The organism is Streptomyces sediminimaris (genome assembly GCF_047049295.1).
Taxonomy (GTDB): Bacteria; Actinomycetota; Actinomycetes; order Streptomycetales; family Streptomycetaceae; genus Streptomyces; species Streptomyces sediminimaris.
The window spans coordinates 3,646,781-3,872,139 of the sequence record NZ_JBJWOT010000001.1 but is presented as its reverse complement, the minus strand read 5'-3'; the positions used below and the strand labels follow the sequence as shown (position 1 = coordinate 3,872,139).

Sequence of the window (225,359 nt, the reverse complement as noted above, 5' to 3'; positions counted from 1 at the left end):
GATCTCCAGGCCGTGCTCGGCGGCCGCGGCGAGCGCGCTGCCGGCGTTGCAGGACAGGCCGACGGTCAACGCGCCCCGCGCGCGGGCGTGTTCGACGGCGGCGATGGCGTAAGGGGTGCGGCCGGAGGCGGAGACACCGACCACCGTGTCGGCGGCGAGGAGACCGAGCGCGTCGAGGTCCTCGCGGGCGAGCCGCGCGGAGTCCTCGGCGCCCTCGACGGAGCTCACCATCGCCTCGGGCCCGCCCGCGATCAGGCCCACGACCTGGTCCGGATCGGTGTTGAAGGTGGGCGGGCACTCGGAGGCGTCGAGCACGCCGAGCCGCCCCGCGGTGCCCGCCCCGGCGTAGATCAGCCGTCCGCCGCGCGCCATGCGCTCCGCGACGGCGTCGATGGCGGCGGCGATCTCGGGCAGCCGCTTCGCGACGGCCGCGGGCACGGTGGCGTCCTCGCCGTTCATCAGCCGGGCGATCTCGAGCGTGGGCAGCCGGTCGATGTCGGCGAGGTCGGGCCGGAAGGCCTCGGTGGTCAGTGATTCCAACGCGGCGCGGAGTTCACGGGGGCTGGAGGTGGAGGTCATAGGGGGCGGCTCTTTCGACGTACGGTTCGGTGAGCGTCTTGTTCTGAGAAGGGCGCGGGGAACCGCGGGACCGGCCACGTCCCACCCGCGGCACACCACGGCCCCGGTGTCGCGGTCTATCGCCTGTGCCGGTGCGCCAGCGCCTCGTAGGACGCGGCCAGCGCGGGCCCCGCCGTCTCGTACGTCCGCTGCGCCACCCCCACGAACAGGCAGTCCACCACGAGGAGCTGGCTGGTCCTGGACGACATCGCCGCGGGACGCAGCTCGCTCTCCCGCGCGGTGGACGTCGTCAGCACATGATCGGCGTACTGGGTGACCGGTCCGTCCGGCCGGCCCGTGATCGCGACGGTGGTCGCCCCGTGCTCGAAGGCGACCCGCAACGGCTCGATGACGTCCCCGGTCGACCCCGAGTGCGTGATGGCGATGGCGACGTCGCCCCCGCGCAGCTGCACCGCGTTGGTCACGGCCAGGTGCGGATCGCTGTGCGCGTGGGCCAGCAGCCCGATCCGCAGCAGCTTCTGCACGAGGTCCTGGGCGACGAGACCGGACGCCCCGATGCCGTAGACGTCGATCCGGCGCGCCCCCGCCGCCGCGGCGACCGCGGCCGCGAGCTGCACCGTGTCGAGCCCGGCCGCCGTGTCCGCGAGGGTCTGCTGCTCGTCGTAGGCGAGTTTCGCCACGACGTCGGCTATGGGGTCGTCGACCGCTATGTCGGTGGTGATGGCGGGCGCGCGCCCGGACTGCTGCTGGGCGGCCAGCCCGGCGAGGGCGAGCCGCAGGTCGCGGTAGCCGGGGTAGCCGAGCAGTCTGGCCGTCCGCACGACCGTCGCCTCGCTGGTGCCGGTGAGCTCGGCGAGGCCGGTGACCGTGAGGGCCGCGCAGCCGGCCGGGTCGCCGGCGACGGCCTCGGCGACCCGCTGCATGGAGCGGGTCATGGAGGGTCCGAGGGTGCGCACCTTCGCGGCGAGCGCGGCCGGCGCGGGGGGTGCCGGGCGCGCCGCGCCCGGCGTGCCCGGTCCCTCGGTGGCGAAAATTTCCTTCACGTTCTGGGTCACGTATGAAAGATATTTTCGGCTCGGTCCCGCGGTCAAGAGTGCGCACAATGGGGGCATGCACCCCATCAGTCCCCTGGAACAGTCCCTGCATGCCGCACGCGCCCTCGTCCTCGCCGATCTGGCCGCCGGTGAGGTCGCGGCGCCGGACGTGGTGTCGATGGTCGAGGAGTCCGTCGTGCAGCGGCGCTGGTGGGTCGAGCAGTGGCCGCAGGGCGCGGACTACGTGGCGGGCCTGGTCGCGCAGGACGTCCAGGACGCCCTGCTGGAGGCGTACGGCCGCTGGCCGCTGTGCCCGGTCTGCGGCGGGGGCGACCCGCACGCCCTGGAGGTCGAGCCGGAGCTGGGCCCCGACCCGCACTGGGTCTGCCACAAGGCGGGGGTGAAGGTGGCGGCGCTGGGGTCGCTGGGCCGGGCCGTCGGCGGAACGACGTCCTCGTGACCGTCTACATCGACCCGCCCACCTGGCCGGGTCACGGCCGGATGTGGTCCCACCTGGTCAGCGATCTCTCCTACGACGAACTGCACACCTTCGCCGAGCAGCTGGGCATCCCCGGACGCGCCTTCGAGCGCGACCACTACGACATCCCCTCCCACCGCTACGCGGACGCGGTGCGCGCCGGAGCGGTGCAGGTCAGCAGCCGCGAGGTGGTACGGCTGCTGACGGGGGCGGGGCTGCGGCGGCCCAAAGGGCGGCACTTTCGCGACACGCCCTAGTCGGCGGGGTCCGGCGCCGGCTCAGCGCCGCAGTTCGAAGGCGAGCCCCTCCGCGTCCTCGCTCACCCGCTGAAAGCCCGCGCGGGTGACGACCGCCTGGGAGGGGCGGTTGTCCCGGTCGATCGTCGCGAACAGGGTGCGTACGTCGTCCCGCGCGAAGGCCCAGTCGGACAGGGCGCGCAGCGCCTCGGTCGCGTAGCCCTTGCCGCGGGCGGCCTCGGCGAGGTCGTAGCCGATCTCGGCCCGGCCCTCCTCGTCCGGGCAGCCGTGGAAGCCCATGCCGCCGATGGCGCGGCCGTCCTCGCGCCGTACGAGGGCGAACACGCCGAACTCCGGCCGGTGCGTGCCCCCTTCGTACGCCTTCAGCATGAAGCCGGAGGCATCCCGGGTGCCGTCGAACGGGCCGCCCTCGATCCAGTCGAACCCGCCGTCGCCGCCCATGACCAGGTCGCGCGCGGCCGCCGGCGTGATGCCCTGCAGGGTCAGGCGCGCGGCCGGCACGACGAGGTTGTTGTGCCAGCGCCACTCGGTGACCGGGGCGCGCCCCGGCAGGTCGCCGCGGCCGGTGGCCCACAGGAAGGTGCGCCAGTGGTCGGGGCCCGGCCGGACGTGCGGGAAGATGTGGGTGAGGACGAACTCGGGCAGCGCGGCGGGCGGTTCGTAGGCCAGGCCCAGGCCCTCGGCGATGTCGTGCGTGTGGGCGAGGACCTCGGCGACGCCCATCGCGGCGAAGCCCTCGCGGTTCGCGCTGCGGAACGGGTAGGGGTGGAAGGCGCGGACCTCGCGCGGAGTCGTGCGGACGGTGGCGGCGAAGAGGGCGCCGGTCGTCTCGATCACCTGCAGCAGGCCCGCGTTGCCGGTGCCCTCCTCGAGGCTGATCTCGAAGGGGACGTAGGCGTCCTGGGCGCGCCCCGCCAGGTTCGCGGCGTACGCGATGAGGTCCTCGGCGATGTGGAACGCCGTCGCGTGGCAGCTCCACTCCAGCCGGCCGGCCCGCACCGCCTCCCAGTCCCGGTCCACCGCGGTCCGCAGCACCTCGACACAGCCCTCGACGGCTTCCTGCAATCTGTTCCCGCCCCATGCGCGCATAGGCCGCAGACTAGGGCGCCGGGTCCTCGGGAAGCGACAGGATTTCCAGCTCGGAGGCGATGTTGTAGCGCGCCGTCGCCTCCCACTCCGCCTGCCCGTGCGGCGTCCTGAACAAGCGGGGCAGGGCCAGGAGATGGCGCAGTACCGCGGCACGGCCCTCGCGGAAGGCCTCGTTCGGCACGAAGTGGTACTCCTCGCGGACGGCGGCCGTGTAGGCGGCGTACGCGGACGGCGGCGCGGCGAGGACCGCCAGGTCGGCGTCGCACAGGACCTGGCCGTCCGGGTCGTCGCCGGCCGGGTCGTGGGTGACGGTCAGGCGGACCAGACGGGCCACCTCGGCGGTCTTGCGTTCGGGCACCCCGGCCTCGCGCAGGGCGCGCTCGGCGAGGCGGGCGGAGCGTTCCTCGTTCTCCGAGCGCTCGGGCAGGTACACCGCGTCGTGGAACCAGGCGGCGAGGCGCACGACGTCCGGGTCGGCCGCGTACCGCGCCAGCACGTCCACGTGCTCCAGCACCGCCGTCAGATGCGTGAGCGTGTGGTAGTGCCGCTGCGGCTCCCGCCAGCGGGCCAGGAGGTTGTCGGCGTACGGGGCCGGGTTGGGACCGGCACCGGGGGCACGGGCGCCTTCCAGGGCGCGGGTCCAGCGGAAGCGCAGGGCGTCGAGATCGGCGTGATCGGCCATGCGGCCATTGTCCCGCCGTTCCCGATCGCCGGACGCGTGCCGTCCGTCCGGCGGCACTAGCGTGGAGGCCATGACTACTGCCGAGGTACGTGACCCCGAACTGCCCGGACGGCTGCTGATCACCGAACGGGACGCGCTGGTGCCCCTGTTGCGGGCGCGGCCGGACGGCGACTTCGCGCTGCCGACGGCCGCGTGTCCGGGCTGGACGGTGCGGGATGTGCTCGCGCACTGTTCGTCCGCGCTGATGCGGGTGGTGGAGAGCCGCTACGAGAAGGGGGTGTTCTCGCCCGAGTGCAACGACCGCGACATCGCCGAGCGTGCCGACTGGACGAACGCGCGGGTCGTCGACGAGCTGGAGCGCGGGATGACCGAGGCCGGGCCGGTGATCGCCGAGGCGGGCGGTGTGCTGGACATGGTCGCGCTGGGGGAGTGGGTGCACGCCGGGGACGTGCGCGAGACCTTCGGGGAGCCGGGCGCGTACGCCGGGCCGGGACTGCCGGACGCGCTCGCCCTGCTCGTGCGGATCACCCGGGAGAAGGAGCATCTGCCGCTGCACGCCGACCTCGACGACGTGGACGAACCGCAGCGCCTCGGCGACCTGACCGCCGCGCGGCCCCCGGCCCGGTTCATCGGCGATGCCGCCACCCTCGTACGGCTGTACTCCGGGCGGCCGGTGAAGGGGGCCGACTTCGAGCTGGCCGGTGCCGAGGCGGGAGAGCTGAACATCTTCGGGTGACACCGGGGCGTCGTGGACCGGCGGCGGCACGGGCTAGGCTGTGAATTGGACTAGACCTGTACCGCCCGCCGAGTCGACGAATGGGGCCCCATGAGCAAGCGTGCAGTCCTGGAGGTGATCGCCCTCGGGGTCGAGGACGCGGTCGCCGCCCAGGCCGGAGGCGCGGACCGCCTCGAGCTGGTCACCGACATGGCGGCCGACGGGCTCAGCCCGTCGGCCGAGACCTTCGCCCGGATCCGCGCCGCCGTCGACATCTCGCTGCGGGTGATGCTGCGCCTGGCGGACGGGTTCGCCGCGGGCGACGCGGACCACGTCGCGCGCCTGGTGGAGACCGCCGGGCGGATGCGGGCCGCGGGCGCCGAGGAGTTCGTGCTCGGGTTCCTCGACACGGGCGGCGCCGTCGACCTCGCGGCCGTGGAACGCCTCGTGGGGGAGCTGGACGGCTGCCCGTGGACCTTCCACCGGGCCATCGACCGCGCCGCGGACCGGGACGCCCTGCGCAAGCAGCTCGACGGGCTGCCGGGGCTCGACGCCTACCTCACCGCCGGTTCGGCCGCGGGCGTCGACGACGGCCTCCCCGTGCTGCTCGCCGAGGCGGCCCGGCGCGGGGAGCCGGGCTACGAGCCGCAGATCATGGTCGGCGGCGGGCTCCGCCTCGAGCACGTGCCGCGGCTGAAGGCGGCGGGCGTCGAGGCGTTCCACATCGGCGGGGCGGCACGGCCCGGGGGCTGGGAGGCGCCGGTGTCCCAGGAGGCCGTGCGGGAATGGCGGCAGGTGCTGGACGCACGCTGACCGCACCGTCCCGGGGGCGCGAGGAACCGTGCGGGAAACCAACGGCGCCCCCGCACCCGGCAACCGGCGTCAAGGGGCACCCCCGGCGCCGCCTCAGCCGTGCAACTGGGGCGGCAGCGGCGCCGTGTGCGTCACGATCAGCCCCGACACCGCCCGGGTCAGCGCCACGTACAGCCGCCGCAGGCCCGTGCGCTCGTCCGGCTCGCCGTCGACCACGGCCCGCGGCTCGTCGAGGACCACGTAGTCGTACTCCAGGCCCTTGGCCAGCGACGCCGGGACCAGGGTGAGACGGGTCTCGGCCGTCGTCTCCTCACCGGGGGCCAGGTGGCGGATGCCGGCCGCCGCCAGCGCCTCCGCCAGGGCCGGCACCCGGGCATCGGCCGCGATCAGACCCGTCGAGCCCTCGTTGCGCAGCAACTCCTCGCAGGCGGCGACCACTTCGGCGGCGCCCGCCGACGGGCGCAGGTCGAAGAAGCCCGGGTTCTCCCGGACCGAGGCGACCGGGGTCAGACCCGGCGCGATGTGCGGGAGCAGCCGGGAGGCGTACGCGATGACGTCCGCCGGGACGCGGAAGCCGGCCGTCAGCTCCTCCACCACGCCCTCCGGCTTGCCGAGGTGGGCCAGCGCCTCGCCCCAGCTCCGCGTCGCCCAGGGCGTGGTGCCCTGCGCCAGGTCGCCCAGCACGGTCGCCGAACCGGTCGTGCAGCGGCGGCCGACCGCGCGGTACTGCATGGGCGAGAGGTCCTGCGCCTCGTCCAGCACCACATGGCCCAGGGAGTGCGTACGCAGCACCAGGTCCGTCGCCTCGTCGACCAGCACCGCGTCCGCCGAGGAGAACCTGGCCGACCTCACCGACCGGGCCGGCTTCGCCCACAGGATCGTCTTCTGCTCGTCCCCGGTCAGGACACCCTCCGCGTGCGCGGCGAGGAACTCCGCGTCCGTGAGCAGGCGCAGCACCAGCTTCGCCGGGTCGACCGGCGGCCAGATCCGCTTGACGGCCGCCTTCACCGCCGGGTTGCGGGCCACCGCGTCCTGCACCCGGTCGTCGGGCGCCTCCCCCGACCGCTCCATCTGCACCAGCACGGCGTGCGCGATGCGCTGCGGAAGCGCCTCGCGGGCGGCGCCGTAGCGGATGCCGCGGTCGAGCAACTCGCGCACGATCCCCTCGAGTTCGTACACGGGTACGCGCCAGCGACGGGAGCCGCGCACCACCACGACCGGCTCGGTGGGCAGGGCGACGTGCGACAGGACCGCCCTGCGCAGCACCTGGGCCATCCTCGCGTCGCCCTTGACGATCGCGGCGGGCGCGTCGTCCGCGCCCCGCACCTCCACGGCGCCCGCCACCAGGTCGTCGACGGTGGCCTGCTGGACGGTCAACTCGCCGAGCGCGGGCAGGACCTGCTCGATGTAGTGCAGGAAGGAGCGGTTCGGCCCGATGACCAGGGTGCCGGTGCGGGCGAGCCGTTCCCGGTGCGCGTAGAGGAGATAGGCGACCCGGTGCAGGCCGACCGCCGTCTTCCCGGTCCCGGGGCCTCCCTGCACGCACACCGTGCCGCCGAGCCCGCCGCGCACGATCTCGTCCTGCTCGGGCTGGATCGTCGCGACGATGTCGCGCATGGGACCGACGCGCGGCCGCTCGATCTCCTGCTGCAGCAGCTTGCTGGCGCGGGGGTCCCCCGACGAGCCGCCCGGTTCCAGGAGGTGCTCGTCCTCGTACGCCGTGATCTCGCCGCGCGTGTAGCCGAAGCGGCGGCGCAGCGCGATGTCCATCGGGTCCTTCCTGGACGCCCGGTAGAACGGCTGCGAGACCGGCGCGCGCCAGTCGATGACCATCGGGTCGCCGTCGTGGTCGTGCACGTGCCGCCGCCCGATGTAGAAGCGCTCGCCCTCCGCCCCCTCGGCCTGCTCGGCGCCCGGGGCGTGCAGGTAGTCGAGGCGGCCGAAGAACAGCGGGGTGTCGCTGAGGTCGGCCAGCGCCTTGACGCGCTCGCCGATCTGGCGGGCCAGCACCTCGGCGTTGACCCAGTTCGCGGTGACGTCGCTGATGTCGAGCGACTCGACGTCCTCGCGCATGGCGCGCAGCGCGGCGCGCGAGGAGGCGAGGTGGGAGCGTTCTCGGGAGAGCGGTCCGAGAGGGTCGTCGACGGACGTGGACGTGGACACGGGGAAGCCTCCGGGGACCTGCGGGCAGATGGTCGAGGAAGCCGTCCGGTTTCCGTCCGGGCGGCAGCGCTCCACGGCGGGAGGCGGGCAAGAGCGGAGATTCTAGACGGGCGGCCCGAGCGGGAGCCAACGGATTTTCCTCCCCCCGCGGGGACACCCTCCCCGCGCGGACACCCCTCCCCTAGGGGACGCCCCTGTCCTCCCCCGGAGGGAGGGATCTGCCCGGAGTCGTACGCCGCGGTGAAGGAGGTTGAGACCGCAGGCCGATGCCCTCCTTATGCCGCACGGCGGACCATGGAGACATGAGTGCAGCAACCCTCACCCCAGCCCCCGGTCGACCGCCCGGCGCGACACCCGTCCTCGGCAGCCACCGTCACCGCCTCGGCGACGCGCTGCGCGCGGTGAAGGTGTTCGCGGGCGCTGCGTTCGACGTCGTCATCCTCGGCGAGTACGGCGAGGAAGCGGGCGTGCGCCGCAAGTGACGGCGGCCCTCCGCGGCTCCCGCCGAGAGCAGCCGCCCCTCACCCGTCCCCCGAGCCCCTGCCCCTCGTACGAGCCGTCCTCACCCCTCGCCCGAAAGGATCTCGTCCGCGTCCACGATCCGGTACGCGTACCCCTGTTCCGCCAGGAAGCGCTGGCGGTGGGCGGCGAAGTCCTGGTCGATGGTGTCCCGGGCGACCACGGAGTAGAAGTGGGCCTGATGGCCGTCGGCCTTCGGGCGCAGCACCCGGCCCAGGCGCTGGGCCTCCTCCTGACGTGAGCCGAAGGTGCCCGACACCTGGACGGCGACCGTCGCCTCCGGCAGGTCGACGGAGAAGTTCGCGACCTTGGACACCACCAGCACGCTGATCTCGCCCTCCCGGAAGGCGTCGAAGAGCTTCTCGCGCTGCGCGTTGGAGGTCTCGCCCTTGATCACCGGCGCGTTCAAGTGCTCGCCCAGCTCGTCGAGTTGGTCGATGTACTGCCCGATGACGAGGATCTGCTGACCGGCGAACCTGCGCACGATCGCCTCCGTCACCCTGCGCTTGGTCTCCGTCGTCGCGCAGTAGCGGTACTTCTCCTCGGTCTCGGCGGTCGCGTAGGCGAGCCGCTCGGAGTCGGTGAGGTTGACCCGCACCTCCACGCAGTCGGCGGGCGCGATGTACCCCTGCGCCTCGATCTCCTTCCACGGCGCGTCGAACCGCTTGGGCCCGATGAGGGAGAACACGTCGGACTCCCGCCCGTCCTCCCGCACCAGCGTCGCGGTCAGCCCCAGCCGGCGCCGGGCCTGCAGGTCGGCGGTGAACTTGAAGACCGGCGCGGGCAGCAGGTGCACCTCGTCGTAGACGATGAGGCCCCAGTCACGGGAGTCGAAGAGCTCCAGGTGCGGGTAGACGCCCTTGCGCCGGGTGGTCAGCACCTGGTACGTGGCGATGGTGACCGGACGGATCTCCTTGCGCGTCCCGCTGTACTCACCGATCTCGTCCTCGGTCAGCGAGGTGCGCCTGACCAGCTCGTGCTTCCACTGCCGGGCCGAGACGGTGTTGGTGACGAGGATCAGGGTGGTCGACTTCGCCTGCGCCATGGAACCGGCGCCGACGAGCGTCTTGCCCGCCCCGCACGGCAGCACCACGACCCCCGAGCCGCCGTGCCAGAAGTTCTCCACGGCCTGCTTCTGGTACGGGCGCAGCGCCCACCCGTCCTCGTGCAGCTCGATCGGGTGCGCCTCGCCGTCCACATACCCCGCGAGGTCCTCGGCCGGCCAGCCCAGCTTCAGCAGCGTCTGCTTGATCTGCCCGCGCTCCGAGGGGTGCACGGCGACGGTGTCGGGGTCGATACGGGCACCCACCAGCGGAGCGATCCGCTTCGAGCGCAGGATCTCCTCCAGCACCGGCCGGTCGGTGGTGGTCAGGACCAGACCGTGCGTCGGGTGCTTGGAGAGCGTGAGGCGGCCGTAGCGGTCCATCGTGTCGGCGACATCGACCAGCAGGGCGTGCGGCACGGGATAGCGGCTGTAGGTCACCAGCGCGTCCACGACCTGCTCGGCGTCGTGCCCGGCCGCGCGCGCGTTCCACAGCCCCAGCGGCGTCACCCGGTAGGTGTGGATGTGCTCGGGCGCCCGCTCCAGCTCCGCGAAGACGGCGATGGCACGCCGGCACTCGTCGGCCTGCTCGTGGTCGACCTCGAGCAGCAGGGTCTTGTCGGACTGGACGATGAGTGGACCATTCACGCGGGGCACCCCTTCTTCCGGCCAAAGGTGAGGCCAAACGTCCAGTGTGCCCTATGGCCCGGTGATCGCCGCGGGCCGTGACCGGTCCGGGATCAGTCCTCCGCGAGCTCGGCGACGCCGGTCACGCGGTGCAGGGGGTAGGTGCGCACCTCGTCCGCCGTGTGGTCGTAGGCCGTCACGAAGCCGCCCTCCACCCGGATGGGGGCGATGACGCGCTGGCTGGCGGCGCCCTCGGCGTTGACGTACCCGATCCAGACGGCCTCGCCGGTGAGGGCGGCGGCCTGCATGGTGGCGAGGGTCTCGGCGGAGCTGGTGCGCGGGAGGTCGCCGCCCGCCGACGGCGGCTGCCTGCGCGGGGTGGTGGAGGCCCGGTCGCCGGCCCTGATCGCACGGATCGCCGCGGCGAGGAGGGTGGCGTCGGGGGCCGGCGGTCCGTCCGGGACCGGCTCGGGGGCGCTGCGGGGCGGTGTGCGGTGGGCGTCGGCGCGGGTGATCAGGACGTCGCCCTCCGCCGACTCGGCGGCCGGTGCGTACCCCATCGCGCGCAGGCCGTCGAGGAGGGTGGCCGGGTCGGCCCGGGTGGCGAGGACCGTCGGCGCGAGGCGGCGCAGGCGCAGTCCCGCGGCGCGCCTGTCGGCGAGGATCTCGTTCAGCATCGCGTCGTCGTCGCAGCGCACGTACGCCGAGGCCGCCCCGACCCGCAGATGCCCGTGCCTGCGGGCCACGTCGTCGATCAGGTACGTCAGCGGCTGCGGGACGGGCGTGCGGGAGTGCGCGGCCAGGAAGGCGTGCAGGTCGGAGGCGGTGCGCCCGGCATCGAGGGCGCGGCGTACGGAACCGGGCGTGAAGCGGTAGACGGTCGCCCCGCCCTTGGACTCCACGTCCGCGAGCACGTCCAGCGTGTCGGCCAGCGGCCGTCGCAGCGGGCCGGGCGCCACCGCCGTCAGGTCGGCCTGGAGCAGCACGTGGTCGAGCGGTTCGGGCAGCAGCGGCGCGAGCAGCCGGGCGGCCGCGGCGGAGGCGGTGGCCTGCTCCGCGGGGGAGAGGGGCTCCAGGGTGACGTGCACGTGGTGGACGGGGAGCTTGTCGCCGGGGCCCGGCCCGCCGGCTCCCGCCGCGCCCGTCCCTGATCCGCCGGGCGCGGACGGCTCGGCGGGCCTGCGCGCGGGCGCCCCCAGCAGCGCGCGTCCGTGCTCCGACAGCGCGCCGCGTCCCGTCACGCCGAGCGTCTCCGCCTCCGACAGCGCCCATCCGGCGAGCCGCCCGCGCAGGTCGTCCTCCTGCCCCACCGGCCCGCGCGGCGGCCGCTCCCAGCGCAGCCGGGCCAGCACCGAACCGGCGGACGGCGACGCCCCCTCCGGAAGCCCGGCCAGCAGGGTCAGCACCCGGTGACGCACCTCCGGCGCGGCACTGCGGTCGAGCCCCGGACCCAGCGCCGACAACGTACGGTCCTTGGCGTCCCGCCCGCCGACCACGCCCGCCGTCCGGGTCGCCGTCAGCCACGCCTCGGCGAGCCGCGCCCAGCGCTCGGCGGCCGGCAGCTCCAGCCACTCGTCGTAGGCGGGGGTGGCCGCGTACCGCTCGTCGGCCTCCCCGTCGGAGGCCAGCAGCCCCGCCGCGTAGGCGAGCTCGACCCAGAAGGCGGCGGCGGGCTCGGTGACGTCGAGCGCGACGGCGGTGCGCTTGAGGTCGCGCACGCTCAGGCCGCCGGAACGCAGCACCGCGGGCCCGCCCTCGTGCCAGTCCTTCAGCAGCTCCTCCACCGTCGACACGGCGGTGTACGCCTGCCCGGCCGCGGTCGCGTCCACCACCTGCGGACGGTGCGTGCCCGTCACCTCCAGGCCGGGCGGCAGCGGCTCGGTGGTGCGGTGCGCCCGGCCGCCGCGCAGGTGCAGGGCCACCTCGCGCGGCAGTACGACCGTGCCGGGCGCCGTCGGAAGCAGCAGCCCCCGGTCGAGCAGCCAGCGCAGCCGGGGCGCCGGATCGGCGGTGACCTGCCCGTACGGCGGCCCCCACACCAGCCGCTGCAGCACCTCCCGCGACTCGGCGGACGCCCCGTCCAGCAGTGCCGTCATACGGCGCCGGTCGCCGAACAGGTCGGTGAGCGCGGTGATGGCGGAGACGGAGTCGTGCGTCGAGGGCAGCCCGGCCGTGGTGACGATCTCCTGGATCCGCCCCGGCGACATGCCCGCCGTCGCCTCCCGCACCGTCGGCCCGAGCCCGGTCGGCGACGGGTGCTGCGGCGACGGCGCGAGCAGCTCACGGGCGGTGCGCACCAGCCGCAGCCGGTCGTCCGCGCCCCACACCAGGGCCTGCTCACGCAGGGTGCCGAGGGCGCGGGGCAGCGCCGCATCGACCGCCGGGTCGCCCTCGTCGCCGGCCATCAGCGCGAGCAGGTCGCCGTACCCGGCCGGGTCCGCGGCCACCGCCAGCGCCTGGGCGGTCTGGAGCGCGAACCGGTCCAGCCGCTCCAGGGCCCGCACGACCGAGGCCCGCGTCCCGGCCCGCGTCGCCAGCTGGGTGAGGTCGGTGGGCACGGGGGTGATGAGGTCGGGACGGGCGCGCAGCAGCTCCGCCAGGGAGGCGTCGTCCCTGCCGCGGAGTGCCTCTGCGAGTGAACGCGGAGCCGGGGTGCTCATCTGCCCCACGTTAGCGGCTGCCCGCGTCGCGGCCGACGCCCGTGAGGGCTTCGCCCCCGCGCTCCCGCCGGCCTCCTCTGTCTCATGGGCGTCGGCCGCCTCGGCGGTCCCGGCGGTCTCGTCCTCGAACGCCGTACGGGCTGGGAATGCCCACCTGCGCTACCTTCGTCCCGCGGGGTTTACAAGGGCCCGACCCCGGAGGGGACTTCGTTGGGGATCGAGAGCGACAAGGTCGTCTACGAGTATCTGAGCCGCGTCGGCGACGTGGCGCAGCAGCGGCAGCTGCCGTCGGCCGCCCGGATGCGGCTGGTGTCCGAGCTGCGCAACGAGATCGACCGGCGGCGGGCGAAGTCGACCGCCGACAGTCCCGCCGCGGTCCGCCGCATCCTCTCCCGGCTCGGCAGTCCCGACGAGGTCGTCGCCGCCGCCGGGGGAGCCCCCGCCGCGGGCCCGCCCGCCGTACCGGCGCCGGCCCCCACCCATGTGCCGGTGCAGCGGGACGACGAGCCGGCGGACGGCGGCGGGCGCCTGCCGAAGAGCCTGCGCCGGGCGGTGCCGCGCCCGCGTCCCGCGCGGCCCGAGCCGCCCGCCCCCGACCACGGCCCCGCACCCCCGCACCTGGCGAGCGCCGCGGAACTCGGCGCCAGCGTCGTCCAGCCGGACTGGTGGCGGGTGGAGACGACCCCGTTCGGCGAGAGCGTGCCCGGGTTCACCGGCGGCGTGGAGATCCCGGACCTGCTCAGGCCGCCGCGGCCGAAGGAGCCGGAGAAGCCGGAGACGGAGGAGGCACCGGCCACCGGGGAGGCCGGGCGGGCCGCGGAGGACGCGGTCGTCGACGCCCCCGTGGCCCGTCGCCGCCGCCTGCCGCTGCCCGCCGGCGGCTGGAGCAACCCGCTGCTGCTGATCGCCGCCGGCCTGCTCGTCGCCGGCGCGGTCCTCGGCAACTGGTTCGCCCTGCTGCTCGGCTGGCTCATCGCCTACGCCTCCCGCCGACTGACCCCCAACGAGTCGAAGTGGGCGGTCGCCGGCATGCCCGGCCTCGCGATCGCGGCCGGGCTCGTCTGGCTGTGGGGCAGGAACGACGGCCGCTGGGGCACCCCCATCGCCCGGGGCCACATGAGCGACGCGATCGCCGGAACCTGGCCCTGGGTGGTACGCGGCGCGGCCCTGCTGTCGGCCCTGTACGTGGTGTGGCGCTCGCAGCGCAAGCCGTAGCCCGGCGGCGGGGCGTGACCCAGGCGGGGCGTGACCCGGCGGAGGCGTGGCCCAGGCGTGGGCCGGCTGAGGCGTGGCCCGGGCGGGAGGGCGGGAGGACCGCGGTCCGGCGGGGCGTGGTCCGGCTGAGGCGTGGTTCCTCGGGGCGCGGGCCGGCTGAGGCGTGGCCCGGGCGGGAGGGCGGGAGCCGGGTCCCGCCGGAAAGATGTAGGTCACACCCGCCGGACGCCTTTTCGCCGTGGCGCCTGGGCACAATGGCCCATATGGCCCTGACGACTGCCTCCGCCCCGACCGTCGGCTTCGACCTCGACATGACCCTCATCGACTCCCGTCCCGGCATCCGCGCCTGCTATCAGGCGCTGTCGGAGCGGACGGGGACCTACATCGACGCCGACCTGGCGGTCACCCGGCTCGGGCCGCCGCTCGCCGAGGAGCTCGTCAACTGGTTCCCCGAGGACCGGCTCGCGGAGATGGCCGACCTGTACCGCTCGATGTACCCGGCCTTCGCCATCGCCGCCACGCCCGCGATGCCCGGTGCCCGTGAGGCCGTGGACGCGGTGCGGACGGCCGGCGGACGCGCGATCGTGGTGACCGCCAAGTACGAGCCGAACGCCAAGCTGCACCTGGAGCACGTGGGCATCCACCCCGACGAGGTCGTGGGCGACCTGTGGGCCGAGCAGAAGGCAGAGGCGCTGCGCGAGCACGGCGCGAGCGTCTATGTCGGCGACCACCTCGGCGACGTGCGCGGCGCGCGCAAGGCCGACGCGCTGTCGCTGGCCGTGGCGACGGGGCCGTGCAGCGCCGAGGAGTTGAGCGCGGCCGGCGCGGACGTGGTGCTGGACGACCTCACGCGGTTCCCGGCCTGGTTCGCGGGCTACCGTACGGCGCGCGCCTGACGGCGGCCCGCCGCGATCGACCTGAGCAGCCCGGCCCCCGCCATCAGGAAGCCGACGCCCATGAGCATGCTCAGTCCGAACATGTAGGTCGGAAACGGCTTCGCATGGAGGAAGAGCGGAGCCACTGTGACGACTGTGGCCACCGCACCGAGGAAGAACACGATGACACCGGCACGGATCAGCCGGTCACCGGGCCCGGTGGAATTCGTCTGGGTTTTGTCACGCACCGGACCAGGGTAGTTCCCTGCCCGAGGGAACAACGCGGCGACGTCCTGTCACCGGCCTGAAGAGCATTAGCCTTGGTACCGGCGGGTCCGCGACGGCCCGCCCCACTGCTATCAAGAGCAGTTTCCGAAGCAGTTTTCCGACGAGTACGAGACGTGCCTACCGGCAAAGTCGAGCCGGGCCGTCGGAGTCCGCCGGCATCCGCTCAGGTGGCGCCGTGCCCCCTCGCGGACCACGATCGGCCGCGTGCTCGCGGTCGTCGACGGTGACGCCTTGGACCAAGCGGTCGGCGCCTACCTCACCGCCCGGAACACCGCGGGAACAGTCTCGGGGAAACGGCAGGTGATCGCCGTCGACGGCAAGTCACTGCGAGGATCGGCCCGCCTGTCCGCCGGCCGCAGACGATCAGTGGAAACCGCCCCCTCTCGATGGCTTGAGGTTTTGAGATGAGTTATGAGACATTTCCTGTGTCGGCAAGGGTCACCAGGGAGGGGAACGGCAATGGCGGTCATCGGATACAAGCGAGTGAGCACCAAGGCTCAGGACGCACAGCTTCAGGAAGACGCTCTGTCGGCTGCTGGCTGCTCCAAGACCTTTGAGGACGCCATGTCCGGGAAGAACGCTGAGCGTCCTGGTCTGCTGGCTGCTCTCGACTACTCGCGAGAGGAAGACACCCTGTGCGTCTGGAAGCTGGACAGGCTTGGCCGTTCAACTAAGGATGTGCTGACGATCGCTGAGGATCTGCGCTCCCGTGGAATCGCGCTCCGAATCCTCACGGGAACACTCTCCGGTACCTACTCGCCTACCGGTGAGGGGAAGTTCTTCTTCACGGTGATGGCTGCTTTCGCTGAGCTTGAACGAGACATGATCGCAGAGCGCACCCGTGCCGGATTGGATGCGGCCAAGGCTCAGGGGCGCACTGGTGGACGCCCTACCGTCATCACTGAGGATCTGCTCACCGTGGCCAAGGCTCGTAAGGCCAAGGGGGAGAGCGTCAGTGCCATTGCCAAGGCTCTTGGAGTCTCGCGCGCCACGCTCTACCGGCACATCGGTTAGCCGTCACACTTCCCCCACCACTTTGAGCCTCTGCCTTCACTGGTAGGGGCTCATAGCCGTTTTAAGGCGTATCCGGGTGGAGAGACCCCCGGTAGGCTGTCTCAACGGCAGTTCAAGGGCGTCCGGCCAGTCCGGGACGGATCGAGGGAGTGTGTGCTTTGCCGACTGGCAAGGTCAAGTGGTTCAACAGTGAGAAGGGCTTCGGCTTTCTCTCCCGTGACGACGGCGGTGACGTCTTCGTCCATTCCTCGGTCCTGCCCGCCGGAGTGGATGCGCTCAAGCCGGGTCAGCGCGTGGAGTTCGGTGTGGTCGCCGGACAGCGCGGTGACCAGGCGCTTTCGGTCACCGTTCTGGACCCGACCCCGTCGGTCGCGGCAGCGACGCGCAAGAAGCCGGACGAACTGGCCTCCATCGTGCAGGATTTGACGACCCTCCTGGAGAACATCACACCGATGCTCGAGAAGGGCCGCTACCCCGACAAGACCTCGGGCAAGAAGATCGCCGGTCTGCTGCGCGCGGTCGCCGACCAGCTCGACGTGTAAGCGCCCTTTCACGGGAATTCCAGGGCCTCCGGGCCGAGGGGCGGTACGAGTCCCTCGGCCGCGGCGCGGGTGAGCAGGCCGCGGATCGCCGCGTAGCCGTCCTCACCGAGGTCGGCGGTGAACTCGTTGACGTACAGGCCGATGTGCTGGTCGGCGACGGCCGGGTCCATCTCCTGGGCGTGCTCCATCACGTACGGGCGGGAGGCCTCGGGGGCGTCCCAGGCGGCGCGCACGGAGGTGCGGATCGCGTCGGCCAGACCCGTCAGGGCCCCGGCGCCCAGTGACCGCTTCGCGATGATCGCGCCCAGCGGGATCGGCAGCCCGGTGGTGTGCTCCCAGTGCTCGCCCATGTCCGCGAGCTTGTGCAGCCCGTAGTTCTGGTAGGTGAAGCGGGCCTCGTGGATGACGAGGCCCGCGTCGACCTTTCCGTCGCGCACGGCCGGCATGATCTCGTGGAAGGGCATCACGACGATCTCGCCGACCCCGCCGGGGACCGTGTCGGCGGCCCAGAGGCGGAAGAGCAGATACGCCGTCGACTTCTCGCTCGGCACGGCGACGGTACGGCCGCCCAGCTCGGCGCCCGCCTCCCGGGTCAGCACCAGCGGCCCGCAGCCCCGGCCGAGCGCGCCCCCGCAGGGCAGCAGCGCGTACGCGCCGAGGACGTAGGGCAGGACGGCGTAGGACACTTTCAGTACGTCGAACTCGCCGCGCTCGGCCATGCCGTTGGTGATGTCGATGTCCGCGAAGGTCACGTCGAGCGCGGGCGCGCCCGGCACGCGGCCGTGGGCGAGGGCGTCGAAGACGAAGGTGTCGTTCGGGCAGGGCGAGTACGCGATCTGCAGGGGCTGCTCACTGGTCATGCGGGTTCCAACTCTCCAGGACGGGCGCCAGCTTCCCGAAGGCCTCGGTCAGCGCGGTCAGGGCGTCACCGATGCGCCAGGCGGCGCGGTCGCGCGGGCCGACGGGATTGGACACCGCGCGGATCTCCACCACGGGCACGCCGTGCGCGGCGGCCGCCTCGGCCACTCCGAAGCCCTCCATGGCCTCGGCGAGGGCGCGGGGGTGGCGGGCGCGCAGGGCGGCGGCGCGCTCGGCGGTCCCCGTCACCGTGGAGACGGTCAGTACGGCTCCGGGGTGTCCGCCGGTCGCGGCCACGAGGTCTCGTACGAGTGCGTCCGGTGGCCGGTGGGTGACGGTCCCGAAGCCGAGTTCGGTGACCGGTACGAATCCCTGCGCCGTCTCCGCGCCCAGATCGGCGGCGGTGATCTCGTCGGCGACGACGAGGGAGCCGAGGGGGGCCTCGGGCTGGAAGCCGCCGGCGATCCCGGCGGAGACCACGAGGCCGTAGGGGTTGCCCTCCAGGGCGGCGGTGGTGAGGGCGGTGGCCGTGGTGGCGGCGGCGAGGGCGGGGCCCACCCCGGCCGCGATCACGGTGGGGCCGTGTCCCGGGAACGCCTGGGCCACCGCGTCCCGTTCGACGGGGACCGCGGTGGCCACGAGCACACGTACGCGGGACATGTCGGGCTCGGTCAGTCGTCCTTCTTGAACTTGAAGTTCCACAGGCCGGTGACCGCCGTGCCGCTCTTCTTGCCGTTGCCCGCCTTGATGGAGACCACGGTGGAGTTGCCCTGGGCGCCGTACTGGGCGTTGAAGAAGACGCTGCCCGGGATGGTGCGGTAGGTCTTGTCGCTGTCCTCGGTCAACGGCTGACCGTTCATCAGGATCGTCCACCGCTTGTCCGCGATGTCGGGGTCGACGCCGAAGCGGACGGTCTCGTCGGGGTCGACCTTGATGGACTTGACGTTCTTGTCCTGCAGGCACTTGGTCAGGGCGGCGGTCTGCAGCGTCTTGCCCTCGCCGCCGCAGGTGGCCTCCGAGCTGACGGAGGAGCGGCCGACGGTGATCGTGGCCAGCGGCGTCGGCTTGTCGCACGCCGACAGCACGAGCAGTCCGGCGGATACGGCGCCGACGGCGGCGACGGCCCGGCGGCGTCGCACAGCGGCGGCGGTGACATCTGCGGCTCCGCCGCGTGGCATCGAGGTCATGGTGGAAGGCTATCTGGCGCCTTGGGCCGCTCCGTCACGCGGGGTGTGCGGCGTGCCTGTGCGTTAGGCCACGCGGGGCCGTGCGGCGCCGCCGTGCCGGGCCGAGCTGAGCAGACCGCGGACCGTGGTGAACAGGCCGAGCGCGAGCACCGCGGCGGCCAGGCACAGGCCCGCCGTGCCGTTGAGCGGCATCACGATGCCGATCGCGCCGCCCAGCACCCACGCCATCTGGAGCATGGTCTCCGAGCGTGCGAACGCCGAGGTGCGCACCGGCTCCGGCACGTCCCGCTGGATCAGCGCGTCCAGGGAGAGCTTGGCCAGCGCCTGCGAGAACCCGGCGACGGCGGCCAGGCACGCCACCAGGAGCGCGCCGAAGAAGATCGCCGCGACGATCGCCGCGCCCAGCACGATCGCCACGACCGTCACGATGATGATCTCCGGCGCCCGCTGTTTCAGCCACGAGCCGACCGCCGTGCCGAGCGCGTTGCCGGCGCCCGCCGCGACGGCCACCATGCCCAGCGACACGGCCGCGCTGGAGCCGGTCAGAGGGTGCTCGCGCAGCAGGAAGGCGAGGAAGAAGGTCAGGAAGCCGGACAGCCAGCGCAGGGTGGCGTTGGCGCCGAGCGCGTGCGTGACCGCGCTGCCCACGGTTCTCAGGCCGGGGCGCTTGACCGCCTTGCGGTGCGGTCCGTGCAGATGTGCCTCGTCCGCGGCGAGCAGGGCGATGTCCTCGCCCTTCGCCGAGTCGACCTTCGGTGCCAGGGAGAAGGACAGGAACATGCCCCAGATGTAGATCACGAAGGCGCCGTAGAGCGGCCAGCGCGGTCCTATCGCGTGCAGGCCCGCTCCGATGGGGGCCGCGGCTCCGGTGGCGAGGAGCCCGCCGAGGGTGACCCGGGAGTTGGCCTTCACCAGGGAGAAGCGGGGTGGCAGCAGACGGGGCACGACGGCGCTGCGCACGACGCCGTACGCCTTGGAGGCGACGAGGACGCCGAGTGCGGCCGGGTACAGCTCCAGGCTGCCGGTGGAGACCGCGCCGGAGATGATCAGCGCGAGCAGCGCGCGGGCCAGCATGGAGCCCGCCATCGCGGCCCGGCGGCCGTGCGGCAGCCGGTCCAGGAGCGGGCCGACCACCGGGGCCAGGACCGTGAACGGTGCCATGGTGATCGCGAGGTACAGCGCGACGCGCCCGCGGGCCTCGTCGGTGGGTACGGAGAAGAAGACCGTCGAGGCGAGGGCGACGGTGATCATGACGTCGCCTGCGCCGTTCACCGCGTGCAGTTCGATCAGCTTGCCGAGGCCGGATTCCCCGGCGCCGTGGGCGTGGGTCGCCTTTCTGATGCCGCGGGCTGCTCCGGTCACCGGGAAGTGCAGGGCACGGCCGACCGCGCGGACGGACCCGCCGAACCGGCCCGAACCGCCACCACGACCGCTGCCCTTGGTCCCACCGACTCCGGTGGTCCCTGGGGGTGTCCTTGCGGCTGCCACCCCGTCATAGTGCCCCGAGAAACCCGTGTGTAGTGCGGTTACCGCGCGTATGGGCGCGTACTTGGCGAGTTGATCGGTCCGCCGGAGGTTTCGGGCACGGGAAACGTCCCGTCGGTGTAGGCCGAGCGGTCGCGAGAAGGTAGCGTGCGTAGCGCGTCGTGGCGAACGTTCTCGGCCGCGCGCCTTGCGGACATCCAGCAGAATGGATGTATGAGGTGCGCCCGAGCGCGATCGGGCGTGGACGTCGACGCGGTCCCTCGGTCCGCTCCGTCCGCTCCCACCGCCTTCAGGCCGGCGCACCCGAGTGACGGCGTAGGAGAGAAGCGATACCTGTGAGCGCAGCGACAACGCGAAGCCGCACCCCCGACCGCCTGTGCGCCGAGGCCGTCGACCTCGCCCGCGCCGCAGCCGAGGAGGCCGCCGCGCCCGGGGTGGTGGGCGAGCACGTGGGGCTGGAGTCCGAGGGCGACCGCGTTGTCACGCACTTCTTCGAGTGCAAGGAGCTCGGGTACCGGGGCTGGCGCTGGGCGGTGACGGTCGCGCGTGCCTCCCGTGCCAGGTTCGTCACGCTGGACGAGGTCGTCCTGCTGCCCGGTCCGGACGCGCTGCTGGCGCCGGAGTGGGTGCCGTGGAGCGAGCGGCTGCGGCCCGGGGACATGGGGCCGGGCGATCTGCTGCCGACCGACGCGGAGGACCTGCGGCTGGAGCCGGGGTACTCCGGCGAGGACCAGCCGGCGCCGGACTCCGCCGTCTCCGCGGAGATGGCGGAGCTGGCGGAGGCGGAGGACGCGGAGGTCACCTCGGGCGTGCCCGCGAGCCTGCCCGTCGCCCCGGCCCGCGGCTCCATCGCGGCGGTCGCCGAGGAACTGGGGATGCGCCGCTCCCGGGTCCTCTCCCGCTACGGGCTGCACATCGCCGCGGACCGCTGGGAGGAGGCGTACGGCGCGAAGACGCCGATGGCGCAGGCGGCGCCCGCGTCCTGTGTCAGCTGCGGCTTCCTCCAGCCGATCGGCGGCTCGCTGGGGCAGGCCTTCGGTGTCTGCGCCAACGAGTTCTCCCCGGCCGACGGGCGGGTCGTCTCGCTCGCCTACGGCTGCGGTGGCCACTCCGAGGCGGCGGTGATGCCCAGGCCGCCGCAGCCGGCTCCGCCGGTGATCGACGAGACGCGGGTGGATCCGTTCCCGCTGCGGCCGGCGCCGGACTCGGGTTCCGTACCGGCCGTCTCCGACGAGTCGGCGGCGGAGCTCGGGCACTCGTAGCTCCGCGGGCCGGTGGGGGTGGGTGCCTGGGTGCCTTTGGGGGCCGCGCCCCTGGAACAGCGCCCCCGGAACACCCGTTTCTTCTCTTCCGGCTTCCCGGCTTCCCGGCTTCCCGGCTTCCGGCTTCCCGGGCTTCCGGCTTCCCGGGCTTCCGGGCTTCCGGCTTCCCGGGCTTCCGGCTTCCCGGGCTTCCGGCTTCCCGGCTTCCGGCTTCCCGGGCTTCCGGGCTTCCGGGCTTCCGGGCTTCCGGGCTTCCGGGCTTCCGGCCTTCCGGGCTTCCGGTCCGGAAGGCCGGGTCCGCGAGCGCCGGACGGGCTGGAAAACGTCGGCCCGTGCCGAGACGGTGCTGCCGGCGCACGATCCGGGGCGGAGCCCCTCGGTATCTCGCGGTACCTTCGTGCTCACGTCGACGAGGGCCGACGGGTCGACGAGGGCCGATGAGGAGTAGCAACGTGAGCAAGTTCGTGCGGCCCGCAGCCGAGGGTGCGGACGCTTTCGGGACCGCCCGGCTCAGGCGAGGTGTGCTCGACGCCTGGGCCACCAGTCCCGCCCGGTTCCGGGAGGACGCCAACGCCGAGGAGGAGCTGGTCCTCGGCGGCTACCGCGACCGGCTCGTCGTGGAGCTCGCCCAGAACGCCGCGGACGCGGCGGCCCGCGCCCGGGTGCCCGGCCGTCTGCGCCTCACCCTCCGCGACGGAGTCCTCGTCGCCGCGAACACCGGCGCCCCCCTGGACGCCGCCGGCGTGGAGTCGCTGGCCACCCTGCGCGCCTCCGCGAAGCGGGACGCCCGGGAGACGGCCGTCGGCCGCTTCGGCGTCGGCTTCGCCGCCGTGCTCGCCGTCACCGACGAGCCCGCCGTGGTCGGCCGCCACGGCGGCGTCCGCTGGTCCCTCGCCGAGGCCCGTGAGCTGGCCGCCGGGACGGCGCGCGACAACCGGGAGCTGGGTGACGAGATCCGGCGCCGGGACGGGCACGTGCCGCTGCTGAGGCTGCCGTTCGCGGCCGAGGGCACCGCTCCCGACCCGTACGACACCGCCGTCATCCTGCCGTTGCGCGACACGGCCGCCGCCGACCTCGCCGAGCGCCTCCTCGAAGCCGTCGACGACGCCCTCCTGCTCGCCCTGCCCGGCCTGGAGGAGGTCGTGATCGAGGTCGGCGGCGACGCCCCGCGCACGCTGCGGCGCGGCACCGACGGGCCCTTCACCGTCGTGGCGGACACCCGGCACGGCACCACGCGCTGGCGCACGTCCGCCGCGCACGGCCCGCTCACCGCGGACCTGCTGGCGGACCGGCCGGTGGAGGAGCGGCTGCGGCCCCACTGGTCCGTCACCTGGGCCGTGCCCGCCGGGCCCGACGGCAGCCCCGAGCGCCCGCGCACCAGCCCGGTGGTACACGCCCCGACGCCGAGCGACGAGCCCCTGGGCGCGCCCGCGCTCCTCATCGCCTCCTTCCCCCTCGACAGCACGCGCCGGCACGCGGCCGCCGGCCCCCTCACCGACTTCCTCGTGCAGCGGGCGGCGGACGCGTACGCGGAACTCCTCGCCGCGTGGCGGCCGGTGACCGAGGGCGTCATCGGTCTCGTCCCCGGCCCGCTGGGCAAGGGCGAGCTGGACGGGGCGCTGCGGCAGGCGATCCTCGACAGGCTCCCGCGCACCGCCTTCCTGCCGCCCGCCGCCGGGCCCGGCCCCGCGGTCTCCGGTGCTGCCCAGCCCGGCTCCGAGTCCGGCTCCGAGTCCGGCTCCCGCGGTGAGGAGGACTCCGATCTGCCCGAGGCCCTGCGGCCCCGGGACGCCGAGGTCGTCGAGGGCGCGGGCGCGGACACCGTGCGGGTGCTCGCCGAGGTGCTGCCCACCCTGCTGCCCGCCGGACTCGAACGGCGTGTGGAGCTGCGGACCCTGGGCGTCGCCCGGGTCCCGCTCACCGACGCCGTCGACCGGCTGGCCGGGCTGGAGAAGGAGCCCGGCTGGTGGCGGCGGCTCTACGACAGCCTCGCCGGGGTCGACCCGGACCGGCTGTCCGGGTTGCCCGTGCCGCTGGCCCGGGACACCTCCCGGGCGTCCGGCGCGGCGGGCTGCAGGACCACGATCGGGCCCCGGCAGGTACTGCTGCCGGGACCGGACGCCGCGCGCGTCGCCCCGGAGACGCTCGCCCGGCTCGGGCTGAAGGTCGCCCACCCGGACGCGGTCCATCCCCTGCTGGAGAAGCTGGGCGCGCTGCCCGCCACGCCGCGCGCCGTGCTCACCACCCCCCAGGTGCGGGCGGCCGTCGCCGCATCCCTCGACGACGACGGCGGGCTGGACTGGGAGCAGGACGCGCCCGACGCCGAGGAGCTGGCCGAGACCGTCCTCGCGCTCGTGCGGGACGCGGGACTGGACCCGGGCGACGAGCCGTGGCTGGGCGCCCTCGCCCTGCCCGACGAGGACGGTGAACTCGCGCCCGCCGGTGAGCTCGTGCTCCCCGGCAGCCCCTTCCACGAGATCATGCGGGAGGGCGAACTCGCGACCGTCGACGCCGAGCTGGCCGGGCGGTGGGGGCGGCAGCCGCTGACCGCCTGTGGCGTGCTCGCCGACTTCGCGCTCGTCCGGGCCGCCGACGTCGTCCTCGACCCGGACGAGCTGGAGCCCCGCGAGGGGGACTTCGCCGAGCCCGACGACCCCGGTCTGCTGGACGCGGTCGACGTGTGGAGCGAGGACGTCCTCGACCGGTTCCCCGACTCGCCCGTACCGCCCGTCGCCACCGAGCTGCTCGGCGTGCGCGACCTGGATCTCGTGGACGACGACAAGTGGCCGCAGGCGCTGGCCCTGCTCGCGCGGCCGCCGCTGCGCGACGCGCTCACCCAGCCGGTGCGGGTCCTGCTGCCCGACGGCACGCACGAGACCGTACGGCCCTATACCGCCTGGTGGCTGCGCGGGCACCCGGTGCTCGACGGCCGCCGGCCCGCCGGCCTGCTGGCCTCCGGCGGCGATCCGCTGCTGCGCGGCCTCTACGACGAGGCGGACGCGACCGGGTTCGAGGACGAGCAGGTGCTGCGGGCGCTCGGCGTACGGACGTCCGTGTCCTCGCTGCTGGCCGAGCCGGGCGGCGCCGCCGAGCTGCTGGACCGGCTCGCCGACCCCGGACGCGTGGTCACCGGCGCCCAACTGCACGCCCTGTACGGTGCGTTGGCCGAGCTGGACCCCGAGCAGGTGACCCTGCCGGACGATCTGCGGGCCGTCGTCGACGGGCGGGTCGAGGTGGTGGACGCCGCCGAGGCCGTCGTCGTCGACTCGCCCGACCTGCTGCCCTTCACCCGCGGCGTCCCGCTGCTGCCGGTACGCCCGGCCCGTGCGGCCGAACTGGCCGAACTCTTCCAGGTGCGGCGCCTGAGCGAGTCCGTCACCGGTGAGGTGCACTCCGAGGGCGCCGAGCACGACGTGCCGGACCCGGTGCGCGTCCTGCTCGGCCCGCGCACCCCCTCGGCCTACGTCGAGCACGAGGAACTCATCGTCGACGGCGTCGGGCTGGACTGGCGCCTGACCTCCGACGGCACCCTGCACGCCGCCACCCTGGAAGGGGTGGCCGCCGGGCTCGCCTGGGCGGCCGGCCAGTGGCCGCGCCGCTTCGAGGTGGCGGCCCTGCTGGAGGACCCCTCCCGCACCGGGGAGCTGGCCCGGGACCGCTGGTTCGACTGACCCGGCTCTCCCGGGTGAGGCGGGACGTCCGAAACACGCCCTACACCGGGAAGCGGCGGCCGACCCACCTCCACAGGAGTTCCAGGGCGGCCGCCGCCACCGCCGCCACCGCGACCGCGAGCCACGGCATCGTCATGCCCACCAGCTTCAGGGCGAAGAAGTGCTGGAGCCACGGGACCATGAGCACGAACAGGAAAGCCACGCCCATCGCGGCGACGAGGGCGATCCGCCACCAGGTGTAGGGGCGGGCGATGATCGCCAGGACCCACATCGAGATCAGGAAGAGGGTCAGGGTCGCCGCGCTGGTCTCGGCGTCCAGCTGACCCGGGCCCGTGTAGTAGTGGCGGGCCGCCAGATAGGTCACGAAGGTGGCCGCGCCCGCCACCAGCCCGCCCGGGATGGCGTACCGCATGACCCGCCGTACGAAGTGGGGCCGGGCCCGTTCCTTGTTCGGGGCGAGGGCGAGGAAGAAGGCCGGGACGCCGATCGTCAGGGTGGAGAGCAGGGTCAGGTGGCGGGGCAGGAAGGGGTACTCCACCTGCCAGCACACCACCAGCAGCGCGAGCAGCACCGAGTAGACCGTCTTGACGAGGAAGAGGGTCGCCACCCGCGTGATGTTGCCGATGACCCGCCGGCCCTCCGCCACCACCGAGGGCAGCGTCGCGAAGCTGTTGTCGAGCAGCACGATCTGCGCGACCGCGCGCGTGGCCTCCGAACCGGAGCCCATGGACACGCCGATGTCGGCGTCCTTGAGGGCCAGGACGTCGTTCACGCCGTCGCCGGTCATCGCGACCGTGTGGCCGCGGGACTGCAGCGCCGCCACCATGGTCCGCTTCTGCTGCGGGGTGACGCGCCCGAACACCGTGCCCTCGTCCAGCGCCCGCGCCATCCCCTCCGGCTCGGCGGGCAGGCGGCGGGCGTCGACGGTGCGCCCGGTCAGGCCCAGCTTCCCGGCCACCGCGCCCACGGACACCGCGTTGTCACCGGAGATGACCTTGGCGTGGACGTCCTGCTCGGCGAAGTAGCGCAGGGTGTCGGCGGCGTCGGGGCGCAGCCGCTGTTCGAGGACGACCAGGGCGGTGGGGCGGGCGCCCCGCGCGGGCTCGGGGTCGTCGAGGTCACGGCCCGCCCGGGCGAGGAGCAGCACCCGCAGGCCCTGCTCGTTGAGCCGGGCGGTCTCCGCGAGCGCCGGGTCGTCCTCGGCGAGGAGCACGTCGGGCGCCCCCAGCAGCCACGTGCTGGACTCGCCGTCGCCCTCGCTGAAGGAGGCGCCGCTGTACTTGCGGGCGGAGGAGAAGGGCAGGGACTCCGTGCAGCGCCAGTCCTCGACGTCGGGGTAGGCGTCGATGATCGCCTGGAGGGAGGCGTTCGGACGCGGGTCGGACTCGCCGAGCGCGCCCAGCACCTTGCGCACGTAGGACTCCTCGGCGCCCTGCAGCGGCCGGAGTTCGGTGACGTCCATGCCGCCCTCGGTGAGGGTGCCGGTCTTGTCGAGGCAGACGGTGTCGACGCGGGCGAGCCCCTCGATGGCGGGAAGCTCCTGGACCAGGCACTGTTTCCGGCCGAGCCGGATGACGCCGATCGCGAAGGCCACGGAGGTCAGCAGGACCAGGCCCTCCGGGACCATCGGCACGATCCCGCCCACCGTGCGCGCCACCGAGTCCTTGAAGCCGTGCTGCTTGACGAACAGCTGGCTGACGACCAGGCCGATCGCGGTCGGGATCATCATCCACGTCACGTACTTGAGGATGGTGGAGATGCCGGTGCGCAGCTCGGAGTGGACGAGAGTGAACCGGGAGGCCTCCTCGGCCAGCCGGGCGGCGTAGGCCTCGCGTCCCACCTTGGTGGCCTGGAAGGCGCCGCCGCCGGCGACGACGAAGCTGCCCGACATGATCGGGTCCCCGGGCCGCTTGGCCACCGGGTCGGCCTCGCCGGTGAGCAGCGACTCGTCGATCTCCAGCCCGTCGGCCTCGACGCACACCCCGTCGACCACGGCCTTGTCCCCGGGCCCGATCTCCAGCAGGTCGTCCAGCACGATCCCGGACGTGCTCACCTCGGCCGCGGTGCCGTCCCGGCGGACCGTCGGCCGCGCCTCCCCGATCACGGCGAGGGAGTCGAGGGTCTTCTTCGCCCGCCACTCCTGGACGATGCCGATGCCGGTGTTGGCGAGGATGACGAAGCCGAAGAGGCTGTCCTGGATCGGCGCGACGAAGAACATGATCAGCCACAGCACGCCGATGATCGCGTTGAACCGGGTGAAGACGTTCGCCCGGACGATCTCGCCCATCGACCGGCTGCTGCGCACCGGTACGTCGTTGACCTGTCCGCGCGCGATCCGGTCCGCGACCTCGGCCGCGGTCAGGCCGCGCGTGTTCACCGGGACGGGAACGGGATGCACAGGGTCGAGCTCGGCGCCCGCGTCGATGTGCCGCATGCCTTGACGGTACGTGCCGCTTCGCGGCTTCACCCGCCGAGTGTCCGGAAGATCCGACCAGGGGAGGAGCGCTCTCGTGCGGTGGTAGTACGCGTCACTCTGCGGGGGACGACTCCGCGGCCGCCGCCCGCTTGATCGCCGCGTCCCGCTTTCTGACGAACCAGACGCCGTACAGCCCGAGCACGCCTCCGGTGAGGCAGGTCCACAGCCACCACGTGTGTCCGTGGTCGTCGAACCAGCCGTAGAAGGGCAGCTGCGCCAGGAAGAGGACGAACCAGAGGATCGTGCCGCCCGTGATGGTGGCGACGACGGGGCCCTCCAGGGGCTCCGGCGCCTCGTGCTTGGGTGTCCACTTCGCCATGGGGACAGCTTACGAGGCGATCATGTCTACGCGCGGAGATAGCGTCGGCCGCATTTATATGTTCATACTGAAACTGTTTACGCTTGTCCACTTCTGCTCGTAGGAACATCCAATGCCCACCTCGGCTCCCGCCAAGGTCCCCGCCCCCGGACAGTCGGGGCAGGCGTCCGCCCACGGCGCGCTCGACCGCTACTTCAAGATCTCCGAGCGGGGCAGCACGCTCCCGCGCGAGATCCGCGGCGGTTTCGCCACCTTCTTCGCGATGGCCTACATCGTCGTGCTCAACCCGATCATCCTGGGCAGCGCGAAGGACATGTACGGTCACCAGCTGGACAACGGGCAGCTGGTGACCGCGACGGCGCTGACCGCCGCGTTCACCACGCTCCTCATGGGCGTGATCGGCAACGTCCCGATCGCACTCGCCGCCGGCCTCGGCGTGAACTCGGTCGTCGCGCTCCAGCTCGCGCCGCGGATGTCCTGGCCGGACGCGATGGGCATGGTGGTGCTGGCCGGTTTCGTGGTGATGGTGCTGGTCGCCACCGGCCTGCGCGAGCGCGTGATGAGCGCCGTCCCCTACAGCCTGCGCAAGGCGATCGCGATCGGCATCGGCCTGTTCATCATGCTGATCGGTCTGGTCGACTCCGGCTTCGTCTCCCGCATGCCGGACGCCGCGCAGACCACCGTGCCCCTTCAGCTCGGAACCGGCGGACACCTCAACGGCTGGCCCGTGCTCGTCTTCGTCCTGGGCGCCCTGCTCACCCTCGCGCTGATCGTCCGCAAGGTCCCCGGCGCGATCCTGATCTCGATCGTCACGATGACGGTCGTCGCGGTGATCGTCAACGCCGTCGCGAAGATCCCGAGCTGGGGCCTGACGACGCCCAAGTGGCCCGGCAACCCGGTCGCCACGCCGGACTTCGGCCTGATCGGCAAGGTCAGCCTGTTCGGGGGCTTCTCCCAGGTCGGTGTGGTGACCGGCGTGCTGTTCGTCTTCACGGTGCTGCTGTCGTGCTTCTTCGACGCGATGGGCACCATCATGGGTGTCAGCGACGAGGCCAAGCTGACCGACGCCCAGGGCCAGATGCCCGGCATCAACAGGGTCCTCTTCGTCGACGGCATCGCGGTCGCGGCCGGCGGCGCCAGCTCCTCCTCGGCCACCACCTGCTTCGTGGAGTCCACGGCCGGCGTGGGCGAGGGCGCGCGCACCGGCTTCGCGAACGTCGTCACCGGCGCGCTGTTCGCCGTGGCGCTGTTCCTGACCCCGGTCGCCACCATGGTGCCGTCCCAGGCGGCCACCCCGGCCCTGCTCGCGGTGGGCTTCCTGATCCTGGCCGGCTCGGTCAAGGAGATCGACTGGGCCGACCACACCATCGCCGTCCCCGCCTTCGTGACGATGGTGATGATGCCGTTCACCTACTCGATCACCAACGGCATCGGCATGGGCTTCATCACCTTCGTGGTGCTGCGGCTCGCGGCCGGGCGGGCGAAGGACGTCCCGGTGGCGATGTACGTCGTCTCGGCGATCTTCGCCTTCTACTACCTGATGCCGGCCCTCGGCCTGACGTGAGCCGCGCCCGCGCGCTCACGTGACCCCGTAGAACCTCTCCGTCTCCTCGACCGCGGTGTGGAACCGTTCGTCGAAGTCGTCCCGGATGAGCGTCCGGATCACATAGTCCTGGACGCTCATTCCTCTTTTCGAGGCGTGGTCCCGGAGCCGTTCGAGCAGCTCCCCGTCGATCCGCAGGCTGAGCACGCTGGTCCCCATGCACACGAGGGTCGCTCCCGGGTTGGCCGAGTTGTTCACTTTCAGCCACCGACTCACTCGTACGGGTGATTCCGGGTTTACCGGGACAAGGCTCCGGGGCCCTCTGGTTCCCGTGGCCGGAGTCACGGGAATCCGCGTGTCCGCCAGCTTGTTTAGCCAGAGTAATGAGTTACTCTAAGGATATGTCGGACCTCACCCATGGCGACGACGCTGCCGCCGTGAACTCCCTGCGCTCAGCCGTGATGCGGCTGTCCCGACGGCTCAAGCACCACCGGGTCGACGAGTCGCTGAGCCCCACCGAGATGTCGGTGCTGGGCACCCTGGCCCGCTGCGGTACGGCCACCCCGGGCGAACTCGCCCGCAAGGAGCACGTACAGCCGCCGTCGATGACCCGTATCGTCGCGCTGCTCGAGGCCAAGGGACTGGTCCGGCTGGAGCCGCACCCCGAGGACCGGCGCCAGAAGGTCGTCACCCAGACCGAGCAGGCCGAGGCGATGCTCGAGGAGAGCCGCGCCAGGCGCAACGCCTTCCTGGCCGGCCTGGTGCAGAACCTGGACGACGACGAGTGGGCGAAACTGCGCGCGGCCGCCCCCGTCCTGGAGAAGCTCGCGCACCTGTAGCAACCGCGCGGAGCACCGCGCGCCCGTCAGCAGCCCGTCACGCACGGCACGTCCTCACGAGGAGGCGAACGCTTTTGAGTCCGGGACCCGGAGCAGACTCCGCCCCCGCACCGAAGACCACCCACGACTCCCCGCCCGGCCCCGGCGCCCCCGCCGGCCGGCTCGCCGCACCCGCCCGCAGGTCCTCGATGTTCGCCTCCCTGAAGGTCCGCAACTACCGGCTGTTCTTCGTCGGCCAGGTCGTCTCCAACATCGGCACCTGGATGCAGCGGATCGCCCAGGACTGGCTGGTGCTCAGCCTCACCGGCTCCGCCACGGCCGTCGGTGTCACGACGGCACTGCAGTTCCTGCCGATGCTGCTCTTCGGGCTCTACGGCGGCGTCCTCGTCGACCGGCTGCCCAAGCGGCGCACGCTGCTGTTCACCCAGGCCGCGATGGGCGTCAGCGCCGTCGCGCTGGCCGCGCTGACGCTCTCCGGCGACGTCCAGGTCTGGCACGTCTACCTCGCCGCCTTCGCGGTGGGCCTCGCCACGGTCGTCGACAACCCGGCCCGCCAGTCCTTCGTCTCCGAGATGGTCGGCCTCGACCAGCTGCAGAACGCGGTCAGCCTGAACTCCGCCAACTTCCAGTCCGCCCGGCTGATCGGACCCGCCGTCGCGGGCCTGATGATCACCGGGGTGGGCACCGGCTGGGCCTTCCTCTTCAACGGCCTGTCCTTCGTCGCGACCATCGGCGGGCTGCTGGCGATGCGCGCGCGTGAGCTGCACGTCGTCGAGCGGAGCCCGCGCGGCAAGGGACAGCTGCGCGAGGGGCTGCGCTACGTCGCCGGGCGCCCCGAGCTGATCTGGACCATCGCCCTGGTCGGTTTCGTCGGCACGTTCGGATTCAACTTCCCCGTGTACCTGTCGGCCTTCGCCGGCGACGCCTTCCACGCCGGCGCCGGTGCGTACAGCCTCTTCAACACCCTGATGGCGGTCGGCTCGCTGGCCGGCGCGCTGCTCGCGGCCCGGCGCGGCACGGCCCGGATGCGGGTGATGACCGCGGCCGCACTGGCCTTCGGCGGGCTGGAGCTGGTGGCGGCCACCGCGCCGTCGCTGTGGCTGTTCGCCCTGTTCATGGCCCCGATCGGCATGTTCGGCATGACGCTCAACGTCACCGCCAACACCAGCGTCCAGGTGAGCACCGACCCGGCCATGCGGGGACGGGTGATGTCCCTCTACATGATGGTGTTCATGGGCGGCACGCCGATCGGCGCGCCGATCGCCGGGTGGATCACGGACGCGTACGGCGTCCGCGCGGGCCTCGCCGTCGGCGGCGCCGTCTCCGCCGCGGCGGCGGTCACGATCGGCCTGGTCCTGGCCCGCGTCGGCAACCTGCGCCTGTCGGTCGGCTGGAACCGGGGCCACCCGCGGCTGCGGTTCGTGCCGCGGGAGGCCCGGGAGCAGCTGGCGCGGGCGGCCTGAGGGCGGGACGGGCTCACACCCTGCGGGCCAGCACCTGTCCCGGCCAGCTGCCGCCGGTGACGTAGGTCTCGGTGCGGGTGAAGCCGTTCTCCTCGTAGTAGCGGACGAGCCTGCCGTCCTGGCCGGCGTAGCAGTCCACGCGCAGCAGCCGGATCCCGGCGCGTGCGGTCTCCGCGGCGGCGTGGGCGAGGAGGGCGCTGCCGGTGCCGTGGCCCTTGAAACGGCGGTCGGAGGCCAGCCAGTGGATGTAGCGCTCGGGCTCGCCGGGCGGCGCGAGGTGGGAGAGGTAGGCGCCGGGGCCGTCCGTCAGGGTGAGGGTGGCGGCCGGTACGCCGTCGGCCTCGGCGAGGTAGGTGGTGCCCGCGTCCATGTACCCGACGACCGACGCGACGGTCCGCTCGTGCCGGGACAGCGGCGCGGACCCCCACTGCTCGGTGCGTCCCTGCGCCACCAGCCACTCCACGCAGCTGTCGAGCATGCCGAGTATCGCGGGGACGTCGCCGGGCCCGCCTTCTCTGATCGTGATCTCCATGACCTCATGGTGGCAGCGGACGGCGGGGTGGAAGGGTGGTGCGCATGAGACTCTTCGCCGCCGTGCTGCCGCCCGAGGACGTCGTGCACGCGCTCGCCGCGGAAGTGGAGCGGCTGCGCGGACTGCCCGGCGCGCAGCGGCTGCGCTGGACCGGCAGCCCCGGCTGGCACCTCACGCTCGCCTTCTACGGCGGGGTCCGGGACGAGGCCGTACCGGAGCTGTCCTCCCGCCTGCAGCGCGCCGCGCACCGCACCGAGCCCTTCGCCCTCGCCGTCCGGGGCGGCGGCCAGTTCGGGCACGGGCGGGCGCTGTGGGCCGGCGCGGAAGGCGACCTGCCGGCCCTGCGCCTGCTCGCCGGCCGCGCGGAGGCGGCGGCGCGGAAGGCGGGCGTACCGATGGGAGAGCACCGCCGCTACCGGGCCCACCTGACGCTGGCCCGCAGCCGGGACGCGGTCGACGTCCGCCCGTACCTCGCCCTCCTCGAGTCCTTCACCGGCCCCACCTGGACGGTGACCGAGCTGGCCCTGGTCCGCAGCGACCTGCCGAAGTCGGGCGTACCGGGGGAGCAGCCCCGTTACGAGGCGGTCGCGCGGTGGCCACTGGGCAGGGCCGGCCGGGATGACGGGCGGCGGCGCCGGTAAGCGGCCGTACGGCGGGGCAGGCGCCCGACGAGGTGTCCGGGGGGCCGGTTACGCTCGATGGCGTGGACCCGAAGACCCGGAACCGGATCATGGCCGGTGCGCTGGTGCTGTTGTTCGTCGTGGTGGCGTGCGCGGCGGCGCTCAGGTAGCCGAACGCCGCCGCCGGTCCGCCGTCCGCTACCAGGCGAAGGCCTCGGGGGACGGGCCAGGACCCGGGAAGATCTCGTCGAGGCCGGAGAGCAGCTCCTCGCTCAGCTCCAGCTCGGCCGCGCGCAGCGCGGACTCGAGCTGCTCGGCGGTGCGCGGGCCCACGATGGGACCGGTCACGCCCGGACGGGTCAGCAGCCAGGCGAGAGCGGCCTCACCGGGCTTCACCCCGTGCTTGTCGAGCAGATCCTCGTACGCCTGGATCTGGGCGCGGACGGTGGTGTCGGCGAGGGCGTCCGCGGCCCGGCCGCTCGCCCGGCGCCCCTGGGTGGCCTCCTTCTTGAGCACGCCGCCGAGCAGTCCGCCGTGCAGCGGCGACCAGGGGATGACCCCCAGGCCGTAGTCCTGCGCGGCCGGGATGACCTCCATCTCCGCGCGGCGCTCGGCCAGGTTGTAGAGGCACTGCTCGCTGACCAGGCCGATGGTGCCGCCGCGCCGGGCGGCGATCTCGTTGGCCTGGGCGATCTTGTAGCCGGGGAAGTTGGAGGACCCGGCGTAGAGGATCTTGCCCTGCTGCACCAGCACGTCGATCGCCTGCCAGATCTCCTCGAAGGAGGTCTGCCGGTCGATGTGGTGGAACTGGTAGACGTCGATGTGGTCGGTCTGCAGCCGCTTCAGGCTGGCGTCGACCGCGCGCCGGATGTTCACCGCGGAGAGCTTGTCGTGGTTGGGCCACGCCTCGCCGTCGGCGCCCATGTTGCCGTAGACCTTCGTGGCGAGCACGACCTTGTCGCGCCGGTCACCGCCCTTGGCGAACCAGTTGCCGATGATCGATTCGGTACGGCCCTTGTTCTCGCCCCAGCCGTACACGTTCGCGGTGTTCAAAGATCAATTTTGACGCCATGATCCGAACCGCATGCCGTCACCCCTTGTGCGCGATGCGTGACACAGGGGAGAGGGAGAACGAGCATGGCGAGAGTTCTGGGTGTGATCCGTCTGTCGAGGGTGTCGGACGAGACCACATCGCCGGAGCGTCAGCGTCGGTCCATTCAGCGATGGGCCGATCAGGAGGGGCACGTCGTCGTGGGGTGGGTCGAGGACATCGACGTGTCCGGCGGGGTAGAGCCGTGGAAGCGTCCGGAGTTCGGCAAGTGGCTTCCCTCGACCATCGGGAAGGAGGTCAGCGCGATCGAGCACCGGATCGCGGTGGAGGAGTCGCGCGCCGACGAGTACGACATCATCTGCGCGCTGAAGATCGACCGTCTCTCGCGACGCGTGCTCCACGTGCACGCCCTCCTGGAGTGGTGCGAGAAGAACGGCAAGGAGGTCGCCACCGTCGAGGACGGGATCAACCTCAACACGCAGATGGGGATGCTCCTCCTCAGCCTGATCGCGTCCTTCGCGGAAGGGGAGCTCGAAGCCATCAAGGCGCGGGCCAAGTCCTCGTACAACCACCTGGTGAAGGAGGGGCGCTGGCGCGGTGGCCGCACTCCGTACGGTTACCGGGAGGAGAAACAGGAGACCGGCGACGGATGGAAGCTCGTCCCGGACGACTACGGGACCGACACGGCCGGGACGCTCCGTGAGATCGTCCGCCGTCTCATCGCGGGCGAGTCGGCGAACAGCATCGCGCAGTGGCTCAACGAGGACGTGTCGAAGACCCCGACGTCACTCGACGCCCAGATGATCCGTAACGGCAAGACCCCGAAGGGCAGCCGCTGGACCGCCTCGAACACGGCCAAGGTCGTACGTTCCCGCTGCATCCTGGGGCAGATGGAGGTGTCCGAGGAGGTGATGGTCGACGGGGAGAAGACGACACGACGCCGGGTCGTCCGGGACGCGGACGGCCAGCCCCTCCAGCGCGCGGAGCCTCTGATCACGCACGAGGAATGGGACCTGGCCAACAAGAAGCTGGACGAGAACACCAGCAAGCGCAACGGCAACCGCCAGGGTGGGTCGCCCTTGCTCCAGGTCGCGTTCTGCACATGTGGGGAGCCGGCGTATCTCGCCCCTGGCCGTAACTGGCCCTACTACCGCTGCGCCTCCCGTACCACGCACAAGCCGTGTCCGACCGGAAGCAAGGGCATCGCGGCGCACACGCTGGAGGACGCCGTGGGGAAAGCGTTCCTCCTCGCTGCCGGGGACGTCGAGATCGTCCGGAAGGTCTTCCGGCCGGGCGTGGACTACACGCGCGACATCGAGGAAGTGAACCGCGCCCTGTCGGATCTGAGAGAGGACCGCGAGGCGGGCCTCTACTCCAGTGAGCTGGGTAAGCAGGAGTACCGGGAGGCGTACAAGCGGTTGGACGCGCGACGTGAACAGCTCATCGCGCAGCCCACGCGCCCGGATACCTGGGAGGAGATCCCGACAGGAGAGACCTACCGGGAACGGTGGAGCACGTTGTCGACCCAGCACGAAAAGGGCAGGGAGCTACGCGCCGCAGGGGTCAAGGCCGTCATCCATGCCGAGCCGATTCCCGGGATGACCGCCGCGCAGCTCACGGCTCCCGATGGCCATGACGGGATGTGGCAACACCCAGTCGGGAGGGTTCAGGTTCTGATCCCCATGGACTTCAAGCAGCGTCTGCGCAACATGGCGGCGGTCCACAGCGAAGGCTGACCGACAACTGCATGCGACGAGAAGGGCCCTGTGGTTGGGGCCCTCCTGCGCGTTTGTAGGATGCCCGGCAGGTCGCCGCCGTCGCTCCCGACCGCAAGAGACCGAGTCCAGGCCCGATGCCCTGGGCGCCCAACCTGTGAAGCGCCGTGCCTCCCGCACGGCACCCCCGCGAAGAAGGGAGACACATGTCCCGCTGTCCGGCGGGGTCGCCGGCGCACCCTCGTGCGCCTCACAGGAAGGAGCCGCGAACCAGTGGCCATCAGCTTCGGTCATGACCGCCCGTGGGGCGGAGTCTCCCAGCGCGAATACCAGCGCAAGGCGCAGGACCCTGTACACCCGCTGGCCTACCGTGTCCACTTCGCCGCCATCGGATGGGCCGACCGTCACGGGCACGCAGCCTTCGCCCCTGGGAAGCTGGCCACCCTCCTCGGCAAGGACGGCAAACCCCTGTCCGACCAGAGCACGAACAACGCGATCGCACGCGCCAAGAGGCTCGACCTTGTATCGCCCATGGCGGAGTTCGAGCGCAGCCTCATCATGGAGCGCACCCGCGCCGGACTCGACGCAGCCAAGGCGCAGGGGCGTACCGGCGGACGGCCGTCCGTCGTGAACGAGGACGTGCTGACCGTGGCCCGCGCGAGGAAGGCGTAGGGAGAGAGAGCGTCAGTGCCATCGTCAAGGCTCTGGGCGTCTCCCGGGCCACGCTGTACCGGCACCTCGGAGACGACTCCTGATGGCGGAACCTGATGCCCTTGCCTGGAGCGGACTCGAAGCAGTTGGCTGGTGCCCATGAAGTACACCCGGCTCGGACGCACCGGACTCAAGGTCAGCCGACTCGTTCTCGGCACGATGAACTTCGGTCCGCAGACAGACGAATCAACCAGCCATGGCATCATGGACGCCGCTCTCGACGCGGGTCTGAACTTTCTGGATACGGCCAACGTCTATGGGTGGGGTGAGAACAAGGGCCGCACGGAGGAGATCATCGGTACTTGGTTCGCCCAGGGTGGCGGGCGGCGCGACAGGACGGTCCTCGCCACCAAGGTGTACGGGAACATGGCGGGCGACGGGGACGTCTGGCCCAACCACGACAAGCTCTCCGCGGTGAACATCCGCCGTGCCGTCGACGCCAGCCTCAAGCGGCTGCAGACCGACTACATCGACGTCTACCAGTTCCATCACATCGACCGGGCGACGCCGTTCGAGGAGATCTGGCAGGCGATCGACGTCCTGGTCCAGCAGGGCAAGATCCTCTACGCGGGGTCGTCCAACTTCCCCGGCTACAAGATCGCCCAGGCCAACGAGACCGCCGCCCGGCACGGCCGCATGGGCCTGGTCAGCGAGCAGTGCCTCTACAACCTCGCTGAGCGCCGCGCGGAGATGGAGGTCATCCCGGCCGCGCAGGACTACGGCCTGGGGGTCATCCCCTGGTCGCCGCTGCACGGCGGGCTGCTCGGCGGCGTCCTCAAGAAGGAGGCCACACAGGGGCGCCGGGCGGGCGGCCGCGCTGCCGACGCGCTCAAGGACACCAAGACACGCGAGCAGATCCAGGCGTACGAGAACCTCCTCGACAAGCACGGCCTCGAGCCCGGTGAGGCGGCACTGGCCTGGCTGCTGACCCGCCCCGGCGTCACCGGCCCGATCGTCGGCCCTCGCACGCAGGAGCAGCTGGACTCGGCGCTGCGCGCCCTACAGCTGGAGCTGAGCGAGGAACTGCTGACGTCTCTGGACGAGATCTTCCCCGGTCCCGGACCGTCTCCCGAAGCCTTCGCATGGTGAGGTAGCGGGTCTGTGTCGGAGTCGTCGCCTTCTGCTTGCGTTCGAGGCGAGTGGGAGGCGGCGGCTTCGTCGTTTCCACTCGGGGTCCGCAGGAGCGGTGAGCGTCAGCGATGCGCTGCTGCGGAACCTGGCGTCAAAATTGCCGGTTGGCGGTGTCGAAGAAGTTGATGCCGGCCGCCAGCGCCGCGTTCATGATCGCGTGGCTGTCGGCCTCGTCCGTCTGCGGTCCGAAGTTCATCGTGCCGAGGACCAGTCGGCTGACCTTGAGTCCCGTGCGTCCGAGCTGCGTGTACTTCATGACCACCTAGCCAACGGCGTGGAGTGCGCTCTAAGCAAGGGCGGTCAGTCACGGGGGAAGTCGTCGGTACGCAGCACGAGGTCGACGACGGTGCCGGTCAGGTCGATGTCGCTGCCGAAGTCCACCTGGATCCGCTGTTCGTAGTCGCCGTCCTGGGGGTCCGTGTGGACGAAGCAACGCCCCTGGTAGGGGTCGGCGATCAGGTAGACGGGGACCTCGGCCTCCGCGTAGGCGAGCCTCTTCGGCCCGTAGTCGTTGTGGGCCGTGCCCGAGGAGATGACCTCGGCGACGAATTCGACGTCCTGATGGCGCCAGTGGCCTCCCTGGTCCTTCTTCGCCGAGTCGCTGAGCTTGGCGACGTCCGGGCAGAAGCCGTTCTCGTGCCCGGGGAAGTCGATGCGGACGTCCGAGAACACTTTGACCCCCAACCCGAACCTGTCCTCCAGGGTCCGCACGATCCGGCGGATGATCTCCCAGTGAGTGTCCCGCTGCGGCGTCATATGGACGTTGCCCCCGACGATCTCGACCCTGAATCCTTCGGGGACGGGCATCCGCTCAAGGCGCTCGAACCACTCGTCCAGGCGCTTGGTGTTGGCATCGGCCATGGCGATCCTGTCGTGTACGACGGTCATCGTGGCGCTCCTCCCCGGCCGCCCCACGTGCGAGGGCAGTCGCGCGGTACAACGATACGCACGGTGACCAGGAGACGCGCAGGAGCACACATGCCCGAGCACCACGCCGACCGCCTCGTCCCCCTCGTCCGCTCCGCTCTCGGCGACGGCAACGTCCTCGCCGTCCACCTGCACGGCTCCGCCGTCCTCGGCGCCCTGGGGCCCTACAGCGACCTCGACCTGCTGGCCGTCGTGCGGCGGCCCACGACGGTGGACGAACGCCGGGCGCTGACGGGCGCCTTGATGAAGGTGTCCGGTGGCGGCGACCGCCCCGTCGAGCTCGTCGTCGTGGTGCAGGACGAGGTGCGGCCCTGGCGGTACCCGCCCGACTGCGAGTTCCTGTACGGGGAGTGGCTGCGGGGCGACTACGAGCGCGGTGTCGTCCCCGGACCCGGCCCGATGCCCGATCTCGCCCCGCTGCTCACCGTGGCGCTGATGGGGAACACGAGCCTGTACGGTCCCCCGCCCGCCGAACTCCTCGACCCCGTCCCGCCCGCCGACCTCCGGCGCGCCGTCGTCGAGGGGGTCCCGGACCTCATGGCGGACCTCGGCTCGGACACCCGCAACGTGCTGCTCACCCTCGCCCGCGTCTGGACCACGCTCGCCACGGGCGGCATCCGGTCCAAGGACGCCGCGGCCGACTGGGCGCTCGACCGGCTGCCGGAGGAGCACCGGGCCGTGCTCGCCCGCGCGCGTGCCGTCTGTCTCGGTCAGCGGCCGGAGCGCTGGGACGACCTGCGGGCCGGTGTCCGTCCCTGCGCCGACTTCCTGGTCGACGCCATCGGACGGGCCCGCGCCGATCAGGCCCCGTAGGGCTCCCCGAGCCCCCACGCCTGGTGCATCGCGTCGGCGAAGGCCCCCGCGATCCGGTGCTCGCCGCTCGCGTTCGGATGGGTGCCGTCGTAGGTGTCCAGATGGATGTCGTAGGACGCGGGCGGTGAGGCGAGCAGCAGCGGGGAGCGCGGCTCGTCGAGGTCGGCGACCGCCTTGGCGAGGAGTTCGTTGAAGCGGGCGACCTGCGCCGCGAAGGGCGCGTCGGTGGCGGCGCGGACGTTCGGGGTCACCGGCAGGACGACCATGCGGACGCGCGGCTGGGCGGCCCGGGCCTCGGCGACGAAGCGCCGTACGTTCCGCGCGGTCTGGTCCGCGTCGGTGTAGAAGCCGAGGTCGATGAGGCCCAGCGAGACCAGGAGCACGTCCGCGCGGCAGGAGCGCACCGTCTCGCCGATCAGCGGGACCATGTGCTGCCATCCCTCGCCCCAGCCGGCCAGATGGGCGCGGGGGAAGGCGGGATCGGCGTACTCGTAGGACGTCGGCGCGTCCGTCGCCTTGTCGTGGAGCGTCTCGCGCGGGCCGACGAAGGTGAACGGGCGGCCGTACGTGTCACGCAGGTGCCGCCACATCCGGTACCGCCAGGTGTGTTCCCCCGCGCTCCCGATCGTCATCGAGTCGCCGACCGGCATGAACCTGAGCATCCGCTCATGATGGACGACGCGCGGGGGATCAATCGGACGGGCGGCGTGTGACACCTGCCACGGCCGAGCGCGCCGGGAACCCGGTGCGGGCCGTCAACCGTACGCGGGGATGGCAGGCTTGGCGCATGCGCCGACCGTTCGCTCTGCTCGCCGGAGTCCTGCTCGTGTGCGCCCTCGCCCTGCCCGCCGCGGCCGACGGCGGCGACGGCGTGCGGGGGTTCACCATCAAGGACCCGCGCATCACCGAGTCCAGCGGACTCGCCGCCTCCCGTCTGCACCCCGGGATCTACTGGACGCACAACGACAGCGGCGACGGCCCGTACATCTACGCGGTGGACGGCTCGACCGGGAAGACGGTCGCCCGTGTCACGCTGAGCGGTGTCGGCCGGCCCCGGGACGTCGAGGCCATCTCCATCGGCCCCGGCAACCAGATCTACGTCGGCGACATCGGCGACAACCTCGGCGGCAAGTGGCCGTACGTGTGGATCTACCGGCTGCCCGAGCCGAAGAAGCTGGCCGACCGGACGATCCGGGCCACGCAGTACGTCGTGAAGTACTCGGACGGTCCGCGCAACGCCGAGTCGCTGGTCGTCGACCCGAGGACCGGGCGCCCGTACATCATCGACAAGAACGAGAACGGCGGGCACCTCTACGAGGGACCGGCCAGGCTCTCCACCTCGGGCGCGAACATCTTCAGGCCCGTCGCCGCCGTCGACCTGTGGGCCACCGACGCGGCCATCTCCCCCGACGGCCGGCAGCTCGCCGTGCGCGGTTACTTCGGCGGGATCTACTACGACTGGAACGGCGGCAGGATCAAGCGGAAGGGCCGGCTGGACGTGCCGCTGCAGGGGCAGGGCGAGTCCGTCACCTACTCGATCGACGGCACCCGGCTGCTGTACGGCAGCGAGGGCGCCGACAGCCCGGTCCAGGTGAAGGACGCGCCGGGCGCGAAGGGCGACGCCAAGTCCCCTTCGGCGAGCGGGAGTCAGGGTTCCTCCGGTTCGTCGGGCGGCAGCAGCGGCCTCAAGGTCGGCGCGCTGGCCGTCGCCGCCGCGGCGGCCGCCGTCCTCGGCCTGCGCCGCCTGCTGCGGCGCAACTGACCGCTCCGGCATGCTTGACGTGTTCATGTAGTTGCGGCTTCCATGGAGGGCGCCGGGTTGTGGGAGCGCTCCCACTCGTTCCGGGCCCGCGCCTCCCGAGAGGAAGCAGCGACATGTTCCGCAGCCTGCGAAGAGCGCTGTGCGCCGTTGCGGTGGCGCTCGTGCTGCCGCTGGCCGGGGCCGGTGTCAGCACGGCCGACGCGGCCGAGGCACCCGGGGCCGGCTACTGGCACACCAGCGGCCGGCAGATCCTCGACGCGGCCGGCCAGCCGGTCCGGATCGCCGGGATCAACTGGTTCGGCTTCGAGACCGGCAACCACGTCGTCCACGGCCTGTGGTCCCGCGACTACAAGTCCATGATCGACCAGATGAGGTCGCTGGGCTACAACACCATCCGGCTGCCCTACAGCGACGACATCTTCAAGCCCGGCACCGTCCCCGAGAGCATCGACTTCAGCGGCGGCAAGAACGCCGACCTGCAGGGCCTCGACTCCCTTCAGGTCATGGACCGGATCGTCGCCTACGCCGGCCAGGACGGCCTCAAGGTCATCCTCGACCGGCACCGGCCGGACTCCGGCGGGCAGTCCGCGCTCTGGTACACCACGGCCGTCCCCGAGTCGACATGGATCGCCGACCTGAAGGCGCTGGCGGCGCGCTACCGGGGCCAGGACACGGTCATCGGCATCGACCTGCACAACGAGCCCCACGACCCCGCCTGCTGGGGCTGCGGCGACGCGGCCACCGACTGGCGCCTGGCCGCCGAGCGCGGCGGCGACGCGGTGCTGTCCGTCAACCCCGACCTGCTGGTCTTCGTCGAGGGCGTGCAGACGTACGACGGCGTGTCCGGGTGGTGGGGCGGCAACCTGATGGGCGTGGGCCGGTACCCGGTGCGGCTGGACGTCGCGAACCGGGTGGTGTACTCGGCCCACGACTACGCGACCAGCGTGGCCCAGCAGCCCTGGTTCGGCGACCCGTCCTTCCCCGCCAACATGCCGGGCGTCTGGGACAGGTACTGGGGCTACATCTTCAAGCAGGACATCGCGCCCGTCTGGGTGGGCGAGTTCGGTACGACGCTGGCGTCCACGGTGGACCAGAAGTGGCTGGCCGCGCTGGTGGACTACCTGCGGCCGACGGCGACGTACGGCGCCGACTCCTTCCAGTGGACCTTCTGGTCCTGGAACCCCAACTCCGGTGACACCGGCGGCATCCTGAAGGACGACTGGCAGACCGTGGACACCGTGAAGGACGGCTATCTCGCGAGCGTCAAGGCACCGCTGTTCCCGGGCACGGGCACGGGCGGGGGAAGCGGCGGGGACGGCGGCGGGAGCACGGCCGCCTGCAGCGCCGCCTACACCGTCAGCAGCGACTGGGGCAGCGGCTTCAACGCCGAGGTGAAGGTGACCGACACCGGCACGGCCCCCCTGTCGTCCTGGAAGGTCACCTGGACCTTCGACGGTTCCCAGAAGGTCGGCTCGATGTGGAACGCCTCCTACACCCAGACCGGTGCGACGGTGACGGCCACGAACGCCGCCCACAACGGGACCGTGGCGGTGGGGGGTTCGGTGAGCTTCGGGTTCAGCGGCGCGCCGGGCGGCGGCACGGCACCGAGCGTGAGCTGCACGGCGGCATGAGAGAAGGGCGCCGGGTGGGTGTCACCGGGCGCCCTTCGTCGTCGTGGTCCTCGAAGCGGCGGCTACAGCTTCTCGATCACGTGGTCGACGCACTTCGTCAGGGCCTCGACGTCCGCCGGGTCGACCGCCGGGAACATCGCGACGCGGAGCTGGTTGCGGCCGAGCTTGCGGTAGGGCTCGGTGTCGACGACGCCGTTGGCGCGCAGGACCTTGGCGACGGCGGCCGCGTCGACCTCGTCGCTGAAGTCGATGGTGCCGATGACCTGGGAGCGCTTGGCCGGGTCGGTGACGAACGGCGTCGCGAACTTCACGTCCTCGGCCCAGCCGTACAGCGTGCGCGAGGAGGCGGCCGTGCGGCGCACCGCCCAGTCGAGGCCGCCCTGGCCGTTGAGCCACTCCAGCTGCTGGTTGAGCAGGAAGAGGGTGGCGAGGGCCGGGGTGTTGTACGTCTGGTTCTTGCGGGAGTTGTCGATCGCCGTCGGGAGCGAGAAGAACTCCGGGACGTGGCGGCCGGAGGCGTGCACCCGCTCGGCGCGCTCGATCGCCGCCGGGGAGAAGACGCCGATCCACAGGCCGCCGTCGGAGGCGAAGGACTTCTGCGGGGCGAAGTAGTAGACGTCCGTCTCCGAGACGTCCACCGGCAGGCCGCCGGCGCCCGAGGTGGCGTCGACCAGGACGAGGGCGCCCTCGTCGGCGCCCGCCACCCGCTTGATCGGCATGGCGACACCGGTCGAGGTCTCGTTGTGGGTGAAGGCGTAGACGTCGACGCCCGCCTCGGCCCGCGGCTCGGGGTGCGTGCCCGGGTCGGCCGCGATGACGGTGGGCTCGGCCAGCCACGGCGCCAGCTTCGACGCCTTGGCGAACTTCGAGCTGAACTCGCCGAAGCTGAGGTGCTGCGACTTGTTCTCGATCAGGCCGTGGGTCGCGATGTCCCAGAAGGCCGTCGAGCCGCCGTTGCCGAGCACGACCTCGTAGCCCTCGGGGAGGGAGAACAGCTCGGAGATGCCCTCGCGCACCTTGCCGACCAGGTTCTTCACCGGGGCCTGGCGGTGGGAGGTGCCCATCAGGGACGTACCGGTGGCGGCCAGCGCGTCCAGCGCTTCCGTCCGCACCTTGGAGGGGCCCGCGCCGAAACGTCCGTCGGCGGGCTTGATGTCAGCGGGAATCCGGATCTCAGCCACGGGCCGGAGCGTATCCCCTCGGTGAAACCGGACGGAAACGTTGTCCGTTCGGTGAGACACCTCATCCGGCCCGTGGACGTGCCGGGAGCTACGGCGCCGTCAGCCGTACCGGCAGCTCGAACAGGTCGTTCTGCGTCACCACCGGCTTGTTGCGCAGTTCGCTCGCCGGGACCGCGAGATCGAGGTGCGGGAAGCGCGCGTACAGGGCCGGGAGGGCCACCGCCGCCTCCAGCCGGGACAGGGCCGCACCGGGGCAGACGTGCGGGCCGTGACCGAAGCTGATGTGGCGGTTGTCCGAGGTCCGGGTGATGTCGAAGTCGCCGGCCGTCGGGCCGTGGGCCCGCTCGTCGCGGCCGATCGCGGCGTACGACACGATCAGGGCGTCGCCCGCGGGCAGCACCCTGTCGCCGACCGGCACGTCCTCGGTGGCGAAGCGGATCAGGACGTGCGAGGTGGGGGTGGAGTGGCGCAGGGTCTCCTCGACCACCGAGGACCAGTCCGCCTCGCCGGACAGCACGAGCGTTCGCTGGTCCGGATGGAGTGACAGGTTGAGCACCGCGTTGACGATGAGCGAGATCGTCGTCTCGTGACCCGCCGCGACCATCAGCTGGAGGGTGGAGACGATCTCCTGGTCGGTGAGGTGGTCGCCGTTCTCCGAGGCCAGGATCAGCGCGGAGGTGAGGTCGTCGCCGGGCTCGGCGCGCTTGGCGGCGACCGTGTCGGCCATGACGCCCGCGAGTTCGGTGAGGGTGGCGACGACCTCCGCGGGCGGCGTCTGGGTGGAGAAGAACTTCTCGAACAGTTCCTTCAGACGGGGCAGCCGCGCCTCGTCGATGCCCATCAGGTCGGCGACGACGTACATCGGCAGGGGATAGGCGAAGGCCGCCTTCAGGTCCACGACGTCGCCGGTGAGCCGGTCGAGCAGGCCCTCGGTCAGCTCGGTGATCCGGCCCCGCATCCGCTCCACCCGGCGCGGGGTGAGCGCCTGCGCGACCAGCGTCCGCAAGCGGCGGTGGTCGGCGCCGTCCACGGTGAGCATGGAGCGGCCGGGGTTGGCGAGTCCGATCAGCGGCCAGTCGGGCGGTATCTCGCCGCGGCGCCAGGCGGCCCAGACGCCGATGTCCTTGACCAGGCGCGGGTCGGTGAGGAGCTGCCTGGCCTCGGCGTGCCGGGTGACGGCCCAGACCGGGACGCCGCCGGGAAGCTCCACGGCGGCCAGCGGGCCCGCGGCGCGCAGCCGCGCGCTCTCGCCGTCCAGGTCACCGACGAAGGGGTCGAGCACGATGCGGGTCTCTTCCGTACGGGTGCCTTCCGTACGGGTCTCTTCGCTGCCGGTCGTCGTCATACGGGGGTGCCTCCCAGGGCCGGGGTCGGGGCGAACCGCACGGGCAGTTCGGTCAGCCCTCGCAGCCAGGGCGAGGGGCGACGCGTCAGGGACCCGGCCGGTACGGCCAGGTCGATGTCGGGCAGGCGGTCCAGTACGACCTCGATGGCGGTGCGCGCGATGACCTCGGCGACCTCCTGCGCGGGGAAGGGACAGCGGTGCTCGCCGTGTCCGAAGGAGAAGTGGGCGCTGTTGCCGCCGGTGAGCGCGGAGCCGTCGGTGCGCACCTGGGGGTCGGAGTTGGCGCCCTGCAGGCCGAGCAGCAGCAGGTCGCCGGCGCGGATGCGGCGGCCGCCGAGCTGGGTGTCGCGGGCGGCCCAGCGGCCGGCCACGTTCTGGGTGGGCGTGTCCTCCCACAGGACCTCGTTCATGGCGTCGGCGACGCTGTTGCGGCCGCCGAACAGGGAGGCGGCGAACCGGTCGTCGGTGAGCATCAGCCGCAGGGAGTTGCCGATCCAGTCGGCGGTCGGCTGGTGGCCCGCCGCCATCATCACCATCAGGTCCTGCGCGATCTCCTCGTCGCTGAAGCCGCCGGGGGCGGCGAGCATCCGCGACACCACGTCGTCGGCGGGCTCGGCCCGCCGCTCCGCCAGCAACCGCGCCATGGACGTGGCCAGACGGGTCTGCCCGGCGATCGCCCGCTCCCGCCCGTCGATCATGTCGTTCAACGCGGTGACCAGGCCCGGGCCCTCCTCGTCCGGGAAGCCGTAGAGGCGGGCCAGGACGCGCACGGGCAGCAGCATGGCGTAGTCGGCGACGACGTCCGCCTCGCCGCGGGCGCAGAACGCGTCGATCAGCTCGTCGGCGAACCGCTCGGCGTAGCCGCGCAGTTCGAAGGGGCTGACCGCGTCCAGCGCGCCGCTGATCATCGCGGCGCGCTCGCGGTGGCGTTCCCCGACCGTGTAGAGGATCGACGGCTGCCCGCGGCCGATCATCGGCAGCAGGGGCCAGTCGTCGGGGATGCGGTGCCACTGGTTCCACAGGCCCGAGTCGCGGCTGAACAGCACGGGGTCGCCGGTGACCTGATGCAGCTCGCGGTAGCCGAGCACCAGCCAGGCCGGTACGTCCCCGTCGAGCACGACGGGGGTGACGGCACCGTGCTCGCGCCGCATCTCCCGGTACAGCCGCGCGGGTTCGGTCTGGAACCTGGGTCCGCCGAGCGGTACGGGGGCGGTGGGGGCGTTCACCGTGCCAACTCCTGTGAAGATCGGTGGGTTCGGGCCGGGGAGTGCCGGCTGCGGACGTGTTCCACCAGCGTGATCAGGACCTGCTTGCCGGAGGCGCGGGAACGGGCGTCGCAGTCGATCAGCGGCACGTGCGGGTCGAGGTCGAGCGCCTCGCGGATCTGCCACGGCGGGTGCGCCGGGCCGCCGAAGTCGTTGCGGGCCACGACGAACGGCGTGCCGTGGTGCTCCAGCCGGTCGATGGCGTACCAGGAGTCGTCGATACGGCGGGTGTCGACCAGGACGACCGCGCCGAGCGTGCCGGTGAAGAGGCGGTCCCACAGGAACCAGAAGCGCTCCTGGCCCGGCGCGCCGAACAGGTACAGCACGTTGCGGGCGTCGAGCGTGATGCGGCCGAAGTCGAAGGCGACGGTGGTGGCCTTCTTGCCGCGCACCTCGCTGATGTCGTCGACGTGCTCGCCCGCGCGGGTCATCGTCTCCTCCGTGTTGAGGGGGCGTATCTCGCTGACCGAGCGGATGAGGGTCGTCTTGCCGACGCCGAAGCCGCCGACGACCACGATCTTCAGGCCGTTGTCGGCCGACATCCCGAGGGGCACTCGGGGGTCGGGCGTCTCAGAGGTTGCGGAGTCCAACGAGCACCTGTTCCAGGACGTCGGGATCGGGGAGGGCGGCCCTGCGCGGGTGGCGGGCGCTGACACGGCCCGCCGCGAGGAGGTCGGCGAGCAGGATCTTGGTGATGCTCACCGGCAGCCTCAGCTCGGCCGCCAGCTCGACGACCGCCGTGGGGAGCCGGGTGAGCCGCAGGATCGCCGCGTGCTCCGACTGCATGCCGGGCGCCGGATCGCACTCGGCGACCACGAGGGTCACCAGGTCGAAGGGGCTGTCCGGCGCGGAGCGGGCGCGGCCTCCGGTGAGGGTGTAGAGGCGGTCGGGCGAGTCGTCCCTGCCGGGGCGGCTCATGAGGTCCGGGGCTGCGCGGTCAGGTGTGCGCCGAGCTGTTCCACCAGCTCGCTCATGTTGTGGCCGACCAGCCCGGCGTCGGCGTCCTCCGTGGTCACCACGGCCAGGTGCGCGCCCTCGCCGGCCTCCACGATGAACAGCACCCCTCCGTAGAACTCGGTCATCGCCGAGCGCACGCCTCCGGTCCCGTCCCCGAACTCCACCGAGGCGCCGTGCGACAGGGACTGGATTCCGGCGGCGATCGCGGCGAGCTGGTCGGCCTGGTCGGTGCTCAGCTCAGGCGTCCGGCACAGCTTCAGGCCGTCCCGGGACAGCACGAGCGCGTGCCGCGCGCCCGGCGTGCGCTCCAGGAGGCCCTCGATGAGCCAGGTGAGCTTCGCGTCGGCGGTGGTCGTGCCGGTCATGACGTGGAGTTGCCTTCCGGGTCCGGGTGCGGGTGCAGGTGCGGGTTCGGTCGGGGGGTGGCCGATGGTGCGGAGGTGCGTGCGGAGGTGTCCTCGCCCGGCACCGGTGTGCCCTGGTCCGACAGGGAGCCGCGCACGGCCCGCCGGAAGCTGCTGAAGCGGGCGGCGCGGGCGAGGGGGTCGTCCAGGGGGTCGGGCGCGGCGCCGGGCCCGGTCGCGCCGGAACCGGCCGCACGCGCGCGTGCGCGCTCCCGCTCCCGCTCGGCCTCGGCGAGCGCGCGGCCCCTGCGGCGCTTGGGCAGACCGGAGACGCCGGCGACGGCGCCGGTGTCGCCGTCGGCATCGCGGCCGGCGTCACGGTCGGCGTCCGTATCGCGGTCGGCGTCACGGCCGGCGGACTCGCGGTGGTGGGTACGGACCGGGTCGGAACCGGCGCCGGGGTCCTGGTGCGGGAGCGAGCGCGCGTGCGGGTGCTGCTGCGGGTGTGGGGTGCTGTGCCGGGTCTCATACGACCCGCCCGGGTGCTCCTCGTACGACCGGCGCGGGTGCTCGTCGAGCGGTTCCGGGTGGTCGGTGCGGGGTCCGGGGGTGCGGGTGCCGGCACCGGGGTGGCCCGTGTGGGGCTCGGACGTGTCGTTGCCGGGTTCGGGGCGGCTGGTGTGGGGTTCGGGTGTGTGGGTGCCGGGTTCGGGGTGGCCGGTCTGCGGGCGGGGAGCGTGGGGCCCGGGGGCCGGGTGGCCGGCGTGGGGTTCGGGCGTGTCGTTGCCGGGTTCGGGCGTCCTGGTGCCGGATTCCGGGCGGCCGGTGCGGGGCCCCGGCGTGTGGGTGGCGGGTGCGGGCCGGTCGGTGTGCGGTTCGGGTACGAGGATGTCCTGCGGGACGAGGACGAGGGCACCGGTGCCGCCGCGCGCGGATGGCCGGAAGGACACCTTGAGGCCGTACTTGCGGGCGAGCCGGCCGACGACCGCGAGGCCGAGACGGGTGCCGGTGAGGCCGCCCAGCTCCGCCTCGTCGCCGCGGACCGCCCGTTCGGCGCGGCGCAGCTGCACCTCGCCCATGACCAGGCCGCTGTCCTCCACGGACACGATGACGCCGGCCGGCACCTCCTCGACGTAGACATGCACCTCGGCGGTCGGCGGCGAGAAGTTCGCGGCGTTGTCGAGGAGTTCGGCGAGCGCGTGCATCACGCCCTCAGCGGCGTGCCCGGCGACGGCGGCCTCGCTTGCGGAGTGCACGCGCACCCGCTGGTAGCCGCCGATCCGGCCCATCGCGCCGCGCAGGATCGACTCCATGGAGATCGGGCGGGCCCAGCGGCGGCCGGAGCGGGCGCCCGCGAGGACGGCGACCGAGTCGGCGAGCCGGCCCGCCTGCGCGGTGCGGTGGTCGAGGTGCAGCAGGTCGGCGAGCACGTCCTCGTCCTCGTGCCGCTCCTCCATGGCGCGCAGGTCGGCGAGCATCCCGGTGGCCAGGGCCTGCATACGTCCCGCCGCGTTGGCGGTCGCGGAGACCGCGGTGGCGCGTTCGCGGTCGGCCCGGCGGGCCTGCTCGGCCAGGCGGGCGTTCTCGGCGGTGAGGCGGGCGCGGTCCTGCTCGAACGCGGCGGTCAGCCGGAGCCGTTCCTGGGCGAGCTCCGCCGCGTGCCGGGCCCGCTCGTGGGTCAGTTCCTCGGTCAGGCGCACCCGCTCCTGGTCGAACTGCGCGCTCTGCCGCACCCGTTCCTGCAGCAGCCGGCCGGCGTCCTGGGTGACCGCCTCCAGCCGGCGGCGGGCGGCCCGGGCCTTCTGGAGGGCGTACGCGGCCAGCGCGACGGCTGCGCACAGCAGCAGCGCGGCCGTGCCGGCGCCGAGGGCGAACGGGACGCGGTCGCGTTCCGGAAGGCGCGCGACCGCGCCGGCCACCGCGAGCGCGGCCAGCAGGGCCGTGAGCAGCGGGGCGGGCGCGACGGTGCGGAGGGCGGGGCGTTCGCCGGTCACGTCGGGGGCGGTCATGAATCGGGTCCTCGGTAGGGGCCTCGGTCGTCCTTGATCGGGTTCCGCTGTCGTTCCTGGGCGAGAGCAGGTTCCTGGCGAGCTGGTGTTGCCTGCGGGCCGGTGTTCCCGGCGCACGGGTGTTCCTGGCGGACGGGTGTTCCTGGACGAGAGCTGCGGTTTTCGGGGGAGAGCTGTCGTTCCCGCGTACCAAGCGACACCTGTTGCCCAACTGACGGTCACTATATGGGAGTTCCTGATCGAATTGGGAAGGTTACGGATCCGTGCACGGGTTCCGGCCAGGACGCGGCGGAGTACCTGTGGACAACGGCGCCGTGACTGTCGGTCGCCGGATGCATGCTGGGGGCATGACGGATCTCCAGGCTGAACTGCGCGGGGCCGTCCGGGGCGACGTCCGCTTCGACGTCACCTCCCGGGCGCTGGTCACCATGGACGCCTCCAACTACCGGCGGGTCCCGCTGGGGGTGGTGGCGCCGCGGGACGCCGAGGACGTGGCGGCCGTGCTGGCGGTGTGCCGGGAGCACGGGGTGCCGGTCGTGCCGCGCGGCGGCGGCACGTCGATCGCGGGGCAGGCCACCGGCGCCGGAGTGGTGCTGGACTTCACCCGCCACATGAACCGCCTGGTGTCGATCGACCCGCGGCAGCGCACGGCCGTCGTGCAGCCGGGGCTCGTCCTCGACCGGCTCCAGGAGGCCGCCGCGCCGCACGGGCTGCGGTTCGGGCCCGACCCCTCCACGCACAGCCGGTGCACGCTCGGCGGGATGATCGGCAACAACTCCTGCGGCTCGCACTCGGTGGCCTGGGGGACCACGGCGGACAGCGTGCGGGAGCTGGACGTGGTGACCGCGGGCGGGGAGCGGCTGCGCCCCGGGCGGCGGTGGGCCGGCGCGCCGGAGGGCCTGCGGGCGCTGGTGGAGGAGGAGTCGGCGCGGCTGCGGACCGGCTTCCCGGAGCTGCCCCGCCGCATCTCCGGGTACGCGCTGGACGCGCTGCTGCCGGAGCGGGGCGCCGACGTCGCCCGTTCCTTCTGCGGCAGCGAGGGCACGCTGGGCGTGCTCACCGAGGCGGTCGTAGGGCTCGTGGAGGCACCACGCGCGCGTGCGCTGGCGGTGCTGTCGTACGCCGACGAGAGCGCCGCGGCCCACGCCGCGGCGGGCCTGCTGCCGTTCGGCCCGCTCACGGTGGAGGGGATGGGGGCGGACCTGGTGCCCCCGGCGGCCTCCCTGCCGCGGGGCGGGGCCTGGCTGTTCGTGGAGACGGGAGGGGAGTCGGAGGCGCAGGCACGCGCGCGGGCACAGGCCGTCGTGCGGGCCGCCGACGTCCTCGACTCGCTGATCGTCACCGACCCCGCCGCGCAGCGGGCGCTGTGGCGGATCCGGGAGGACGCGAGCGGCACGGCGACCCGGATGCCGGACGGCACGGAGGCGTGGCCGGGCTGGGAGGACTGCGCGGTGCCGCCCGCGCGGCTCGGCGCGTATCTGCGGGACTTCCGCGGGCTGCTGGCCTCCCACGGCCTGCGCGGCACCCCGTACGGCCACTTCGGCGACGGCTGCATCCACGTCCGCATCGACTTCGACCTGCTGACCGAGGCGGGCGTCGGCCGTTTCCGCCGGTTCTCGCAGGAGCTGGCCGACCTGGTCGTCACGCACGGCGGCTCGCTGTCCGGGGAGCACGGTGACGGGCAGGCGCGCGCCGAACTGCTGCCCCGGATGTACGGCCCCGAGCTGGTCGCCCTCTTCGGGCGCGCCAAGGACCTGTGGGACCCGGACGGCCTGCTCAACCCGGGCATGCTGGTGCGCCCCTCGCCGCTCGACGCCGACCTCCGCTTCTCCGTGCTGCCCCGCGAGCCGGTCGAGGTCGCCTTCGGCTACCCGGCGGACGGCGGCGACTTCTCGGCGGCGGTGCGGCGCTGCGTCGGCGTCGCCAAGTGCCGTACGACGACGGCGGCCGGCCCGTCCGTGATGTGCCCCTCCTTCCGGGCGACCGGCGAGGAGGAGCACTCCACGCGCGGGCGGGCCCGCCTGCTGCACGAGATGCTCGCCGGGGAGCTGGTGACCGACGGCTGGCGGTCCACCGAGGTGCGCGACGCGCTGGACCTGTGCCTGTCCTGCAAGGGGTGCCGTTCGGACTGCCCGGTCGGGGTCGACATGGCCGCGTACAAGGCGGAGTTCCTGCACCACCACTACGAGGGACGGCGCCGCCCGGCCGCGCACTACAGCATGGGGTGGCTGCCGGTGTGGCTGCGCTGGGTGGCCCGCACGCGCACGGCGCCGGTCGTCAACGCCCTGGCGTCGGTGCGCCCGCTGGCGTCGCTCGGCAAGCGGCTGGGCGGGATCGCGCCCGAGCGGCGCATCCCGCGGGTGGCCCGGGAGACCTTCGGGCGCTGGTGGGCCCGGCGGCCGGGCGGGGCGGCCCGCGAGGGCGACCTGGTGATCCTCTGGCCGGACACCTTCACCGAGCACCTCTCGCCGTCCGTGGGACGCGCGGCCGTACGGGTACTGGAGGCGGCCGGGCTGCGGGTGGCGGTGCCGCCCACCGTGCACCTCGCGCGCCCGCCGGTGGGCGACGGCCGGACGGTCGCCCTCGATCCGCTGTCCCTGCTGAGAGGGCGCGGGCGGGTGTGCTGCGGCCTGACGTACGTCTCGACGGGCCAGCTCGACCGCGCCCGCAGGGTCATGCGCCGCACGCTGGACCTGATGGAACCGGTCCTGGAGACCGGCGCCCCGGTGGTCGTCCTGGAGCCGAGCTGTGCCGCCGCCCTCCGTACCGACCTGCCCGAGCTGCTGGCCGGCGACCCGCGCGCGGCCCGTCTGGCGGCCTCGGTGCTGACCTTCGCACAGGCCCTGGAGCGGCACGCCCCGGACTGGGCGCCGCCCGCCCTGAACCGTCCGGTCACCGGCCAGACCCACTGCCACCAGCACGCGGTCCTCGGCGACGGTGCCGACCGCCGGCTGCGCGAGGCGGCGGGTCTCACCGGGGAGCTGGCGGGCGGCTGCTGCGGCCTCGCGGGCAACTTCGGCTTCGAGAAGGGGCACCACGAGGTGTCGACGGCCTGCGCGGAGGACCAGTTGCTGCCGGCGGTCCGGCGCGCGGCGGACGGCACGGTCGTCCTGGCGGACGGCTTCTCCTGCCGCACCCAGCTGGAGCAGACGGCGGGCGTGCGCGGGCGGCACCTGGTGGAGGTGCTGGCGGAAGCGCTGGACGAGGGCTGAGCGCGGGCCCGCGGCCGGGCCGGCGACCGGGGTGGCCGGCCGCGTCCACCATGCGGGACAGTGGCAAAACAGGTTCACACGCCTGACCGGGTCCATTACCCTGGACTCGACAGTGCGGCACGATGAACGAACAATGCGCCACGGCGCACGAATCCCGAGCCGAGCACCTGGACCGCCCGTGACCACGCCCAGCAGCGCCACCACCTCCTCGCCCTCCGCGGCGCCCGCTTCCGGCATCCCGGGCCGCCGGGGCTCCGCGGGTCCGGTCGGGCTGGTGCTCGGGGCGGGGTTCTCCGTGCAGTTCGGCGCGGCGCTGGCCGTGAGCCTGATGCCGAGGGCCGGGGCGCTCGGTGTGGTCACCCTGCGGCTGATCGCGGCGGCCGCCATCCTGCTGGTGGTGTGCCGGCCGGGCCTGCGCGGACACTCGCGCGCCGACTGGGGCACCGTGGTCGTCTTCGGTACCGCGATGGGCGCGATGAACGGCCTCTTCTACCAGGCGGCCGACCGCATCCCGCTCGGCGCCGCGGTCACCCTGGAGGTCCTCGGCCCGCTCGCGCTCTCCGTCCTCGCCTCCCGCCGCGCGCTCAACGCGGTCTGGGCCGCGCTGGCGCTGGGCGGTGTCTTCCTCCTCAGCGGTGGCGGCTTCGGCCACCTCGATCCGGCCGGAGTCGCCTTCGCGCTGGGCGCGGGCGCCATGTGGGCGGCGTACATCGTCTTCAGCGCGCGTACGGGACGGCGGTTCCCGCAGGCCGACGGGCTCGCGCTGGCCATGGCGGTCGGCGCGCTGCTGATGCTGCCGCTCGGGGTCGCGGAATCGGGCTCGAAGCTCACCGACCCGACGACGGTCGCCCTGGGTGCGGCGGTCGCGGTCATGTCCTCCGTGCTGCCGTACACCTTCGAGCTCCTCGCCCTGCGCCGCCTCCCCGCCTCCACCTTCGCGATCATGATGAGCCTGGAGCCGGCCCTCGCCGCGACCGCCGGCTTCCTGATCCTGGGCCAGGCCCTGTCCGCCGTGCAGGCCGCGGCGATCGCCATGGTCATCGCGGCGAGCATGGGCGCGGTGCGGACGCAGACGAGGCGCGGCGAGCCGTCGCTCCCGCCGGAGGCGTGACCGGCCAGGCGCCCTGACCGGACCCCGGCGCCCCAGACCCCGTCGCCCCGGACCCCGTCGCCCCGGATCCTGGCGCCCCGGCGGCGGGGCAGGGGAGTCGAAGGCCGCCAATTCATGCAAGCACGCTTGATTGTTTCTGGTGCCGCTGCCATGCTCGCCCCATGGCTGACCCCACGCCCGTGATCGACGATCTCTGTGCGGAGAGCGGCGAACTCGACTGCCTCGTCGCCGAGTTGAGCCCCGGCCAGTGGGCGCTCGCCACCCCGGCGCCCGGCTGGAGCGTCGCGCACCAGATCGCGCACCTCGCCTGGACCGACCACCAGGCCGTGCTGGCCGTGACGGACCGGGACGCCTTCTCCCGTGAGGTGGAGAAGGCGCTGGCCCAGCCCGGCGACTTCGTGGACAACGGGGCGGAGGAGGGCGCCGGGAAGCCCCCCGCGCGACTGCTCGCGGACTGGCGGGCCGGGCGCACGGCGCTGGCCGAAGCGCTGCGGGCCGCGCCGGACGGCGCCCGTTTCCCCTGGTACGGCCCGCCGATGGCCACCGCCTCCATGGCCACCGCCCGCCTCATGGAGACCTGGGCGCACGGCCTGGACGTGGCCGAGGCGCTGGGCGTGGAGCGCACCCCCACCGACCGCCTCCGGCACGTCGTCCGGCTCGGCGTCCGCACCCGCGACTTCGCCTTCGGCGTGCACGGACTGCCCGTGCCGTTCGAGGAGTTCCGCATCGAGCTGACGGCGCCGTCGGGGGCGCTGTGGGCGTACGGCCCCGAGGACGCCGGCAACCGCGTCACCGGGCCCGCCCTCGACTTCTGCCTGCTGGTCACCCAGCGGGCCCACCGCCGCGACCTCGCCGTCGAAGCCGTGGGCGAGGACGCGGACCGCTGGCTGGACATCGCCCAGGCCTTCGCCGGACCCCCGGGCAAGGGCCGCCCGCCGAAGGGAGGCCCCGCGTGACCCTGCGCATCGGCAACGCCTCCGGCTTCTACGGCGACCGTTTCGACGCCCTGCGGGAGATGCTCACCGGCGGCGAGCTCGACGTCCTGACCGGCGACTACCTCGCCGAACTCACCATGCTGATCCTGGGCCGGGACCGGCTGAAGGACCCCGCCGCCGGCTACGCCCGCACCTTCCTGCGCCAGCTGGAGGAGTGCCTCGGAATCGCGCACGAGCGCGGCGTCCGCGTCGTCACCAACGCCGGCGGCCTCAACCCGGCCGGACTCGCCGACGCCGTACGGCGGCTGGCGGACCGGCTCGGCATCCCGGTGCGCGTCGCGCACGTCGAGGGCGACGACCTCACCGCCGCCCACCCCGGCACCCTCGCCGCGCACGCCTACCTCGGCGGCTTCGGGATCACCGAGTGCCTGCGCGCGGGCGCCGACGTCGTGGTGACCGGCCGGGTCACCGACGCGGCGCTGGTCACCGGGCCCGCCGCCGCCCACTTCGGCTGGCGGCCGGGGGAGTACGACCGGCTCGCGGGCGCCGTCGTCGCCGGGCACGTGCTGGAGTGCGGGACGCAGGCGACCGGCGGCAACTACGCCTTCTTCGACGAGGGCGGCCACGACCTGCGCCGCCCCGGCTTCCCGCTCGCCGAGCTCCACGAGGACGGCAGTTGCGTCATCACCAAGCATCCCGGCACCGGCGGCTTCGTCGACGTCGGCACGGTCACCGCGCAGCTGCTGTACGAGACGGGCGGCGCACGGTACGCCGGTCCCGACGTCACCGCCCGCCTCGACTCGGTCCGCCTCACCCAGGACGGACCCGACCGGGTCCGGATCGAGGGCGTCCGCGGCGAGGCCCCGCCGCCGACCCTCAAGGTCGGCCTCAACCGGCTCGGCGGCTTCCGCAACGAGGTCTCCTTCGTCCTCACCGGCCTCGGCATCGAGGCCAAGGCGGCCCTCGTGCGCGAGCAGATGACCGACGCCCTCGCCAAGTCGCCGCCCGCCGAGGTGCGCTGGGACCTCGTCCGCACCGACCGGGCCGACGCCGCGACCGAGGAGACCGCGAGCGCCGTGCTCCGGCTCGTCGTACGGGACCCGGACCAGGCGGTCGTCGGCCGGCCGCTGAGCGGCGCCGCCATCGAGCTGGCGCTGGCCAGTTACCCGGGCTTCCACGTCCTCGCGCCGCCCGGGAAGGGCGCGCCCTACGGCGTCTTCGAGGACGCGTACGTCCCCCAGGACGGCGTCGACCACGTGGCGGTGCTCGACGACGGGCGCCGCATCCCCGTGCCGCCGGCCCGCGACAGCCTCGTACTCGACGACGTGCCGGAGCCCGCGGCTCCCGAGCCGCCGCCGGGCGGGCCGGTGCGCCGTGCCCCGCTCGGTCTCGTCGCGGGCGCCCGCAGCGGCGACAAGGGCGGCAACGCCAACGTCGGGGTGTGGGCGCGCTCGGACGCGGCCTGGCGCTGGCTGGCGCACACCCTCACCGCCGACCGGTTCCGCGAACTGCTGCCGGAGACGGCCGGGCTGCGCGTCGTACGGCATGTCCTGCCGAACCTGCGCGCGCTCAACTTCGTCGTCGAGGGCGTCCTCGGCGCCGGCGTCGCCGCCCAGCACCGCTTCGACCCGCAGGCCAAGGCCCTCGGCGAATGGCTGCGCTCCCGCCACCTGGACATCCCGGAGGACCTGCTGTGACGGTGATCGACTCCAGCCTGGACACGGCCGGTCCCGACTACCGGGCCCACCGCGAGGCCATGCTCGCCAAGCTCGCCGACCTCGACGCCGAGCACGCCAAGGCGCTCGCGGGCGGCGGCGAGAAGTACGTCGAGCGGCACCGGGGGCGCGGCAAGCTGCTCGCCCGCGAGCGCATCGAGCTGCTCCTCGACCCGGACACCCCGTTCCTGGAGCTGTCCCCGCTCGCCGCCTGGGGCAGCGACCACACCGTCGGCGCCTCGCTCGTCACCGGCATCGGGGTCGTCGAGGGCGTGGAGTGCCTGATCACGGCCAACGACCCGACCGTGCGCGGCGGCGCCAGCAACCCCTGGTCGCTGAAGAAGGCCCTGCGGGCCAACGACATCGCGCTCGCCAACCGGCTGCCCTGCATCAGCCTGGTGGAGTCCGGAGGAGCTGATCTGCCCTCGCAGAAGGAGATCTTCATCCCCGGTGGCGCCATCTTCCGCGACCTGACCCGGCTCTCCGCCGCAGGAATCCCCACCGTCGCCGTCGTCTTCGGCAACTCCACCGCCGGAGGCGCGTACATCCCCGGCATGTCCGACCACGTGATCATGGTCAAGGAACGGGCGAAGGTCTTCCTCGGCGGCCCGCCGCTGGTGAAGATGGCGACCGGTGAGGAGAGCGACGACGAGTCGCTCGGCGGCGCCGAGATGCACGCGCGCGTGTCGGGCCTCGCGGACTACTTCGCCGTGGACGAGCCGGACGCCCTGCGGCAGGCGCGCCGGGTCGTGGCCCGCCTCAACCACCGCAAGGCCTACGAGGATCCGGGCCCCGCCGCGCCCCCCGAGTACGACGAGGACGAGCTGCTCGGCATCGTCCCCGGGGACCTCAGGACCCCCTTCGACCCGCGCGAGGTGATCGCCCGGATCGTCGACGCCTCCGACTTCGACGAGTTCAAGCCGCTGTACGGCACCAGCCTCACCACCGGCTGGGCGGCGCTGCACGGCTATCCCGTCGGGATCCTCGCGAACGCCCGGGGGGTGCTCTTCAGCGAGGAGTCGCAGAAGGCCGCCCAGTTCATCCAGCTCGCCAACCAGCGCGACATCCCGCTGCTCTTCCTGCACAACACCACCGGCTACATGGTCGGCAGGGAGTACGAGCAGGGCGGCATCATCAAGCACGGCGCGATGATGATCAACGCGGTGTCCAACTCCCGCGTCCCCCACCTCTCCGTCCTCATGGGCGCCTCCTACGGCGCCGGGCACTACGGCATGTGCGGGCGGGCCTACGACCCGCGCTTCCTGTTCGCCTGGCCCAGCGCCAAGTCGGCCGTGATGGGCCCGCAGCAGCTCGCCGGCGTCCTGTCGATCGTGGCCCGGCAGTCGGCGGCCGCGAAGGGGCGGCCGTACGACGAGGAGGCGGACGCCGGGCTGCGCGCCATGGTGGAGCAGCAGATCGAGTCCGAGTCGCTGCCGAAGTTCCTGTCCGGGCGGCTGTACGACGACGGCGTCATCGACCCCCGCGACACCCGCACCGTCCTCGGCCTGTGCCTGTCGGCCGTCCACACGGCGCCCTTCGAGGGCGCCCGCGGCGGCTTCGGCGTCTTCCGGATGTGAGGGGTCACGTGATGACAACAGGAGCTTCTGTGATCACTTCTCTGCTCGTCGCCAACCGCGGCGAGATCGCCTGCCGCATCGTCCGCACCTGCCGCGCGTCGGGCATCCGGACGGTCGCGGTGCACTCGGACGCCGACGAGAACGCGCTCCACACGCGCGTGGCCGACACGGCGGTACGGCTGCCGGGCGCGGCGCCCGCGCAGACGTATCTGCGCGGCGACCTGATCGTGAAGGCGGCCCTCGCCTCCGGCGCGGACGCCGTCCACCCCGGATACGGCTTCCTCTCCGAGAACGCCGGCTTCGCGCGCGCCGTCCTCGACGCCGGACTGCTCTGGATCGGGCCGCCGCCGGAGGCGATCGAGGCGATGGCGTCCAAGACGCGGGCCAAGCGGCTGATGGGGCTGGCGCCGCTGGCGGAGGTCACCGAGGCCGACCTGCCGGTGCTGGTGAAGGCCGCCGCGGGCGGCGGCGGGCGCGGCATGCGGATCGTGCGCCGCCTGCGGGACCTCGACGCGGCGCTGGAAGGAGCACGGGCCGAGGCCGCGAGCGCCTTCGGGGACGGCGAGGTCTTCGTCGAGCCCTACGTGGAGGGCGGCCGGCACGTCGAGGTGCAGATCCTCGCCGACACCCACGGCACGGTGTGGGCGCTGGGCACCCGCGACTGCTCCCTGCAGCGCCGCCACCAGAAGGTCATCGAGGAGGCGCCCGCACCCGGCCTCACCGCGGAGCTCAGGGACGAACTGCACACCCTGGCGGTCCGCGCCGCCCGCGCCGTCGACTACGTCGGCGCCGGCACCGTCGAGTTCCTCGTCTCCCCGGACGGCCGCGCCCACTTCCTGGAGATGAACACCCGCCTCCAGGTCGAACACCCCGTCACCGAGGCGGTGTTCGGCCTCGACCTGGTGGCCGAGCAGATCCGCGTCGCCGAGGGCCACGCCCTGGAGGACGAGCCGCCGCCCGCGCGTGGCCACGCGGTCGAGGCCCGGCTGTACGCCGAGGACCCGGCGTCCGGCTGGGCCCCGCAGACCGGCATCCTGCACCGGCTCGGCGTCCCCGGCGACGTCCGCCTGGACACGGGCTACGGCGACGGCGACGCCATCGGCGTGCACTACGACGCGATGCTCGCCAAGGCCGTCGCCCATGCCCCCACGCGCGCGGAGGCCATCCGCAGGCTGTCCGGCGCCCTGGAGCGGGCCACCGTCCACGGCCCGGTCACCAACCGCGACCTCCTCGTGCGCTCCCTGCGGCACGAGGAGTTCACCGACGCCCGCATGGACACCGGCTTCTACGACCGTCACCTCGCGGACCTGACCGCCCCTGCCCCCGACCCGCTCGCCCCGCTGGCCGCCGCGCTCGCCGACGCGCGGACCCGGGGCTCCCGCTTCGGCGGCTTCCGCAACCTGCCCTCCCAGCCCCAGGTCAAGCGGTACGCGACGGCCACGGGCGAGGAGCACGAGGTCCGCTACCGGCACACCCGCGCGGGCCTGGAGGCGGACGGCGTACGGGTGGTGACGGCCACGCCCGGCCTCGTCGTCCTCGAAGCGGACGGCGTGCGGCGCACGTTCGAGGTGACGCGCTACGGCGACCAGGTGTACGTGGGCGCCACCGTGCTGACCGCCCTGCCCCGCTTCCGCGACCCGGCGGCCCAGCACGCACCGGGCTCCCTGCTCGCCCCCATGCCGGGAACGGTCGTGAAGGTCGCCGACGGGCTGGCCGTGGGCGCCGCCGTACGGGCAGGGGAGCCGCTGCTGTGGCTGGAGGCCATGAAGATGCAGCACAAGATCGCGGCGCCGGTCACCGGCACGCTCACGGCCCTGCCCGCCGTGTGCGGTGCGCAGGTCGAGGTCGGTGCCCTGCTCGCCGTAGTCGAGGTCTCTGAGGAGGACCAGTGAGCGCCACGTCGGAAACCGGGGAACACAAAGCCCTCCGCTCGGCCGTCGCCGCCCTCGGCAAACGCCACGGCCGCGGCTACGACCGGGAAGCCCTGTGGGCCGAGGCGGCCAAGCTCGGCTACCTCGGCGTCAACCTCCCCGAGGAGTACGGAGGCGGGGGCGGTGGCGTCTCCGAGCTCTCCATCGTCCTGGAGGAGCTGGGCGCGGCCGGCTGCCCGCTGCTGATGATGATCGTCTCCCCGGCGATCTGCGGCACCGTCATCGCCCGCTTCGGCACCGAGAGCCAGAAGCGGGCGTGGCTGCCGGGCCTCGCCGACGGCACCCGCACCATGGCCTTCGGCATCACCGAACCGGACGCCGGCTCCAACTCCCACCGCATCACCACCACCGCCCGCCGCGACCCCGGCACCGGGGACTGGCTGCTCACCGGCCGCAAGGTCTTCATCTCCGGCGTCGACATCGCGGACGCCACCCTCATCGTCGGCCGCACCGAGGACGCCCGTACCGGCACTCTCAAGCCCTGCCTGTTCATCGTCCCGCGCGACGCCGAAGGCTTCACCCGGCGCGCCATCGACATGGAACTCAGCGCCGTCGAGAAGCAGTTCGAGCTGACCCTCGACGACGTACGGCTGCCCGCCGACGCACTCGTCGGCGACGAGGACGCGGGCCTGCTGCAGCTGTTCGCCGGGCTCAACCCCGAACGCATCATGACGGCCGCCTTCGCGATCGGCATGGGCCGCCACGCCCTCGCCCGCGCCGTCGAGTACGCGCGCGACCGCCAGGTCTGGAAGACCCCCATCGGCGCCCACCAGGCCATCGCGCACCCCCTCGCGCAGGCGCACATCGACCTCGAACTCGCCCGTCTGATGATGCAGAAGGCCGCGTACCTGTACGACGCCGGGGACGACGCCGGCGCGGGCGAGGCCGCCAACATGGCGAAGTACGCGGCGGGCGAGGCGTGCGTGCGGGCGGTCGACCAGTCCGTGCACACCCTCGGCGGCAACGGCCTCACCCGGGAATTCGGGCTCGCGTCGTTGATAACCGCCTCCCGCGTGGCTCGTATTGCTCCGGTGAGCCGGGAGATGATTCTCAACTACGTCTCCCACCAGACCCTGGGTCTGCCCAAGTCGTACTAGGCCGCCGCCCTTGGAGGAACCGTGTTCCGCAGCGAGTACGCCGACGTCCAGCCCGTCGAACTCCCCATCCACGAGGCGGTCCTGGGCCGTGCCGCCGGGTTCGGCGACGCGCCCGCCCTGATCGACGGCACCGACGGCACCACCCTCTCCTACGAGCAGCTCGACCGCTTCCACCGGCGGATCGCGGCCGCGCTCGCGGAGGCGGGCGTGCGCAAGGGCGACGTGCTGGCCCTGCACAGCCCCAACACCATCGCCTTCCCGACCGCCTTCTACGCCGCCACGCGCGCGGGCGCCTCCGTCACCACCGTGCACCCGCTGGCCACGGCCGAGGAGTTCGGCAAGCAGCTGAAGGACTCGTCGGCCCGGTGGATCGTCACCGTCTCGCCGCTGCTGGACACCGCCCGCCGCGCGGCCGGACTCGCGGGCGGCGTCCAGGAGATCTTCGTCTGCGACAGCGCGCCCGGGCACCGCTCGCTGATCGACATGCTGGCCTCCGCCGCCCCCGAACCACAGGTCGACATCGACCCCGCCGAGGACGTCGCGGCGCTGCCGTACTCCTCCGGCACCACCGGCGTCCCCAAGGGCGTGATGCTCACCCACCGCCAGATCGCCACCAACCTCGCCCAGCTCGAACCGCTGATCCCGGCCGGCCCCGGCGACCGCATCCTCGCCGTCCTGCCCTTCTTCCACATCTACGGCCTGACCGCCCTGATGAACGCGCCCCTCAGGCAGGGCGCCACGGTCGTCGTGCTGCCGCGCTTCGAGCTGGAGACCTTCCTCGCGGCCATCCAGAACCACCGCATCACCGGCCTGTTCGTGGCCCCGCCCATCGTGCTGGCCCTCGCCAAGCACCCGCTGGTCGCCCAGTACGACCTGTCGTCGCTGACCCACATCGTCAGCGCCGCCGCGCCCCTGGACGCCGCCCTCGCCGCCGCCTGCTCCCGCCGGCTCGGCCTGCCGCCGGTCGGCCAGGCCTACGGCATGACGGAACTGTCGCCCGGCACCCACGTCGTCCCGCTGGAGGCCATGCGGGACGCGCCGCCCGGAACCGTCGGCAAGCTCATCGCCGGCACCGAGATGCGCATCGTCTCCCTCGACGACCCCGACAAGGACCTCGGCGCCGGCGAGTCCGGCGAGATCCTCATCCGCGGCCCCCAGGTCATGAAGGGCTATCTGGGCCGCCCCGACGCCACGGCGGCGATGATCGACGGGGACGGCTGGCTGCACACCGGTGACGTGGGCCATGTGGACGGCGACGGCTGGCTGTTCGTCGTCGACCGGGTCAAGGAACTGATCAAGTACAAGGGCTTCCAGGTCGCCCCCGCCGAACTCGAGGCCCTCCTGCTGACCCACCCCGGCATCGCCGACGCCGCCGTCATCGGCGTCTACAACGAGGACCGCAACGAGGTCCCGCACGCGTACGTGGTGCGCCAGCCGAACGCGGGCGGCCTCTCCGAAGGTGAGGTCATGATGTACGTCGCCGAACGCGTCGCCCCCTACAAACGCGTCCGCCAGGTCACCTTCATCGACGGCATCCCGCGCGCCGCCTCCGGAAAGATCCTGCGCCGGGAACTGCGGGCCCTGAGGGAGCGGACGTGACCCTGGTCGGACGCACGCGCGCGCGTGGCGTCGAGACGCTCAGCCTCGACGCCACGGACAGCCGCAACGCCCTGTCGGCGGCGCTCGTGGGGGAACTGGCCGGCGCGCTGGCGGACTGCGCCGGGGACGGCGACGTACGCGCGGTCGTCCTCACCCACACCGGCAACACCTTCTGCGCGGGCGCCGACCTGCGCGACCCCCCGCACCCCGACGCCCTCGTTCAGCTGCTGCGGCAGATCGTCACCCTGCCCAAACCGGTCGTCGCCCGGGTCACCGGGCACGTACGGGCGGGCGGCCTCGGCCTCCTCGCCGCCTGCGACATCGCGGCGGCCGCGACCGGGGCGAGCTTCGCCTTCACGGAGGTCCGGATCGGAGTGGCCCCTGCGGTCATCTCCCTGCCCCTGCTGCCCCGCACCGACCCGCGGGCGCTGGCCCGCTACTACCTCACCGGCGAGCGCTTCGACGCCGCGGAGGCCGCCCGCATCGGGCTGGTGACGGTCACTGGTGACGACGTGGACGAGGTCCTGGTCCCCATCCTCGACGGTCTGCGCCGGTCCGCCCCCCAGGGGCTGGCCGAGACGAAACAGCTGCTCACGGCTAAGGTGCTCGAGACGTTCGACCGTGACGCGGCCGACCTCACCGCACTCTCGGCCCGGCTGTTCGCCTCCCCGCAGGCCCGCGAGGGAATGACGGCCTTCCTGGAACGACGGGACGCGGCATGGGTGCTGTGAGACGGCACGCGCGAAAGGGCACCTTTGGAACGGCACCTCTGGAATGGCACCTGCGAGACGGCCACTGCGAGACGGCACCTGCGAGACGGCACCTGCGAGACGGAATCTGCGATACGGCACCTGCGATACGGAATCTGTGAGATGGACGCTTCGAGACGCTCCGAGACGGACGCCGTGAGATGGCCGGCGTGACCTCGGTCGACCGCGTTCCCAAGCAGGACCGCAGCCGGGTCACCCGGCAGCGGCTGCTGGAGGCCGCCGTGGCCTGCCTCGCCGAGCGCGGCTGGGCCGGCTCCACGGTCTCCGTCGTCGCCGAACGCGCCGGCGTGTCCCGGGGCGCCGCCCAGCACCACTTCCCGACCCGCGAGGACCTCTTCACGGCAGCGGTCGAGTACGTCGCCGAGGAGCGCTCCACCGCGATCCGCGCCCTCTTCCCGGATGGCGCCTCCGGCGACCGGCGGGCCGTGGTGGCCGCCCTCGTCGACCTCTACACGGGCCCGCTGTTCCGGGCCGCCCTCCACCTCTGGGTCGCCGCCTCCAACGAGGAGCAGCTGCGGCCCCGGGTCACCGAACTGGAGGCCCGCGTCGGCCGCGAGACCCACCGCATAGCCGTCGACCTCCTCGCCGCCGACGAGGCCCGTCCCGGCGTCCGCGAAACCGTCCAGGGCCTGCTTGACATGGCCCGCGGCCTCGGGCTCGCGAACCTGCTCACGGACGACGGGGGGCGCCGGGAGCGGGTCGTGGCGCAGTGGGCCGGAATCCTGGACGAGACGCTGGGCTGAGCCCCACCCGGCGCGGCGAGGGCCTCTCGCGTCGGTCAGCGGGCGATGTCCTCGTAGCCCGCGATCTCCTGCGGGCCCCGCGGTCCCGGCCCCACATACCGGGCGGTCGGCCGTACCAGGCGTCCCGTCCGCTTCTGCTCCAGGATGTGCGCCGACCAGCCGGCCGTGCGGGCGCACGTGAACATCGAGGTGAACATGTGCGCCGGGACCTCGGCGAAGTCCAGGACGATCGCCGCCCAGAACTCGACGTTGGTCGCCAGGACCCGGTCCGGGCGGCGGGCGTGCAACTCCTCCAGCGCGGCCTTCTCCAGCGCCTCGGCCACCTCGAAACGCGGAGCGCCCAGCTCACGGGCCGTGCGCCGCAGCACGCGCGCGCGGGGGTCCTCGGCGCGGTAGACGCGGTGCCCGAAGCCCATCAGGCGCTCGCCCCGGTCCAGCGCCTGCTTCACGTACGCCTCGGCGTCCCCGGTCCGCTCGATCTCCTCGATCATGCCGAGCACGCGCGAGGGCGCGCCACCGTGCAGCGGCCCGGACATCGCCCCTACGGCGCCCGACAGCGCGGCGGCGACGTCCGCGCCGGTCGAGGCGATGACCCGGGCCGTGAAGGTGGAGGCGTTCATGCCGTGCTCGGCGGCGGACGTCCAGTAGGCGTCGACGGCCGCGACGTGCTTCGGGTCGGGCTCGCCCCGCCAGCGGATCATGAAGCGCTCGGTGATCGAGTTGGCCTTGTCGATCTCCCGCTGCGGAACCATGGGCCGGCCCTGGCCGCGGGCGGACTGGGCGACGTAGGAGAGCGCCATGACGGCCGCCCGGGCCAGGTCGGCGCGGGCCTGCTCGACGTCGATGTCCAGCAGCGGTTTCAGGCCCCACACGGGCGCCAGCATGGCCAGCGCCGACTGCACGTCCACGCGGATGTCGCCGGAGTGCACCGGGATCGGGAACGGTTCGGCGGGCGGCAGACCGGGGTTGAAGGCGCCGTCGACGAGCAGCCCCCAGACGTTGCCGAACGAGACCTGACCGACCAGGTCCTCGATGTCGACGCCCCGGTAGCGGAGGGCGCCGCCCTCCTTGTCCGGTTCGGCGATCTCCGTCTCGAACGCGACGACTCCCTCGAGTCCGGGTACGAAGTCGGACATCAGGCGGCTCCTCGTGATGTGTACGGCGGATGTGCACGACGGAAAGGGCGGCCCGCCGCCGGATCCCCGGCCGCTTCGTGCGACTCGTGGTCCTGGCCGGCCACGGTGGTGATGCCCCGTACGACTGGTCGCCCAACCGGAACGGAACCTGCACGATATCCCCGAGTGCCAGTTTTGGGGAGACTGCGCGGCACTCAGTGCCATGTCTGGCTCTGCCATCATGACGGACACCGCGCGGGACGGCACCCGGGCATGCGGCAAGATGACCGCGTGACCGACCGAGACGCCGTCCCCCTCGACCCCGCCGCGATGCGCAAGCAGTACCGGGCCGAGGGTCTCGCCGAGACCGACCTGCCCGAGACCCCGGTGGCCCAGTTCGCCCGCTGGTTCGCGCAGGCCGCGACGCAGGCCCATCTCTTCGAGCCGAACGCCATGGTCGTCTCCACGGCCAATGCCGAGGGGCGCCCCAGCTCGCGCACCGTGCTGCTGAAGCACTTCGACGAACAGGGCTTCGTCTTCTACACCAACTACAACTCCCGCAAGGCCGGCGACCTCGCGGAGAACCCGTACGTCTCCCTGCTCTTCCCCTGGCACCCGATGGCCCGTCAGGTCATCGTCTCGGGGGCCGCCCGCCGCACCGGCCGCGACGAGACGGCCGCCTACTTCCGCACCCGGCCGCACGGCTCGCAGCTCGGTGCCTGGGCCAGCGCCCAGTCGAGCGTGATCTCCGGGCGCGCCGAACTCGAGGCCGCGTACGCCGAACTGGCCGCCCGCTACCCCGAGGGCGAGCAGGTCCCGGTCCCCCCGGACTGGGGAGGCTTCCGGGTCGCCCCGCGGTCGGTGGAGTTCTGGCAGGGCCGGGAGAACCGGCTGCACGACCGCTTGCGGTACGTGGCGCAGGCGGACGGCGGGTGGCGGGTCGAGCGGCTCAGCCCCTGAGGCCGCCCCGGCGCCCGGGCTCCGCCGGGACACGGAACGCAGACGACCCGCGAGCTCGGGTCCTCCCGCCTCGCGGCGGGGGAGCCGGCCGGACGTACCGGCGAACTCGCGGGTCGGGCGACTGCGTTGGATTGGGCCGGCTGCGTGCAGCTCGCACACGCTGGTCCGGCACCGCACTGGGTGTGGTGGCGGGCCGCTAGCCCGCAGCCACCTCCGACGTCCGGTGTGCATACATGCTCCGAACCACCTCCTTCCTTGGTGCCCGCCACTCTAGGAAGCGGCCCCGGGGACGTTCAAGCGATTTACGGGCGGCGGAAAGAAGGCAGGCAGGCGACGGGCAGAGGACAGGAAAGAGACAGAACGGACCTCTTCTGATAAGAAATGTTCAAACTTCTGGCGTAGATGGACAGTTCCCGCGTGCCCGGTCGAACCCGTCCGCCAAAGTGTGAGCTCAAGGTGCCGGTGCTGATCGTGACGACGGTGCCTCGATTCTTTCCGAAGGGACCGCATGACCAGAATGGTTCAGGCCGCGCCGGGACGTCGCAGACGCGTGGCGGGCGAGGGCGACACGAGGGTCCGGGGGGCGGTGGCGTCCACGCTCGCCGTCGCGCTCCTTGCGACCGCCGCCGTCTCGGCGAGCGCGGCCGGCGCCGCCGCCGCACCGCGGCCGGACGCGCCGAAGCGAATAGGCACGGCGCCGCGCGTGCCGGCCGGCGCGTCCGTCGTCGGCGCCACCACCCCGGGAACCACCCTGCACCTCAGCGTGCATCTGTCCCCGCGTGACCCGAAGGCGCTCAGCGACTTCGTCACCGCGGTGTCCACCCCGGGCGACCCCCAGTACCACCACTACCTGGCCAAGGGGCAGTTCGCCTCGGCCTTCGGCCCCACCCGGGACACCATCGCCGGAGTCTCGCAGGCGCTCAGGGCGGCCGGGCTCAGGCCGGGCAAGGTCAGCTCCGACGGCCTCGCCATCCCGGTGACCGCCACCGTCGCGCAGGCGTCCCACGCCTTCGGCACCGGCTTCAAGAACGTCCGGCTCAGGAACGGCACGACGCGCTTCCTCAACACCGCGGCCCCCGCACTGCCCGCCGACGCCGCCGCGTCGGTGACCGGGATCGTCGGCCTGAGCAACGTCAGCACCCTGGTCGGCCACCACTCCGCCGTGCGGCACGTGAGCGGGCCCGCCTCCGTCGCCGGGCGCAGCCCCCGCGCGGTGGCCCCCCGCACGTACACCCCGGCCCTGTGCGCCGACTTCACCGGTTCGGGCCTCAGCGACGGCACCGACTACTACAGCCCCGGCAAGCTGGCCGGCAACTACGGGATGACGAGCTCCGCCACCGCCGGTGCCGGGCAGACCGTGGCCGTGTTCGAGCTGGAGAACGTCGACGACGCCAGCATCGCCGCGTACCAGTCCTGCGTGGGCACCAGCACCTCGGTCTCCCACGTGTACGCCGACACGACGGCCGGGTCGGGTGCCGCGGCCGGCAGCACGGTGGACGGCTCGCTGGTCGGCGTGGAGGCGGCCCTCGACATCGAGGACCTGATCGGTCTGGTGCCGGGCGCGAGCATCATCGACTACCAGGGCCCGGACGCCTCGTCCGCCACCGACCAGAACGTCCTGGACGTCTACCAGAAGATGGTCACCGACGACCGGGCACAGGTCATCTCCACCAGCTGGGGCCTGTGCGAGGCCGTCCAGAGCAGCGCGAACGCGAACGCCGAGAGCACGATCTTCGCGGAGGCCGCGGCCCAGGGCCAGAGCGTCGTCGCCGCCTCCGGCGACAGCGGCTCCAGCGACTGCGCACCCGCGACCGGTTCCTCCGCGGCCGCCGTGGACGACCCGGCGAGCCAGCCCTACGTCACGGGCGTCGGCGGCACCACGATGAACGGTTCGGGCACCGCCGCGACCCAGGCGGCGTGGAACTCGGACGGCGGCGCCAGCGGCGGCGGTGTCTCCACGCGCTGGAGCCCGGCCGTCTACCAGGGCGGCGTCGCCACCACGAGCAAGCGGGCGGTCCCGGACGTGTCGGCCCTGGCCGACCCGAGCGCCGGCTACCCGATCTACTACCTGGACACCAGCCAGTCCTCCGGCCCCGTCCCCGGCATCATCGGCGGGACCAGCGGCGCGGCGCCCACCTGGGCCGCCGCCATCGTCCAGGCCAACGCCTCCAGCGCCTGCCAGGCGAACGGCCGCGTCGGCTTCCTCAACGACGCCCTCTACAAGGCGGGGCGCGCCGACTACCCCGGTGCCTTCTGGGACGTCACCAGCGGCAACAACTCCGTGTACGCCACCGGCTACTCGGCGGCGGCGGGCTATGACGAGGTCACCGGTCTGGGCGCGCCCAGGGAGCAGGGCCTGATCGACTCGGTGTGCGCGGCCCGGGGCACGGCGGCCACCGGAGCCGCCACGTTCCACCCGCTCGCCACCCCCAAGCGCCTGCTGGACACCCGCAACGGCACCGGCTGGGGCCTCAGCTCCGTGCCGACGAAGCACGTGCTGGTCAGCGGCGGCACCGCGCCGGTCAGGATCGAGGGTGCGGCGGGGATACCCAGCAGCGGTGTGACCGCCGTGGTCCTCAACCTCACGGCGACCGGCACCACCGGCGGCGGACACCTCACCGCGTGGGCCGACGGCACCACCAAGCCGTCGACCAGCAACCTCAACTGGAGCGACCCGGGCCGGACCATCGCCGCCTCCACCACCGTGAAGGTGGCCGGCGACGGCATCGTGAACGTCTCGACCAGCAGCGCCACCCATGTGATCGTCGACGTCCAGGGCTACTACACCAGCGGCACCGGCGGCGCCCGGCACACGGCGCTCAAGCCCTACCGCCTGCTGGACACCCGGCACGCCGTCGGCATCTCCACCACCAGCAAGATCTCCGACAAGGCGATCAGCCTCAAGGTCCGCGGCCACGGGGGCGTGCCGAGCGGCGCCACCTCCGTGGTGCTCAACCTGACGGCCACCCAGACCAGCAGCAGCGGCTACCTGGAGGCCTACCCGGAGGGCACCACCCGCCCGACCGCCTCCAACCTCAACTGGTCGGCCACCGGGACCACCATCGCCAACATGGCGGTCGTGCCGATCGGCAGCGACGGCAACGTCAGCATCTTCGTCCGCGGCACCAGCCACGTGATCGCCGACGTCTCCGGTTACTTCTCCTCCTCCGGTACGACCCTGAAGACGGTCACCCCGTCGCGTCTGCTGGACACCAGGAAGACGTCGGCGCTCGGCTCCGGCAAGACGCTGGCCCTGCAGATCTCCGGTCGCGACGGCGTTCCGTCGACCGGCGTCAAGGCCGTCGTCCTGACGGTGACGGCCACCCGCACCACCGGAACCGGTTACCTCACCGTCTGGGCCGACGGCACCAGCCGTCCGACCGCCTCCAACCTGAACTGGGTGAAGGGCATCAGCATCGCCAACCAGGTGATGGTGCCGGTCGGTTCGAACGGCAAGGTGGACTTCTACACCAACAGCACCACGGACCTGATCGTGGACGTGGCCGGATACACCAGCTGAGGTGATCCGGCGCGGTACCCGCGATGCCCCCGCCGACCACGACGGTCGGCGGGGGCATCCCCGTTCCCGGCCCCGGTCTCAGGAGCGGCGCGTACGGCGCAGGACGCGTATGGCGGGCCAGGCGAGCAGCGCGGTGATCCCCCACAGGAAGCCCGCGAGGGCGATCCACTCCCCGGTGCCGGTCTCCGGGTCGTCACCGCCGAAGACGGTGACGGCGAGGGCCAGGAAGGCGAAGCAGGCGCCGAGGAGGCCGGACACGACCAGCGTCGCCGTCTGCCGGCCGGTGCGCCGGGCGGCGGCCGGGGCGGGCCGCCCGGGGGACTCGCCGCCCGCGCGCGCGGCGGCCGCCCGCGGCCCGGACGGCTGCTGCCGGGGCGGCAGCCGGACCACGGCGGCCGGCGGTACGGCGACGTCCACGGCCGCCATCGTGTGCGCGTCGACGCCGTACGGGCCGGGCTCCACGTCGACGGTGATGCCGTCGGTGCCGATGAGCCGGCGGCCGCCGTCGGGCCAGCTCAGCACGGCGGCGCAGGAGCGGTAGAGCACGGTCGCCGCCTCCTGCGTCCCGTCCTTCGCCGCCGCCGTCAGGCTGACGCCCTCGTCCCCGATCACCAGGTCCGGAGCGGCACCGCCCACCGAGGCGAACCGCCGTCCGGTGACCGCGTACGGGGAGCTGGTCGGGGCCGCGCGGTAACCGGCCCAGTCCGCGCTGTGCCCCGCGGGCACCTGCAGCAGCGCCGTCCGCGCCGCCTCCCCGGCCACCGCGTGCAGCTGGCCGGCCGTCACCGCCCACAGCTCCGAGCGCAGTTCGTCCGGGGTGCGCGGCGGCCGCCCGGCGAGCAGGTCCTCCGCCGCCCCGGGCAGCCGCCGCAGGGCGGCGTCGGGCCCGGTCAGCCGCCCGTCGGCCCGGGTCCGCACCGTCTCCAGGTCGGACTGCGCGATCCGGCCCGCCTGGAGGGCGGCGAGGACGTCGACGAAGCCGCCGAGCACCGCGTCCTGCTTGGCGGGCAGGGCGTCCGCGAAGGCGGTCACCAGGGCGAAGCCGTCGCGGCGCGAGGTGTGGTCGGTGGCCGCGGTGTAGGAGTAGCCGCCCTCCTGCCGCAGGGCACGGGAGAGTTCGCGTTCCAGGACGCCCGCGTACAGACGAGAGGCGGCGGTGTCGGTGACGACGCAGTCCAGCAGGACCCCGCCCCGGCCGGCGGAGAAGTAGGCGGGGGCGGCCGGAAGCGCGGAGGTGACGGCGGGCATCGGGCGGCGCTCACCGGCGGGCAGCTTGAGCGACAGCCCGGCCGGCAGGCGTTCGCCGGCCACCCACAGCACGGCGTTGCCCCGGGTGAAGCGGGTGTGCGCCCAGTGCCGTACGTCGTCCGGGCGCAGACCGGGTACGCCCCACTCCGGGTAGCTGACCAGGCCGTAGCCCTGGGCCCCGTAACGCCACAGCGGGAGCTGGGGGTCCTCGCGCCGGGACTCCTCGGTGCGCAGGATCTCCTTCTCGGTCTCCAGGCGGTCCATGGGCAGGTCGGTGAGGGAGGCGCAGACGCCCTGGAGGTAGGCGGCCACCTCGTGTTCGGCGCCCTCGACGTGGAAGTGGGTGAAGGCGGCCTTGGTCGCGCCGTTGAAGTGGTAGTCGGGCAGGCCCTGGCGGTGCAGGGCGAGGTGCTCGACGAGATGCGTGACACCGGCGCGGGCGAGCGTCTCGTCGGCGACGCCGACGCGGAAGACGAGGCCCGCGCGCATCGGCCCGGTGGCGTACGCGAAGAGGGCGGGTATGCCGTCGACCTCGGTGAGGTGGACGGTGGCCTGGTGGGCCTGGGGGTTCATCTTCGGCCTCTGTTCGGTCTCTTCGGTCGCTGCGCCGGGGTGGTCGCCCGCCGGCCGGTCATCCTCGGGCCAGGGCGGCGTCCCGGTGGCGTACGTAGGCCTCGGCGGGCTTGCCGAGGCAGTCCCAGGGGTATGCCGAGGCGAGGTTGCCGAGCACGCGGAAGCAGGCGGCGGCCCGTGCCGTGTCGCCCATCAGGGAGAAGACCGCGGCGAAGCAGCCCTGGGCGGTGACCCAGCCGTAGCCGCGGTGGAAGCGGGGGTGGAGGGCGGACCGGTCCGCGGCCTCGACGAGTTCGGCGCGCACATGGTCCTGACGCAGGTACTCCTCGCGCGCCTGCCCCTTGAGGTCGAGCCGGCGCTCGAGGTGCGCCTCGGCCACCAGAGCGCCGTTCATGGCGCCCTCGGGGGCGGCCAGCATGCACTCCCGGGCGAAGCCGTGGGCCGCCTCCCAGCTCCCGCCCCACTTGGGGCACAGCTGCTGCAGCAGCCGCCCCTGCGCGGTGAAGTGGTGCGGGTGGTGCTTGGCCAGGCGGTCGTAGCGGCGCCGCGCCTCGTTCTGCCCGAGCTGCAGTCCCATGGCGGTGGTGATCCGCTCGGCCCAGGCCGCGTCGTGGGACGGGTCGAGCGCGGTGGCCCGGATCAGCAGCTGCTCGGCCTGCCGCAGGTGCGCGTGCAGCCCGGCGAACTGCTCACGGCTGACGTTCTCGGCACGCGCCGAGGTTCGGATCTCCCAGCCGACGCGCACCTCGCGGGCGCCGAGGACGGTGAGGGCGAGCACGTCGTCGGGGGCGGCGGCGACGGCGGGCCGCAGCCACTGTTCGATCCCGTCCACCTCGGCCAGCACGCGGACCGCGAAGCTGCGGTCCGTCCCGTACGGCAGCCCGTCGACGTACTGCCGGATCGCCGCCCAGTCCGACACGGCGGCGGCCTTCCGCAGCCAGGCGGCCTCGGGAAAGGCGGAGGCCGGCTCGAAGTCGGGAGGCGGCAGGGACGGAGGGTGCGACATGCGGCGGATCATAAGCGAGCGCGGTGACAGCGGATCCGCCGGGCGGAAGCGGCCCGGGGTTGGCCTAAACAGGTGTGCGACTTGACCGGTTCCCCACCGTTCGGACATCTCCCGTTCACCTGGCCTCCTTATTTTGCGCGTCTTCTGCCCGCCGGTGACCGCGGGCCGCTCTCTTCCGCCCGCCCTCTTCACTCCCCTGGAGCCCTCATGGCCCTCAACTCCCGCCGCGCCCGCCAACTGCTGGAAACGGCGGCCCCGTTGCTGCTCCAGGGCGAGCGGGTGGAGTTCACCTCCCTCGCGGGCGTCGGCTCCGTCTCCGTGCGCAGGCAGGCCCTCACCGCGGCCGTGGTCGGCGTGCTCAGCGCGGGCACGGTCATGGCCACGGTCACGCCCCGCGCGCTGTACATCGTCATGACCGACCAGCGCCTGCTCTTCTTCGACGGCAACCGGGGCGGCAGACCGGGCCGGCTGATGCTGAACCTGCCCCGGCCGTACGTCTCGGCGGGCGGCTCGAAGAAGGCGTTCCTGGGGCTGCAGTACGCCACGCGGCTGTCGGTGGCGGGCCAGGAACAGGGCCTGAAGGTGACGTTCCCCGTGCAGCACCGGGCGGACGGGCCGCGGTTCGTGGCGGCGCTGCCGGTCACACGCTGAGTGAAACCGGGTGCCGCTCGCCATTGGTGTGATGTTTACTGGCCCGTCAGCGCTGTACAGCCCGGGGGGCTGTGTTCGCGGCTCCGTCACGAGGGGAGCGGGAGCGAGACCGTGTGGGCGCGCTGCGGTACCGTGCGCACCGCCCCGGCAGCTCCTTCTCGCCGGCCTGCCCTCCCCCGCTGATACATGGGTGTTGTCGTACATCGATATTCATATCGCTCAATGACCTGATTGAGGTAGTTTCTTGCTTTCCAAACATCGCAGACCCCGGCTGCGGCTGTGGCTCGGCGTGGCGAGCGGGCTCGCCACCGGAGGGCTCGTGGCAGGCGTGATCGCAACGACGGCCCTGGGAGCGGGCGGGAACAAGGCCGCCGACACGTCGAGCGGGCGCCCCTCGCACTCCCTGCAGGCCGAGTTCAAGTCGGCCGCCGCCGAGTTCCACGTGCCGGCGAGTGTGCTGATGGCCGTCTCCTACCAGATGACGCTCTGGGAGTCGCACGACGGCCGGCCCTCGGTCACCGGCAACTACAACGTCATGGGCCTGACCTCGGTCAGCGCGGCCGACCTGAAGCCGCACGGGAAGAGCGCGCCGGAGACCCACGGGTACGGCGACGACCCCAGGGCGCTGCGCCACCACGCCGCGAGGTCCGCCGCCGCCACGCCGGGCGGCACCGCCACGCCGAGCGCGACCGTGTCGCAGCGGATCACGCCCGCGATGCGCACCCTCGACAAGGCCGCCTCGATGGTCAAGAGCTCCCAGGCGTCGCTGCGCACCTCCACGCGGCAGAACATACGCGGCGCCGCCGCACTGCTCGCCTCCTACGAGCGCGCGTCGGCCGGCTCGCTGCCGTCCGACCCCGGGCAGTGGTACCCGGCGGTGACCCGTTACAGCCAGTCCACCCGCTCCCAGGTCGCCGAGCAGTTCGCCGACCGCGTGTTCGCGACCATGCGCGTCGGCGCCCACCGGGTCACCACGGACAACCAGGAAGTGACGCTCTCCGCCGACCCGTCCGTGCCGGAGCACCGGTCGAGCGCGGTGAGCCCGGACCTGAAGCCCGCGATCCGCCAGGCCTCCTTCACCACCGGCACCACCGCCACCCCGGCGACGGAGTGCCCCTCCACGCTGGCCTGCACGTTCACCCCCGCCGCCTACGCGCAGAACAGCAGCAGCGACCCGAGCGACTACGGCAACTACGACCTCGCGAACCGTCCGGCGGACGGCGACGCCGTCAACACCATCGTCATCCACGACACCGAGAGCACCGCGTCCTCCGCGATCAACTCGTTCCAGCAGTCGTCGACCTACGCCAGCGCCCACTACGTGGTCGGCGCCGACGGCTCGGTCACGCAGATGGTGCCGACCAAGGACATCGCCTGGCACGCCGGCAACAAGTACGTCAACGACCACTCGGTCGGCATCGAGCACGAGGGCTACGCGCTGGACTACGGCACCTGGTACACCGAGCAGGAGTACCAGTCCTCCGTGGCCCTGGTCGGCTACCTCGCCAAGAAGTTCGACATCCCGCTCGACCGCGAGCACATCATCGGCCACGACGGGATCCCCGGCCCGCTCAGCGCCTACTACGAGGGCATGCACTGGGACCCGGGCCCGTGGTGGAACTGGAGCCACTACATGAGGCTCCTGGGTGCCTTCCCCAACGGCAACGGCATGCCCGTGGTCGGCGGTGAGGTCACCATCACCCCGCCGTGGAGCAGCAGCTACGAGCCGACCCTGACCGGATGCGGTTCGTCCACCACCACCTGCCCGGCCAACCCGGCCAACTTCGTGTACCTGCGCACCAGTCCGTCCGCCACGGCCGCGCTGCTCACCGACCCGAAGTTCGCCGCGGACGGCAAGCCCACCGGCACCACGCAGGGCTGGGACTGGACGGACAAGGCCCCCTTCGGCCAGACCTTCGTGGTCGCCGCGGTGCAGGGCGACTGGACGGCCATCTGGTACGACGGCCAGAAGGCGTGGTTCTACAACCCCGGCGGCGCCTACACCATGGCCAACACCGGCACCGCGCAGCACCTGATCACCCCGGCCGGATCGTCGGCCGTCCCGGTGTACGGGCGCGCCTACCCGGAGACCTCCGCCTACCCCGCCGAGCTGAGCGACCTCGCCTCCCAGCCGAACCAGCAGGTCACCCCGCTGGACCACGCGACCATCCAGCCGGGGCAGTCCTACACCGCGCTGTCGGCGGTGAACGGCGACTTCTACTACGCGATGGACATCAACTGCTCGGGCACCCCGGACTGCGTGCTCGTCTCGGGGAACACCAGCTACTACCCGATCCGCTACAACCACCGTCTCGCGTACGTGAAGGCGAGCGACGTCACGGTGACCGACCCGGTCGTGCCGCCGACCGGCACGCTCAAGCCCGTCACCCCGACGCGGATCATGGACACCCGTAACGGCACCGGTGTCGCCAAGGCCAAGGTCGGCGCCAACGGCACGGTCACGCTCCAGGTCACCGGCAGGGCCGGGGTGCCCAGCAGCGGCGTCACCGGCGTCATCATGAACGTGACGGCGACCAACGCGACGGACACCAGCTACGTCACCGTCTATCCCAACGGAACCGCCCGCACGAGCGCGTCCAACCTCAACTTCCCGGCGGGCAAGACCTTCCCGAACCTGGTGACGGTGCCCGTCACCAACGGCAAGGTCAACTTCTTCAACCGCGCCGGGAGCGTGGACCTGATCGCCGACATCACCGGCTACTACACCAGTGACGGAAGCGGTTCCAAGCTCACCAGCGTCACCCCGACGCGGCTGATGGACACCCGCAACGGCACCGGCGTACCGAAGGCGAAGGTCGGCCCCGGCGGCACGGTCAGCCTCCAGGTCGCCGGCAAGGCCGGGCTGCCCACCAGCGGCGTCACCGCGGTCGTGATGAACGTGACGGCGACGCGGGGGACGAAGGCCAGTTACGTCACCGCCTATCCCGACGGGACCACCCGGACGAGCGCCTCGAGCCTCAACTTCTGGGCGAACGAGACGTTCCCGAACCTCGTGGTCGTCCCCGTCGTCAACGGCAAGGTCGACTTCTACAACAACGCCGGGAGCGTGGACCTGATCGCCGACATCAGCGGCTACTTCAGCGCCACCGGCTCCGTCGAGCACAACGCGGGACCGGTCCGGGTCATGGACACCCGCGACGGCACCGGCGTGCGCAAGGGCACCCTGGGGACCGACACCACGGTCACCCTGACCGTCGGCGGCCACAACGGCGTCCCGGTCGACGCCACGGCGGTCGTCCTGAACGTCACCGCGGTCCGCCCGACGACCACCAGCTACGTCACCGTCTACCCCAACGGGATGTCCAGGCCGAATCCCGCCTCCAACCTCAACTTCACGGAGGGCAAGACCATCCCCAACCTCGTCGTCGTCCCCGTCAACAACGGAAAGATCAACTTCTACAACCACGCCGGGAACGTCGACCTGATCGCCGACCTGGCCGGCTACTTCACCGGCTGAGCCCACCGGGGACGCCGCCGCCCCTCGGGCGGCGGCGTCCCACTCCGGGGGGCGGATGCGGTCGCGATCCGGCCACCACTTAGTCTTACAACTTGTAGTTCGTCTGGAGCATCAGTTCGTCCCGGGCCGGGCCCCCCGCAGCACGCGGGGCGGACCGGCCTCGCGGCAGCAGGCGACCTGTGGACGGCCGAGGAGTGGCGAGTATGAGTGAACACCGGCGCCGACCGTCGGGGAGGCCCGGGCCACCCGGCCCGGACGGCATACCGCGCGGCGGCCGGGCCGAGACGCGCCGGGCCGCCCGGACGGGCGGCGGGCGACGCCGCCGCGCCGCGCAGGCACCCCGCGCGCAGGCGGCACCCCCCGGCCGGCGCCGCCTCATCGACTACCCGCGCGCGGGCAAGCGGGGCCTCCGGCGCTGGCTGCCCTCGTGGAAGCAGGTGCTCGGCACCTTCCTGGTGTTCTCCGGCGGCCTGCTGGGCCTGTTCTCGTACGCCTACGCCACGACGACGATCCCGAGCGCGAACCCCAGCACCCAGCAGCAGAGCAACACCTACTACTGGTCCGACGGCTCGGTGATGGCCACGCAGGGGTCGACCAACCGGCAGAACGTCGACCTCGCCCAGGTCCCCAAGCAGGTGCAGTGGGACTTCCTCGCCGCGGAGAACGCCACCTTCTACACCGACCCCGGCATCGACACCCGGGGCATGCTGCGCGCGGTCTACCACATGGCCACGGGCGGCGAGGTGCAGTCCGGGTCCACCATCACCCAGCAGTTCGTCAAGAACACCTATCTCAGCCAGAACCAGTCGATCACCCGGAAGCTCAGGGAGATCATGATCTCGCTGAAGATCGGCGACCAGATGTCCAAGCAGCAGATCCTGCAGGGCTATCTCAACAGCTGCTACTACGGCCGGGACGCCTACGGCATCGAGGCCGCGGCCCGGGTCTACTACCACGAGCACGCCTCGCAGTTGACCGTCAGCCAGGGCGCCTTCATCGCCGCCACGGTGAACGAGCCGAGCCTGCTGATGCACGCCGACACCGACCCGCAGGCCAGGGCGCGGGCCAAGGCGCGCTGGACGTACGTCCTGCAGCGCATGGCCAAGATCCACAAGATCACCGACGCCCAGGAACAGCAGTACCTGGCCGCCGGCTTCCCCACGCCCAAGCCCGTCACGGCCTCGGCGGGGATGTCCGGGCAGACCGGTTACCTGGTCGACGCCGCGAAGAAGTACGCCGAGGCCCACTCCTCCCTCACCGACCAGCAGCTCGGCCGCGGCGGCTACCAGATCTACACCACCTTCGACAAGAAGAAGGTGAAGGCCCTGTCGGCGTCCGTCGCCGCCATGGAGAAGAAGCACCTCGACCCCAAGCACCGCAAGGCCGACAAGGACGTCCAGGTCGGTGCGGCGTCCATCGACCCGTCGAGCGGCGCGGTCGTGGCCCTGTACGGCGGAGCCGGCTGGGACAAGGGCCACTGGACCGACAACGCCGACGCCAAGGGCGTGCCGGTCGGCTCCACCTTCAAGCCCGTCGACCTGGCCGCCGCCCTCGACCACGGCGCCGTCCTCTCCCCGGGCCAGGCGCCGTCGCCGATCACCCCCGACAGCAAGTTCAACGGCGACGACGGCATCACCATCAAGAACCAGCAGGGCCGGGAGGTGCCCGACCCGAACGACCCGACGGGCCTGCTGCACCAGCGCAACGACGTCACCACCAAGTGGGGCTACATCACCCTGCGCAAGGCCATGGAACAGTCCGTCAACACCCCGTACGTCCAGCTCGGCGAGTACGTCGGCTACGACAACGTGGAGAACGAGGCCCTCAAGGCGGGCCTGCTGCGCAAGAGCCTGCAGTACGACACCCCGGGCTTCTACATCGGCACCTCCACCCCCTCGGCGATCCGCATGGCCGACGCGTACGCCACCTTCGACGACGCCGGCGTCCAGCACGAGCCGTACTCGGTGACCAAGGTCATCGCGGCGGGCCGGCAGCTGCCCGGCTTCGGCGCGCCCAAGGGCACGAGGGCCATGCCCGCCTCGACCGCCGACACCGTCACCGACGTCCTGCGGGACGTGGTCAAGTCCGGAACGGGCACCAACGCCCAGGCCCTGGGCCGCCCGGCGGCCGGCAAGACCGGCACCACCGACGACTACAAGTCCGCCTGGTTCATCGGATACACCCCCCAGCTGGTCACATCCGTCAGCATGTTCAAGGAGGACCCGAAGAACGCCGGTCTGCAGTCGATGCAGGGCGTCGGCGGCTACTCCAAGGTGTTCGGCGCCGACATGCCGACCGAGGTGTGGACCGGCTACATGACCGGCGCCCTCCGGGGACAGCCGGTCCAGCAGTTCCCGTCCGCGCCGGACCTGGGCAAGGGCACCGACGAGTTCGGCGCGCCCTCACCCACCCCCTCCGCCACCCAGAGCACCCCGCCGCCCAGCCCGACCGCGCCGAGCCCCTCCGCCGGCGGCTGTCACGGCCGGGGCAAGCACTGCCCCGGCCCGAGCCCGACCGGCACCTACGGCACCACCTCGGGCGGCACCACCACCGGCGGTACCACCACCGGCGGCGGCTCGACCGGCGGCGCGGGCGACGGCGGCCTGCTCGGCGGCACCACCGGCGGCGGCACCTCGTCCAGTCCGACGACCACCGCCAGTCCCACCGGCCCCGGCCGGCACCCGTGAGGGGCGGGGCCGGAGCACGGGAGTGGCGGGCGTTGCAACGATTCCTTCAATCTTGGGGAACTCGGTGTGTGCTGTGTCACGTTCAGGTGTTGGATGATTGCAAGTGAGCGAACCGACGCGCAGTAGGTGCGGACGCGGCTTGGCAGGGGGTCCAGGTGAGTGCTTCCCGGCGTAGTGGGACCACCGATGAGCTGGGGCCGGACGAGCCCGAGCCGGCGGGCCCGGCGGGCCCCGACGGCTCGGACCTGCTGGCCGCGCTGCTCGACGGGATGGACGCGGCGCTGTGCGCCTTCGACGCCGGCGGTGTCGTGACCCACTGGAACCGCGAGGCCGAGCGGATCCTGGGCTGGAGCGCGGCCGAGGCGGTCGGCCGGCACGGCTTCGCCGGGTGGGCCGTACGGGAGGCGGACGCCGAGGAGGTCGAGGGGCGGCTGATGTCCGCCATGCGGGCCCCCGGGCGGCAGGTGCACGAGTTCGCGCTGCTGACGAAGGACGGCGGACGGGTGCTGGTGCGCACGCAGTCCGCGGCGGTGCGCGGTCCCGACGGCAAGCCCGCCGGCGTCTACTGCGCCTTCAGCGAGGTGCACGCGCAGATCGACCTGGAGCGGTCGATCGCGCTGAGCGAGGCGCTGTTCGAGGAGGCGAGCTGGGGTGTCGTGCTGGTCGACGCCGACCTGCGGCCCGCCGTGGTGAACGCGCACGCGGCGCGCGCGCTCGGCACCGGGCGCACGTCCGCGCTGGGCCGCCCGCTGGGCGAGCTGCTCGCCCAGGGCGTGGAGGAGCTGGAGAGCGCGCTCACCCATGTGCTCGCGGAGGGCGCGCCGCCCGCGCCGGCCGACATCTGGGTGAGCGTGCGCACGGCGGACGGCGAGCAGCGGCGCTGCTGGCGCTGCGGTTTCGTGCGGCTGGCCTCCCCGCTCGCGGAGGAGCCGGTGCCGCTGGGCGTCGCCTGGCTCTTCGTGGACGTGACCGCGGGCAAGCAGGGCGAGCAGGAGGCCGCGCAGCTGCGCTTCCGGGCGAACCAGCTGCACCGGGCGGCGCGGGCCGCCGCGGAGAGCGAGGATCCGCGGGAGGCGGCGACCGTCCATCTGGACTTCGCGCTCGCCGGATTCGCCGACCACGCGCTGATCGACCGGGTGGCGGGCGGCGCGGTGGCCGACGGGGAGACGGATTCCGTACGGCTGGTCCGGGTCGCGGCCACGCCCTCCGGGGCGCCGGGGCCGAGCCTGCTCACCGGGCAGGCGGGCCTGCCGGTGCGGTACGCGCAGGGGCATCCGGCCCTGCAGTGCGTGGAGCGGACGGGATCCGTGCGGGCCACCGTGGGCGCGGTCCCGGCCGGGCAGGCACGGGAGTGGGCGGTGGCGCGGCAGTGGCCCGAGGACACCGTGCACGCGCTGTGCGCGGTGCTGCGCGGCCGCGGGCGGACGCTCGGCGTCGTGACGTTCCTGCGGGCACGCGGGCGGAGCCCGTTCGAGCGGCCCGACACGGTGTACGCGGAGGACGTGGCCGTCCGGATCGCGGCGGCGCTGGATCTGGCGGAGGTCCTGGGGCGGGACTAGGTCCAGGCCCTCCGGCCCGCCGTCGCGCGGCCCGGTGGGGCTAGCGCTGCTGCTGGTAGAAGATCCGGTCGCCGTAGTCCCTCATCACCCGGGCGTTCCACTCGTGGCCGCCGTCCACGTTGCCCGAGCGCAGGAGCGGCGGCTCGATGCCGCGGGCGGCGAGGGCGCCGGCGGCCGTGGCCATGACCGACTGCAGGATCGCGCTCGTGACGACGGTGGAGGCCGGGGCGAAGGGGACCGGGACGGTGTCCAGGGTGAGCGTCGCGTCCCCGACGGCGATCTTGGAGTCCAGGACGATGTCGCAGTGGTCGCGCAGACGGGTGCCCGAGGCGTGCCGGGAGCGGGTCTCGGTCGCGTACGCCACCGAGGTCACGCCGATGACCCGCACGTCCAGCTCGCGTGCCTTCATGGCCATCTCCACGGGCAGGGCGTTGCGGCCGGAGAGGGAGATGATCACCAGGGCGTCCCCGGCGCGCAGCGGGGAGCAGTCGAGGACCGCGCTCGCCAGGCCGTCCACGCGCTCCAGGGCGGAGCCGAGCGTGGCCGGCACGACGTCGACGCCGACGACGCCCGGCACGGTGAGCAGGTTCATCAGGGCCAGCCCGCCCGCGCGGTAGACGACGTCCTGCGCGGCGAGCGAGGAGTGCCCGGCGCCGAAGGCGAAGAGCCGTCCGCCCTCGGCGACGGTGTCGGCGAGCAGCGTGCCGGCCGCCGTGATGGACTCCGCCTCCTCGTCCCGGACCCGTCGCAGGAGGTCGATCGCGGCGTCGAGGAACTGGTCGGCCGGTTTGCCGTCGCTCATGCGGGCCCTTCCGGTACGGCGTCGGGTGTCTGTGCCGCGGATCACCGTGCGGTCTGGACCAGTGCCGTGTCAATACGGCGGCGGGGGCCCCGTGGCGCGGGCAGCGGGGGGTCCCCGTTTCCACGGCGCGGCACGGTTGTCGGCGGCATGCGTCAGAATTGACTCCTGGGCCAGCGCACGCGCCGGGAAGCTGTCGTGCTTCCGGCAGATCTCACCAAGGGGCACGTATGTCCGGACTGATCGACACCACGGAGATGTATCTCCGCACCATCCTCGAGCTGGAGGAGGAAGGCGTGGTGCCCATGCGGGCCCGGATCGCCGAGCGGCTGGACCAGAGCGGACCGACCGTCAGCCAGACGGTGGCGCGGATGGAGCGTGACGGCCTGGTGTCCGTCGCCACCGACCGTCACCTGGAGCTCACGGACGAGGGCCGCCGCCTCGCCACCCGCGTGATGCGCAAGCACCGCCTCGCCGAGTGTCTGCTCGTCGACGTGATCGGCCTGGAGTGGGAGCAGGTGCACGCGGAGGCGTGCCGCTGGGAGCACGTGATGAGCGAGGCCGTGGAGCGGCGCGTGCTGGAGCTGCTGCGCCACCCGACCGAGTCGCCGTACGGCAACCCGATCCCCGGCCTGGAGGAGCTGGGCGAGAAGGACGGCGCCAACCCGTTCCTGGACGCGGGCATGGTCTCGCTCGCGGACCTCGACCCGGGCGCCGACGGCAAGACGGTCGTGGTGCGCCGTATCGGCGAGCCGATCCAGACGGACGCGCAGCTGATGTACACGCTGCGGCGTGCGGGCGTGCAGCCCGGCTCGGTGGTCAGCGTGACGGAGTCGGCGGGCGGCGTGCTGGTGGGCAGCGGCGGTGAGGCGGCCGAGCTGGAGGCGGACGTCGCCTCGCACGTGTTCGTCGCCAAGCGCTGACCCCGCACGAGCGCAGGGCCGACGACCCGCTCCGGCCCGCTCCGGCTGGTTCCGCACCGGGCCCCGGAGGACTCGTGGATCTGCAACTTCCGTTTCTCCAGGGGCATTTGAGGCGTCTTCCGGGCGTCCCGGCAGGCGCTTCGAGGCGCCGGAGCGGTGGCCGAAATCGCCAGCGCTCGGACGTTTCCCGTGCAAGGCTGTCGCGTGAGGCATATGACCGAAGGGGGCGGGCGGATGCGCCGCAGACGTGAGGAGGGCCCCGGCGCCGAACGGCGCCGGGGCCTGTCCTCCCCTGTGCTGACCCGGAGCCCCGAGCTCCCAGGGTCATCCCCACGGACCGTTTTCCCCGAGCGGTCCGCTCCCCGCAGAAGATCTCCCCTCGGCGACGGCGATCATGCCTGGGGCGAGGTCACTCGTACGAGGGGTGTTGCTCGCAGATACAGCATTTTCGAATAGGTTTTCGATAGCCTGCGGTGGGCGGTCACGCGGGACGTGTGCCGGGGAGCGGCGGCGCACGGGACCGGTCTTCGCAGGTGACGGCAGGACGCGGTTCACGGAGCCAGGGGGGTACCAGAACCATGGCGCGACGCATCGACGTGACCGGGGCGGGTGGCGTACGCCTCGCGGCCTGGGAGTTCGGCGACCCGCCCAAGACCGACCCGGCGGACGGCGCGACGGGCGCCGACACCCCGGGCGTGCTGTTATTGCACGGCCTGATGGGCCGCGCCTCGCACTGGGCGTCCACCGCCCGCTGGCTCTCCGAGCGGCACCGCGCGGTCGCACTCGACCAGCGCGGCCACGGCCAGAGCGAGAAGCCGCCGCGGGCCGCCTTCACGCGGGAGGCCTACGTCCAGGACGCCGAGGCCGCCCTGGAACAGCTCGGCCTCGCCCCGGCCGTCGTCATCGGGCACGCCATGGGCGCGCTGACCGCCTGGCAGCTCGCCGCGGCCCGTCCCGACCTCGTGCGGAGCGTGATCATCTGCGACATGCGGGCGTCGGCGCTGGGCGCGGCCTCGCAGCGGGAGTGGTCGGAGTGGTTCGAGGCGTGGCCGGTGCCGTTCGCCACGCTGGCCGACGTACGGAAGTGGTTCGGTGAGGACGATCCGTGGGTGGAGCGGCCCAACGCGGCGCGCGGCGAGTTCTACGCCGAGGTGATGCACGAGTCCGCCGACGGCTGGCGGCCGGTCTTCGCGCCCGATCAGATGCTGAAGTCGCGTGAGACGTGGGTGTACGACGCGCACTGGGAGGAGCTGGCCCAGGTGCGGTGTCCCGCGCTGGTCGTGCGCGGGCTGGACGGGGAGCTGGGGCGGGCCGAGGCGCAGGAGATGGTGCGGGTGCTGCCGCGGGGGGAGTACGCGGAGGTCGCCGACGCCGGGCATCTTGTGCACTACGACCAGCCGGAGGGGTGGCGGGCCGCGATTGAGCCGTTTCTCGACGCGGTGCGGCATCTTTAGGGCCGGGGCGCCGTGCGGGGTGGGGGCGCCCGGTGTCTCGGCGGCTGCGGGTGCGGCGTGGCTGCTCGCGCGGTTCCCCGCGCCCCCAGGACGGTGCAGCCCCCGGCGCGCCCGGAGGCGCCGGGTGCACGCGCGCCCGGAAGCGCTGCCGTTCCCGCACACCCCGAGCAGGGCCCCGAAGCGCTGCCGTTCCCGCACCCCCCGAGCAGGGCCCCGAAGCAGGGTGCGGCCGCCCCTCAGCCCTTGCTCACCGCCGTCAGGATCTCCGGCAGGCGGGCCGCCGTGCGGGGAGCCGCCAGGCGGATGCCCGACCAGGTGATGGCGGCGCCGTAGACGGTGCCCAGGGGGAGGAGCAGCCAGCCCCAGTGGTCGCCGTTGTGGGCGACGTTGACCCAGATCGCCCCGACGATGACGGGGGAGCACAGGAGGGCGGCGGAGACCATGCCGCCGAAGATGGAGATCCAGGCCAGACCGGTCTGGCCGGGGGCGACGTTCTTGTAGCCCTCCTGCGGGATGGAGTACGGGAAGCGGGCGGAGGTCCAGGCGCCGGTCGCGAGCATCGCGCCGAGGAGGGCGAAGGACAGGCCGAGCACCTCGGGCAGGCGCGCCCAGTCGCCGAGCATCGCGGTGGTCAGGACGGTGACGAGGGTGGCGTACGGCAGGGTGATCACCAGCAGGGCCAGGGCCCGCCCGCGCAGTTCGACGTAGGCGTCGCGCGGGGAGGAGATGGTCGTGGCGACCATCCAGAACGCCGACGTGTCCTGGCCGAACTGGTTGTACATCTGGATGCCGAGCATTCCCGCCGCGAAGCACGCGAAGTAGATGGAGCCGGTGCCCTGCAGCGCGTTGAACACCGGCACGATGACGCCGATCGCGAGCGAGGTCACCCAGGCGGCCTTGGTCTTGGGATCCCGCCAGACGTAGCGCAGGCTGCGCTCCATGACCGTGCCCGTGCGGCCGGCCGGCAGCAGCCGGGCGAGCCCGCCGGCCGAGCGCTCGCGGGCCGGGGGCCGGTCGACGGCGGCCTGGAGGGTGGAGCCGTCGGGGGAGGTCATCAGCTTGGTCAGGTGCCGCGACCACACGGCGATCAGGGCGAGGAGCGCGGCGGCGCTCAGGGCCAGCTGCGCCACCGCGGCGCCGTAGGAACCCGCGCTCACGGAGTCCACCGCGCCGACCGCCGACGCGGGCGGCACCCACTTCAGCACCTCGGCGGCCGGGTCGAGCTGCGAGAGGCCGGACGAACCCAGGTGCTGGGCGCCGAAGTTGACCAGCTGCGCCCCGATCGCGATGACCAGCCCGCTCAGCACCGCCAGATCGCGGCCCTTGCGGCTGGTCAGCAGCCGGATGTTGGCGGCGGCGACGGCGCGCGCCAGGGCCACGCACACCAGCAGCGCGAGGACGACGGCCACCACGCCGACGGCGTACGCCGCACCGCCGTGCGCCACCGCGACCACCGAACCAGTCAGCAGGAGCAGCGTGAACAGCGGCCCGATGCCCACCAGCGAGGCCGCGAGCAGCGCCCGCACCAGCGGCCGGGGCCGCAGCGGCAGCATCACCAGCCGGGTCGGGTCGAGGGTCTCGTCGCCGCTCGGGAAGAACAGCGGCATCACCGCCCAGCCCAGCGCCAGCACGGCCACCAGTAGCGCCGTCACGGCCAGGGCGTGCGCGTTGCCGCGCAGCACGAGCAGCCCGAGCAGTTGCAGCGCGCCGAAGAGGACCACGACGACGGCCGACACGATGTAGGCGGCCCGCCGCCCGCCGGACTGCTTCAGGCCGTTGCGCAGCAGCGACAGTTTCAGCCGTACGACGACGGGGGTGATGTCCGCTTCGTTCGTCATCGCGCCCCGCCGCCCAGCCAGTCGAGGTCGGAGCCGGTGTCGCGGCCGCCCGCGCCCACGAGTTCCAGGAACGCCTGCTGCAGCGAGGGAGCCTGACCGCGGACCTCGGCGAGGGTGCCCTGGGCGCGGATGCGGCCGGCGGCCATGACGGCCACCCAGTCGCACAGGGACTCCACCAGCTCCATGACGTGGGAGGAGAAGACGACGGTGGCGCCCGAGGCGGTGTACCGCTCGAGCACCCCGCGGATGATCTGGGCGGAGACGGGGTCGACGCCCTCGAACGGCTCGTCCAGGAAGAGCACTTCGGGATTGTGGAGGAGCGCGGCCGCGAGGCCGATCTTCTTGCGCATGCCCGTCGAGTAGTCGACGACGAGCTTGTGCTGGGCGCCGGCCAGGTCGAGCACGTCCAGCAGCTGGGTGGCCCGCTTGTCGACCTCCGCGCCGGGCAGGCCGCGCAACCGCCCGCTGTAGCCGAGCAGTTCACGCCCGGAGAGCCGCTCGAAGAGCCGGAGCCCCTCCGGCAGCACCCCGATCCTGGCCTTGACCGCCGCGGGGTCCTGCCACACGTCGTGCCCGACCACCTCGACGCTGCCCTGATCGGGCCGCAGCAGCCCCGTCACCATGGAGAGCGTGGTGGTCTTCCCGGCCCCGTTGGGCCCGACCAGCCCGATGAACTTCCCCGCGGGCAGGTCGAGATCGATCCCGGCGACGGCGATCTGCTGCCCGAACCGCTTCCAGAGCCCCCGCACCCGCACCGCGGCGGCACCGACCTCTTTTCCCTCTGTCATGCGGGAAACCCTAGGGGGTCGTGCGCGGGGGAGGGTCAGCGGTCGCGTCCGCAGGCGTAGGCGAGGGGGGAGATCAGTTCCTCGGCGTCCGGCAGCCAGCGGTTGGCGGGGGTCGGGCGGCAGGCCCACTGCACGGCACCGCGCGAGCCGAAACGGGTGGGCGGCGCGGCCACGTAGGCCCCCTCGCCGAGCGCGACGAGGTCGAGCGACGCCGGCGACCAGCCCAGCTTGCGCACCAGCTCCGGCATCTTCACGGCCGCGCCGGGCAGCACGAAGAAGTGCATCCGCCGGTTCGGGGAGAGCGTCACCGGGCCGAGCGTCAGCTCCATGCGCTCCATGCGCGCGAGCGCCAGGAAGCCCGCGCCCTCCGCCACCTCGATCGCGTCGAACGTACGGCCCGTCGGCAGCAGGATCGACGCCGCCGGCTGCTTCTGCCACATCCGGCGCGCGACGGTCGCACTGCCCGTGGCCAGCGTCGCCCAGTCCTCGCGCGCCGGATGCGCGCCGGGCGCGGCGCACGCGGGAGTGCCGCAGGAGCAGTGCTGCACCCCGTCGACGGCCTCCAGCCAGGTACCGGGGAAGACGTCCCAGTGGCGCTCCTCGGCGTAGCGTACGGCGGTCTCCAGCAGCGAGTCCCCGCGCTGCTTCGGAATCTGAGCGGCTTCGGTGCCCGCGATCGTCTCTTCCACGATGAACTCAACTCCCGCACCCACCTCGGGTTACGGCCGTATCGCGCGCGGGGGAGGAGCATCGATTCCACGGCTGGGGCGCATGGATGCATGTGTGGGGGCGCGCGGGAGGAACGCCGGCCTGATCCGGGTAGCCACATCCGGGGTTGGCATGAGGCTTCACCCCGGCAATCCGCGCAAGCCTCGCATTTTACGTACGTCACCGGGGCATTGATCTTCACGGCCGGAACTTTTCGCTTCAGGGGTTGTTCCCAGGGGGTACGCCATGGCCGCAAGGCCTCTCGTCGCACGGCAGCCGAACGAACGGCTGCAGGCGCTCATCCAGGAGGCGGGGTGCTCGAACGCCGGGCTCGCCCGCCGGGTCAACATGTGCGGTGCCGAGCACGGCCTCGACCTGCGTTACGACAAGACGTCCGTGGCCCGCTGGCTGCGCGGTCAGCAGCCACGCGGACGCGCCCCGGCGATCATCGCGGAGGCGCTGGGCCGCAAGCTGGGCCGTACGGTCACGATCGACGAGATCGGCATGGCCAACGGCAAGAACCTCGCCTCGGGCGTCGGCCTGCAGTTCTCGCCGACGGTGCTGGGAGCCATCGAGCAGGTCTGCGAGCTGTGGCGCAGCGACGTGGGGCGCCGGGACTTCCTGTCCGGCTCGTCCGTCGCCGCCTCCGCGCTCGTCGAGCCGAGCCGTGACTGGCTGATCTCCGCGCCCGACGCGCAGGTGTCGCGCTCGGCGGGCCCCCGGGTCGGGCAGTCCGACGTGGCCGCCGTGCGCGCGATGACGCAGGCGCTGACGGACCTCGACCACCAGTACGGCAGCGGGCACGTGCGCCCGGTCGTCGTGCACTACCTCAACAGCGTCGTCTCGGGGCTGCTGGCGGGGTCGTACCGGGAGGCGGTCGGGCGCGACCTGTTCGCCGCGGTGGCCCGGCTGACCGAGCTCGCGGGCTACATGGCCGTGGACACCGGCCAGCCCGGGCTCGCCCAGCGCTACTACATCCAGGCGCTGCGCCTGGCGCAGGCCGCGGGCGACCGCGCCTACGGCGGGTACGTCCTCGCCGCCTCCATGAGCCACCTCGCCGCGCAGCTCGGGAACCCGCGCGAGATCGCCCAGTTGGCGCGGGCGGCGCAGGAGGGGGCGCGGGGGCGCGTGACCCCGCGCGCGGAGGCGATGTTCCATGCGGCCGAGGCGCGCGGGCACGCGCTGATGGGCGACGCGCGGGCGACCGGCGCGGCGTCGGGGCGCGCGGTCACGGCGCTCGAGGCCGCCGACTCCGCCTCCGGGGACGACCCGGCGTGGATCGCGCACTTCGACGAGGCCTACCTGGCCGACGAGTTGGCGCACTGCCACCGGGACCTCGGACAGGCCGACGCCGCGGCCCGGCAGGCGCAGGACGCGCTGGACCGGCTCCCCGAGACGAAGGCGCGCAGGCGGGCCATCGGCTATGTCCTGCTGGCCACGGCGCTGGTGCAGCAGCGCGAGATCGAGCAGGCGTGCACCACCGGGCTGAAGGCCGTGGACCTCCTCGGGACCCTCCGCTCCAACCGGGGCGCCGAGTACCTCGAGGACTTTCAGCAGCGGCTGGAGCCGTACCAGGAGGAGCCGGTGGTACGGGAGTTCGGGGCGCGCATCGATCTGCAGGCGGCGGCCTGAGCGCCGTGCGGGGCGCGAAACATGGACAAAAGCAGCGCTTTGTCGACCGGTTTTGTTACTGCTGTCACAGGGAAGGAGGTTGTGCCCAGAGCTGCGTGGCACCCGGCTCGGGAGACCCGGTAGCGTGAGCCGACGATTCCGAAGGTCCCCCATTCGTAGGAGTCCCGGTGACGCAGAGTGGACAGGGCGAGGAGCCCTCGCAGCGCGAAGCGCGCGAAGGCATCGTGCTGCCCTCGGACGGGAGCGAACCGCTGCTGCCGGGCATGATGGGCGCGCAGATCCCGGCCGGTCCCTACCAGGGCCGGTCCGACGGCTCCCACCACGGCACCGGCGCGTACGGCGGCCCGCAGGCCGCGGCGCCCACCGGCGGCCAGGCCTGGGGCACGCCCTGGGGGCCCGGCGAGCAGCAGGGCACCACCCCGGCGCCGGGCGACGGCTGGGAGGAGCCGCAGACCCAGCAGTGGACCGCGCCCGAGCAGCACCAGCCGCAGGCGGACCGGTTCGGCGCGCCGGCGTCGGCACCGATGCCGCCGGGGACCTCGTCCTACGACGCCCCCGGCGCGGCCCCGCCGCCCCGCCGGGGCCGCCACTCCGCGCCGACGCCCCCGGCCGAGGTCTACGCCGCCCAGGACCACGGCGCGGTGAGCGCACCGCTGCCTCCGGCCGCCCCGGGCCCCTACGGCCCCGGCGCGTACGGCGGCCCCCTGCCGCCCGCCGTCGACGAGGGCGCCACGCAGTTCATCCCGCCGATGGCCGCGCCGGCCGACGAAGGGGCCACGCAGTACATACCGCCCGTCGCCCCCGGAGCGCTGCCGCCCGAGGCGGCGGCCCCGGCGGCGACGCCGTTCGCCGGGCACGCGGGACAGCCCGGTGCCGGGCCCATGCCGCCCGCCTCGGGGCCCGACGCCGAGGCCACGCAGTTCATCGCACCGGTCACCGACCAGCCCGGCGCGGCGCCGTACGGCCTGCCGCAGGGCGGGGACCGGCAGCCGCCCGCCGAGTTCGACAACCTCTTCCGCGGCGGACCGGGCGGCGAGGGCCCGGCCGCGGCCACCCAGCAGCTGCCGCGTTTCGAGCAGCCCCAGCCGGCCGGGTACGACCGGCCCCAGCCCGCCTACGCCCAGCCCGCCTACGTCCCGCCCGGCGACGAGGGCCGGGGCGGGCGCGGCGGCGGCCGGGGCGGGTCGTCGCGGATACCGCTCATCGCGGCCGTCGGCGTCGGCATCGTGGTCCTCGGGGTCGGCGCCGGCGCGCTGCTGGGCGGCGGTGGAGGCGACGGCAAGGACAAGAACCAGCCGGTCTCCGCCACGGCCCCGGTGACGGACGGCTCCGCCCCGCCCGCCGCGGACCCGGCGAAGCAGCAGGCCGTCGCCCTGGACAAGCTGCTGACCGACAGCGGCGCCAGCCGGGCCTCGGTGATCCGGGCGGTGGCCGACGTCAAGGGGTGCACGAACCTGGGCCAGGCGGCCTCGGACCTGCGCGCCGCGGCGAAGCAGCGCAACCAGCTCGTCACCCGGCTGGCCGGCCTGCCGGTCGACCGGCTCCCGGACCACGCGGCGCTGACCACGGCGCTCACCAAGGCATGGCGGGCCTCGGCCGCCGCCGACAACCACTACGCGGCCTGGGCCGACCAGGTGGGCGGCAAGAAGGGCTGCAAGAAGGGCCACGCCCGTCCGACCGGCCAGACCCAGGCCGGCAACCGTGCGAGCGGCACCGCGAGCCAGCAGAAGGCGCAGGCGTCCGGGCTGTGGAACACCATCGCGAAGAGGTACGGGCTGACCCAGCGCCAGCCGACCCAGCTCTGACCGCAGGGCCGGGCACCCGCCGGGTGGCGCGGCGGAGCACTCAGCTCACGTCCGCGCCCTCCAGCGTCCGCGTCGCGTCCACGAACCCCTTGTCGGCCGCCACGAGCCGGCCCTGGCGCACCACCTGGAGCGTCAGGTCGGCATTGACCAGGCGCGGGAAGCCGATGGCGGCCAGCGGGCTCTCGTCGGCCCAGTGCAGTACCGGCGTCAGCCCGCCCGTGGTGACCCGCAGCCCGTCGTCGAGGGCCTTGCGCACGGTGTCGGAGGTGACGGCGCCGTTGCCCAGCGACTCGACGGCGGCCTTGAACACCGTGTACGCGATCCAGGTCGTCTGCACCCCGGCGTCCGCGGGATCGATGCGGTTGTCGCCGAAGGCCTCCTCCTGGATCACCTTCTTCATGGGGTCCCAGCGCTCGTCGCTGGTCACCGGGTACCAGCCGGTGACGTAGGCCCCCTCGTACGGCCCCGACTGGCCACCGGACTCGTTGATCACCGTCTGGTCGACGCTGTCGAGGGTGGCGGCGGTCTTCACCGCGCGGTAGTCCGCGCGGTTGCGCCGGAAGGAGTCCATGAAGGTGTCGGTGCGGTCCCCGAGCGCGGGGATCACGCACCCCTTCTTCGCCGGGTCGGCCGTGGTGGTCGTCAGGGCCTCGCGCGAGGGCCCCGAGTACTCGGTGGTGTCGTCCGCCGCCCGCTGGTCGGCGGCGGCCGGGTGCCCGCCCGCCTTCAGGCCGGAGTCGAGCATCGCGGGCAGTTCGTCGCCCGCGATGTTGTCGGGCCGTACCAGCGCCACGGGGCCGCAGCCGCCGGCGAGTTCCTTGCCGAGGCCGGCCAGCAGGGCGGGCTGGCCGCCGTTGACGGGGTAGGACAGCGGGCTGGTGAACTCGGCCGAGGTGACGCCGTAGCCGCCTATGTAGGGGATGCCGGCGCTCTCCAGCGTGGGCAGGTAGGAGTCGCCGTACTGGCTGTAGGAGCCGACGACCGCGACGACGTCGTTCTTGACGGCGCGGGTGGCGCACTTCGCGGCGGCCACGCTGTCGTTGTGGTCGTTGCAGGTCAGGACCTTCAGCTCGTGGCCGGCGAGGCCGCCGTGGGCGTTGGTCCAGCGGGCGTAGGCCCGGGCGAAGGCGGGCATGCCGGGCTTGTTGGTCGCGTCGGTCTGCTCCGGGGCCCAGGTCATCACCGTGATCGGGCCGTCCCCGGAGCCCCCCGTGGCACCGGGGATGACCCCGCATCCGGCGACCAGCGACGCACACGCGGCCAGCGCTCCCGCGGAGAGCGCGGTGGCTCTGCGCGTCCGGGTGCGTAGGGGGAGGAAGGTGCTGCGGGTGCGTCGCCGACCGGTCATGCACACACACGCTTCCGCCACATCGCCAACCCGCGGGTGACCCTCGGTTACCGATCGGTGGCTGCGAGGTGAATTACGGGGGCCGCTGGGGCGCCCGGGCGGAAGAACGTACGATCGGTGATCGTGCAAGCTCCGGAGAACCCTTCCCGACGCGGCCGTCGCTCCCCCACCATGGGCGGCATGCCACTCAACGACATGCCGTGGTGGCGCTGGCGCAGCAATGTGCGCTCCGCGCTGCACATGCTCTCCGATCCGGTGTTCCAGCGGGACGTCTGGCTGGCCGGTGCCGACGGGTACGGGGACGTGACCGACGCCGTCTACCGCCTGGTCGAGGACACCTGGCTGGACAACTGGTCCGCCGAGAAGTACGTGGGCACGATCTTCCGGGACTCCCAGGAGGCGGCCCTCGTCGACACCGCCGTGCTGCGGGTGCTGCGGATCATGCACCAGGTCGGGCCCGACGCCCAGGTCTCCGCCTACCTCGACAACCCGGCCTGGCCGGAGGCGGTGCGCGCGGCCCGGGACGCGCACGTGCGGATGGCCGCGGCGGACGGCGAGGACCCGGACACCCCGCCGCGCACCCTCGAGGTGCTGCGGATCATGACGCGGTCCGCCTAGCGGACCCGGACCCGCCCGCGGGTCCGGATATGGGACCCTGTCCCGCATGAACGAGCAGTCCACCCGAGCCGCGGCGGCCAGTGACCAGTACGTCCTCACGCTCTCCTGCCCCGACAAGCAGGGCATCGTGCACGCCGTGTCGAGCTACCTCTTCATGACCGGCTGCAACATCGAGGACAGCCAGCAGTTCGGCGACCACGACACGGGTCTGTTCTTCATGCGCGTCCACTTCTCGGCGGAGACCCCGGTGACGGTGGACAAGCTGCGGGCGAGCTTCGCGGCCATCGGCGACTCCTTCCACATGGACTGGCAGATCAACCGGGCCGACGAGAAGATGCGGATCCTGCTCATGGTCAGCAGGTTCGGGCACTGCCTGAACGACCTGCTGTTCCGGGCGCGGATCGGTGCGCTGCCGGTGGAGATCGCCGCCGTGGTGTCCAACCACACCGACTTCGCCGAGCTCGTGGGCTCCTACGGCATTCCCTTCCACCACATCCCGGTGACCAGGGAGACCAAGGCGGACGCGGAGGCGCAGCTGCTGTCGGTCGTCCGCGAGAACGACGTCGAGCTGGTCGTGCTGGCCCGGTACATGCAGGTGCTCTCCGACGACCTGTGCAAGCAGCTGAGCGGGCGGATCATCAACATCCACCACTCGTTCCTGCCGAGCTTCAAGGGCGCGAAGCCCTACCACCAGGCGCACGCCCGGGGGGTCAAGCTGATCGGGGCGACCGCGCACTACGTGACCGCCGACCTCGACGAGGGCCCGATCATCGAGCAGGAGGTCGAGCGGGTGGGGCACGACGTCACGCCCGATCAGCTGGTGGCGGTGGGGCGGGACGTGGAGTGCCAGGCGCTGGCGCGGGCCGTCAAGTGGCACGCCGAGCGGCGCATCCTGCTCAACGGGCGCCGGACGGTCGTCTTCGCCTAGGAGCCCGGGACGGTGCCGGTCGGCCGGCGGGTGCGGGCGGTCCGCGGCCGCGACAAGCCACGACGCGCCCGCACCCGCCGACGAAACCCCCCGCCGCGCATGACCCGGGCGCTACAACCGGCTCAAGGACGCCGCCGCGAACAGGACGTCCCTGATCGCCTCCTTGTCCCCGACCTGCCCGACCGCCGCGTCCGCCGGAGGCACGTGCCCCGCGGCCAGGCGGCAGAACTCCACGCCGTCCAGGGCGACATGGGCGACCTCGAGCTCGGCGGAACCCACCGCCGCGGGGGAGTCGAGGGGGATCAGCCACTCGCCGCCGCCCGAGCCCTCGATCTCCAGGCGCAGGCTGCGGCCGGGCGTCCCGGCGGCGACGAGGTGCCGTCCGCGGCCGGGCGGCGGCGCGCAGGTCCCGCGGCGCTGGGCCAGCGCCGCGGGTAGCACCCGGGCCGCCAGGTCGATCATGCGGTGCAGGTGGCGCGGGGCGGGCGGGCCGTAGGGGTAGTCGACCGCCTCGGCGATGTCCTCCGCGTGCACCCAGCACTCGAAGGCCCGGTCCACCATCGCGTCGTGCAGCGGCAGTTCGAAGTCGCCGTAGGAGACCGCGAGGCGGGCGGAGCCCGTGCCGCCGCCCGCGAAGGACACCGTGCGCACGAGGTCGTGGGTCTGCTCCCGCCAGGGGGTCCGGACGGAGCGGCCGGGCGGGAAGCGCGCGGTGCGCCAGTACGCCTCCGTGCGGCTGCGGGGCGAGGGACCCGGCGCGGCGGTGTCGCCCAGCGGGTCGTCCAGGCCGAGCGCGACCGCGACCAGGCCGTCCACCGACAGCAGGTGCGCGATGACGCCGGCGACGGTCGTACGACGGCTCGCCGGGCCCTCGCCGTCGAACCAGCGCAGCCGCACGGGCGCGTGCCACTCGGCGTCCCCGATGTCCTGGAGCAGGGCGTCGAGGCGGGCCGTCTCGGCGTCGTACGCCGCCGCCCACCCCGGCACCGGGATGCGCGGCGGGCGCCGGTCGAGGCAGCTGTCCAGGACGCGGGTGCGCAGGGCCGGGTCGAGGTCGAGGCTGTCCTGCGGATGCAGCAGGCCGACCGCCTCGCGCAGCCGCAGCGCCTCTTCGGCGCAGGAGCCGCACGCGCCGAGGTGCTCCGCCACGGCCGCCGCCTCCTCCGGCGAGCAGGCGGCCAGCGCCCAGGCGCCGAGGAGCGACTTCAGCACGGGGTGCGCCAGGACGGGCGGGACGGACCGGGGCGCCGGGTCGCCCGGGTTGTCCGGCGCCGGCAGCGGACCGTCGCCGTCCTCGACGGACGAGCGGGGCATCGGTATGCGGGGCGGCCGCTCGGGGTCCTCGCCGTCGTCGCCGCCGCCGTCGGGGCCGCCCGGGACGCCGGGCTCCCACTGCCGTCCGGTCCGGCCGCCCTCGCCGTGCCGGTCCTCGAAGCCCCCGGGCCCGAAACCCCGGCCCCCGGACCCGTAGTCCCCGGGCTCGAAGCGGTCCGCGTCGCCCGCGTCGTTCACGCCGCACCCCCGTAGCCGGGCGGGGCCCCGGGCGCGCCGGCGTCGCGGGCGGTGGACAGCAGCTGAAGGCCCAGGCGGAGCCGGCGGCGGGCCTCCTCCTCGGTGACGCCGAGGTCGGCCGCGGTCTGGCGGTAGTCGCGGCGCTGGAAGTAGGCCAGCTCCAGCGCGGCGCGCAGCGGGGCCGGCATGGACTGGACGATGTAGTCGGCGCGGGCGGCGATCGAGGCGCGGCGGACCCTGCGCTCCAGCTCCTCGGCGGAGCCGCCGGAGCCCTGGGCCAGGGCGGCGGTCTCGGTGGCGCGCAGCCGCTGCACGGCGAGGCGGTGGGCCAGCGTGGCGACCCAGGAGCGCAGGGGGCCCTGCCCGGGGTCGTAGGACTCGGGGTGCTCCCAGACGTGCACGAAGACGTCGCGGGTGACGACGTCGGCGGCGCGCTCGTCGCCGAGGACGCGGTGGGCGAGGCCGTGGACGAGCGAGGCGAACCGGTCGTAGAGCTCGCCGAGGGCGGCCGCCTCACCGCGGGCGAGCCGCTGCTGCATCGTGCGGTCCCAGCGGGGCGGTACGTCCTTCTTCGCCATGTGGCCCCCTCACCCCTGCGTGTGCCTCGGCCCAGCCTGTGTCCGTCGTGTTCCCGAATGTAGTCGGCACGTCCGACGGCGCGCGCCCCTTTGTGCCGTTGGGCGCCCCCCGAGCGGTCGGAGGTGATAGTGGAGCTTCACTTACCCGGTTCACATCTGATCGAACAGGATCGAAGGCGAACAAAACAAGCCGTTTTCGATCGGATTTCGTTTCCCGTGCCGTGTTTCAGGGCAGGGCGGCTGGGCAGCTGCGCTGCGAGGAAGCGTAGGGATGGCTTCCGCTTCGAGCGGGTCCGGCGAACGAAGGGCATGGTGGTGGCGTTCTATGTGATCGGTGGCGAGCAGGGCGACTGGACCGTGCTCAGCGTGTCGGGCGAGCTGGACCTGGTGACGTCGCCGGCGCTGCGGCAGCGGGTGCACGACGTCGTGGCGGACGGCCGCCACAGCCTGGTCCTCGATCTCTCCGAGGTCTTCTTCTGCGACTCCAGCGGTGTCGGCGTGCTCATCGCCGCCCGCCGTCTGATCCGCTCCTGCCGGGGCAGCCTGCGGCTGATACTCCCGGCGCAGGGCGCGGTCGACGGCTCCCATGTCAACCGCGTCCTCGGCGCCCTCGGCGTGCGCCGTCTGTTCGACGTGTACGCCGACGTGGACGACGCAGTCTCCGAGGAGGCGGGCCCGCTCTCGGCCTGAGCGCCGCGCCGGCCGCGCCGTGGCCGCCGTCCGCCGTCCGCCGTATGCGGTCCGCGGCGCCGTCGTGGCCGGTCGCGCGGTTCCCCGCGCCCCCGCGGGACGCCGCCGGACCGCCGTGACTCCCGCCCGGCCCGTCCGGGGCGGGCGGACCCCGGCGACCTGGAGTTTCACACGGTTGTCCCGGAATTCCCCCGGTCTTGGCACAAGCGCCGCTTTCCGCCGCCCGGAGGGCCCGGCGCGTCGTACGCTCCCGTCCAGACGCACCCGACGTGACGTGAGGCGGCCCGAGAAGACATGGTCAGCAGCGAGTACGAACGCAGGATCGCGGCCCGGTTCGCCACCTTCGACCAGGATGGCAGCGGCTGCATCGACCGCGAGGACTTCAGCGTGGCGGCCAAGGCGCTGCTCGCCGAGTTCGGGGTCACGGCCCGGTCCGACAAGGGGCAGGCGCTGTACGCAGGCGCCGAGGCGTTCTGGCAGGGCATGGCGGGCATGGCGGACCGCGACGGCGACCAGCGCATCACCCGCGAGGAGTTCGTGAACGGCGCGGTCAAGCGGCTGCGCGACAACCCCGACCGGTTCGCCGAGATCGCCCGGCCCTTCCTGCACGCGGCCCTCGCCGTCGCGGACACCGACGGCGACGGGGCGGCCACCGTCGAGGACACCGCGCGCGTGCTGCGCATCCTGGGCGTGGACGAGAACGTCGCCCGCGCGAGCGCCGCCGCCCTGGACGCCGACGGCGACGGCCGGGTGGGCGAGGCGGAGATCGTCCCGGCCTTCGCCCGCTACTTCACGGTCCCGGAGTAACGCTCCCGCAGCTTGTACTTGAGCACCTTGCGCAGGGTGTCGTTGCGCGGGAGGGCGTCCACCACCTCCAGCCGCTCCGGCAGCTTGTGCACCGACAGCCCTTCCGCGCGCAGGTACGACGTCACCGCCTCCAGGCTCGGGTCCCGGACGCCGGGCCGCCGCTCCACCACGGCGCAGACCCGCTCCCCGCGCTCGGCGTCCGGCAGCCCGATCACGGCGACGTCCCCGACGGCCGGGTGGGCGGCGAGCAGGTCCTCGATCTCCTTCGCCGAGATGTTCTCGCCCTTGCGGATGATCACGTCCTTGAGCCGCCCGGTGAGCACCAGATGCCCGCTCGCGGTCAGCCGCCCGAGGTCACCGGTGCGCAGGAACCCCTCCTCGTCGAAGGCCTCCGCGGTCTGCGCCGGATCCAGATAGCCCCGGCACACCGCCTCCCCGCGCAGCCGCACCTCCCCGCCGACGATCCGTATCTCCATGCCCTCCGGCGGCCGGCCCTCCGTCGTCGCCAGGTTCTCCGCCGTGTCGTCCGGCGCCCCCATGGTGATCATCGGGACCTCGGTCATGCCGTAGCCGTGGGTGAGCTGCACCCCCATCTCGCGCACGACCGCGTGGTACACCTCCGGCGGCTTCGGCGCCCCGCCGCCCGCGAGGAGCCGCAGCGAGGGGATGACCTTCTCTCCCGGCCGCCTGCGCTGCTCGGCGAGGAACATCGAGTAGAACGCCGTCGAGCCGCCCGCGATCGTCACGCCGTGCCTGCGGTACCCCGCCAGCGCGTCCGGCAGCGCGAACTGCTCGAACATCACCGCCGGGAAGCCGTACAGCAGCAGCATCACCGTGTAGTCGGGTCCGGCGATGTGCGCGTACGGGAAGGCCATCGAGCCCACGTCGTCCGCCGACAGGCGCAGCGCGTGCGCGAGGCACGAGCCGCCGGCGATCAGGGACCGGTCGGTGTGCAGCACGCCCTTGGGGTCGGAGGTGGTGCCCGAGGTCCAGTAGATCCAGCGCACGGAGGTGCCCTCGGCGGGCGGCTCCGGCAGGACGGCCGGGTCGCCGTCGGGCAGGTCGTCGTAGGCCTCGAAGATCCCCTTGGCGCCCAGCCGCCGCGCCATCGCGGTGTGGTCGAAGCCGCGCCACCGGCCGGGGACGGCGAAGAACCCGGCCTTGGACTCCCGCAGGGCGAAGGCGACCTCGCGGTCCCGGTAGAAGGGGATGAGCGGCGTCTGCACCGCGCCCAGGCGGGCCAGCGCGAAGCTCAGCAGGGCCGTCTCGAGGCGGGTGGGCAGCTGCCAGGCGACCACGGTGCCGGGGCGCACGCCCATGCCGTACAGGCCCGCCGCCACCCGCTCGGCCCCGGCGCGCAGCTCACCGAAGGTCAGGCCGCGCTCGTCCTGGAGGAGGACCGGGCGGTCCGGGGTGAGCTCGGCGCGGCGGGCGAGCAGGTCCCAGAGGGTGCGGGACGCGCTCAGCGCGTGGGCGGTGTCGTTCACGGCGGCCCCCTCAGCTCAGCTGACGATACGTCAGATCGTGCGCAGAGCGTAGGGCCCGGCGCCTTGTCGGTCCAGGGGTGCGGGACTAGCCTGCTCGGCGAAGCCAATCTGACGGTGCATCAGAAAACAAGTCGCGTCAGGCGGAGGGGACCCATGACCGAACTGCCCCGCATCATCAGCGTCGACGACCACGTGATCGAGCCCGCGCACCTCTTCGAGACCTGGCTGCCGGCGAAGTACCGCGAACGGGGCCCGCAGCCGCTGACCGCGGGCATCGGCGAACTCGCCTACGTCGCCGGCAAGTACCAGATCACGATGGACCCCGAGGGGCAGCCGACCGACTGGTGGATCTACGAGGACCTGAAGTTCCCGTACAAGCGGAACATCGCCGCCGTCGGCTTCGACCGCGACCAGATGACCCTGGAGGGCATCACCCGCGAGGAGATGCGGCGCGGCTGCTGGGACCCCAAGGCGCGCCTGGAGGACATGGACCTCAACCACGTCGAGGCCAGCCTCTGCTTCCCCTCCTTCCCGCGCTTCTGCGGGCAGACCTTCGCCGAGGCCCATGACAAGGAGGTCGCGCTGGCCTGCGTGCGCGCCTACAACGACTGGATGGTCGAGGAGTGGTGCGGCGACAGCGGCGGCCGGCTCATCCCGCTGTGCCTGGTCCCGCTGTGGGACGTGGAGCTGGCGGTCGCCGAGATCCGGCGCAACGCCGCCCGCGGGGTCAGGGCGGTGACCTTCTCCGAGATCCCCACCCACCTCGGCCTGCCGTCCATCCACTCCGGCTACTGGGACCCCTTCTTCGCGGTCTGCCAGGAGACCGGCACGGTCGTCAACATGCACATCGGCAGCAGCTCCCAGATGCCGGCCGCGTCCCCGGACGCGCCGCCCGCCGTGCAGGCGTCGCTGAGCTTCAACAACGCCATGGCCTCGATGATGGACTACCTCTTCAGCGGGGTGCTGGTGAAGTTCCCGAGGCTCAGACTCGCCTACTCCGAGGGGCAGATGGGCTGGATCCCGTACGCCCTGGAACGCGCCGACGACGTCTGGGAGGAGCACCGCGCGTGGGGCGGCGTGCGGGACCTGATCCCGGAGCCCCCCTCGACGTACTACTACCGGCAGATGTTCTGCTGCTTCTTCCGCGACAAGCACGGGGTCGCCTCGCTGGACGTGGTCGGCCGGGACAACGCCACCTTCGAGACCGACTACCCGCACGTCGACTCGACCTTCCCGCACACCAGGGAGATCGCCCTCGACCATGTGAAGGGACTCGACGACGAGACGGTCCACAAGCTGATGCGGGGCAACGCCATCCGCATGCTCGGTCTCGACCTGGACCGCTAGTGGACCTGTCGTACACCCCCGAGGAGGAGGAGTACCGGGCCCGGCTCGCGAAGTGGCTCGGCAAGGTGCTGCCGACGCTGCCGCCGAAGCCGTCCCCGCGCAACTGGCCCGCGCGCAGGGCCTACGACCTCGGCTGGCAGCGGATGCTGTACGAGGCCGGGTACGCCGACGTCCACTGGGACGGCACTCCGAGCGTCCGGCTGATCTTCCTGGAGGAGACCGAGAAGGCCGGCGCCCCCTATGTCGGGGCGAACTTCGTCGGACTGCTGCACGCGGGACCCACGATCGCCGCCGAGGGGACGCCCGGGCAGCGGGCGCGCTGGCTGCCGCCGATCCTGCGCGGCGAGGAGGTCTGGTGCCAGGGCTTCAGCGAGCCGGACGCCGGCTCCGACCTCGCGGCCCTGCGCACGCGCGCGTGGCGGGACGGCGACGACTACGTGGTGCGCGGCTCGAAGATCTGGACCTCGCACGCCGAAGTGGCCGACTGGTGCGAGCTGCTGGTGCGCACCGACCCCGAGGCGCCGAAGCACCGGGGCCTCAGCTGGCTCGCCCTGCCCATGGACGCCCCGGGGATCACCGTACGGCCCCTGACGACGCTCGCCGGGTCGGCCGAGTTCGCCGAGGTGTTCCTCGACGACGTGCGCGTGCCGGCCGCCAACCGGGTCGGCGGGGAGAACGACGGCTGGCGCGTGACCATGGTGACGCTGTCCTTCGAGCGCGGCACGGCGTTCGTGGGCGAGGTGGTCGCCTGCCGGCGTGTGCTGGGCGAACTGGCCGCGGAGGCACGCCGGAACGGGCGCTGGGACGACCCCGTGCTCCGGCGGCGGCTCGGCAGGCTCAACGCCGAGTTCCGGGCGCTGTGGCGGCTGACGCAGTGGAACGTGAGCGAGGCGGAGGCCTCCGGCGGGGTGCCGGGAGCGGGGGCCTCGGTCTTCAAGCTGCGCTACTCGCACGCCCGCCAGGACCTCTACGACGCCGCGGCGGAGGTTCTCGGGCCGGACGCGCTGGACCTGGAGCGGCCCTGGACGCTGGAGCGGCTGTCGTCGCTGTCGTACACCATCGCGGCCGGTACCTCGCAGATCCAGCGGAACATCGTGGGCGAGCGGGTCCTGGGACTGCCGAAGGGGAGGTGAGCGTGCGGTTCCGACTGAGCGTGGAGCAGCAGGACCTGCGCGGTGCCGTGCGGGCCGCGATCGCCCGCCGGGCGGCGGGCGGTTCGTCCTGGCGGGCCGCGGCCCGTGGCGGAGCCGCGTGCCGGGACGGCCCCGCGCCTCCGGGGGGAGCAGACGGGCCCGGCGGTCCGCGGTGCCGTCTCGACCGGGAACTGTGGCGGGACCTCGGAGAGCTCGGGTTCTTCTCGCTGCGGCTGCCCGAGGCCGGGGGCGGGGCCGGACTGGGGCTGCCGGAGGCCGTGTTGGCGTTCGAGGAAGCCGGGCGGGCGCTGCTGCCCGGGCCGCTGGTCGCCACGCATCTGGCCGCCGGGGAGGTGCCCGGGGCGGCCACCGGCGAGGTCGTCGTGGCGGCGGCCGACGGGCGGCTCGTGGAGTGGCTGGCCGAGGCGGACGTGGTGCGCCGGGGTGCCGAGGGGGCCGTACCGATGAGGTCGGTCGATCCGCTGACGCCCCTGCACCGGGTGCCGGCACCGGCCCCCACCGACCCCGTCGCCGTGCTGCTGACGGCCGCCGAGCAGCTCGGCACCGCCACCCGCGTGTGCGAGCTGGCCGTGCAACACGCCCGGACCCGTGAGCAGTTCGGGCAGCCGATCGGGGCCTTCCAGGCGGTCAAACACCTGTGCGCGGGGATGCTGGTGCGGGCCGAGGTCGCCCGCGCCGCGGTCTACGCGGCCGCCGTCACCGCCGACCGGGCCGACATCGCCGCGGCCCGGCTGCTCGCCGACGAGGCGGCCGGGCGCGGCGCCCGGGACTGCCTCCAGGTGCACGGCGGGATGGGCTTCACCTGGGAGAGCGAGGTGCACCTGCATCTGAAGCGGGCGTGGGTCCGGGCGCAACGTGGTGGCGGCGCTACGGAGAGTGAGGAGCTGCTCGCCGCGGATCTGACCGGCTGACCGGCGCGGCCTGCGATGTCGCGGACCCGGCCCTGCCCAGATGTCGCGGATTGTGGCATACCGGAATTACGGAGCGTTGATATCGGGTTGTGTCCTATGTGTGACCCGTCACGTCCCGGAGTCGGCGCCCGGCTCCGGTACCTTCTGTGGGATGCGAGAGGTCCCGAGCGCGAGCCGTGCCGGTGTCGCCCCCGGGGCGACGCCTCAACAGGCCTGTTCGACTCCGCGCGGTGGGCGTCGCACAGTATGCCGCACGGGTACTCCTTCGCGCTGGAATATGCCCGAAGCGCTTGTTGGCGTGACTGTACGTCAACCATGCTGTCGTGCAAGGGATTCACGTTCCGTGACCCCTGCTCTGGGCTCTGCGCTGGCCACTGTCCTGGCCAGGCAGAAAATGGCCACGATCGTGGCCCTCGTCGCGGCGCGCAGGTGGCGCGAGGTCATGTGTCCGCCGGTTCGGATGGTGTGAGCGGTGCAGGTGCTTCAGGTGCAGCTGGAAGTCCGGCCCGACCCCGCAGAGGTGGGGCGAGCCCGCAAATGGGCTCGCTCACGGCTCGCCGGGTCCGGCATAGAGGCCGACGAGCCGCTCGCCGAGACGCTGATCCTGCTCGTCTCCGAACTGGTCACCAACGCCGTGGTGCACACCGGCTGCCCGGCCGTCCTGCGTCTGCTGCTGCCCGGTGCGGCTTGCGAGGCCGCCACCGTGCGCCTCGAGGTGGCCGACAGCAGTGACCGCGCTCCCGTTCCCCGTTGTGCCGACGGTGACGCGACCGGGGGTCGCGGCCTCGCCCTCGTCGACGGTCTCGCCGACCGCTGGGGGTGGAGCCCCGAGGGTGCAGGCAAGCGCATCTGGTGCGAACTCGACCGCTGCGCACAGTCCCGCCGGCAGACGCAGTCCCGCTGCGACGCGGCGCCTGCGTACGAGGGGCTGGCGTTCGAGGCGGTGTGACGGGCGCACGGAAGCGGGGAATCCGGTCCGCCCTGGCGCACGGTCGCAAGGAGCGCCGTCCGGTCAGGTCCGGACGGGTGTGATGCGCCGGGACGTGCTTCTGTGCGCGGCCTCGACAAAGAGGGCTTAAGTGATAAATCTCCGTACGGGTGTTGACGCACCGTGTCCAGCTGATCACGCTTGGGGTCTGCGATTCGCCGTGAGGGGACGGCGAGGGCTTCGGTGACGGGAGCCCCCGCCGAGCGTGGGTCGTGGTTCGGCGCCGGTCCCGTCCAGGGGTCGCCAGGCGGGACTGGAGCGGGTGCGCCGGAGTCGGCCGGCGGCGCGTGGCGCCGTGCTCGGGGCGGGAGCGGCGGGCCGCCGGCCGCGGGACTCACAGGACGGCGACGGGAGCCACGGGGGTTCCCGTCGCGCCGACGAAGGGCTCGGGCATCGCCGACAGCAGGAACGCGTACCGCCCCGCTTGTCCACAGGCTGTGGACAATTCCTCCAGATTCCAGTTCTGCCCCTGCAGCATGCCCATCTCCACCAGGTCGAGCGCGTGTACGGGCAGCCACAGGTCCTCGATCTCGGGAGGGAAGATCTCGAAGGTGAGGGTGTCGTTCGCCACGGCGGCGACATCGCGGTCGTGGAACCACTCCGGCGTACGGACCGACAGGCCCGGCGAGGGATAGCCGTACGCCTCCCTGTCGCCCGCGAGGTACACCTGGATCTGCCCGGTCCGCACGAGCACGATGTCGCCGGCCCGCACGCGCGTACCGCCGAACTCCTCGGCCGCCCGAAGGTCCTCGGGGGTGACCGCGTGCCCGCCCTCCAGCCGGTCCACGCCCCGGGCGCGTGCCACGTCCAGCAGCACCCCGCGCGAGACGATGTGCCGCGCCTTGTCGATGCCGGCGAACGCGGCGCCGCCGTGCGCGGTGACGGTGCCGGCGGGGCGGCCGTTGTAGAGCCTGCCCGAGTGCGAGACGTGCGGCAGCGCGTCCCAGTGGGTGGCCGCCTGCAGGCCCATGGTCACGGCGTCGTCGCTGCAGGCGACTGTGCCCGGCCCGAACAGCTCCTGGTTGATCTGCACCATCGTGTGCAGGGGGTTGACCCGTCCCGGGATCATCCCGGTCTGCACGCCGTCCTGCCGCAGCGGCAGGGCGAGCGGCACGCGCCGGCCGGAGCGGACGGCCGCGGCGGCCTCCCGTACGACCTCGTCGGTGATGAGGTTGAGCGTGCCGATCTCGTCGTCGGCGCCCCAGCGCCCCCAGTTGTTCACGCGCTCGGCGATCTCGCGGAACGAGTCCGGCAGCGACATCGGTCCCTCCCCGGGGGTTGTCCGAAGGTATCTGACGGGCCATAGAATCTAACGGACCGTCAGAAACCACGGGAAGGGGCCGGACGTGGGGAACTTCTTGGCAGGCAAGGTCGTCGCCGTGACGGGCGCCGGGCGGGGCATCGGCCGGGCCGTCGCGCTGGCCGCGGCGGCCGAGGGGGCGCGGGTCGTGGTCAACGACTACGGCGTCGCCGTCGACGGCGCCTGCCCGACCAGCGAGGTCGCCGAAGCCGTCGTCAAGGAGATCGAGGCGGCGGGCGGGGAGGCGGTCGCCGTCGCCGACGACATCTCCACGATGGCCGGCGGGCAGCGCGTGGTGGACGCGGCGGTCTCCTCCTACGGGCGGATCGACGGGGTCGTGTGCGTCGCCGGGATCCTGCGCGAGCGGATGCTGTTCAACATGTCCGAGCAGGAGTGGGACCCGGTCCTCGCCACCCATCTGAAGGGGACGTTCACCGTGTTCCGGGCCGCCTCGGCGGTGATGCGCGGGCAGCGCGCGGGGACGCTGATCGGATTCACCAGCGGCAACCACCAGGGGTCGGTCTCGCAGGCCAACTACAGCGCCGCCAAGGGCGGGATCATCTCGCTGGTCCGGAGCGCGGCGCTGGGGCTGCACAAGTACGGCGTGACCGCCAACGCGGTGGCGCCCGTCGCCCGTACCCGGATGTCGGCGAACGTTCCGACCCGGCTGGCGGAGATGGGGGAGCCGGAGGACGTGGCGGCCCTCGTCGTCTATCTGCTGTCCGACCGGGCCAAGGAGGACGGGGTGACGGGGCAGGTCTACACGATCGCGGGCGCGAAGCTGGCGGTCTGGGCCCAGCCGCGGGAACTGCGCTCGGCCTTCGCCTCCGGCGGCTGGACGCCGGAGAGGATCGCGGAGTTCCTGCCGGGGTCCGTCGGCGTGGACCCGATGCCGATGCTCGAGCGGTTGGCGGCGATGGAGCGGGCCGCGGCGCGGGGGGAGCGGCCGAACACCTAGGGGGTCGGTGGTGGGCGGGTGCGGGTTCGTGGTGGCTGGTCGCGCGGTTCCCCGCGCCTCTGGGGCGCCGCAGCCGGCCGGATGCTTGAGGAGGTCCCGTGGATTTCGGTTTCAGTGCTGAGGACGAGCGCTTTCGGGATGAGGTGCGGGAGTGGCTCGGGGTGCATGCCCCGGGTGCGGCGGGGCGCCGTGAGTGGGAGCAGACCCTCGGCAAGGACGGGTGGGTCGGGATCGGGTGGGGGGAGGCGGGATACGGCAACCGCACCGCCTCGCTCACCCAGCAGGTGGTCTGGGCCGAGGAGTACGCGCGGTCCGTGGCGCCGCCGCGCTCCGGTCACATCGGGGAGAACCTGCTGGCGCCGACCCTGCTGGCGCACGGCACGGACGAGCAGAAGGCGCGCTTCCTGCCGGCGGTCGCCGCCGGTGAGGAGCTGTGGTGCCAGGGCTACAGCGAGCCCGGGGCGGGGTCGGACCTCGCCGGGATCCGGACGAAGGCCGAGCGGGCCCCGGACGGGACGTACCGGATCAGCGGGCAGAAGATCTGGACCTCCCTCGCCCACGAGGCCGACTGGTGTTTCGTGCTGGCACGCACCGAGCCCGGCTCGGCGCGGCACCGCGGGCTGAGCTTCCTGCTCGTGCCGATGGACCAGCCGGGGCGCGTGGAGGTGCGGCCGATCCGGCAGCTGACCGGGACCAGTGACTTCAACGAGGTGTTCTTCGACGGCGCGTGCGCTCGCGCGGAGCACGTGGTGGGCGGGGCGGGAGCCGGGTGGCAGGTCGCGATGAGCCTGCTGGGGTTCGAGCGGGGGGTGTCCACCCTGGCCCAGCAGATCGGGTTCGCGGCCGAGCTGGGGCGGGTCGTGGACGCGGCCGTGCGGTCGGGGGCCGTCACCGATCCCGTCCTGCGGCAGCGGCTGGTGCGGCAGTGGGCCGAGCTGCGGGCCATGCGGTGGAACGCCCTGCGCACGCTGGGGAGTCCGGGGGACGCGGGCGCGCCCAGCGCGGCGAAGCTGCTGTGGGCCGGCTGGCACCAGCGGCTGGGTGAGCTGGCGATGGAGGTGCGCGGGGCGGCCGCCGCGGCCGGACCGGTGGACTGGTCGCCCTCGGCGCCGTACGAACTCGACGCCGCGCAGCATCTCTTCCTCTTCTCCCGGGCCGACACCATCTACGGCGGCTCGGACCAGGTTCAGCGCACGATCATCGCCGAGCGGGTGCTCGGCCTGCCGAGGGAGCCCAAGGGAGTCGTCTGATGCGCGGAGTGCTGTTCGACGGCAAGCGGGTCGAGGTCGTGGACGACCTCCGGGTGCGGGACCCGGGGCCGGGGGAGGTGCTGGTCGCGATCTCGGCGGCCGGGCTGTGCCACAGCGACCTGTCCGTGGTGGACGGGACCATACCGTTCCCGGTCCCCGTGGTGCTGGGGCACGAGGGGGCGGGTGTCGTCGAGGCCGTCGGGGCCGGGGTGAGCCATGTCGTGCCCGGTGACCACGTGTCCCTGTCCACGCTCGCCAACTGCGGTACGTGCGCGGAGTGCGACCGCGGGCGGCCGACGATGTGCCGGCAGGCGATCGGGCGGCCGGGCCGGCCGTTCACCCGGGGCGGCCGGCCGGTGTACCAGTTCGCCTCGAACTCCGCCTTCGCCGAGCGGACCGTGGTGAAGGCCGTCCAGGCGGTCCGCATCCCCGAGGACGTCCCGATGCCGTCCGCCGCCCTGATCGGGTGCGGGGTGCTGACCGGGGTGGGCGCCGTGCTCAACCGGGCGCGCGTCGAGCACGGGGAGTCGGTCCTCGTCATCGGCACCGGTGGCATCGGGCTCAACGTCATCCAGGGCGCCCGGATCGCGGGGGCGCTGCCCATCGTCGCCGTGGACGCCAACCCGGCGAAGGAGGCGGTGGCCCGGCGCTTCGGGGCGACGCACTTCCTGACCTCGGCGGACGGAGTGCGGGACGTCCTGCCGACGGGGGCCGACCACGCCTTCGAGTGCGTCGGGCGGGTGGAGCTGATCCGGCAGGCGATCGACCTGCTGGACCGGCACGGTCAGGCGGTACTGCTCGGCGTCCCGCCGGCGACGGCCGAGGCGTCCTTCCTGGTCTCCTCCATGTACCTCGACAAGTCCGTCCTGGGCTGCCGGTACGGCTCGTCACGGCCGCAGCGGGACATCGCCCGGTACGCGGAGCTGTACCGCGCCGGGCTGCTGCTGCTGGACGAACTCATCACGCGGACCTACCCGGTGGAGGACTTCGCGAAGGCCGAGGCGGACGCGGGGGCGGGACGGGTGGCGCGGGGGGTGCTCACGTTCTGACGCCGGTGCCGGACGCTCACGTCCTGACGCCGGTGCCGGTCCGGAAGGTGCGGCGGTAGGCGGTCGGGGTGACGCCCAGCGACGCCTGCAGATGCGCCCGCATCGACTGCGCCGTGCCGAATCCGGCCTGCTGTGCCACCTGGTCCACGGACAGGTCGCTGGACTCCAGCAGGTGCCGGGCCCGCTCCACCCGCTGCCGGGTCAGCCACTGCCCGGGGCTGACGCCGGCCTCCTCGCGGAAGCGGCGGGTGAAGGTGCGTACGGACATCGACTCCCGGGCCGCCATGTCCCGCAGCTGGATCGGTTCGTGGAGGCGCCCCAGGGCCCAGGCGCGGGCGGCGGTCGTCGTGGCCGACCGGGGCTCAGGCACCGGGCGTTCGATGTACTGCGCCTGTCCGCCGTCGCGGTGCGGCGGTACGACGGTGCGGCGGGCGACGTCGTTGGCGACCGCCGTGCCGTGGTCGCGGCGCACCATGTGCAGGCACAGGTCGATGCCGGCCGCGACGCCCGCGGAGGTCAGGACGTCGCCGTCGTCGACGAACAGCACGTCCGGGTCGACGTCGATCTTCGGGAAGAGGCGCTGGAGCTGCTCGGTCTCCGCCCAGTGCGTGGTCGCGGGCCGGCCGTCCAGATAGCCGGCGGCGGCGAGGACGAAGACGCCGGTGCAGATCGAGGCGAGCCGGGTGCCGGGCCGGATGTGGGCGAGGGCGGCGGCCAGCTCGTCGGTGAGGACGCCCTCCTCGAAGACCGGGCCGAGTTCGTACGAGGCGGGGACGACGACGGTGTCGGCGGTGGCCAGCAGCTCCGGGCCGTGCTCGACCGCGATCGAGAAGTCGGCGTCGGTCCGCACCGGTCCCGGCGGCCGGACCGAGCAGGTCATGACCTCGTACAGACGGCGTCCCAGGGCGTCCTTGGGGCGTCCGAAGATGCGGTGCGGGATGCCCAGCTCGAAGGGGAGCAGCCCGTCCATGGCGAGGACGACGACGCGGTGCGGGCGGAAGTCCGTGGCCGTATCCATGGCCCGATCCTATCGGATGCTGTCCTTCGGGCCAGTGGTTGCGTGCGGCACCGGCCTGGATGCTCTATGCCGTGACTCAGACAACCGAGGCCGCAGCGGCCGCACAGGACGTTCCGACCGGGAACGGACCCCGTATCCACCGTGCCTGGTCCGTCGCCGCCGTCGCCTTCGTGACGATCATCGGCGCGGCCGCCTTCCGCTCGCTCCCCGGGCTGCTGATCGACCCGCTGAACCGTGAGTTCGGCTGGTCGCACGGCACGATCGGGGCCGCGGTCTCCGTCAACCTCGCGCTGTACGGCCTCACCGCGCCGTTCGCGGCCGCGCTGATGGACCGCTTCGGCATCCGCAAGGTCGTCGCGGTCGCCCTCACCGTGATCGCGCTCGGCTCCGGCCTGACGGTGTGGATGACGGCGGCCTGGCAGCTGATGCTGTGCTGGGGCCTGCTGGTCGGCCTGGGCAGCGGCTCGATGGCCCTGGCCTTCGCCGCCACCGTCACCAACCGCTGGTTCACCGAGCGCCGGGGCCTGGTGACGGGCGTCCTCACCGCCGCGTCGGCCTCCGGCCAGCTGATCTTCCTCCCCCTGCTGTCGTGGATCGTGGAGAAGCACGACTGGCGTCCGGCGGCCGTCACGGTCGCCCTCGCCGCCCTCGCGGTGGTCCCCTTCGTCTGGCTGCTGCTGCGTGACCACCCGGCGGACGTGGGCCAGAAGCCGTACGGCGCCCGGGAGTTCGTGCCGAAGCCCGCGCCCGCGCGCGGCGCCGCCCGCCGCGCGGTCACCGTCCTGGTGACGGCCTCGCGCACCGGCACCTTCTGGCTGCTCGCCGGGACCTTCGCGATCTGCGGCGCCACCACCAACGGCCTGATCCAGACCCACTTCGTGCCCGCCGCCCACGACCACGGCATGCCCGTCACGGCGGCGGCCTCGCTGCTCGCGGTCATCGGTGTCTTCGACGTGGTGGGCACGGTCGCCTCCGGCTGGTTCACCGACCGTTTCGAACCGCGCCGGCTGCTGGCCGTCTACTACGCCCTGCGCGGCATCTCCCTGCTGTTCCTGCCGATGCTGCTGGCGCCGTCGGTCCACCCGCCCATGCTGTTCTTCATCGTCTTCTACGGCCTGGACTGGGTCGCCACCGTCCCGCCGACCGTCGCCCTGTGCCGTGCGCAGTACGGCGACGACAGCGCCATCGTCTTCGGCTGGGTCCTCGCCGGCCACCAGGTCGGCGCCGCGCTCGTGGCCTTCCTCGCCGGCGTGGCCCGCGACGCCTTCGGCTCCTACGACCTGGTCTGGTACGCCTGCGGCGCCCTGTGCGCGGCGGCGGCGCTGATGTCCCTGGTGATCCGCCGCAGGCCGGTCTCCGCCGTGGGGGAACTCGCTCCGGCGGGCCACGTCAGGAGAGGCTGAACGGCATCGTCCGCCCGTACAACTCATCCAGACCGACCAGAATCACCCCGCTTCGTACCGCCTCGGCTCGCAGGGCCTGGCTGAAACCCGCGGCGCTGAAACACGCCAGTGCGCACTGCGAGGTGTCCATGCCGCGCCCGGTGAGCAGTTCCTGTGCCCGCGCGAGGCGTTCGAGATGGGCGACTCCCATGACCGTGCCCCACTTGGCCTCCCCGAGCAGGGCGACCGACGGACGTTTCCCGCCGGACCCCTGCTCGACCACGGCCACGTCCACCTGAATCTGCCGGCGCTCCCTGGGATCGGTCACGACGCCGCCCCCCACGTCGCCCAGGGAGGTGCTGAGCAGGTTCCGTCCGGGCCCCAGCACGTACTCACGGCACATCGCCTCGAAGTGCGGACCGGCCACCTGTGCGGCGAAGCGCTGGTCCGCCTGAGCCCACACCTCCGAGGCCTGGCCCGCTTCCAGCCGGGCCCAGGCCGGCCGCATGACGGCCTCATAGAAGTTGATCAGAGGCTCGGTGATGCGGTACTGGGATTTCCCCGCCCGGAAGATGTCGGCCTCCCGCACGAGGAGGTGGCTGTCCTCCAGGACGTTGAGCGGGTGCGAGATGTCGACCGACTTCCGGCCGATGTATCCCGCGATGCCTCCCCGCGTGGTGTTGCCCTCCGCCACGGCGGCCAGCACGGAGTGGTACAGCGCCGTGTCCCGGATGTCCGCCTCCTCGGCCAGCAAGTACCGGGCTTCCCGGAACAGGGGGCTGAACGGCGACAGGACCGTACGGCAGATCCAGTCGTCGAAGCCGTCCAGATCGGTCGGGACGTCGTCCGCCAGAAACTGACGGCGGTAAGCAGGCGTACCACCGAGCACCGCATGCAGTCGGGCGGCGAGAGCGGGATCCGCGGCGACCCCCCAGAAGTCCGCCGCCGCCCGGTATCCGAAGGGCCGCACGACCAGTTCGAGCTGCGCCCGGCCTCGCAAGGGCGCACTGCTGGCCAGCAGCCCGCCCATCACGGACATGGCCGAGCCGCACAGCAGCAGGCGCATGCGGCTCTCCTCCACCTGGCCCTGGTCGATCGCGCGCTGGATCAGCGAGGGCAGCTCGGGGGCCGCCTTCACCAGGTACGGAAACTCGTCGATGACCACGAGAAGCGAGGTGTCCGGCAGCGGTCCGCCGCGTGTGGGGGCGCCGGGAGCCGCGAGGCGGAAGAGGTAGGCGACCGCGTCGTCCCAGGTGGCGAAGGAGAAGGGGACGGGGGAACCCGCGTATTCCGCGAGAGCGGCGCTGAACTGGCGGAGCGACTCCGCCTCGGTGGCGTCCGTGGCCCCGAAGTAGAACCCGCCGCACTGTTCGACGAGAGCCCGGAGCAGGTACGTCTTCCCCATGCGCCGTCTTCCGCTGAGGACTCCGAGGGCGGCGTGCGCCATGGGACGGCGGACGAAGGAGCTGAGCGCGTCCCACTCGGCACCTCGGTCGAAGACCCGTGACGGCTTGGCCGGCTTCGGCTGACGCATGACTGCTCCTCCGCGGACGACGTTCTGTCCGCCCCTTAGGACTACACTCCTAAGGAGTGTAGTCCTCAACGCCCAGCCGCTGCGGGATTCACCGGTCGTGAACCCCGGTGCGGTGACCCCGACCGAGGGTGACCGTCCGCGCAGGCGCTTGATCGGCTACCGGAACCGCCCCTTGTGGAAGAGCAGGGGCTCCCCGTCCGTGTCGCCCGTGCCCAGCGCGTCCACCCGCCCCACCACGATCAGATGGTCGCCCCCGGTGTGCACCGCGTGGATCGCGCAGTCGATCCAGGCGAGCGCGCCGGTCAGGCGGGGGGAGCCGGAGGCCGGCGCCGCGTCGTACGGCACGCCCGCGAACTTGTCCGCGCCGCTCACCGCGAAGCCGCGGCACAGCTCGCCCTGCCCGGCGCCGAGCACGTTGACGCAGAAGACGCCCGCGCGGGCGATGCGGGGCCAGGTCGTCGACGTGCGGCCGACCATGAAGGCGACCAGGGGCGGGTCGAGGGAGAGGGAGGAGAAGGACTGGCAGGCGAAGCCGGCGGGAGCGTCCTCGCCGGGCGCCGCGGGGGCGGTGACGACGGTGACGCCCGTCGCGAAGCTGCCGAGGACGCGGCGGAACTCGGCCCGGTCGACCGGGGGGCGCTCGTTCTCGCCGACGCAGCGCAGCTCCGGGCGCGGCAGCGCTTCCACGGGGCCCGGGGCCCCGGCCGACCTGAGGTAGCGGACGGCCGCCGCGGCCGCCCCTGCGTGTCCCATCACGTTCTCCATTGAAGCTGACGGGCCGTCAGATAGGAAGGGTCAGCGGCCCCTGAACTCGGGGCTCGTGCGCTGCGCGAAGCTGCGTACGCCCTCCCGCGCGTCCTCGGTCGTCATGTTGATCTCCTGCGCGGCCGCCTCGGCGGCGAACGCGGTCGCGCGGTCGGTGTCGAGGGAGGCGTTGACGAGCTGCTTGGTGAGGGCGAGGGCCCGGGTGGGCCCGGCGGCGAGGCGTACGGCCCACTCGCGGGCCGTCCTGTCCAGCTCCCCGTCCGGGACGACCCGGTTGACCAGGCCCAGGCGTTCGGCGTCGGCGGCGCCGAGCGCGTCGCCGAAGAACATCAGCTCCTTCGCGCGACGCGGGCCGATCAGACGGGGGAGGAGATAGGCGCCGCCGCCGTCCGGTACCAGCCCGCGCCGTACGAACACCTCGATGAAACGTGCCGATTCCGCGGCCAGTACGAGGTCGCACGCGAGCGCCAGATGTGCGCCGATGCCCGCCGCCGTACCGTTCACCGCCGCGATCACCGGTTTCTCGCAGTCGAGGATGGCGGCGATCAGGCGCTGCGCTCCCGTGCGGATCATGCGCGCGACGTCGCCGGGGACCCGCTCCCCGTCCGCCGCCCCGCCCCGCAGATCGGCCCCCGCGCAGAAGCCCCGCCCCGTCCCGGTGAGGACCACGGCCCGTACGTCCGGGTCGGCCGAGGCGTCCGCGAGCAGGGCGATGACGAGGTCGCGCTGCCCGGGGGTGAGGGCGTTGAGGGATTCCGGCCTGTTGAGCGTGATGTGTGAGACCTGACCGGCCGTCTCGTGCAGCACCCACGTCTCCTCGCTCACCGGCACACCGCCAGCGCGTCCAGCGCCACCGCCCCCTGCCCCTGGGGCAGCACCATCAGCGGGTTGATGTCCAGTTCGGTGAGATCGTCCCCGAGCTCCAGCGCCATCCGCTGCACCCGCAGCACGACCTCGACGAGTGCGTCCAGATCGGCCGGGGGGCGCCCGCGCACCCCGTCGAGCAGGGCCCTGCCGCGCAGGTCGCCGAGCATGTCCCGGGCCTGGTCCTCGCCGAAGGGCGGCACGCGGACGGCGACGTCCCGCAGGACCTCGACGAGCACCCCGCCGAGCCCGACCGTCACCGTCGGCCCGAACAGCTCGTCGTGCGCGACGCCGACGACCATCTCCACGCCCCGCTCGACCATCTGGCAGACCAGGACGCCGTCCAGGCCGACGCCCTCGCAGCGGGCGATGTCCGTCAGCTCGCGGTAGGCGTCCCGGACCTGGCTCGCCGAGGTCAGCCCGGTCTTCACCAGCCCCAGCTCGGTCTTGTGGGCGAGCCGCGCGCCGGAGGCCTTCATCACCACCGGGTAGCCGACCAGGCTCGCGGCACGGACGGCCGCCGCCGCGCTGGTCACCAGCTGCTCGCGCGGGACCCTGATCCCGTACGCCCGCAGGAGCTGCTTCGCCGCGTGCTCGCTGAGCTGCCGGCCCGGGCGCATCAGGGCCTGTGCCTTGCGGAACGACGGCGAGGTGGTGCGGGGCGCCTCGTCGAAGGGCGAGCGGTAGCCGGCGGTGAAGCGGTGGTGGTCGAGGTAGGCCCGGACGGCGGTGATGCAGTTCGCGACGGTACGGAAGGTGGCCACCCGGGAGGAGCCGAGCAGGACCTCGCGGTAGGCGGGCTCGGTGCCGACGGGGGAGCCCCACACCACGCAGACCAGCTTCTCCGTCCGCTCCGCCGCGTCCACCAGGTCCCGTACCAGACGGTCGCTGAGCGGTGGGAAGGGGCCGGTGATCGGGCAGATCAGCACCCCCACCCCGGGGTCGTCGAGGATCGCGTCGATGATCTTCCGGCCGCGGTGGTCGCCGACCGGGTGGCCGCCGTTGTCGACGGGGTTGGCCACGCTCAGGTACTCGGGTATCCACTGGTGCAGTTCGGCCTGCTTGGCCGCGGAGAGCGCCGGGAGCCGCAGGCCCGCCTCCGTCGCCAGGTCGGCGAAGTGGGCGCCGGTGCCGCCGGAGATCGAGTAGACGACGACGCCCTCGGCGCGCGGCGGCCGGGCGCGGGCCAGCAGGGCGGCGGTGTCCTGGAGTTCGTCCAGGCCGTCCACCCGGATCACGCCGAACTGCCGCATCGCCGCGTCCACCACCGTGTCCGCACCGGTCAGCTTGCCCGTGTGGGAGGCGGCGGTGCGGGCGCCGGTCTCGGTACGGCCCACCTTGACGGCCACGACGGGCACCTTGCGCCGGGCCGCCCGGTCGGCGGCGAGCAGGAACGACCGGCCGTCCTTCAGCCCCTCGAGGTAGGCCGCGATGGCGCCGACCTCGGGCCGCTCGGCGAAGTAGGAGATGAAGTCGGCGCTCTCCAGGTCGGCCTCGTTGCCGGTGGGCGCCCAGTGGGAGAGGCGGACGCCGAGTTCCTGGAGGGCGAAGACGGGTCGCCCCTGGTGCCCGGACTGGGTGATCAGCGCGATGGCCGGCCCGTCGAGGTCGTCCCGGAAGCGCTCGAAGGCGTTGAGGTTGGTGTTGGGTCCCAGCAGCCGCATCCCGGACCGGGCCGCGGCGGCGGCGAGCCGCTCCTGCGCGGCGGCGCCCTCGGCGCCGGTCTCGGCGAACCCGGAGGCGAAGACGACCGCGAACTTCGTCTTGGCCTCGGCCAGTTCCCCGATCACGGCGGAGGGGTCGGCGAGCAGCAGGACGGCGAGGTCGACCTGCTCGGGCAGGTCGGCGACCGAGGGGGAGCAGGGGATGCCGAAGACGGACGGTCGGCCGGGGTGCACGGGGTGCAGCCGGGCTCCGACCCGCCCGGCCCAGTCCACCAGCTGACGGGTGATCCCGGTGTTGGGCCGCCCCTCGGCGTCCGAGGCGCCGATCACGGCGACGGACTCGGGGCGGAAGAAGCGGTCGAGGTCGGGTACGTCGGCGTACAGCGGCCGGCCGCCGACGTCGAGGTCGCCGCCGTCCGTGGGCCGGCCGTGGACGGCGGGTCCGGGTTGCTCGCCGCAGGCGATGACCCGGGCCCGGCGGGAGTCGGTGGTGAGGGTGCCGTGGGTTGATCCAAGCATCGGTCCGCCCGCTCCTGTGTGACAGCAAATAACTGACGCTCTGTCAGATTACTGAACTGACGCGCAGTCAGGAACGGGTCGGTCCCGAATGGTTGCGGCCCGCTACAGCGCCGCCAGCACTTCCTTCGCCACCCGCTCGCCCGAGCGCACGGCTCCGTCCATGAATCCGTTCCAGTGCGTGGAGGTCTCGGTGCCCGCCCAGTGGATGCCGCCGCACGGCGTGCGCAGGGCGGCGCCGTACTCCGTGAGCACCCCGGGAGGCGCGTAGGCGACCGGGCCGCCGCGGGAGAAGCCCTCGTTGTCCCAGCGCTGCAGGACGAAGGAGGTGGGCGACTTGGCCCTGTCGCCGAAGTAGGCGGCGTAGTCCGCCAGGACGGCGGCCCTGACCTCGTCGGCGCCCGAGGCGTCGTGGGCCCGCATCTCGTCGGCCTCGATGAAGCCCATCAGGGCGCCGTAGGAGGCGTCCGGCGGGGAGTTGTCGAAGGTCGAGCGGGCCACGCCGGAGTCGCTGACCACCTGGCCGTTGAGGCCGTCGGTCCGCCAGAAGGGGCTGTCGTAGACGGCGATCGCCTTGCCGATGGAGCCCATCGGCAGCCGCTGGCACAGCTGGTCGCGGGCGGCCGGGAGCAGCGGGTCGTAGGAGATGCGGGCCGCCAGCGGCGGCGGTACGGCCACGACGACCTTCTTCGCCGTGACCGTGATGCCGTCGGCGGTCACCGCGTACCGGGCGCCGGACCGCGCGATCGAGCGCACGGGCGCGCCGAGCACCACCCGGTCGCCGAGGGCCGCGGCCAGCTTGATCGGCACCTGCTGGGAGCCGCCGACGAAGCGGGACGCCTGGGCGCCGTTCGCGGTGCCGGTCAGGCGTTCCAGGGTGCCGACGCCGGACTCGTCGCCGGCGGCGGCGATGTAGAAGAGGACGAAGAGCAGGGAGAGCTCGCGCGGCTGGGCCGAGAAGATCGACGTGCAGGCCACGTCCAGCAGGAACCTGGCCGACGGCACGACCGCGTTGGCGTTCAGCCAGCTCTCGAAGGTCTGCCTGTCCCACTCGGCGGCCTTCGGCGCCGTCCAGGGGGCGTCCAGCGGGATCTTCTTGGCCATGTCGTCGAGGGACGCCTGCACGATCGCGGCGTTGGCGAGGCCCGCCGCGTCGATCGGGGGCACCGAGCCGAGGACGCCGTCGGTGGCGTACGGGGTCCGCGTGCCGTCCTTGTAGAGGAGGTTCTTGCCGGCGTTGTAGGTGGCGAAGGTCGCCACGCCGAGCGAGTCGGCGAGCGCCTTGACGCGGTTCTGGGTGGGGCCGACGAACTCGCCGCCGCCCTCGGTGAAACCGCCGCCCGCCAGCGGCAGGTTGACGACGCGCCCGCCGACGCGGTCACGCGCCTCCAGGACGGCCACGGTCCTCCCTCCGGCCACCAGGTCGCGGGCGGCGGTGAGACCGGCGAGGCCGGCGCCGACGACCGCGACGTCCACGGTCCGTGCGGCCGTCGCGGCCGCCGGACCTGCCGCGGTGCCGGTGAGGGCGGCGGCACCGGCCGTGGCGGCGGCGCCGCCGAGCAGTGAACGCCGGGTCAGGGGCCGGGGGTCGTGCTGTCTTTCGCGTGCCACGTGCATCCTCCGTATGGAGAGAGTGCGGAGCCAGAAAGTGAGCAGTGTTCACATTCTGGCCCCGTGAGGCGGCACGCTTCAACGCCCCCGTCACAACTGGCGCATGCGCAACGGGAGCTCGGAGGAGGGGAGTTGAGGGCTGCTACGTCATCCGGGCAGCCGTGAGAGCCGGTCCCCGCCGTGCTTGACGACGCTCCTGGCGATCTTCTCGGCGTCCCGGGCCACCTCGCGGAGCGTGCCGCTGATGGGTGTGGTGAAGCCCGTGAAGAAGAGCCCGGGGGCCTGCGGCGCGGTGCGGGCGCCGTGCGCCACGGGTCTGCCCCTGTCGTCGAGCACGCCGAGGTGGCCCACCAGGCCCTCCAGCGCGCGGGCGTATCCGGTGGCGGCGACGACGGCGTCCGGCGCGACGCGGGAGCCGTCGGCGAGGACGGCCTTGCCGCCCTCGAAGCCGTCGACGGCCGCCACGACCTCGACCTTCCCCCGGCGCACGGCGTCGATCAGGCCCACGTCCTGCACCGGGATCGCGCCCTGCTTGGCCCGCGTGTACAGGCCGGTGTCCGGGCGGGGCAGGCCCTGGGCGGACAGGTCGGGCACGCTCAGCCGGGCCAGCGTGCGCGCCATCCGGTCGACGACGCCGGCCGGCAGCCGCCGTACCAGGACGCCGGTGTACTGGGCGGCCCACCCGGCGGTGGAGCGCCGCACGATGTGCGGAACCGTCCGCACCGACAGCCGTACCCGGGAGGCGCCGCCCTCCACCAGGTCCACGGCGATCTCGGCGCCGGTGTTGCCGGCGCCGACGACCAGGACGTCGCGCCCGGCGTAGGGCGCGGGATCGCGGTAGTCCCCGGCGTGCACGAAGTCGCCCTTGTAGGTGTCGCGCCCGGCCCACCGGGGGACGTACGGCGTGTGGTTGTACCCGGTGGCCACGACCACGGCGGCGCCGGTCAGCTCCCGTCCGCCGGTGGCGCGCAGCAGCCAGCCGGTGCCGTCGGGGGAGCGCTCGACGCGGGAGACCTCGACGCCGGTGACGATCTCCAGCGCGTGGGCCTCGGCGTACTTCTCCAGGTACCGCACCACGTCGTCACGGGCCACCCAGCGCCCGAACCGGCGCGGTATCGGCAGTCCCGGGAGGGCGGACAGGCGCCGGGTGGTGTGCAGGCGGAGCCGGTCGTAGTGCCGCCGCCAGGACGCGCCCACGCGGTCGGACTTCTCCAGGACGACGGCGCGTATGCCCCGGGCCCGCAGCGTGTACGCGACGGAGAGTCCTGCGGGACCGCCGCCGATGATGTAGACGGGGCGGTCCGTGGGGGTTGGGGACGATATGGAGTCGGCCATGAGCGCGAGCGTAATCGCGCAGCAGGTTGATGGGTCTCGGTCAAGACCGGAATTGGTTCCGGATTGATCACGGAAGTAGGAGAAGCGGGTGGGGCTTGTGGCGTAGGCCACCTCGTTGTGGTCATTCCGCGTACGGGCGCGCCCGCGCGCGGCGCGACGGCCGGCGGGGACCGCACGGCCGCGCGGGTGGCGCGCGGGGTTCCGGGATCAAAAGATCTGACGTACCGTCAGATTCATGGACTCGATCTGGCTCAGTGGCGCCGAGTGGCTGGCCGTGCTGCGCATCGGCCTCGGGTTGTGGTGGCTGGAGAGCTGGCGGCACAAGGACAGGAAGGCCTGGTTCGAGCGCGGGACGGGCATCGCGTGGGCGGCGTCGATCGCGGCGAGGCACCGCTGGAACGCCGTACGGTCCGGCTTCGAGGTGATGGTGGCGCCGCGGCCGCGGACGATGGCGTACGTGGTGGTCTACGCGGAGCTGGCGATCGGCCTGGGGCTGGTGGCCGGGTTCCTGACGCCCGTCGCGCTGGCCGGCGGGCTGCTCCTGAACGTCCTCTACTTCACGCTCATGATCCACGAGGTGGCGGAGCAGGGCCAGAACTCGATGATGGCCCTGATGTCACTGGTCGGGCTGTTCGCGATGGCCTGGCAGACCTGGTCGCTGGACAGCGCACTGGGGCTGTTCGGATGAGCGGTCCGCGGTTCGACGTGCCGGAGGCCGACGCCTTCACACGGACGTACTGGGACGCGGCGGCCGAGGGCCGGCTGCTGATCCGCCGGTGCGGGGCGTGCGGGCGGGCGCACCACTACCCGCGGGAGTTCTGCCCCTGCTGCTGGAGCGAGGACGTCCGCTGGGAGCGGGCGAGCGGCCGGGCCGTGCTCTACACCTGGTCCGTCGTGCACCGCAACGACCTGCCGCCCTTCGGGGAGCGGACACCGTACGTCGCCGCCGTCGTCGACCTCGAGGAGGGGCCGCGGATGATGACGGAGGTCGTGGAGCCGGGGGCCGGCGGGCTGCGGGCGGGGATGGAGCTGGAGGTCGCGTTCCGGGAGGGCACGCCGGTCTTCCGTCCGCGCGGCTGACGCGGGGAATGCGGGTGCGCGCACGGGCCGCAGGCGTTTGAATGGGCCGGTGGCCTCCACCGACGAGCACCTCACCGCCCCCCTGCCCGAGCTGCACGGACCCGGCATCCGCCTGCGCGGGTGGGACGCGGAGTCCGACGCCGACGTCGAGGCCTGGCTGCGCGGGACCACCGACCCGGAGTTCCGGCGCTGGAACACCCCGCTCAAGCCGGTCACCGACGCCGGCGGCGCACGGGAGTCGCTGCGGGCGAAGGTGCGGCTGACGCAGGAGGGCAGCGCGGCCTCGTACTGCGTCGTCGACGACCGGAGCGGGGCGGTGCTGGGGCACGTCGGTGTCAACGTCATCGACACCGTTCTGAGCGTCGCCCGCGTCGGCTACTGGGTGCTGCCGGAGGCGCGGGGCCGCGGCCTCGCGGCCCGCGCCCTCGCCGTGGCCTCCCGCTGGGCCCTGACCGACCTGGGACTGCACCGGCTCGAACTCGGCCACGCCCTCGGCCACGAGGTCTCCTGCCGGGTCGCCGAGCGGTGCGGGTACCGCTACGAGGGAACCCTGCGCGGCGCGATGTTCGAGGCCGGACGGTACGACACCTTCCGGGACGTCCACCTGCACGGGCGGCTGGCGACGGATCCGGAGCCGGAGATCCCGTAGCGGCTCCGGGACGGGAGGGCGGCTCCGGCCGCGCTCCGAAATACGCAGGCGCCCGGGGCCGGCGCGCGGGATCATGAGGCATGCGGCCCGACGACTGGCACCTCATCGACGACCTGCCCGAATTCCTCGCTCGCGCAGGGCGGTTCCTCCGCTCCCGGCCCGCCCTGCACACCGTCCCGCTGACCGTGACCGAGGCGCTGCGCACGCGCGGACCGGCCGCGTACGGCGACCAGCCGCCCTGGTTCGGCGTGCTGGAGCACGCGGGCACGGTCCGGGCGGCCTACTTCCGCACCCCTCCCTACCGGCTGCAGGTCACGCCCCTCACGCCCGAGGAGGCCGACTCGCTCGCCGCCCACCTGGCGGGCACGGGCCGGCCGCTGCCGGGCGTCTGCGGCGAGGCCGCCACGGCCGCCGCGCTGGCCCGAGCCTGGCAGCGGCGGACGGGCGGGACGGCGAGGCCGCACGAGCGCCAGCGGCTCTACCGGCTGGGCACGCTGACGGTTCCGCAGCCGTGGCCGTCCGGCCGGGCGAGGGTGGCCGGGAAGCGCGACAAGCGGCAACTGGTGCGCTGGTACCGCGAGTTCGCGGAAGCCGTCGGCGAGGGCGCGGCCCCGCGCGCGGAGAGCTGGGCCGACGCGCGCATCGCCGCCGGCGGGCTCACGCTCTGGGAGGACGCCGACGGCAGCCCGCTCTCCATGGCCGGCATCACGCCGATGGTCGCCGGGCAGATCCGCGTGGCCCCCGTCTACACGCCGGCCCCGCTGCGCGGCCGCGGCTACGCCGGAGCGGTCACGGCCGAGGTCAGCCGGGCCGCGCGGGCGGCCGGAGCGGACGAGGTGCTGCTCTTCACCGACCTCGCCAACCCGACCAGCAACGCGCTCTACCAGCGGATCGGCTACCGGCCGGTGGCGGACTTCGCGGTGTACGACTTCACCGCGTGAGCCCCGCGGGCCCCGCGGCGCGCTACGGCCACAGCAGCTCCCGCCGCCAGCCCTCCCGCACGCGGCGGTAGTTCAGCCGCACGTGCCGCCGGCGTTCCTCGCCCTGGAAGAACTCCACCGTGTCCGGGGCCAGGCGGTAGAGGGTCCAGGTCGGGGCCGGTGCGTCCGGTTCCCGCCGGGCCCGTTCCCAGGCCGACCGCGACGCCCGCGCGAGCTCCTCCGGCGAATCCAGGACCTCGCTCTGGCGGCCGGTCAGCGCGGCGGCCAGGGCGCCGGTGGAGCGGGCGTGCAGATCGCCCTGGGACTCCCGCGCGGGTGCCGCGGTGACGGGGCCGCGGACGCGGACCTGGCGGCCCAGCACCGGCCAGTAGAAGGCCAGGGCGGCATGGGGGCGGGCCGCCAGCTGGCCGCCCTTGTGGCTGGTCGCGTGGGTGGCGAACGACCAGCCGTCGTCGTCCGCGCCGTGCAGCATCACGATCCGCACGTCCGGCAGGCCCGCCGCGTCCGACGTGGCCAGCGACATCGTGTGCGGTTCCGGCTGCCCGGCCGCCACCGCCTCCGCGAACCAGGTGGTGAACAGGGGCAGCGGGGCGGCGGGGGCGGCCGCCGGGTCGAAGGACGGCAGCGTCGTCACCTCCGGGTCCCAGACCCGAAGCGACCTCAGCAGTTCGTGCAGATCCGTTCGCATGCCCCGATTGTCACGCGCGGCGCGGCTCAGACCGTGCCGAGGTCCGACGACACCCAGCGCTCGGGCCGCATCCGCACGACGACCTGCTCGCCGTGGTTCTTCCACGCGAAGTCCACGTACCCGTCGACCTTCCCGGCGGGGAGGTAGCGTGCGGACAGCTCCCGCAGCTGCTCCACGGTGGCGGGCTCGGTCGCCGTCACCGGGCCCTCCACGGAGACGTACCGGATCGTCGGCTCCAGCCGGTCGACCATGAGGCAGAACCGGCCCGCGGCGCTGATCAGCTCGTTCTTGCGGGACTCCCGGCCCGTCATGATCCACACGCCGCCGCCCGGCTCGTACTGGTACCAGATCGGCACGGTGAGCGGGGCGCGTCCGTCCCCCGCGGCCACCGCCAGGGCGGCGACGTGCGGTTCGGCGAGAAACGCCTCGCGTTCTTCGCGGTTCAGGGCCATGTCGGTTCCCTCCTGTCCTTCGTGCGCCAACGGTGTGCGCAGTACGTCTACCCGGAGGCCGGCCTGCTGCCTCACCGCCCCAGCACCACCGTCCCCGAGGAGCAGAACCAGCCGCCGGTGCCGGACGCCACGCCCAGCCGCGGCAGCGCCCCGTCGCGCGCCCGCACCTGCCGCGCCCCGGCCTCCCCCCGCAGTTGCCGCACCGCCTCCACCAGCAGGAACAGGCCCCGCATCCCGGGGTGCTGGGCCGAAAGGCCGCCCCCGTCCGTGTTCACCGGCAGCTCCCCGCCCCCGACCCGGAGCCGGCCCTTCTCCACGAACGCCCCGCCCTCCCCCTTCGCGCAGAACCCCAGGTCCTCCAGCGTCACCAGCGTCATGTAGGTGAAGGCGTCGTAGATCTGCGCGAAGTCCATCTCCCCGGGCCGCACGCCCGCCCGCTCGAACGCCAGCCGTCCGCTCACCGCCGCCGGGGACACCGTGAAGTCCGGCCACTCGGACATCGCGGCGTGCGAGACGTGCTCCCCGGTGCCGAGCACCCAGACCGGGGCGGTACGGCAGTCCCGTACGTACTCCTCGGCCGCGAGCAGCACCGCCGCCCCGCCGTCGGAGCGGATGCAGCAGTGCAGCCGGGTGAAGGGGTCCGCGATCATCGGGCCGGACAGCACGTCCTCGACCGTGACCGGGTCGCGGAACACGGCGTCCGGGTTGAGGGCGGCGTTCGCCCGCGCCTGCACCGCGACCTCGGCCAGCTGCTCGATCGTCGTGCCGTGTTCGATCATGTGGCGGCGGGCCGCCATGGCGTACTTGGCGATCAGCGTGTGACCGTAGGGCACCTCGAACTGCAGCGGGCCGCGGGCGCCGAAGGACAGGGTCCCGGTGCGCCGGCCCGCCTTGACGTCCGCGCGGGCCGTGGAGCCGTAGACCAGGAGCACGGCGTTCGCGTGCCCGGCCGCTATCGCGTCCGCCGCGTGCGCCGCCATGACCTCCCAGGTGGAGCCGCCCACGGAGGTGGAGTCGACCCAGGTGGGGCGCAGGCCCAGGTACTCGGCCACCTCCACGGGCGCCAGCGTGCCGAGCCCGGCGGAGGCGAGGCCGTCCACCGCCTCCCGGCCGAGCCCCGCGTCGGCCAGCGCCCGGCGGGCCGCCTGGGCGTGCAGGGTGTACGGCGTCGCCCCGTCCACCCGGCCGCAGTCGGCGAGGGCCACCCCCACCACGGCGACGTTCCGGCTCCCGCGAGTCATGAGCGGCCTCCTGCCCCTGGGCATATCGCTTCGGCCCTCCTAATATGACGGACCGTCAGATCCGTAGGGAAGAGGGGAAGGCCATGGACGCCGGCTTCACCGCGGAGCAGGACGAGATCCGCCGTACCCTGCGCGAACTGCTCGACAGGCGCTGCGGACCCGAGCGGCTGCGCGCCGCCCTCGACACCCCGGCCGGACACGACCCGGCGCTGTGGGCGGCCCTCGCCGACCGGCTCGGCCTGCCCGGACTCGCCCTCCCGGAGGCGTACGGGGGCGTCGGCTGCTCGGTGACCGAACTCGCCCTGGCGGCGGAGGAGACGGGCCGTGCGCTCGCGCCCTCGCCCTTCCTCGCCACCGCGGCCCTCGCCGCGCCCCTGATCCGTGCCCTCGGCACCGCGGCCCAGCGCGCCGAGCTGCTGCCCCGGCTGGCCTCGGGGACCCTCACCGCCGCGCTCGCGGTCCCCGGCACCGCCCTCGCCACCGCCCTCGCCCTGACCGGTGACAACGGCGGGGAGTGGGCCGGCGGCGGCCGGGCCGGCGGCGTGCAGGCCCGGCGTGCGGGGCAGGGGTGGCGGCTGTACGGGCAGGCCGAGCAGGTGCTCGACGGGCACAGCGCGGGCCTGCTGCTGGTCGCCGCGCACACCGGGGGCTTCGCCCGGTCCCGCACCCTGCTCTTCCTCGTGCCGGGGGACGCGGCGGCACTCGTGCGGACACGGCAGACGGCGCTGGACGCCACCCGGTCCCAGGGGCGTCTGCAACTGCGGGACACCGAGGCCGAGTTGCTGGGGGAGGACGGCGCCGACGTGCTCGGGGCGCTGGCCCGCGCCGGGGACACGGCCGCCGCGGTCCTCGCCTGCGAGGCCGTCGGGGCCGCCGACCGGGCGCTGCAGCGGACCGTGGAGTACGTGCGGCAGCGGGAGCAGTTCGGGCGGCCGATCGGATCCTTCCAGGCGGTCAAGCACCGGCTGGCCGACGTGTACGTGCAGGCGCAGGCGGCGCGGTCGGCCGCCTACTACGCGGCCTGGGCCACCGCCCGCGGGGAGCGGGTGGGCGGGCTCGCCCTCGCGCAGGCGCTCGAGGCGCTGCGCACCGCGGCGGCCGAGGGGATCCAGTTGCACGGCGGCATCGGGTTCACCTGGGAGCACGAGGCCCACCTGTACTTCAAGCGGGCCGCGGGCGACGACCTGCTGTTCGGGCCGGTGCACCGGCTGCGGGCGCACGCCGCGGACACCGCGCGGCTCTTCGCCGGCCGGGAGGTGGCGGTGTGATCGGCGAGCGCGCGGTGCGCCGGATGGCGACCACTCGGGGCTTCCTCAAGCTGGCCCCGCACGTGGTCCCGGCGGTGGACCGCGCGGTCCACCGCCTCACCCGCGGCAGGGTGCTGCTCAGCGCGCTGATGCTGCCGGGCGCGATCCTGACCTCGACCGGGGCGCGGAGCGGACTGCCGCGGCACACCCCCCTCGCGTGCCTGCCCGAGGAGGACGGCGGCTGGCTCGTGGTGGGGTCCAACTACGGCCGCAGGGAGCACCCGGCCTGGACCGGCAACCTGCTCGCCCACCCCGACGCCGAGATCAGCTTCAAGGGTGCCGACATCCCCGTCCGCGCCCGGCTGCTGGCGGGTGCGGAGCGGGCGGTCGCCTGGGAGAGGCTGCTCGTCCTCTGGCCGCCGTACGCGGTCTACCAGGAGCGGGTGGACCGGGAACTGCGCGTCTTCCGGCTCACGCGGCGGCCGTCGTAGCGGCGGACAGCACGACAGGCGGCGCTCCACGGACGTGCCGTGGACCACCGCCTGCCAGACAGGACTTGGGGCCTGGATACGGGAAGAAGAGATAAGGCCGGAAGGGACGACGGGACAACGCTATCGGGTCACGCCGTCATCTCGTCGGCTTCTTGCCGGTCACGCCCAGATGGACCAACAGCGCGAGGTTCGGCCTGAGTTCGGCCTGCTTGACGCCCCACGTCTGGAAGCCCTTCTGGTGCGAGGCGACGGCCGCGAGCATCGCGACCAGCGAACCGGCCACCGCGGCCGGGTTCACGTCCTTGTCGACGCGGCCCCTGGACTGGAGTTCGGCGACCGAATCCGCGAGGGAGTTGTTCACGGAGTTCAGGATCTTCATGCGGATCTTGTAGAACCGTTTGTCGCCCTCGGCCGCGCCGAGGTCGACCACCCGCAGGATCGCGTCGTTCCTGCGCCAGAACTCCAGGAAGCCGTCCACGAGTTCCTGCGCGGTCTGCCAGCCGGCCTTGCCGACCCAGGACCGGCCCTCGAGCAGTTCGGTCAACCCGGCGCCCTCGGTGGCCATTTGCTCGGCGATCTCCAGGACGGCGCCCTCGACGTCCGGGAAGTACTGGTAGAAGGTCGCGGGCGAAGTGCCCGCCTTCCGGGCGACATCGATGACTTTGACGTCCCGGTAGGGTGAGGAGCTGAGCATCTCGCTGAGGCAGTCGAGCAGCTTCTGCCGGGTCGCCTGCCCACGCCGGCCGGCCACACGGCCGTCGACGGTACGCACTTGTCCTGTCATGTCGTCAGCTTACCGAGGGGTGATCGGAGCGCGATTCGGCCGACTGCAAATGGGGTGCATGAGTACGCGGAGGCGGGTGTGCCTGGTCTGCGCGTCGCGTGCGGCACGGCTACTTTGGCGCTATGGCCGAAAACAGGGCAGCCGCGTACACAGAGGGCGTTCCGTGCTGGGTGGACGCCCAGCTCCCCGACGTGGAGGCGGGCAGGCGGTTCTACGGTGAGCTCTTCGGATGGACCTTCGAGGACCGGCCCGAGGTGCCCGGCTCCTGCTGGGCCCGGCGCGAGGGCGAGGCGGTGGCCGGGCTCGCGCGCAAGACGGACGGGCGGCTGCCGACCGTGTGGACGGTGTACTTCGCCACACCGGACGCCGAGGGGCTGGCCGACCGGATCCACGCCGCCGGCGGGCAGGTCGTGACGGCGCCCGTGCCGCTCGCGGAGCTGGGCACGGCGGCGCTGGTCACCGACCCGGAGGGCGCCGTCTTCGGCCTCTGGGAGCCCGGCGGCCACCAGGGCTTCGGCAGGCGGCACGAGACCGGCGCCTTCGCCTGGGTGGAGCTCTACGCCCGTGACACCGAGGCCGCCAACGCCTTCTACGGCGAGCTCTTCCACGAGGCCCTGTTCGGGCCGGACGCCGAGCCCGACTTCGGCCGGGCGCCCCTCTCGGACGTCTTCCCCGCCGAGATGCCGCCGCACTTCCTGGTCCACTTCGGCGCCGACGACTGCGAGGCCGTCCTCGCCACGGTGAGCCGTCTCGGTGGACGGACCCAGGTGCCACCATTCGAGACGTCGTACGGAAGGGTGGCCGTCGTCACCGACAATCAGGGGGCGTCGTTCGCCGTACTGGAACGGCGGGGGCAGACCGAGCGGTGAAACGTACCGCTCTGGGGTGAGACATCCCGATTCCACCCCGGGTTCGCAACCAGCGCCCCGGACAGGAAGAATCGGGGTGCGTGCCGCCATGGCGGTGCGGTGGTGAGACGCTGCACGGGGTCGCGTGCAAAGGTGGGCGGCGCGGCCCGTACGGGGAGGTGGCAGGCAAGTGGTGGATCAGCTGACGCAGCACGATCCGCGGCGTATCGGACCGTTCGAGGTGCTGGGACGGCTCGGTGCCGGCGGCATGGGGCTGGTCTATCTCGCGCGCTCGGCGTCCGGCCGGCGGGTGGCGATCAAGACCGTCCGCACGGAGCTCGCCGAGGACCAGCTGTTCCGCGTCCGCTTCTCGCGCGAGGTCGAGGCCGCCCGCGCGGTCTCCGGCTTCTACACGGCGGCCGTGGTCGACGCCGACGCCCGTGCCGCCGTGCCGTGGCTGGCCACCGCCTACGTCCCCGCGCCCTCCCTCGAGGAGATAGTGAACGACTGCGGGCCGCTGCCGGCCCAGGCGGTGCGCTGGCTGGCGGCCGGGGTGGCCGAGGCGCTGCAGTCGATCCACGGTGCCGGCCTGGTGCACCGGGACCTGAAGCCGTCGAACGTGCTCGTCGTGGAGGACGGCCCCCGGGTCATCGACTTCGGTATCGCCTCCGGCGTCTCGAACACACGTCTGACGATGACGAACGTGGCGGTGGGCACGCCCGCCTACATGTCGCCGGAGCAGGCCAAGGACTCGCGCAGCGTGACCGGCGCGAGCGACGTCTTCTCGCTCGGCTCGATGCTCGTCTTCGCCGCCACCGGGCATCCGCCCTTCCACGGCGCCAATCCGGTCGAGACGGTCTTCATGCTGCTCAGGGAGGGCCCGGACCTGGAGGGCCTGCCGGAGGAGCTGCGCCCGCTGATCGAGTCCTGCATGCAGATGGAGGCCACGGCCCGCCCCAACCCGGCCGACCTCCAGGCCCAGCTGGCCCCCCACCTCTTCGGCTCGGGCTCCGACGACAGCGGTACGGCGTCGGCCTGGCTGCCGGAGAAGGCGGTCGCCCTCATCGAGGGGCGGCGCAACGGGCGCCCGGCGGCCCGGCCCGGCACCCAGGCCGGCGGCCGCGGCGAGGCCGGCGCGCGGCCCGGCCCCGTGCCGCCGCTGCCCCCGCACGACCCCGTGGTGCCGGGCCCCGTCGGCACCCCCGACACCGGCCCGGTCCGGCTGGCCGGCGCCCAGGTGCCCATCGGGCCCGGACCCCGGGTCTCCGACGTGCGGGCCGCCGCCGTGCAGGCGCCCCCTCCCGAGGCGGCGCTGGCGGGCTCCTGGTCCAAGCCGCGCCCCGGCGTCAACGGCGCCGACCCGGTCGTGCCGGCGGCGCCGCCGGCCGCGCCGCCCGAGACCCCGGCGGGCTGGCGCCCCTGGCGCTTCCGCATGTCGAACGACGTCTGGGGCACCCCCTCGGTCGCCGGCGACCTGGTCTACGTCACCTCCTTCGAGGTGCACGCCCTGGACGTGGCCACCGGCCGGCGGCGCTTCAAGACGCGGGACGTGGCCTGGTCGATGGCGATCTCGGACGGGCGGATCCACGCCTCCGACGGGCCCACGCTGTTCGCCCTGGACTGCCGCGAGGGCGCGGACCTGTGGCGGCTGTCCACCGACGCCTGGGTCTACTCCCTCCAGGCCGACCGGGGCACGGTCGTCACCGGCACGCGGGGCGGCGGCGTGCAGGCCTGGGAGGCCTCGAACGGGCAGCGGCTGTGGGAGCTCACCGGCGCCCAGACCGACTTCGAGTCACCCGAGTCCGGGCCCGCCGTCCACGACGGCACGGTCCACGTCTGGCAGGACGCGCGGCTGCGCGCCCTGGACGCCCGTACCGGCGAGGAGCGCTGGTCGTACCCGATCGGCGACGCGGCCTCCTGCGGCGGGGTGCCGCTGCGGCTGACCCACGCGCCGGACGGCCATGTCTACGTCTGCGCGGGCAGCCGGGTGGTGGCGATCGACGTGGCGAGCGGCCGCGTGCGCTGGCACTTCGAGGCCCCGGCGGTCTTCCTCAGCCCGCCCGCCTTCGTGCCGGGCCCCGCGGTGACCGGCGGTGGCGTCTACCTCGCCGACTACCTCGGCACGGTCTACGCCCTCGACGCCGCCGACGGCCGCGACCGCTGGCGTATCGCCACCGAGTCCCGGGCGTCGACCGAGCCGGTCCTGGTGGCGGCGGGCCACGTCCACGTGGGCAGCGGCAAGGGGCTGTACACCCTGGACGCGGTCACCGGCACGCCCAAGTGGCGCTTTCAGTCGGGCGGCGACATCGTGGGCGCCCCGGCGGTGGCCGAGGGCCGTATCCACTTCGGCTCGACCGACCACCTGCTGTACACGCTCAAGGCCGACGACGGGCGGTTGCGCTGGAAGCTCGCGACCGGCGGCGAGATCACCGGCTCGCCGGTGGTCAGGGACGGCGTCGTGTACGCGTGCAGCAAGGACCGCTGCGTGTACGCGCTGGACGCGGAGAAGGGCACCGGGACCGCCCGCACCGCGTAGGGAGTCGGGTGACGGCCGTCGAACGGGTTCACGGAAGGGTCCGGGCGGCGGCCGCCCCAGGCAGACGGTACGCCGGGTGCGCGACGGATGCCACGCGGTGACATGATCGTGACAGGCGAGCGATAGGGTGAGGGCATGCATCTACGGGGGCGCAGGTTCAAGTTCACGGCGGTACTGGCGTTCGTGGTCCTCTCGCTGACCGGGTTCACCGGTCACAGCCACAGCCACAGCCGCCACGGCGTCAGCAAGAGCCACGGGTATCACGGGAGCAGCGGGGGCGGCTGCAGCAGCAGCGCGCAGGACCACGACGGCTCGTCGTAGGCGCAGCGGCGCCGCCCGCGTCGACCACCGCGACCCGGCCGGGCCGGCCGGGCCGGTGAGCCGGCCTCAGCGCGTCCGGAACGTCCCGCGCCGTCCCGCGAACAGCTCCTCCTGCCGCTCGCCCGGCAGGTTGCCCAGCGCGATCAGGTGCGGCGCCTGGGCGAACCCGGCGTGCAGCGCCGGCTCGCGGGCGGACCACAGGGCGCGGACGGTGCCCTGCACGCCCGCGGGCGGAGCGCCGGCGAGCACGGCCGCGCACGCGGTCGCCGCCGCCAGCGCCTCGCCGGGCCCGGTGAGTTCGGAGACGAGGCCGATGTCGTGGGCGCGCCGTGCGGAGATCCGTTCCGCCGTGCCCATGAGCATCATCCGGGCGGCCTCCCCGTACGGCATCCGCAGCGCCATGAGCACGGACTCGTAGGCGCTGACCATGCCGTAGGAGGTGTGCGGGTCGAAGAACGAGGCGGTGGTGTCGGCGACCAGGAAGTCGCACTCGCCGAGCAGGTAGAAGGCGCCCCCGCAGGCCATGCCGCGGACGGCGGCGATCACCGGCTTCCACAGGTCGTTGGACTTCGGGCCGACGCGCAGCAGCGGGTCGTCCGCCATGTAGGGGGAGCCGGGCTGCGCCACGGCGGTGTCCCGGTCCAGGCCGGTGCAGAACGCCCGCTCACCGGCGCCGGTCAGGACGACGGCCCGTACCGAGTCGTCGAACCGCAGCTCCCGCCAGACCTGGCGCAGCTCGTCCCGCATCGTCAGGTCGATGGCGTTGAGCCGGCCGGGGCGGTCCAGGGTGACGACCGCGACGCCGGTCTCCTGGTCGGCGGTGAGCCGCACGGCCGTGGTCATGAGCGCTCCAGGACCCACCGCGGCAGCCCGTCCGGGCCGAACACGGCCTGCACCCGGGCGCCGATGCGGATGCGCTCGGGGGAGACGGAGTCGAGGCGCGCGCCGGCCTCGGCGACCACGTTGCCGACCAGCCGGACGCGCGGCGCCTCGGCGAGCTCGACGACGACGACGTTGTACGGCGCCTGCTCGGCGTAGCCGGGCAGAAGGGGCGGGTGCGGGACGACGTAGGACCAGACGCGGCCCTGGCCCGAGACCCCGCGCCAGTCGCTGTCGAAGGACTGGCAGTGCGGGCAGCACGGGCGGGGCGGAAAGCGCGGCTCCCCGCAGGAGGCGCAGGCCTGGACGCGGAGTTCGCCCCGGCGCGCGTACTCCCAGAAGGGGGCGCCGTCGGTGTCGGTGACGGGGGAGAGCACCGTGGATCAACTCCTCAACAGCAGCGCGGAGGTGGGGACGCCCTCGCCGGCGGTGACGAGGCAGGTCGCGGCGCCGGGCACCTGCGCGGTGCTGGTGCCGCGCAGCTGCTTGACGCCCTCGTTGATGAGGTTGAACCCGTGGACGTAGGCCTCGCTGAGCCCGCCGCCCCCGGTGTTCACCGGCAGCCGCCCGCCGATCTCCAGGGCGCCCTGCTCGGTGAACGCGCCGCCCTCGCCCCGGCCGCAGAAGCCGTAGCCCTCCAGGGAGAGCGGTATGAGCGCCGTGAACGCGTCGTAGATCTGGGCGACGTCCACGTCCTGCGGCGTGAGGTCGGCGTGTTTCCACAGGTGCCGGGCGGCGGCCCAGGCGGGACCGGTGAGGGGGTCGTCGTTCCAGTAGTTGACCATGCCGTGGTGCTGGGCGGGCAGGCCCTGGGCGGCGGAGTGGACGTAGACGGGGGCCCGGCGGCAGTCGCGCGCCCGCTCCGCGGAGACCACCACGCAGGCCAGCGCCCCGTCCGTCTCCAGGCAGTTGTCGAACAGGCAGAGCGGTTCGCTGATCCAGCGGGAGGTCATGTACATCTCCCGGGTCAGGGGCCGTTCGTACATGATCGCGGCGGGGTTCTGGTTCGCCCGGTTGCGGCAGGCGAGGGCGACGTTGAACAGGTGGTCCCGGGTGGCGCCGAACTCGTGCATGTAGCGCCGGGCGAGCATGGCGATCTCGTCGACCGGCCGCAGCAGGCCGAAGGGCCGGGTCCACTGGGCGGGCGTGGGCAGCTGGACGGTGGTGTTGCGCCAGGGCCGGGGCCCGCTGCCGCGCTTGCGGGAGCGCCAGGCGACGCCGACGCTCGCCTGGCCGGCGGCGATGGCGGCGGCCAGATGCGCGACGGTGGCGCACGAACCGCCGCCGCCGTAGCCAACCTTGCTGAAGAAGGTGAGGTCACCGAGGCCGACGGCCTTCGCCAGCTCGACCTCGTCCGTCTCCTCCATGGTGTAGGAGGCGAGGGCGTCGACCTCGCCGGGGGCGATGCCGGCGTCGTCCAGGGCGGCGAGGACGGCACGGCAGGCCAGCGTCCTCTCGTCCTCCGGAAGGCTCCTGGCGAAGGGCGTCTGCCCGATACCGACGATCGCGGTGGCGTCCTTGAGCCCGATGCCTGACGTCATGCTGCGCGTACCTCCGCATGCCGAAGCGGCTGCTGACAGAGCGTCAGGCTACCGCTAATCTGACGGGTAGTCAGCTAGTGGGTGGGAGGCTGTGGTGCGCGGTGACTTGGAGTGGGAGAGCATTCCGGGGCTCGTCCGGTCCGCGGCCGGGCGGTACGCGGACGTCGAGGCGGTGGTGGAGGGGCGCACGAGGATCTCGTACGCCGAACTCGGCGCCCGCGTCGAGCGGTCGGCGGCGGCCTGCGTGGCCTCCGGGATCGAGCCGGGCGACCGGGTCGCCGTCTGGGCCCCGAACTCGCTGGACTGGATCGTGGCGGCGCTCGGCGCGGTGTCCGCCGGCGCGGTGCTGGTGCCGCTGAACACCCGCTTCAAGGGCAGGGAGGCGGCCGATGTGCTGCGCCGCAGCGGGACGCGGCTGCTCTTCGTCACCGGCACGTTCCTGGGCACGTCGTACGTGGCGTCGCTGCGGCGGGAGATCGCCCGGGGGCCGGGGCTGCCGGCCCTGGAGCAGGTGGTGGTGCTCTCCGACGACGCGCCCGCCGACTTCCGTACCTGGAAGGAGTTCCTGGCCGGCGGGGACGCGGTGAGCGGGGCGCGGGTGCGGGCGCGCGCGGCGGCGGTGGACGGGTCCCTGCCGTCGGACATCGTCTTCACGTCCGGTACGACGGGCCGCCCCAAGGGCGCGGTGATCACGCACGCGCAGACGCTCAGGGCGTACGAGATCTGGTGCGAGCTCGCGGGGCTCGGGCGCGGCGACCGCTATCTGATCGTGAACCCCTTCTTCCACACCTTCGGCTACAAGGCGGGGGTCCTGGCCTGCCTGATGCGCGGGGCGACGATGATCCCCCAGCCGGTGTTCGACGTCGGCACGGTGCTGGCGAACATCGCGGCGGAACGGGTCTCGGTGCTGCCGGGGCCGCCCACCCTCCACCAGTCCCTGCTGGACCACCCCGCCCGCGACAGCCACGACCTCTCGGCGCTGCGGCTGGTGGTGACGGGCGCCGCGGTGGTGCCGCTGCGGCTGGTGGAGCGGCTGCGCGGGGAGCTGGGCGTGGAGACGGTCCTGACGGCCTACGGGCTATCGGAGGCCAGCGGCATCGTGACGATGTGCCGGCGCGGCGACTCCCCGGCGGTCATCGCCGCCACGTCCGGGCGGGCGATCCCGGGCACGGAGGTGAAGGTGGCGGCACCGCCGGGCCGGCCGGGCGAGGTCCTGGTGCGCGGCTTCAACGTCATGCGGGGCTACTACGAGGACGCGGCGGCCACCGAGCGGACGGTGACGGAGGACGGCTGGCTGCGCACCGGGGACGTGGGCGTGCTGGACGAGGCCGGCAACCTGCGCATCACCGACCGCATCAAGGACATGTTCGTCGTCGGCGGCTTCAACGCCTACCCCGCGGAGATAGAGCAACTGCTCGGCCTGCACCCGGCGGTGGCCGACGTCGCGGTCGTCGGCGTACCCGACGCGCGGCTGGGCGAGGTCGGCAAGGCCTACGTCGTGCGGCGGGCCGGCGCCGTGCTCACGGGCGACGACCTGATCGCGTGGGCGCGGCGGGAGATGGCCAACTACAAGGTGCCGCGGCAGGTGGAGTTCCTGACGGAGCTGCCGCGCAACGCGAGCGGGAAGGTGGTCAAGGGCGAGCTGCGGAGCCGCAGCCGCTGAGCGCTCCGCCGGATGTACGGTGCCGGGCCGTCGTCCGTCCGCGGCGCCGTCGTGGCCGGTCGCGCAGTTCCCCGCGCCCCCGCCGGACCGCAGCCGGCTTCGCCGGACCCGCTCGGACGGGGCCCGGGCCCCGGACGGGCGAAGACCGCGGCGGCTCCCCTCCGTGCCGCCGCGGTCCGCCCCCGTGCGGACAGCCCTACTCGGCCGGCCTGAACGGCTCCGAGGTGGCGTGCAGGTCCTTGGTCTCGACGGGCTCGTCGGTGGCGTGCAGGTCGTCGGTCGTCACGGGCTCGTCCGTGGCGTGCAGGTCCTGGGTCGTCACCTCGCCGTCGGTGGTGCTCGTGGCGTGCAGGTCTGCCGGTTCGAGCTGGTCGCTCATCGTCAACTCCCCTTCGGGACGGATGTCATGGACGGATCGGCAGGGCCCGCCCGGTCACTCCCCCGAGGGTGGCCGGACGGGCCCTTCAGGGGCGCTCACACCGGTTCCCGGCGAAGGCCCCTCAGCAGTGACCCGTCTGCCCCCCGACGCGACGGATCGACTGCGTCCAGCATGGCGCGGGGCGATAAACGAACGATGAACGCCTCGGCCGGGCCCGTCAGGCCGCCCGCACGGGCGCCAGCAGGGCCCGCACCTCCGTGACCTCGGGCGAGCCCAGCTCCTCGTAGATCCCCTCGGCCTCCCGCCAGCAGACCTGTGCGCGGCCGGTCTGGCCGATGCCGCTCAGGGCGCGGCCGAGGACGGTCAGGACGTTGCCCCGGCGCCACTCGCCGCCGATGCCGCGCAGCACGGTCAGCGCCATCTCGGCACCGGCCGCGGCCTGCGCGGGGCGCCGGGCGGCGAGGTCGACCTCGGCCAGGCGGAACAGGCTCATGCCCTCCCACAGGCGCTGGCGGCTGTCCCGGAAGACCTCCAGCGCCTCGTGCAGCCGCTCGGCGGCGGAGTCCAGCTCGCCGCTCTGGGTGAGCGCCAGGCCGAGCGCGTACCGGGCGTTGGCGCCCCGCAGGGAGTTGCCCATGGCGTCGTAGATCTCGATGCCCTGCCGGGCGAGGGCGACGGCGCTGCCCGTCCGCCCGGTGGCGAGGTGGATGCGGGAGAGGTTGCACAGGGCACTGGCCTCGCCGGGGCGGTCGCCCAGCGTGCGGAAGTGCTCGATGGCCTGCGAGAGGTGCTCCTCGCCGTCCTGGTGGCGGCTCTGGTAGAGCGCGATGATGCCGAGCGCGTTGGCCGCCCAGCAGACCGGCAGGAGGTCGCCCGCCTCCCGCGCGAGGAGGGTGGCGCGCTCGGCCTCCCGGCCCGCCTGCTCGAAACGGCCGCTGACGTGGTGGACGTTGACCAGCGTGGTCAGGGCGCGTGCCTCGGCCCGGGGATCGCCGTGCCGCCGGGCCGACTCCAGCAGGGCCTCGGCGGTCGCCTCGTACCCCTTGGAGTTGGCGCCCGACTCGGACAGGTCGTGCGCGGACCAGAGCAGGTCGATGGCGCGGGCAAGAGTCTCGGGGCCGCCCGCGCACTGCGCGACGCAGGCCAGCAGGCAGACCGCCTCCGCGTACAGCCAGTCCTGCGCCGCGTGCCGGTCGGCGAAGGCCAGCCCCGGATACGCGGTCGGCTGAAGGTGGTCCACCAGCCGGTCGCCCGGCCGCTCCGTCGCGTACACCCCGGCCGCCGTGGCCAGGTAGAAGTCCAGCAGGCGGGACAGCGCCGCGTCCCGCTCCCCCGGCGGCCACTCGTCCCGCTCGGCGCACGCACGCGCGTAGAGGCGGACCAGGTCGTGGTAGCGGTAGCGGCCGGGCGCCGCCGACTCCAGCAGCGAGGTGTCGACGAGGGACTCCAGGAGGTCCTCCGTCTCCTCCGGCGGCAGGTCCAGGACCGCGGCGGCCGCCGCCAGCGAGATGTCCGGGCCGTCCGCGAGGCCCAGCAGCCGGAACGCCCGGGCCTGGGGCGGCTCCAGCGCGCCGTAGCCGAGTTCGAAGGTCGCCTTGACCGCGAGGTCGCCGGCCTGCAGCTCGTCCAGGCGGCGGCGCTCGTCCGCCAGTTTCGCGGCCAGGACGGAGACGGTCCAGGTGCGGCGGGCCGCCAGGCGGGAGGCCGCGATGCGGATGGCCAGCGGGAGGAAGCCGCAGGCGGCGACCACGTCGAGAGCGGCCGTGCGCTCGGACGCCACCCGCTCCTCGCCGACGATCTTCGTGAACAGCGACAGCGCCTCCTCCGGCGACATCACGTCCAGGTCCACCAGGTGCGCGCCGGCCAGGTCGACCATCCGCACCCGCGAGGTCACCAGGGCCGCGCAGCCCTCCGTGCCGGGCAGCAGGGGCCGCACCTGGGCGGCGTCCCGGGCGTTGTCCAGCAGCACCAGCACCCGGCGGCCGTCCAGGACCGAGCGGTACAGCGCCGCGCGCTCCTCGAGGGAGTCCGGGACCGCCGAGTCCGCCGTGCCCAGCGCGCGCAGGAAGGAGCCGAGCACCGTCTCCGGCTCCGCCGAACTCGCGCCCGCGCCCTGCAGGTCGACGTAGAGCTGCCCGTCCGGGAAGGCGGCCCGGGCCTGGTGGGCGACGTGCACGGCCAGCGTCGTCTTGCCCACGCCGCCGATGCCCGCGACCGCCGAGACGGCCATGACGCGCCCCTCGGCCGAGGCCAGCCGCTCGCCCAGCTCGGCCACGAAGGCCGAGCGGCCGGTGAAGTCCGGCACGGTCGCGGGGAGCTGCGCGGGCCGGACGGGGGCGGGGGCCGGTTCGGCCGCCGGGGAGGGCGGCTCCGCGAGGCCCGGGTCCGCCTCGAGGATCCGGCGCTGCAGTTCCCGCAGGCCCGGCCGCGGGTCCACGCCCAGCTCGTCGGCGAGCAGCTGCCGGGTGTCGGTGTAGACGGCCAGGGCCTCCGCCTGCCGGCCGCTGCGGTACAGCGCCAGCATCAGCAGCTCGCGCAGCCGCTCGCGCAGCGGGTGCTCGGCGGTCAGGGCGGTCAGCTCCGACACGGCCTCCGCGTGGCAGCCCTGCTCCAGGTCCATCTCCAGCCGGGACTCCAGCAGCCGCAGCCGCCACTCCTCCAGGCGGACCCGCTGCGCCTCCGCGTACGGGCCCGGCACCCCCGCCAGCGCCTCGCCGTCCCACAGCGAGAGGGCCCGGTCCAGCGCGGCGCGCGCACCGCACAGGTCCCCGGCGGCGCGCGCCTTCTCCGCCTCGGCCGCCAGCTCCTGCGCCACCGCCAGATCCAGCGCCCCCTCGCCGAGCCCGCGCACCGCGTACCCGCCCGACTCGCTGACCAGGACCCCGGCGTCCAGCACCTTGCGCAGCCGGGAGGCGTACGTCCGCAGCGCCGCCAGCGCCTGCGACGGCGGCTCCTCGCCCCACAGGGCGTCGATGAGCTCGGCGGCGGTCGCGGTGCGGCCCTCGCGCAGCAGCAGGGCGGCGAGCAGGGCGCGTTGCTGCGGGGAGCCGGTGGCGACGGCCTCCTCGCCGCGCCGGGCCCGTACCGGACCGAGCACGGCGAAGCGCAGCGCGGCGGGCTCCGCCGAGTAGCCGGCACGCCTCTGCTCCGGCACCCGCGGTACACCGTCCATCGCCGACTCCCCCCAGACCCTGTGAGCAACTACGTCAGTCTGCCTTGTCCACGGCGGATGCGTCAGCTGCGGAGAGCGCGCTCACCGGCGGACGCGCGCGATATCACACAGTCCTCACCCGTCCTCCATCACAGAGTCCTCACCCGCCCTTCGCACGCGCGGGAGCGGATCCGGGCGGCGAGATCCCCGCGACCGCATAGCTGACGGGCCGTCAGATCGGCGCTACGGTGGCCGCCATGGACACCCAACCCGGCACCCAGGCCACGTTTCCCCTGATCATCTCCGTCGACGACCACACCGTGGAGCCCGCCGACGTCTGGAGCAGCCGCCTGCCGAAGAAGTACCTCGACACCGGACCGCGCATAGTCCGCGCCCCGCTGAAGGAGATGACCTTCCTGGGCGGCCGGTTCAGGCCGGTGATGGGCGGGCCCGGCGACGACGGCCCGATCGGCGACTGGTGGGTCTACGAGGACCTGCACCGCCCCCTCACCCGCCTGGACACGGCGGTCGGCTACAGCAGGGACGAGATCAAGCTGGAGATCATCACCTACGAGCAGATGCGGCCCGGCTCGTACGACGTCCCGCAGCGCCTCGCCGACATGGACGTCAACCACGTCCAGTCCGCCGTCTGCTTCCCGACCTTCCCGCGCTTCTGCGGTCAGACCTTCACCGAGGCCGAGGACCACGATCTCGGGCTGCTGTGCGTGCGGGCCTACAACGACTGGATGGTGGAGGAGTGGTGCGGCCCCAAGGCCCAGGGCCGGCTGATCCCGCTCACCCTCATCCCGCTGTGGGACCCCGAACTGGCCGCCGCCGAGGTGCGGCGCAACGCCGCCCGCGGGGTGCGCGCGGTCGCCTTCTCCGAGATACCGCCCTACCTGGGCCTGCCCTCCATCCACGGCGACGACTGGGACCCCTTCCTCGCCGCCTGCGACGAGACCGGCACGGTCGTCGCCATGCACATCGGCTCCAGCAGCCGTATGCCCTCCACCTCCAAGGACGCGCCGCCCGCGGTCGGTTCGACCATCACCTTCGCCAACTGCTGCTTCTCCATGGTCGACTGGCTGATGAGCGGCAAGTTCGAGCGCTTCCCGAACCTGAAGGTGATGTACGCCGAGGGCCAGATCGGCTGGATCCCGTACATCCTGGAGCGCGCCGACGTGGTGTGGGAGGAGAACCGCGGCTGGGGCGGAGTCGCCGACAAGGTCCACCGGCCGCCGTCCGAGCTGTTCGCCGAGCACGTCCACGGCTGCTTCTTCGACGACGCCTTCGGCCTGCGCAACCTCGACTCCATCGGCCTGGGCAACGTCCTGTACGAGACCGACTACCCGCACTCCGACTCCACCTGGCCCAAGTCCCGCGAGGTCGGCGAGGCGCAGATGGGCCACCTCGCGCCGGACGTGGTGGAGCGGATCGTCCGGGGCAACGCCATCGAGCTGCTGGGCCTCACCGCCGACGGGCTGTGGAGCGGGGCGCGGTGAGCACCTCCCTCGCCTACGGGATGCAGCTGCCGGTGCAGTCCCAGAGCACCCTCTACGCCGAGGGCTGGGAGGCCGCAGCCGGCCCCGCGGACCTGGTGGAGATCGCCCGCGCCGCCGAGCGCGCCGGCTTCGACTACGTCGCGAGCTGCGACCACGTCGCGATCCCGCGCCGGCTGGCCGCCGCCATGAGCACCGTCTGGTACGACCCCGTCGCCACCCTCGCCCACCTCGCGGGCGTGACCGAGCGGGTGCGGCTGCTCAGCCACGTCGCCGTCGTGGGGCTGCGGCACCCGCTGCTGACCGCCAAGCAGTACGCGACCCTCGACCACCTCAGCGCCGGGCGGCTGATCCTGGGCGTCGGGGCCGGGCACGTCCGGGAGGAGTTCGAGGCGGTCGGCGCCGACTTCGAGCGGCGCGGCGCCGTGCTGGACGAGACCATCGACGCCCTGCGCGCCGCCCTGGGACCGGCGGAGTTCCCCGAACACCACGGCAAGCTCTACGACTTCGAGGGCCTCGGCCAGCGGCCGCGCCCGGCCCAGGAGAAGGTCCCCATCTGGGTCGGCGGTTCCTCGCCCGCCGCCGTGCGCCGGGCCGCGCTCAGGGGCGACGGCTGGCTGCCGCAGGGCGACCCGCGCGACCGGCTGCCCGCGCAGATCGCCCGGCTGACACGGCTGCGCGAGGAGGCGGGCGTCGAGGAGCCGATCACCGTCGGGGCCATCACCGAGCCGCTGTACGTCGGCGCGCCCGCCTGGGACGTCGGGCGGCGCACCCTGGCCGGCCCGCCCGGCCGGCTCGCGGAGTCCCTGCGGGCCTACCGCGCGATGGGCGTGCACCAGATCCAGGTGCGCTTCCGCTGCCGCGGCCGCAGCGAACTCATCGACCAGATGGCCGCGTTCGGCGCCGATGTGGCGCCCCACCTCTGAGGAGTACGGCATGGGCAAGCTGGACGGACGCGTCGTGATCGTCACCGGGGCGGCGCGCGGGCAGGGCGAGCAGGAGGCCCGCCTGTTCCGGGCGGAGGGGGCGGAGGTCGTGGTGGCCGACGTCCTGGACGAACAGGGCGAGGCGCTCGCCGGGGAGCTGGGCGCCCGCTACGTCCACCTGGACGTGCGCCGGGAGGACCAGTGGCGCTCGGCGGTGGGCACCGTCAAGAACGCCTTCGGCCGGATCGACGGCCTGGTCAACAACGCGGGCATCCTGCGCTTCAACTCCCTGCTCGACACCCCCCTCGACGAGTTCATGCAGGTCGTGCAGGTCAACCAGGTCGGCTGCTTCCTCGGCATCAGGACGGTGGCGCCGGTGATGGAGGACGGCGGCACGATCGTCAACACCGCCTCGTACACGGCGGTGACCGGAATGGCGGCCGTGGGGTCCTACGCCGCCACCAAGCATGCCATCCTCGGCCTGACCCGGGTCGCCGCCCTGGAGCTCGCCGACCGGCGCATCCGGGTCAACGCGATGTGCCCCGGCGCCGTGGACACCGCGATGTCCAACCCCGCCCAGCTGGACCCGGGGGCGGACGCGGAGGGGATGAGCCGGGCGCTGGACGAGCTCTACCGCAAGCTCGTGCCGCTCGGCCGGATCGGGCGCCCGGAGGAGGTGGCCCGCCTGGCCCTCTTCCTCACCTGCGAGGACTCCTCCTACATCACCGGGCAGCCGTTCGTGATCGACGGGGGCTGGCTGGCCGGCGTCTCGATCGTCTGACCGGCGCCCGGCCGGTGCCCGACCGATATCTGACAGGCCGTCAGCTATTGACGGTGCATGCGCGCGGTGCAACAGTTCGGCGGCAGTAGATCTGACGGTGCGTCAGGAACGTAGGGATGGTGACCCGCCTTGGAATTCGGGCTCTTTGTACAGGGATACGTGGGCAAGCGCGCCGAGACCGACCCGCTCGCCGAACACAAGGCGCTGATGGAGGAGACCGAGTACGTCATCCAGGCGGACCGGTCGGGCTTCAAGTACGCCTGGGCGTCCGAGCACCACTTCCTGGAGGAGTACTCGCACCTCTCCGCCAACGACGTCTTCCTCGGGTACCTGGCGCACGCCACCGAGCGCATCCACCTCGGCTCCGGCATCTTCAACCCGCTCGCCCAGGTCAACCACCCGGTGAAGGTGGCCGAGAAGGTCGCCATGCTCGACCACCTCACCGGCAACCGCTTCGAGTTCGGGTCGGGCCGCGGGGCCGGCTCGCACGAGATCCTCGGGTTCATACCGGGCGTGACCGACATGAACTACACCAAGGAGATCTGGGAGGAGACGATCGCCGAGTTCCCGAAGATGTGGCTCCAGGACGAGTACGCCGGCTTCCAGGGCAAGCACTGGCAGCTGCCGCCCCGCAAGGTCCTGCCTAAGCCGTACGGGAAGTCGCACCCCGCCATGTGGTACGCCGCCGGGTCGCCGCCCTCGTACGCGATGGCCGCGCGCAAGGGCCTCGGGGTGCTCGGCTTCAGCATCCAGAAGGTCTCCGACATGGAGTGGGTGCTGGAGCAGTACAAGACGGCGATCGTGAACGCCGAGCCGGTCGGGGACTTCGTCAACGACAACGTGATGGTGACGACGACTGCGATCTGCGCGCCGACGCACGCGGAGGCGATCGACATCGCCGTGCACGGCGGCCTGCACTACCTGCCGTCCCTGGTCTTCCGCTACCACGACACCTTCCCGCGGCCCGAGGGCTTCCCGGTGTGGCCGGAGACGCTTCCCGAGTACACGCCGGAGTTCGTGGAGCTGCTGATCGAGGAGGAGCTGCTGATCTGCGGCGACCCGGACGAGGTGCTCACCCAGTGCAAGCGGTGGGAGCAGGCCGGGGCGGACCAGCTGAGCTTCGGGCTGCCGGTGGGGGTGCCGAAGGAGGAGACGCTGCAGACGATCCGGTTGATCGGGGAGCATGTCATCCCGAAGATCGACACGGATCCCGTGCACCGGACTTCGCGGTTCCGTCAGGCTGTGTGAGGGGGCGCGGGTCATGCTCGACCACCTGATCAAGGGCGCCACCGTGGTGGACGGCACGGGTGCGCCCGCCCACACCGCCGACGTCGGCATCCGCGACGGGCGCATCGCCGTCATCGGGACCGTGACCGAGGAGGCGCGCTCGTCGGAGGACGCGGCCGGGCTCGTCCTCGCGCCCGGCTTCGTCGACCCGCACACGCACTACGACGCCCAGCTGTTCTGGGACCCGTACGCGACCCCGTCCCTGAATCACGGGGTGACCACCGTGGCGGCCGGGAACTGCGGGTTCACCCTCGCGCCCCTCAACCCCTCCCGTCCGGACGACGCCGACTACACCCGGCGGATGATGTCCAAGGTCGAAGGAATGTCGCTGGTGGCGCTGGAGGAGGGGGCGCCCTGGAGCTGGCACACGTTCGGGGAGTACCTGGACGCCCTCGAGGGGCGCATCGCCGTCAACGCCGGTTTCATGGTGGGGCACTGCGCGCTGCGCCGGTACGTGATGGGGCCCGACGCGGTCGGCGGGCAGCCCACCGAGGAGCAGCTCGGCGAGATCGTCCGGCTGCTGCACGAGGCGATGGACGCCGGTGCCTGGGGCTTCTCCACCACCCAGTCCTCCACCCACTCCGACGGCGACGGCCGGCCGGTCGCCTCCCGGCACGCGGAACCGGCGGAGCTGCTCGCGCTCTCCCGGGCCGTCGGCGAGCACGAGGGGACGCAGATCGAGGCGATCGTCGCGGGCTGCCTGGACCAGTTCAGCGACGCCGAGATCGACCTGTTCGCGGAGATGAGCGCCACCGCCGGGCGGCCCCTGAACTGGAACGTGCTGACCATCGACGCCGCCGTCCCGGAGCGCGTGCCGCGGCAGCTGCTTGCGAGCGAGCAGGCGCGCAAAGCGGGCGGCAGGGTGGTCGCGCTCACCATGCCGATCCTCACGCCGATGAACATGTCGCTGGGGACCTTCTGCGCGCTGAACCTGATACCGGGGTGGGGGCCGATCCTCGGGCTGCCGATCCCGGAGCGGATCGCGAAGCTGCGGGATGCGGACGTGCGGGCGGAGATGCTGCGACGCGCCCAGTCGAAGGAGGCGGGCGTCTTCCGGCGGCTGGCGAACTTCGGGCGGTACGTCATCGGCGACACCTACAGCGAGGCCAACGCCGGGCTGTCCGGTCGGGTGGTCCGCGACATCGCGGCGGAACGCGGCCAGGACCCCTTCCACTGCCTGGTGGAGATCTGCGCCGCCGACGACCTGCGTACGGTCCTGTGGCCGATGCCCACCGACAACGACCCGGCGTCCTGGGCGCTGCGGGCCGAGACCTGGCAGCACGAGGACGTGCTGCTCGGCGGCTCCGACGCGGGCGCGCACCTGGACCGCATGTGCGGGGCCCCGTACACCACGAGGTTCCTCGGCGACTGCCTGCGCCGCAGGAAGCTGGTCGGTCTGGAGCAGGCGGTGAAGATGCTGACCGACGACCCGGCGCGGCTGTTCGGGCTGCGCGAACGGGGCCGGGTGGAGGAGGGCTTCCATGCGGACCTGGTGCTCTTCGACCCGGAACGGATCGACGCGGGCCAGGCCACCCTGGTGCACGACCTGCCGGGTGACAGTCCGCGGCTCGACGCCAAGGCGATCGGGGTGCGGGCCGTGTGGGTCAACGGCGTCGAGGCGATCCGGGACGACGTGGTGAGCGGCGCCGTGCCGGGCAGGGTGCTCAGGTCCGGGCGGGACACGAGCACGGTGAGCACCCGGTGAGCCCAGCGGCCGACGGGCAGCGGCTGCTGATCGGGGGCGCCTGGGCCGAACCCGACGGCGGGCACTACGCCGTCACCGACCCGGCGACCGAGGAGCGGGTCGGCTGGGCGCCGGAGGCCTCGCGGGATCAGGTGCTCGCGGCGTGCGCCGCGGCCCGCGAGGCCTTCGGGCCGTGGTCGCGCACGCCGCCCGAGGAACGGGCGGCCGTGCTGGCCCGGGCGGCGGACGTCATCGCGGGCCGGTTCGCGCCGTACGCCGAGCTGGCGCAGGCGGAGAGCGGTGCCACAACGGGTACGGCGCGGGCGATGCAGGTCGGGGTGGGCCTGGCCCGCTTCCGGCGCTACGCGCGCGCGGAGCCCGCCGAGTGGCCGATCCCGCCACAGATCAACGAGGCGGGGCCCATGGGGCGGGCGGCCGTCATGGGCGCGCTCGCCGTGCGCCAGCCCGTCGGCGTCGTCACCTGCATCACCTCCTACAACAACCCGTGGGCGAACCCGGCGGGCAAGATCGCCCCGGCCCTCGCGATGGGCAACACGGTGGTCGTGAAGCCGGCCCCGCAGGACCCGCTGTCCGTGTACCGGATGGCTGAGGCCCTGGAGGCGGCGGGCGCACCGCCGGGCGTGGTGAACGTCGTCTGCGGGCAGTCGCCGTCGGTCGGCGAGGCGGCGGTGGAGTCGGCCGACGTCGACATGGTCAGCTTCACCGGGTCCACGGCGGTCGGGCAGCGCATCGCCGAGACGTGCGGCCGGGGCATGAAACGCCAGCTGATGGAACTGGGCGGCAAGGGCGCGGCCCTCGTCCTCGACGACGCGGACCTGGCGTCCGCGGTGGCCGGCATCGGCACCACCTTCTCCTTCTACAGCGGCCAGATCTGCACGGCACCGACGCGGGTACTGGCGCAGCGGGGCGTCTACGACCGCCTGGTCGAGCAACTCGCGGCCTACGCGGCCCGGTTGAAGGTGGGAGACCCCAGGGAACCCGACACGGTGGTGGGCCCGGTGATCTCCGCCGCCCACCGGGACCGGGTGGAGTCGTACGTCGAACTCGGCCGCAAGGAGGGCGCGGTGGTGGTGACGGGCGGCGAACGGCCGCCGTACGAGCGCGGGTTCTACGTGGCCCCCACCCTCCTCGCCGACTGCACCAACGACATGCGGGTGGCCCGCGAGGAGATCTTCGGCCCGGTGGTCGTGGTCGTCCCCTTCGACGACGAGGACGAAGGGGTCGCCCTCGCCAACGACAGCGACTACGGGCTCATCGACTACGTGTGGTCGGGCGACGTGGCGCGGGCGTTCCGGGTGGCCCGGCGGCTGCGGGCCGGGGGAGTGGGAGTGAACACCGTCGGACGGAACATGGAGGCGCCGTTCGGGGGGTTCAAGAAGAGCGGGGTCGGCCGGGACGTGGGCTCCTACGCGCTGCACGCCTACAGCGAGGTGCAGGCCGTGGTGTGGCCGGGCTGACCGGCCTGACGCCTGACTGAACCGACCGGGCCGGCCGTCGCCGTCACCGTTCGAGATCGACCCGCACCGTCAGCAGTGAGGCCCCGGCCGCCCGCACGGCCAGGCTGTTCATGCGGGGCAGGCCGCGGAGCCGCGCGACCGGGTCGTCGTCCGGGAGCAGGTGGGCCGTTCCCTCGTGCCAGCGGCCGTGGACGCGCACCCGTACCCGGGGATCGGCCTTGATGTTGCGGACGTACTGGGAGCGCTCGCCGAACTCCGACACCAGCCAGAAGGAGTCCCCGACGCGGCGGCCGCCGACCGGTGTGCGGCGGGGCAGACCGGAGGTGCGGCCCGTGGTCTCCAGCAGCGTCTGCGCCGGCAGGCGGCGCATCACGGCGTTCAGCTTGCGTTGGAAGGCCGTGACGGCCCGGTACTTGCGCTCCGCGCGGCGGGTCATGGTTTTCGGGTCTCCTGTGCCGTAGGGGTGGCGATGCCTTTCAATGTGTCTCTCGGAAACGCGAACGATCTGCGGAACCCCGAACGGTTCCGCTACGAGAGACGGTGGCCTCATGCGGGTCGTGACCTGGAATCTGTGGTGGCGCTTCGGCCCCTGGGCCGAGCGGCAGAAGGCCGTTCTGTCGGTGCTGCGGGAGCTGCGGCCCGATGTCGTCGGCCTGCAGGAGGTGTGGGCGGCCGACGGCGAGAACCTCGCCGAGTGGCTCGCCGGCGAGCTCGGCCTGCACTGGACCTGGGCCGCCTCGCCGGCCTCCGAGCGCTGGCAGCGGCGGATCGGGGAGACGGGGGTGGAGATCGGCAACGCGGTGCTGAGCCGCTGGCCGGTCGTGGAGCGGGAGGTGCTGCGGCTGCCCGCGCCCCCCGACCTCGACGACGGGCGCCTCGCCCTCTACGCCCGACTGGACGCCCCCGGCCACCCGATCCCCTTCTTCACCGTCCACCTGTCCTCGCCGCTGCACGCCTCCGCCGTACGCCGCCAACAGGTCACCGCCCTCGCCGGGTTCGTCGCCGCCCACCGCACGGGCACCGGCTTCCCGCCCGTCGTCACCGGCGACTTCAACGCCGCCCCCGACTCCGACGAGATCCGGCTCTTCGGCGGCTTCCGCACCGCGCCCGCCGTGCCGGGCCAGGTCTTCTTCGACGCCTGGGAGTACGCCGACCCGGCGGCCCCGTCCGCCACCTGGGACACGGCCAACGCCTACGTCCACCCGGGCCTCGGCCCGAGCGCGCGCATCGACTACGTCCACGTCGGCGCCCCGGCCGGCCCCGACGGCATCGGCACCGTGCACTCCGTGCGGAGGGCGGGAGACGCCCCGGTCGACGGCGTCTGGCCCTCCGACCACGCGGCGGTCGTCGCGGACCTCACCCTCCCGTGACCGCACGCGACTTCAGCGAACGGAGAAGGGCGGCGAAGGCGGCGGGGCCGACGGTGAGGACGGTGTGGGGCGGGGCGGGGCGGTCGGTGAGGTGTATGGCGGTGGGGGTGGTGGATATGTGGACACAGGCGTCGCCTTCCTGGCAGTAGGACGACTTCTCCCAGCGGTGCGGGGACATACCGGCTCCTTCACAGGTTCTGGGCGATCGCGTGGATCAGATCCCGGGACTTCTCGGGGCTGAGGGCGGTTGCTTCGACGATGTCGAGCAGGTTCCGGTACTTGTCCAGGAGAGCCTCCGCGTCGAGGAGTACCGGACCGTGGAACTGGTCGAGTTGCGCGGTGTCGAGTTGCGGTACGGGGCCGTACAGGTAGTTGATGGACTGACCCGATCCGGGGAAGGCACCGACGTCGTAAGGGAGTACACGGATGGTGATGTGCTCCCGTTCGCCCATGTCGAGCAGATGGCGCAACTGCGCGCGGGTCACCGTCCGGCCGCCGACGCGCATGCGCAGCGCCGCCTCGTGCACGGTGGTCCGGTACGGAGTCGGGGTGGCGCCGTAGAGCACGCCCTGCCGCTTGATGCGGTGCGAGACACGGTGCTCGACCTCGGGCGGCGTGGGTGCCGGGATGTCGGAAATCAGACCTTCTTGCTGGATAAGAAGGGAATGGAGTACATTCTCACTCGTCATCACCCGAATTATTGGGATGGCTCGGTGAAGTCGACGCAGTCCTTCTTCGATTCGGGTATGAGTATTGATGACGTCCAAGGGGCTATCGGGCAAGTCATGCAACAGAACCGCGACACGCTGCTTCAGCGAGGCAGTCAGGGTATGTATCAGATTCGCGGGAACGTCAACGGCGTCGATTACGTACTCGGCATGAATAGAGGTCGAGTGGGTCAGTTCTATCCGGAATCTCCATAGCCGAAGGGCCTGTAGCGTGGTTGAGATCGAGACGTTCCTGAAGGTTGCGGCCGGTGGGTTCGTGCAGGTGGAATCCTGCCGCACCCCGCCGCCCGACCTTGACTACATTGAAGGTGCCATTCGGCTGTCCGTTGATGGAATGGTAATCATCGGCACTGAAGAATGGGACTACGTTGACCAGATCTGGTGTTATATCGCCGAGATGGTGACGAAAATGCAGTCGTCGGGTTACGCGGAGACATATTTCCCGGATCAGCCGATCAAGCTCTCTTTTCGGGCCACAGGGTCTCGCGTCTTGGTGACCGCTAAGATTGGCGAAGAAATCAAGACGGGAAATGCTTCATCTGTGGATTTCCTGAGGGCTGTCAAATCGGCTGGGATGATCTTCTTTAGGAGGATGTCCGAGCTTGCCCCGGCTAATTCGTATGCCGAGGTGCAGCGGGAACTGTCAGTTTGATCAAGCCAGAGGCCCCGCTGGGAATTCTTGAATCCGGCGGGGCCTCTGGGGCTCTTGACGGCAGTAGTTGACGGCAACGTCAGCGGACGGGCGCGGCGCAAAGAGGTAGTTCGTCGCCGTCGTCGGGCTCGCCGGTGATCTCGGTGGGGCTGCGGAGGGCACGTCCGAGGAGATCGATGGCGTCGCGCTCGAGGCGGAGTCGGACGTGGGCGTAGACGGTGGCAGTGACGCCGATGTGAGCGTGGCCGAGGAGTTCCTTGATGACGACGAGTTCGACGCCCCGAAGTGTCAAGCATCTACCGGGACCGGACATGGGTGACCCGTGGGTGTGCGTTCAGATTTTCTCTACGAGGTTCAAGGCAGGCCCCGCCGGCCGGTGCGGGCCGCCGACGCCGACGAACCCGCCGTCGGGCGAGCGGCCGAGGCCCGCGCGAGGTGCTGGCGGACGGCCGAACTCAGGCACGCGCTGGGCCCAACCTGACACGGCCGGGAGAAAGTTGTGGGCGTGGAGCCCTCGCGCGTCGCACAGCAAGTTGTCGCCGACGACCGTCCTACGGCCGGAACGCAGGCACAGGGCCGACCAGGAGCCGACCCTTCACGTCCGTCGCGCAGGCTCACCGGGGGCGGCGGCCTGCCCCGCCCCCGGCGGGGAGCGATGCCCCCGGCGGCCCGTCGTCGGCAGACCCCTCCTTGCCCAGCCTCCGCGCCGCCGGACCGGCAAGCGCACCGACTCCGCCTCGACGCGAGAGGACGGCCTGTCCGGCGAACGGGTCGCCGGGGGAAGCACCGGACAGGACACCGGTCCAAGACCCTGCCGACCCCTGAGCGATCGGCACGTCAGCGCGGCGGCCCGGCTACGGCAGCAGAGTGAATGCCGGGAGGTGACTCGGGCGCACCACGCTGAAGTGGCGGCGGTCCAGGGTGGCGATGTTGACCGCGCGGTACTTCTCGGCGACCGCGACGACGAAGGCGTCGGCGGTGCCCAGGGGCAGGCTCGCGTACTGCTCGACCAGGTCGGCGGCCCGGCTGACCTCGGAGGAGGTCACGGGCACCATTTCGTAGACGCCGTCCGCGACGTCGCGCAGGAAATCGGCCTCCGCCTTGGCCCCGGCACGACTGGCGAGCATGTAACCGATCTCGGTCAGCAGTGGGGCGGGCAGCAGGAGCGGGCCGGGGAAGTTCTGGAGCAGGTCGACGCACTGCAGGTGGTAGTCGTCCTTGCGGTTGGCGGCCGCCACCACGGGGCCGGTGTCGATGACGATCACGCGCTCCGGGGCTCCTCACTGGCCCAGGCGTCGCGGACGATCTCCTTGGAGCGGACCGCGAGGTCGGGTTCGCCGTCGAAGACGCCGGTCGTGCGGAACCGGCGGCGGGGGCGCTCGCCGCGCTCCACTTCCGCCCATCGCCGCAGCAGCTCTATGGCGTCGGGCAGCCGGTCCTCCGGCACCGCGTCGAGCAGCCGGTGTGCTTCCTCGCGTACGGTCATGCGCTCAGTGTAGGGTCCGCAGCCGCCGTCGGCCCAGGAGTTGCCGGGCCGCCCCGCTGCTTCGTGGTGGTCTGCACCTCTGACGGCAGCGCTGACGGCAACCACCACGGACACCAGGGCACAGCCACGGACGCCAGCGGAGCACGAAACCGCCGATGACCTGCGAAAACGCAGATGGGGATGGGGCGCGTAGCACACGTACTATGTGCTGGCGGGCCGGACACCGGTTCTTGTTCACAATTCCAGTTGCCCTACAAGTGCCGCCGATGGTGAGCGTTTGCGCAGGCAGCTCACCGAGGAGGCTGGCCAGCTTCCAGGGATTCGTTCGGCGGATGACATCTTCGACACCCCCTCTGTCCTTAAGGGTGGTGTCACACCGGACCAGGTTCGTCCATTCTTTGCAGGCCGGAAGGGGTGGGTCGAAGAGGGCCTAGGCAGAGCGAAGAATGCTGGCGGCGGTTGGGTGATTCGCGAATATACGGATCGAGGAGACCCGACTGGGAGGATGCTCAGGTGGAACCCTGGGGGCGGCCATCATGGTGAGGGTGCATACTGGCGAGTCGTGGGTCCTGAAGGGGATCTGGGAGGAATCATTCGATGACCGGCGATCGGAAGTTGGCGGACTTTCGGCGGTGGGCCCTCGATACACTGGGCCTGCTCAGCGCGGATCCTGAAAAGCAAGTGGAGTGCTTGCGGTCGTCAGGGGTGGAAGCAGAAGAAATCTTGCTTCAGTTCGACGACGTGATGCACGTGGCCCGTGCCAGAGTGGCTGACGGTTCGCTGAATCACGAAGATTACCTTCTGCTTCAGGCGGTCAATGAAAGCGCAAATTCTGTAAGCGCTGGCCCTGAGTCGATTTGGACTGAAGGTGCGCTCGAAGAAGCCTCCGAATGGGAAGCGGTGCGGACCTCATCGAGGCTGGCGAAGGCAGGTTTGGGGCAGTCCTGGAGTCAGGAGGTCGGCGATTAGCAATATCCAGCGGACCCCCGATTGGTGGCGAGGATAATTCGCTTTTGACCGTCCCAGCGTAGGACGTTCCTGAGCGTTCGCCGAGGCCAATGCGAGAGCCCCACCGATGTGAAATCGGTGGGGCTCTCGTGCCGTTTGACGGCAACGCTGACGGCAACGTCAGCGGACGACGGCTCCTGCGAGCGGGTCGTCGGGGTTGTCATCGGTCGGGTTGAGGGCGCTGTTCCTTGATCACGACGACGGTCGACGTCCTGCACCACTGCCAGAGATTTCCAGCACGCGTTATCAGGGTCTCCGCCAGGGCGCCGAACCCTGATGTCAGCAGGTGGGAGCCCCCGTAGGCTGGCCGTGTACCGCCTGCTGGGGTGACATCGCGGCCGGCGGGTGGGCGAGGAGGTGAAAGGGAATGGGCGTTGCCATCGACCACACAGGGCCCTGGACCGTCGCCGATGTGCTCGCCCTGCCCGAAGACCGCACCGTCCGCTACGAGCTGCTGGGGGAGTCCCTCGTGATGTCCTCCGCTCCCGGCGTCCGCCATCAGCGGGCCTCGTTCCGTCTCCACGTCGCGCTGGACGCGGCTGCCCGGGCTGTCGGCGCACCGGTGGAGATCCTGGAAGGCGTCAACGTCGTCCTGCCGTCGGGCCTGGTCGTTCCCGACCTGGTGGTGGTCGACGCCGGTGCGACCGCCGAGGATCCCGTCACCGTGGACGTCGAAGCGGTGCGGCTCGTCGTCGAACTCGTGTCCCCCGGCAACAGCACCATGGACCGCCAGGTCAAGCCCATGCTGTACGCGGAGGCCGCCATCCCGCATCTCTGGCGACTCGAGTTCGACCCCGCCCCGATGCTCGTCGCCTACGAGCTGCAGGGCGGCCGGTACGTGGAGCGGACGACCGCGCTCAGCGGCGCCACCACCGACCTGGACGCACCCTTTCCGATCGCCATCGACCCGGCTGGGCTCGCCCGGCAGTAGATGCTGTCTGAAGATGCCGTCTGAATTCCGGACGGCCCGGATCTCAGCGCCCCAAAAAGATCGGATTCGTGAACGCCGCCAGTGCCCCCGGTACCGGGCCCGCCGCCGTCTCGTGGCGCAGCTCCGCGCGTACGTAGGCGGCGTACGCCGGGGTCGTGTGCCACTCCGCCGTGCCGGAGCCGGAGACCGGGAGTGGGGCGCTGGTGAACAGGACGCCCTGGTCGGTGACGAGGCGGATGGTGCAGCGGGGGGCGCCGGACGCCTCGACGCGGATCGTCACGGGGCTGTCGGCGGGGACCTCCAGGCGCTCGCCGATTCCCGCGTGCCGTCCCCTCTCCCCGCTCGCCGTGAAGGTCAGGGAGACGTTTTTGGACTCGGCGACGTAGGAGCGGCCCGCGCGGATGCCGGCCTGGATGGCCTCGCGGGTCAGGTCTTCGGCGAGGACGACCGTTTGCGGGAGGCCCACGGCGTCCGGGTCGCGGTGCGCGTCGCTGTTGCCCATGGCCGGGATCCAGCCGCGGTCCTCGCGACCATTCCGCCCCTCGCGCCCCTCCCGTACGGACGCGACCAGCAGGTTGTCCCACTCCGCGAGCGCCACCTCGTCGTCGGGTGTGTACGGACCGTTCCACACCTCGATCGCGTCCGCCTCGCCGAACCCGAACTTCCAGCCGCACCCGATGCAGGTGGCGTGCGGATGGGCCGGTACGACGAGGCCGCCGGCCCGGCGGATCTGGCGGGCGAAACGGCCGAAGCGGTTGTCGCGGGCCCGGTAGCGCCAGTCGACGAAGGTGCCGGGGTCGGTGCCGAGCGCGACGACGTGGCCGTTGCGGGTGGTGACCTCCTCGCCGAGCAGGATCAGCAGGTCCTCGCCCGCCTCGGAGGCCCAGTGCGGATGGGCCGCATGCGTGTTGTGGTCCGAGGAGTTGATGAAGTCGAGCCCCGCCGCCCGCGCGAGCGCGGCGATCTCCGCCGGGGTGCGGCGGCCGTCGGAGTACCAGGAGTGCAGGTGGCAGTCGCCCCGGTACCAGGCGCGGCCCCGCCCCCTGGCCCGTTCCGGCGGGTACACGGGCGCCGGCGTCTCGCCCGGCTCCCCGTACGTCAGTGTGATCGTCAGCTCGTACGACAGTCCCTGCGGGGCCACCGTGTACGGGCCCAGCGCCACCTGCCAGGTGCCCTCCCGCACCGGCCCGGGCACATACCCCGGCGTCGCGTCGTCGGCGCGGATGAAGAACTCCGAGCGCGCCCCGCCCGACCAGCCCCGGAAGCCCCGGCCGCCGGGCTCGGTGCCGCGCTCGTCGAAGATGCCGATGTCGAGGGCGTTGCCCTGGGTGCCGGCCGGGACGGGCGGCTTGTCGTAGGTGTAGGCGACCCTGATCTCCCGTACGCCGGCGGGGACTTCGATGGGTACGTACACGTAGTCCGGCGAACCGGGGGGCAGCGTGCCCCGGATCGTCGCTGTCGTCTCGGTCCCGTGGTCCTGGCCGTCGGCCGCCGCGAAGCTCACGCTTCCCAACGTAAGCGCGGCGGCCGCGCCCGTCACGAACAGAGCGCGTCGTCCGATGCCGTGGGCGTCCTCACACATACGAGCCACCTTCGTCTGAGGGCGTGAACTCCCGTGAAAGGAGAGGGAATCGGGACTCGACGATATGGCATGTACATGGAATTAGACCCTCGGTTCAGGTGAGTCTCCCGCGTCCTCCGCGTCCTCCGCGTCCTCCGTGAAAACAGGGCCGACTGGTCGGTATGGACATCTGTGTCCTCGCCCGGTACAGATGAGTCATGCGCATCGCTGTCACGATCTTCCTCACCGACGAGACCGTCACCCCCGTCCGGCTCGCCCGTGAGCTGGAGCAGCGCGGTTTCGCGGGCCTGTACCTGCCCGAGCACACCCACATCCCGGTGGAGCGGACGACGCCGTACCCGGCGGGCGGCGAGCTGCCGCCGGAGTACGGCCGCACCCTCGACCCCTTCGTCGCGCTCGGCCAGGCGGCCGCCGTCACCGAGCGGCTCGGCCTCGGCACCGGCATCACGCTGGTCGCGCAGCACGACCCGATCGCCCTCGCCAAGCAGATCGCGACCCTGGACCACCTCTCCGGCGGCCGCTTCACCCTCGGCCTCGGCTTCGGCTGGAACGTCGAGGAGGCCGCCGACCACGGGGTGCAGTGGCGGACCCGGCGCGAGCTGGTGCGTGATCGGATGGCGCTGATGCGTGCGTTGTGGTCGGAGGAACCGACCGCTTACGAAGGGGAGTTCGGCAGCGTACGGGCCTCTCACGCCCACCCCAAGCCGGTCCAGAAGCCGCGCGGCCCGGTCACCGGTCCGCGCACGCTCGTCGGCGGGGCGGCCGGTCCCAAGCTCTTCTCCCACATCTGCGCCTACGCCGACGGCTGGATGCCCATCGGCGGGGGCGGCCTCACCGAGTCGCTGCCGGTGCTGCGGTCTGCCTGGGCGGACGCGGGCCGCGACCCGGCCGCCCTGCAGATCGTCCCCTACGCGGTCTACCCCAGCCCCGGCAAGCTCGCGCACTACGCGGACCTGGGCGTCGAGGAGGTCGTGGTCCAGCTTCCGCCGGCCGGGGAGGCGGAGGTGCTGCGCGCGCTGGACGGGTACGGGGCCTTCCTGGCCTGACCTTGCCGGCGCGGTTCAGCTCGGCCCGGGGTTCGCCTCCGGCGTGGTTCAGCTCGGCCCGGGGTTCGTCTCCGGCGCGGCTCAGCTCCGCCCGGGGCTCGTCTCCGGCGCTGTTCAGCCCGACCTGGCCTGACCTCCGGCGCCGATCGGCCCGACTCCGGCCTGCCCTCCCGGCGCTGATCAGCTCGACCTTATGCTCGAAGGATGACGACTTCCGTGAGCTCCGGAAACGGCTCCTCCGACGGCCCCGGCGGCACTGGCGGCCCCGGCGGTCCCGGCGGCACCGGCCCCACCGGGAACTCCATGCGTCGCGCCCTCAAACGCGCCCGGGACGGGGTGGCCCTCGACGTCAGTGAGGCGGCCGTCCTGCTGCAGGCGCGCGGCGATGCCCTGACCGACCTCGCCGTGTCCGCCGCCCGGGTCCGTGACGCGGGCCTCGACGCGGCGGGCCGCCCCGGCGTCATCACGTACTCGAAGAGCGTCTTCATCCCCCTGACCCGGCTGTGCCGGGACAAATGCCACTACTGCACCTTCGTCACCGTCCCCGGCAAGCTGCGCCGCGCCGGGCACGGGATGTTCATGTCGCCGGACGAGGTCCTCGACATCGCCCGCAAGGGCGCCGCCCTCGGCTGCAAGGAAGCCCTGATCACCCTCGGCGACAAGCCCGAGGACCGCTGGCCCGAGGCGCGCGAGTGGCTCGACGCGCACGGCTACGACGACACCATCGCCTACGTCCGCGCCATCTCCGTCCGCATCCTGGAGGAGACCGGCCTGCTGCCCCACCTCAACCCGGGCGTGATGTCCTGGACGGACTTCCAGCGGCTGAAGCCGGTCGCCCCGTCGATGGGCATGATGCTGGAGACGACCGCGACCCGCCTGTGGTCCGAGCCGGGCGGCCCGCACTTCGGCTCCCCGGACAAGGAACCCGCCGTGCGGCTGCGGGTGCTTGAGGACGCGGGGCGCTCCTCCGTGCCCTTCACCTCCGGTCTGCTCATCGGCATCGGGGAGACGTACGAGGAGCGGGCCGAGTCGCTGTTCGCGCTCCGCAAGGTCTCCCGCGCCTACCACGGCATCCAGGAACTGATCATCCAGAACTTCCGTGCCAAGCCGGACACCGCGATGCGCGGCATGCCGGACGCCGAACTGGACGAGCTGGTGGCGACGGTGGCCGTCGCCCGGCACATCATGGGCCCGAGCGCCTGCCTCCAGGCCCCGCCCAACCTCGTCGACGCCGAGTACGGGCGGCTGATCGGCGCGGGCATCGACGACTGGGGCGGGGTCTCCCCGCTGACCATCGACCACGTCAACCCCGAGCGCCCCTGGCCGCGGATCGAGGAACTCACCGAGCGCTCCCGCGCCGCCGGCTTCGAACTGCGCGAACGCCTCTGCGTCTACCCGGAGTTCGTCCGCCGCGGCGAGCCCTGGCTGGACCCGCGCCTGCGCCCGCACGTGAGCGCCCTGGCCGACGCGGAGACGGGTCTCGCCCGCCCGGACGCCGTCGTCGAGGGCCACCCCTGGCAGGAACCCGAGGAGGTGTTCGTCCCCTCCGGCCGTACGGACCTGCACACCTCGATCGACACCGAGGGCCGCACCTCCGACCGCCGCGACGACTTCGACGAGGTCTACGGCGACTGGGCCGAACTGCGCGCGGCGGCGGCCCCCGGCATGGTCCCCGAGCGCATCGACACCGACGTCCGCCAGGCGCTGGCGACGGCGGCCGACGACCCGACGCGCCTGACCGACGACGAGGCCCTCGCCCTGCTGCACGCGGACGGCCCGGCGCTGGACGCGCTGTGCCGGGTCGCGGACGACGTACGGAAGTCGGCGGTCGGGGACGACGTGACGTACATCGTCACGCGCAACATCAACTTCACCAACGTCTGCTACACCGGCTGCCGCTTCTGCGCCTTCGCCCAGCGCCGTACGGACGCCGACGCCTACACCCTCTCCCTGGACCAGGTCGCCGACCGTGCCCAGCAGGCGTGGGACGTGGGCGCGGTGGAGGTCTGCATGCAGGGCGGCATCCACCCGGACCTGCCGGGCACGGCGTACTTCGACATCGCGAGGGCGGTCAGGGAGCGGGTGCCCGGGATGCACGTCCACGCCTTCTCCCCGATGGAGGTCGTCAACGGCGCGACCCGCACCGGCATGTCCATCAGGGAGTGGCTGACCGCGGCCAAGGAGGCGGGCCTCGGCTCGATCCCCGGTACGGCCGCCGAGATCCTCGACGACGAGGTCCGCTGGATCCTGACCAAGGGCAAGCTGCCCGCGGCCACCTGGATCGAGGTGATCACCACCGCGCACGAGCTGGGCATCCGCTCGTCGTCCACGATGATGTACGGCCACGTCGACCAGCCCCGCCACTGGCTCGGCCACCTGCGCACCCTGGCCGGCATCCAGCAACGCACCGGCGGCTTCACGGAGTTCGTGACCCTGCCCTTCATCCACACCAACGCGCCGGTCTACCTGGCGGGGATCGCGCGCCCGGGCCCGACGATGCGCGACAACCGGGCCGTCACGGCGATGGCCCGGCTGCTCCTGCACCCGCACATCCCCAACATCCAGACCAGCTGGGTCAAGCTGGGCACGGAGGGCGCGGCCGAGATGCTGCGCTCCGGGGCCAACGACCTGGGCGGCACCCTCATGGAGGAGACCATCTCCCGGATGGCGGGCTCCTCCTACGGCTCCTACAAGTCGGTGCGGGACCTGGTCGGGGTTGCGGAAGCGGCCGGCCGCCCGGCGAGGCCGCGTACCACGCTCTACGGCGAGGTGCCGGAGGAACGGCAGCGGGCCGCGGCGGCGTCGGACGGCCACCTTCCGCAGTTGCTGCCCGTGCTGGACTGAGTGCGCACCGACCGCCCTGGTGCTCGTACCGCCCTGGTGTTCGTGCCGTCCTGGTGCTCGTACTGCCCTGGTGCTCGTACGGGACGGGGCGGCAGGAGCGTCACAGTACGATGATCGGACCCCCGTTCCAACGGGTCCGCGGGGTCCAGTGACCGAGGAGATACGTGCCGTGCCAGCCTCGAAGGTCTGGGTGACCGGCCTGACGGTGGGAGCGATAGCCGCCGTCGCCGTCCTGGCCGTGCAGGCCGACAAGGGACCGAAGCCGCACGCGGTCGCCTCCCGGCCCGGCGCGTCGGCGTCCGCGTCGGCGCATCCGAAGCCCACGCGGTCCGCGGCGCCGGCCGCGGTGCCGGACCACTCCGGGACCGGGCGCCGTATCGTCTACTCGCTCGGGCGCAGGACGGTCTGGCTGGTCGACGCGAGCGACGCGGCCCGGCGCACCTTCGCCGTGTGGCCCGGGACGGTGAGCCCGGAGCCGGGGACCTACACGGTCGGCACCCGGGCCGAGGGCCCGATCACCGGCTCGGACGGCGTGAAGATCGAGCACATCGTGTACTTCACCGTGCGCTCCGGCGCCAACATCGCCTTCTCCAACGCCGTCGACGGCTCGTCGCCGCCGCCCGCCTCCGGAACGCCGACGGGCGGCATCCGGATGCGGACGGCGGACGGGGCGGCCATGTGGACGTTCGGGACGGCCGGTACGAAGGTGGCCGTGGTGAAGTAGGCGCAGGAGTCCGGGGGTCTCCGCGGGAGTCCGAGGGGGCCGGGAGCCCGCGAACCCGGGAGTCCGCGGGCCCGGGGGTCCGTACGCCGTGGGTCCGTGGGGACTTGGGGCCGTGGGGACTTGGGAGCCCGGGAGCCCGTACGCCGTGGGCCTGGGCGCCCGGGAATCCGTACCCCGTGGGCCCGTGGGCCCGTGGACCCGTGGGTCCGTGCGGCCGGGGGTTCAGTCCTCGCCGCGGCGGCCGGTGAGCTGCACGACGATCAGTACGACCCCGCTCAGCACGAACACCCGCAGAGCCGCGTCGAGTCCGTTCCAGGTCTTCGACTGCCACATGGAGAACCACTCGCCGCCGATCGCGATGAAACCGGCGCCGAAGAGCAGCAGCAGCATCAGCAGGCCGTACGTCGACACGGCGCGGGCGCGGGCCTGGTCGCGCCGGGCCCAGAGCCAGGTGCCGTAGATCAGCACCAGTGCGGCGAGGGTCTCCCAGACGATGATGGCGACGTAAGCGGTGTTCTGCAGGCCCTTGCTGGTGACGGCCCGCCACATCAGGTCGTCGTCCTTGAACGTGGTGTCCATGGCCAGCACGTGCTGCACGAACGCCTGGTTGGTGCCGAAGTCGGTGATGTTCCCGAAGGCGACCAGGGCGATATAGAGGGCGACGGTGCCGGTCAGGAGCGCGGCGGCCAGGGAGAGGGCGGTGCGGGGGGTGGTAGTGGTCATGACAGCCATTCTCCCCGTGGCGACCGGTGCTTCCGCTCCTGGGCGCCCGGCCACCCCGGGTCGCCCCTGCCCGCCTCGGATCACTCGGGACCACCCCGGACCACTCAGGACCATTCAGGACCACTTGGGATCGGTCAGGATTGTTCGGGACTGTCCGAGACCGTTCGCATCACATGTCGCATACCACACCGACACCTGAACCCACCGTCCCCGTTCGATTACAGTGCTGAACTGTCACGCGTCGGACGGTGCCGGAGGGGAGGTCTTGGTGGGCGCGACGGCTGGGGCCGTGTGGGGACGTGCCGAGCAGCAGGACTTCCGCAGCCGGGTGCGCGGGACGCTGCTCGGAGCCGCCGTCGGGGACGCGCTGGGCGCGCCCGTCGACGGCCTGGACCTCGGCACGATCCGGGAGGAGTACGGCGCCGAGGGCGTCGTCGACCTCGCCTTCGCCTACGGCAGACGCGGCGCCGTCACCCACCTCACCCAACTCACCCTGTTCAGCGTGGACGGGCTGATACGGGCGCAGGTCCGCCGCGACACCGGGGCCTGGCATCCACCGACCGACCTGCACCGGGCGTACCTGCGCTGGGCGGCCACCCAGCGTGACTGGGGGCCCGACGAGCGCCGCAAGGACGACGGCTGGCTCGCGCGCGAGGAGTGGCTCTACGCCCGCCGGGACCCCACCCGTTCGCTGCTGCTCGGGTTCGGGGACGAGAACATGGGGACCCTGGACGCGCCGAAGAACCCCGGTGAGGCCGGGCCCGAGGCGACCGCCCGGTCCGCGCCCTTCGGTCTGCTGGTCGGCTGGGAGCCGCAGCTGGTGGTCCAGCTCGCCGTGGAGTGCGCGACCCAGACCCACGGGCATCCGGTGGCCTGTCTGTCGGCGGGGGCGTACGCCGTGATCGTGCACGGACTGGCCCGCGGCGAGAGCCTGGACGGCGCCGTGCAGCGAGCGCTCGCGCTGCTCGCCGTACGCCCCGGCCACCAGTCGGTCTCGGACGCGCTCCAGCACGCGCTCGGCGCGGTACGGCAGGGCATGCCCACGCCGGCCCGGGTCGCCGAACTGGCCGGTGCCGGTACGGCGGAAGGCGTGCTGGCCGCGGCGGTGTACTGCGCGCTGGTGGGCGAGGACGTCCGCCAGGGTCTGTGCCTCGCCGTCAACCACGACGGGCCCTCCGGCGCGACGGCCGCCCTCACCGGCGGCCTCCTCGGCGCCCTGCACGGTGAGACGGCCCTCCCCCCGGGCTGGCTGGCGGAGCTGGAGGGCCGTCCCACGCTTCTGGAACTCGCCGACGATTTCGCCATGGAGATGACCCAGGGCCCGGCGCTGCACGGTCCGGCCGGTTCGTCGCCGGGGTGGCTGGTGCGGTACCCGCGGGCCTGACCACCGGAGCCGTCCCGGCCCTTACCGCCTTGCCTTTGCGGCGCCCTGCTCTTGCGGCGCCTTGCCTTTGCGGCGCCCTGTGTTCACGGCGTCTCGCCCTCACGGCGCCCTGCTGCTCCGGGGTCCTGTTGCTCCGACATCCTGCTGCTCCGGCGCCCTGCTTTGCCGCGCCCGGTCCCCTTACCGCCCTTACCGCGCCTTGCGGGCCGCCTCCTCGGCCGTCCGCTCGAGCCGCTCACGGTAGTCCTTCCACCACGCCGGGTCGTCCGAGGGCAGGTTCGAGCTGTCCTCGCGCATGCCGACGGCCCCGTCGAGGGTCTCCCGCAGGATGTCGGCGTGCCCGGCGTGCCGTTGGGTGTCGGCGGTGACGCGCACCAGGGCGTGGTGCAGGGTGATCTCGTTGTCCTCCGGCCACCACGGCACGCGGCCGAGGGAGTCGAGGGGCAGCGCCCGGACGGTCGCGTCGGCGTGTGCCCACGCCTCGCGGTAGCGGGCGACGACGTCCGCCCGGGATTCGTCGGCGGTGGCCCACATGTCCGCGTTCGGGTCGTCGGCGTAGGCGGGCGCGGACCAGGGACTCGGCGCACCGGACGGGCGTGCGAACGTGTCGCCCAGGTAGCCCAGTTCGACGAACGTCACATGCTTGACCAGGCCCAGCAGGTTGGTGCCGGTCGGCGTCAGCGGGCGGCGCGCGTCGTACTCGGAAAGCCCTTCGAGTTTCCACAGCAGGGCGTCGCGCGCGTCCTGGAGGTAGCGCAGCAGGTCGGCCTTGGGGTCGGGTGGCGTCATACGGCCAGTCTGCCGTCACCGCGATCTCCGGGCACGTCCGTTTCCGCGACGCCGTACGGGCCGGTCACGGCGGACGCGAGAGGGCCCCGGCCGGCGTCACGGCCCGGGCCCTCCACACCGGCTGATGGCACGTCAGTCCCTGACCGGAGTACGCCCCGTGACGTCCTCCACCGCACCCGCCGGTACCGGGACGGCGACCGCCGCGCTGTCGTCGTCCGTGTTGATCGTCTCGATGACCGCCAGCCGGTCCGGGGTGTCCTCCGGCTTCAGGTGGCCGACCAGGATGTACAGCACCAGCGAGACGGCCAGCGGGATCGACACCTGGTACTGCAGCGGGACACCGCCGTCGACGTTCCAGTTGATGGGGTAGTTGATCAGCCAGAAGGCCAGCAGACCCATCGCCCAGCTGACGAGCGCCGCAGTCGGGCCGGACCGGCGGAACGGGCGCAGCAGGCCCAGCATCATCGGGATGGCGATCGGGCCCATCAGACCCGCGACCCATTTGATGACGACGGTGATGATGTCCTTGAAGGTGGGGGAGTTGACCTGCGTCGCCACCGCCATCGACAGACCGAGGAAGAGCACCGTGGTCACCCGGGCCGCGATCAGGCCGGAGCGCTCGCTCCAGGCCCGGGCCTTCTCGGACACCACCGGTGCCACGTCCCGGGTGAAGACCGCCGCGATCGCGTTGGCGTCGGAGGAGCACATGGCCATCGTGTGGGAGAAGAACCCGACGATCACCAGGCCCAGCAGGCCGTGCGGCAGCAGTTGCTCGGTCATCAGGCCGTAGGAGTCGGAGCCGTCCGGCTTCTGGGCGTGGACCAGCAGCGGCGACATCCACATCGGGAAGAAGAGGACGACCGGCCAGACCAGCCACAGCAGCGCGGACAGGCGCGCCGAGCGCTCGGCCTCACGGGCATTGCCCGTCGCCATGTAGCGCTGGGCCTGGTTGAGCATGCCGCCGTTGTACTCGAAGAGCTTGATGAAGAGGAACGCCAGCAGGAAGACCGTGCCGTACGGGCCCACCAGCGGTTTGGCGTGGCCGTGCAGGGCCGGCTGGTCGAAGGCGTCGAACAGGCCGATGCCCTTGTCGTTCAGCTTCAGCACCACCGCCACGAACATCGCGATGCCCGCCAGCAACTGGATGACGAACTGGCCGAGTTCGGTCAGCGCGTCCGCCCACAGGCCGCCGATGGTGCAGTAGACGGCGGTGATCGCGCCGGTGATGAGGATGCCCTGGTTGAGCGAGATGCCGGTGAAGACCGACAGCAGCGTCGCGATCGCCGCCCACTTCGCGCCGACGTCCACGATCTTCAGGAGCATGCCCGACCAGACCAGCGCCTGCTGCGTCTTGAGGTCGTAGCGGTTCTTCAGGTACTCCAGCGGCGAGGCCACATGGAGCCGTGAACGCAGGCGGTTGACGCGCGGCGCGAACAGTTTCGAGCCGATGGCGACGCCCAGTGCGATCGGGAAGGACCACGTGACGAAGGACGTCACGCCGTAGGTGTAGGCGATGCCCGCGTAGCCGGTGAACATCACCGCGCTGTAGCCCGACATGTGGTGCGAGATGCCGGACAGCCACCACGGCATCTTGCCGCCTGCGGTGAAGAAGTCGCTCACGTCGTCCACGCGCTTGTGCGACCAGATGCCGATGGCCACCATCACGCCGAAGTAGCCGATGAGCACGGCCCAGTCGAGACTGTTCATGTGCCCCCTTCCAGGGTCCGCCTTGTGAACCGCGCTCAGTTGGTTGGCACTTCGCCTGAGCGGGGTAGGGGCGTGGGAAGCCGGGAGAGGCCGCGAAGTGCCCGCTCATCGTGGGTGCGGTAGCGCGGACACGACAAGCGGACGTAAGGTCAAGAGGAAGCAAAGATGTTCGTCCGCTTGACCTGTGTTCATAAACATGAATAGTCGCGAGAGGGCGGGAAGGAGTCTCAGCGCATCAGCTCCCCGGCGTTGACCAGCAGCGACTGGCCCGTGATGGCCCGCGCCCGGTCCGACGCGAGGAAGGCGGCCGCGTCGGCCACGTCCCCGTCCGTCGCCAGGTCCGGCAGCGCCATCCGCTCGGTGAGCCGCCGCAGCACCTCGGACTCGGGCACGCCCTCGGTGTGGGCGGTGAACTGCACGTACGCCTGCACCGGCGGGCCCCACATCCAGCCCGGCAGCACGGTGTTGACCCGGATGCGGTGCGGGCCGAGCTCGCGCGCGAGGGAGTACATCGCGCTCGTCAGCGCGCCCTTCGAGGCCGCGTACGCCGCCTGCCGCACCTGGCTGGGGGCCGCCACCGACGACTGCGTCCCGATGAACACCACCGAACCGCCGCGCTCCTTGAGCGCCGGCAGGCACGCCCGGGTCATCCGCAGCGAGCCCAGCAGGTTCACGTCGATCACCGACTGCCAGGTGGCGAAGTCCGCGTCCTGCAGACCGCCGAAGTAGCTGTCCCAGGCCGCCACATGGACGACCGCGTCGATCCGCCCGAACCGTTCCCGCGCGAGCGCGGCGAGCCGCTCGCACTGGCCCTCGTCCGTGATGTCGGTCGTCCGGAACGCCGTGTGCGCCCCGTCCGGGTCGATGCGGGCGGCGCTCTTGGCGAGGGCGGCCTCGGTGCGCGCCCCGAGCACCGCGTTCCCGCCGTCCCGTACGACCGCCGCCGCGACCTGGTGGCCGAGCCCGGCGCCGACCCCCGACACGACGACCGTGCTGCCCGCTAGCAGTGACATGACTGACCTCCGCCCTGACCCTGGCGCATTTTCTGACGGGCCGTCAGAGTATGGGCGAGCGGCCGACGAAGGAAGGGGAACGCCCATGTCCGAGGAGACCGGCACCCGCAGCGGGACGTACGCGGAACTGGCCGCCGTGGGGCCGTACGGGGTCCGGCCGGGCCACGCGCTGATCACCATGGTGGAGCCCCACCCGGGCCATGAGTACGCCTACAACCGCTGGTACGAGGACGACCACTACTACGCCGGCGCGATGGCCATGCCCTGGATGTTCGCGGGGCGCCGCTGGGTGGCGACCCGCGACCTGCAGCTGCTGCGCTACCCCGAGAAGTCCGCCGTCGCGCAGCCGGTGACGGCGGGCTGCTACCTCTCCACCTACTGGATCACGGAAGGCCGCTACGACGACCACATGCGGTGGACCGTGGCCATCAACAAGCGCCTCAACCGCGACGCCCGCGTCTACCAGGACCGCACGCACGTCTTCACCGCGTTCCAGGACCACGAGGCGACCGTCTACCGGGACGGGGCCGCCGGACCGCGCGACTTCCACGCGCTCGACCACCCCTACGCGGGCCTGGTCCTGGAGGTCATCGACGCCGAATCGGCCGAGCAGCGCGCGGAGTTGCTCGACTGGCTGCGGACGCGGCACCTGCCGAAGCGGGTGGCGGGCTCACCGGCCGCGCTGGTGACCGTCTTCCGCCCGACACCGCTGCCCGGCGACCGTATGACGTATGTGAAGCAGGTCGAGGGCGTGGACACCAGGCTGACCCTGCTGTGGTTCCTGCAGGCGGACCCGCGGGAGTGCTGGGAGGCGTACTTCACCGGGCTGGACGCGCCGGTGCGGGAGGCGGGGCTGGGGCGGGTGGAGCTGGTCGCGCCGTTCGTCCCGACGGTGCCGGGGACGGACACGTACGTCGACCGCCTCAGGTAGCGGCCGGTCGGCCGGTCGGTCGGTCGGTCAAGGGCCGGGCACAGGCCGAGCCCCCTCGGCAAGGACGGCGAGCTGGACGAGAGGGCTCTTGCTGTGGTGCTTGTGCAGTTGTGGAACGTGAAGGCGTGCCGAGGACCAGGAAGATCCTCCCCTTACGCCTTGATCGAGCCGACGAAGGTGTTCCAGGCGCCGGCCGGGAAGGCCAGTACGGGACCCTCGGGGACCTTGGAGTCCCGGACGGCCATGGCCGCGCGGACCGGTGACTTGATCTCGACGCACGCGCCGTTGCCGGTGGAGTATGAGGACTTGGTCCACGTGTGCGTGACGCCCTGACGAATTGCCATTTTTGCTCCGAAATGCCAGTTGTCGAGTTGCTGTCACCGCGCGGCGGGTCCGTCTCCGGGCCCACAGCGCGGTTTGCGCCAACCTCTGGTGCGTGGTTGGCGTGATCGACGCTACTCGCGAACCCCGGCGTACGAAGCGACTATTCGCTCGACCGGGTGGCATATTCCAGGTGGGTCTTCCAATTCGACCCGGTGAGGGTGTACGGTGCGACCTTTCAGCGGGCATATTCCTTCGCGATGTCCGCGATGAACTGCCGGGACTGGTCCGGATTCAGGGCCTGGGCGCGCAGGTGCTCGTACATCACGCTGTACTTCTGCACGTCGTTGGCCTTCTCCAGATACAGGTCGCTGGTGACGCCCTCGATGTAGACGACGCTGGAGTCGGCCGCGTCCGGGAACTCGAGGATCGCGTACTGGCCGTTGAGGCCGGGATGCGCCCCCATGTCGAAGGGGATCACCTGCACGGTGACGTGCGGCAGCTGGGACTGCTCGACGAGGTGCTCCAACTGGTCGCGCATCAGGGAGCGGTTGCCCACCACGCGCCGCAGCGCCGCCTCGTCCATCACCGTCCACAGCCGCAGCGGGTTCTCCGGGGCGGTGATTCGTTCCTGCCGGCGCAGCCGCACCTGGACCCGCTTCTCGATGTCGGCAGCGGCGGTCTCCGGAAGCGCTCCCGCGATCAGCGCCTCCGCGTACTGCCGGGTCTGCAGCAGGCCCGGGACGACCTGGGGGTCGTAGACCCGCAGGCTCGCAGCGTCCGTCTCCAGGCCGATGTACACGCTGTAGGGGATGTCGCCGAAGGAGTGCCACCAGCCCTGCTGGCGGCTGTCCTTGGCCATCTGCATCAGCGAGTCGACGATCCGGTGGTCCTCCACCTCGTAGACCCCGCACAGGTCGCGGACGTCCCGCTGGCTGATGCTGCGCCGGCCGTTCTCCAGCCGGCTGATCTTCGACTGCGACACCAGGAGCCGCTCCGCCACTTCCTCGGCCGTCATGCCCTTGAGCTCACGGAGCCGGCGCAGCTCCTGGCCCAGGCGGCGCCGCCTGACGGTGGGATTGACATTGGACGCCACGGGACGTGCACCTCCGGCTGCGTGCCTCGACTTGCCACTTTGCGTATCTGCTGTTGAGCAGACTGCCACCAAGGTGCTCGGCAGCGCTGGGAAACGGTGGGATGTGCGCCGCATACGCGCCAGTTCGCCGCCCTGTCCGCACATGCGGCCGCGCGGGGCGGCGGAACCGTCACGTCATCCGTCGGGACGGATGTGGCGCGACGGTCCCGCCGCCCCGCGCGGACCGGCGGCTCCCGTAGCGGGTTCTGGGGACTGCCTGCGTGAGGCTCGTGCGGCGCTCGGCGGTGCGTGGTGCCGCGGTCGCAGTGCTGCTGCTCGTCCTGCTGCTCGTCCTGGTGCTCGTCGTGGTGAGCGGCTCAGTGCGCCACGACGCGCGCCATGGAACCGCGGCGCGGCTGCATCGGAACACCGCGGGCGGGTTCCGGTGCGGACCTGGCCGGTCCCGCGGCCTGACGGCCGGGCGGTGCGGCCGGGCTGCGGCGCGGCTGGGCCGCCACGCCGTTCTGGACGTCCATCACGGCGTGCGCCACGAGGCCGCCCATGGGATCGTGCCTGATCAGATCCCGCAGCCGGGAACGCGAGGACCGTCCCTCGTTGCCCGGATACAGGTGCTTGCCGAGGCCGACCGCGTGGGCCAGGGCGGCGAGCGCCGCGGTCCGCGGGTCGGGCGGTACGCCGGTACGGATCGCGGAATCCAGCCGGGCCCTGATCTCCCGGCTGATTTCGGTGTCCGTCGCCTGGTAACGCGTCGTCGGCAGCACTCCGCACATCTGGCCCGCCACGGCATGCACCATGCCGCACCGCTCCAGATGCGAGAGATAGGTCTGGCGCAGCCCGAGACGGGGCCCGCCGATCCAGTGGACGGCACGCACGGGAGCGCCACGCCTTCGCAGCAACTCCAACGCGCAGTCCAGAGTCGGATCTCCAGTCGGCCGTGGTGCCACCACGGCGATACGATCCCCGTCTGGGGCTATCCGTCCGGCCAGCGCCAGCTCCACTAGCTGTGCTCCGGCCAGACCGAGGTCGAGCGACTGCGGCTGTGCAGTGGTACCCGTGGCCGGGTCCAATGCCAGCAGCAGAAGCTCCTCCGGAAGTGTTCTGCGGCTCCTGCCCATCCATGCCTCCCCGCGTGGATGAAAGACAGGGTGACCCCTCTCACATTGGTCTGTCGAGGGTGCGTGACCTCTTTGTGAGGGAACCGGTAGGTATGTCGTTCTCGTCTACCGCAGGGGTTAAGCCCGCACACAGGACACTGGTACATGGTTCGGACAGCGCGTTTGACCGGTGTCCGGGTGGCGGTTCACGGTTCGGTAGGGCGCACGGGGCGTGCGCATGGAGGAGGCATCGGTGGCGGGCGAGTCCCCCGACAGGTCCAAGAAGCGCGAGTCGTCGGCAGAAGCGACGTCGGGGAGTACGGGTCCGGTTCCCGAAGCCCGCACGGAAGCACGCGATCCGCGGCTGGCGGTGGCCCGGGACGCGGACGCCTCCGGCGGTTCGGCGGCCGCTGAGGCCGGCAAGTCCGGCTCCGGCACGTCCGGCACGTCCGGGGGATCCGGGGGGCCCGGGGGGTCCGGCGGTGTGGACACGGCGACGCGGATCCTTTCCGTACCGGATTCCGTACAAGGTTCCGTACGGGATTCCGGACGAGAGCCGGATCCGGAGCCGGGGGCGGACGTGGCTGCCGGGCGGGGCGCCGCGAGCGGGGGAGACGTTTCCGCCGATGCCGATGCCGATGCCGATGCCGATGCCGGGGACGACTCCGGCGAGGGCGTCGCTACGGACAGTGAGACCTCCGGCGCGTCGGGCGACGCCCGCCTGCGCGCCGCTGTGGCGGCCTGGGTTCGCTCGGGCGACTCCGGGGACTCCGCTACGGTTCCAGGCCCGCAGACGGCGCCCGAGGCCGCCGGAACGGACGATTCCGCGCGCCCCGAGGGGCGGGACGACGCGGGAGCCGACGCCTCGGCAACCGGCACCGCCACCGACGGTGACGTTGACGGTGACGGTGACGACACAGCGGGGACGGCCACGCCGGTCGTCGCGGTCAGTGAGGCTGCGGACGCCGCCGCCGTCGACGGCGGCGCCCCGGCGAAGGGGCCGGGCGCCGCCACCGCTGCGGACGGGGCGGACGCGCCGCCCGCGGCGGCGGGCGAGGACGATGCCGCGCCAGAGCGGGAGAGCGGGAAGGCGACCGCGGGCGATGAGGCGGACACCGGTGCCGGGGACGCGGTCGCCGCCTCCGAGCCCGGTGCTTCCCGGGATGCCGAGGGCGGCCCGGCCGGGAGCGGCGTATCGGCCGCCTCGGGGGAGCCCGAGGACGTACCTCCGGCGGGACCCGGTCCTGATGCGGGCGAAGGTGCTCCGGTCGGAGCGGGCGCCGGTACCGCTGCCGACGTGGAGCCCGAGGACGCCCGTCCGGCGGATTCCGGTGGTGGTGACGCGGGCGGTGTCGTCGGTGCGGACGAGGATGGGCCCGCGGCCGGTGGGCCCGAGGGCAAGACTGGTGCTGGTGCTGGTGCTGGTGCTGGTGCTGGTGCTGGTGCTGGTGCTGGTGCTGGTGCTGGTGCCGGTGACGTAGCGGATGGTGACGGTGAGGGCGGGAAGGCGGCCGGCGCCGGGCAGGTCGATCAGCCGACCGCCGTCTTCAAGCGGCCGACGCGGCCCCAGGTCGATCAGCCCACCACCATGCTCAAGCTCGGCGGCGCGGCCGGGACTGCCGGAAAAGCCTCCGGAAAGACGCCCGGAAAAGCCACCGGGAAGGGCCCCGAGACAGCCCCGGGCAAGACGCCGGAGGCGGAGCGCACCAGCAAGTTCGTCGCGCTCAAGCCCCTCGACGACCCGGCCACGAAGAAGCCGGCGGACGCCACCGCCGTGGTCCCGCAGGTCGGACCCGAGCGCACCGCGCAGCAGCCGCTGCCGCCGAAGCCGCCGATGGACCTGCTGGCCGAGCTGACGAACACGCCGCCTCCGCCGGAGACCCCGGTCCGCACGGTCGTCCGCCGGATCAAGATCTGGACCCCGCTGGTCCTGCTCCTGGCGATCGTCTTTGCGATCGTGCAGGCTGTCCGCCCGCTGCCCACGCCCACCCTCGAGCTGACCGCCGACGACTCCTACACCTTCGCCGGCAGCGAGGCCGACCTTCCCTGGCCGAACGAGGGCGAGGGCTGGATGGACGTCAACGGCATCGGCACGATGGGGAACTTCGGCAAGCAGACCCCCGTCGCCGTCGGCTCCGTCGCCAAGGCGATGACCGCGTACCTCGTCCTCAAGGACCACCCGCTGAAGCCGGGCGCCGAGGGCGAGAAGATCACGGTCGACGCGACGGCGGAGAAGGAGGGCGGTTACGACAAGGACGGCGAGTCCACCCTGAACACCGTCAAGAAGGGTGACACGCTCACCGAGAAGCAGGCCCTGTCGGCCATCATGATCCCCTCCGCCAACAACATCGCGCGCCTGCTGGCCCGTTGGGACGCCGGCTCCGAGGCGGCGTTCATCAAGAAGATGAACGACACCGCCAAGAAGCTCGGGATGAAGAACACGACGTACACCGACGCCTCCGGCCTGAAGGAGTCCACCGTCTCCACCGCCGAGGACCAGGTGAAGCTCGGCAACGAGCTGGTGAAGATGCCGGCCCTGATGGCGATCACCAAGCTGCCCAGCTGGGTCGACCCGTCCGGCCACAAGTGGCGCAACTACAACTCGCTGGTCCCCTACAACGGCGCCATCGGCATCAAGACCGGCACCACCACCAAGGCCGGCGGGAACCTCCTGTTCGCCGCCACCAAGCAGGTCGGCGGTGAGACGGTCACCGTGGTCGGCGCGATCCTCGGCCAGCACACGCCGCCGATCATCGACACCGTCAACGCGGTCAGCAAGACCGCGATGATCGGCGCCCAGGACGCGCTGACCTCCAGGAAGATCCTCAAGAAGGGTGACGTGGTCGGGTACGTGGACGACCAGCTCGGCGGCCGTACCCCGATCGTGCTGACCAAGGACGTCACGGCGGTCGGCTGGGCGGGCCTGAAGGTGCGGCTGTCCTTCGACGCCGACGACCTGCCGCACTCCGCGAAGGCCGGCACCAAGGTGGGCACGCTCACCGTGGGCGACGGCACGAACGGCGCGGTCAAGGTGCCGGTCGCCCTGCAGAAGGACCTCACCGAGCCCGGTTTCGGGGCGAAGCTGAAGCGCGTCGCCTGAGCCGGCCGCCCGGCCCGGAGGCCGTGCCCGGGGCCCGGCCCCGGGCCGCGGTCACGGTATCTCCACACTCCGCCGGGGTGCCCGCCGGGGCGCCACCCGGCAGGGTGCGTGCTAGCGTCACGAAACGGGGCATGCCGTCGCTCACGGGACGCGGCCGGGAGACCCCGGGGACGCGGCCGCGAACGGGCGGGCAACGGGACACGTCCCAGAGCACAACGGGACACGCCCCGGAACACGACGGGACACGTCCCGGAACAGAAGACGGGACACCACGGGGAGTGCCTTCAGGTGGCCACTGCGGAGCCGACACGCGCCGACGACGCCGATCCGGGCCCGGGAACGGGTCAGCGAATACGGGTGCCCGCACCGCGTACGGACAGCCCTGACACGGGCCGTACGACAGGCGGCGCGGAGCGCGGTCAGTCGCGCGCGCGGGCCGCCTTCCTCGCCCTGCGCGAGCGTCTGCTGCGCCATCCAGTGCTCTCGATCACCGCACTGGCCGGGCTCCTGCACATCGTCTGGTTCTTCACCTTCGCGAACAGCGGCGGCGACCTGGCCGCGCAGGACGCCTGGGCCGAGTTCGTCGGCCGGCACCCCGACTCCGCGTACAACCTCGCCTGGTACGGCGGCATGCACCCGGTGTCGTACAGCATGGTGTCGCCGTATCTGATGTCGGTGCTCGGCGTCCGTACGACGATGATGATCTCGGGGACCTTCTCGGCCGGCCTGCTGACGCTGATCCTCGTCCGCAGCCGGTCCGTGAAGAACCCCCTGTGGGCCTCGCTCGCGGGCGTCTTCGCGTTCCTGTGCAACGCCGCCTCGGGCCGGGTGACCTTCGGGCTCGGCACGGTCTTCGCGCTGGGCGCGGTGGCCGTCGTCTTCTGCTGGCCGCACAAGTGGCGCTACAAGCGCTGGGCGAAGGCCCTGTGCGCCGCGCCCCTGGCCGCGCTGGCGACGATGTCCTCCCCGGTCGCCGGCCTCTTCGTCGGGCTGGTCGCGGTCGCCCTCTTCCTGCAGAAGCGCCGTCCCGGTGCCTGGGCCCTGGGCATCGCGCCGAGCGCGGTCGTGGCTCTCTCGGCGTTGCTGTTCCCGTTCTCCGGCACCCAGCCGATGTCGTTCGGCTCGGTGATCCTGCCGTTCCTGTTCTCGGCCATCATCTTCGTGCTCGTGCCCAAGCACTGGACGACCGTCCGTATGACCTGTGCGGTCTACGGGCTGTCGGTCGTCGCGGTGTGGCTGGTCAGCTCGCAGATCGGCTCCAACATCACCCGCATGGCGATGCTGTTCGCGGGCGTCACGCTGGTCGCCGCGCTGCCGTTCCAGATCCCCCGCTCGCGGGAGTGGTACCTGGCCGTGCTGGCCGTGGTCGGCTTCACCTTCTGGATCGGCTTCAAGGCGGTCGACGACGTCGTGCACACCACCCCGGCCGCGTCCTGGGCGCGCGAGCTGGCGCCCCTCGTCAGCGAGCTGCAGGACGTCGGCGCCGAGAAGGGCCGCGTCGAGGTCGTCCCGGCCCGCTCCCACCGCGAGGCCTCCGCGCTCGCCCCGTACGTCAACCTGGCCCGCGGCTGGAACCGCCAGGCCGACATGGAGCGCAACCCGCTCTTCTACGACGACACCCTCAACTCGGCGAACTACCACGAGTGGCTCCAGCGCTGGGCCGTCCACTACGTCGTGCTGCCCAAGGACGAGCCGGACGGCGACGGCGGCCAGCGCGAGCGGAAGCTCGTGCAGCGGGGCATGCCGTATCTGAAGCAGATCTGGGGCGACGCCAACTGGCAGCTGTTCCGGGTCACCGACCCCGTCCCGCTCGCCGACCCGCCCGCCATCGTCGACCGTGCGGAGCAGGGCGAGCTGACCATCGAGGTCAAGAAGCCCGGCCGCGTCCTGATCCGCGTGCCCTACTCGCCCTGGCTCGGCCTGGTCGACGCCAAGGGCAAGGGCGTCAAGCCGCCGAAGGAGACGGACGCCTCCAAGCACCGCGCCGACGGCACCCCCAAGTCCTTCGACAACGTCAACGGCTGCCTGATGCAGACGAACGAGGACGGCAAGGGTGACAAGTGGACGATCCTGGTCGCCCCGAAGGCGGGGCTGTACCGGCTGGGAGCGCCCTACCAGCTGCCGCGCGGCACGCCCTGCCCCGACGAGCTGAAGTGACGGCACGGCGCCCCCGGCCGGTCCACGAGCGGTTCCGGCCGAGGGCGCGGAAGAGGTTCCAGGCGGTTTAGGCGGTTCCAGGCGGTTCTAGGCGAGCGCGCTCTCGACCGCCGCCACCAGCTCCGCCGCCTCCGGCTCGGTCTGCGGGGAGAAGCGGGCGACGACCTTTCCGTCCCGCCCGATCAGGAACTTCTCGAAGTTCCAGCGGATGTCGCCGGTGTGCCCCTCGGCGTCGGCGAAGCCCGTGAGGCGGTCGTAGAGCGGGTGCCGGCCCTCGCCGTTCACCTCGACCTTCTCGGTCATGGGGAAGGTCACGCCGTACGTCGCCGAGCAGAACTCGGCGATCTCCTCGGCGCTTCCGGGCTCCTGGCCCATGAACTGGTTGCAGGGCACGCCGAGGACCGTGAAGCCCTGGCCGGCGTAGCGCTCGTGGAGGCGCTCGAGCCCGGCGTACTGCGGGGTCAGCCCGCACTTGGAGGCCACATTCACGATGAGGACGGCCTTGCCCGCGTACTGGGAGAGGTCGGCGTTGCCACCCTGGAGCGCACCGATCTCCACGTCGAGGGGTGCGCCGCCGTTGCTGTCTGCAGTCGTCATGAGCGGATGCTAACTCCGCGACGTGTCCGGCCGGTTCCCCGCCTCCGCGAGCGCGTCTCGGACCTCCGCAAGCGTGTCTCCGGCTTCCGTGAGTGTGTCCCTTGCCTTCGCCGGCGTGTCTCCGGCCGTCGTGAGCGTGTCCCTGGTCTCCGTCTCCGTCGGCGTGTCTCCGGCTTCTGTGAGCGTGTCCCTTGCCTTCGCCGGCGTGTCCCTGGTCTCCGCCAGCACGTCTCCGGTCTTCGGCCGCACGTCCCCGGCCTCCGTCAGCACGTCCCCGGCCGCGGTTCGCGAGTACAGGACCGAACGGCCCGCCCGCCGCCGTTTCACCAGGCCCGCGTCGAGCAGCACCCTCAGGTGCCGGCCCACCGAACCGAGGCCCTGGCCACGGCAGCCCGACGCCCTGTCCCCGAGCCCCGACCCGCCTGAGCGCTGCGCCGGAAGCACCGTGGCCTGCCGCCTGCCGCCTGCATGACGGCCGCACGGGCGGGGAGGCTGTACGGACGCGCAGGCCACACGGACGCGGAGGCCGCACGGGCGGGCAGCCTGTCCGGGCGGGCGGGCAGGTCATGCGGGCGGGCAGCCTGTCCGGGCGGACGGGCTATACGGGTGGCTCGTCCAGCAGCCGCAGCAGCGAACCAGCGGCCTGGGGGTCGCCGGCCAGGTCCGTGGAGCCCGCCGCTCCCGGGAAGAGCCGTCCCCAGGCGCCGGCCCGCCCGATCGGGCCGAGCCGCCAGGCCAGGCGGAGTGCGCGGCGGAGGTCCCGGGTGCCGCGGCCCCCGCCGGTCCAGGGTTCGAGGTAGGCGTCGCGCAGCCGGGGCAGCACGCCGGGGCCGTAGCGTTCGGCGGCGTGCCCGGCGGGCACCACGAAGCTGCAGAAGGGGTGCGAGACGGTGGCGTCCCCCCAGTCGAAGAAGGTGAACCGCCCCGGGCGCGGCACGAAGACCTGCCCCTCGTGCACGTCCGCGTGATCGAGGCAGTCCCCGATCCCGAGCCCGGCGAGCTCCTCGCACCACTCCACGAGGCGGGGCCGCAGCCCGCTCAGCGCGGCACGGTCGGCCTCCGTCAGGGCGCCGTTGTCCGCCACGAGCCGATCGAAGACGTTCGGCAGCGTGGCCGTCCGGGCGCCGGGCACCCCGAGGGCCTCGATCTTCTCCGCGTAGGGCAGAAGGGAGCGCTGCAGGACGGCGTACTGGCGCAGCAGCGCCTCCCACGTACGGAGGCCGTCCGGCCCGTCGTCCAGTACGTCGGCCAGCCGCGGCCCGCCGTCGGGGAGCAGCGACCAGCCCCGGTCGGCGTCGACCGCGAGCGGTGTCAGCACATGCTCCGGAACCCATCCGGCCAGCGCCTGGGTGAGCCCCGCCTCGAAGCGGCTCGCCGGCGGGTTGGCCTTGAACCACACGGTGCCGGCGCCGTCGACCGACAGCCGGACCAGCACCGACCAGGGCCGCAGCCGCACCCGCCGGGGTCCCACCTCGCGCAGCCCGCGGGCGTCGAGGACGTCGCCCACCCAGCCGAGGGCGGCGGCGCGCCACTCCTCCCGCTCCCAGGGCGTCACGACATCCGGATAGCGCCCGCGGTCGACGCCCGCATCACCGTTCATCGCGCCATCTCACCACCGCGGGCGCCGGAGTCTCATCCGGATTAACGTCGGTCCAAGGCGACCATCCGGGGAGGCGGGAACGATGGGTGACTATGTGGCGCTGCCCGGCGTCAGGACCTGGTACGAGACCGACGGCGCCGAGGACGCCGAACCGCTGCTCCTGCTGCACGGAGGCATGTGCACGAACGAGACCTGGGGCGCGCAGCGGGCGGACCTCGCGGCGGCCTACCGCCTGTTCCTGCCGGAGCGCCGCGCCCACGGCCACACCCCCGACGTCGAGGGCCCGTTGTCGTACGGGGACATGGCCGACGACACCGTGGACTTCATCGAGGCGGTCGTGGAGACCCCCGTCCACCTCGTCGGCTGGAGCGACGGCGGGATCGTGGCCCTGCTCGTGGCGCTGGTCCGCCCCGACCTGGTCCGCAGGGTCGTGGCCATCGGGGCCAACTTCCGCCCCACGCCCGAGATCGCCGCGGACCCCGCGATGTTCGAGCACCTGACGGACGACGGTCCCGCCACGGCGCCGCTTCGCGACATGTACGCGGCCGCGTCGCCGGACGGCGCCGGCCACTGGCCGGTGGTCGTGCGCAAACTGGCCGACATGTTCGCCGTCGAGCCGGCCCTCACGACCGCCGACCTGTCCCGGATCACCGCTCCCACCCTGGTCCTGGCCGGGGACGACGACATGATGACGCTGGAGCACACGATCGACCTCTACCGGGCGATCCCCGCCTCCCAGCTCGCGATCGTGCCCGGCACCTCCCACGCCGCCCCGATGGAGAAGCCGGCCCTGGTGAACAGGCTGATCCTCGACTTCCTCACCAAGGACCCCGTCCCGACGATGCTCCCGGTCCGCCGGGCTGCGGCCCACCAGGACACCTGAAGAGGAGGCATGAGGCGGGGAGGCATGTGGCGGGGGAGGCATGTGGCGGGGACACCTGAGGTGAGGACGGCTGAGATCGGTACGCCTGAGGTGAGGACAGCTGAGATCGGTACGCCTGAGGTGGGCACGCACCCTCAGGTGGATGCCTCGTGCCTCGTGCCTCCCCGCCTCATGCCTCGCGACGACGCTCGGGCCGGACGGGGACGCCGGACGGGGACGCCGGACGGGGACGAGAGTCAGGCCGGCCGGGGGACGATGCTCACGGCGCGGTAGTCGTAGCCGTCCTGCTGGAAGCCCGGAGCCTCCCAGGTGAGGTCCACCCGCTGTCCGGGCGACAGGGTACGGAACCCCGGCATCCGGATCTCGGAGAAGTGCCCGAAACAGCCCCCTGGGGTCTCGGGGGAGTCGAGCACGCCCCAGCCCTCCTCCTCGTACCACTCGCGGACGGTAGCGATGACCATGCAGGAGACCCTACGGCGCGCGGTGCGTGAAGGGGGCCGGGTGTGGCCGGTCGGGGGCCGGACGGGGCCGGCCGAGCGCGCCCGGTGGGCTCAACCGCCGTTCAGCGTCTGGTGGGGAGCACATCGGTAGGTGCCGCGGTAGAAGGACGCGAATCGGCCCGGGTGGTGGAAGCCCCAGCGGGCGGCGATGTCGGTGACCGTGGCCCCGTCGGCGGAATCGCCCGCCACCAGGTCGCGGTGCGCCTGCGCGAGCCGCACCCGGCGCAGATGGGCGAGCGGGGTGGTGTCGAGGTGGCGCCGGAAGGCGTACTGCAGGGCCCTGGGCGTGACATGGGCGGCCGCGGCGATGTCGGACAGGGTGACCGGCTGGTCGGCGTGGTCGTCGATGTAGGCGAGGGCGCGGCGGAGGATCACCGGCCGCGCGTCCCGTTCATCGCGGCCGTGGGCGCCCGCGTCGTCGGTGAGCGCGGTGTTGGGGAAGGCGGACAGCACGCTCGCCGCCAGGTGCTGCGCGGCGGTGGACGCCACCAGCGGCTGCTCGGCCACGGCCGGGTCGGCGAGCATCTGGTCCCGCAGATAGGCGATCGTACGGCCCAACTGCCGTGCGACCGCGGGCGTGTGCGGCCGGTGCCCGGTCAGCCGGACCGGTGGTCCGCCCTGCTCGCCGGCCACTTGGGAGAGCAGGGCGGGCTCGAGCATCGTGATGTTGTAGCGCGCGTTGCAGATCCGCCCGGAGTACGGCAGGTCCGGTGGAGCGAACATCACCACGTCGCCGGGGCCGAAGTCGTCCTTGACCCCCTGGAAGGAGTGGTCGCGCACGGTGCCGTCGTGCATGACGCACAGGCAGACCTTGCCGAGCGGCGTGACGGAGTAGCTCATTTCGAAGGACAGGTCGATCTCGTCGACGCTCACCGGGGCGATGCCGGTGCGGCTGACCCGGGCGCGGCCGGCGTCGGGCGTGGAGCTGCCGATATGCATCCTGGCGTAGGCGCGGCTGAGGAAGTCCTCGGTCGCGCCGAGATCGTCGCTCTCGAAGGTGAGGGTCTCCATGACTGCCGGTTTCCCGCCATCGGTTCCGGCATGTCTGCGCCGGGCAGGCGCTCTTCGTTTTCTGGACAGCTGGTGGCCAGGATGTTCGTCGTACGGCTGTCGCTCACGGCCCCGGGGCGCGGAGGCTTCGAAGCATGATCGGTGAAGACGAGGACACGGACCGTGTCACGGCCCTGCAGCAGGAAGTGCGGCAGCTGCGTCACGCCATGGATGCCCACGCCCTCGTCGACCAGGCGATCGGCGTGGTCATCACGGTGGCGGGCCTGCGCCCCGAGCAGGGCTGGGAGGTGCTGAAACACATCTCGCAGCACACCAACGTCAAACTCCGCGAGGTCGCCCGCTGCTTCGTGCAGTGGCCCGCCGGCGGCCCCTTGCCCCAACTCGTCCGCAACGCCATGCACCAGGCGGTGAACGAGGTCCGCAGCCAGGACGCGGACGGTCACGGAGACGGCGAGGAGCACGAGGCGGCCGCTTGCGGATGGCCTTGACGCGGGGGGCGTTGACGTGGGGGGCTTCGACGACGTGGGGCTTCGACTCAACTCAACGTGAGCGGGTGGGAAGTTGGCGCCTCGAAGGCGCTGTCGCCCTGCCCGCGGCTCGTGCTGATCACAATCACATGACGAAGCTTGATTGAATGACCAACCATCTTCACGAGGTCTTCACGTCCTGTCATGCTGCTCCGGCTGAGATCAGAACCAGCTCTTGGAGCCTCATCACATGGACGAAATCAAGCCCGCCACCCAGTTCGGTCAGAGCGTTCCGGTCCCGGCAGGAGGCGCCGTCTCGCCCGCCGCCGGCGCCCCCGCCGCGGTCCGTCTGCCCGGCCTGGCCATGAAGCGCCGCGGGCCCGTGGCGGTCTGGCTCGGCCTGCCGCTCGTCACTCTCGGGATCTATCAGCTGGTCTGGTACTACAAGATCCACAAGGAGCTGCAGGAGTTCGACCGGCGTCGGGTCCTCAGTCCGGCGGGCAGTGTGCTCGTCATGATCTTCCTGGGCTGGACACTGGTCGCCCCGCTGATCTCCTTCCACAACACCGGTAAGGCCATCGCCGACGCTCAGCGTTCGGCCGGCCTGCCGGTGACGTGCAGCGCCGCCGCGAGCACCTGGCTGGCCTTCGTCTTCGGCCTCAACATCTGGTACATGCAGCGCCAGCTCAATCTGATCGTCGACGTCTACCCGGGCGCCGCCCCGGGCACCGAGGTGCCGCTGGCCGCCTGAGCCCGCCGACGCCCGACCCGGACGTCGAGGGCCTCGGACCGGTCTCGGTCCGGGGCCCTGCGCCTAACGGCAATGTTACTAACTTTAATGTTAGTATCTGTGGCGTTAGGTGATGTCCGGGAGATGGCGGCATGGCAGATTTCGTGGGCAGGCGGCATGAGCTCGACACGCTGGATCGCGAGCTGGGCAAGGTGACGGCCGGGGTCGGCGGGGAGCGGCCCGGGCGGTGCGTGATGCTTCGAGGGCGCCGCCGGGTGGGCAAGTCGCGTCTGGTGGAGCGGTTCGCCGAGAGATCCGGCGCGCCGTTCCTCTTCTATGCCGCCACAGGGGCGTCGCCGCGGGCGGACCTGGAACGGCTCGGCCAGGATGCGCAGTCGTCCAGCCTTCCGCTGGCGAATCTGCTGTCCGCGGCCCGCCCGGCGAGTTGGGACGCGGCCTTCGACGTACTGGCGGCGGCGCTGCCTCACGACCGGGCGAGCGTGGTGGTCATGGACGAGGTGCCCTATCTGATGGATGCGGAGGGCGCCTTCGAGGGCATGCTTCAGCGGGCCTGGGACCGAGAGCTGGAGAAGAAGCCGGTCCTGCTGGTCCTCATCGGTTCCGACCTGTCGATGATGGAGGGGCTGAACAGCTACGGACGCCCGTTCCACCAGCGTGGACGGGAGATGGTGCTGGGCCCGCTGAACCCGGCGGAGGTGGGCGAGATGCTGGGCCTCGATCCCGCCGCCGCCTTCGATGCGTCCTTGATCACCGGTGGGCTGCCCCTGATCTGTGCGGAGTGGACGCACGGCGCTGGAATGTGGGACTTCCTGCAGACGGCGCTCAGCGATCCGGTCTCGGCCTTGCTGGTGTCGGCGGAGCGCTCGCTTGCCGCGGAGTTCCCCCAGCAGGTCCAAGCTCGCACCGTCCTCTCGGCGATCGGCAGCGGTGAGCGGACGTTCTCCAGCATTGCCCGCGCCGCCGGCGGGATCGGGGCGACCCCGCTCCAGCGGTCGTTGGCGATCCTCGCGGACAAGCGGGTGATCGCGTCGGAGCTTCCCGTGTCCACGCGGCCGTCGAAGGATCGTCGTTACCGGGTCGCGGATCCCTACCTCCGCTTCTGGCTGAAGCTCCTGGGCCCGGCGATGGAAGAGATCGAGCGGGGCCGGGGTGACCTGACACTGCAGCGCATCCGTGAGAACTGGACCAGCTGGCGTGGCCGGGCCGTCGAACCTCTGGTGCGCGAGGCGCTGGCGCGGCTGCTGCCCGACGCGAACCTCCCCGCTGCCCCCGCCATCGGCGGTTACTGGACCCGTACCAATGATGTGGAGATCGACGTAGTGGGAGCGGACCGCGCGCCGATCGCCAAGGAGCTGTTGTTCGTCGGCTCGGTGAAGTGGCTGGAGAACTCACCGTTCGACCGGCACGATCTCGCGGCACTGCACCGGCACCGCGCCGCACTCACGCCCGCTCCCCTGCCTGTGATCGCCGTCTCGCGCAGCGGAACCGACTGCGCGGGGCTGGACGCCGAGTACGGCCCGGCGCAACTCCTCGCGGCGTGGTCATCCTGAGCCCGCACAGGTCATCCGTTCGACAGGTGGATGACAGTCACGCCGGGCCCGGAGGCCAGGACCTCACGGCGAGACCTCTGATGCTTTCGATCGCGCTGGTACCAGGTAGGAAAGTCGCCACTGTACGTGTGCTGGTGACCAGGCTTCGGCGCTTGAACGATGGCGGCGAGCCCGCCTTGGTGGATGGCCGCCCCTGCGGCTCGCCCGGCCGCGTCGCTGAACGCGTGTCGCGGGTTCGCATCCCGCCGGGCCCTGCGAATGTGGGCGCATGGCTGTGCTGCCGGCGAGGAAGACTTTGCTGCCCTGGTCACCCTGGAGCAGTGACCGTGGCCGGAGCCGGGCAGCCAACGTGCGGAAGGTGTCGTGTGCAGGTGCCGCTGGTCCGCCTCCGCCTGCGAAGCGCTGCCGAGGGGACGTCGGGCCGGGTCGCGGCGCCCCGTGCGGTGCCGGTGGGAACGATGTGAGGCGATGGGCGGGTGGAGGGACTATGGCCGGGTTCGCCGAGGAGTTTCGAGCGGGGGAGGAGGCATCCGCGGAAGGCGTGGGAGGAGTTCCCCGGACAGCACGGGAGCGTGGCTTCGGACAAGCCGCGGAGGGGCCTTCGGAGATCGGCCGGGTGACCCGGAGCGGCTGTCCCTTCTGCCGCATCGTGGCGGGGACGGCTCCGGCGCGGATCGTCCGCGACTGGGCGGAGACGCTGGCCATCACGCCCCTGGGCGGCGGGGTGACGCCGGGGCATGTGCTCGTGCTGCCCAAGACGCATGTGCTCGACGTGGCCGCTGATCCGGCCGTGTCGGCGACGACAATGCGGCACGCCGCCGAGCTGGCCGCGGAGGCCGGTGACTGCAACGTCATCACCTCGCGGGGCGCGGCCGCTACCCAGAGCGTCCCTCATCTCCACGTCCATGTGGTGCCGCGCTGGCAGGGGGACGGGCTGCTGCTGCCGTGGACGGTCTCGACGCCACGGAACAGCGGCGGCAGCACCGGCCGGCCGGGCCGGGAACGCGGGGCCTGAACGGCGCGTCCGGCCGGCCGGTGAGCCGGACGGCACCGGAGCAGGCGTCAGCGCAGGAAGAGGATCAGCAGGCTGTCGGCCGTGGCGAGCACCCCGTAGCAGAACAGCATGGGCCGGGACAGCAGGACACCGAGCCAGGAGACATCACCGTCATAGCGCCGGGTGTCCATGGTGAGCAGGGCCGGGGGATCGCCCCGGCGGGTGACGATCCCCTCGTACAAGGCGCGGAACAGTCGTTCCTGGCGCAGGTAGTAGCCGTCGAGCAGCCAGAAGCCGATCGCGACGGTGACGGCCACGAGGACAGACCGCCAGTGCGCGCTGCGGCTCGCGCTGCCGCTCGCTACAGCGACGAGCACGCTGTTGAGCGTGATGCACCAGCCCTTCACGAGGAAGGAGTTGTTGCTGAGGCGGGTGATCACGCTCTGCAGGAGTTCCAGGTGCTTGAGGTCCTGCTCGCTCAGGTTCCCGGAGGTGGTCAACCGGATGCCTCCGGTATTCCGGCGTCAGGCCCTTTCGGGTCCGCCCGTCCGGCACCGGGTTGTTCCGGGTGCCCTCCCCCGGCACCCGGCTCTCCAACGTCCGGCTCTCCCGCCTCCGGTTCTGCCGCGTCCGTCCGTCCGGCGTCCGGTTCTGCCGCGTCCGTCCGTCCGGCGTCCGGTTCTGCCGCGTCCGTCCGTCCGGCGTCCGGTTCTGCCGCGTCCGTCCGTCCGGCGTCCGGTTCCACCGTCTCCGTATGTCCGGCCTCCGGTTCCACCGTCTCCGTATGTCCGGCGTCGGACCGCTGCTCGGCGGGCTCCGCCCTCTCCCGCCGGCCCGCCTCGGGCTGGGCAGCGGGGGCCGTGGACCCGCTCGTGGGGCGGGCGATGTCGGGCTGTTCGAACTGGACGTTCAGTTCCGCGGCGGTGTCCTCCAGCCAGTTCTCCAGCAGCTCGGGGGCGTACCGCTCGCGCAGGACGGATTCGTAGTGGGCCAGCGTGTCCAGACGCAGGCGAGGGGTGGCGGGGTCGCCGCGGTTCTCGTCGGCCGGCCATGCGTAGTCCCGCAGCGGCAGTTGCAGAGCGCCGGCCACCCCGCTGTCGGCGCGTTCCTCGATGATGCGGGCGCATGCCTCGTCCACGACCCGGTAGGCGTCGGCCGTGGCCTGCTGCACGGCCGCGTGCAGCCGGTGCCAGGACGTGCTGTGGGTGACGAGTCGGAGCCTTGCCTCTGAGAACAGGCCGCGCGCGGACTTCTCGGCGTCGGACACGGCGCTCTTCGCCGCCTTCGCGCTCTCCGCGTGCGGATTGTGCGCGAGGGTCGTGATGGTCAGGGTCGCGAGGTTGAGCACGATGATCAGGAAGACGGCCATGATGTAGCCGTGCTGCCCGAACGTGGCGGTGACCTGGTGGCTCTGCCGGGCCCGGCTGTCGGCGGTCGCGGCGAGCGCGCCGACGAGCAGCCCGTTGGCGAGGAGCGGCAGGGTCAGGCCGGCCCACGGCAGGTCGTCGTGACGCCGGGTCTCGGTCCTGGTGCCGTCCCGCAGGCCCCACCAGTGCCGACAGGTCGCGACGACGCCGCGCCGCACCCGCTCGGTGCGCCTGCTGGAGCGGACCTTCCACCGGTAGAGCGACCGACCGAGCACGGCACCCAGGGCGAGCTGGAGGCAGGACACACCGAGCGCGGCCAGGTAGCCGAACACGTAGACGGTGGTCTGCCACACGCTCCCCGGGCCGACGTCGAGCAGGCGCGACACCGCCTCCCCGACGAAGGGCAGGTCGAACAGGGCGCTGGCTGCGACCATCACCCACTGGAGCCACACCCACGGCTGCCGGCTGCGCGCCAGGTGCTCCGGCCCGTCCAGGGCGTGGCGGGCCCGCACCGCGTGCTGCTGGCGACACGCCTCGCCGGCCGACCGCCCGACGGTCAGGCGCTCCGCCGCGTCGATCGCCGTCCGCGCGGCCTGGAAGGTGCGCTCGAGTTCTGTGCACAGCTCGCCGAGGGCCGTCTGGGCCTTGGCCAGCCCGGCGTTGGCGTGGGTGAAGGCGCGCATCAGCGTCGCGCGCTCCTGGCTGTCCACCGGGTCCGCAGGACGCCCGGCGGCGCGGTGCCCGTCGGGGTCGAGGAGGGGGAGCTGCGTCCGGGGACAGGGTATGGGCGAGTCGAGCGGGCCCGCGTGCTCCGCGCCGTCGCCGTTCTTGATGTCTGTGCCGTTCATCTTCCTTCCGCCCATGTCTCGTCCGTTCGGATGCCTTCCGTTCACGCGCATGTCGGTGCCGCTCCCTCACGTCCTGAGGATTCGGATGTCCACGCGGCGGTCGCACCGCAGCAGTTCGGCCCGGGACAGATGCTCGGCCGACGTCCCCGCGGGACAGCCGGGGGACACGCCCAGGCCGTGCGCCTCCACCCGGGACCCGGGCACCCCGTGCGCGACGAGCACCCGGGCCACCGCGTCCGCGCGGGCCCGGGACAGCGACCGGTCGTTGCCGCGGGGGCCGCGCGGGTCGACGTATCCGTCGACGACCACGCGGTCGAGCCCGGGCGTGGTCCGGGCCCGCACGGCCAGGTCGGTCAGGGTGGGCGTGGCCGTGGGGAGCACCCGCGCGGAGTCGGGGCGGAACAGAGCGGCGCCCGACAGCGAGTAGGTGCGTGAGAGCCCGTCGCCGTACGGCACCACCGGGTCGTCGCGGTTCGGCCGGCCGGACACCGCGAGGGGTGCCGCGCCGACGGGCGTGGAGCTGGCGGTGCAGGTCTGCGCGGTGCCGCCCGCCCGCACGCACATCTCCTTCCACAGGTCGCTCAGCCAGGCGCGCTGGGACCGGTTCGCGGAGGGCTGGGTGCCGGCGGAGCGGCCCAGGCCCAGGAAGGTGACCTCGACACCGTGCAGGTCGGGCAGTTTCTGGTAGGCGCCCTGGGCGGCGCACACCGACACGATGGAGGCGATCTCCTGCTCGGAGCCGAACTGCGCCGAGCGCAGGTCGGAGCAGCCGGCGTTGGACAGCCCGTCGCTCAGGACCACCACCCGCCGTTCCCCCTCGTCTCCGCGGAACTCGGCCGTGGCCGTGGCCAGCGCGGCAAGGAGGTCGGTGCCGCCGTCGGCGGGCCCGCGGCGCTGCGCCGTGGTGACGTCGTCGGCGAGACACTCGACGGCCCGGTCCCGGTTGGCCTGCTGGTTGTGCTTGTTGTGCGCGCTCGCCTTCCAGTCGGCCGAGCGGCCGTCGAGGGTCCACGGGATGGCGTCGGACGCGCCGCCGAACGTGCCGATGAAGAAGGTGTCGCCCTTCTCGACGCGTTCACTGAGCAGTTCGTGGACCGCCCTCCGGTAATCGGGGGCGTCGGCACCGGACTTGCTGCCCCGCACCGACGCCGAGCCGTCGACGAGGACGACGGTGCTCCCGGCGCCGTCTGCGGGCGACGCCTTCTTCATCCATACGCAGCCGTCCTTGGAACCGTCCGAGCCGCAGCCGACGACGAGGCCGGCCAGCAGGGTGCCGACCACCAGAGCGGCCGCCGTACGGCCGTGCCGGGCGGGCCTGCCGCCGCGTGTCGCGCTCACCGGGCGGTCCCGTCGGAAGCGATGGCGTCATCGACCCACGAGAACGGCTTCAGACCCATTTCCCGGCAGAACGCGCTGAGCGCCTTGTCGTAGGCGTCGGCGAACTCGTACAGGCCGGCTTCCTGGTGGTTGCCGCGGGCCGCTTCCAGCGCGGCGATCAGTGCGTCGGTGCTGGTGCGGCGTTCGCGGCGGAGCGACTCCAGGACCTTGCGGAAATCGGAGTCCGCCAGGGTCGCGGCGAACGGGACGAGCAGGCGCCGCTGGTGCGCGTCGACCTCGCCGAGGAGCTCCAGTTCGCTGATCACCTCCAGCCATGCCTCGGTGAGCGCCAGTGCCCGCTGCGCCCGGCGCCGGCCCACCTCCTCGGTCTCGCTGATCGTCACCTGGTCCAGGTGGTGCGGCCGTACGTGCTCCCGCAGGTCGGCGTCCATCCGTACGCGCACCGACGGCCGGCAGCGGATGAGACCGCTGCTGTCGTCGAAGCACCAGTTGCCCTCGGCGGACAGCTTCTTGTTGATCGCGGCCTCGGCGGCGGCCGGCTCGTGCGCGGCGCAGTCCCGGGCGGTGGACCAGGCGACGCGAAGGAGTTCCTCGCGGGCGGCGTCCTCGTGGTGGGGTACCCGCGCCTTCAGCGTCTCGCGGGACATGGCCGTGCTGCTCCAGCGGAAGGCGGGGATCACCTCGAAGCAGAACACGTCGTCGCGGGCGGGCAGGGCGAGTGCGGCCGCGTGCGGGAGTGACTGCACGTAGACCTTCTTGTTCTTGCGTGGGGGCGTTGATCCGCCGTCGTCCCCGTCGGTCCAGACGGCGTCCGTCGCCTGGTCGTCGGCCTGGTCGAACTTCGAGCGCCACCATGCGCGCAGTGCCTCGCGGACGGTGGTGATCAGGCCCTTGGGCCGTCGTCCCATGGCTGTTCCTCCTGATTCGGGTGACTGAGACCGCTGATCGCCGACAGCTGACCGCTGATGGCGGGGCGGGAGGTGGAATGCGGGTGCGGGTGTGGTGCGGACGGTGGTCGTTCAGCGTTCGCGGAGGGCGCGCAGAACGCGGCTCAGGGAGCGGGCGTCGGGGTACCGTCGCGCCCACCGGCCGAGGTTGAACAGGGCGCGGCGCCTGCGGTGTGCGTCGGAGCAGACGCGGGGCACGAACTCGTCCAGGAACTCACCGAGTTCCTTGTCCTCGTCGGCGGCCAGCAGCCAGTGCCCCAGCAGTTCCCAGGTCTGCCCGGAGTGGACCGGGTCGATCAGCGCGTCCCGCCAGAGCAGCAGCAGCGTCTGCGCTCCCGCGGGGTCGTCCAGTGCCCCGTGAGCGAGCTTCGGCCGGTACGGCAGCTCGGGTCCGACGGCGAGCGGGCCGACGACGAGCAGTACCCGCAGCGCGTGCCGGCGCAGGTGGTCGTTGTCGGAGCGGATCCACCGCCCGAGCGCCTCGGTGACCGGCTCGGTGCCGCCGCCCGTCAGGAACAGCGCGGACATGGCGTAGGCGACGGACGCGTACCCGCTGAGTCCGGGCCTGCCGCCCAGCTTCTGCAGGGCGGTGAGAGTGGCCCGCACATCACGGGTGCCCACCGGGGTGCCGTAGGCCCGGGCGGCGCTGTCCTGCAGCCGGGTCACGGGGCTGCCGGCCCAGGCGGCGACCTGCCGGTCGATCCGCGCGGTCAGCCAGGGGTCCCCGGTCTCCGCGGCGACGGCCAGGGCCAGGGCGGCGTACTGGCGTTCCCGTACCGACTCGCCGCGCGCCCAGTTCCGCACGAGGTCTCGGTAGACGCTGTCGAAGTCGTGGCGCAGCAGGTGGCCGGCGATGAACGCGGCCCGGGACCGCACCCGCTCCAGCTGGTCGTGGGCCAGCCGGTGCAGCCACCGCAGCAACGGTGCGCGGAGCCAGCCCAGGCCGTGCCAGATGACCTCGATGACGGTCGGCATCAGCTCCGGCTCGGCGAGCCGGATGCGGCGCGGGTTGTCGGCCGCTCCGGTCTCGGAGGCGGCGGCTATCCCCATGCCGGGCGGGACCAGCTGGTCGAGATCCAGTTCGAAGACGGGGCGCAGCGGCGCCGTTTCCCGGTTCTCGGTGCGCTGCACCTCGTCGCAGAGCAGGGTGCCCACCCGGATGAAATCCGACTGCGGCATGTTCTCGCACAGCACGTAGGCGATGCGCATCGGACGCTCGTACGGGTCGGGCGCCGGATCGGGGGCAGGGTTCGTCAGATCGAGGAACACCCTGGCCGCGGTGCGCAGCCGGTCGCGCCAGACGCCGAAGGCCCGGCCGAGCTCTTCCGGGGGCAGGTGCAGGTACGTGGCGAGGGTCCCGGCGAGGGACACGGCGTCCCGGACCGGCAGGGTGCCGCCGAGTTCCCTGTCCAGGCGGGCGTCCTCACTCACCCGCCGGGTGAACTCCCGTACGTCGTGGGCCGAGCAGGCGTCCGGCTGCCCCTGGTGCCGGGCGCGGTGCTGGTCCAGTGCCTCCGCCAGGTGGACCAGCAGGATGTTCTTCAGGTCGGGCCGGGGGTGGGCGAAGGCGTACGGCTGGAGGGTGCCGAGATCGGTCCCGGTGCCTTCGACGATCAGCACGACGAACGCCTTGCGCCGCACGGCCTGCATGCCGAGGCGTTTCAGGACCTCGGGTCCGGGACGCTCGGTCCCCAGATCGAGCAGGACGCCGTGGCCGCGGCTGAGGTACCGGTCCGCCTGCTCGGCCAGGGCCTGGGCCGGCTTGGTTCCCGTGGCATGCAGGACGCCCACACGTCCGCTGTCGCCGCACGCGTGGCCCAGCAGGACGCGCGCGGTGGTGTCCACGCCGCTGCCGCGCGCGCCGAACAGGACGATGAGGTGGTTCACGGCCAGGCCGCCGGCCATCTCGGAGTGATGCGGGAGCCGCTGGTACAGCCGGTCCCGCCGGGCCAGGTCGACGGCGTCGAGCGGGATGAGCTGGAACTCGACCGGCTGCTCGCCACCCAGGTTGACCGCGATGGCGGCGTTGTGGCTGCCGCCGTAGACGGCCGGGCTGTGGGACGACTGGCGCAGGTAGACGCTGAGGTGCTCTCCGGAGAGGGCCTCGGCGGAGTCGCCCGCTTCGTGGGCGGGGCGGCGTGGACGGGCCGCCTCGGAAACCGGTTCCTGCGGGACCGCGGTGCCGGACGCCTCCGTCTGCTGCCCGTGGTCCCCCGGCCCCTGGGGGCCGCGGGGGTCCTGGTCCGACCCGGGGCGGGGCGTCTCGCCGGACTCCGCGGCGGTGGTGTCCGTGGGCGTGGCGGTGGTGTGTGCGGCGCTGTCCGCGGGCTCAGGGCCGGGGCCGCTGTCCGCCGGTGGGTCTTCCGGCTGGTGTGCTGGCGTGCTCACGGGCGTTCCTCGTCGTCTTGGGAGTGGTCGGCGGCGTTCTCGCGGGGGCTGGGGGAAGGGTTGGTGCTCGCCGTGTTGTGGTGTCCGCCGAAGACCATCGGGGAGGCGTCGGCCCGGTCGATCCGGACGTTCACGCCGGCGTTGCCGGCCGCTTCGCCCTCCGGCTCGGCGTGGCGGGCGGGCCGCAGGCCGGGCACCGCGCGGCGGATGGCCTGGACCAGGGGCGGGAAATCGATGTGCGCCTGGTGGGGCCGGAAGTAGGCGGCCTGACGCGTGGTCAGGGCCGCGATGTCCTGGGGCAGTTCGGACCAGTCGGGCAGCTTGGCGTCGCCGACGAGAACCGGCAGCACCGTCAGCTTCATGGCGAGGGAGAAGGCGACCTCGCGGCGGACCCAGTCGCTTTCGTCGTCGATGAGGCGGCGGTTCTCCCCGTCCCTCAGCGACGCCCAGCGCGGGCCCATGACCACGAGGATGAGGTCGCTCTTGCGCAGGTTCCGGTCGATGTCGTCGGCAAAGTAGGCGCCTTCCGCGATGGAGCGCTGGTCCCGGAAGACGGCGTCCTTGCCGAACTCGTGGACGAGCGCGGTGTCGATGTGCACGCCGGTCTCGCCGGTGTCGGCGCGGCGGAAGTTGACGAAGATGGACGGGGCCACGGTGTTCCTCGCTTCGCGGTGACTGGTTGCGGGTGCCTCGGGCGACGGCGTCGCGCAAGGGTGTCCGAGATGACGGTGTGGATCGGGAGAGCACGGTGCGACCGGCGACTGGTGAGAGGCAAAAACGACGTTTTCAGCCGCCCTTTGGCCGGTCAACGTGTTGCCTGTGGACACTTCCGCAGGCGACAGGACACAAACGGTCCGTGGGTGCGGGAGAGCCGGTGGCACCGGGGCGGAAGGTGTCCCGGAGGAATGGCGGTGCGGGAGGGTCAGCCGCCCTGCGGCCCGCCGGAGCACCCGGACTCAGCCCCGGAACCGGGCATGGTCCCGGCATCGCCCTTGGGGCCGACCCCGGTCCCGGTCCCGGTCCCGGACCCGGACCCGACTCCGCCGCGCAGGCTCTCGGCGACGACGGGGAGCACGTCCCTGACCCCTGGATGTTTGCTCCGCCTGGTCAGCGCCGAGCGCAGTTGCCGCACGTCGCTCCTGACCGTGGCGGAGTCGGTGACCAGGACGTCCCGGGCGACGGACTCCGCCATCAGGCAGGCCCGTTCGACGTCTCCGGCGTCGGTCAGCGCCAGGGCCAGCCGTGCGCCGTGGCGGGCGCGGGCGCGCGCGGCGTGCGGTGCGATGGTGTCCCGGCTCGCGTCGAGCAGGTCCACGGCCTGCTCCGGCTCACCGAGTTCCCGCAGGCACCAGGCGGTGACGAAAGCGGTCAGGTCGGGGAGATGGGTGCCGCCGAGAGCGGGCACGCCGTCCGCCTGCGCCAGTGCCTCCTGCGCGCGTTGGTGGCCGCGGTCCAGCGCGCGGCGGCAGGCGTCCTCGTCCCCGAGCAGCGCGTGCCCCTGGGCCTCGCGCTGCGCGGCGAGTTCCCTGGTACGGCCGTGGCGCGCCCGGCTGCCGGCGGCCCGGGCGAGTTCCACCGTGGCCCAGGCGTCGCCCCGGTAGAGCGCGAGTTCAGCCTGCCGCAGCAACGCGTAAGCCGTCAGCTCGCGGTCGCCGCCGGCCTCGGCCAGGTGGACGGCCTGGTCGGTCCAGCAGGCGGCGGCCCGGTCGTCGCCCGCCTCCTGCCACATCCAGCCGGTGTACTCGGCATACCGCGCGGCGAGCCGCAGGGCGGTGCCCCGCTCGGCGGTGGAAGCGCTTCGGCCCAGGCCGCGCAGTACGGCGGTCGCCGCGGTGCTCATCGGGATGACGACCGCCGGGCCGGAGAACTGGCCGAGTCGGCGGTACTCGTGGAACAGAGCCTGGAAGACGGGCAGGGACTCCCCGGCGGGCACGCCCTGGTGGAACGCCGGGGCTACGGCGCACTGGGCGACCACGGCCGGCGCCGACCTGTCCAGCGGATTGCGCGCGCCCGGGGAGTCGACGTCGCCCGCGGTGAAGTCGGCGGCGCCGTCGGCGAGCAGCCGGAAGGACCACCCGCCGGGTCCGAACCCGGCCGCCGGTGCGTCCCCGTTCTGCCGCACCCGCGGAACCAGGAGCGCGGCGAGCCGTCCGTGCGCACTCAGTTTGGCGTCGAGCGCCCGTGCGATCCGGTCGCTGGGCGTCGCCGCGCCGCGCTCGATCTTGCTCAGATACGACTTCGAGATGTGGACCCGCTCGGCCAGCCGGATCAGCGACATACCCGATTCCTGGCGCGCGCGGCGCAGTTCGTCGCCGAAATCCGTCCCTGTTGCTGACATGGCAACTCACTCCCCCGCCTCGCCCGTTGCTGGCACCGAGTTTGCCACAAAAGAAATTAAGATCGTCTTATTCATAGATTTATGCGAAACGATTTCGCTATTGCGTTCTACACCCGAATTACTTTTCGAGTACGAGGGGGTGCCGCCCCAGGGCCGACCGCCGTCGGCCCCAACCCCTGCGGTGCCGACGGGTCGGCCGACCTCCTGTTCACCTGCCCTATTGCACGTCGCTCAGCAGTTTCAGGGGAAGCCCGGTCTTTACCGCGATCTTCGTGGGAGCGGCGGGGGAACAACACCGGCGTCAGGGTGGCTCCCACCAGGGTGAGCACGGAGCCCGTCCCGTCCGTCAGGCTGCGCTGTCACTCACTGGGGCCATGCCGCCGTGTCGTCGTGGCCGCGGCGCGAAGCACCGGTTGCCGGTGCTGCCGGCTTGTGCCGCATCGGGTCACGGGTGGAGGACCTTCTCCTTGGCCCGGCGGAACTCCTCGTCGGAGATGTCGCCGCGGGCCCGGATCTCCGAGAGCTTGGCGAGTTGGTCCGCCTCGCTGGTCGGGCCGGTGGCACCGACGGTCTCGCGGACATAGCGGTCCGTCTCCTCCAGCCTGGCCCTGACGTGCTCCTGCTCACGCCTGCCCATGTCCTTGCCGCGGGCGATGACGTAGACGAAGACGCCCAGGAAGGGGAGGACAACGGTGAAGACCAGCCAGCCCGTCTTGGCCCATCCGCTCAGGGAGCCGTCGCGGAAGATGTCGATGACGACGCGAAAGAGCAGGAAGAGCCACATGACCCACAGGAAGATCCACATGACGGTCCAGAAGGCTCCGAGGACCGGGTAGTCATAGGCCAGGTTCACGTAACTGTCCATCGCTTCTCCTGTTCGGTGCCGGCCTCGTCGAGGCTCCGGCGCGTATGAGAGGAGGGGGCGCCGACCTGCTCAGCCCCGCCGGGCTGGTGCCCGGCCGGGCCGGTGGTCACATTTCCTCGTCCGTGGGGAGTTCCAGCCCGAAGGCTTCGCCGATGGCGCGGGCGGCGGACACCACGCGGGCGCTGCCCACCACGGGAGCGATCGCCACGAGCGTTCCCTGGATCTTCTCCAGCGGCACGCCGGCTTCCGCGGCGGTGCCGACGTTGAGGAGATACGAGGGGGCGGAGGCGTCCATGGCGACCAGGGCCGCAATGCGGGCCAGCAGATACGTCTCCTGGTCCAGCCCGGACCGTTCGAATGTGTCGAGCGTCATCTGGACGAGCGTCTCGAACACCGGCGCGTTCGCCTCGGCGAGGGCGGCGACGCCACCCGCTCCTGTCTGCTGCTCGGTCATCTCAGACTCCTTCTGTGTTTCCGGCGGTCGGGTGACGTACCTCTTCAGGAGAGACCCTGCGCGCCTCTGCCCGCCTCACCCGGGACGGATGACCTTCCGATCGCCGACGGCCGGGTGTTCGCGGCCGTACCGGAGGCCGCGGCGAGGATGCCGAGGAGAGCCAGCATGAGGACGACGCTGCCGAGGACAAGTGCCACGGCCTCCGGGGTGCGGTAGTGCCCGTCGTCCCGGTTCCGCCCGCCGCCGTCACGTCTGACCCAGCGGGCGGCGCGTCCCGGCCAGTACAGGTAGGCGGCCGAAGCGGTGATCACGGCGCGAACCAGGACCATGCGCGTGCCGTCCTTCAGGAAGCGGACGAAGGTGCCGCAGATGTCGGCCGCGGTGTCCTGCGGCAGGGCGGTCGTGCGGATGAAGCCCAGGTGGACCTGGCGCATCAGCGCGAGGCCGGCGAGCAGCACGATCATCATGACCCCGACGCCGATGACCGTGGCATCAGGGCGACGTGGTGCGCGGGTGCGCTGCAGACGGCGAGTGCCGCCTGGTCGAATCCCGCGTCCGCCGGCTTCTGCTTGACATCGTCGACGACAGTGCCGAGATGCAGGTCGATGCGGCCGTCGCCGGCCTGGACGGCGCTCCCGCCCTCGCCGGTGAGGACCTTGACAACGGCGGTGTGCGCCCGCCGGTCGGCGTCGTCCCAGACTTCGGCGAAACGCATCGGGCACAGCCGGACCGGCATCACGATGGACGTCCACACGCACGTCGTGCACGACACCCGGCGGGAAGCGATCAGCGACATGGACCGGTTGCTCAAGCGCCATCCTCCGGGCGCCTGAGAGGCCACTGCCGTCAGATGGCGCCGTCAAAACGGCCCGGACCATGATCGTTCCGGGCCGTTTTGCCTGGTGCCCCCGGCAGGATTCGAACCTGCGACCCCCGCTTCAGGAGTGGGATCGAATCCGTGCCGGGGGATGCCTGGCGCTGCCGCAGCGGTGCTGTTTCCCCTGGTCACAGCCACACGGCGAGCCACTTGATCCGGCTCATGCCGCCCCGTACCGGGCTGTCCGCTCACGCATCGCTCACGCGCTGCCGGTTGCTGAGCAGCGCGTGGGTCAGATCTGGCTGAGGTCGATCTCCACCGGGAAGGGGGCCGCTGCCTTGAGGACGCCGGTGAACACGTCTCCGTCCCGGTAGGTCTGCGCCGCGGGGTCGAGAACGTAGGTGTACACGAGAGGAACGCCTGTCGCGGCCTGCTCGATCCGCCAGTAGAAGCCGATGCCTGCCTTGGCGTACTGGTCGACCTTCACGATCCGGTCGGTGGTCTCCGATCCCGGCGACACCACCTCCGCGACCAGCAGCACGTGCTCGGGGCGGGTGGGGGTGATGTCGATCGTGTCCGCGCGGTACACGACGACGTCCGGGCGGCGATTGGTGAGGGGGACGTCCTGGAGCCGGACGTCGAAGTCCGTGTCGGCGTTCCACTCCGGGCCCGCGGCAGCGTCCAGGGCGTTCGCCAGAATCCGGGCCAGCCGGTTGTGCCGCTTGGAGGCACTGGGACTCACGACGACCATCCCGTCCACGATCTCGATACCGGCGCACTGCTCCTCGGACCAGGACTCGTACTCCTGCGCCGTGATCTGCTCATGCATCCACGCCGGGGCCACCATCTCGGCCGTCATGAAGCACCTCCCGGACACTGTGCTGCGGGCCCGATCCCGCTGGATTCAGCGTACTGTCTGCCGTCCTTCCGGCACGCTGATCTCGCTCACGCCCCTCCCGTCGGCCGGCATCCGACCAGCAAGCCCACGACAAGTGGGAAATCGGCGCGGTGGACCCGTCGCCAGAGGATCGGAACACGGCCGGTGGCACCACTGGCCTGACGGCCACACCGGGGAGGGCTGAACCACCCGGCCACGTGACCGTCGCGAAACCCTCGGCCGCAGAGCAGCATGGTTGTGGCGACGCTGCTTCTGGAGGAAGCGGGTCAGGAAGCCGAACCGTCGAGGTCGAGGCGGATCACGGCGAGCGCCTCGGCGATCTCGACGGTCATCTCGTCCTCCGGGCCGAACACCATGCACATGTCCTGGTGGAGCGGTTCGAGGACCTGCCGCGCCTCGGCGGTCCGGCCCTGGGCGAGCAGCAGCATCCCGATGTTGTGCCGCAGCTCCACGGCTTCCTCACTCACGTCGCTGTCGACGGCCCGCACGACGTTCAGCACACCCTGGAGCGCGGCAAGCGCGTCGGTGACCTGGCCGAGTTCAGCGCGGCAGCGGGCCGCCCGGGCGCGGCAGGCGCGGGCCTGCTTGCCGGTGGGCCCGGCGATACGGGCGTAGGCGTCGGCGAGGGCGTCGAACTCGGGCAGGGCGGTCCGGTAGTCGCCGCCGAGGAGGAGGATCGCCGCCCGCTGACGGCGCAGCCCAAGAACCTGCTTGCTCTCGGAGCCGAGGGCAAGGGCCGCGGGTTCGATGACCTCGCCGAGCACCTCGGCGGCCTGCGCGAACCGCTCCTCCAGCAGGGCGTCGGAATGCGCGTACGCCTCCTTGATGTCCTCGCGCAGCCGGGCGGGGACGGGCACCGGCTGCACCCCCGGGAGGACGGCCGTCGGCGCCGGACCACCGGGCGCCGGGGCCTCGGCGCGGGCACGGGGCGCGAAGGGGTGACGGAACACGCCCGTCGGGTCGGGCGCGCCGGCCGGCCCCGTATCCGCCGTGCCGGGCTCCTGGCCCGGCGGCGGGAGGAACGGCAGCAGCCGCGCGTACGCCTCCTGCGTGTCGGCGGGCCGCGCCTCGGGCGCCTTGCGCAGCAGGTGCAGGACCAGCTCCTCCAGCGCCTCGGGGACGTCGGGCCGCAGCTGACGCAGCGGGGTGGGGGCGGCGTTGACGTGCTGGTACATCAGCAGGTACTCGCTCTCCGCCTCGAACACGGGGCGCCCGCTGAGGAGTTCGAGCAGTACGCAGCCGAGCGCGTACAGGTCGGTCTGCGGGGTGATGCGTCCGCCACGGACCTGCTCGGGCGACATGTACTGGTGGGTGCCGATGGGGCTGCCGGTGGCGGTCAGCTTGGTGACGTCGGTCCGCAGCATCGCCGCGATGCCGAAGTCGAGGACCTTCACCGTGCCGTCGCGGGCGACGAGGATGTTGCCCGGCTTGAGGTCCCGGTGGATCACCGGCACGTCGTGCGCGTACGACAGCACGGTCGCGACCTGCGCGGCGACGGCGGCCGCCCAGCTGACCGGCAGCGGCCGGCCGGGGTCGAGGTAGGCGGACAGCGGTACGCCGTCGCGTCGAGCACCGCGTCGTACACCTGCGGCACACCGGGTGCTGGATACGCGCGGTGATGCGGGCCTCGCGACGGAAGCGCTTGGCGAACTCCTCGGCCAGCTGCGGGGAGGTGACCGACGCCTGCCGGATGAGCTTCACGTCGACGGGCCGGTCGAGCACGGCGTCGTAGCCGCGCCACACGTCGCCCATGCCGCCGTGGCTCAGCTCCTCCAGGAGTTCGTAACGGTCGGAGATCGCCTCCTGCGGCACCTTGCCCCCGGTGTACGTGATGAACAGTCACAGTCAGGGGTCAAGCGTGACCGCTGCGTCAGGATGCCGTCCAGGGTTCGCGGTTCTACATGGGCGCGGTCGCAGCGGTGGACGATGGGCAGAAGGATGCGCAGACAGAAAACGCCCCCGCTCCGAAGAGACGGGGGCCGACCGCCGGATCAGATCCAGGTCACTTGGCGAACGTATACACACTCATGCCGGGGAACGATGAGGTAGACGAAGAATCCGCTGTCGATATGTGCGGTATCTCCCTTAGGGCCCAGCCCTTCGTACTGAGTTCCGTCGAGGTAGAAGGCCGCAGCAGCCCGCACCAACTCGTCAGCTTTCTTCTCGACCTCGGCGACGAAGGCCGGCGGTGCTCCGCCGATGACGTACGCCTCGCTGGGGTCGTACTCCCACCTCCACGTCACTCGGACACCGCCTGCGTGGCCATGTCCTCGACAGCACGCAGCTCATCCATGGCGGATCGGAATGCGGGGTCGTCCTTGCTGGTCGTGCCGTGGATCGTGGCGAGAGCGCGGCTACGGCGGGCGGAGAGATCGGGGCGACGCTCGATCTCCACCTGAGCGGCCCAGTGGGTCAGCCAGTGCTGAAGGTGCCCGATCCTGCTCGTCCGAATGGCGGCGGCGAGTGCTTCTTCCTTGTGCTTTTCCATCTCGTCCAGGCGGTGAGGAGCGATCCGGGCGAGCGCCACACGGACGGCGTCGGGGGTACGTTCGGGGCGCGGGAGCAGCTCCATGCCATGGTCCGACTGTGTGCTCACGATGTCCTCCAAAGGGTGGCCCGGTCAGCATATCCAGCCGGGGTGTACGAGTCAGACGTCGTGGTCCAGTCCTCGCGGATGTGGGCTCAGTGGCGCCCAGGACGAACCCTCGGGGCGCCACCGGCCTCAAGGTGGAATACCTCTACGGGGTCACTCGCGGTCGGTCGCGATGATGCCGACGCATTCTTCGAGCGCGGCGTGCAACGGCGTGACGAAGGCGGCGAGTTCGGCGTCCGAAGCCTTCCCTGCCTCCAGTACGGCGCCGACGATCGTCATCAGGGCGGCGGCGGCCTTCAGGGCGTGCGCGTCGGCCAGCTCTTCAAGGCGGCCGCCGGGGGCGCGTGACCGCCAAGGCCTCCTTGCCGGTGGCGGGGTCGAGGCCGAGACTGCGCAGACGCGGCGTGCTCGTGCTCATACGGCGACCTCCCACGGAACCGGAACGTAGTCCTGCCCCGGCGACGCCAGGACCAGCCGCCCGGCGCCGCTCGCGCTGAAGACGGCGCCGGTCACGTTCGTCCCGCTCGCGTTCCCACTCGACGACGTACGGCCGGACCAGGGGCATGCCGTCGACGGTGATGACGTCCGCGGGGTGCGGACACGTGATCACGGGTGGGGGTTCCGGGGCGGGCGGGAGGGCGGGAGGTGAGGGGCAGGGGTGGTGGGGGTGCTGTCGAGTGGTGGGTGCCGCGGGCGGGCAGGAACAGGGCCAGAATCGCGGCCAGTAGGCTGCGCATAGGTCGACTCCCAATCAGTCGGCTGAGGCCCCGGTAGGGAAGTAGCCGCTTCCCGTCGGGGCCGCTTTGCGTTGCAGACCCAAGATATCGTGGATAACCGCAGATAACCACGGATGCGCGGAATGCCGTGGTCACCCACGCTGACGTCATGGAGCTTGACCGCACACGCCCGCTGTGGCGGCAGATCGCAGCGGAGATCATCCGGCGTATCAAGGACGGCACGTATCCGCCGGGAAGCCGCGTGCCCTCCACTCTGGAAATCGCCCAGGAGTTCGGCGTGGTGAATGCGACAGCCGCGAAGGCGATGCGGCATGTGCGGGAGGAGGGGTGGACGCGGGGCGAGGTCGGGCTGGGGACCTTCGTCGCCGACCCCCTGCCGCCCTCGCCCGAAACTCCTGACCCCTCCGCATAGCCAAGCGCGGTCGCGTCCAGGGACGTGATGCGGCGTAGCTACTTCACGTCCTTGGCCAGGACGGCGACGGCAACCCTGCCCACCACCCTCGTCAGCACGTAGTTGGTCGAGCTGCTGAAGGCGACTCCCACGCCGGCCGGAATCGCCTTGGCCATCGCCTTCTGGGTGGGTGAAGGTGATGGACACGCGCTTGAACAACTGCTTGATCGTGACCAGGGCGGGCCCCTTCAGGTGCTGGTAGACCAGCTTCTCGGCGATCTTCTGCACCGCCGCCTTGCCGCCCTTCGACGCCATCTGTTCCACCGAATCCGCCAGGGCGAGGGTGAAGGCGAGGTGCTTCTTGTCCTCGGTACTCAGCTCGGTCTCGAACACCTCGACCAGGCACATGCACATGTCGACCTGGAGCTTGAGTGCCACGGCGATGTCGGTGGCGCCACCGCCCAGGATCGCGACCGCGGTCCCGGCCCCCGGAATCACGCTAGGGGCGGCGGTGACGGCTCCAGTGGCTGCTGACATCTTGGAGTACCGGCCTATGACCTTGGCCGCGATCCGGCCCTTGTCCTCCAGGCTCTCGGGCTTTCGCTCGTTCTTGTCCTCGAAGGCCCCGCGGTAACCGTCCACGACCTTTTCGGCTGCCGCCGGTGTCATGACGATCGTCTCGACGGCCTTCTGCAGCCGAGAGTCTGCGGGCTCGTCCACGCCCTGGGCTCCGGAGAGGCGTAACCGCTTTCGGCAGAAGCGCGACTCCGTGCCCGCTCGTGCGCTCCTTGGGCGCCCGAAGCGGAGCCAGAGCCCGATGGCCCGGAGAAGACCGGGCCGGAGCCCGTGCCGGACGATGCTTATCCGCTGGAGAGACTTCGGGGAATCAACTCTCCGTCCGCTCACGCAAACGGCCCCGGACGAGGAGTCCGAGGCCGAGCAGAACCCCTCCCTGGGAGATAGACCCCAGGTCAGAGCGGCAACGCGTTGTGCCCCCGGCAGGATTCGAACCTGCGACACCCGCTTTAGGAGCGAGGTTGGGCGATCTCGGGCCTGACCTGCGAATTCCATACCTTGGCACAGTCCGGTGGAACTCACCCCCGCGGACCCCGGTTCCCCGTGAGTTCCCGTCCGTTCTGGCACAGAAGTGGCACGAACCAGGGAACCCGGTTCTACCTCCCTTTCGCGCCACGGGAGACAAGCCACAGGGCGAGGAAAAGCGCTACCGGGTAGACGGCGGCCGACAACGGCTCAGGCACGAGCTTCTGCACGATTACGGTGCACGCAGCCAGGGCTACCCATCCGACGAGCAACAAGGGCCGTCGCGAGAGTTGCCGCAATGCGAAACCCGCACGGCTCCAGAACGTCTCCCTCGCTGACACTGAAGTTCCCCCTGCGGTCTTGTACTTGAACCTCTGGCCTCGTCCTTAACAGGTCGATCGAGCTGCTCTCCCGACCGTGTTGAACGTCCACTGAACCCTGGTCCGGCTGCCGCTGAGGTTCGGCGGTGACCGGCGCCGTACGCCCTTGTTGGTGTCAGCCGCTGGTGTCAGACGACCTATGCACCCTTGACAGTTCGGCTTACGCAGCCTGTCAGTCAATGATGGTCCCTGCCGGGATCACCGTCGACATCGCTCTGTCGCACCAACTACCGTGCGGCCATGGACTGGTTGCTATCCCTCGCCTTCGCCGTCCCCGGCTTGGCACTAGCCTCGATCTTTCGTGACGGTCCGTCGGTTTCTTCGGCGGGCCGTTTCGGTTGTTCGAGCTGGTGGTGGTCAGGCTGATGGCCCGACTGTCGCGTCGGGTGGGCGCCGGGTTCCACGGCTCCGGTCGGGGTGCTGCTGCTCGCAGGGACGGGAACGTGCTGGTCAGCCAGGGTTCGGGAGAGCGTCAAGTCGTGCCAGGGCGTCGGTGATCACGTCGGTCCAAGGCCAATGGCGTGTGAACCTCAGGTACCGGCGGCGGGCGGTGGTGACGATCTGGGCGGCGGCGGAGAAGAGACGGATCCGGAGACGCCGGGGCTCCCACCTGCGGATTTCGCCAGTCAGAGCGAGCATGGGCATCCATGCGAGGAGATCGAGGGCGATCTGGACGATCTCCAGCCAGATCTGGTTCTGCGCGGTGTCGTGCAGGGGCAGGTTACGCAGGCCGGTGGCGCGGGCTGCCCGGATGCGGTCCTCGGCGCGTGCCCGCTGGCGGTGCCGCAGTTCGAGTGCGGCGATCGGGGCGTCCGCCGTGTTGGTGGCGAAGCAGGTGAGCCGCAGGCCGTCGGCGTCGGTGATCCGCAACTGGGCGCCGGGGTGCGGCCGTTCCTTGCGGACGATCAACCGCATCCCCTTCGGCCAGCCGTTCAGCACGTCACCGGCGATCTCGGCGACCCAGGCGCCGTCACGGATGTCGCCGCCGGTCTCGACGGCCGGCGTCCAGGCGGAGGGAGGAACCTTCAGGACGGCCTGGTGGATGGCGTCGGTGATGGTCATGCCGACCGAGTACGACAGCCACCTGCCGCGCTGGGCGAGCCAGGCGACGAACTCGTGGGTGCCGCCTCCGGAATCGGCGCGAATCAGAGTCCGTCGGCCTCGCCGGTAGGTCTTCGGCAGCTGGGCCAGAGCCAGTTGGGTGGTGGCGATGTGGTCGGCGGCGGTGTTGCTGCCTGCGTTTCCGGGCCGCAGCACAGCAGCCACCGGCTCTCCGGACCCACCTGTGCCGTGGTCGACGAACCCCATCAGCGGGTGGTGCCCGAAGGTCTTCTTCCAGGTGGCGGCCGCGTCCTGCTTGTCGGAGTGGGAGATCACCAGGACTCCGTCCAGGTCCACGGTCACCTGCCCGTCGGCGTCCGGCGCCGCGTCGCCGGCCAGTTGCCAGACGTGTTCGCGGACGTGAGCGCGGGCCTGGCGGATCGCGGTCAGAGCGCGGTTCCCGCTGGCGGCGAGGGTGTCGATGAGCCGGGAGACCGTCGGATCTGAGGCCACCGGCCCGAACACGCCGGGCTCGGCCCGCAACATGGCGACATCGGCGAGGCAGTCGCCGCCGACCGCGACCGCGAGCGCGAGATCCAGCACCGTCTTGCCGGGATCGTGCACCGCGCGGGACTTCCGCCACGGCGCCAGTGCCGTCGATATCGCCTGATCCAGACCGGACTTGCGGACCGTCTCCACCAGCAGTACGGCTCCGGCCTGCGAGACCACCCCGCGACCGCCGCCCTCAGCGCGGACACGCGGGTACGACCCGATACGCTTCTTCACCTGGAAAGTGCCTCCGACAGGGGCGGGAACAAGGGCCTAGACAATCCTCATTCTCGCTGGTCAGAGGCACTTTCTGCTGTCTTGATCACCAGCTGGACAGCCCACTTCGTGAAAGCGCGAGGCTAGGGACGGCCATCGTCCGGGACTATCGAGGGCTTCGGAGTAGCTTCTACCAGCCTCGGGCGGGGCCACCGTCAGAGGCGGCGGAGCAACGCTATGGAGGAGTCATCCGGCTCACCGGTTGGGGCTTCATCGTGCTGTCGCTGTACCCGCTCGCTTACGAGACGATCCGACTGTTCCCGTAGGTCTGTGAGCGATCTTGAAAACCGTCGTGGCAGCGATGTCACCGTGGGTTCAAATCCCACCGCCTCCGCGCTGAGAGCAGCGAGAACGGCCCCCGGACCTGGGTGTTAGGTCGAGGGGTCGTTCTCATGCCCGGTCGCCGTGAGTGCCCGGTGTTCCCCAGGGTTTCCCGCTCTATCGGGCACGGCTGGGGCACGGCAGCTTCTGATCCGTAGCTCTATAGAGATCGGTCATCAGGGGTCGTACAGGCTGCCGGACGGAGGGTGAGGCGTACCGACGGCTATGGTCGGTTGCTGTAGTTGCTGTACTTCGCTGCTGTACTGCAACCGAGGCAAGGGGGCAGGCCCCGAGGAGCCTGCCCCCGCCCATCACTTGCCCTTCGGCTTGTGCTTGGTCGGGTCAACGAGCTTGTAACCCTGGCCAGCCTTGGGCGTCGGCGGAAGGGGCTTGCCCTTCACGGCCGTGACCTCGGTCTTGGAACCGGGCACCTTGTACTGTCCCGACTCCGGCGCCGGCGTACCCGGCGTGAGCTTCTTGGCCATTCTGATCACCTACCCTTCGAGCTGGATACCGCTCGATGTTGACCCCACCCTTCTGGATGAAGGGTTGAGCCCTGTAGGGTCGTTGGGCGCCTAGGAACGCATCACGACCCCAGTTCGAGCAGGCACCGACCCCGCGTCAGTCCTTCTGAACTGGGGTCTTTCGCGCTGCCGAGAAGGATAGCGCCTCGAGTGGCCCAAGTGGGGTACGCGAACCACAACTTGTGGGCCCGTCAGGTCTTCCGACCACTACATGTGGGGTTGGCGGCAAACCTTTCAGGCTACCGTCAGCCACTGACAACCGTCCGGCCCCGTATGTCGCTGTTGAGGTGGCCCATAACGACCTGGACGAGAATCAGAACGGTGATCGACGCCACCAGCCAAGTCGCCTGCTGCAAGAGGCTGGTTAGCGAGTCTCCATTGACGACGCAGGCCAGGATGACCGCCAAGACGATCTTGGTTTTGTTGCGGCTGTCAGTGCCGCATGCGAGAGTTTGAAGCCGGTGGATGTCGAGCGCTGACAGTCCACCATTGGCCGGGATAGGCATAGTCCTCCTCGGTTGCTGGCAGGGCGCGCCCGAGTCCTCTTGCCCAAGAGCGGGCGCGCCCTTCGGTGTTGACAGCAAAACCGTAAGGCACGGCCCTGACAGTAGGTGCTCGTCGGGGTAAAGGCCGCTCTTGTCGACCTCGCGGTACACGGGGTAGCACTTGCCACCACCCGGCACCACTCGCCACCACTCAATACCTCAGTGCGCTTACTCCGTGACCTGCGTAAACGCAGGGCCATATCACACGGCTCTGACAAAACTGCACCTACGAGGCCTGCACAAGTCCCTGCAGTGGAGACTTTCGCCCGCAATTGCCCCATTTATCGAGTGATGGACATCACATAGCGACGGGCCATATCCGTGCCCTCAACCCACCACTTACCCCAGCTTCCATCCCGTCCGCCGTCGACCCACACACCGTGGAGCAGGCGTGGTTCATGGCGTCCAGGTGGAGCGCGCCACTGTACGAACGACCTGGACGCCATGGGCCGCGTCTGCTCGGCTTCGCCTGGGTCGACGGTGGACGGGATGGAAGCACCCCGCGCACGCCCCTACGGACCCGCGGCCGCTGAGGCGGAGCAACTTCCGGGACGACTGGATCCACGCACGGGCCAAAGCAGGGATCACGCACGCCGTGCACTTCCACGATCTTCGACACACCGGGAACACCCTCGCCGCCTCCGGGGCGAGCCTGCGTGAGCTGATGACGCGGATGGGCCACAGCACACCCCGCGCGGCGCTGATCTATCAGCACATGGTCAACGGCCGTGACCGCGAGATCGCCGATCGCCTCGGATTGATGATCCGAAAGGAACGGGGGGACGCGGGCTCCTAGCGGGCCTTGTGGCACGGGTGTGGCACGGCCGGGATCACGGCAAAGGGCCAGTTCACGAGGATTAAGCCTCTGAACTGGCCCTTCTTGCAGTGCCCCCGGCAGGATTCGAACCTGCGACACCCGCTTTAGGAGAGCGGTGCTCTATCCCCTGAGCTACGAAGGCGAGCCGTGGCGCCCGGTGGGGCGCTCGGTCCACAGCGTACCGGATGGGGGATGGTGCGGGCTTCGGCATTGTGGGGGTGCGGGGCTATGGCGTGGCGGGCAGGGTTGTGGCCGTGGGGAGGCTTCGGGAGAGTTCCGGGGAGTCGCCGACGATCACCGGGTGGCCGACCTCGGTGAGCATGGGCAGGTCGGAGGTGTGGTCGCCGTAGCCGTAGCAGGCAAGGGCGGGCACCTGGGGGTGTCTGGCCAGTACGGCGCGTACGGCTTCCCGCTTGGCTTGGCCGATCATCGGGGGGCCCAGCAGGTCTCCGGTGTAGTGGCCGTCGTTGGTCGCCGGGCGGGCGCAGGCGGTCTCGGAGGCGCCGATCGCTTCGGCGATGGGGTCCACGACGGCCGGGAGGGAGCCGGAGACGAGGATCAGCGCCGCGCCGGCGGCGCGGTGGGTGCGCAGGGCCGCCCGGGTGGGGGAGAGGAAGAAACCGGGCTGTGCCGAGCGGTCGGCGAACCAGCGCCGGCCCCAGGCGGTCACCTCGCTGACCGGTTCTCCCCGCCAGGCCCTGAAGTAGGCGCGGTTGAGCCGCTCGCGTGTTTCGCCCGCGGCGGAGCGGGCCGCCAGTTCGGCGCGCAGTGCGGTGGCGCGGGCGGCCGCGGTGGGGCCGTAGCGGTGCTCGAGGTAGTAGGCGAGGAAGTCGAAGGGGCTCTTGCAGGCGATCAGCGTCTCGTCCACGTCGCTGAAGACCAGGGCACGGGGTCCTGGTGCGGTGGTCATCGGGGCGGGACCGCCCTCGCGCAGGCCGGTGAGGCAGGGGGTGGTGGGGGCGGGGGACGTGGTCGTGTGCACGGCTGGCCTCCTGGGAGGGAGAACGGCGGGTTACGGAACGGCTATCTAAAATTCCTGCGAGAAGGTATTTTTAGGATTGGTCGGTGTTGCCCGTCGGGAGAGGAGCTTTGTCGTGGCCAAGCAGGAGCGATCCCGCCGGACATATGAGCTGGTGCTCGACGCGGCGGCCGCGGAGTTCGTGCGCTTCGGCTACTCCGACGCCAGCCTCACGCAGGTCGTGGAGCGCACCGGTCTGACGAAAGGCGCCCTCTACGGGCACTTCTCGTCGAAGCAGGAGCTCGCCATGGCCCTGCGGCGCCATCTGGAGGCGGTGGTCGAGGAGTTGCTCGGCGAGGTCGGCCGCCGGCCGGGCCGGGGCTTGGTCGAGCTCGGCGAGTTCATCTGCTCCGTGGCGGCGCGCGTCACGGCCGACGTACGCCTGCAGGCGGCGCTGCGCCTCGCCGACGAGGAGTTCCGCGCCGGCGGCAAACCCTCCGTACTGCTGGAGAGAGTGCGTGAGACGTCCCGCGAGCTGCTCCGGGAGGCGCAGGGCGCGGGCCGGCTCGACGGCGCGCTGCCCCTCGAGCCGTTCGCCGACCTGACGGTGGCCCTGCTCTTCGGCGCCTACCACACGTCCGGCGAGCTCAGCGGTGAGGAACTGCTGCGGCGCGTACGGAACATGTGGGACGTCCTGGCCGGACTCGCCGCCAAGGCGGCCGGGTGAACGTCCGGCTGCCGGGCGGAGTCCCGTCAGGCGGTGTCGGAGGGGAGGGCGTGCGGCGGATCGCCGAGGCGGTCCGGGCGGCGGAAGGTGCGGTGGAAAGCGCGGTGAAGGCCGTGGTGGGACGCGCGGCGGAAGGCGTGGCGGGGCGCGCGGTGGACGGCGCGGTGAGGAGCGCCGTGAAGTGTGTGGTGCGGCGCGCGGTCGCGCCGCTTCCTGTCAGGTATGGCCTTCGGCAGCGCGAAAAGCAACTGCATGGATCCCCCCGTATGTTGGCAGGCGCGCAGGCTTACGAAGCGGTGTTCGAGAGCAGGCGGTGCTGGTGTGAAAAATATACCTTCCGGAAGGTATGATGCAACAGAGGCCCCCGGGGGATGGCCAGTCGACGGCAGTTCTCGCACGAGCAGGTGGATGGAGGGCCAAGGTGGCGAGGGAGACCGAATCACGCCCGGTGCGCACGCGCCGGTCCGCGACCAATGCCAAGGGTGAGCCGCTGAAGCAGGAGCGGGCGGCCCGCACCAGGGCGAGCGTCCTGGAGGCGGCCGCCGAGTCCTTCGCCGCGAAGGGCTTCCCCGAGGTCACCGTGCTCGATGTCGCCGAGCGAGCCGGTCTGACCAAGGGGGCGGTGTACTTCCACTTCGCCAACAAGGATGCGCTCGCCGTCGCGGTCGCCCAGGAGTTCTACGGCCGGGTCGGCGAGGTGGCCAGGGCCCTGCTCGGTGAGGACCGCACGCCGCTGGACCGGGCGATCGAGTTCGTACGCCGCAGCGCCCTGCTCTTCCGTGACGACCGCGTCATCCAGGCCGGAGCGCGGCTGCAGATCGAGCGCCCCTACATCGACTCCTCGCTGCCCACTCCGTACGTCGGGGCACTGGAGGCGCTCACCGGGTTTCTGAAGAGTGCCGGGGAAGAGGGCCAGTTGCGGCCCGGTTCCCGGCCCGAGGCGCTGGCGCGCGTGCTGCTCTCCGCCTTCTTCGGCGCGCAGCACATGTCCTGGGTGCTCAACGACCGCAGGGACCTGGTGGAGCGCGTCGAGGAGATCGTGCGGGAACTCTTCCCTGAGCACGCCTCCTGACGGAGTGCTCGCGCGACGGGGGCGTGGCGGCGGGTTGTGATGTGCGGAGCCGCGGCGCGCGTCGTCGCGGCGCGCGTCCCCGTGGCGCGCGTGCCCGTGGCGCGCGTGCCCGCGGCGCGTGTCTTTGCCCCGCACTTCCTCGCCCCGCACTTCCCAACCCCGAACTTCCTCGCCCCGCGTACCGCAGGCCGTGCCTCCCCCCTTCGGTGGCTTTCCCTGCCCGCGGACCGCTCCGCCGCCCCCTCTGTCCCTCCCCGCAAGCCCTGGGGCCCTCCGGGGGCCCTCCTGGGCCCCCGGACCCCCTCCCACTCAGTGCCGTCGCTCAGACACCGGCAGGAACCGTCGTCCCGAGTGTCGGCGTCCCGGGTTCCGGCGCCGCGGGTCCCGGCGTCCCGGGTTCCGCCGCTCCGAATCCCGCCGCCCCGGGCTCCGGCGCCCCGGTTCCCGCCGCTCCAGACACAGCCTCTCCCGTCCCCGTCGCGGACACGGCCTCCGCGATCCCCGTCCCCGTTCCGGTCCCGGTCCCGGTCCCGGACGCCGCCTCTCCTGTCCCCGTCCCGGGCACGGCCGCCTCCGCCGGCCCCGTCCCGAACACCGCCTCCGCGTACCCCGTTGCCGCCGCCTCGAGGCCCAGTGCGCCGTGTGACGCCGCGGTGGTGATGTCGCGCCAGTGCCGCTGGAGCGGGTCGTCCTCCCGGTGGGCCCGTGAGCCCGCGGCGCCGAACAGGCGGTGTGCCGCGGCGGCGCACCAGGTCACCGCCATGGCGGCGTCGCGCCGGTTCTCGGCCGTCAGCAGAGGGGTCGCGTCCGTCTGGTCGGCGCGTCGCGCGGCCCGCTCCAGCAGCAGCCGGGCCGCGGTGATCTGCGCCGAGCTCTCGGTCAGCACCCGTTCCGTCTCCGCGCGCCGCCCGGTTGCCGCACCGCCGTGCCGGGCGCGGCCGGCCGTCGCCGTACGCCATGCGTCGAGTGCGCCCTGGGCCGCCCCGACGATCGGCGTCGCGAACATCAGGGCCCCGACCAGGAGGTAGGGGACGCGGTGGCAGCGGGCCGCGTCCGCCGCCTGGGGCCGGTTCAACTCGGCCAGGGTGAAGGAGAGATGAGCCGGTACGAAGGACCCGGCCACCTCCACCGCGTTGCTTCCCGTGCCGCGCATGCCGAGGCTCCGCCAGGTGTCCAGTACGGTCCCCTCGTGCCGGGGGAGGGCGAAGATCCGGTGCTCGGGGCCGTCCGGGCCCGCGGTCCGGGAGGCCAGCAGCAGCCAGTCGGCGTGGTGCACGCCGCTCGCCATGTCCCACCTGCCGCTGATGCGCCAGCCGTCCCGGTCCCGTACCGCTTCTCCTTGCGGGGGCATGATCGAGGCGGCGATGAACGTGTCGGGAGACCCCTTCCACAGTGCCCGCCTGCCCTCCTCGGGGAGGTAGGAGGCGAGCCGTCCGTGGGCCGCGTACAGGGTGGCGCACCACGCCGTGGACAGACAGGTCTCCGCCACCGACGCCGAGGCGGTGAGCAGCGAGGAGAACGTGCCCGCCCGTCCGCCGTGCCGACGGGGCACGAAATGCCGGGCGAACCCCGCGTCCGCGATGGCGGCCGCGGCCTCCTCACCGAGCCGGCGGCGGTCGTCCGTGAGCGGCAGATCGCGCCGCGCGGTCCGGGCGACCCGCTCGACCGCCGCGTCGTCGAACCCGGTGCGATCGGCGTACGGCACAGGCCCGTCGAGGTGCGTCACGACGCCACCCCGTGGCGCTCCGGGGACCGCGGCAGGTGATATGCGACGCGCGCGGTGACCAGGGCGGTCTCCGACTGGGCGGCGGTGATCTCCACGGTGGACGGTCCGGCCGGACGGGCGGACCCGGGCCGCACGGTGATGCTCACGGGCGCGTCCGTCTCCCCGAACGTCTTGAAGGCCGCGGACACGCGCGTGAGGGTGGGGCGCCGCGGTGCGACCGTCGCGGTCACGGCCTGCCGGAACGCCTCCAGGAGCACCATGCCCGGTACGTGGTCGCAGGGGTGGTCGTAGAGCACCGGGTGACCGGGGTCCGTGTCCAGCCAGAACGCACCGTGGGCGGCCTGCGCGTCCCGGGTGAGCAGGACGTGCTCGTCGTGCGCGTAGCCCACCTCGCGCGGGGCCGGCCGGCGCAGCCCGCGGGGGAGCGCACCGGCGGGCCGCTCCTGCGCCTGCTGCCTCGTACGGTTGCGGGCCAGCGCGTAGAGCCGTGCGTCCAGCACCTCCCAGTGCATGCGGACCCGTCCGACACGGGCGCCGTCGGCCGTGGCCACGGCGTCGAGGACCATGCCCAGACGGCGGGGCGACTTCGCCTGCCGCGCGCAGGTGATGTCCAGGACGACGGGGATCTGGCCCCCCTGGCGGATCGGCGTTCCGCCGCCTTCCCGCAGGTGGGATCCGCCTCCCGGCAGGTGGGATCCGCCTTCCCGCAGGTGGGATCCGCCTCCCGGCAGGTGGGATCCGCCTTCCCGCAGGTGGGATCCGCCTCCCGGCAGGTGGGATCCGCCTTCCCGCAGGTGGGATCCGCCTCCCGGCAGGTGGGATCCGCCTTCCCGCAGGTCGGATCCGCCCTCCGGCAGGTCGGATCCGCCCTCCAGCAGGTCGAACTCGAGCGTGTTGAGGACGAACGGGTGTCCCTGCGGCACGCCGTAGAAGCGGTGGGTGACATGGATGAGGGCCTGGCGGACCGTCTCCACCAGCAGCAGCGGATCGGTCTGGCGGCTCGTTCCGTCGTGGTGCAGGAACCGGTCGCGGTGCCATCGGGCGGCCACCGCGAAGCGGTCCTCCTCCAGGCGCAGCGCGTCGGTGAGGAAGACCTCCGTGGCGGAGGCCTTGTGGACGGCGCCGGGCGGCATGTGATGGCTGAACGACAGCCGGCGGACGGGTGCCGCCGGAACGGACAGACGTGACGAAAGGTTTCTCGGCGGTGCACTGATGGTGGACACGCGAAACCACTCCCCCTTGTGTGGTGTGCTCGAGAGACGGTCGGCCCGCGTCCGGTGAAGCCGGCCGGGCGACCGCTGATCACGGCGATGAAAATATACCGGGGCGAAGGTATATTTCCAGTGGTTCAAGCGAAGAGAGACGGAACAGGGGAGTCATGAGTCAGGGGCAGAGTGGCAACCAGGCGCCCGAACAGGCGTTTGACCAGGCATCTTTGTGGACGGTGCGGAAGGCGGGCGGCTCCCAGGCCGTCACCGGGCCGGACCTCCGGCAGGAGCGCGCCGTGCGCACCAGGGCGGAGATCCTGCGCTGTGCCGCGCAGCTCTTCGCGGAACGGGGCTACCAGCAGACCGGCATCAAGGACGTGGCGGACCGGGTGGGGATGACCAAGGGAGCGGTGTACTTCCACTTCCCCAACAAGCAGTCCCTGGCCGTCGCCGTGGTGGAGGCGCTGTACTCCAGCTGGCCGCGGGCGCTGGGGGAGGTCCGGGCCAAGGGACTCTCGCCGCTGGACACGGTGATCGAGATGTTCAACACGGCCACGACGGCGTTCCTCGACGACCCGATCATGCAGGCCGGCACCCGGCTGCAGAACGAACGGGACGTGATCGAGGCCGAGTTGCCCCTGCCGTACGTGGACTGGACGAACCTGATCTCGATGCTCCTGCGCGAGGCCCGGGAGCAGGGGCAGCTGGCGGACCATGTGGTCCCCGACGTGGCCGCCCGGGTGGCGGTCGCGGCGTTCTTCGGCGCCCAGCACATCTCCAACAACCTCCACGAGCGCTCCGACTTCGCCGAGCGCTGGCGGGAGGTGCGGGATCTGCTGTTCCCGGCGCTGCGCGCCCGGCCGAGGCCCGCTCCCGAGCCGTCCTGAGCCCGCCTCCACGGGGTGCCCGAAGGTGCTGTGTGCCGCTGCGGCACCCCGTTGAGCAGGCCGATCGCCGTCCGCCGGTGGCGTGTCGAGGCGGGCCGGCGGCCGTGCGCCGGCCGGGTGCCGGGGCAGGTGCTCGGGCGTCTTCTCAAAAAATACCTTCCCAAAGGTATTTTCCTGTGTCAGGATCGACGCAGGCGCCGGGCACGGGCCGGCCCGGGGGAGGCGTCCGAGGTCCGTGCCGTCCGACGGCTCTCCCCTGCCACGAACCCTCCCGACCGCACAGCGCGCGCAGCGGCTCCCGGGCCAGCGGCGCTTTGTGCGCCGGGGAGATCGCCGAGCGCGGACGGCCATGCTGAGACGAGGTCAACCGATGAGCAGCCACTCATCCGTGAAACTGCACAGCCCGAAGATCACGACGCGTCGTTCCGGTCCGGCCGAGAACCGGATGGGACGCGCCTCGATCGAGGTCTCGCTGAGGTGGGGCGACGTGGATTCCTACGGGCACGTCAACAACTGCGAGATCGTGCGGATCATCGAGGAAGCGCGTATGCGCTGGCTCATGTCGACCGGCGCCTTCGAAGGGGAGACCGCGGTCGTCGCCGCGCACGAGATCGCTTATCTGCGACCGCTCCAGTACTCGCTGGAGCCGGTCAGTGTCGAGGTGTGGACGTCGAATGTCCGACGGTCCAGTTTCGAGTTCAACTTCATGATCCTCGACAACGCCGAGCAGGTGAGCGTCAAGGCCGTGAGCCGGATGGTGATGTTCGACCTCGAACGGCAGGAGAGCTATCTCATCCGCCCGCCGCTGCGCAAATGTCTCGACGATTTCTGCGGCGACCGTCTCTAGATTCCCCGGCCTGCCCGCCGGGGCCTCGCGGGGACCTCCGTACGGACCCAGGGAACTCCATACGGACCCTGTAGGGACCTCCGTATGGACCCCTACGGACTTCCGCCGGACCCCGTCCGGACCCCCTATGGGCCCCGTACGGAACTTCGTACGGAACTTCGTACGGACCTCTGCACGGACCCCGTACGCATGCCGAATTCATTACGACAGGAGTGTTCAATGCAGCTCGACGTGGATCGACTGTCCGCTCTCGGTGAGTATTTCGACCGGCTGGTCGACGACGGGAAGATGCCGGGCTGGACCGCGCTGGTGTCCCAGCACGGAGAGGTGAAGTACGCGGCGGCGGGCGGTATGGCGAACATCGCCGACAGCAGCCCGATGAAGACGGACAGCGTCTTCCGCGCCTGGTCGCTGAGCAAGGCGATGACCTCGGTGGCCTTCATGACGCTGGTGGAGAAGGGCCTGGTCGCGCTCAACGACCCGGTCGCCGACTACCTCCCGTCCTACGCAGGCCTGCGGGTCTACCGGGCCGGCATGGCCGAGGCCCCCGTCACCGAGGGGCTGGTGGAGCCGATGCGGATCTGGCACCTGCTGACCCACACATCGGGTCTGGGGTACGGCTCCCACCAGTCCCACGCCGTGGACACCATGTACTCGGGGGCCGGCTACGCGCTGGGTGTCCCGGCGGGCGTCGACCTCGCCGCGGCCACGGAGGCATGGGGGTCCTTCCCCCTGCGCTTCCAGCCGGGTTCCGCCTGGAACTACGGCGTCAGCACGGACGTCCTGGGCCGGATCACCGAGGTGGTCTCGGGCCGGAGCCTCGACGTCCACATGAAGGAGTCCCTCTTCGAGCCGCTCGGGCTGAAGGACACGGGATTCCACGTGGACGCCGACCAGGCCCACCGCTACGCCGAGATCTACACCCCCGGGGAGAACGGCGGACTGGACCCGCTCGGACTTCCCGTCGACACCGAGGTCCCGGTCTTCCTCTCGGGCGGGGGCGGGATCTACACCTCGGCGGAGGACTACATCTCCTTCCTCGGCATGCTCGTGAACGGCGGTCGTATCGGATCCACCTCCGACCACGTGATCTCGCCGCTGACCGTCGAGTCGATGCGCACCAATCACCTGCCCGGCGACGTCACGCTCGGATCGGGTTACGGCTACTGGCCCGTGCCCGCCATCAACGAGGTGATGAACTCCGTCGGATTCGGCCTCGGATTCATGACCATGAAGGCGCCCGGGCAGAGCCACATCCTGACCCGCGAGGGCGAATACGCCTGGCTTTCCGCGAGCAGCACCAATTTCTTCGTCGACCCGTCGTCGGGCGTCGCCGCGATCATCGTCCCGCAGCTTTTCCCGTCGCGCACCCTCCCCATCATGAACCGGCTGCGGCAGTTCGTTTACCAGTCGTACCGGTGACCCTCCACCCCCGAGAAGAACCCGTGCAGAAAGCACGCCCCTGTCGTGCGGAAAGCACACCCCTGTCAACCCCCGTGCAGAAAGCTGAGGAAATTCCCTTGTCGAATGTAGCCACCAAGGCCCCGCCCAGCGGCGGCGCCGCCGTCCGCCCGGGCTTCGGCGCGTTCGGTCAGGCGACGCTGCTGATCGCCGCCGCGCTGACGACGGTCGACGCGTTCATCGTCAACGTGGCCCTCCCCTCGATCCAGGACTCCTTCCACGTCTCGGCGTCGGCCTCGCAGTTCGTCGTGAGCTGCTACGGCATCACCTACGCCGTCCTGCTGGTGCTGGGCGGCAGGTTCGGTGACCGGTACGGCCGGCGCCGCATCATCCAGATCGGCATCGCCGGGTTCACCGCCGCCTCGCTGCTGTGCGGCCTCGCGCCGAACATCGAGGTCCTGGTCGGCGCCCGGGTACTGCAGGGAGCGGCCGCGGCACTGCTGCTGCCGCAGGTGCTCTCCACGATCCAGGCGGCCCTGGAGGAGCCCGCCAAGACCCGCGCGGTCAGCTACTACGGGGCGATCGGCGGTCTGTCGGCGGCCGTCGGACAGCTCCTCGGCGGTCTGTTCGTGTGGGCGGACGTCGCCGGCCTCGGCTGGCGTCCGATCTTCCTGGTGAACGTTCCGCTGGGCGTCCTGGCCGTGATCGGCACGAAGCTGTGGGTGCCCGAGACCAGGGCGAGCGCACCGCAGGGCGCGGACCTCACGGGCACCGCCCTGTTCGGCACCGCCGTACTCGCCCTGCTGATTCCGCTCAGCGTCGGCCGCCAGACGCACTGGCCGCTGTGGTGCTGGGCGCTGCTGGCGGTGGCCGTCGCCGTCGGTGCCGTGCTGTGGCGCTACGAGCGGAAGGTGGAGAGCTCCGGCGTGGTCCCGCTGATCGCGCCCTCGCTGCTCAGGCAGGGCACCATGCGCCGCGGGCTGCTCGTCCTGGGCAGCGGGTTCCTGGCCTTCGGCGGCTTCATCTTCGTCTTCGCGCTGGCCCTGCAGGGCGGGAACGGGATGAGCGCCTTCGAGTCCGGGCTGTCCATGGCCCCGATGGCACTCGGCCAGTTCCTCGCGGCGCTCCGCGCGCCCAAGATGATCGGCAAGATCGGGGTGCGGACCCTGCAGGTCGGCGGCGCCGTCCAGGCGGCCGGTCTGCTCTGCCTGATCGGGCCCGCCCTGCTGTGGTGGCCGCACGTGCGGTTCTACGAGCTGATGGTCGGCATGTTCCTGATCGGCGTCGGCAACGGCCTGTTCGTGCCGACGGTCTACCGCACCGTGCTGTCCTCGATCCCGCCGAACCAGATCGGCGCCGGCAGCGGCATCGTGACGACGACCCAGCAGACCACGCTCGCCCTCGGCGTCGCCCTGCTCGGCGCGGTCTACGTCGGTGTCTCCGGGCAGAGCGGCGGCATGCGCCTCGGCTTCGTCGTCGTATCGGCGGTCTTCCTGGCCGTGGCCGCGCTGTTCGCCCTCTTCGGCAGGCACCTGCAGGACACCAGGAGCACCCGGTGAGCGGGTCCACGGGCATCCGGGTCGAGGGCCTGTACCTGAACGGCAACACGGTCTCCTACCCGGACACCCGGATCCCGGTCTCCGAGGCGCTGGCACAGGGCCTGGTGCACGACTTCGACGAGACGGTCGGAAACCCCGACGTGCCGGTCTTCGACAGCGGGCTGCCGGCCGCCGACCTGGCGGTCGACGCGCTGAAGGGTGCCCTGAAGGCGGCCGGTACGGACGCCTCGGACGTGGACCTGCTGCTGCACTGCGGCTGGTGGCACCAGGGCTTCGACATCTGGAGCGCGGCGCACTACGTCGCCCACCAGACCGGCGCGCTCGGCTCCCTGCCCGTGAACCTCTCGCAGGGCTGCAACGCTCCGATGGCCGCCCTCGAACTCGCCGCACGGGCGATGATGTCCGACGGCTCGATCAGGACGGCCGCCGTGACCGCCGCGGACGCGATGCGGGCACCGCAGGTCGACCGCTGGAACCTCAACTACGGCTGCGTGCACGGCGATGCCGGCACCGCGCTGATCCTGGGCCGCGAGCCCGCCGCGGGCAACTCCTTCAAGGTGCTCTCCGTGGCGAGCGGCGCGGCACCGGAGCTGGAGGAGATGAACCGCTTCGGCTACGACCCGACACCCGGCCCCGCGCTGCGGGCGGGCGGCAAGGTCGACCTGAAGGCCGCCAAGAAGGCGTACCTGACCGAGTACGGCATCGAGCGCTTCGCCGCACGGTCGCGGGAGTCCCTGACCGGGTGCGTGCGAAGGGCCCTGGACCACGCCGGGCTGACCGGCGGCGAGGAGCGCCTCCGCGCCGTCGGGGTGCCCCGGCTCAGCGGCAAGATCTTCGAGACCGTCTACCGCTCGCAGCTCTCGCCGTTCTTCGGCGCCGGGAAGCTGCTGTGGCACGGCGGGCGCACCGCCCATCTCGGCGTCGCCGACGTGGGCGCGAACATCGCCGACATCCATGACGAGCAGGGGCTGCGGCCGGGTGACGTGTGCGTCGTCGTCAACGCCGGCGGTGGCTACACCTGGTCCTGCCTGGTATTGGAGCTGGCGTGCTAGACGTCCTGGTCGTCGGCGCGGGACCGACGGGACTGACGGCCGGGTGCCTGCTGGCCCGGCACGGTCTCTCGGTCCGCGTCGTCAGGAAGCATCCTCCGTTCAGCGGCCACTCGCGGGCTTCCGTGATCTGGCCCCGGGCCCTGGAGATCCTGCGTCCCCTCGGCGTCACCGCGGCCCTCGCGCCGGCCGCCAGCCGGGTCACCGGCGTCGGCTACTACTCCTCGGGCAGCTCCATCGGCCGCTTCGGGCTGGACCGTCTGACCGGCACCGATTTCGCCCACGCGCTCGGTGTCTCCCAGCACAGGACGGAAGCCGCGCTGACGGCGGCCTTCCGGGCGGCCGGCGGGGAGCTCGTCGACGCGGAGGTCGTCGGGCTGGAACAGGATTCCCGGCGGGTGTCCGTCCGTACCCGCTCGGACGGGCGGGAACGAGTCGTGCAGGCCCGCCACCTGATCGGCGCGGACGGTGCCGGCAGCACCGTCCGCGAGCTGCTCGGCATCGCGATGGCGGACGTGGGCCCCAGGGTCTCGTTCAGGATCGCCGACGCCGTGGTCAGCGGGCTGCCCGAGGACCAGGCGAGCTACTGCTGGACCCCCGGCGGCGGCCTCGCCATCGGGCCGCACGACCGGCACGCCCACCGTCTCGCCTACCGGCTCACCCCCGACGCCCCGGACACGTCGCGGGAGTCCTTCCAGCGCCTGCTGACCGAACGCGGCCCCCGGACACACCGTGGTGTCGTACGGGAACTGATCTCCACCGCGGACTTCCAGGCGCGGTTCGCCGTCGCCGAGCGCTTCAGCGTCGGCCGCTGCCATCTCGCCGGTGACTCCGCGCACGTGATGGCACCGGCCGGCGGTCAGGGAATGAATTCCGGAATTCTTGACGCGGCGGCGCTTTCCCGGGGTATTGTGGAATCACTCCGGAACGGTGCGGCGAAGAATTCACTGGCGGAATACGGCGCACAGCGCCAGGACGTGATCAGGAAGATCATGGCGACCGCCGTGGAGCACGCCCGGGACGGAGGGCTCCGCTCGGCGGAGGAGATCGCCGAGCGGGACCGCAGGTACCGCGCCATGTGGCAGGACCCCGCACGTCACCTGGAGCGGGTGGCCCGACTGAGCCAGCTCCACGTCGATCCGGCACGCGCCGACGACGAGAGGGCCCCCGTCCGAACCGCCTGAACCCCAGAAACGGTTCTCCCCTCGCATTCTCCACCGTATTCCCCCGCGCGTCCCCTCTGCATTCCCCTGCATTCTGTATTCCCCTGCATTCTCCGTATGGGTACTTCCCGGCCCATGCGCAATTCACTGAAAAGGATGAGGAAATGACTGTTGCCGTCATCAGCGACGAGGTAATCCGCAGCACCACCCTGGACATCATCATCGACGAGCTGGAGCTCGACGCGGAGCCGGCCGAGGTCGACCTGAACGCCGACCTGATCGACATCTACGGCGCCGACTCCCTGGGCCTGATCCAGGTGCTCGCCCGGGTCAACAAGGAACTGTCGATCCGGGTTCCGCGGGAGCTGGCCGTCGACCTGCGCACCGTGGACCTCCTGGTGCAGCAGATCATCCGCATACGCGATGCCAAGGGCGGCGACCAGTGAGCCCCGCCCGCCGGGTCGTCGTGACCGGCCTGGGAGCCGTGAGCAGCATCGGCACCGGGGTGGACGAGTTCACCGACGGCATCAAGGCCGGACGGAGCGGGGTCCGCGAGATCACGTCCTTCGACAGCAGCGACTTCCCGGCCCGTCTGGCCGGCGAGGTCCAGGACTTCGACCCCGCCTCGATCGTCCGCGTCATCGACGTCGACGAGTGGGGGCGCACGGCCCACTTCGCGGCCGCCGCGGCCCGCCTGGCGGTCGAGGACGCCGGGCTCGAGCTCGACGAGGACACCCGCGCGACGGCGGGGGCCATCATCGGCACCACCAACGGCGAGGCCCCTTCCGTCGACACCCTCACCCGGCAGTGGCTGGACGGCGGCCCCGCCACGCTCTCCACCGACCTGGTCCGCAGGATCCCCGCGGGCAACATCGCCGCGGCCGTCTCGGTCGAACTGGGCCTGTACGGCGAGACGGTGGTCATCCCGACGGCCTGCTCCGCCGCCAACTACGCCATCGGCAGCGCCGCCGACAAGATCATCGCGGGTGAGTCCGACGTGATGGTGGCGGGCGGTGCCGACAGCGTCAACCGCTTCACCCACGCCGGGTTCCTGAGCCTCGGCGCGGTGGCCGACGGGGTGCCCCGGCCGTTCGACGCGGAGCGCAGCGGCATCGTCACCGCCGAGGGCGGCGCGGTGCTGGTCCTGGAGGAGCTCGGCCACGCCCTGCGGCGCGGCGCGCGCATCCACGCCGAACTGCTCGGCTACGGCCTCAGCTGCGACGCCCACCACATTGTCCACCCGGACGCGCAGAGCATCGCCGAGTGCATCCGCACGGCGCACGCCAACGCCGGCATCGAGGCGGGCGACGTGGACTACATCTGCGCCCACGGCACGGGCACGCCGACCAACGACATCACCGAAGTCACCGCGACCCGGCTGGTGTTCGGCGACGAGCACCCGCCGATGAGCTCCATCAAGTCGATGCTGGGCCACACCATGGGCGCGGCCAGCGGGTTCGGCGCGATCGCCTGCTGCAAGGCGATCGAGGACTCCTTCCTGCCGCCCACCGCCCATCTGCGCACCGTGGACCCGGCGTTCGGCGAGGGCATCGACTTCGTCGGCGACGGCACCCCGGAGCGGGCGGTGCGGGTCGCGCAGAACCACGGCTTCGCGTTCGGCGGCAACAACGCGATCACCATTTTCGGCGCCTATGCCGACCGTGAGCCGGTCGGCGCTGGGGGACAGCGGCGATGACCACGACCGAGCAACTGCAGATCTCCGACGTGTCGGTGCTGTCCGCGGCCGGTGCCGGCCTGGACGCCCTGCGGACCCGGCTGCGGCGGCCGGCCGCGGCCGGTGCGGCGCCCGGCGGGGAGCCCGCGGCGGCCGACGCCGGCCACTACGCGGGCCTGCCCGGCCGGGTGGCGGCCGTGCCGGACTTCCGGATCACCGACTTCGTCCCCAGGAAGGGCACGAAGAACCTCGACCGCACCACGGCGCTGGGCCTGGCCGCCGCCACCGTGCTCAAGCGCGGTCTGAGCGAGCGGGCCGGTGTGTCCGAGGAGTCCTGGGCTGCCACCGGCATCGCCATGGGGACCGTGGTCGGCAGCCTGCGCAGCAGCGTCGAGCTGGACGTCGACATCATCGAGGGCAAGGGGATCGACCTGGTCAACCCCGCGGTCTTCCCCAACACCACGATGAACTGCTGCGCCAGCCAGATCGCCATCTGGCACCGGCTGCGCGGCCCCAACTCCACCCTGGCCAACGGCACCGTCAGCGCCCTGTCCGCGCTGCGGTACGCCGCACGGCTCATCCGCTGCGGTCACGCGCGCCGGATGCTCGTGGGCGGCGTGGAGGAACTGTCCCCGCACACCGCGTGGGGCATCCGGCTCAAGAAGGACGTGGACGAGTCCGTCGTCATCGGCGAGGGCGCGGCGCTGCTCGCGCTTGAACCGGCCGGGGACGACGCACCGCCCGCCCTGGCCACGCTGACGGCCTGCGAGGTGATGTTCGCGCCGGACCGCACCCGGGCCGGCCGCACCGGTGCGCTGCGCCGCGCCGTCACCCGTGTCACGGCGGCCGCCGAGGCCGCCGGCGTCGAGGTGCGCCTGGTCCTGCCGGGGGCCGTCGGCACGGTGGACGAGGAGAGCGAGGCGGCCGCGCTGGAGCCGTTCGACGCCGAGCGCGTGGACGTACGGCAGGCCGTGGGCGAGTGCGGCGGCGCCCTGGGCGCCATGCAGCTGGCCGCCGCGGTGGCGCTCGGGCAGCCCGGCACCGGCGCGCTGGTCACCGGGATCGACGACTCCGGCGCGGTGGCCGCCGCGGTCCTCACCGTAGGGGGACGGGCATGAGCGCCGCGCGGGTGCGCCGGGACCTCGTCCACCGGGCCCACGAGCGGGAGATCCTCGTCTCCCCGCCCTGGCGGACGCCCGGGGGCGGATACGGCGGCGCGACGGTCACCGGCGACCTCAGCCCGTACTACCGCGACCATCCCGGGAACCGGTGGCTGGACGTGCTGTTCCTGATCGAGGCCGGCCGCCAGGCCGCGCTCAGCGCGGCGCACGAGTTCGAGGGGCTCTCCGGCGACATCGCGTTCTTCTTCAACTCGATCGACACGGAGGTCACCGACCCGGCGTCGCTGGCCCGCGTGGACGGCGAGCTGACGCTGACGACGAGGTTCGAGGAACTGCGGCTGCGCGGTGACGGGGCGCCGAAGCAGATCGCCTGCACCCAGCGCGGCACGGACGCGACCGGCCGGGACCTGGTGCGTACGTCCATGACGGTGCAGGGCGTGCCCAAGCGCCGCTACCCGGAGCTGCGGGCGTACCAGCGCGACGGCTCCACCGCGCCGACGACCGCGGCCCTGCGGTCCGGCGCCGGCCGCCCGGCGGAGCCGAGCGCGCCCGCGAGCGTGGCCCGCACCCGGCCGGCCAACGTGGTGCTCGCCGGTCTGCGGGTGCGGGAGGACGGGCTCGACGCGCTGCTGGCGCCCGACTTCACCAACGCGAGCCTGTTCGACCACGACTACGACCACTTCCCGGCGATGGTGCTCATCGAGGCCGGCCGCCAGCTGGCCCTGGCCGGCACCGGGCGGCCCGCCGGGCACGTGGTGAGCGCCGTACGCGCCACCTTCGAGCACTTCGCCGAACTCGACCGGGAGACCCGGCTCGTGGCCCGCCGCGACGGGCGCTGGGTCGACGTGGAGTGCGTGCAGAACGGCCTGGTCGTGACCCGGATGTCCTTCCTGACCCGTGCGGCCCAGGAGCCGGCTGGCGCCGGGCCGGACGGCGGGCGGTCGCGATGAGGCACGCCGTCTGGACCGACTTCCGGGGTGTGCTCACCCCGCCGCTGCGGGAGGGACTGCGGGCCTACTGCGCGGACAAGGAGTTCACGCCCGGGCAGCTCGGGAGGTGTCTGCGCGCGATCGCCGACCGGCACGGCAGCCCCGACGGGATGGCCGTGCTGGACTCCGGGCTCCTCACCGAACGGGAGTGGGCCGCGGAGATCGAGCGGGAACTCGCCGGCCGGTTCGGCGTCGAGGCGGACCTGTCCCGCGTCGGCGCCGAATGGTGGAGCGACCGCAGGCTCGACGACGAGTGGCTCGCCGCCCTGCGCACCTGGCGGGCGGCCGGGATCTTCGTCGGGATGATCTCCAACCTCCCGGCGGACTGGAAGGAGCACTTCGCGGGCTTCGCGCCCTGGGACGGCCTCTTCGACGAGGTCCTGCTCTCCTGCGACCTCGGCACCCGCAAACCCGAGCCCGCGATGTTCCGCCTGGCCGAGTCCCGCTCCGGGCTGCCCGCCGGGGCGAACGTCCTCGTCGACGACCTGGACGACAACCTCGCCGGCGCGCGGCGGGCCGGCTGGACCGGGGTGCCCGGCGGCGGCGGGGCCACCCGCGCCGCCATCGCACGGATCGACTCGCTCGTGCGCTTCGGCGCACCGGACCACCTTGTGCGCACCGGCGCACCTGACCAGGGAGTTGCACGATGACCAACCGATCGGTGTTCGTCACCGGGGCCAGCCGGGGCATCGGGGCCGCGATCGCGACGGAGCTGACCAAGCAGGGCTACCGCGTGGTCGGCACCGCCCGTACCACCAGGCCGGAGGTCGACGGCGTCACCTTCGTCCAGTGCGACGTACGCGATCCGCAGTCCGTGAGCGACGCGGTCGAGCAGGCGCGCGGCATCCTCGGCGAGATCGACATCGTCGTCAACTGCGCCGGCGTCATGAACGACGGGCCACTGCTCACCCAGACCCAGGAGGGCGTCCAGGACGTGCTCGACACCAATCTCGGCGGCTCCATCAACGTCGCCCGGGAGACCGTGTCGGACATGATGGCGAACAAGTGGGGCCGGCTGGTGTTCGTCTCCTCGATCGTCGCCCTGTGGGGCTCGCCCGGCCAGGTCAACTACGCCGCCTCCAAGAGCGGCCTGATCGGCCTCGCCCGCTCGCTGGCCTGGGAGCTCGGACGCGCCGGGATCACCTCCAACGTCGTCCTGCCCGGCCTGATCGAGACCGACATGATCGCCGACCTGTCGAAGCGGCGCCGCGACGAGATCATCTCCCAGACGGCACTGCGCCGCACCGGCCGACCGGAGGAAGTGGCCGCCCTGGTCGCCTTCCTGGTGTCCGACGAGGCCGGGTTCATCACCGGCTCGTCGATCCCGATCGGCGGCGGCGTCGGGATGGGCGTGTGACCCATGACCCCGCCACGCGATCACGTGATGGATCCGCCGCGGCACCGGATCGCCGACGGCGCCCGCCGGCTGCCCCTGGTGGCCGTGGACCGGGTGGAGCCGGTCGACGGGGGGTTCGTCGGCCGTAAGCGGATCGTCACCGACGACCCCTATCTGGCCGGGCACTTCCCCTCGCTGACGGTGTACCCCGGCGTGTTCCTGATCGAGAGCCTGCACCAGATGCTGGAACTGCACCTCGACGGGGCCCTCGGCGGCATCGACCTGGTGGAGATCGGCTCCGTCCGGTTCAGCCGGCCGACGCTCGCCGGCGACGAGCTGGTGATCGAGAGCACGGTCGACGGCGACCGTACGCGGCTCGTCACCAGGTCGACGTGCAGCAGCGGCGGCCGGCGCTGCGCCCGTATCACCGCGACCTGGAGGTGCCGGTCATGACGACGGCCTTCACCGACCCCGGCGATCTGCTGCCCTACGGCTACCCCGCGCTCCAGGTCGACCGGATCGTCCGGCACGCGCCGGGCGCACTGGAGGCCGTGAAGGCCGTGACCTACCACGAACTCGACGGGCACCTGGGCGACTCCAGGCCCGGCCGGTTCCCCGCGACGCTGATGCTGGAGTCCTTCCTGCAGGCCTGCGGACTGCTGCTGCTGCACGAGTGCGGACCGGACGAGCGGCAGCTGCTGATCTTCGGGTCGGCGCGCGGAGTGCGGGTGAGCGGAGCGGTCGCCGCCGGCGAACTGCTCGCCCACTCGGTCGAGTTGATCGACCGGGATGAGGAGACGGCCACCTTCGGCGGGGTCTCCCGCGCCGGGGACGGCCGCGTCGTCCTGGAAGTGGACCGTGCCATCACCCTGCTGCGCCCCGCCGGCTCGCTGGCGGGTCAGGAGGGTGGTAGCTGAATGTCCGAGACGGAGGAAACAGTGGTGTTCCGCTACGTGGTGACCGCGCCGGGACAGGGAGTCCAGCGGCCCGGCATGCTCGACCCCTGGCTGGAGGGCGTCCCCGGGGCGCCCGCGCTGGTCGACGACTGGTCCGGGGCCGTCGGCTTCGACCTCGTCGCGGCGAGCCGTGACGCGGCCCTGCTCGCGGACACGGCCGTCGCACAGCCGCTGATCGTGGCCGTGTCCGTGCTCGCGCACCGGCTGCTGCGCGACAGGCTCCCGGTGGACCCCGGCGACGTGCTGTTCGCCGGGCACTCGGTCGGTGAACTGGCGGCCGCGGCCGGCGCCGGCTACCTGGGCGAGGGCGAGGCGGTCGGCCTCGCCCGGGTGCGGGGGGCGGCGATGTCCGCGGCGTGCGCGGTGGCGCCGACCGGCATGGCCGCGGTGATGCCGACCCGGCGCGACGGCGCGTCGGACGAGGGGATCGCCGCGGCGGTCGCCGCGGCGGGCCTGAGCGTGGCCAACGTCAACGGCAGCCACCAGTTCGTGGCGGCGGGGCCGCTGGAGCGGGTCGAGGCCCTCGCCGACGCCCCGCCGCCCGGGGTGCGGGTCGCCCGGCTGCCGGTCGCGGGCGCCTTCCACACCGAGGCGATGGCCCCGGCGGTGGCGGCCTTCGCCCGCGCGGTCCGCGAGGCGCGGGTCAGCGAGCCGGCCTCGGTGCTGCTGGGCAACGAGGAGGGCGCGCCGGTGGCCGGCCCGGACGACCTGCGGCGGCGGCTGATCACCCAGATCACCTCGCCCGTGCGCTGGGACCGGTGCACGGAGGCGATCGCCCGCCTCGCGCCGGACGCCCTGCACATCGAACTGGCCCCGGCGGGCCCGCTCACCAAGCTGCTGCGCCGCTCCCGCCCGGACGCGCGTGCCGTGGCGGTGACCACGCCCGGGGACATCGACCGTCTGGCGGCCGGAGCGGACGTACTGATCGCGGGAGGACACCATGCATAGCGGCGTCGAGGAACTGGTGGCGCTCAAACAGGTCGTCGCCGAGGGGGCGGACGCCGCCGCCACCCGGCGGCAGCGCGAGAAGGGCAAGTCGACCGTCCGCGAACGCATCGACCAGCTGCTCGACCCGGGCTCCTTCCAGGAGGTCGAGCCGCTGCGCCGGCACCGCGCCACCGGCTTCGGCCTGGAGCGCCGCAAACCCCACACCGACGGGGTGGTGACCGGCTGGGGCACGGTGGAGGGCCGTACGGTCTTCGTCTACGCCCATGACTTCCGCATCTTCGGCGGCGCCCTCGGCGAGGCCCACGCCGAGAAGATCCACAAGATCATGGACATGGCCATCGCGGCCGGCGCGCCGCTGGTCTCCCTCAACGACGGCGCCGGCGCCCGCATCCAGGAGGGCGTCACCGCGCTCGCCGGATACGGCGGGATCTTCCAGCGCAACACCAAGGCGTCCGGCGTCATCCCGCAGATCAGCGTGATGCTCGGCCCGTGCGCCGGCGGCGCGGCCTACAGCCCCGCCCTGACCGACTTCGTCTTCATGGTCCGCGACACCTCGCAGATGTTCATCACCGGACCCGACGTGGTCAAGGCGGTGACCGGCGAGGAGATCAGCCAGAACGGCCTCGGCGGCGCGGACGTCCACGCGGGCACGTCGGGCGTGTGCCACTTCGCCTACGACGACGAGGAGACCTGCATCGCGGAGGTCCGCTACCTCCTCTCGCTGCTGCCGCAGAACAACCGCGAGACACCGCCGGCCGTGCTCGGCGACGACCCCGCCGACCGCCGCTGCGAGGAACTCCTGGACCTGGTGCCCGTCGACGGCAACCGCCCCTACGACATGCGCGAGGTCGTCCGGTCGATCGTCGACGACGGCGAGTTCCTCGAGGTCCACGAGCGCTGGGCAGGAAACGTCCTGGTCGCCCTGGCCCGGCTGGACGGCCAGGTCGTCGGCATCGTCGCCAACCAGCCGCAGTCCCTCGCGGGCGTCCTGGACATCGAGGCGAGTGAGAAGGCCGCCCGCTTCGTCCAGATGTGCGACGCCTTCAACATCCCGCTGGTGACCCTCCTCGACGTCCCCGGCTTCCTGCCCGGTGTCGACCAGGAGCACGGCGGCATCATCCGCCACGGCGCGAAGCTCCTGTACGCCTACTGCAACGCCACCGTGCCGCGCGTCCAGCTGATCCTGCGCAAGGCCTACGGCGGCGCGTACATCGTCATGGACTCCCGCTCCGTCGGCGCCGACCTGTCCTACGCCTGGCCCACCAACGAGATCGCCGTGATGGGTGCCGAGGGCGCCGCCAACGTCGTCTTCCGCCGCCAGATCGCCGAGGCCGACGACCCCGACGCCATGCGGGCCCGGATGGTCAAGGAGTACAAGGCCGAGCTGATGCACCCCTACTACGCGGCCGAACGGGGCCTCGTCGACGACGTGATCGATCCCGCCGATACCCGCCGGGTGCTGATCAGGTCCCTGGCGATGCTGCGCACCAAGCACGCCGACCTGCCGTCGCGCAAACACGGCAACCCGCCCCAGTGAGCGCCGCCCGACCGAACGGAGCCGAACCCATGACCACCGCCGTACCCGCCACCGCCTCCGGCCCGCTCGTCCGCGTCGAACGCGGGCGCGTCACCGACGAGGAACTCGCCGCGCTCACCGTGGTGCTGCTCTCCCGGGCCGGCGTGCCGGCCGGCGACACCCACGCCACCCGGGCCGGCCACGCCACCCGGGCCGCCCCCCGCTGGGACCGCCCCGAGCGGCACGCCCCCTACCGCTTCCCGGCCGGCTCCTGGAGGTCCTGCCCGTGAGCCGCGAGAGGGGACACCTCTCGCGGCCGACGCCGTCCGGCGAGGAGGCCACCGGTGCCCCCCAGCCCATCCCCTGACGGTGCGGACCGCCGCCTGATGGCGTCCCTCCTCCCGCCGCAGGTGGTGGCCAGGGAGTCCTGGGGGGAGTGGGAGGACGACTGGAGGAGGGCCCTGTTCCCCGTCGAGGCGCGGGTCGTGGAGGGGGCGATGGACAAGCGCCGCCGGGAGTTCGCGGGCGTACGGGTGCAGGCCAGGCGGGCGCTGCGGGTCCTGGGCGTGGCACCGGCGCCCCTGCTGCCGGGTCCGCGCGGGGAACCGGCGTGGCCGGCCGGGATCGTCGGCGCGATGACACACTGCACGGGCTACCGGGCGGCCGCGGTCGCCCGCGCCGGAGCGGGCGTGGCCGCGGTGGGCATCGACGCCGAGCCGCACGCCCGGCTGTCACCGGAGGTGCTGGAGATGGTGGCGGGCTCCCGCGAACGGGACCGTCTGAGGCTGCTCGCGGGCCGCCGGCCGGAGGTGTCCTGGGGCTGCCTGCTGTTCTCCGCGAAGGAGACGGTCTTCAAGGCCTGGTATCCGCTGGCCCGCAGCGAACTGGGCTTCCTCGAGGCCGAGGTGGACCTGTGGCCGGACGGTGACGGCCGCGCCGGGGGTTTCTCCGCCGCCGTGGCCAGGGCCGGGCCGTTCGCGGCGGTGTCGGGGCGGTGGCGTGTCGCCGGCGGCGTCGTCGCGACCGCGCTCGCCGTGCGCGCCCCGGCCGCGGCCGTACCCGAGCCGGGCGGACCGCCCGCTCGGCTCACTCTCGACACTACGGAAGGTTGAAGCAATGCGTCTTGCCGATGGTCCCCACGTGGGGTGCGAGATCGAGATCGACGCTCCGCCCGAGCGGGTGTGGGCGCTGGTGTCGGACATCTCCACCTCGGTGCGGCACAGCCCCGAACTGCAGGAGGTGGAGTGGCTGGACGGTGCCGAGGGGCCGTCCGTCGGCGCCTGTTTCGCCGGGCGCAACCGCAATGCCGGGCTGGGGGAGTGGCACACCGTCAGCCGGATCGCCGGGCTGGCGGAGCAGCGGACCTTCGCCTGGGAGGTCGTCCACTACAACGACCGGCGGCACGGTGAGCCGCTGGCCGTCTGGACCTACACGCTGGAGCCGCTCAGGGGCGGGACCGCCACCCGCCTGCACCACGGCATGCGGCTGGGCAGCGCGCGCGGCCCGCTGCAGGACTTCGTCGAGCGCAATCCGGAGCAGGAGGAGCAGATCATCGACGGCCGGATGGCCCGCCTGCGTGGGGGCATCGAGGCGACCCTCACGGGCGTGAAGGCCGAGGCGGAAGCCTGAGTCCTCGCCGGGGTCAGGACGTCGGCACCCGGGTGAACCGACCGGCCACCCGCAGGTCCTCCTCGATGCGGCGGGCCGTGCCGCGCAGCTCGGGCAGGATGTCCCGCTCGCATTCCCCGACCGTGTGGCGGGCCGCGTGCAGGGCCACGTTCAGGGCGGCGACGACCCGGCCCGAGCGGTCCCGGATCGGGACCGCGATCGAGCGCAGGCCCTCCTCCAGCTCCTCGTCGACCAGGGCGTGGCCCCGAGCCCGTACGTCCTCCAGGACACGGGCGAGGGCGCCGGGGTCGGTCACGGTGCGCGGGGTGAACGGGCGCAGCGGCGCGGGGAGCGGGCGGTCCGCCGGGGGCAGGTCCGCCAGCAGGACGCGGCCCATCGAGGTCGCGTACGCCGGCAGGCGCGTGCCGAGGGTGATGTTCACGCTCATGACGCGGCTGGTGGCGACCCGCGCCGTGTACTGGATGTCGTGTCCCGACAGCACCGCCAGCGAGGTCGACTCGTGGACGCGTCCGGCGAGTTCGGACATGTGCGGGGCCGCGATCTCGGGCAGCGAGACGCGGGAGAGGGGCGGGAAGCCGAGCGCGAGGACGCGTGGGGTCGGTGCGAAGACGCGGCCCCGTGCGCGCACCAGCCCCAGGTGCTCGTACGTGATCAGCGCCCGGCGGGCCGTCGCACGCGTCAGCCCCGTCGCCCTCGCGACCTCCGTCAGGGTCAGTTCCGCGCGTCCCTCGCCGAAGGACGTCAGCACGGTCAGGCCGCGGGCCAGGGATTCGACGAACTCCCGGCCGAGCTCCT

Annotated in this window: 200 protein-coding genes, 2 tRNA genes and 7 pseudogenes (2 of these 209 running past the window's edge); 112 read left to right on the top strand and 97 right to left on the bottom strand. The window is 72.4% G+C overall.

Features of this window, described 5'->3' with window-relative positions:
- On the bottom strand, positions 1–579 hold the 5' portion of the coding sequence (gene murQ, locus ACJ9NR_RS17820; RefSeq protein ID WP_412488557.1) for an N-acetylmuramic acid 6-phosphate etherase. The gene continues 357 nt to the left of window position 1, outside the view; the window shows 579 of its 936 coding nt (coding positions 1–579); its start codon is at positions 577–579; the stop codon falls past the left edge of the window.
- 116 nt (positions 580–695) lie between these two features.
- Complete coding sequence (locus ACJ9NR_RS17815) at positions 696–1,634, bottom strand: MurR/RpiR family transcriptional regulator (RefSeq protein WP_412488556.1); 939 nt, start codon at positions 1,632–1,634, stop codon at positions 696–698.
- Between the two features lie 55 nt (positions 1,635–1,689).
- On the opposite strand from ACJ9NR_RS17815, the gene ACJ9NR_RS17810 reads away from it, so the two are divergent.
- On the top strand, positions 1,690–2,073 hold the full coding sequence (locus ACJ9NR_RS17810) for a DUF8819 family protein (protein WP_412488555.1): 384 nt from the start codon (positions 1,690–1,692) through the stop codon (positions 2,071–2,073).
- A complete protein-coding gene (locus ACJ9NR_RS17805; RefSeq protein WP_412488554.1) occupies positions 2,070–2,348 on the top strand; it encodes a DUF4031 domain-containing protein in 279 nt (92 codons plus the stop codon). The genes ACJ9NR_RS17810 and ACJ9NR_RS17805 overlap by 4 nt, the downstream gene beginning before the upstream one ends.
- Positions 2,349–2,369: 21 nt before the next feature.
- Here ACJ9NR_RS17805 and ACJ9NR_RS17800 read toward each other — a convergent pair whose 3' ends face one another.
- Together ACJ9NR_RS17800 and ACJ9NR_RS17795 are read right to left on the bottom strand one after the other, a co-directional pair.
- Positions 2,370–3,437 (bottom strand): GNAT family N-acetyltransferase, encoded by a 1,068-nt coding sequence (locus ACJ9NR_RS17800; RefSeq protein ID WP_412488553.1) that lies wholly within the window; start codon positions 3,435–3,437, stop codon positions 2,370–2,372.
- A 10-nt stretch (positions 3,438–3,447) separates the two neighbouring features.
- Positions 3,448–4,119 (bottom strand): HD domain-containing protein, encoded by a 672-nt coding sequence (locus tag ACJ9NR_RS17795; protein ID WP_412488552.1) that lies wholly within the window; start codon positions 4,117–4,119, stop codon positions 3,448–3,450.
- 70 nt (positions 4,120–4,189) lie between these two features.
- Between ACJ9NR_RS17795 and ACJ9NR_RS17790 the strand changes: the two genes are divergently transcribed.
- Together ACJ9NR_RS17790 and ACJ9NR_RS17785 are read left to right on the top strand one after the other, a co-directional pair.
- On the top strand, positions 4,190–4,855 hold the full coding sequence (locus ACJ9NR_RS17790; protein WP_412488551.1) for a maleylpyruvate isomerase family mycothiol-dependent enzyme: 666 nt from the start codon (positions 4,190–4,192) through the stop codon (positions 4,853–4,855).
- A gap of 90 nt (positions 4,856–4,945) precedes the next feature.
- Complete coding sequence (locus ACJ9NR_RS17785) at positions 4,946–5,647, top strand: copper homeostasis protein CutC (protein WP_412488550.1); 702 nt, start codon at positions 4,946–4,948, stop codon at positions 5,645–5,647.
- A 93-nt stretch (positions 5,648–5,740) separates the two neighbouring features.
- Here ACJ9NR_RS17785 and ACJ9NR_RS17780 read toward each other — a convergent pair whose 3' ends face one another.
- A complete protein-coding gene (locus tag ACJ9NR_RS17780; protein WP_491074821.1) occupies positions 5,741–7,810 on the bottom strand; it encodes a HelD family protein in 2,070 nt (689 codons plus the stop codon).
- 302 nt (positions 7,811–8,112) lie between these two features.
- On the opposite strand from ACJ9NR_RS17780, the gene ACJ9NR_RS17775 reads away from it, so the two are divergent.
- Positions 8,113–8,292: a hypothetical protein gene (locus ACJ9NR_RS17775; RefSeq protein WP_412488549.1), complete on the top strand. Its 180-nt coding sequence runs from the start codon at positions 8,113–8,115 to the stop codon at positions 8,290–8,292.
- A gap of 80 nt (positions 8,293–8,372) precedes the next feature.
- Here the strand turns inward: ACJ9NR_RS17775 and ACJ9NR_RS17770 are convergent, their stop codons facing one another.
- Positions 8,373–10,019, bottom strand: coding sequence for a DNA repair helicase XPB (locus ACJ9NR_RS17770; protein WP_412488548.1), 1,647 nt, complete (start codon positions 10,017–10,019; stop codon positions 8,373–8,375).
- A 92-nt stretch (positions 10,020–10,111) separates the two neighbouring features.
- Positions 10,112–12,658 carry a helicase-associated domain-containing protein gene (locus tag ACJ9NR_RS17765; protein WP_412488547.1) on the bottom strand — a complete coding sequence of 849 codons (2,547 nt, stop codon included), beginning with the start codon at positions 12,656–12,658 and terminating at the stop codon, positions 10,112–10,114.
- 210 nt (positions 12,659–12,868) lie between these two features.
- Between ACJ9NR_RS17765 and ACJ9NR_RS17760 the strand changes: the two genes are divergently transcribed.
- Together ACJ9NR_RS17760 and ACJ9NR_RS17755 are read left to right on the top strand one after the other, a co-directional pair.
- Positions 12,869–13,873 carry a hypothetical protein gene (locus ACJ9NR_RS17760; RefSeq protein ID WP_412488546.1) on the top strand — a complete coding sequence of 335 codons (1,005 nt, stop codon included), beginning with the start codon at positions 12,869–12,871 and terminating at the stop codon, positions 13,871–13,873.
- Positions 13,874–14,127: 254 nt separating this feature from the next.
- Complete coding sequence (locus tag ACJ9NR_RS17755) at positions 14,128–14,769, top strand: HAD family hydrolase (protein ID WP_412488545.1); 642 nt, start codon at positions 14,128–14,130, stop codon at positions 14,767–14,769.
- Here the strand turns inward: ACJ9NR_RS17755 and ACJ9NR_RS17750 are convergent.
- Positions 14,748–14,996: a hypothetical protein gene (locus tag ACJ9NR_RS17750; protein ID WP_412488544.1), complete on the bottom strand. Its 249-nt coding sequence runs from the start codon at positions 14,994–14,996 to the stop codon at positions 14,748–14,750. The genes ACJ9NR_RS17755 and ACJ9NR_RS17750 overlap by 22 nt on opposite strands.
- Positions 14,997–15,495: 499 nt before the next feature.
- Between ACJ9NR_RS17750 and ACJ9NR_RS17745 the strand changes: the two genes are divergently transcribed.
- Together ACJ9NR_RS17745 and ACJ9NR_RS17740 are read left to right on the top strand one after the other, a co-directional pair.
- Positions 15,496–16,050: a recombinase family protein gene (locus ACJ9NR_RS17745; protein WP_412488543.1), complete on the top strand. Its 555-nt coding sequence runs from the start codon at positions 15,496–15,498 to the stop codon at positions 16,048–16,050.
- Between the two features lie 158 nt (positions 16,051–16,208).
- Complete coding sequence (locus tag ACJ9NR_RS17740; protein ID WP_404189326.1) at positions 16,209–16,592, top strand: cold-shock protein; 384 nt, start codon at positions 16,209–16,211, stop codon at positions 16,590–16,592.
- A gap of 8 nt (positions 16,593–16,600) precedes the next feature.
- Here ACJ9NR_RS17740 and ACJ9NR_RS17735 read toward each other — a convergent pair whose 3' ends face one another.
- The 4 genes from ACJ9NR_RS17735 to ACJ9NR_RS17720 form a co-directional block, all read right to left on the bottom strand.
- Entirely contained in the window at positions 16,601–17,452 is an 852-nt protein-coding gene (locus tag ACJ9NR_RS17735) for a 1,4-dihydroxy-6-naphtoate synthase (protein ID WP_412488542.1), read from the bottom strand.
- A complete protein-coding gene (locus ACJ9NR_RS17730; RefSeq protein WP_412488541.1) occupies positions 17,442–18,110 on the bottom strand; it encodes a futalosine hydrolase in 669 nt (222 codons plus the stop codon). The genes ACJ9NR_RS17735 and ACJ9NR_RS17730 overlap by 11 nt, the downstream gene beginning before the upstream one ends.
- A gap of 11 nt (positions 18,111–18,121) precedes the next feature.
- Entirely contained in the window at positions 18,122–18,637 is a 516-nt protein-coding gene (locus ACJ9NR_RS17725; protein ID WP_412488540.1) for a DUF2771 domain-containing protein, read from the bottom strand.
- Between the two features lie 63 nt (positions 18,638–18,700).
- Positions 18,701–20,125, bottom strand: coding sequence for an MFS transporter (locus ACJ9NR_RS17720; protein ID WP_412488539.1), 1,425 nt, complete (start codon positions 20,123–20,125; stop codon positions 18,701–18,703).
- Between the two features lie 332 nt (positions 20,126–20,457).
- On the opposite strand from ACJ9NR_RS17720, the gene ACJ9NR_RS17715 reads away from it, so the two are divergent.
- Both ACJ9NR_RS17715 and ACJ9NR_RS17710 read left to right on the top strand, forming a co-directional pair.
- Positions 20,458–21,384 carry a DUF3027 domain-containing protein gene (locus ACJ9NR_RS17715; RefSeq protein ID WP_412488538.1) on the top strand — a complete coding sequence of 309 codons (927 nt, stop codon included), beginning with the start codon at positions 20,458–20,460 and terminating at the stop codon, positions 21,382–21,384.
- Positions 21,385–21,836: 452 nt separating this feature from the next.
- Positions 21,837–25,055, top strand: a complete 3,219-nt coding sequence (locus ACJ9NR_RS17710) for a sacsin N-terminal ATP-binding-like domain-containing protein (protein WP_412488537.1) — start codon at positions 21,837–21,839, stop codon at positions 25,053–25,055.
- A 40-nt stretch (positions 25,056–25,095) separates the two neighbouring features.
- On the opposite strand, the gene ACJ9NR_RS17705 is transcribed toward ACJ9NR_RS17710, so the two are convergent.
- Positions 25,096–27,489: an HAD-IC family P-type ATPase gene (locus ACJ9NR_RS17705; RefSeq protein ID WP_412488536.1), complete on the bottom strand. Its 2,394-nt coding sequence runs from the start codon at positions 27,487–27,489 to the stop codon at positions 25,096–25,098.
- A 94-nt stretch (positions 27,490–27,583) separates the two neighbouring features.
- Positions 27,584–27,850, bottom strand: a complete 267-nt coding sequence (locus tag ACJ9NR_RS17700) for a DUF2530 domain-containing protein (RefSeq protein ID WP_412488535.1) — start codon at positions 27,848–27,850, stop codon at positions 27,584–27,586.
- A gap of 112 nt (positions 27,851–27,962) precedes the next feature.
- On the opposite strand from ACJ9NR_RS17700, the gene ACJ9NR_RS17695 reads away from it, so the two are divergent.
- The gene (locus ACJ9NR_RS17695) at positions 27,963–29,414 is read left to right on the top strand and encodes an NCS2 family permease (protein WP_412488534.1); all 1,452 of its coding nucleotides are present in this window, start codon (positions 27,963–27,965) and stop codon (positions 29,412–29,414) included.
- A 15-nt stretch (positions 29,415–29,429) separates the two neighbouring features.
- On the opposite strand, the gene ACJ9NR_RS17690 is transcribed toward ACJ9NR_RS17695, so the two are convergent.
- Complete coding sequence (locus ACJ9NR_RS17690) at positions 29,430–29,618, bottom strand: ribbon-helix-helix protein, CopG family (protein ID WP_412488861.1); 189 nt, start codon at positions 29,616–29,618, stop codon at positions 29,430–29,432.
- Between the two features lie 176 nt (positions 29,619–29,794).
- Between ACJ9NR_RS17690 and ACJ9NR_RS17685 the strand changes: the two genes are divergently transcribed.
- Both ACJ9NR_RS17685 and ACJ9NR_RS17680 read left to right on the top strand, forming a co-directional pair.
- Complete coding sequence (locus ACJ9NR_RS17685; RefSeq protein WP_412488533.1) at positions 29,795–30,232, top strand: MarR family winged helix-turn-helix transcriptional regulator; 438 nt, start codon at positions 29,795–29,797, stop codon at positions 30,230–30,232.
- A gap of 74 nt (positions 30,233–30,306) precedes the next feature.
- Complete coding sequence (locus ACJ9NR_RS17680) at positions 30,307–31,695, top strand: MFS transporter (protein WP_412488532.1); 1,389 nt, start codon at positions 30,307–30,309, stop codon at positions 31,693–31,695.
- Between the two features lie 13 nt (positions 31,696–31,708).
- Here ACJ9NR_RS17680 and ACJ9NR_RS17675 read toward each other — a convergent pair whose 3' ends face one another.
- The gene (locus ACJ9NR_RS17675) at positions 31,709–32,227 is read right to left on the bottom strand and encodes a GNAT family N-acetyltransferase (protein ID WP_412488531.1); all 519 of its coding nucleotides are present in this window, start codon (positions 32,225–32,227) and stop codon (positions 31,709–31,711) included.
- 44 nt (positions 32,228–32,271) lie between these two features.
- Here ACJ9NR_RS17675 and thpR point away from each other — a divergent pair, with 44 nt between their 5' ends.
- Positions 32,272–32,868, top strand: a complete 597-nt coding sequence (thpR, locus tag ACJ9NR_RS17670; RefSeq protein ID WP_412488530.1) for an RNA 2',3'-cyclic phosphodiesterase — start codon at positions 32,272–32,274, stop codon at positions 32,866–32,868.
- Between the two features lie 177 nt (positions 32,869–33,045).
- Here the strand turns inward: thpR and ACJ9NR_RS17665 are convergent, their stop codons facing one another.
- On the bottom strand, positions 33,046–33,900 hold the full coding sequence (locus tag ACJ9NR_RS17665; protein WP_412488529.1) for an aldo/keto reductase: 855 nt from the start codon (positions 33,898–33,900) through the stop codon (positions 33,046–33,048).
- 84 nt (positions 33,901–33,984) lie between these two features.
- On the opposite strand from ACJ9NR_RS17665, the gene ACJ9NR_RS17660 reads away from it, so the two are divergent.
- The 3 genes from ACJ9NR_RS17660 (at position 33,985) to ACJ9NR_RS17650 (ending at position 37,413) form a co-directional block, all read left to right on the top strand.
- Entirely contained in the window at positions 33,985–35,634 is a 1,650-nt protein-coding gene (locus tag ACJ9NR_RS17660; protein WP_412488528.1) for a recombinase family protein, read from the top strand.
- Positions 35,635–35,886: 252 nt separating this feature from the next.
- On the top strand, positions 35,887–36,285 hold the full coding sequence (locus tag ACJ9NR_RS41715) for a recombinase family protein (protein WP_434056972.1): 399 nt from the start codon (positions 35,887–35,889) through the stop codon (positions 36,283–36,285).
- A 138-nt stretch (positions 36,286–36,423) separates the two neighbouring features.
- Entirely contained in the window at positions 36,424–37,413 is a 990-nt protein-coding gene (locus tag ACJ9NR_RS17650) for an aldo/keto reductase (protein ID WP_412488527.1), read from the top strand.
- A gap of 145 nt (positions 37,414–37,558) precedes the next feature.
- Here the strand turns inward: ACJ9NR_RS17650 and ACJ9NR_RS17645 are convergent.
- Positions 37,559–37,711 (bottom strand): annotated as a pseudogene (locus tag ACJ9NR_RS17645) (aldo/keto reductase); the annotation flags it as partial.
- 44 nt (positions 37,712–37,755) lie between these two features.
- The gene (locus ACJ9NR_RS17640) at positions 37,756–38,343 is read right to left on the bottom strand and encodes a Uma2 family endonuclease (protein ID WP_412488526.1); all 588 of its coding nucleotides are present in this window, start codon (positions 38,341–38,343) and stop codon (positions 37,756–37,758) included.
- A 90-nt stretch (positions 38,344–38,433) separates the two neighbouring features.
- On the opposite strand from ACJ9NR_RS17640, the gene ACJ9NR_RS17635 reads away from it, so the two are divergent.
- A complete protein-coding gene (locus ACJ9NR_RS17635) occupies positions 38,434–39,195 on the top strand; it encodes an aminoglycoside adenylyltransferase family protein (protein ID WP_412488525.1) in 762 nt (253 codons plus the stop codon).
- Here the strand turns inward: ACJ9NR_RS17635 and ACJ9NR_RS17630 are convergent.
- The gene (locus ACJ9NR_RS17630; protein WP_412488524.1) at positions 39,183–39,857 is read right to left on the bottom strand and encodes an SGNH/GDSL hydrolase family protein; all 675 of its coding nucleotides are present in this window, start codon (positions 39,855–39,857) and stop codon (positions 39,183–39,185) included. The two genes, ACJ9NR_RS17635 and ACJ9NR_RS17630, sit on opposite strands and share 13 nt — an antisense overlap.
- A 125-nt stretch (positions 39,858–39,982) precedes the next feature.
- Between ACJ9NR_RS17630 and ACJ9NR_RS17625 the strand changes: the two genes are divergently transcribed.
- Together ACJ9NR_RS17625 and ACJ9NR_RS17620 are read left to right on the top strand one after the other, a co-directional pair.
- On the top strand, positions 39,983–40,957 hold the full coding sequence (locus tag ACJ9NR_RS17625) for a WD40 repeat domain-containing protein (RefSeq protein ID WP_412488523.1): 975 nt from the start codon (positions 39,983–39,985) through the stop codon (positions 40,955–40,957).
- 113 nt (positions 40,958–41,070) lie between these two features.
- Positions 41,071–42,588: a cellulase family glycosylhydrolase gene (locus ACJ9NR_RS17620; protein WP_412488522.1), complete on the top strand. Its 1,518-nt coding sequence runs from the start codon at positions 41,071–41,073 to the stop codon at positions 42,586–42,588.
- 62 nt (positions 42,589–42,650) lie between these two features.
- Here the strand turns inward: ACJ9NR_RS17620 and serC are convergent, their stop codons facing one another.
- The 7 genes from serC to ACJ9NR_RS17585 form a co-directional block, all read right to left on the bottom strand.
- Positions 42,651–43,769, bottom strand: a complete 1,119-nt coding sequence (gene serC, locus ACJ9NR_RS17615) for a phosphoserine transaminase (RefSeq protein ID WP_412488521.1) — start codon at positions 43,767–43,769, stop codon at positions 42,651–42,653.
- 88 nt (positions 43,770–43,857) lie between these two features.
- Complete coding sequence (locus ACJ9NR_RS17610; RefSeq protein ID WP_412488520.1) at positions 43,858–45,114, bottom strand: cytochrome P450 family protein; 1,257 nt, start codon at positions 45,112–45,114, stop codon at positions 43,858–43,860.
- Entirely contained in the window at positions 45,111–46,361 is a 1,251-nt protein-coding gene (locus ACJ9NR_RS17605; RefSeq protein ID WP_412488860.1) for a cytochrome P450, read from the bottom strand. The genes ACJ9NR_RS17610 and ACJ9NR_RS17605 overlap by 4 nt, the downstream gene beginning before the upstream one ends.
- Positions 46,337–46,921, bottom strand: a complete 585-nt coding sequence (locus tag ACJ9NR_RS17600; protein ID WP_412488519.1) for a GTP-binding protein — start codon at positions 46,919–46,921, stop codon at positions 46,337–46,339. Before ACJ9NR_RS17600 ends, ACJ9NR_RS17605 begins: the two co-directional genes overlap by 25 nt.
- 28 nt (positions 46,922–46,949) lie before the next feature.
- Entirely contained in the window at positions 46,950–47,297 is a 348-nt protein-coding gene (locus tag ACJ9NR_RS17595) for a DUF742 domain-containing protein (protein WP_412488518.1), read from the bottom strand.
- A complete protein-coding gene (locus tag ACJ9NR_RS17590) occupies positions 47,294–47,701 on the bottom strand; it encodes a roadblock/LC7 domain-containing protein (RefSeq protein ID WP_412488517.1) in 408 nt (135 codons plus the stop codon). Before ACJ9NR_RS17590 ends, ACJ9NR_RS17595 begins: the two co-directional genes overlap by 4 nt.
- Complete coding sequence (locus ACJ9NR_RS17585; protein ID WP_412512699.1) at positions 47,698–49,689, bottom strand: sensor histidine kinase; 1,992 nt, start codon at positions 49,687–49,689, stop codon at positions 47,698–47,700. Before ACJ9NR_RS17585 ends, ACJ9NR_RS17590 begins: the two co-directional genes overlap by 4 nt.
- 347 nt (positions 49,690–50,036) lie before the next feature.
- Here ACJ9NR_RS17585 and ACJ9NR_RS17580 point away from each other — a divergent pair, with 347 nt between their 5' ends.
- From ACJ9NR_RS17580 to ACJ9NR_RS17535, 10 genes are all read left to right on the top strand, one after another.
- Complete coding sequence (locus ACJ9NR_RS17580) at positions 50,037–52,901, top strand: FAD-linked oxidase C-terminal domain-containing protein (RefSeq protein WP_412488515.1); 2,865 nt, start codon at positions 50,037–50,039, stop codon at positions 52,899–52,901.
- 178 nt (positions 52,902–53,079) lie between these two features.
- Complete coding sequence (locus ACJ9NR_RS17575) at positions 53,080–54,012, top strand: EamA family transporter (RefSeq protein ID WP_412488514.1); 933 nt, start codon at positions 53,080–53,082, stop codon at positions 54,010–54,012.
- A 161-nt stretch (positions 54,013–54,173) separates the two neighbouring features.
- Positions 54,174–54,968, top strand: a complete 795-nt coding sequence (locus ACJ9NR_RS17570) for a TIGR03084 family metal-binding protein (RefSeq protein WP_412488513.1) — start codon at positions 54,174–54,176, stop codon at positions 54,966–54,968.
- Positions 54,965–56,644: an acyclic terpene utilization AtuA family protein gene (locus ACJ9NR_RS17565; RefSeq protein WP_412488512.1), complete on the top strand. Its 1,680-nt coding sequence runs from the start codon at positions 54,965–54,967 to the stop codon at positions 56,642–56,644. Before ACJ9NR_RS17570 ends, ACJ9NR_RS17565 begins: the two co-directional genes overlap by 4 nt.
- Entirely contained in the window at positions 56,599–58,239 is a 1,641-nt protein-coding gene (locus tag ACJ9NR_RS17560; RefSeq protein ID WP_412488511.1) for an acyl-CoA carboxylase subunit beta, read from the top strand. Before ACJ9NR_RS17565 ends, ACJ9NR_RS17560 begins: the two co-directional genes overlap by 46 nt.
- A gap of 29 nt (positions 58,240–58,268) precedes the next feature.
- Positions 58,269–60,131 (top strand): acetyl/propionyl/methylcrotonyl-CoA carboxylase subunit alpha, encoded by a 1,863-nt coding sequence (locus ACJ9NR_RS17555; RefSeq protein ID WP_412488510.1) that lies wholly within the window; start codon positions 58,269–58,271, stop codon positions 60,129–60,131.
- On the top strand, positions 60,128–61,267 hold the full coding sequence (locus ACJ9NR_RS17550) for an acyl-CoA dehydrogenase family protein (protein ID WP_412488509.1): 1,140 nt from the start codon (positions 60,128–60,130) through the stop codon (positions 61,265–61,267). The genes ACJ9NR_RS17555 and ACJ9NR_RS17550 overlap by 4 nt, the downstream gene beginning before the upstream one ends.
- Before the next feature lie 21 nt (positions 61,268–61,288).
- Positions 61,289–62,866: a 4-coumarate--CoA ligase family protein gene (locus ACJ9NR_RS17545; RefSeq protein WP_412488508.1), complete on the top strand. Its 1,578-nt coding sequence runs from the start codon at positions 61,289–61,291 to the stop codon at positions 62,864–62,866.
- Positions 62,863–63,597: an enoyl-CoA hydratase family protein gene (locus ACJ9NR_RS17540; protein ID WP_412488507.1), complete on the top strand. Its 735-nt coding sequence runs from the start codon at positions 62,863–62,865 to the stop codon at positions 63,595–63,597. The genes ACJ9NR_RS17545 and ACJ9NR_RS17540 overlap by 4 nt, the downstream gene beginning before the upstream one ends.
- Before the next feature lie 179 nt (positions 63,598–63,776).
- Entirely contained in the window at positions 63,777–64,379 is a 603-nt protein-coding gene (locus tag ACJ9NR_RS17535; protein ID WP_412488506.1) for a TetR/AcrR family transcriptional regulator, read from the top strand.
- A 35-nt stretch (positions 64,380–64,414) separates the two neighbouring features.
- On the opposite strand, the gene ACJ9NR_RS17530 is transcribed toward ACJ9NR_RS17535, so the two are convergent.
- Positions 64,415–65,515: a citrate synthase 2 gene (locus ACJ9NR_RS17530; RefSeq protein ID WP_412488505.1), complete on the bottom strand. Its 1,101-nt coding sequence runs from the start codon at positions 65,513–65,515 to the stop codon at positions 64,415–64,417.
- Between the two features lie 252 nt (positions 65,516–65,767).
- Between ACJ9NR_RS17530 and pdxH the strand changes: the two genes are divergently transcribed.
- Together pdxH and ACJ9NR_RS17520 are read left to right on the top strand one after the other, a co-directional pair.
- Positions 65,768–66,454 carry a pyridoxamine 5'-phosphate oxidase gene (pdxH, locus tag ACJ9NR_RS17525; protein ID WP_412488504.1) on the top strand — a complete coding sequence of 229 codons (687 nt, stop codon included), beginning with the start codon at positions 65,768–65,770 and terminating at the stop codon, positions 66,452–66,454.
- A 508-nt stretch (positions 66,455–66,962) separates the two neighbouring features.
- A complete protein-coding gene (locus ACJ9NR_RS17520) occupies positions 66,963–69,974 on the top strand; it encodes a S53 family peptidase (RefSeq protein ID WP_412488503.1) in 3,012 nt (1,003 codons plus the stop codon).
- A gap of 78 nt (positions 69,975–70,052) precedes the next feature.
- On the opposite strand, the gene ACJ9NR_RS17515 is transcribed toward ACJ9NR_RS17520, so the two are convergent.
- Both ACJ9NR_RS17515 and ACJ9NR_RS17510 read right to left on the bottom strand, forming a co-directional pair.
- On the bottom strand, positions 70,053–71,795 hold the full coding sequence (locus ACJ9NR_RS17515; protein WP_412488502.1) for a peptidase M16 family protein: 1,743 nt from the start codon (positions 71,793–71,795) through the stop codon (positions 70,053–70,055).
- A 58-nt stretch (positions 71,796–71,853) separates the two neighbouring features.
- The gene (locus ACJ9NR_RS17510) at positions 71,854–72,801 is read right to left on the bottom strand and encodes a hypothetical protein (RefSeq protein WP_412488501.1); all 948 of its coding nucleotides are present in this window, start codon (positions 72,799–72,801) and stop codon (positions 71,854–71,856) included.
- A 207-nt stretch (positions 72,802–73,008) separates the two neighbouring features.
- Here ACJ9NR_RS17510 and ACJ9NR_RS17505 point away from each other — a divergent pair, with 207 nt between their 5' ends.
- The 4 genes from ACJ9NR_RS17505 (at position 73,009) to ACJ9NR_RS17490 (ending at position 81,176) form a co-directional block, all read left to right on the top strand.
- Positions 73,009–73,452, top strand: coding sequence for a hypothetical protein (locus ACJ9NR_RS17505; protein WP_412488500.1), 444 nt, complete (start codon positions 73,009–73,011; stop codon positions 73,450–73,452).
- A 244-nt stretch (positions 73,453–73,696) separates the two neighbouring features.
- On the top strand, positions 73,697–76,930 hold the full coding sequence (locus tag ACJ9NR_RS17500; protein ID WP_412488499.1) for an N-acetylmuramoyl-L-alanine amidase: 3,234 nt from the start codon (positions 73,697–73,699) through the stop codon (positions 76,928–76,930).
- Between the two features lie 203 nt (positions 76,931–77,133).
- The gene (locus ACJ9NR_RS17495; RefSeq protein WP_412488498.1) at positions 77,134–79,617 is read left to right on the top strand and encodes a transglycosylase domain-containing protein; all 2,484 of its coding nucleotides are present in this window, start codon (positions 77,134–77,136) and stop codon (positions 79,615–79,617) included.
- 155 nt (positions 79,618–79,772) lie between these two features.
- Entirely contained in the window at positions 79,773–81,176 is a 1,404-nt protein-coding gene (locus tag ACJ9NR_RS17490; RefSeq protein ID WP_412488497.1) for a PAS domain-containing protein, read from the top strand.
- Between the two features lie 40 nt (positions 81,177–81,216).
- Here ACJ9NR_RS17490 and ACJ9NR_RS17485 read toward each other — a convergent pair whose 3' ends face one another.
- A complete protein-coding gene (locus tag ACJ9NR_RS17485; protein WP_412488496.1) occupies positions 81,217–81,978 on the bottom strand; it encodes an SIS domain-containing protein in 762 nt (253 codons plus the stop codon).
- Between the two features lie 227 nt (positions 81,979–82,205).
- Between ACJ9NR_RS17485 and ACJ9NR_RS17480 the strand changes: the two genes are divergently transcribed.
- Together ACJ9NR_RS17480 and ACJ9NR_RS17475 are read left to right on the top strand one after the other, a co-directional pair.
- Entirely contained in the window at positions 82,206–82,898 is a 693-nt protein-coding gene (locus ACJ9NR_RS17480; protein ID WP_412488495.1) for an iron-dependent transcriptional repressor DtxR, read from the top strand.
- 578 nt (positions 82,899–83,476) lie between these two features.
- Positions 83,477–84,352: an alpha/beta fold hydrolase gene (locus ACJ9NR_RS17475; protein ID WP_412488494.1), complete on the top strand. Its 876-nt coding sequence runs from the start codon at positions 83,477–83,479 to the stop codon at positions 84,350–84,352.
- A 236-nt stretch (positions 84,353–84,588) separates the two neighbouring features.
- On the opposite strand, the gene ACJ9NR_RS17470 is transcribed toward ACJ9NR_RS17475, so the two are convergent.
- The 3 genes from ACJ9NR_RS17470 to ACJ9NR_RS17460 are packed head-to-tail and all read right to left on the bottom strand — an operon-like array spanning position 84,589 to position 87,667.
- Entirely contained in the window at positions 84,589–86,190 is a 1,602-nt protein-coding gene (locus ACJ9NR_RS17470) for a transporter (protein ID WP_412488493.1), read from the bottom strand.
- The gene (locus tag ACJ9NR_RS17465; protein ID WP_412488492.1) at positions 86,187–86,978 is read right to left on the bottom strand and encodes an ABC transporter ATP-binding protein; all 792 of its coding nucleotides are present in this window, start codon (positions 86,976–86,978) and stop codon (positions 86,187–86,189) included. The genes ACJ9NR_RS17470 and ACJ9NR_RS17465 overlap by 4 nt, the downstream gene beginning before the upstream one ends.
- 35 nt (positions 86,979–87,013) lie before the next feature.
- A complete protein-coding gene (locus tag ACJ9NR_RS17460) occupies positions 87,014–87,667 on the bottom strand; it encodes a bifunctional DNA primase/polymerase (protein ID WP_412488491.1) in 654 nt (217 codons plus the stop codon).
- A gap of 265 nt (positions 87,668–87,932) precedes the next feature.
- On the opposite strand from ACJ9NR_RS17460, the gene ACJ9NR_RS17455 reads away from it, so the two are divergent.
- The gene (locus ACJ9NR_RS17455) at positions 87,933–89,318 is read left to right on the top strand and encodes an NsdA family TPR-like regulatory protein (protein WP_412488490.1); all 1,386 of its coding nucleotides are present in this window, start codon (positions 87,933–87,935) and stop codon (positions 89,316–89,318) included.
- Between the two features lie 167 nt (positions 89,319–89,485).
- Positions 89,486–91,123, top strand: a complete 1,638-nt coding sequence (locus ACJ9NR_RS17450) for a hypothetical protein (protein ID WP_412488489.1) — start codon at positions 89,486–89,488, stop codon at positions 91,121–91,123.
- A 40-nt stretch (positions 91,124–91,163) separates the two neighbouring features.
- Here the strand turns inward: ACJ9NR_RS17450 and ACJ9NR_RS17445 are convergent, their stop codons facing one another.
- Entirely contained in the window at positions 91,164–92,471 is a 1,308-nt protein-coding gene (locus tag ACJ9NR_RS17445; protein WP_412488488.1) for an ABC transporter substrate-binding protein, read from the bottom strand.
- A 117-nt stretch (positions 92,472–92,588) separates the two neighbouring features.
- On the opposite strand from ACJ9NR_RS17445, the gene ACJ9NR_RS17440 reads away from it, so the two are divergent.
- Both ACJ9NR_RS17440 and purU read left to right on the top strand, forming a co-directional pair.
- Positions 92,589–93,089 (top strand): SCO4402 family protein, encoded by a 501-nt coding sequence (locus ACJ9NR_RS17440; RefSeq protein WP_412488487.1) that lies wholly within the window; start codon positions 92,589–92,591, stop codon positions 93,087–93,089.
- 46 nt (positions 93,090–93,135) lie between these two features.
- On the top strand, positions 93,136–94,017 hold the full coding sequence (gene purU, locus ACJ9NR_RS17435; RefSeq protein WP_412488486.1) for a formyltetrahydrofolate deformylase: 882 nt from the start codon (positions 93,136–93,138) through the stop codon (positions 94,015–94,017).
- Between the two features lie 111 nt (positions 94,018–94,128).
- Here the strand turns inward: purU and ACJ9NR_RS17430 are convergent, their stop codons facing one another.
- Together ACJ9NR_RS17430 and ACJ9NR_RS17425 are read right to left on the bottom strand one after the other, a co-directional pair.
- Complete coding sequence (locus ACJ9NR_RS17430) at positions 94,129–95,529, bottom strand: maleylpyruvate isomerase N-terminal domain-containing protein (RefSeq protein WP_412488485.1); 1,401 nt, start codon at positions 95,527–95,529, stop codon at positions 94,129–94,131.
- A complete protein-coding gene (locus ACJ9NR_RS17425) occupies positions 95,526–96,107 on the bottom strand; it encodes a sigma-70 family RNA polymerase sigma factor (RefSeq protein ID WP_412488484.1) in 582 nt (193 codons plus the stop codon). The genes ACJ9NR_RS17430 and ACJ9NR_RS17425 overlap by 4 nt, the downstream gene beginning before the upstream one ends.
- A gap of 309 nt (positions 96,108–96,416) precedes the next feature.
- Between ACJ9NR_RS17425 and ACJ9NR_RS17420 the strand changes: the two genes are divergently transcribed.
- Both ACJ9NR_RS17420 and ACJ9NR_RS17415 read left to right on the top strand, forming a co-directional pair.
- A complete protein-coding gene (locus ACJ9NR_RS17420; protein WP_412488483.1) occupies positions 96,417–96,797 on the top strand; it encodes an STAS domain-containing protein in 381 nt (126 codons plus the stop codon).
- A 294-nt stretch (positions 96,798–97,091) separates the two neighbouring features.
- Entirely contained in the window at positions 97,092–97,604 is a 513-nt protein-coding gene (locus ACJ9NR_RS17415) for an EF-hand domain-containing protein (protein ID WP_412488482.1), read from the top strand.
- Here ACJ9NR_RS17415 and ACJ9NR_RS17410 read toward each other — a convergent pair.
- Positions 97,583–99,091: a class I adenylate-forming enzyme family protein gene (locus tag ACJ9NR_RS17410; RefSeq protein WP_412488481.1), complete on the bottom strand. Its 1,509-nt coding sequence runs from the start codon at positions 99,089–99,091 to the stop codon at positions 97,583–97,585. The genes ACJ9NR_RS17415 and ACJ9NR_RS17410 overlap by 22 nt on opposite strands.
- A gap of 153 nt (positions 99,092–99,244) precedes the next feature.
- Here ACJ9NR_RS17410 and ACJ9NR_RS17405 point away from each other — a divergent pair, with 153 nt between their 5' ends.
- From ACJ9NR_RS17405 to ACJ9NR_RS17390, 4 genes are all read left to right on the top strand, one after another.
- Positions 99,245–100,438 (top strand): amidohydrolase family protein, encoded by a 1,194-nt coding sequence (locus tag ACJ9NR_RS17405; RefSeq protein ID WP_412488480.1) that lies wholly within the window; start codon positions 99,245–99,247, stop codon positions 100,436–100,438.
- On the top strand, positions 100,438–101,571 hold the full coding sequence (locus ACJ9NR_RS17400) for an acyl-CoA dehydrogenase family protein (RefSeq protein WP_412488479.1): 1,134 nt from the start codon (positions 100,438–100,440) through the stop codon (positions 101,569–101,571). The genes ACJ9NR_RS17405 and ACJ9NR_RS17400 overlap by 1 nt, the downstream gene beginning before the upstream one ends.
- A 2-nt stretch (positions 101,572–101,573) precedes the next feature.
- The gene (locus tag ACJ9NR_RS17395; RefSeq protein ID WP_412488478.1) at positions 101,574–102,503 is read left to right on the top strand and encodes an acyl-CoA dehydrogenase family protein; all 930 of its coding nucleotides are present in this window, start codon (positions 101,574–101,576) and stop codon (positions 102,501–102,503) included.
- A 487-nt stretch (positions 102,504–102,990) separates the two neighbouring features.
- Entirely contained in the window at positions 102,991–103,452 is a 462-nt protein-coding gene (locus ACJ9NR_RS17390; RefSeq protein ID WP_412488477.1) for an ATP-binding protein, read from the top strand.
- Between the two features lie 373 nt (positions 103,453–103,825).
- On the opposite strand, the gene ACJ9NR_RS17385 is transcribed toward ACJ9NR_RS17390, so the two are convergent.
- Entirely contained in the window at positions 103,826–104,752 is a 927-nt protein-coding gene (locus tag ACJ9NR_RS17385; protein ID WP_412488476.1) for a cyclase family protein, read from the bottom strand.
- A gap of 85 nt (positions 104,753–104,837) precedes the next feature.
- Here ACJ9NR_RS17385 and ACJ9NR_RS17380 point away from each other — a divergent pair, with 85 nt between their 5' ends.
- From ACJ9NR_RS17380 to ACJ9NR_RS17370, 3 genes are all read left to right on the top strand, one after another.
- Positions 104,838–105,749, top strand: coding sequence for an SDR family NAD(P)-dependent oxidoreductase (locus tag ACJ9NR_RS17380; RefSeq protein WP_412488475.1), 912 nt, complete (start codon positions 104,838–104,840; stop codon positions 105,747–105,749).
- A 98-nt stretch (positions 105,750–105,847) separates the two neighbouring features.
- On the top strand, positions 105,848–106,999 hold the full coding sequence (locus ACJ9NR_RS17375) for an acyl-CoA dehydrogenase family protein (RefSeq protein WP_412488474.1): 1,152 nt from the start codon (positions 105,848–105,850) through the stop codon (positions 106,997–106,999).
- Entirely contained in the window at positions 106,999–108,048 is a 1,050-nt protein-coding gene (locus ACJ9NR_RS17370; RefSeq protein ID WP_412488473.1) for a Zn-dependent alcohol dehydrogenase, read from the top strand. The genes ACJ9NR_RS17375 and ACJ9NR_RS17370 overlap by 1 nt, the downstream gene beginning before the upstream one ends.
- A 16-nt stretch (positions 108,049–108,064) precedes the next feature.
- Here ACJ9NR_RS17370 and ACJ9NR_RS17365 read toward each other — a convergent pair whose 3' ends face one another.
- Positions 108,065–109,066 carry a GlxA family transcriptional regulator gene (locus tag ACJ9NR_RS17365; RefSeq protein WP_412488472.1) on the bottom strand — a complete coding sequence of 334 codons (1,002 nt, stop codon included), beginning with the start codon at positions 109,064–109,066 and terminating at the stop codon, positions 108,065–108,067.
- A 71-nt stretch (positions 109,067–109,137) separates the two neighbouring features.
- On the opposite strand from ACJ9NR_RS17365, the gene ACJ9NR_RS17360 reads away from it, so the two are divergent.
- Complete coding sequence (locus tag ACJ9NR_RS17360) at positions 109,138–110,469, top strand: MFS transporter (protein WP_412488471.1); 1,332 nt, start codon at positions 109,138–109,140, stop codon at positions 110,467–110,469.
- Here ACJ9NR_RS17360 and ACJ9NR_RS17355 read toward each other — a convergent pair.
- The 6 genes from ACJ9NR_RS17355 to ACJ9NR_RS17330 all read right to left on the bottom strand — a co-directional run bounded on the left by ACJ9NR_RS17355 (position 110,456) and on the right by ACJ9NR_RS17330 (position 118,737).
- A complete protein-coding gene (locus tag ACJ9NR_RS17355) occupies positions 110,456–111,982 on the bottom strand; it encodes an AAA family ATPase (RefSeq protein ID WP_412488470.1) in 1,527 nt (508 codons plus the stop codon). The genes ACJ9NR_RS17360 and ACJ9NR_RS17355 overlap by 14 nt on opposite strands.
- A gap of 156 nt (positions 111,983–112,138) precedes the next feature.
- Positions 112,139–112,735 (bottom strand): flavin reductase family protein, encoded by a 597-nt coding sequence (locus ACJ9NR_RS17350; RefSeq protein WP_412488469.1) that lies wholly within the window; start codon positions 112,733–112,735, stop codon positions 112,139–112,141.
- Positions 112,736–112,777: 42 nt separating this feature from the next.
- Positions 112,778–113,578 (bottom strand): enoyl-CoA hydratase/isomerase family protein, encoded by an 801-nt coding sequence (locus tag ACJ9NR_RS17345; RefSeq protein ID WP_412488468.1) that lies wholly within the window; start codon positions 113,576–113,578, stop codon positions 112,778–112,780.
- The gene (locus ACJ9NR_RS17340) at positions 113,569–115,794 is read right to left on the bottom strand and encodes an acetate--CoA ligase family protein (protein ID WP_412488467.1); all 2,226 of its coding nucleotides are present in this window, start codon (positions 115,792–115,794) and stop codon (positions 113,569–113,571) included. The genes ACJ9NR_RS17345 and ACJ9NR_RS17340 overlap by 10 nt, the downstream gene beginning before the upstream one ends.
- A gap of 102 nt (positions 115,795–115,896) precedes the next feature.
- Positions 115,897–117,408: a flavin monoamine oxidase family protein gene (locus ACJ9NR_RS17335; RefSeq protein ID WP_412488466.1), complete on the bottom strand. Its 1,512-nt coding sequence runs from the start codon at positions 117,406–117,408 to the stop codon at positions 115,897–115,899.
- Between the two features lie 141 nt (positions 117,409–117,549).
- Positions 117,550–118,737: a flavin-containing monooxygenase gene (locus ACJ9NR_RS17330; protein WP_412488465.1), complete on the bottom strand. Its 1,188-nt coding sequence runs from the start codon at positions 118,735–118,737 to the stop codon at positions 117,550–117,552.
- Positions 118,738–118,972: 235 nt separating this feature from the next.
- Here ACJ9NR_RS17330 and ACJ9NR_RS17325 point away from each other — a divergent pair, with 235 nt between their 5' ends.
- From ACJ9NR_RS17325 to ACJ9NR_RS17310, 4 genes are all read left to right on the top strand, one after another.
- Complete coding sequence (locus ACJ9NR_RS17325) at positions 118,973–119,425, top strand: DoxX family protein (protein WP_412488464.1); 453 nt, start codon at positions 118,973–118,975, stop codon at positions 119,423–119,425.
- Entirely contained in the window at positions 119,422–119,817 is a 396-nt protein-coding gene (locus tag ACJ9NR_RS17320) for a Zn-ribbon domain-containing OB-fold protein (RefSeq protein ID WP_412488463.1), read from the top strand. The genes ACJ9NR_RS17325 and ACJ9NR_RS17320 overlap by 4 nt, the downstream gene beginning before the upstream one ends.
- A 49-nt stretch (positions 119,818–119,866) precedes the next feature.
- On the top strand, positions 119,867–120,466 hold the full coding sequence (locus ACJ9NR_RS17315; RefSeq protein ID WP_412488462.1) for a GNAT family N-acetyltransferase: 600 nt from the start codon (positions 119,867–119,869) through the stop codon (positions 120,464–120,466).
- Between the two features lie 80 nt (positions 120,467–120,546).
- On the top strand, positions 120,547–121,407 hold the full coding sequence (locus ACJ9NR_RS17310) for a GNAT family N-acetyltransferase (protein WP_412488461.1): 861 nt from the start codon (positions 120,547–120,549) through the stop codon (positions 121,405–121,407).
- Between the two features lie 22 nt (positions 121,408–121,429).
- On the opposite strand, the gene ACJ9NR_RS17305 is transcribed toward ACJ9NR_RS17310, so the two are convergent.
- The 3 genes from ACJ9NR_RS17305 to ACJ9NR_RS17295 form a co-directional block, all read right to left on the bottom strand.
- Complete coding sequence (locus ACJ9NR_RS17305; protein WP_412488460.1) at positions 121,430–122,095, bottom strand: pyridoxine/pyridoxamine 5'-phosphate oxidase; 666 nt, start codon at positions 122,093–122,095, stop codon at positions 121,430–121,432.
- 26 nt (positions 122,096–122,121) lie between these two features.
- Positions 122,122–122,547, bottom strand: a complete 426-nt coding sequence (locus ACJ9NR_RS17300; protein ID WP_412488459.1) for a pyridoxamine 5'-phosphate oxidase family protein — start codon at positions 122,545–122,547, stop codon at positions 122,122–122,124.
- 71 nt (positions 122,548–122,618) lie between these two features.
- Positions 122,619–123,788 carry a thiolase C-terminal domain-containing protein gene (locus tag ACJ9NR_RS17295; RefSeq protein WP_412488458.1) on the bottom strand — a complete coding sequence of 390 codons (1,170 nt, stop codon included), beginning with the start codon at positions 123,786–123,788 and terminating at the stop codon, positions 122,619–122,621.
- Positions 123,789–123,871: 83 nt separating this feature from the next.
- Between ACJ9NR_RS17295 and ACJ9NR_RS17290 the strand changes: the two genes are divergently transcribed.
- Together ACJ9NR_RS17290 and ACJ9NR_RS17285 are read left to right on the top strand one after the other, a co-directional pair.
- Positions 123,872–125,056 (top strand): acyl-CoA dehydrogenase family protein, encoded by a 1,185-nt coding sequence (locus tag ACJ9NR_RS17290; protein WP_412488457.1) that lies wholly within the window; start codon positions 123,872–123,874, stop codon positions 125,054–125,056.
- On the top strand, positions 125,053–125,526 hold the full coding sequence (locus ACJ9NR_RS17285) for a nitroreductase family deazaflavin-dependent oxidoreductase (RefSeq protein ID WP_412488456.1): 474 nt from the start codon (positions 125,053–125,055) through the stop codon (positions 125,524–125,526). Before ACJ9NR_RS17290 ends, ACJ9NR_RS17285 begins: the two co-directional genes overlap by 4 nt.
- 136 nt (positions 125,527–125,662) lie before the next feature.
- Here the strand turns inward: ACJ9NR_RS17285 and ACJ9NR_RS17280 are convergent, their stop codons facing one another.
- Positions 125,663–126,298 carry a TetR family transcriptional regulator gene (locus ACJ9NR_RS17280; RefSeq protein WP_412488859.1) on the bottom strand — a complete coding sequence of 212 codons (636 nt, stop codon included), beginning with the start codon at positions 126,296–126,298 and terminating at the stop codon, positions 125,663–125,665.
- Between the two features lie 134 nt (positions 126,299–126,432).
- On the opposite strand from ACJ9NR_RS17280, the gene kbpA reads away from it, so the two are divergent.
- From kbpA to ACJ9NR_RS17265, 3 genes and pseudogenes are all read left to right on the top strand, one after another.
- Entirely contained in the window at positions 126,433–127,179 is a 747-nt protein-coding gene (kbpA, locus tag ACJ9NR_RS17275; RefSeq protein ID WP_412488455.1) for an AfsK-binding protein KbpA, read from the top strand.
- Between the two features lie 169 nt (positions 127,180–127,348).
- Positions 127,349–129,694, top strand: a complete 2,346-nt coding sequence (locus ACJ9NR_RS17270) for an outer membrane protein assembly factor BamB family protein (protein ID WP_412488454.1) — start codon at positions 127,349–127,351, stop codon at positions 129,692–129,694.
- Between the two features lie 135 nt (positions 129,695–129,829).
- A pseudogene (locus ACJ9NR_RS17265) lies at positions 129,830–130,012 on the top strand (hypothetical protein); the annotation flags it as partial.
- Between the two features lie 69 nt (positions 130,013–130,081).
- Here ACJ9NR_RS17265 and ACJ9NR_RS17260 read toward each other — a convergent pair.
- Genes ACJ9NR_RS17260 through ACJ9NR_RS17250 form a run of 3 tightly spaced genes read right to left on the bottom strand, consistent with a single transcriptional unit; the run spans position 130,082 to position 132,435 of the window.
- Positions 130,082–130,858 (bottom strand): enoyl-CoA hydratase/isomerase family protein, encoded by a 777-nt coding sequence (locus tag ACJ9NR_RS17260; RefSeq protein ID WP_412488453.1) that lies wholly within the window; start codon positions 130,856–130,858, stop codon positions 130,082–130,084.
- Positions 130,855–131,271, bottom strand: a complete 417-nt coding sequence (locus ACJ9NR_RS17255; protein WP_412488452.1) for a Zn-ribbon domain-containing OB-fold protein — start codon at positions 131,269–131,271, stop codon at positions 130,855–130,857. Before ACJ9NR_RS17255 ends, ACJ9NR_RS17260 begins: the two co-directional genes overlap by 4 nt.
- 6 nt (positions 131,272–131,277) lie before the next feature.
- Positions 131,278–132,435 carry a lipid-transfer protein gene (locus tag ACJ9NR_RS17250; protein WP_412488451.1) on the bottom strand — a complete coding sequence of 386 codons (1,158 nt, stop codon included), beginning with the start codon at positions 132,433–132,435 and terminating at the stop codon, positions 131,278–131,280.
- 94 nt (positions 132,436–132,529) lie between these two features.
- On the opposite strand from ACJ9NR_RS17250, the gene ACJ9NR_RS17245 reads away from it, so the two are divergent.
- Positions 132,530–134,098, top strand: a complete 1,569-nt coding sequence (locus ACJ9NR_RS17245; RefSeq protein WP_412488450.1) for a FadD3 family acyl-CoA ligase — start codon at positions 132,530–132,532, stop codon at positions 134,096–134,098.
- A gap of 196 nt (positions 134,099–134,294) precedes the next feature.
- Here ACJ9NR_RS17245 and ACJ9NR_RS17240 read toward each other — a convergent pair whose 3' ends face one another.
- Positions 134,295–134,477 carry a hypothetical protein gene (locus tag ACJ9NR_RS17240; RefSeq protein ID WP_412488449.1) on the bottom strand — a complete coding sequence of 61 codons (183 nt, stop codon included), beginning with the start codon at positions 134,475–134,477 and terminating at the stop codon, positions 134,295–134,297.
- A 217-nt stretch (positions 134,478–134,694) separates the two neighbouring features.
- Positions 134,695–137,649, bottom strand: coding sequence for an SARP-family global regulator AfsR (gene afsR, locus ACJ9NR_RS17235; protein ID WP_412488448.1), 2,955 nt, complete (start codon positions 137,647–137,649; stop codon positions 134,695–134,697).
- Between the two features lie 236 nt (positions 137,650–137,885).
- On the opposite strand from afsR, the gene ACJ9NR_RS17230 reads away from it, so the two are divergent.
- From ACJ9NR_RS17230 to ACJ9NR_RS17205, 6 genes are all read left to right on the top strand, one after another.
- Positions 137,886–139,130: an amidohydrolase family protein gene (locus ACJ9NR_RS17230; RefSeq protein ID WP_412488447.1), complete on the top strand. Its 1,245-nt coding sequence runs from the start codon at positions 137,886–137,888 to the stop codon at positions 139,128–139,130.
- Positions 139,131–139,150: 20 nt separating this feature from the next.
- Entirely contained in the window at positions 139,151–140,053 is a 903-nt protein-coding gene (locus ACJ9NR_RS17225; protein ID WP_412488858.1) for an LLM class F420-dependent oxidoreductase, read from the top strand.
- Between the two features lie 10 nt (positions 140,054–140,063).
- A complete protein-coding gene (locus tag ACJ9NR_RS17220; protein WP_412488446.1) occupies positions 140,064–140,834 on the top strand; it encodes an SDR family NAD(P)-dependent oxidoreductase in 771 nt (256 codons plus the stop codon).
- A 129-nt stretch (positions 140,835–140,963) separates the two neighbouring features.
- Positions 140,964–142,082, top strand: coding sequence for an LLM class flavin-dependent oxidoreductase (locus ACJ9NR_RS17215; protein WP_412488445.1), 1,119 nt, complete (start codon positions 140,964–140,966; stop codon positions 142,080–142,082).
- Positions 142,083–142,095: 13 nt separating this feature from the next.
- A complete protein-coding gene (locus ACJ9NR_RS17210; RefSeq protein WP_412488444.1) occupies positions 142,096–143,826 on the top strand; it encodes an N-acyl-D-amino-acid deacylase family protein in 1,731 nt (576 codons plus the stop codon).
- The gene (locus ACJ9NR_RS17205) at positions 143,823–145,283 is read left to right on the top strand and encodes an aldehyde dehydrogenase family protein (RefSeq protein WP_412488443.1); all 1,461 of its coding nucleotides are present in this window, start codon (positions 143,823–143,825) and stop codon (positions 145,281–145,283) included. The genes ACJ9NR_RS17210 and ACJ9NR_RS17205 overlap by 4 nt, the downstream gene beginning before the upstream one ends.
- A 43-nt stretch (positions 145,284–145,326) precedes the next feature.
- On the opposite strand, the gene ACJ9NR_RS17200 is transcribed toward ACJ9NR_RS17205, so the two are convergent.
- Entirely contained in the window at positions 145,327–145,719 is a 393-nt protein-coding gene (locus tag ACJ9NR_RS17200) for a nitroreductase/quinone reductase family protein (protein ID WP_412488442.1), read from the bottom strand.
- Between the two features lie 112 nt (positions 145,720–145,831).
- On the opposite strand from ACJ9NR_RS17200, the gene ACJ9NR_RS17195 reads away from it, so the two are divergent.
- Entirely contained in the window at positions 145,832–146,653 is an 822-nt protein-coding gene (locus ACJ9NR_RS17195) for an endonuclease/exonuclease/phosphatase family protein (RefSeq protein ID WP_412488441.1), read from the top strand.
- Here ACJ9NR_RS17195 and ACJ9NR_RS17190 read toward each other — a convergent pair.
- Positions 146,640–146,831 (bottom strand): DUF397 domain-containing protein, encoded by a 192-nt coding sequence (locus ACJ9NR_RS17190; RefSeq protein ID WP_412488440.1) that lies wholly within the window; start codon positions 146,829–146,831, stop codon positions 146,640–146,642. The genes ACJ9NR_RS17195 and ACJ9NR_RS17190 overlap by 14 nt on opposite strands.
- 10 nt (positions 146,832–146,841) lie before the next feature.
- Positions 146,842–147,282: pseudogene (locus ACJ9NR_RS17185) on the bottom strand (DUF5753 domain-containing protein); the annotation flags it as partial.
- Between the two features lie 310 nt (positions 147,283–147,592).
- Here ACJ9NR_RS17185 and ACJ9NR_RS17180 point away from each other — a divergent pair.
- Complete coding sequence (locus ACJ9NR_RS17180; protein WP_412488439.1) at positions 147,593–148,033, top strand: hypothetical protein; 441 nt, start codon at positions 147,593–147,595, stop codon at positions 148,031–148,033.
- 79 nt (positions 148,034–148,112) lie between these two features.
- Here ACJ9NR_RS17180 and ACJ9NR_RS17175 read toward each other — a convergent pair whose 3' ends face one another.
- From ACJ9NR_RS17175 to ACJ9NR_RS17165, 3 genes are all read right to left on the bottom strand, one after another.
- Positions 148,113–148,325, bottom strand: coding sequence for a hypothetical protein (locus tag ACJ9NR_RS17175; RefSeq protein ID WP_412488438.1), 213 nt, complete (start codon positions 148,323–148,325; stop codon positions 148,113–148,115).
- Positions 148,326–148,887: 562 nt separating this feature from the next.
- Positions 148,888–149,298 (bottom strand): type II toxin-antitoxin system VapC family toxin, encoded by a 411-nt coding sequence (locus tag ACJ9NR_RS17170; protein WP_412488437.1) that lies wholly within the window; start codon positions 149,296–149,298, stop codon positions 148,888–148,890.
- Positions 149,295–149,519 (bottom strand): hypothetical protein, encoded by a 225-nt coding sequence (locus tag ACJ9NR_RS17165; protein ID WP_412488436.1) that lies wholly within the window; start codon positions 149,517–149,519, stop codon positions 149,295–149,297. The genes ACJ9NR_RS17170 and ACJ9NR_RS17165 overlap by 4 nt, the downstream gene beginning before the upstream one ends.
- 597 nt (positions 149,520–150,116) lie before the next feature.
- Between ACJ9NR_RS17165 and ACJ9NR_RS17160 the strand changes: the two genes are divergently transcribed.
- Together ACJ9NR_RS17160 and ACJ9NR_RS17155 are read left to right on the top strand one after the other, a co-directional pair.
- Positions 150,117–150,488 (top strand): hypothetical protein, encoded by a 372-nt coding sequence (locus ACJ9NR_RS17160; protein WP_412488435.1) that lies wholly within the window; start codon positions 150,117–150,119, stop codon positions 150,486–150,488.
- Between the two features lie 406 nt (positions 150,489–150,894).
- Positions 150,895–151,458, top strand: a complete 564-nt coding sequence (locus ACJ9NR_RS17155; protein ID WP_412488434.1) for a Uma2 family endonuclease — start codon at positions 150,895–150,897, stop codon at positions 151,456–151,458.
- Positions 151,459–151,501: 43 nt separating this feature from the next.
- Here ACJ9NR_RS17155 and ACJ9NR_RS17150 read toward each other — a convergent pair whose 3' ends face one another.
- Entirely contained in the window at positions 151,502–153,040 is a 1,539-nt protein-coding gene (locus tag ACJ9NR_RS17150; RefSeq protein WP_412488433.1) for a CehA/McbA family metallohydrolase, read from the bottom strand.
- A 197-nt stretch (positions 153,041–153,237) separates the two neighbouring features.
- Here ACJ9NR_RS17150 and ACJ9NR_RS17145 point away from each other — a divergent pair, with 197 nt between their 5' ends.
- From ACJ9NR_RS17145 to ACJ9NR_RS17135, 3 genes are all read left to right on the top strand, one after another.
- A complete protein-coding gene (locus ACJ9NR_RS17145; protein ID WP_412488432.1) occupies positions 153,238–154,086 on the top strand; it encodes an LLM class F420-dependent oxidoreductase in 849 nt (282 codons plus the stop codon).
- Between the two features lie 204 nt (positions 154,087–154,290).
- Positions 154,291–156,930, top strand: coding sequence for a bifunctional FO biosynthesis protein CofGH (locus ACJ9NR_RS17140; protein WP_412488431.1), 2,640 nt, complete (start codon positions 154,291–154,293; stop codon positions 156,928–156,930).
- A gap of 169 nt (positions 156,931–157,099) precedes the next feature.
- Positions 157,100–157,654, top strand: a complete 555-nt coding sequence (locus tag ACJ9NR_RS17135; protein WP_412488430.1) for a hypothetical protein — start codon at positions 157,100–157,102, stop codon at positions 157,652–157,654.
- Positions 157,655–157,876: 222 nt separating this feature from the next.
- Here the strand turns inward: ACJ9NR_RS17135 and ACJ9NR_RS17130 are convergent, their stop codons facing one another.
- Complete coding sequence (locus tag ACJ9NR_RS17130; RefSeq protein WP_412488429.1) at positions 157,877–158,377, bottom strand: DUF2165 domain-containing protein; 501 nt, start codon at positions 158,375–158,377, stop codon at positions 157,877–157,879.
- A gap of 268 nt (positions 158,378–158,645) precedes the next feature.
- Between ACJ9NR_RS17130 and ACJ9NR_RS17125 the strand changes: the two genes are divergently transcribed.
- Positions 158,646–159,761 (top strand): ADP-ribosylglycohydrolase family protein, encoded by a 1,116-nt coding sequence (locus ACJ9NR_RS17125; protein WP_412488428.1) that lies wholly within the window; start codon positions 158,646–158,648, stop codon positions 159,759–159,761.
- Between the two features lie 189 nt (positions 159,762–159,950).
- Here the strand turns inward: ACJ9NR_RS17125 and ACJ9NR_RS17120 are convergent, their stop codons facing one another.
- From ACJ9NR_RS17120 to ACJ9NR_RS17110, 3 genes are all read right to left on the bottom strand, one after another.
- On the bottom strand, positions 159,951–160,550 hold the full coding sequence (locus ACJ9NR_RS17120; protein WP_412488427.1) for a DinB family protein: 600 nt from the start codon (positions 160,548–160,550) through the stop codon (positions 159,951–159,953).
- A gap of 132 nt (positions 160,551–160,682) precedes the next feature.
- Positions 160,683–162,257, bottom strand: coding sequence for a sodium:solute symporter family protein (locus tag ACJ9NR_RS17115; protein ID WP_412488426.1), 1,575 nt, complete (start codon positions 162,255–162,257; stop codon positions 160,683–160,685).
- Between the two features lie 227 nt (positions 162,258–162,484).
- Complete coding sequence (locus ACJ9NR_RS17110; protein ID WP_412488425.1) at positions 162,485–163,270, bottom strand: SDR family oxidoreductase; 786 nt, start codon at positions 163,268–163,270, stop codon at positions 162,485–162,487.
- Between the two features lie 85 nt (positions 163,271–163,355).
- On the opposite strand from ACJ9NR_RS17110, the gene ACJ9NR_RS17105 reads away from it, so the two are divergent.
- Positions 163,356–164,201 carry a hypothetical protein gene (locus tag ACJ9NR_RS17105; RefSeq protein ID WP_412488424.1) on the top strand — a complete coding sequence of 282 codons (846 nt, stop codon included), beginning with the start codon at positions 163,356–163,358 and terminating at the stop codon, positions 164,199–164,201.
- Between the two features lie 152 nt (positions 164,202–164,353).
- Here ACJ9NR_RS17105 and ACJ9NR_RS17100 read toward each other — a convergent pair whose 3' ends face one another.
- The 3 genes from ACJ9NR_RS17100 to ACJ9NR_RS17090 all read right to left on the bottom strand — a co-directional run bounded on the left by ACJ9NR_RS17100 (position 164,354) and on the right by ACJ9NR_RS17090 (position 166,733).
- Positions 164,354–164,545 (bottom strand): DUF397 domain-containing protein, encoded by a 192-nt coding sequence (locus ACJ9NR_RS17100; protein ID WP_412488423.1) that lies wholly within the window; start codon positions 164,543–164,545, stop codon positions 164,354–164,356.
- A gap of 215 nt (positions 164,546–164,760) precedes the next feature.
- A complete protein-coding gene (locus ACJ9NR_RS17095) occupies positions 164,761–165,618 on the bottom strand; it encodes a helix-turn-helix domain-containing protein (protein ID WP_384251875.1) in 858 nt (285 codons plus the stop codon).
- Between the two features lie 356 nt (positions 165,619–165,974).
- The gene (locus tag ACJ9NR_RS17090) at positions 165,975–166,733 is read right to left on the bottom strand and encodes a GOLPH3/VPS74 family protein (RefSeq protein WP_412488422.1); all 759 of its coding nucleotides are present in this window, start codon (positions 166,731–166,733) and stop codon (positions 165,975–165,977) included.
- Between the two features lie 463 nt (positions 166,734–167,196).
- On the opposite strand from ACJ9NR_RS17090, the gene ACJ9NR_RS17085 reads away from it, so the two are divergent.
- Both ACJ9NR_RS17085 and ACJ9NR_RS17080 read left to right on the top strand, forming a co-directional pair.
- Complete coding sequence (locus ACJ9NR_RS17085; protein ID WP_412488857.1) at positions 167,197–169,812, top strand: D-alanyl-D-alanine carboxypeptidase; 2,616 nt, start codon at positions 167,197–167,199, stop codon at positions 169,810–169,812.
- A gap of 288 nt (positions 169,813–170,100) precedes the next feature.
- Positions 170,101–171,969, top strand: a complete 1,869-nt coding sequence (locus tag ACJ9NR_RS17080) for a DUF8823 domain-containing protein (protein ID WP_412488421.1) — start codon at positions 170,101–170,103, stop codon at positions 171,967–171,969.
- 87 nt (positions 171,970–172,056) lie between these two features.
- Here ACJ9NR_RS17080 and ACJ9NR_RS17075 read toward each other — a convergent pair whose 3' ends face one another.
- The 3 genes and pseudogenes from ACJ9NR_RS17075 to ACJ9NR_RS17065 all read right to left on the bottom strand — a co-directional run bounded on the left by ACJ9NR_RS17075 (position 172,057) and on the right by ACJ9NR_RS17065 (position 174,166).
- Positions 172,057–172,566 (bottom strand): glutathione peroxidase, encoded by a 510-nt coding sequence (locus tag ACJ9NR_RS17075; protein ID WP_412488420.1) that lies wholly within the window; start codon positions 172,564–172,566, stop codon positions 172,057–172,059.
- A gap of 252 nt (positions 172,567–172,818) precedes the next feature.
- Positions 172,819–172,953: pseudogene (locus ACJ9NR_RS17070) on the bottom strand (transcriptional regulator); the annotation flags it as partial.
- 211 nt (positions 172,954–173,164) lie between these two features.
- Entirely contained in the window at positions 173,165–174,166 is a 1,002-nt protein-coding gene (locus ACJ9NR_RS17065) for a phosphotransferase (RefSeq protein ID WP_412488419.1), read from the bottom strand.
- 82 nt (positions 174,167–174,248) lie between these two features.
- Here ACJ9NR_RS17065 and ACJ9NR_RS17060 point away from each other — a divergent pair, with 82 nt between their 5' ends.
- The gene (locus ACJ9NR_RS17060) at positions 174,249–175,049 is read left to right on the top strand and encodes an alpha/beta fold hydrolase (RefSeq protein WP_412488418.1); all 801 of its coding nucleotides are present in this window, start codon (positions 174,249–174,251) and stop codon (positions 175,047–175,049) included.
- A gap of 236 nt (positions 175,050–175,285) precedes the next feature.
- On the opposite strand, the gene ACJ9NR_RS17055 is transcribed toward ACJ9NR_RS17060, so the two are convergent.
- Positions 175,286–175,510: a cold-shock protein gene (locus ACJ9NR_RS17055; RefSeq protein ID WP_412488417.1), complete on the bottom strand. Its 225-nt coding sequence runs from the start codon at positions 175,508–175,510 to the stop codon at positions 175,286–175,288.
- A 90-nt stretch (positions 175,511–175,600) separates the two neighbouring features.
- Positions 175,601–176,560 (bottom strand): helix-turn-helix transcriptional regulator, encoded by a 960-nt coding sequence (locus ACJ9NR_RS17050; RefSeq protein WP_412488416.1) that lies wholly within the window; start codon positions 176,558–176,560, stop codon positions 175,601–175,603.
- A gap of 134 nt (positions 176,561–176,694) precedes the next feature.
- Here ACJ9NR_RS17050 and ACJ9NR_RS17045 point away from each other — a divergent pair, with 134 nt between their 5' ends.
- From ACJ9NR_RS17045 to ACJ9NR_RS17030, 4 genes are all read left to right on the top strand, one after another.
- Positions 176,695–177,048: an ANTAR domain-containing protein gene (locus ACJ9NR_RS17045; RefSeq protein WP_412488415.1), complete on the top strand. Its 354-nt coding sequence runs from the start codon at positions 176,695–176,697 to the stop codon at positions 177,046–177,048.
- Between the two features lie 229 nt (positions 177,049–177,277).
- Positions 177,278–177,778, top strand: coding sequence for a DUF4234 domain-containing protein (locus tag ACJ9NR_RS17040; protein ID WP_412488414.1), 501 nt, complete (start codon positions 177,278–177,280; stop codon positions 177,776–177,778).
- Between the two features lie 131 nt (positions 177,779–177,909).
- Entirely contained in the window at positions 177,910–179,328 is a 1,419-nt protein-coding gene (locus ACJ9NR_RS17035; RefSeq protein ID WP_412488413.1) for an ATP-binding protein, read from the top strand.
- Between the two features lie 616 nt (positions 179,329–179,944).
- Complete coding sequence (locus tag ACJ9NR_RS17030; protein WP_412488412.1) at positions 179,945–180,343, top strand: HIT family protein; 399 nt, start codon at positions 179,945–179,947, stop codon at positions 180,341–180,343.
- Positions 180,344–180,390: 47 nt separating this feature from the next.
- Here ACJ9NR_RS17030 and ACJ9NR_RS17025 read toward each other — a convergent pair whose 3' ends face one another.
- The 10 genes from ACJ9NR_RS17025 to ACJ9NR_RS16980 form a co-directional block, all read right to left on the bottom strand.
- Positions 180,391–180,822, bottom strand: a complete 432-nt coding sequence (locus ACJ9NR_RS17025) for a hypothetical protein (protein WP_412488411.1) — start codon at positions 180,820–180,822, stop codon at positions 180,391–180,393.
- On the bottom strand, positions 180,819–182,537 hold the full coding sequence (locus ACJ9NR_RS17020) for a prolipoprotein diacylglyceryl transferase (RefSeq protein WP_412488410.1): 1,719 nt from the start codon (positions 182,535–182,537) through the stop codon (positions 180,819–180,821). Before ACJ9NR_RS17020 ends, ACJ9NR_RS17025 begins: the two co-directional genes overlap by 4 nt.
- A 66-nt stretch (positions 182,538–182,603) precedes the next feature.
- Positions 182,604–183,875, bottom strand: coding sequence for an OmpA family protein (locus tag ACJ9NR_RS17015; protein ID WP_412488409.1), 1,272 nt, complete (start codon positions 183,873–183,875; stop codon positions 182,604–182,606).
- Positions 183,872–184,783 carry a hypothetical protein gene (locus tag ACJ9NR_RS17010; RefSeq protein ID WP_412488408.1) on the bottom strand — a complete coding sequence of 304 codons (912 nt, stop codon included), beginning with the start codon at positions 184,781–184,783 and terminating at the stop codon, positions 183,872–183,874. The genes ACJ9NR_RS17015 and ACJ9NR_RS17010 overlap by 4 nt, the downstream gene beginning before the upstream one ends.
- Before the next feature lie 111 nt (positions 184,784–184,894).
- Positions 184,895–187,210, bottom strand: coding sequence for a hypothetical protein (locus ACJ9NR_RS17005; protein ID WP_412488407.1), 2,316 nt, complete (start codon positions 187,208–187,210; stop codon positions 184,895–184,897).
- Positions 187,207–187,863: a TIR domain-containing protein gene (locus tag ACJ9NR_RS17000; RefSeq protein WP_412488406.1), complete on the bottom strand. Its 657-nt coding sequence runs from the start codon at positions 187,861–187,863 to the stop codon at positions 187,207–187,209. Before ACJ9NR_RS17000 ends, ACJ9NR_RS17005 begins: the two co-directional genes overlap by 4 nt.
- Positions 187,864–188,132: 269 nt before the next feature.
- Entirely contained in the window at positions 188,133–189,548 is a 1,416-nt protein-coding gene (locus ACJ9NR_RS16995) for an NsdA family TPR-like regulatory protein (protein ID WP_412488405.1), read from the bottom strand.
- Positions 189,549–189,993: 445 nt separating this feature from the next.
- The gene (locus tag ACJ9NR_RS16990) at positions 189,994–190,413 is read right to left on the bottom strand and encodes an SHOCT domain-containing protein (RefSeq protein ID WP_412488404.1); all 420 of its coding nucleotides are present in this window, start codon (positions 190,411–190,413) and stop codon (positions 189,994–189,996) included.
- A gap of 106 nt (positions 190,414–190,519) precedes the next feature.
- Entirely contained in the window at positions 190,520–190,867 is a 348-nt protein-coding gene (locus ACJ9NR_RS16985) for a carboxymuconolactone decarboxylase family protein (protein WP_412488403.1), read from the bottom strand.
- A gap of 44 nt (positions 190,868–190,911) precedes the next feature.
- Positions 190,912–191,334, bottom strand: coding sequence for a hypothetical protein (locus ACJ9NR_RS16980; protein ID WP_412488402.1), 423 nt, complete (start codon positions 191,332–191,334; stop codon positions 190,912–190,914).
- A gap of 246 nt (positions 191,335–191,580) precedes the next feature.
- Here ACJ9NR_RS16980 and ACJ9NR_RS16975 point away from each other — a divergent pair.
- A pseudogene (locus tag ACJ9NR_RS16975) lies at positions 191,581–191,700 on the top strand (site-specific integrase); the annotation flags it as partial.
- A 276-nt stretch (positions 191,701–191,976) separates the two neighbouring features.
- Here ACJ9NR_RS16975 and ACJ9NR_RS16970 read toward each other — a convergent pair.
- From ACJ9NR_RS16970 to ACJ9NR_RS16950, 5 genes and pseudogenes are all read right to left on the bottom strand, one after another.
- The gene (locus tag ACJ9NR_RS16970; protein ID WP_412488400.1) at positions 191,977–192,543 is read right to left on the bottom strand and encodes a Uma2 family endonuclease; all 567 of its coding nucleotides are present in this window, start codon (positions 192,541–192,543) and stop codon (positions 191,977–191,979) included.
- A 305-nt stretch (positions 192,544–192,848) separates the two neighbouring features.
- Positions 192,849–194,394 (bottom strand): annotated as a pseudogene (locus ACJ9NR_RS16965) (serine/threonine-protein kinase).
- Positions 194,395–194,573: 179 nt separating this feature from the next.
- A complete protein-coding gene (locus ACJ9NR_RS16960) occupies positions 194,574–194,825 on the bottom strand; it encodes a hypothetical protein (RefSeq protein WP_361290088.1) in 252 nt (83 codons plus the stop codon).
- On the bottom strand, positions 194,822–195,178 hold the full coding sequence (locus ACJ9NR_RS16955; RefSeq protein ID WP_412488399.1) for a hypothetical protein: 357 nt from the start codon (positions 195,176–195,178) through the stop codon (positions 194,822–194,824). The genes ACJ9NR_RS16960 and ACJ9NR_RS16955 overlap by 4 nt, the downstream gene beginning before the upstream one ends.
- Before the next feature lie 150 nt (positions 195,179–195,328).
- Positions 195,329–195,454, bottom strand: coding sequence for a hypothetical protein (locus tag ACJ9NR_RS16950; RefSeq protein ID WP_412488398.1), 126 nt, complete (start codon positions 195,452–195,454; stop codon positions 195,329–195,331).
- Between the two features lie 606 nt (positions 195,455–196,060).
- Between ACJ9NR_RS16950 and ACJ9NR_RS16945 the strand changes: the two genes are divergently transcribed.
- Both ACJ9NR_RS16945 and ACJ9NR_RS16940 read left to right on the top strand, forming a co-directional pair.
- A complete protein-coding gene (locus ACJ9NR_RS16945) occupies positions 196,061–196,324 on the top strand; it encodes a GntR family transcriptional regulator (RefSeq protein WP_412488397.1) in 264 nt (87 codons plus the stop codon).
- A gap of 147 nt (positions 196,325–196,471) precedes the next feature.
- Positions 196,472–196,837, top strand: a complete 366-nt coding sequence (locus ACJ9NR_RS16940) for a hypothetical protein (protein ID WP_412488396.1) — start codon at positions 196,472–196,474, stop codon at positions 196,835–196,837.
- Between the two features lie 1,337 nt (positions 196,838–198,174).
- Here the strand turns inward: ACJ9NR_RS16940 and ACJ9NR_RS16935 are convergent.
- The gene (locus ACJ9NR_RS16935) at positions 198,175–199,551 is read right to left on the bottom strand and encodes an IS1380 family transposase (protein WP_412487485.1); all 1,377 of its coding nucleotides are present in this window, start codon (positions 199,549–199,551) and stop codon (positions 198,175–198,177) included.
- Positions 199,552–199,769: 218 nt separating this feature from the next.
- Here ACJ9NR_RS16935 and ACJ9NR_RS16930 point away from each other — a divergent pair.
- A tRNA-Ser gene (locus ACJ9NR_RS16930) sits at positions 199,770–199,924 on the top strand.
- A 298-nt stretch (positions 199,925–200,222) separates the two neighbouring features.
- Here the strand turns inward: ACJ9NR_RS16930 and ACJ9NR_RS16925 are convergent.
- Together ACJ9NR_RS16925 and ACJ9NR_RS16920 are read right to left on the bottom strand one after the other, a co-directional pair.
- Positions 200,223–200,396: a hypothetical protein gene (locus ACJ9NR_RS16925; protein WP_167531786.1), complete on the bottom strand. Its 174-nt coding sequence runs from the start codon at positions 200,394–200,396 to the stop codon at positions 200,223–200,225.
- A 284-nt stretch (positions 200,397–200,680) separates the two neighbouring features.
- Positions 200,681–200,941: a hypothetical protein gene (locus tag ACJ9NR_RS16920; RefSeq protein WP_412488395.1), complete on the bottom strand. Its 261-nt coding sequence runs from the start codon at positions 200,939–200,941 to the stop codon at positions 200,681–200,683.
- Between the two features lie 568 nt (positions 200,942–201,509).
- On the opposite strand from ACJ9NR_RS16920, the pseudogene ACJ9NR_RS16915 reads away from it, so the two are divergent.
- Positions 201,510–201,776 (top strand): annotated as a pseudogene (locus ACJ9NR_RS16915) (tyrosine-type recombinase/integrase); the annotation flags it as partial.
- Positions 201,777–201,866: 90 nt separating this feature from the next.
- On the opposite strand, the gene ACJ9NR_RS16910 reads toward ACJ9NR_RS16915, so the two are convergent.
- Positions 201,867–201,939: transfer RNA gene (locus ACJ9NR_RS16910), tRNA-Arg, on the bottom strand.
- An 84-nt stretch (positions 201,940–202,023) separates the two neighbouring features.
- Positions 202,024–202,779, bottom strand: a complete 756-nt coding sequence (locus tag ACJ9NR_RS16905) for an HAD family hydrolase (RefSeq protein ID WP_412488394.1) — start codon at positions 202,777–202,779, stop codon at positions 202,024–202,026.
- A gap of 112 nt (positions 202,780–202,891) precedes the next feature.
- Between ACJ9NR_RS16905 and ACJ9NR_RS16900 the strand changes: the two genes are divergently transcribed.
- The 3 genes from ACJ9NR_RS16900 (at position 202,892) to ACJ9NR_RS16890 (ending at position 204,554) form a co-directional block, all read left to right on the top strand.
- On the top strand, positions 202,892–203,482 hold the full coding sequence (locus ACJ9NR_RS16900) for a TetR family transcriptional regulator (protein ID WP_412488393.1): 591 nt from the start codon (positions 202,892–202,894) through the stop codon (positions 203,480–203,482).
- 50 nt (positions 203,483–203,532) lie between these two features.
- Positions 203,533–203,832, top strand: a complete 300-nt coding sequence (locus ACJ9NR_RS16895) for a hypothetical protein (RefSeq protein ID WP_412488392.1) — start codon at positions 203,533–203,535, stop codon at positions 203,830–203,832.
- Positions 203,833–203,903: 71 nt separating this feature from the next.
- A complete protein-coding gene (locus ACJ9NR_RS16890) occupies positions 203,904–204,554 on the top strand; it encodes a ScbR family autoregulator-binding transcription factor (RefSeq protein ID WP_412488391.1) in 651 nt (216 codons plus the stop codon).
- Positions 204,555–204,876: 322 nt separating this feature from the next.
- On the opposite strand, the gene ACJ9NR_RS16885 is transcribed toward ACJ9NR_RS16890, so the two are convergent.
- Together ACJ9NR_RS16885 and ACJ9NR_RS16880 are read right to left on the bottom strand one after the other, a co-directional pair.
- Positions 204,877–206,280 carry an acyl-CoA dehydrogenase family protein gene (locus ACJ9NR_RS16885; RefSeq protein WP_412488390.1) on the bottom strand — a complete coding sequence of 468 codons (1,404 nt, stop codon included), beginning with the start codon at positions 206,278–206,280 and terminating at the stop codon, positions 204,877–204,879.
- A complete protein-coding gene (locus ACJ9NR_RS16880) occupies positions 206,277–207,503 on the bottom strand; it encodes an AfsA-related hotdog domain-containing protein (RefSeq protein WP_412488389.1) in 1,227 nt (408 codons plus the stop codon). The genes ACJ9NR_RS16885 and ACJ9NR_RS16880 overlap by 4 nt, the downstream gene beginning before the upstream one ends.
- A gap of 155 nt (positions 207,504–207,658) precedes the next feature.
- Here ACJ9NR_RS16880 and ACJ9NR_RS16875 point away from each other — a divergent pair, with 155 nt between their 5' ends.
- From ACJ9NR_RS16875 to ACJ9NR_RS16785, 19 genes are all read left to right on the top strand, one after another.
- Positions 207,659–208,375, top strand: a complete 717-nt coding sequence (locus ACJ9NR_RS16875) for a ScbR family autoregulator-binding transcription factor (protein ID WP_412488388.1) — start codon at positions 207,659–207,661, stop codon at positions 208,373–208,375.
- Positions 208,376–208,745: 370 nt separating this feature from the next.
- Positions 208,746–209,222, top strand: a complete 477-nt coding sequence (locus ACJ9NR_RS16870) for an acyl-CoA thioesterase (RefSeq protein ID WP_412488387.1) — start codon at positions 208,746–208,748, stop codon at positions 209,220–209,222.
- A gap of 219 nt (positions 209,223–209,441) precedes the next feature.
- On the top strand, positions 209,442–210,644 hold the full coding sequence (locus tag ACJ9NR_RS16865; protein ID WP_412488386.1) for a serine hydrolase domain-containing protein: 1,203 nt from the start codon (positions 209,442–209,444) through the stop codon (positions 210,642–210,644).
- Between the two features lie 98 nt (positions 210,645–210,742).
- On the top strand, positions 210,743–212,182 hold the full coding sequence (locus tag ACJ9NR_RS16860; protein ID WP_412488385.1) for an MFS transporter: 1,440 nt from the start codon (positions 210,743–210,745) through the stop codon (positions 212,180–212,182).
- Positions 212,179–213,234 carry a ketoacyl-ACP synthase III family protein gene (locus tag ACJ9NR_RS16855; protein WP_412488384.1) on the top strand — a complete coding sequence of 352 codons (1,056 nt, stop codon included), beginning with the start codon at positions 212,179–212,181 and terminating at the stop codon, positions 213,232–213,234. The genes ACJ9NR_RS16860 and ACJ9NR_RS16855 overlap by 4 nt, the downstream gene beginning before the upstream one ends.
- Positions 213,228–214,415, top strand: a complete 1,188-nt coding sequence (locus ACJ9NR_RS16850) for an FAD-dependent oxidoreductase (protein ID WP_412488383.1) — start codon at positions 213,228–213,230, stop codon at positions 214,413–214,415. The genes ACJ9NR_RS16855 and ACJ9NR_RS16850 overlap by 7 nt, the downstream gene beginning before the upstream one ends.
- Before the next feature lie 143 nt (positions 214,416–214,558).
- Complete coding sequence (locus tag ACJ9NR_RS16845) at positions 214,559–214,840, top strand: acyl carrier protein (RefSeq protein WP_412488382.1); 282 nt, start codon at positions 214,559–214,561, stop codon at positions 214,838–214,840.
- A complete protein-coding gene (locus ACJ9NR_RS16840; protein WP_412488381.1) occupies positions 214,837–216,090 on the top strand; it encodes a beta-ketoacyl-[acyl-carrier-protein] synthase family protein in 1,254 nt (417 codons plus the stop codon). The genes ACJ9NR_RS16845 and ACJ9NR_RS16840 overlap by 4 nt, the downstream gene beginning before the upstream one ends.
- Complete coding sequence (locus ACJ9NR_RS16835; protein WP_412488380.1) at positions 216,087–217,187, top strand: beta-ketoacyl synthase N-terminal-like domain-containing protein; 1,101 nt, start codon at positions 216,087–216,089, stop codon at positions 217,185–217,187. Before ACJ9NR_RS16840 ends, ACJ9NR_RS16835 begins: the two co-directional genes overlap by 4 nt.
- Positions 217,184–218,140: an AfsA-related hotdog domain-containing protein gene (locus tag ACJ9NR_RS16830; RefSeq protein WP_412488379.1), complete on the top strand. Its 957-nt coding sequence runs from the start codon at positions 217,184–217,186 to the stop codon at positions 218,138–218,140. The genes ACJ9NR_RS16835 and ACJ9NR_RS16830 overlap by 4 nt, the downstream gene beginning before the upstream one ends.
- Positions 218,137–218,829 carry an HAD-IA family hydrolase gene (locus ACJ9NR_RS16825; protein WP_412488378.1) on the top strand — a complete coding sequence of 231 codons (693 nt, stop codon included), beginning with the start codon at positions 218,137–218,139 and terminating at the stop codon, positions 218,827–218,829. The genes ACJ9NR_RS16830 and ACJ9NR_RS16825 overlap by 4 nt, the downstream gene beginning before the upstream one ends.
- Positions 218,826–219,536, top strand: coding sequence for an SDR family oxidoreductase (locus ACJ9NR_RS16820; RefSeq protein WP_412488377.1), 711 nt, complete (start codon positions 218,826–218,828; stop codon positions 219,534–219,536). The genes ACJ9NR_RS16825 and ACJ9NR_RS16820 overlap by 4 nt, the downstream gene beginning before the upstream one ends.
- Positions 219,537–219,539: 3 nt before the next feature.
- Positions 219,540–219,968 carry a 3-hydroxyacyl-ACP dehydratase FabZ family protein gene (locus ACJ9NR_RS16815; RefSeq protein WP_412488376.1) on the top strand — a complete coding sequence of 143 codons (429 nt, stop codon included), beginning with the start codon at positions 219,540–219,542 and terminating at the stop codon, positions 219,966–219,968.
- Entirely contained in the window at positions 219,965–220,432 is a 468-nt protein-coding gene (locus tag ACJ9NR_RS16810; RefSeq protein WP_412488375.1) for a 3-hydroxyacyl-ACP dehydratase FabZ family protein, read from the top strand. Before ACJ9NR_RS16815 ends, ACJ9NR_RS16810 begins: the two co-directional genes overlap by 4 nt.
- The gene (locus tag ACJ9NR_RS16805; protein WP_412488374.1) at positions 220,433–221,419 is read left to right on the top strand and encodes an ACP S-malonyltransferase; all 987 of its coding nucleotides are present in this window, start codon (positions 220,433–220,435) and stop codon (positions 221,417–221,419) included.
- Positions 221,412–222,956, top strand: a complete 1,545-nt coding sequence (locus ACJ9NR_RS16800; protein ID WP_412488373.1) for an acyl-CoA carboxylase subunit beta — start codon at positions 221,412–221,414, stop codon at positions 222,954–222,956. The genes ACJ9NR_RS16805 and ACJ9NR_RS16800 overlap by 8 nt, the downstream gene beginning before the upstream one ends.
- Positions 222,957–222,985: 29 nt before the next feature.
- Entirely contained in the window at positions 222,986–223,225 is a 240-nt protein-coding gene (locus ACJ9NR_RS16795) for an acyl-CoA carboxylase subunit epsilon (RefSeq protein WP_412488372.1), read from the top strand.
- 54 nt (positions 223,226–223,279) lie between these two features.
- Positions 223,280–224,047 (top strand): 4'-phosphopantetheinyl transferase family protein, encoded by a 768-nt coding sequence (locus ACJ9NR_RS16790; protein ID WP_412488371.1) that lies wholly within the window; start codon positions 223,280–223,282, stop codon positions 224,045–224,047.
- Positions 224,048–224,051: 4 nt separating this feature from the next.
- Positions 224,052–224,564, top strand: a complete 513-nt coding sequence (locus tag ACJ9NR_RS16785) for an SRPBCC family protein (RefSeq protein WP_412488370.1) — start codon at positions 224,052–224,054, stop codon at positions 224,562–224,564.
- A 13-nt stretch (positions 224,565–224,577) separates the two neighbouring features.
- Here the strand turns inward: ACJ9NR_RS16785 and ACJ9NR_RS16780 are convergent, their stop codons facing one another.
- Positions 224,578–225,359 carry the 3' end of an IclR family transcriptional regulator domain-containing protein gene (locus ACJ9NR_RS16780; protein ID WP_412488369.1) on the bottom strand. It continues 916 nt past the right edge of the window, so the window shows 782 of its 1,698 coding nt (coding positions 917–1,698); its start codon lies off the right edge, out of view; it ends in the stop codon at positions 224,578–224,580.

Coding starts and splice junctions, on each gene's coding strand:
- ACJ9NR_RS17810 (WP_412488555.1), top strand. CDS start 1,690: ATGCACCCCATCAGTCCCCTGGAACAGTCCCTGCATGCCGCACGCGCC.
- ACJ9NR_RS17800 (WP_412488553.1), bottom strand. CDS start 3,437: ATGCGCGCATGGGGCGGGAACAGATTGCAGGAAGCCGTCGAGGGCTGT.
- ACJ9NR_RS17795 (WP_412488552.1), bottom strand. CDS start 4,119: ATGGCCGATCACGCCGATCTCGACGCCCTGCGCTTCCGCTGGACCCGC.
- ACJ9NR_RS17790 (WP_412488551.1), top strand. CDS start 4,190: ATGACTACTGCCGAGGTACGTGACCCCGAACTGCCCGGACGGCTGCTG.
- ACJ9NR_RS17785 (WP_412488550.1), top strand. CDS start 4,946: ATGAGCAAGCGTGCAGTCCTGGAGGTGATCGCCCTCGGGGTCGAGGAC.
- ACJ9NR_RS17775 (WP_412488549.1), top strand. CDS start 8,113: ATGAGTGCAGCAACCCTCACCCCAGCCCCCGGTCGACCGCCCGGCGCG.
- ACJ9NR_RS17765 (WP_412488547.1), bottom strand. CDS start 12,658: ATGAGCACCCCGGCTCCGCGTTCACTCGCAGAGGCACTCCGCGGCAGG.
- ACJ9NR_RS17755 (WP_412488545.1), top strand. CDS start 14,128: ATGGCCCATATGGCCCTGACGACTGCCTCCGCCCCGACCGTCGGCTTC.
- ACJ9NR_RS17745 (WP_412488543.1), top strand. CDS start 15,496: ATGGCGGTCATCGGATACAAGCGAGTGAGCACCAAGGCTCAGGACGCA.
- ACJ9NR_RS17735 (WP_412488542.1), bottom strand. CDS start 17,452: ATGACCAGTGAGCAGCCCCTGCAGATCGCGTACTCGCCCTGCCCGAAC.
- ACJ9NR_RS17730 (WP_412488541.1), bottom strand. CDS start 18,110: ATGTCCCGCGTACGTGTGCTCGTGGCCACCGCGGTCCCCGTCGAACGG.
- ACJ9NR_RS17725 (WP_412488540.1), bottom strand. CDS start 18,637: ATGACCTCGATGCCACGCGGCGGAGCCGCAGATGTCACCGCCGCCGCT.
- ACJ9NR_RS17705 (WP_412488536.1), bottom strand. CDS start 27,489: ATGCGGCACATCGACGCGGGCGCCGAGCTCGACCCTGTGCATCCCGTT.
- ACJ9NR_RS17700 (WP_412488535.1), bottom strand. CDS start 27,850: ATGGCGAAGTGGACACCCAAGCACGAGGCGCCGGAGCCCCTGGAGGGC.
- ACJ9NR_RS17695 (WP_412488534.1), top strand. CDS start 27,963: ATGCCCACCTCGGCTCCCGCCAAGGTCCCCGCCCCCGGACAGTCGGGG.
- ACJ9NR_RS17685 (WP_412488533.1), top strand. CDS start 29,795: ATGTCGGACCTCACCCATGGCGACGACGCTGCCGCCGTGAACTCCCTG.
- ACJ9NR_RS17675 (WP_412488531.1), bottom strand. CDS start 32,227: ATGGAGATCACGATCAGAGAAGGCGGGCCCGGCGACGTCCCCGCGATA.
- thpR (WP_412488530.1), top strand. CDS start 32,272: ATGAGACTCTTCGCCGCCGTGCTGCCGCCCGAGGACGTCGTGCACGCG.
- ACJ9NR_RS17660 (WP_412488528.1), top strand. CDS start 33,985: ATGGCGAGAGTTCTGGGTGTGATCCGTCTGTCGAGGGTGTCGGACGAG.
- ACJ9NR_RS17650 (WP_412488527.1), top strand. CDS start 36,424: ATGAAGTACACCCGGCTCGGACGCACCGGACTCAAGGTCAGCCGACTC.
- ACJ9NR_RS17640 (WP_412488526.1), bottom strand. CDS start 38,343: ATGACCGTCGTACACGACAGGATCGCCATGGCCGATGCCAACACCAAG.
- ACJ9NR_RS17635 (WP_412488525.1), top strand. CDS start 38,434: ATGCCCGAGCACCACGCCGACCGCCTCGTCCCCCTCGTCCGCTCCGCT.
- ACJ9NR_RS17630 (WP_412488524.1), bottom strand. CDS start 39,857: ATGCTCAGGTTCATGCCGGTCGGCGACTCGATGACGATCGGGAGCGCG.
- ACJ9NR_RS17625 (WP_412488523.1), top strand. CDS start 39,983: ATGCGCCGACCGTTCGCTCTGCTCGCCGGAGTCCTGCTCGTGTGCGCC.
- ACJ9NR_RS17620 (WP_412488522.1), top strand. CDS start 41,071: ATGTTCCGCAGCCTGCGAAGAGCGCTGTGCGCCGTTGCGGTGGCGCTC.
- ACJ9NR_RS17610 (WP_412488520.1), bottom strand. CDS start 45,114: ATGACGACGACCGGCAGCGAAGAGACCCGTACGGAAGGCACCCGTACG.
- ACJ9NR_RS17600 (WP_412488519.1), bottom strand. CDS start 46,921: ATGTCGGCCGACAACGGCCTGAAGATCGTGGTCGTCGGCGGCTTCGGC.
- ACJ9NR_RS17595 (WP_412488518.1), bottom strand. CDS start 47,297: ATGAGCCGCCCCGGCAGGGACGACTCGCCCGACCGCCTCTACACCCTC.
- ACJ9NR_RS17590 (WP_412488517.1), bottom strand. CDS start 47,701: ATGACCGGCACGACCACCGCCGACGCGAAGCTCACCTGGCTCATCGAG.
- ACJ9NR_RS17585 (WP_412512699.1), bottom strand. CDS start 49,689: ATGACCGCCCCCGACGTGACCGGCGAACGCCCCGCCCTCCGCACCGTC.
- ACJ9NR_RS17580 (WP_412488515.1), top strand. CDS start 50,037: ATGACGGATCTCCAGGCTGAACTGCGCGGGGCCGTCCGGGGCGACGTC.
- ACJ9NR_RS17570 (WP_412488513.1), top strand. CDS start 54,174: ATGGCTGACCCCACGCCCGTGATCGACGATCTCTGTGCGGAGAGCGGC.
- ACJ9NR_RS17560 (WP_412488511.1), top strand. CDS start 56,599: ATGGCTGCGCTCCCGCCACCTGGACATCCCGGAGGACCTGCTGTGACG.
- ACJ9NR_RS17535 (WP_412488506.1), top strand. CDS start 63,777: ATGGCCGGCGTGACCTCGGTCGACCGCGTTCCCAAGCAGGACCGCAGC.
- ACJ9NR_RS17530 (WP_412488505.1), bottom strand. CDS start 65,515: ATGTCCGACTTCGTACCCGGACTCGAGGGAGTCGTCGCGTTCGAGACG.
- pdxH (WP_412488504.1), top strand. CDS start 65,768: ATGCGGCAAGATGACCGCGTGACCGACCGAGACGCCGTCCCCCTCGAC.
- ACJ9NR_RS17520 (WP_412488503.1), top strand. CDS start 66,963: ATGACCAGAATGGTTCAGGCCGCGCCGGGACGTCGCAGACGCGTGGCG.
- ACJ9NR_RS17515 (WP_412488502.1), bottom strand. CDS start 71,795: ATGAACCCCCAGGCCCACCAGGCCACCGTCCACCTCACCGAGGTCGAC.
- ACJ9NR_RS17510 (WP_412488501.1), bottom strand. CDS start 72,801: ATGTCGCACCCTCCGTCCCTGCCGCCTCCCGACTTCGAGCCGGCCTCC.
- ACJ9NR_RS17505 (WP_412488500.1), top strand. CDS start 73,009: ATGGCCCTCAACTCCCGCCGCGCCCGCCAACTGCTGGAAACGGCGGCC.
- ACJ9NR_RS17495 (WP_412488498.1), top strand. CDS start 77,134: ATGAGTGAACACCGGCGCCGACCGTCGGGGAGGCCCGGGCCACCCGGC.
- ACJ9NR_RS17485 (WP_412488496.1), bottom strand. CDS start 81,978: ATGAGCGACGGCAAACCGGCCGACCAGTTCCTCGACGCCGCGATCGAC.
- ACJ9NR_RS17480 (WP_412488495.1), top strand. CDS start 82,206: ATGTCCGGACTGATCGACACCACGGAGATGTATCTCCGCACCATCCTC.
- ACJ9NR_RS17475 (WP_412488494.1), top strand. CDS start 83,477: ATGGCGCGACGCATCGACGTGACCGGGGCGGGTGGCGTACGCCTCGCG.
- ACJ9NR_RS17470 (WP_412488493.1), bottom strand. CDS start 86,190: ATGACGAACGAAGCGGACATCACCCCCGTCGTCGTACGGCTGAAACTG.
- ACJ9NR_RS17465 (WP_412488492.1), bottom strand. CDS start 86,978: ATGACAGAGGGAAAAGAGGTCGGTGCCGCCGCGGTGCGGGTGCGGGGG.
- ACJ9NR_RS17455 (WP_412488490.1), top strand. CDS start 87,933: ATGGCCGCAAGGCCTCTCGTCGCACGGCAGCCGAACGAACGGCTGCAG.
- ACJ9NR_RS17445 (WP_412488488.1), bottom strand. CDS start 92,471: ATGACCGGTCGGCGACGCACCCGCAGCACCTTCCTCCCCCTACGCACC.
- purU (WP_412488486.1), top strand. CDS start 93,136: ATGAACGAGCAGTCCACCCGAGCCGCGGCGGCCAGTGACCAGTACGTC.
- ACJ9NR_RS17425 (WP_412488484.1), bottom strand. CDS start 96,107: ATGGCGAAGAAGGACGTACCGCCCCGCTGGGACCGCACGATGCAGCAG.
- ACJ9NR_RS17420 (WP_412488483.1), top strand. CDS start 96,417: ATGGTGGTGGCGTTCTATGTGATCGGTGGCGAGCAGGGCGACTGGACC.
- ACJ9NR_RS17415 (WP_412488482.1), top strand. CDS start 97,092: ATGGTCAGCAGCGAGTACGAACGCAGGATCGCGGCCCGGTTCGCCACC.
- ACJ9NR_RS17405 (WP_412488480.1), top strand. CDS start 99,245: ATGACCGAACTGCCCCGCATCATCAGCGTCGACGACCACGTGATCGAG.
- ACJ9NR_RS17385 (WP_412488476.1), bottom strand. CDS start 104,752: ATGTCGCTGCCGGACTCGTTCCGCGAGATCGCCGAGCGCGTGAACAAC.
- ACJ9NR_RS17370 (WP_412488473.1), top strand. CDS start 106,999: ATGCGCGGAGTGCTGTTCGACGGCAAGCGGGTCGAGGTCGTGGACGAC.
- ACJ9NR_RS17365 (WP_412488472.1), bottom strand. CDS start 109,066: ATGGATACGGCCACGGACTTCCGCCCGCACCGCGTCGTCGTCCTCGCC.
- ACJ9NR_RS17355 (WP_412488470.1), bottom strand. CDS start 111,982: ATGCGTCAGCCGAAGCCGGCCAAGCCGTCACGGGTCTTCGACCGAGGT.
- ACJ9NR_RS17350 (WP_412488469.1), bottom strand. CDS start 112,735: ATGGGACACGCAGGGGCGGCCGCGGCGGCCGTCCGCTACCTCAGGTCG.
- ACJ9NR_RS17340 (WP_412488467.1), bottom strand. CDS start 115,794: ATGCTTGGATCAACCCACGGCACCCTCACCACCGACTCCCGCCGGGCC.
- ACJ9NR_RS17335 (WP_412488466.1), bottom strand. CDS start 117,408: ATGCACGTGGCACGCGAAAGACAGCACGACCCCCGGCCCCTGACCCGG.
- ACJ9NR_RS17330 (WP_412488465.1), bottom strand. CDS start 118,737: ATGGCCGACTCCATATCGTCCCCAACCCCCACGGACCGCCCCGTCTAC.
- ACJ9NR_RS17325 (WP_412488464.1), top strand. CDS start 118,973: ATGGACTCGATCTGGCTCAGTGGCGCCGAGTGGCTGGCCGTGCTGCGC.
- ACJ9NR_RS17320 (WP_412488463.1), top strand. CDS start 119,422: ATGAGCGGTCCGCGGTTCGACGTGCCGGAGGCCGACGCCTTCACACGG.
- ACJ9NR_RS17310 (WP_412488461.1), top strand. CDS start 120,547: ATGCGGCCCGACGACTGGCACCTCATCGACGACCTGCCCGAATTCCTC.
- ACJ9NR_RS17305 (WP_412488460.1), bottom strand. CDS start 122,095: ATGCGAACGGATCTGCACGAACTGCTGAGGTCGCTTCGGGTCTGGGAC.
- ACJ9NR_RS17300 (WP_412488459.1), bottom strand. CDS start 122,547: ATGGCCCTGAACCGCGAAGAACGCGAGGCGTTTCTCGCCGAACCGCAC.
- ACJ9NR_RS17295 (WP_412488458.1), bottom strand. CDS start 123,788: ATGACTCGCGGGAGCCGGAACGTCGCCGTGGTGGGGGTGGCCCTCGCC.
- ACJ9NR_RS17290 (WP_412488457.1), top strand. CDS start 123,872: ATGGACGCCGGCTTCACCGCGGAGCAGGACGAGATCCGCCGTACCCTG.
- kbpA (WP_412488455.1), top strand. CDS start 126,433: ATGGCCGAAAACAGGGCAGCCGCGTACACAGAGGGCGTTCCGTGCTGG.
- ACJ9NR_RS17260 (WP_412488453.1), bottom strand. CDS start 130,858: ATGACCACGGCCGTGCGGCTCACCGCCGACCAGGAGACCGGCGTCGCG.
- ACJ9NR_RS17250 (WP_412488451.1), bottom strand. CDS start 132,435: ATGACGTCAGGCATCGGGCTCAAGGACGCCACCGCGATCGTCGGTATC.
- ACJ9NR_RS17240 (WP_412488449.1), bottom strand. CDS start 134,477: ATGAGCGACCAGCTCGAACCGGCAGACCTGCACGCCACGAGCACCACC.
- afsR (WP_412488448.1), bottom strand. CDS start 137,649: ATGGACGGTGTACCGCGGGTGCCGGAGCAGAGGCGTGCCGGCTACTCG.
- ACJ9NR_RS17230 (WP_412488447.1), top strand. CDS start 137,886: ATGGACACCCAACCCGGCACCCAGGCCACGTTTCCCCTGATCATCTCC.
- ACJ9NR_RS17225 (WP_412488858.1), top strand. CDS start 139,151: ATGCAGCTGCCGGTGCAGTCCCAGAGCACCCTCTACGCCGAGGGCTGG.
- ACJ9NR_RS17220 (WP_412488446.1), top strand. CDS start 140,064: ATGGGCAAGCTGGACGGACGCGTCGTGATCGTCACCGGGGCGGCGCGC.
- ACJ9NR_RS17210 (WP_412488444.1), top strand. CDS start 142,096: ATGCTCGACCACCTGATCAAGGGCGCCACCGTGGTGGACGGCACGGGT.
- ACJ9NR_RS17200 (WP_412488442.1), bottom strand. CDS start 145,719: ATGACCCGCCGCGCGGAGCGCAAGTACCGGGCCGTCACGGCCTTCCAA.
- ACJ9NR_RS17195 (WP_412488441.1), top strand. CDS start 145,832: ATGCGGGTCGTGACCTGGAATCTGTGGTGGCGCTTCGGCCCCTGGGCC.
- ACJ9NR_RS17190 (WP_412488440.1), bottom strand. CDS start 146,831: ATGTCCCCGCACCGCTGGGAGAAGTCGTCCTACTGCCAGGAAGGCGAC.
- ACJ9NR_RS17165 (WP_412488436.1), bottom strand. CDS start 149,519: ATGACCGTACGCGAGGAAGCACACCGGCTGCTCGACGCGGTGCCGGAG.
- ACJ9NR_RS17160 (WP_412488435.1), top strand. CDS start 150,117: ATGACCGGCGATCGGAAGTTGGCGGACTTTCGGCGGTGGGCCCTCGAT.
- ACJ9NR_RS17155 (WP_412488434.1), top strand. CDS start 150,895: ATGGGCGTTGCCATCGACCACACAGGGCCCTGGACCGTCGCCGATGTG.
- ACJ9NR_RS17150 (WP_412488433.1), bottom strand. CDS start 153,040: ATGTGTGAGGACGCCCACGGCATCGGACGACGCGCTCTGTTCGTGACG.
- ACJ9NR_RS17145 (WP_412488432.1), top strand. CDS start 153,238: ATGCGCATCGCTGTCACGATCTTCCTCACCGACGAGACCGTCACCCCC.
- ACJ9NR_RS17140 (WP_412488431.1), top strand. CDS start 154,291: ATGACGACTTCCGTGAGCTCCGGAAACGGCTCCTCCGACGGCCCCGGC.
- ACJ9NR_RS17130 (WP_412488429.1), bottom strand. CDS start 158,377: ATGACCACTACCACCCCCCGCACCGCCCTCTCCCTGGCCGCCGCGCTC.
- ACJ9NR_RS17120 (WP_412488427.1), bottom strand. CDS start 160,550: ATGACGCCACCCGACCCCAAGGCCGACCTGCTGCGCTACCTCCAGGAC.
- ACJ9NR_RS17115 (WP_412488426.1), bottom strand. CDS start 162,257: ATGAACAGTCTCGACTGGGCCGTGCTCATCGGCTACTTCGGCGTGATG.
- ACJ9NR_RS17110 (WP_412488425.1), bottom strand. CDS start 163,270: ATGTCACTGCTAGCGGGCAGCACGGTCGTCGTGTCGGGGGTCGGCGCC.
- ACJ9NR_RS17105 (WP_412488424.1), top strand. CDS start 163,356: ATGTCCGAGGAGACCGGCACCCGCAGCGGGACGTACGCGGAACTGGCC.
- ACJ9NR_RS17100 (WP_412488423.1), bottom strand. CDS start 164,545: ATGGCAATTCGTCAGGGCGTCACGCACACGTGGACCAAGTCCTCATAC.
- ACJ9NR_RS17090 (WP_412488422.1), bottom strand. CDS start 166,733: ATGGGCAGGAGCCGCAGAACACTTCCGGAGGAGCTTCTGCTGCTGGCA.
- ACJ9NR_RS17075 (WP_412488420.1), bottom strand. CDS start 172,566: ATGACGACTGCAGACAGCAACGGCGGCGCACCCCTCGACGTGGAGATC.
- ACJ9NR_RS17065 (WP_412488419.1), bottom strand. CDS start 174,166: ATGAACGGTGATGCGGGCGTCGACCGCGGGCGCTATCCGGATGTCGTG.
- ACJ9NR_RS17060 (WP_412488418.1), top strand. CDS start 174,249: ATGGGTGACTATGTGGCGCTGCCCGGCGTCAGGACCTGGTACGAGACC.
- ACJ9NR_RS17055 (WP_412488417.1), bottom strand. CDS start 175,510: ATGGTCATCGCTACCGTCCGCGAGTGGTACGAGGAGGAGGGCTGGGGC.
- ACJ9NR_RS17050 (WP_412488416.1), bottom strand. CDS start 176,560: ATGGAGACCCTCACCTTCGAGAGCGACGATCTCGGCGCGACCGAGGAC.
- ACJ9NR_RS17045 (WP_412488415.1), top strand. CDS start 176,695: ATGATCGGTGAAGACGAGGACACGGACCGTGTCACGGCCCTGCAGCAG.
- ACJ9NR_RS17040 (WP_412488414.1), top strand. CDS start 177,278: ATGGACGAAATCAAGCCCGCCACCCAGTTCGGTCAGAGCGTTCCGGTC.
- ACJ9NR_RS17035 (WP_412488413.1), top strand. CDS start 177,910: ATGGCAGATTTCGTGGGCAGGCGGCATGAGCTCGACACGCTGGATCGC.
- ACJ9NR_RS17020 (WP_412488410.1), bottom strand. CDS start 182,537: ATGAACGGCACAGACATCAAGAACGGCGACGGCGCGGAGCACGCGGGC.
- ACJ9NR_RS17010 (WP_412488408.1), bottom strand. CDS start 184,783: ATGGGACGACGGCCCAAGGGCCTGATCACCACCGTCCGCGAGGCACTG.
- ACJ9NR_RS16995 (WP_412488405.1), bottom strand. CDS start 189,548: ATGTCAGCAACAGGGACGGATTTCGGCGACGAACTGCGCCGCGCGCGC.
- ACJ9NR_RS16990 (WP_412488404.1), bottom strand. CDS start 190,413: ATGGACAGTTACGTGAACCTGGCCTATGACTACCCGGTCCTCGGAGCC.
- ACJ9NR_RS16985 (WP_412488403.1), bottom strand. CDS start 190,867: ATGACCGAGCAGCAGACAGGAGCGGGTGGCGTCGCCGCCCTCGCCGAG.
- ACJ9NR_RS16980 (WP_412488402.1), bottom strand. CDS start 191,334: ATGATGATCGTGCTGCTCGCCGGCCTCGCGCTGATGCGCCAGGTCCAC.
- ACJ9NR_RS16970 (WP_412488400.1), bottom strand. CDS start 192,543: ATGACGGCCGAGATGGTGGCCCCGGCGTGGATGCATGAGCAGATCACG.
- ACJ9NR_RS16950 (WP_412488398.1), bottom strand. CDS start 195,454: ATGACGATCGTCGGCGCCGTACTGGAGGCAGGGAAGGCTTCGGACGCC.
- ACJ9NR_RS16945 (WP_412488397.1), top strand. CDS start 196,061: ATGGAGCTTGACCGCACACGCCCGCTGTGGCGGCAGATCGCAGCGGAG.
- ACJ9NR_RS16925 (WP_167531786.1), bottom strand. CDS start 200,396: ATGGCCAAGAAGCTCACGCCGGGTACGCCGGCGCCGGAGTCGGGACAG.
- ACJ9NR_RS16920 (WP_412488395.1), bottom strand. CDS start 200,941: ATGCCTATCCCGGCCAATGGTGGACTGTCAGCGCTCGACATCCACCGG.
- ACJ9NR_RS16875 (WP_412488388.1), top strand. CDS start 207,659: ATGAGTCAGGGGCAGAGTGGCAACCAGGCGCCCGAACAGGCGTTTGAC.
- ACJ9NR_RS16870 (WP_412488387.1), top strand. CDS start 208,746: ATGAGCAGCCACTCATCCGTGAAACTGCACAGCCCGAAGATCACGACG.
- ACJ9NR_RS16865 (WP_412488386.1), top strand. CDS start 209,442: ATGCAGCTCGACGTGGATCGACTGTCCGCTCTCGGTGAGTATTTCGAC.
- ACJ9NR_RS16845 (WP_412488382.1), top strand. CDS start 214,559: ATGACTGTTGCCGTCATCAGCGACGAGGTAATCCGCAGCACCACCCTG.
- ACJ9NR_RS16835 (WP_412488380.1), top strand. CDS start 216,087: ATGACCACGACCGAGCAACTGCAGATCTCCGACGTGTCGGTGCTGTCC.
- ACJ9NR_RS16830 (WP_412488379.1), top strand. CDS start 217,184: ATGAGCGCCGCGCGGGTGCGCCGGGACCTCGTCCACCGGGCCCACGAG.
- ACJ9NR_RS16825 (WP_412488378.1), top strand. CDS start 218,137: ATGAGGCACGCCGTCTGGACCGACTTCCGGGGTGTGCTCACCCCGCCG.
- ACJ9NR_RS16820 (WP_412488377.1), top strand. CDS start 218,826: ATGACCAACCGATCGGTGTTCGTCACCGGGGCCAGCCGGGGCATCGGG.
- ACJ9NR_RS16815 (WP_412488376.1), top strand. CDS start 219,540: ATGACCCCGCCACGCGATCACGTGATGGATCCGCCGCGGCACCGGATC.
- ACJ9NR_RS16810 (WP_412488375.1), top strand. CDS start 219,965: ATGACGACGGCCTTCACCGACCCCGGCGATCTGCTGCCCTACGGCTAC.
- ACJ9NR_RS16805 (WP_412488374.1), top strand. CDS start 220,433: ATGTCCGAGACGGAGGAAACAGTGGTGTTCCGCTACGTGGTGACCGCG.
- ACJ9NR_RS16800 (WP_412488373.1), top strand. CDS start 221,412: ATGCATAGCGGCGTCGAGGAACTGGTGGCGCTCAAACAGGTCGTCGCC.
- ACJ9NR_RS16795 (WP_412488372.1), top strand. CDS start 222,986: ATGACCACCGCCGTACCCGCCACCGCCTCCGGCCCGCTCGTCCGCGTC.
- ACJ9NR_RS16785 (WP_412488370.1), top strand. CDS start 224,052: ATGCGTCTTGCCGATGGTCCCCACGTGGGGTGCGAGATCGAGATCGAC.